The sequence below is a fragment of the Dermacoccus sp. PE3 genome, assembly GCF_001021715.1.
Classification (GTDB): Bacteria; Actinomycetota; Actinomycetes; order Actinomycetales; family Dermatophilaceae; genus Dermacoccus; species Dermacoccus abyssi.
The window spans coordinates 114211-344896 of sequence record NZ_LDCM01000003.1 but is presented as its reverse complement, the minus strand read 5'-3'; the positions used below and the strand labels follow the sequence as shown (position 1 = coordinate 344896).

At 68.5% G+C, this 230686-nt stretch carries 211 protein-coding genes, 2 tRNA genes, 1 other RNA gene and 1 pseudogene (2 of these 215 running past the window's edge); 64 read left to right on the top strand and 151 right to left on the bottom strand.

Going from position 1 to position 230686, the window contains the following annotated elements:
• A protein-coding gene (locus AA983_RS09495) for an LOG family protein (RefSeq protein ID WP_047311999.1) crosses the window boundary here: on the top strand, positions 1-483 show its final stretch. 615 nt of this gene lie to the left of the window's left edge; only the last 483 of its 1098 coding nucleotides appear in the window; its start codon lies off the left edge, out of view; the stop codon is at positions 481-483.
• Between the two features lie 12 nt (positions 484-495).
• Here AA983_RS09495 and purU read toward each other — a convergent pair whose 3' ends face one another.
• The 8 genes from purU to rpsB form a co-directional block, all read right to left on the bottom strand.
• Positions 496-1359 (bottom strand): formyltetrahydrofolate deformylase, encoded by an 864-nt coding sequence (gene purU / locus AA983_RS09490; RefSeq protein WP_047311998.1) that lies wholly within the window; start codon positions 1357-1359, stop codon positions 496-498.
• A 118-nt stretch (positions 1360-1477) separates the two neighbouring features.
• Entirely contained in the window at positions 1478-2641 is a 1164-nt protein-coding gene (gene rlmN, locus AA983_RS09485; protein ID WP_047311997.1) for a 23S rRNA (adenine(2503)-C(2))-methyltransferase RlmN, read from the bottom strand.
• 21 nt (positions 2642-2662) lie between these two features.
• A complete protein-coding gene (locus AA983_RS09480; protein WP_047311996.1) occupies positions 2663-3541 on the bottom strand; it encodes a phosphatidate cytidylyltransferase in 879 nt (292 codons plus the stop codon).
• Positions 3542-3566: 25 nt separating this feature from the next.
• Positions 3567-4127: a ribosome recycling factor gene (gene frr / locus AA983_RS09475; RefSeq protein WP_047311995.1), complete on the bottom strand. Its 561-nt coding sequence runs from the start codon at positions 4125-4127 to the stop codon at positions 3567-3569.
• 43 nt (positions 4128-4170) lie between these two features.
• Positions 4171-4926 carry a UMP kinase gene (gene pyrH / locus AA983_RS09470; protein ID WP_047311994.1) on the bottom strand — a complete coding sequence of 252 codons (756 nt, stop codon included), beginning with the start codon at positions 4924-4926 and terminating at the stop codon, positions 4171-4173.
• A gap of 186 nt (positions 4927-5112) precedes the next feature.
• Positions 5113-5898 (bottom strand): D-hexose-6-phosphate mutarotase, encoded by a 786-nt coding sequence (locus AA983_RS09465; protein WP_156170323.1) that lies wholly within the window; start codon positions 5896-5898, stop codon positions 5113-5115.
• 196 nt (positions 5899-6094) lie between these two features.
• Entirely contained in the window at positions 6095-6919 is an 825-nt protein-coding gene (gene tsf, locus AA983_RS09460; RefSeq protein ID WP_047311992.1) for a translation elongation factor Ts, read from the bottom strand.
• 117 nt (positions 6920-7036) lie between these two features.
• A complete protein-coding gene (gene rpsB / locus AA983_RS09455; protein WP_047311991.1) occupies positions 7037-7960 on the bottom strand; it encodes a 30S ribosomal protein S2 in 924 nt (307 codons plus the stop codon).
• Between the two features lie 333 nt (positions 7961-8293).
• Here rpsB and AA983_RS09450 point away from each other — a divergent pair, with 333 nt between their 5' ends.
• Together AA983_RS09450 and AA983_RS09445 are read left to right on the top strand one after the other, a co-directional pair.
• A complete protein-coding gene (locus AA983_RS09450) occupies positions 8294-9469 on the top strand; it encodes an aminotransferase class I/II-fold pyridoxal phosphate-dependent enzyme (protein ID WP_047311990.1) in 1176 nt (391 codons plus the stop codon).
• An 81-nt stretch (positions 9470-9550) separates the two neighbouring features.
• Positions 9551-10099 (top strand): M23 family metallopeptidase, encoded by a 549-nt coding sequence (locus AA983_RS09445; protein ID WP_047311989.1) that lies wholly within the window; start codon positions 9551-9553, stop codon positions 10097-10099.
• Positions 10100-10106: 7 nt separating this feature from the next.
• Here AA983_RS09445 and AA983_RS09440 read toward each other — a convergent pair whose 3' ends face one another.
• The 10 genes from AA983_RS09440 to rimM form a co-directional block, all read right to left on the bottom strand.
• A complete protein-coding gene (locus AA983_RS09440) occupies positions 10107-11084 on the bottom strand; it encodes a tyrosine recombinase XerC (protein WP_047312206.1) in 978 nt (325 codons plus the stop codon).
• A 48-nt stretch (positions 11085-11132) separates the two neighbouring features.
• Positions 11133-12284, bottom strand: coding sequence for a DNA-processing protein DprA (dprA, locus tag AA983_RS09435; RefSeq protein WP_082128828.1), 1152 nt, complete (start codon positions 12282-12284; stop codon positions 11133-11135).
• Positions 12281-13813, bottom strand: a complete 1533-nt coding sequence (locus tag AA983_RS09430) for a YifB family Mg chelatase-like AAA ATPase (protein WP_082128827.1) — start codon at positions 13811-13813, stop codon at positions 12281-12283. Before AA983_RS09430 ends, dprA begins: the two co-directional genes overlap by 4 nt.
• Positions 13810-14208, bottom strand: coding sequence for a YraN family protein (locus AA983_RS09425; RefSeq protein WP_047311986.1), 399 nt, complete (start codon positions 14206-14208; stop codon positions 13810-13812). Before AA983_RS09425 ends, AA983_RS09430 begins: the two co-directional genes overlap by 4 nt.
• Before the next feature lie 127 nt (positions 14209-14335).
• A complete protein-coding gene (locus AA983_RS09420; protein ID WP_047311985.1) occupies positions 14336-14656 on the bottom strand; it encodes a DUF2469 domain-containing protein in 321 nt (106 codons plus the stop codon).
• Positions 14653-15396: a ribonuclease HII gene (locus AA983_RS09415; protein ID WP_047311984.1), complete on the bottom strand. Its 744-nt coding sequence runs from the start codon at positions 15394-15396 to the stop codon at positions 14653-14655. The genes AA983_RS09420 and AA983_RS09415 overlap by 4 nt, the downstream gene beginning before the upstream one ends.
• Before the next feature lie 26 nt (positions 15397-15422).
• Positions 15423-16070, bottom strand: a complete 648-nt coding sequence (lepB, locus tag AA983_RS09410) for a signal peptidase I (protein WP_052947048.1) — start codon at positions 16068-16070, stop codon at positions 15423-15425.
• 29 nt (positions 16071-16099) lie between these two features.
• The gene (gene rplS, locus AA983_RS09405; RefSeq protein WP_047311983.1) at positions 16100-16465 is read right to left on the bottom strand and encodes a 50S ribosomal protein L19; all 366 of its coding nucleotides are present in this window, start codon (positions 16463-16465) and stop codon (positions 16100-16102) included.
• 278 nt (positions 16466-16743) lie between these two features.
• Positions 16744-17925 (bottom strand): tRNA (guanosine(37)-N1)-methyltransferase TrmD, encoded by a 1182-nt coding sequence (gene trmD / locus AA983_RS09400; protein WP_047311982.1) that lies wholly within the window; start codon positions 17923-17925, stop codon positions 16744-16746.
• A 3-nt stretch (positions 17926-17928) separates the two neighbouring features.
• A complete protein-coding gene (rimM, locus tag AA983_RS09395) occupies positions 17929-18474 on the bottom strand; it encodes a ribosome maturation factor RimM (RefSeq protein ID WP_047311981.1) in 546 nt (181 codons plus the stop codon).
• A gap of 98 nt (positions 18475-18572) precedes the next feature.
• Here rimM and AA983_RS09390 point away from each other — a divergent pair, with 98 nt between their 5' ends.
• The gene (locus tag AA983_RS09390; RefSeq protein ID WP_129665216.1) at positions 18573-19001 is read left to right on the top strand and encodes a DUF4190 domain-containing protein; all 429 of its coding nucleotides are present in this window, start codon (positions 18573-18575) and stop codon (positions 18999-19001) included.
• Between the two features lie 61 nt (positions 19002-19062).
• On the opposite strand, the gene AA983_RS09385 is transcribed toward AA983_RS09390, so the two are convergent.
• From AA983_RS09385 to AA983_RS09370, 4 genes are all read right to left on the bottom strand, one after another.
• Complete coding sequence (locus AA983_RS09385) at positions 19063-19500, bottom strand: DUF2752 domain-containing protein (RefSeq protein WP_082128826.1); 438 nt, start codon at positions 19498-19500, stop codon at positions 19063-19065.
• Positions 19501-19615: 115 nt separating this feature from the next.
• Entirely contained in the window at positions 19616-19858 is a 243-nt protein-coding gene (locus AA983_RS09380) for an RNA-binding protein (protein WP_047311979.1), read from the bottom strand.
• 5 nt (positions 19859-19863) lie between these two features.
• A complete protein-coding gene (gene rpsP, locus AA983_RS09375; RefSeq protein WP_047312203.1) occupies positions 19864-20349 on the bottom strand; it encodes a 30S ribosomal protein S16 in 486 nt (161 codons plus the stop codon).
• Positions 20350-20575: 226 nt separating this feature from the next.
• Positions 20576-22087 carry a helix-turn-helix transcriptional regulator gene (locus AA983_RS09370; RefSeq protein WP_047311978.1) on the bottom strand — a complete coding sequence of 504 codons (1512 nt, stop codon included), beginning with the start codon at positions 22085-22087 and terminating at the stop codon, positions 20576-20578.
• A 196-nt stretch (positions 22088-22283) separates the two neighbouring features.
• Here AA983_RS09370 and aceA point away from each other — a divergent pair, with 196 nt between their 5' ends.
• The 3 genes from aceA (at position 22284) to AA983_RS09355 (ending at position 25818) form a co-directional block, all read left to right on the top strand.
• Complete coding sequence (aceA, locus tag AA983_RS09365; protein ID WP_047311977.1) at positions 22284-23579, top strand: isocitrate lyase; 1296 nt, start codon at positions 22284-22286, stop codon at positions 23577-23579.
• 197 nt (positions 23580-23776) lie between these two features.
• On the top strand, positions 23777-25417 hold the full coding sequence (aceB, locus tag AA983_RS09360) for a malate synthase A (protein ID WP_047311976.1): 1641 nt from the start codon (positions 23777-23779) through the stop codon (positions 25415-25417).
• Between the two features lie 80 nt (positions 25418-25497).
• Positions 25498-25818: a putative quinol monooxygenase gene (locus AA983_RS09355; RefSeq protein ID WP_047311975.1), complete on the top strand. Its 321-nt coding sequence runs from the start codon at positions 25498-25500 to the stop codon at positions 25816-25818.
• Positions 25819-25835: 17 nt separating this feature from the next.
• Here AA983_RS09355 and AA983_RS09350 read toward each other — a convergent pair whose 3' ends face one another.
• A complete protein-coding gene (locus AA983_RS09350) occupies positions 25836-26744 on the bottom strand; it encodes a GNAT family N-acetyltransferase (RefSeq protein ID WP_197078997.1) in 909 nt (302 codons plus the stop codon).
• Positions 26737-27828 carry an amidohydrolase family protein gene (locus AA983_RS09345; protein ID WP_047311974.1) on the bottom strand — a complete coding sequence of 364 codons (1092 nt, stop codon included), beginning with the start codon at positions 27826-27828 and terminating at the stop codon, positions 26737-26739. Before AA983_RS09345 ends, AA983_RS09350 begins: the two co-directional genes overlap by 8 nt.
• 133 nt (positions 27829-27961) lie before the next feature.
• Here AA983_RS09345 and AA983_RS09340 point away from each other — a divergent pair, with 133 nt between their 5' ends.
• Positions 27962-28690, top strand: coding sequence for an alpha/beta fold hydrolase (locus tag AA983_RS09340; protein ID WP_047311973.1), 729 nt, complete (start codon positions 27962-27964; stop codon positions 28688-28690).
• A gap of 100 nt (positions 28691-28790) precedes the next feature.
• Here the strand turns inward: AA983_RS09340 and ffh are convergent, their stop codons facing one another.
• From ffh to AA983_RS14905, 16 genes are all read right to left on the bottom strand, one after another.
• The gene (ffh, locus tag AA983_RS09335) at positions 28791-30404 is read right to left on the bottom strand and encodes a signal recognition particle protein (protein WP_047311972.1); all 1614 of its coding nucleotides are present in this window, start codon (positions 30402-30404) and stop codon (positions 28791-28793) included.
• A 345-nt stretch (positions 30405-30749) separates the two neighbouring features.
• A complete protein-coding gene (locus tag AA983_RS09330) occupies positions 30750-33353 on the bottom strand; it encodes a [protein-PII] uridylyltransferase (RefSeq protein ID WP_047311971.1) in 2604 nt (867 codons plus the stop codon).
• A 272-nt stretch (positions 33354-33625) separates the two neighbouring features.
• Entirely contained in the window at positions 33626-33964 is a 339-nt protein-coding gene (locus AA983_RS09325; RefSeq protein WP_047311970.1) for a P-II family nitrogen regulator, read from the bottom strand.
• Positions 33961-35382, bottom strand: a complete 1422-nt coding sequence (locus tag AA983_RS09320; RefSeq protein WP_047311969.1) for an ammonium transporter — start codon at positions 35380-35382, stop codon at positions 33961-33963. The genes AA983_RS09325 and AA983_RS09320 overlap by 4 nt, the downstream gene beginning before the upstream one ends.
• A gap of 203 nt (positions 35383-35585) precedes the next feature.
• A complete protein-coding gene (gene ftsY / locus AA983_RS09315) occupies positions 35586-36965 on the bottom strand; it encodes a signal recognition particle-docking protein FtsY (RefSeq protein WP_047311968.1) in 1380 nt (459 codons plus the stop codon).
• Positions 36966-37020: 55 nt separating this feature from the next.
• A complete protein-coding gene (locus AA983_RS09310) occupies positions 37021-37299 on the bottom strand; it encodes a hypothetical protein (protein ID WP_129665195.1) in 279 nt (92 codons plus the stop codon).
• Between the two features lie 100 nt (positions 37300-37399).
• On the bottom strand, positions 37400-40942 hold the full coding sequence (smc, locus tag AA983_RS09305) for a chromosome segregation protein SMC (protein WP_047311966.1): 3543 nt from the start codon (positions 40940-40942) through the stop codon (positions 37400-37402).
• A 9-nt stretch (positions 40943-40951) separates the two neighbouring features.
• The gene (gene map / locus AA983_RS09300) at positions 40952-41719 is read right to left on the bottom strand and encodes a type I methionyl aminopeptidase (protein WP_047312201.1); all 768 of its coding nucleotides are present in this window, start codon (positions 41717-41719) and stop codon (positions 40952-40954) included.
• Positions 41720-42352: 633 nt separating this feature from the next.
• Positions 42353-43225: a bifunctional DNA-formamidopyrimidine glycosylase/DNA-(apurinic or apyrimidinic site) lyase gene (gene mutM, locus AA983_RS09295; RefSeq protein ID WP_047311965.1), complete on the bottom strand. Its 873-nt coding sequence runs from the start codon at positions 43223-43225 to the stop codon at positions 42353-42355.
• Positions 43218-44030, bottom strand: a complete 813-nt coding sequence (rnc, locus tag AA983_RS09290) for a ribonuclease III (protein ID WP_047311964.1) — start codon at positions 44028-44030, stop codon at positions 43218-43220. Before rnc ends, mutM begins: the two co-directional genes overlap by 8 nt.
• Before the next feature lie 20 nt (positions 44031-44050).
• Positions 44051-44245, bottom strand: a complete 195-nt coding sequence (gene rpmF / locus AA983_RS09285; RefSeq protein ID WP_047311963.1) for a 50S ribosomal protein L32 — start codon at positions 44243-44245, stop codon at positions 44051-44053.
• A gap of 1 nt (position 44246) precedes the next feature.
• Complete coding sequence (locus AA983_RS09280) at positions 44247-44828, bottom strand: DUF177 domain-containing protein (RefSeq protein WP_047311962.1); 582 nt, start codon at positions 44826-44828, stop codon at positions 44247-44249.
• Positions 44829-44942: 114 nt separating this feature from the next.
• Entirely contained in the window at positions 44943-45428 is a 486-nt protein-coding gene (coaD, locus tag AA983_RS09275; RefSeq protein WP_047311961.1) for a pantetheine-phosphate adenylyltransferase, read from the bottom strand.
• On the bottom strand, positions 45428-46066 hold the full coding sequence (rsmD, locus tag AA983_RS09270; protein WP_047311960.1) for a 16S rRNA (guanine(966)-N(2))-methyltransferase RsmD: 639 nt from the start codon (positions 46064-46066) through the stop codon (positions 45428-45430). The genes coaD and rsmD overlap by 1 nt, the downstream gene beginning before the upstream one ends.
• Positions 46066-48246, bottom strand: coding sequence for an ATP-dependent DNA helicase RecG (locus AA983_RS09265; RefSeq protein ID WP_047311959.1), 2181 nt, complete (start codon positions 48244-48246; stop codon positions 46066-46068). Before AA983_RS09265 ends, rsmD begins: the two co-directional genes overlap by 1 nt.
• Positions 48239-49684: a DAK2 domain-containing protein gene (locus AA983_RS14905; RefSeq protein WP_052947045.1), complete on the bottom strand. Its 1446-nt coding sequence runs from the start codon at positions 49682-49684 to the stop codon at positions 48239-48241. Before AA983_RS14905 ends, AA983_RS09265 begins: the two co-directional genes overlap by 8 nt.
• 296 nt (positions 49685-49980) lie before the next feature.
• On the opposite strand from AA983_RS14905, the gene rpmB reads away from it, so the two are divergent.
• Complete coding sequence (rpmB, locus tag AA983_RS09255) at positions 49981-50175, top strand: 50S ribosomal protein L28 (protein ID WP_047311958.1); 195 nt, start codon at positions 49981-49983, stop codon at positions 50173-50175.
• A gap of 177 nt (positions 50176-50352) precedes the next feature.
• On the opposite strand, the gene AA983_RS09250 is transcribed toward rpmB, so the two are convergent.
• The 3 genes from AA983_RS09250 to thiL form a co-directional block, all read right to left on the bottom strand.
• Complete coding sequence (locus AA983_RS09250) at positions 50353-50685, bottom strand: hypothetical protein (protein WP_197078996.1); 333 nt, start codon at positions 50683-50685, stop codon at positions 50353-50355.
• Positions 50686-50696: 11 nt separating this feature from the next.
• Positions 50697-52376 (bottom strand): sodium:solute symporter family protein, encoded by a 1680-nt coding sequence (locus AA983_RS09245; protein WP_047311957.1) that lies wholly within the window; start codon positions 52374-52376, stop codon positions 50697-50699.
• A gap of 137 nt (positions 52377-52513) precedes the next feature.
• A complete protein-coding gene (gene thiL / locus AA983_RS09240) occupies positions 52514-53509 on the bottom strand; it encodes a thiamine-phosphate kinase (RefSeq protein WP_047311956.1) in 996 nt (331 codons plus the stop codon).
• A gap of 82 nt (positions 53510-53591) precedes the next feature.
• Between thiL and AA983_RS15660 the strand changes: the two genes are divergently transcribed.
• A complete protein-coding gene (locus AA983_RS15660) occupies positions 53592-54059 on the top strand; it encodes a DUF3515 domain-containing protein (RefSeq protein WP_047311955.1) in 468 nt (155 codons plus the stop codon).
• 34 nt (positions 54060-54093) lie between these two features.
• Here AA983_RS15660 and AA983_RS09230 read toward each other — a convergent pair whose 3' ends face one another.
• Complete coding sequence (locus tag AA983_RS09230) at positions 54094-55215, bottom strand: D-alanine--D-alanine ligase family protein (RefSeq protein ID WP_047311954.1); 1122 nt, start codon at positions 55213-55215, stop codon at positions 54094-54096.
• A gap of 23 nt (positions 55216-55238) precedes the next feature.
• Between AA983_RS09230 and AA983_RS09225 the strand changes: the two genes are divergently transcribed.
• Positions 55239-56381, top strand: a complete 1143-nt coding sequence (locus tag AA983_RS09225) for a PLP-dependent aspartate aminotransferase family protein (protein WP_369798783.1) — start codon at positions 55239-55241, stop codon at positions 56379-56381.
• A 19-nt stretch (positions 56382-56400) separates the two neighbouring features.
• On the opposite strand, the gene AA983_RS09220 is transcribed toward AA983_RS09225, so the two are convergent.
• Positions 56401-57402 carry an NAD(P)H-dependent glycerol-3-phosphate dehydrogenase gene (locus AA983_RS09220; RefSeq protein ID WP_047311952.1) on the bottom strand — a complete coding sequence of 334 codons (1002 nt, stop codon included), beginning with the start codon at positions 57400-57402 and terminating at the stop codon, positions 56401-56403.
• Positions 57399-58166, bottom strand: a complete 768-nt coding sequence (locus AA983_RS09215) for a 1-acyl-sn-glycerol-3-phosphate acyltransferase (RefSeq protein ID WP_047311951.1) — start codon at positions 58164-58166, stop codon at positions 57399-57401. The genes AA983_RS09220 and AA983_RS09215 overlap by 4 nt, the downstream gene beginning before the upstream one ends.
• A gap of 144 nt (positions 58167-58310) precedes the next feature.
• On the opposite strand from AA983_RS09215, the gene AA983_RS09210 reads away from it, so the two are divergent.
• Both AA983_RS09210 and AA983_RS09205 read left to right on the top strand, forming a co-directional pair.
• A complete protein-coding gene (locus AA983_RS09210) occupies positions 58311-58913 on the top strand; it encodes a hypothetical protein (RefSeq protein ID WP_047311950.1) in 603 nt (200 codons plus the stop codon).
• Positions 58910-59137 (top strand): hypothetical protein, encoded by a 228-nt coding sequence (locus tag AA983_RS09205; RefSeq protein WP_047311949.1) that lies wholly within the window; start codon positions 58910-58912, stop codon positions 59135-59137. The genes AA983_RS09210 and AA983_RS09205 overlap by 4 nt, the downstream gene beginning before the upstream one ends.
• 79 nt (positions 59138-59216) lie before the next feature.
• Here the strand turns inward: AA983_RS09205 and AA983_RS09200 are convergent, their stop codons facing one another.
• The 3 genes from AA983_RS09200 to leuC all read right to left on the bottom strand — a co-directional run bounded on the left by AA983_RS09200 (position 59217) and on the right by leuC (position 61839).
• Positions 59217-59543, bottom strand: coding sequence for an HU family DNA-binding protein (locus AA983_RS09200; RefSeq protein WP_047311948.1), 327 nt, complete (start codon positions 59541-59543; stop codon positions 59217-59219).
• A gap of 290 nt (positions 59544-59833) precedes the next feature.
• Positions 59834-60427, bottom strand: a complete 594-nt coding sequence (leuD, locus tag AA983_RS09195) for a 3-isopropylmalate dehydratase small subunit (protein WP_047311947.1) — start codon at positions 60425-60427, stop codon at positions 59834-59836.
• Between the two features lie 20 nt (positions 60428-60447).
• Positions 60448-61839 (bottom strand): 3-isopropylmalate dehydratase large subunit, encoded by a 1392-nt coding sequence (gene leuC / locus AA983_RS09190; RefSeq protein WP_047311946.1) that lies wholly within the window; start codon positions 61837-61839, stop codon positions 60448-60450.
• Between the two features lie 120 nt (positions 61840-61959).
• Between leuC and AA983_RS09185 the strand changes: the two genes are divergently transcribed.
• Positions 61960-62718 carry an IclR family transcriptional regulator gene (locus AA983_RS09185; RefSeq protein ID WP_047311945.1) on the top strand — a complete coding sequence of 253 codons (759 nt, stop codon included), beginning with the start codon at positions 61960-61962 and terminating at the stop codon, positions 62716-62718.
• Positions 62719-62864: 146 nt separating this feature from the next.
• Here the strand turns inward: AA983_RS09185 and AA983_RS09180 are convergent.
• From AA983_RS09180 to clpS, 5 genes are all read right to left on the bottom strand, one after another.
• Positions 62865-62937, bottom strand: a tRNA-Glu gene (locus AA983_RS09180).
• A gap of 122 nt (positions 62938-63059) precedes the next feature.
• Positions 63060-63131 (bottom strand) — tRNA-Gln (locus AA983_RS09175).
• A 171-nt stretch (positions 63132-63302) separates the two neighbouring features.
• Positions 63303-64847: a glutamate--tRNA ligase gene (gene gltX / locus AA983_RS09170; RefSeq protein ID WP_047311944.1), complete on the bottom strand. Its 1545-nt coding sequence runs from the start codon at positions 64845-64847 to the stop codon at positions 63303-63305.
• Positions 64848-64877: 30 nt separating this feature from the next.
• A complete protein-coding gene (locus AA983_RS14900; RefSeq protein WP_052947043.1) occupies positions 64878-65636 on the bottom strand; it encodes a DUF2017 family protein in 759 nt (252 codons plus the stop codon).
• Positions 65636-65947, bottom strand: a complete 312-nt coding sequence (gene clpS / locus AA983_RS09160; RefSeq protein WP_047312197.1) for an ATP-dependent Clp protease adapter ClpS — start codon at positions 65945-65947, stop codon at positions 65636-65638. Before clpS ends, AA983_RS14900 begins: the two co-directional genes overlap by 1 nt.
• Positions 65948-65971: 24 nt before the next feature.
• On the opposite strand from clpS, the gene AA983_RS09155 reads away from it, so the two are divergent.
• Together AA983_RS09155 and AA983_RS09150 are read left to right on the top strand one after the other, a co-directional pair.
• On the top strand, positions 65972-67285 hold the full coding sequence (locus AA983_RS09155) for a nicotinate phosphoribosyltransferase (protein WP_047311943.1): 1314 nt from the start codon (positions 65972-65974) through the stop codon (positions 67283-67285).
• Positions 67282-67878, top strand: coding sequence for a nicotinamidase (locus AA983_RS09150; protein ID WP_047311942.1), 597 nt, complete (start codon positions 67282-67284; stop codon positions 67876-67878). Before AA983_RS09155 ends, AA983_RS09150 begins: the two co-directional genes overlap by 4 nt.
• Positions 67879-67948: 70 nt before the next feature.
• Here the strand turns inward: AA983_RS09150 and AA983_RS09145 are convergent, their stop codons facing one another.
• The 6 genes from AA983_RS09145 to AA983_RS15940 all read right to left on the bottom strand — a co-directional run bounded on the left by AA983_RS09145 (position 67949) and on the right by AA983_RS15940 (position 74866).
• A complete protein-coding gene (locus tag AA983_RS09145; protein WP_047311941.1) occupies positions 67949-68773 on the bottom strand; it encodes an RDD family protein in 825 nt (274 codons plus the stop codon).
• 44 nt (positions 68774-68817) lie between these two features.
• Positions 68818-70584, bottom strand: coding sequence for a DEAD/DEAH box helicase (locus tag AA983_RS09140; protein WP_047311940.1), 1767 nt, complete (start codon positions 70582-70584; stop codon positions 68818-68820).
• A gap of 85 nt (positions 70585-70669) precedes the next feature.
• Complete coding sequence (locus AA983_RS09135) at positions 70670-71830, bottom strand: MFS transporter (RefSeq protein WP_047311939.1); 1161 nt, start codon at positions 71828-71830, stop codon at positions 70670-70672.
• Positions 71831-71984: 154 nt separating this feature from the next.
• Positions 71985-72320 (bottom strand): DUF3039 domain-containing protein, encoded by a 336-nt coding sequence (locus AA983_RS09130; RefSeq protein WP_047311938.1) that lies wholly within the window; start codon positions 72318-72320, stop codon positions 71985-71987.
• A gap of 68 nt (positions 72321-72388) precedes the next feature.
• Positions 72389-72961, bottom strand: a complete 573-nt coding sequence (locus AA983_RS09125) for a YqgE/AlgH family protein (RefSeq protein WP_047312196.1) — start codon at positions 72959-72961, stop codon at positions 72389-72391.
• A 108-nt stretch (positions 72962-73069) separates the two neighbouring features.
• Positions 73070-74866: a DEAD/DEAH box helicase gene (locus AA983_RS15940; protein ID WP_304413400.1), complete on the bottom strand. Its 1797-nt coding sequence runs from the start codon at positions 74864-74866 to the stop codon at positions 73070-73072.
• A gap of 21 nt (positions 74867-74887) precedes the next feature.
• Between AA983_RS15940 and AA983_RS15935 the strand changes: the two genes are divergently transcribed.
• Complete coding sequence (locus AA983_RS15935; RefSeq protein ID WP_156170319.1) at positions 74888-75853, top strand: hypothetical protein; 966 nt, start codon at positions 74888-74890, stop codon at positions 75851-75853.
• Between the two features lie 289 nt (positions 75854-76142).
• Here AA983_RS15935 and AA983_RS09110 read toward each other — a convergent pair whose 3' ends face one another.
• Entirely contained in the window at positions 76143-76496 is a 354-nt protein-coding gene (locus AA983_RS09110) for a VanZ family protein (RefSeq protein WP_129664445.1), read from the bottom strand.
• 362 nt (positions 76497-76858) lie between these two features.
• Positions 76859-77225: a transfer-messenger RNA gene (ssrA, locus tag AA983_RS15195) on the bottom strand.
• Between the two features lie 372 nt (positions 77226-77597).
• Between ssrA and AA983_RS09105 the strand changes: the two genes are divergently transcribed.
• Positions 77598-80978 (top strand): pyruvate carboxylase, encoded by a 3381-nt coding sequence (locus AA983_RS09105; RefSeq protein ID WP_047311936.1) that lies wholly within the window; start codon positions 77598-77600, stop codon positions 80976-80978.
• An 85-nt stretch (positions 80979-81063) separates the two neighbouring features.
• Here the strand turns inward: AA983_RS09105 and AA983_RS09100 are convergent, their stop codons facing one another.
• From AA983_RS09100 to AA983_RS09040, 13 genes are read right to left on the bottom strand one after another with little or no spacing between them, the layout of a single operon-like run.
• A complete protein-coding gene (locus tag AA983_RS09100; RefSeq protein WP_197078995.1) occupies positions 81064-82929 on the bottom strand; it encodes a DUF2207 domain-containing protein in 1866 nt (621 codons plus the stop codon).
• A 52-nt stretch (positions 82930-82981) separates the two neighbouring features.
• Positions 82982-83458, bottom strand: coding sequence for an SsrA-binding protein SmpB (smpB, locus tag AA983_RS09095; RefSeq protein ID WP_047311934.1), 477 nt, complete (start codon positions 83456-83458; stop codon positions 82982-82984).
• A gap of 51 nt (positions 83459-83509) precedes the next feature.
• Positions 83510-84739, bottom strand: coding sequence for a M23 family metallopeptidase (locus AA983_RS09090; RefSeq protein WP_047311933.1), 1230 nt, complete (start codon positions 84737-84739; stop codon positions 83510-83512).
• A 5-nt stretch (positions 84740-84744) separates the two neighbouring features.
• On the bottom strand, positions 84745-85656 hold the full coding sequence (gene ftsX, locus AA983_RS09085) for a permease-like cell division protein FtsX (RefSeq protein ID WP_047311932.1): 912 nt from the start codon (positions 85654-85656) through the stop codon (positions 84745-84747).
• Positions 85653-86420: a cell division ATP-binding protein FtsE gene (gene ftsE / locus AA983_RS09080; RefSeq protein WP_047311931.1), complete on the bottom strand. Its 768-nt coding sequence runs from the start codon at positions 86418-86420 to the stop codon at positions 85653-85655. Before ftsE ends, ftsX begins: the two co-directional genes overlap by 4 nt.
• Before the next feature lie 35 nt (positions 86421-86455).
• Complete coding sequence (gene prfB / locus AA983_RS09075; protein ID WP_047311930.1) at positions 86456-87568, bottom strand: peptide chain release factor 2; 1113 nt, start codon at positions 87566-87568, stop codon at positions 86456-86458.
• Between the two features lie 50 nt (positions 87569-87618).
• On the bottom strand, positions 87619-88089 hold the full coding sequence (locus AA983_RS09070) for a hypothetical protein (protein WP_197078994.1): 471 nt from the start codon (positions 88087-88089) through the stop codon (positions 87619-87621).
• A 26-nt stretch (positions 88090-88115) separates the two neighbouring features.
• A complete protein-coding gene (locus AA983_RS09065) occupies positions 88116-88577 on the bottom strand; it encodes a hypothetical protein (protein ID WP_047311928.1) in 462 nt (153 codons plus the stop codon).
• Complete coding sequence (locus tag AA983_RS09060) at positions 88574-88930, bottom strand: TadE family protein (RefSeq protein WP_197078993.1); 357 nt, start codon at positions 88928-88930, stop codon at positions 88574-88576. Before AA983_RS09060 ends, AA983_RS09065 begins: the two co-directional genes overlap by 4 nt.
• 53 nt (positions 88931-88983) lie before the next feature.
• Complete coding sequence (locus AA983_RS09055; protein ID WP_047311926.1) at positions 88984-89196, bottom strand: hypothetical protein; 213 nt, start codon at positions 89194-89196, stop codon at positions 88984-88986.
• A 50-nt stretch (positions 89197-89246) separates the two neighbouring features.
• Positions 89247-90137, bottom strand: a complete 891-nt coding sequence (locus AA983_RS09050) for a type II secretion system F family protein (RefSeq protein WP_047311925.1) — start codon at positions 90135-90137, stop codon at positions 89247-89249.
• Positions 90134-91006 carry a type II secretion system F family protein gene (locus tag AA983_RS09045; RefSeq protein WP_047311924.1) on the bottom strand — a complete coding sequence of 291 codons (873 nt, stop codon included), beginning with the start codon at positions 91004-91006 and terminating at the stop codon, positions 90134-90136. The genes AA983_RS09050 and AA983_RS09045 overlap by 4 nt, the downstream gene beginning before the upstream one ends.
• On the bottom strand, positions 91003-92229 hold the full coding sequence (locus AA983_RS09040; protein ID WP_047311923.1) for a CpaF family protein: 1227 nt from the start codon (positions 92227-92229) through the stop codon (positions 91003-91005). The genes AA983_RS09045 and AA983_RS09040 overlap by 4 nt, the downstream gene beginning before the upstream one ends.
• Before the next feature lie 190 nt (positions 92230-92419).
• On the opposite strand from AA983_RS09040, the gene AA983_RS09035 reads away from it, so the two are divergent.
• Positions 92420-95803, top strand: a complete 3384-nt coding sequence (locus AA983_RS09035) for an FtsK/SpoIIIE domain-containing protein (protein WP_082128822.1) — start codon at positions 92420-92422, stop codon at positions 95801-95803.
• Complete coding sequence (locus AA983_RS09030) at positions 95800-96591, top strand: hypothetical protein (RefSeq protein ID WP_047311921.1); 792 nt, start codon at positions 95800-95802, stop codon at positions 96589-96591. Before AA983_RS09035 ends, AA983_RS09030 begins: the two co-directional genes overlap by 4 nt.
• A gap of 23 nt (positions 96592-96614) precedes the next feature.
• On the opposite strand, the gene AA983_RS09025 is transcribed toward AA983_RS09030, so the two are convergent.
• Positions 96615-97070: a hypothetical protein gene (locus AA983_RS09025; RefSeq protein ID WP_047311920.1), complete on the bottom strand. Its 456-nt coding sequence runs from the start codon at positions 97068-97070 to the stop codon at positions 96615-96617.
• Between the two features lie 248 nt (positions 97071-97318).
• Here AA983_RS09025 and AA983_RS09020 point away from each other — a divergent pair, with 248 nt between their 5' ends.
• On the top strand, positions 97319-97567 hold the full coding sequence (locus tag AA983_RS09020) for a WhiB family transcriptional regulator (protein WP_006943843.1): 249 nt from the start codon (positions 97319-97321) through the stop codon (positions 97565-97567).
• Positions 97568-97573: 6 nt separating this feature from the next.
• Here AA983_RS09020 and AA983_RS09015 read toward each other — a convergent pair whose 3' ends face one another.
• Both AA983_RS09015 and AA983_RS09010 read right to left on the bottom strand, forming a co-directional pair.
• Complete coding sequence (locus tag AA983_RS09015; protein ID WP_047311919.1) at positions 97574-99100, bottom strand: sensor histidine kinase; 1527 nt, start codon at positions 99098-99100, stop codon at positions 97574-97576.
• Positions 99101-99102: 2 nt separating this feature from the next.
• Positions 99103-104031 carry an NAD-glutamate dehydrogenase gene (locus AA983_RS09010; RefSeq protein ID WP_047311918.1) on the bottom strand — a complete coding sequence of 1643 codons (4929 nt, stop codon included), beginning with the start codon at positions 104029-104031 and terminating at the stop codon, positions 99103-99105.
• A 184-nt stretch (positions 104032-104215) separates the two neighbouring features.
• Between AA983_RS09010 and AA983_RS09005 the strand changes: the two genes are divergently transcribed.
• Positions 104216-104803, top strand: coding sequence for a hypothetical protein (locus AA983_RS09005; RefSeq protein ID WP_047311917.1), 588 nt, complete (start codon positions 104216-104218; stop codon positions 104801-104803).
• A 35-nt stretch (positions 104804-104838) separates the two neighbouring features.
• Here AA983_RS09005 and AA983_RS09000 read toward each other — a convergent pair whose 3' ends face one another.
• Genes AA983_RS09000 through AA983_RS14885 form a run of 3 tightly spaced genes read right to left on the bottom strand, consistent with a single transcriptional unit; the run spans position 104839 to position 107318 of the window.
• Positions 104839-105240: a DUF6912 family protein gene (locus AA983_RS09000; RefSeq protein WP_047311916.1), complete on the bottom strand. Its 402-nt coding sequence runs from the start codon at positions 105238-105240 to the stop codon at positions 104839-104841.
• Positions 105241-105279: 39 nt separating this feature from the next.
• Positions 105280-106590, bottom strand: a complete 1311-nt coding sequence (locus AA983_RS14890; protein ID WP_052947040.1) for a hypothetical protein — start codon at positions 106588-106590, stop codon at positions 105280-105282.
• A complete protein-coding gene (locus AA983_RS14885) occupies positions 106587-107318 on the bottom strand; it encodes a hypothetical protein (protein ID WP_052947039.1) in 732 nt (243 codons plus the stop codon). The genes AA983_RS14890 and AA983_RS14885 overlap by 4 nt, the downstream gene beginning before the upstream one ends.
• Before the next feature lie 126 nt (positions 107319-107444).
• On the opposite strand from AA983_RS14885, the gene AA983_RS08985 reads away from it, so the two are divergent.
• Positions 107445-107657 carry a helix-turn-helix domain-containing protein gene (locus tag AA983_RS08985; protein ID WP_047311915.1) on the top strand — a complete coding sequence of 71 codons (213 nt, stop codon included), beginning with the start codon at positions 107445-107447 and terminating at the stop codon, positions 107655-107657.
• Between the two features lie 7 nt (positions 107658-107664).
• Here AA983_RS08985 and AA983_RS14880 read toward each other — a convergent pair whose 3' ends face one another.
• The gene (locus AA983_RS14880) at positions 107665-108240 is read right to left on the bottom strand and encodes a hypothetical protein (protein WP_052947038.1); all 576 of its coding nucleotides are present in this window, start codon (positions 108238-108240) and stop codon (positions 107665-107667) included.
• A gap of 216 nt (positions 108241-108456) precedes the next feature.
• On the opposite strand from AA983_RS14880, the gene AA983_RS08975 reads away from it, so the two are divergent.
• A complete protein-coding gene (locus tag AA983_RS08975; RefSeq protein ID WP_156170317.1) occupies positions 108457-109266 on the top strand; it encodes a LysM peptidoglycan-binding domain-containing protein in 810 nt (269 codons plus the stop codon).
• Positions 109263-109799, top strand: coding sequence for an Rv3235 family protein (locus tag AA983_RS08970; RefSeq protein WP_052947037.1), 537 nt, complete (start codon positions 109263-109265; stop codon positions 109797-109799). Before AA983_RS08975 ends, AA983_RS08970 begins: the two co-directional genes overlap by 4 nt.
• 17 nt (positions 109800-109816) lie before the next feature.
• On the opposite strand, the gene secA is transcribed toward AA983_RS08970, so the two are convergent.
• The 11 genes from secA to AA983_RS08915 form a co-directional block, all read right to left on the bottom strand.
• The gene (gene secA / locus AA983_RS08965) at positions 109817-112567 is read right to left on the bottom strand and encodes a preprotein translocase subunit SecA (protein WP_047311913.1); all 2751 of its coding nucleotides are present in this window, start codon (positions 112565-112567) and stop codon (positions 109817-109819) included.
• A 94-nt stretch (positions 112568-112661) separates the two neighbouring features.
• Entirely contained in the window at positions 112662-113228 is a 567-nt protein-coding gene (locus AA983_RS14875; RefSeq protein ID WP_052947036.1) for a response regulator transcription factor, read from the bottom strand.
• Between the two features lie 94 nt (positions 113229-113322).
• Complete coding sequence (hpf, locus tag AA983_RS08955; RefSeq protein WP_047311912.1) at positions 113323-113967, bottom strand: ribosome hibernation-promoting factor, HPF/YfiA family; 645 nt, start codon at positions 113965-113967, stop codon at positions 113323-113325.
• A 203-nt stretch (positions 113968-114170) separates the two neighbouring features.
• A complete protein-coding gene (locus AA983_RS08950; protein ID WP_052947035.1) occupies positions 114171-114932 on the bottom strand; it encodes a ComF family protein in 762 nt (253 codons plus the stop codon).
• A 96-nt stretch (positions 114933-115028) separates the two neighbouring features.
• Complete coding sequence (locus AA983_RS08945) at positions 115029-116828, bottom strand: LpqB family beta-propeller domain-containing protein (RefSeq protein WP_047311911.1); 1800 nt, start codon at positions 116826-116828, stop codon at positions 115029-115031.
• On the bottom strand, positions 116825-118603 hold the full coding sequence (gene mtrB / locus AA983_RS08940) for an MtrAB system histidine kinase MtrB (RefSeq protein ID WP_047311910.1): 1779 nt from the start codon (positions 118601-118603) through the stop codon (positions 116825-116827). The genes AA983_RS08945 and mtrB overlap by 4 nt, the downstream gene beginning before the upstream one ends.
• A complete protein-coding gene (gene mtrA / locus AA983_RS08935; protein WP_082128821.1) occupies positions 118584-119267 on the bottom strand; it encodes an MtrAB system response regulator MtrA in 684 nt (227 codons plus the stop codon). Before mtrA ends, mtrB begins: the two co-directional genes overlap by 20 nt.
• Before the next feature lie 472 nt (positions 119268-119739).
• A complete protein-coding gene (gene ahcY / locus AA983_RS08930) occupies positions 119740-121203 on the bottom strand; it encodes an adenosylhomocysteinase (protein WP_047311909.1) in 1464 nt (487 codons plus the stop codon).
• 184 nt (positions 121204-121387) lie between these two features.
• Entirely contained in the window at positions 121388-122362 is a 975-nt protein-coding gene (locus AA983_RS08925; RefSeq protein WP_047311908.1) for a DUF808 domain-containing protein, read from the bottom strand.
• A gap of 105 nt (positions 122363-122467) precedes the next feature.
• Positions 122468-123508 carry a cation diffusion facilitator family transporter gene (locus AA983_RS08920; RefSeq protein ID WP_047311907.1) on the bottom strand — a complete coding sequence of 347 codons (1041 nt, stop codon included), beginning with the start codon at positions 123506-123508 and terminating at the stop codon, positions 122468-122470.
• 38 nt (positions 123509-123546) lie between these two features.
• On the bottom strand, positions 123547-124176 hold the full coding sequence (locus tag AA983_RS08915) for a TetR/AcrR family transcriptional regulator (RefSeq protein WP_052947034.1): 630 nt from the start codon (positions 124174-124176) through the stop codon (positions 123547-123549).
• A gap of 34 nt (positions 124177-124210) precedes the next feature.
• Between AA983_RS08915 and AA983_RS15810 the strand changes: the two are divergent.
• A pseudogene (locus tag AA983_RS15810) lies at positions 124211-124723 on the top strand (serine hydrolase domain-containing protein).
• A 267-nt stretch (positions 124724-124990) separates the two neighbouring features.
• On the opposite strand, the gene mtr reads toward AA983_RS15810, so the two are convergent.
• Together mtr and AA983_RS08900 are read right to left on the bottom strand one after the other, a co-directional pair.
• Positions 124991-126376 carry a mycothione reductase gene (gene mtr, locus AA983_RS08905; protein WP_047311905.1) on the bottom strand — a complete coding sequence of 462 codons (1386 nt, stop codon included), beginning with the start codon at positions 126374-126376 and terminating at the stop codon, positions 124991-124993.
• Between the two features lie 95 nt (positions 126377-126471).
• Positions 126472-127116: a response regulator transcription factor gene (locus AA983_RS08900; protein ID WP_047311904.1), complete on the bottom strand. Its 645-nt coding sequence runs from the start codon at positions 127114-127116 to the stop codon at positions 126472-126474.
• A 96-nt stretch (positions 127117-127212) separates the two neighbouring features.
• On the opposite strand from AA983_RS08900, the gene AA983_RS08895 reads away from it, so the two are divergent.
• The gene (locus tag AA983_RS08895; protein WP_047311903.1) at positions 127213-128805 is read left to right on the top strand and encodes a GAF domain-containing sensor histidine kinase; all 1593 of its coding nucleotides are present in this window, start codon (positions 127213-127215) and stop codon (positions 128803-128805) included.
• Positions 128806-128906: 101 nt separating this feature from the next.
• On the opposite strand, the gene deoC is transcribed toward AA983_RS08895, so the two are convergent.
• Entirely contained in the window at positions 128907-129608 is a 702-nt protein-coding gene (gene deoC / locus AA983_RS08890) for a deoxyribose-phosphate aldolase (RefSeq protein ID WP_047311902.1), read from the bottom strand.
• Between the two features lie 78 nt (positions 129609-129686).
• The gene (locus tag AA983_RS08885; RefSeq protein ID WP_047311901.1) at positions 129687-130859 is read right to left on the bottom strand and encodes an SIS domain-containing protein; all 1173 of its coding nucleotides are present in this window, start codon (positions 130857-130859) and stop codon (positions 129687-129689) included.
• Positions 130860-130963: 104 nt separating this feature from the next.
• Here AA983_RS08885 and AA983_RS14870 point away from each other — a divergent pair, with 104 nt between their 5' ends.
• Together AA983_RS14870 and AA983_RS08875 are read left to right on the top strand one after the other, a co-directional pair.
• Positions 130964-131380 (top strand): hypothetical protein, encoded by a 417-nt coding sequence (locus AA983_RS14870; RefSeq protein WP_052947033.1) that lies wholly within the window; start codon positions 130964-130966, stop codon positions 131378-131380.
• Positions 131377-132576 carry a glutathionylspermidine synthase family protein gene (locus AA983_RS08875; protein WP_047311900.1) on the top strand — a complete coding sequence of 400 codons (1200 nt, stop codon included), beginning with the start codon at positions 131377-131379 and terminating at the stop codon, positions 132574-132576. The genes AA983_RS14870 and AA983_RS08875 overlap by 4 nt, the downstream gene beginning before the upstream one ends.
• An 87-nt stretch (positions 132577-132663) precedes the next feature.
• Here the strand turns inward: AA983_RS08875 and AA983_RS08870 are convergent, their stop codons facing one another.
• From AA983_RS08870 to AA983_RS08860, 3 genes are read right to left on the bottom strand one after another with little or no spacing between them, the layout of a single operon-like run.
• The gene (locus tag AA983_RS08870) at positions 132664-132882 is read right to left on the bottom strand and encodes a Trm112 family protein (protein ID WP_047311899.1); all 219 of its coding nucleotides are present in this window, start codon (positions 132880-132882) and stop codon (positions 132664-132666) included.
• Positions 132879-134327, bottom strand: a complete 1449-nt coding sequence (locus AA983_RS08865) for a phosphomannomutase/phosphoglucomutase (RefSeq protein ID WP_047311898.1) — start codon at positions 134325-134327, stop codon at positions 132879-132881. Before AA983_RS08865 ends, AA983_RS08870 begins: the two co-directional genes overlap by 4 nt.
• A gap of 10 nt (positions 134328-134337) precedes the next feature.
• Positions 134338-134775 carry a DUF3499 domain-containing protein gene (locus AA983_RS08860; protein WP_047311897.1) on the bottom strand — a complete coding sequence of 146 codons (438 nt, stop codon included), beginning with the start codon at positions 134773-134775 and terminating at the stop codon, positions 134338-134340.
• 234 nt (positions 134776-135009) lie between these two features.
• Here AA983_RS08860 and AA983_RS08855 point away from each other — a divergent pair, with 234 nt between their 5' ends.
• Positions 135010-135336, top strand: a complete 327-nt coding sequence (locus AA983_RS08855) for a metallopeptidase family protein (RefSeq protein WP_047311896.1) — start codon at positions 135010-135012, stop codon at positions 135334-135336.
• The gene (locus AA983_RS08850) at positions 135333-136151 is read left to right on the top strand and encodes an SDR family oxidoreductase (RefSeq protein ID WP_052947031.1); all 819 of its coding nucleotides are present in this window, start codon (positions 135333-135335) and stop codon (positions 136149-136151) included. Before AA983_RS08855 ends, AA983_RS08850 begins: the two co-directional genes overlap by 4 nt.
• Before the next feature lie 52 nt (positions 136152-136203).
• Here AA983_RS08850 and AA983_RS08845 read toward each other — a convergent pair whose 3' ends face one another.
• The 3 genes from AA983_RS08845 to AA983_RS08835 are packed head-to-tail and all read right to left on the bottom strand — an operon-like array spanning position 136204 to position 141155.
• Positions 136204-137604, bottom strand: a complete 1401-nt coding sequence (locus AA983_RS08845) for a DUF5719 family protein (RefSeq protein WP_156170315.1) — start codon at positions 137602-137604, stop codon at positions 136204-136206.
• Between the two features lie 13 nt (positions 137605-137617).
• Entirely contained in the window at positions 137618-140890 is a 3273-nt protein-coding gene (locus AA983_RS08840; RefSeq protein WP_047311894.1) for a glycosyltransferase, read from the bottom strand.
• Positions 140891-140894: 4 nt separating this feature from the next.
• On the bottom strand, positions 140895-141155 hold the full coding sequence (locus tag AA983_RS08835) for a WhiB family transcriptional regulator (RefSeq protein ID WP_182434746.1): 261 nt from the start codon (positions 141153-141155) through the stop codon (positions 140895-140897).
• Between the two features lie 338 nt (positions 141156-141493).
• Between AA983_RS08835 and AA983_RS08830 the strand changes: the two genes are divergently transcribed.
• The gene (locus AA983_RS08830) at positions 141494-142336 is read left to right on the top strand and encodes a 2-phospho-L-lactate transferase CofD family protein (protein WP_052947030.1); all 843 of its coding nucleotides are present in this window, start codon (positions 141494-141496) and stop codon (positions 142334-142336) included.
• A 61-nt stretch (positions 142337-142397) separates the two neighbouring features.
• Here the strand turns inward: AA983_RS08830 and AA983_RS08825 are convergent, their stop codons facing one another.
• The 7 genes from AA983_RS08825 to AA983_RS08795 all read right to left on the bottom strand — a co-directional run bounded on the left by AA983_RS08825 (position 142398) and on the right by AA983_RS08795 (position 148462).
• Positions 142398-143378: a DNA-3-methyladenine glycosylase gene (locus tag AA983_RS08825; protein ID WP_047311892.1), complete on the bottom strand. Its 981-nt coding sequence runs from the start codon at positions 143376-143378 to the stop codon at positions 142398-142400.
• Positions 143375-144379, bottom strand: a complete 1005-nt coding sequence (locus AA983_RS08820; protein WP_047311891.1) for a hypothetical protein — start codon at positions 144377-144379, stop codon at positions 143375-143377. Before AA983_RS08820 ends, AA983_RS08825 begins: the two co-directional genes overlap by 4 nt.
• Position 144380: 1 nt before the next feature.
• Positions 144381-145283 carry a glycosyltransferase family 2 protein gene (locus tag AA983_RS08815; protein ID WP_047311890.1) on the bottom strand — a complete coding sequence of 301 codons (903 nt, stop codon included), beginning with the start codon at positions 145281-145283 and terminating at the stop codon, positions 144381-144383.
• Between the two features lie 69 nt (positions 145284-145352).
• Entirely contained in the window at positions 145353-145835 is a 483-nt protein-coding gene (locus tag AA983_RS08810) for a hypothetical protein (RefSeq protein ID WP_052947029.1), read from the bottom strand.
• Positions 145836-146173: 338 nt separating this feature from the next.
• Positions 146174-146926: an SDR family NAD(P)-dependent oxidoreductase gene (locus tag AA983_RS08805; protein ID WP_047311889.1), complete on the bottom strand. Its 753-nt coding sequence runs from the start codon at positions 146924-146926 to the stop codon at positions 146174-146176.
• Positions 146919-148205, bottom strand: a complete 1287-nt coding sequence (locus AA983_RS08800; RefSeq protein WP_047311888.1) for an AMP-binding protein — start codon at positions 148203-148205, stop codon at positions 146919-146921. The genes AA983_RS08805 and AA983_RS08800 overlap by 8 nt, the downstream gene beginning before the upstream one ends.
• Positions 148206-148207: 2 nt before the next feature.
• Positions 148208-148462, bottom strand: coding sequence for a phosphopantetheine-binding protein (locus AA983_RS08795; RefSeq protein WP_047311887.1), 255 nt, complete (start codon positions 148460-148462; stop codon positions 148208-148210).
• A 266-nt stretch (positions 148463-148728) separates the two neighbouring features.
• Here AA983_RS08795 and pseH point away from each other — a divergent pair, with 266 nt between their 5' ends.
• From pseH to AA983_RS08770, 5 genes are all read left to right on the top strand, one after another.
• On the top strand, positions 148729-149223 hold the full coding sequence (pseH, locus tag AA983_RS08790; RefSeq protein WP_047311886.1) for a UDP-4-amino-4,6-dideoxy-N-acetyl-beta-L-altrosamine N-acetyltransferase: 495 nt from the start codon (positions 148729-148731) through the stop codon (positions 149221-149223).
• A gap of 47 nt (positions 149224-149270) precedes the next feature.
• A complete protein-coding gene (gene pseI, locus AA983_RS08785; protein ID WP_047311885.1) occupies positions 149271-150335 on the top strand; it encodes a pseudaminic acid synthase in 1065 nt (354 codons plus the stop codon).
• Positions 150336-150337: 2 nt separating this feature from the next.
• Positions 150338-152131, top strand: a complete 1794-nt coding sequence (locus AA983_RS08780) for a hypothetical protein (protein WP_047311884.1) — start codon at positions 150338-150340, stop codon at positions 152129-152131.
• A gap of 104 nt (positions 152132-152235) precedes the next feature.
• Positions 152236-153951 (top strand): hypothetical protein, encoded by a 1716-nt coding sequence (locus tag AA983_RS08775; RefSeq protein WP_052947028.1) that lies wholly within the window; start codon positions 152236-152238, stop codon positions 153949-153951.
• Positions 153951-154973: a hypothetical protein gene (locus AA983_RS08770; RefSeq protein WP_156170313.1), complete on the top strand. Its 1023-nt coding sequence runs from the start codon at positions 153951-153953 to the stop codon at positions 154971-154973. Before AA983_RS08775 ends, AA983_RS08770 begins: the two co-directional genes overlap by 1 nt.
• A 103-nt stretch (positions 154974-155076) precedes the next feature.
• On the opposite strand, the gene AA983_RS08765 is transcribed toward AA983_RS08770, so the two are convergent.
• Genes AA983_RS08765 through pseB form a run of 3 tightly spaced genes read right to left on the bottom strand, consistent with a single transcriptional unit; the run spans position 155077 to position 158100 of the window.
• A complete protein-coding gene (locus tag AA983_RS08765; protein WP_047311882.1) occupies positions 155077-155967 on the bottom strand; it encodes a hypothetical protein in 891 nt (296 codons plus the stop codon).
• A gap of 1 nt (position 155968) precedes the next feature.
• A complete protein-coding gene (locus AA983_RS08760; protein ID WP_047311881.1) occupies positions 155969-157102 on the bottom strand; it encodes a DegT/DnrJ/EryC1/StrS aminotransferase family protein in 1134 nt (377 codons plus the stop codon).
• A gap of 8 nt (positions 157103-157110) precedes the next feature.
• On the bottom strand, positions 157111-158100 hold the full coding sequence (pseB, locus tag AA983_RS08755) for a UDP-N-acetylglucosamine 4,6-dehydratase (inverting) (protein ID WP_047311880.1): 990 nt from the start codon (positions 158098-158100) through the stop codon (positions 157111-157113).
• Positions 158101-158272: 172 nt separating this feature from the next.
• Here pseB and AA983_RS08750 point away from each other — a divergent pair, with 172 nt between their 5' ends.
• The 3 genes from AA983_RS08750 to AA983_RS08740 are packed head-to-tail and all read left to right on the top strand — an operon-like array spanning position 158273 to position 161648.
• Complete coding sequence (locus AA983_RS08750) at positions 158273-159355, top strand: PseG/SpsG family protein (protein WP_047311879.1); 1083 nt, start codon at positions 158273-158275, stop codon at positions 159353-159355.
• Between the two features lie 47 nt (positions 159356-159402).
• Positions 159403-160938, top strand: a complete 1536-nt coding sequence (locus AA983_RS08745) for an aldo/keto reductase (RefSeq protein ID WP_052947027.1) — start codon at positions 159403-159405, stop codon at positions 160936-160938.
• Positions 160935-161648, top strand: a complete 714-nt coding sequence (locus AA983_RS08740; RefSeq protein ID WP_082128816.1) for a TIGR03089 family protein — start codon at positions 160935-160937, stop codon at positions 161646-161648. The genes AA983_RS08745 and AA983_RS08740 overlap by 4 nt, the downstream gene beginning before the upstream one ends.
• Before the next feature lie 78 nt (positions 161649-161726).
• On the opposite strand, the gene AA983_RS08735 is transcribed toward AA983_RS08740, so the two are convergent.
• The 3 genes from AA983_RS08735 to AA983_RS08725 all read right to left on the bottom strand — a co-directional run bounded on the left by AA983_RS08735 (position 161727) and on the right by AA983_RS08725 (position 164425).
• A complete protein-coding gene (locus AA983_RS08735) occupies positions 161727-162503 on the bottom strand; it encodes an ABC transporter ATP-binding protein (protein WP_047311878.1) in 777 nt (258 codons plus the stop codon).
• Between the two features lies 1 nt (position 162504).
• The gene (locus AA983_RS08730) at positions 162505-163371 is read right to left on the bottom strand and encodes an ABC transporter permease (RefSeq protein WP_047311877.1); all 867 of its coding nucleotides are present in this window, start codon (positions 163369-163371) and stop codon (positions 162505-162507) included.
• Between the two features lie 88 nt (positions 163372-163459).
• On the bottom strand, positions 163460-164425 hold the full coding sequence (locus AA983_RS08725; RefSeq protein ID WP_197078991.1) for a glycosyltransferase family 2 protein: 966 nt from the start codon (positions 164423-164425) through the stop codon (positions 163460-163462).
• Positions 164426-164671: 246 nt separating this feature from the next.
• On the opposite strand from AA983_RS08725, the gene AA983_RS08715 reads away from it, so the two are divergent.
• Positions 164672-166231 carry an LCP family protein gene (locus AA983_RS08715; RefSeq protein ID WP_231579576.1) on the top strand — a complete coding sequence of 520 codons (1560 nt, stop codon included), beginning with the start codon at positions 164672-164674 and terminating at the stop codon, positions 166229-166231.
• Positions 166232-166354: 123 nt separating this feature from the next.
• On the opposite strand, the gene AA983_RS08710 is transcribed toward AA983_RS08715, so the two are convergent.
• The 6 genes from AA983_RS08710 to AA983_RS08685 all read right to left on the bottom strand — a co-directional run bounded on the left by AA983_RS08710 (position 166355) and on the right by AA983_RS08685 (position 172106).
• Positions 166355-167524: an acyl-CoA dehydrogenase family protein gene (locus AA983_RS08710; protein ID WP_047311874.1), complete on the bottom strand. Its 1170-nt coding sequence runs from the start codon at positions 167522-167524 to the stop codon at positions 166355-166357.
• A gap of 137 nt (positions 167525-167661) precedes the next feature.
• Positions 167662-168189 carry a 5-(carboxyamino)imidazole ribonucleotide mutase gene (gene purE / locus AA983_RS08705; RefSeq protein ID WP_047312177.1) on the bottom strand — a complete coding sequence of 176 codons (528 nt, stop codon included), beginning with the start codon at positions 168187-168189 and terminating at the stop codon, positions 167662-167664.
• 8 nt (positions 168190-168197) lie between these two features.
• The gene (locus tag AA983_RS08700; RefSeq protein WP_047311873.1) at positions 168198-169394 is read right to left on the bottom strand and encodes a 5-(carboxyamino)imidazole ribonucleotide synthase; all 1197 of its coding nucleotides are present in this window, start codon (positions 169392-169394) and stop codon (positions 168198-168200) included.
• Between the two features lie 38 nt (positions 169395-169432).
• Positions 169433-170203 carry a winged helix-turn-helix domain-containing protein gene (locus AA983_RS14865; protein ID WP_052947026.1) on the bottom strand — a complete coding sequence of 257 codons (771 nt, stop codon included), beginning with the start codon at positions 170201-170203 and terminating at the stop codon, positions 169433-169435.
• A gap of 89 nt (positions 170204-170292) precedes the next feature.
• Positions 170293-171294: an adenylate/guanylate cyclase domain-containing protein gene (locus tag AA983_RS08690; RefSeq protein WP_047311872.1), complete on the bottom strand. Its 1002-nt coding sequence runs from the start codon at positions 171292-171294 to the stop codon at positions 170293-170295.
• A complete protein-coding gene (locus AA983_RS08685; protein WP_052947025.1) occupies positions 171294-172106 on the bottom strand; it encodes a biotin--[acetyl-CoA-carboxylase] ligase in 813 nt (270 codons plus the stop codon). Before AA983_RS08685 ends, AA983_RS08690 begins: the two co-directional genes overlap by 1 nt.
• A 77-nt stretch (positions 172107-172183) precedes the next feature.
• On the opposite strand from AA983_RS08685, the gene AA983_RS08680 reads away from it, so the two are divergent.
• Together AA983_RS08680 and AA983_RS08675 are read left to right on the top strand one after the other, a co-directional pair.
• Positions 172184-173812, top strand: a complete 1629-nt coding sequence (locus tag AA983_RS08680; protein ID WP_047311871.1) for an acyl-CoA carboxylase subunit beta — start codon at positions 172184-172186, stop codon at positions 173810-173812.
• Positions 173809-174084 carry an acyl-CoA carboxylase epsilon subunit gene (locus AA983_RS08675; RefSeq protein ID WP_082128814.1) on the top strand — a complete coding sequence of 92 codons (276 nt, stop codon included), beginning with the start codon at positions 173809-173811 and terminating at the stop codon, positions 174082-174084. The genes AA983_RS08680 and AA983_RS08675 overlap by 4 nt, the downstream gene beginning before the upstream one ends.
• Positions 174085-174171: 87 nt before the next feature.
• Here the strand turns inward: AA983_RS08675 and AA983_RS08670 are convergent, their stop codons facing one another.
• Positions 174172-174858: an MOSC domain-containing protein gene (locus AA983_RS08670; RefSeq protein WP_052947024.1), complete on the bottom strand. Its 687-nt coding sequence runs from the start codon at positions 174856-174858 to the stop codon at positions 174172-174174.
• Positions 174859-174917: 59 nt separating this feature from the next.
• On the opposite strand from AA983_RS08670, the gene AA983_RS08665 reads away from it, so the two are divergent.
• The 5 genes from AA983_RS08665 (at position 174918) to AA983_RS08645 (ending at position 182161) form a co-directional block, all read left to right on the top strand.
• Positions 174918-176603, top strand: a complete 1686-nt coding sequence (locus AA983_RS08665; RefSeq protein ID WP_047311870.1) for a DUF885 domain-containing protein — start codon at positions 174918-174920, stop codon at positions 176601-176603.
• 154 nt (positions 176604-176757) lie between these two features.
• Entirely contained in the window at positions 176758-178137 is a 1380-nt protein-coding gene (locus AA983_RS08660; protein WP_052947023.1) for a hypothetical protein, read from the top strand.
• A 74-nt stretch (positions 178138-178211) separates the two neighbouring features.
• Positions 178212-180092, top strand: a complete 1881-nt coding sequence (locus tag AA983_RS08655) for a Na+/H+ antiporter (RefSeq protein ID WP_047311869.1) — start codon at positions 178212-178214, stop codon at positions 180090-180092.
• A 27-nt stretch (positions 180093-180119) separates the two neighbouring features.
• Positions 180120-180782 (top strand): nucleoside triphosphate pyrophosphatase, encoded by a 663-nt coding sequence (locus AA983_RS08650; protein ID WP_047311868.1) that lies wholly within the window; start codon positions 180120-180122, stop codon positions 180780-180782.
• A gap of 62 nt (positions 180783-180844) precedes the next feature.
• Positions 180845-182161: a hypothetical protein gene (locus tag AA983_RS08645; protein ID WP_047311867.1), complete on the top strand. Its 1317-nt coding sequence runs from the start codon at positions 180845-180847 to the stop codon at positions 182159-182161.
• A gap of 78 nt (positions 182162-182239) precedes the next feature.
• Here AA983_RS08645 and AA983_RS08640 read toward each other — a convergent pair whose 3' ends face one another.
• Positions 182240-183424 (bottom strand): serine/threonine-protein kinase, encoded by a 1185-nt coding sequence (locus tag AA983_RS08640; RefSeq protein ID WP_052947022.1) that lies wholly within the window; start codon positions 183422-183424, stop codon positions 182240-182242.
• A 272-nt stretch (positions 183425-183696) separates the two neighbouring features.
• Positions 183697-184557, bottom strand: a complete 861-nt coding sequence (locus AA983_RS08635; protein ID WP_047311866.1) for an aldo/keto reductase — start codon at positions 184555-184557, stop codon at positions 183697-183699.
• A 118-nt stretch (positions 184558-184675) separates the two neighbouring features.
• On the opposite strand from AA983_RS08635, the gene AA983_RS08630 reads away from it, so the two are divergent.
• Positions 184676-186460, top strand: a complete 1785-nt coding sequence (locus AA983_RS08630) for a biotin carboxylase N-terminal domain-containing protein (RefSeq protein WP_047311865.1) — start codon at positions 184676-184678, stop codon at positions 186458-186460.
• Between the two features lie 102 nt (positions 186461-186562).
• Here the strand turns inward: AA983_RS08630 and AA983_RS14860 are convergent, their stop codons facing one another.
• Both AA983_RS14860 and AA983_RS08620 read right to left on the bottom strand, forming a co-directional pair.
• On the bottom strand, positions 186563-187168 hold the full coding sequence (locus tag AA983_RS14860) for a TetR/AcrR family transcriptional regulator (RefSeq protein ID WP_156170311.1): 606 nt from the start codon (positions 187166-187168) through the stop codon (positions 186563-186565).
• Between the two features lie 6 nt (positions 187169-187174).
• Complete coding sequence (locus tag AA983_RS08620; RefSeq protein WP_047311864.1) at positions 187175-188581, bottom strand: NAD(P)H-quinone dehydrogenase; 1407 nt, start codon at positions 188579-188581, stop codon at positions 187175-187177.
• A 128-nt stretch (positions 188582-188709) separates the two neighbouring features.
• Between AA983_RS08620 and AA983_RS08615 the strand changes: the two genes are divergently transcribed.
• From AA983_RS08615 to AA983_RS08580, 8 genes are all read left to right on the top strand, one after another.
• Positions 188710-189567 (top strand): purine-nucleoside phosphorylase, encoded by an 858-nt coding sequence (locus AA983_RS08615; protein ID WP_047311863.1) that lies wholly within the window; start codon positions 188710-188712, stop codon positions 189565-189567.
• Between the two features lie 31 nt (positions 189568-189598).
• Positions 189599-191305: a phospho-sugar mutase gene (locus tag AA983_RS08610; protein WP_047311862.1), complete on the top strand. Its 1707-nt coding sequence runs from the start codon at positions 189599-189601 to the stop codon at positions 191303-191305.
• Positions 191302-191925: a uridine kinase gene (locus AA983_RS08605; RefSeq protein WP_047311861.1), complete on the top strand. Its 624-nt coding sequence runs from the start codon at positions 191302-191304 to the stop codon at positions 191923-191925. The genes AA983_RS08610 and AA983_RS08605 overlap by 4 nt, the downstream gene beginning before the upstream one ends.
• A 72-nt stretch (positions 191926-191997) precedes the next feature.
• Positions 191998-193344 (top strand): glycerophosphoryl diester phosphodiesterase membrane domain-containing protein, encoded by a 1347-nt coding sequence (locus tag AA983_RS08600; protein WP_047311860.1) that lies wholly within the window; start codon positions 191998-192000, stop codon positions 193342-193344.
• Between the two features lie 21 nt (positions 193345-193365).
• Positions 193366-194016 (top strand): hypothetical protein, encoded by a 651-nt coding sequence (locus AA983_RS14855; RefSeq protein WP_052947020.1) that lies wholly within the window; start codon positions 193366-193368, stop codon positions 194014-194016.
• The gene (locus tag AA983_RS08590) at positions 194013-195029 is read left to right on the top strand and encodes a DUF4350 domain-containing protein (protein WP_082128813.1); all 1017 of its coding nucleotides are present in this window, start codon (positions 194013-194015) and stop codon (positions 195027-195029) included. The genes AA983_RS14855 and AA983_RS08590 overlap by 4 nt, the downstream gene beginning before the upstream one ends.
• Positions 195026-196084, top strand: coding sequence for a MoxR family ATPase (locus AA983_RS08585; RefSeq protein WP_052947019.1), 1059 nt, complete (start codon positions 195026-195028; stop codon positions 196082-196084). The genes AA983_RS08590 and AA983_RS08585 overlap by 4 nt, the downstream gene beginning before the upstream one ends.
• Before the next feature lie 61 nt (positions 196085-196145).
• Complete coding sequence (locus tag AA983_RS08580; RefSeq protein ID WP_052947018.1) at positions 196146-197441, top strand: DUF58 domain-containing protein; 1296 nt, start codon at positions 196146-196148, stop codon at positions 197439-197441.
• Positions 197442-197447: 6 nt separating this feature from the next.
• Here AA983_RS08580 and AA983_RS08575 read toward each other — a convergent pair whose 3' ends face one another.
• On the bottom strand, positions 197448-198440 hold the full coding sequence (locus tag AA983_RS08575; protein ID WP_047311857.1) for a stage II sporulation protein M: 993 nt from the start codon (positions 198438-198440) through the stop codon (positions 197448-197450).
• Positions 198441-198482: 42 nt separating this feature from the next.
• On the opposite strand from AA983_RS08575, the gene AA983_RS08570 reads away from it, so the two are divergent.
• A complete protein-coding gene (locus AA983_RS08570; RefSeq protein ID WP_047311856.1) occupies positions 198483-199310 on the top strand; it encodes an RDD family protein in 828 nt (275 codons plus the stop codon).
• A 69-nt stretch (positions 199311-199379) separates the two neighbouring features.
• Here AA983_RS08570 and AA983_RS08565 read toward each other — a convergent pair whose 3' ends face one another.
• The 13 genes from AA983_RS08565 to AA983_RS08505 all read right to left on the bottom strand — a co-directional run bounded on the left by AA983_RS08565 (position 199380) and on the right by AA983_RS08505 (position 213208).
• Positions 199380-200552, bottom strand: coding sequence for an adenosine deaminase (locus tag AA983_RS08565; RefSeq protein ID WP_047311855.1), 1173 nt, complete (start codon positions 200550-200552; stop codon positions 199380-199382).
• A complete protein-coding gene (locus AA983_RS08560; protein WP_047311854.1) occupies positions 200549-200917 on the bottom strand; it encodes a cupin domain-containing protein in 369 nt (122 codons plus the stop codon). The genes AA983_RS08565 and AA983_RS08560 overlap by 4 nt, the downstream gene beginning before the upstream one ends.
• Positions 200918-201066: 149 nt before the next feature.
• Positions 201067-202380, bottom strand: coding sequence for a thymidine phosphorylase (locus AA983_RS08555; RefSeq protein WP_047311853.1), 1314 nt, complete (start codon positions 202378-202380; stop codon positions 201067-201069).
• Positions 202377-202862: a cytidine deaminase gene (locus tag AA983_RS08550; protein ID WP_047311852.1), complete on the bottom strand. Its 486-nt coding sequence runs from the start codon at positions 202860-202862 to the stop codon at positions 202377-202379. Before AA983_RS08550 ends, AA983_RS08555 begins: the two co-directional genes overlap by 4 nt.
• A 109-nt stretch (positions 202863-202971) precedes the next feature.
• On the bottom strand, positions 202972-204219 hold the full coding sequence (locus AA983_RS08545) for an ABC transporter permease (RefSeq protein WP_047311851.1): 1248 nt from the start codon (positions 204217-204219) through the stop codon (positions 202972-202974).
• Positions 204216-205283, bottom strand: coding sequence for an ABC transporter permease (locus tag AA983_RS08540; RefSeq protein ID WP_319803792.1), 1068 nt, complete (start codon positions 205281-205283; stop codon positions 204216-204218). Before AA983_RS08540 ends, AA983_RS08545 begins: the two co-directional genes overlap by 4 nt.
• Positions 205284-205306: 23 nt before the next feature.
• Entirely contained in the window at positions 205307-206941 is a 1635-nt protein-coding gene (locus AA983_RS08535) for an ABC transporter ATP-binding protein (RefSeq protein WP_082128812.1), read from the bottom strand.
• A gap of 67 nt (positions 206942-207008) precedes the next feature.
• Positions 207009-208064: a BMP family protein gene (locus AA983_RS08530; protein ID WP_047311849.1), complete on the bottom strand. Its 1056-nt coding sequence runs from the start codon at positions 208062-208064 to the stop codon at positions 207009-207011.
• Between the two features lie 169 nt (positions 208065-208233).
• Positions 208234-208713, bottom strand: a complete 480-nt coding sequence (locus AA983_RS14850; RefSeq protein WP_052947017.1) for a barstar family protein — start codon at positions 208711-208713, stop codon at positions 208234-208236.
• Entirely contained in the window at positions 208710-209237 is a 528-nt protein-coding gene (locus AA983_RS08520; RefSeq protein WP_231579575.1) for a ribonuclease domain-containing protein, read from the bottom strand. The genes AA983_RS14850 and AA983_RS08520 overlap by 4 nt, the downstream gene beginning before the upstream one ends.
• A 39-nt stretch (positions 209238-209276) precedes the next feature.
• Complete coding sequence (locus AA983_RS08515) at positions 209277-210875, bottom strand: methylmalonyl-CoA mutase (RefSeq protein ID WP_047311848.1); 1599 nt, start codon at positions 210873-210875, stop codon at positions 209277-209279.
• 62 nt (positions 210876-210937) lie between these two features.
• Complete coding sequence (locus tag AA983_RS08510) at positions 210938-212056, bottom strand: quinone-dependent dihydroorotate dehydrogenase (RefSeq protein ID WP_047311847.1); 1119 nt, start codon at positions 212054-212056, stop codon at positions 210938-210940.
• A gap of 45 nt (positions 212057-212101) precedes the next feature.
• Positions 212102-213208 carry a mannose-1-phosphate guanylyltransferase gene (locus AA983_RS08505; RefSeq protein ID WP_047311846.1) on the bottom strand — a complete coding sequence of 369 codons (1107 nt, stop codon included), beginning with the start codon at positions 213206-213208 and terminating at the stop codon, positions 212102-212104.
• A gap of 162 nt (positions 213209-213370) precedes the next feature.
• Between AA983_RS08505 and AA983_RS08500 the strand changes: the two genes are divergently transcribed.
• Positions 213371-214486, top strand: a complete 1116-nt coding sequence (locus tag AA983_RS08500; protein WP_231579574.1) for a glycosyltransferase family 1 protein — start codon at positions 213371-213373, stop codon at positions 214484-214486.
• Between the two features lie 417 nt (positions 214487-214903).
• Here AA983_RS08500 and AA983_RS08495 read toward each other — a convergent pair whose 3' ends face one another.
• Complete coding sequence (locus AA983_RS08495) at positions 214904-215758, bottom strand: alpha-1,2-fucosyltransferase (RefSeq protein ID WP_082128810.1); 855 nt, start codon at positions 215756-215758, stop codon at positions 214904-214906.
• A 238-nt stretch (positions 215759-215996) separates the two neighbouring features.
• Here AA983_RS08495 and AA983_RS08490 point away from each other — a divergent pair, with 238 nt between their 5' ends.
• Entirely contained in the window at positions 215997-216989 is a 993-nt protein-coding gene (locus AA983_RS08490; RefSeq protein ID WP_047311843.1) for a glycosyltransferase family 1 protein, read from the top strand.
• 14 nt (positions 216990-217003) lie between these two features.
• On the opposite strand, the gene AA983_RS08485 is transcribed toward AA983_RS08490, so the two are convergent.
• The 6 genes from AA983_RS08485 to trpS all read right to left on the bottom strand — a co-directional run bounded on the left by AA983_RS08485 (position 217004) and on the right by trpS (position 223300).
• The gene (locus AA983_RS08485) at positions 217004-217912 is read right to left on the bottom strand and encodes a glycosyltransferase family 2 protein (RefSeq protein WP_047311842.1); all 909 of its coding nucleotides are present in this window, start codon (positions 217910-217912) and stop codon (positions 217004-217006) included.
• A 162-nt stretch (positions 217913-218074) separates the two neighbouring features.
• Positions 218075-218815, bottom strand: a complete 741-nt coding sequence (locus AA983_RS08480; RefSeq protein ID WP_047311841.1) for a succinate dehydrogenase/fumarate reductase iron-sulfur subunit — start codon at positions 218813-218815, stop codon at positions 218075-218077.
• Positions 218812-220857 carry a fumarate reductase/succinate dehydrogenase flavoprotein subunit gene (locus tag AA983_RS08475; protein ID WP_047311840.1) on the bottom strand — a complete coding sequence of 682 codons (2046 nt, stop codon included), beginning with the start codon at positions 220855-220857 and terminating at the stop codon, positions 218812-218814. The genes AA983_RS08480 and AA983_RS08475 overlap by 4 nt, the downstream gene beginning before the upstream one ends.
• 33 nt (positions 220858-220890) lie before the next feature.
• On the bottom strand, positions 220891-221598 hold the full coding sequence (locus AA983_RS08470; RefSeq protein WP_047311839.1) for a succinate dehydrogenase cytochrome b subunit: 708 nt from the start codon (positions 221596-221598) through the stop codon (positions 220891-220893).
• A gap of 125 nt (positions 221599-221723) precedes the next feature.
• A complete protein-coding gene (locus AA983_RS08465; protein ID WP_047311838.1) occupies positions 221724-222245 on the bottom strand; it encodes a 2'-5' RNA ligase family protein in 522 nt (173 codons plus the stop codon).
• Positions 222246-222256: 11 nt separating this feature from the next.
• A complete protein-coding gene (gene trpS / locus AA983_RS08460; RefSeq protein WP_047311837.1) occupies positions 222257-223300 on the bottom strand; it encodes a tryptophan--tRNA ligase in 1044 nt (347 codons plus the stop codon).
• A gap of 137 nt (positions 223301-223437) precedes the next feature.
• Between trpS and AA983_RS08455 the strand changes: the two genes are divergently transcribed.
• The gene (locus AA983_RS08455; protein ID WP_047311836.1) at positions 223438-224208 is read left to right on the top strand and encodes a DeoR/GlpR family DNA-binding transcription regulator; all 771 of its coding nucleotides are present in this window, start codon (positions 223438-223440) and stop codon (positions 224206-224208) included.
• A gap of 130 nt (positions 224209-224338) precedes the next feature.
• Positions 224339-226027: a polysaccharide biosynthesis tyrosine autokinase gene (locus tag AA983_RS08450; protein ID WP_052947016.1), complete on the top strand. Its 1689-nt coding sequence runs from the start codon at positions 224339-224341 to the stop codon at positions 226025-226027.
• Positions 226028-226156: 129 nt separating this feature from the next.
• Here AA983_RS08450 and AA983_RS08445 read toward each other — a convergent pair whose 3' ends face one another.
• A complete protein-coding gene (locus tag AA983_RS08445) occupies positions 226157-227272 on the bottom strand; it encodes a glycosyltransferase (RefSeq protein WP_047311835.1) in 1116 nt (371 codons plus the stop codon).
• Positions 227269-228291: a hypothetical protein gene (locus AA983_RS08440; protein WP_047311834.1), complete on the bottom strand. Its 1023-nt coding sequence runs from the start codon at positions 228289-228291 to the stop codon at positions 227269-227271. The genes AA983_RS08445 and AA983_RS08440 overlap by 4 nt, the downstream gene beginning before the upstream one ends.
• A gap of 81 nt (positions 228292-228372) precedes the next feature.
• Between AA983_RS08440 and AA983_RS14845 the strand changes: the two genes are divergently transcribed.
• Positions 228373-229389 carry a hypothetical protein gene (locus AA983_RS14845; RefSeq protein WP_052947014.1) on the top strand — a complete coding sequence of 339 codons (1017 nt, stop codon included), beginning with the start codon at positions 228373-228375 and terminating at the stop codon, positions 229387-229389.
• On the opposite strand, the gene AA983_RS14840 is transcribed toward AA983_RS14845, so the two are convergent.
• Positions 229347-230324: a glycosyltransferase family 2 protein gene (locus AA983_RS14840; RefSeq protein WP_052947013.1), complete on the bottom strand. Its 978-nt coding sequence runs from the start codon at positions 230322-230324 to the stop codon at positions 229347-229349. The genes AA983_RS14845 and AA983_RS14840 overlap by 43 nt on opposite strands.
• A 22-nt stretch (positions 230325-230346) precedes the next feature.
• Between AA983_RS14840 and AA983_RS08425 the strand changes: the two genes are divergently transcribed.
• Positions 230347-230686, top strand: the beginning of a protein-coding gene (locus tag AA983_RS08425) for a cytidylyltransferase domain-containing protein (RefSeq protein WP_047311833.1). It continues 368 nt past the right edge of the window; the window shows 340 of its 708 coding nt (coding positions 1-340); it begins with the start codon at positions 230347-230349; its stop codon lies off the right edge, out of view.

Here is a 230686-nt window from a genome sequence, read left to right as displayed (position 1 = left end):
GACGAGGCCCTCGATGTCGTGGCGCAGGTGCCCTCGTTCCGCCCGGACATCGGCGCGTGGGCGAGCGCAGGATTCCGCGCGAAGGAGCTGCTCGGCTCGGGCGACGACCTGCGCAGCGTCGGCATCCCGACGTGGTTCTACGGCCACGAGCCTCCCAACGTGTTCGGTGATGCCATCGCCAAGTACTTCTCGAACGCGCTGCGCGAGGACGACCTCCTCGCGGGTTCGAACGACGCGGTCGTCGTCCTCGAGGGCGCAGCCGGCACGGTGCAGGAGATCTTCCAGAGCGTCACGCCGCTCTACTACGCCCCCGACGACGCGCCGCTGCCCGACCTCGTCCTGGTCGGGCAGCGGCAGTGGACCGAAATGGTTCCGGTGTGGCCGGCGCTCACAGCGCTGAGCGAAGGCAAGCGATTCGCCGAACACCTGCACCTCGTCGAGACGCCGGGTGAGGCGCTCGACATCGTGCTCGCGCGGGCCTGACGTGACGAGCGATCAGGCGAAGACGACGGTGCGGCGCCCGCGCAGCACCACGCGGTGTTCGACGTGCCACATGAGAGCACGCGCGAGCGCCATCGCCTCGAGTTCCTGACCCGCGGTCGACAGCTGGGCGGGCGTCATGCGGTGGTCGACGCGGCGGAAGTCCTGCTCGATGATCGGCCCCTCGTCGAGGTCTGCCGTCACGTAGTGCGCCGTCGCACCGATCACCTTGACGCCGCGCTCGTGCGCCTGCGTGTACGGCTTGGCGCCCTTGAAGCTCGGCAGGAGCGAGTGGTGGATGTTGATGACTCGCCCTGACAGACGCGCGCACAGGTCCTCCGAGAGCACCTGCATGTACCGCGCGAGCACGACCGTGTCGGCCTTCGTCTCCTCGATGATGCGCAGGAGCTCCGCCTCGGCCTGCGGCTTGGTCTCCTTCGTCACCGGCACGTGGTGGAACGGCAGCCCGTACCACTCGGCGACGCCCCGGAAGTCCTCGTGGTTGCTCACGATGGCGACGACGTCGATGGGCAGCTGTCCCGTGGAGACACGGAACAACAGGTCGTTGAGGCAGTGCCCCTGCCTGCTCACCATGAGCACGACCCGCTGACGTTCGCTGGCGTCGTGCAAACCGAGCGTCATGTCGAACTCCTCGACGACGCGCGCGAACGACTCCCGCACCGTCTCGACATCCGTGGGCTCCCCCTGGCGCGTGAGGTGCATACGCAGGTGGAACTCCCCCGACGTCGGGTCGGCGAACTGCTGGCTGTCGGCGATCGACAGGTCGTTCTCAAGCGCCACCCCGGAGACGGCATGCGTGATGCCGGTGCGGTCGGGGCAGCTGACGGTGAGGACGAACTCGCGTCCGGCTTCGCTCATGGGGTCTTCTTCGATCGATCTGACGAGGTTGCGGGTCCGCGTAACCTCGGCCCGGCTATGGCCGGGAAGGCGTCTCGCGAGCCTTCCTCAGCGCGGCTCGCGGGATGATCCGCGTGACTCAGGCCGTGCTCGCGGCCAGCTGACCGCACGCGCCGTCGATGTCGGAACCGCGCGTGTCACGCACCGTCGTCGGGATGCCCCCGGCGCGCAGGCGCTCGACGAAGTTCTGCTCGACGCCCTTGCGCGACGCCGTCCACTTCGACCCCGGCGTCGGGTTGAGCGGAATCGGGTTGACGTGCACCCAGCCCTTGCCGCGCGCGTTGAGCTTCTTGGCGAGCAGGTCAGCGCGCCAGCCCTGGTCGTTGATGTCCTTGATGAGGGCGTACTCGATGCTGACGCGCCGGCCGGTGGTCTTGAAGTAGCGGTAGGCCGCATCCAGCGCCTCGTCGACGCTCCAGCGCGTGTTGATCGGCACGAGTTCGTTGCGCAGTTCGTCGTCGGGCGCATGGAGCGAGAGCGCCAACGTCACCGGGATGCCTTCCGCGGCGAGCTTGTCGATGGCCGGCGCCAGCCCGACGGTCGACATCGTGATGCCGCGCGCCGACATGCCGAGGCCCTCGGGGGCCGGGGCCGTGAGGCGCTTGATGGCGTCGATGGCGCGGCGGTAGTTGGCGAGCGCCTCCCCCATGCCCATGAACACGACGTTGCTCACGCGCAGCGGGTGCTCGCGGTCCTCCTCCTCGAGGCCGGGCAGTTCGCCGGAACGAAGGAGTCGGGCACCGGCGACGACCTGCTCGACGATCTCGGCCGTCGAGAGGTTGCGGGTGAGGCCCTCCTGGCCCGTGGCGCAGAAGGGGCAGTTCATGCCGCAGCCGGCCTGGCTCGAGATGCACATGGTGACGCGGCCCGGGTAACGCATGATGACGCTCTCGACGAGCGCACCGTCGTGGAGGCGGTGAACCTGCTTGAGCGTGTTGCCGCCGTCGGCGACGAGCGTCTTGACACTCGTGAGCAGCGGCGGCATGAGACCCGAGACGATCTCCTCGCGGCCGGCCTTCGGCAGATCCGTCATCTCGGCCGGGTCGGCGACGAACCGCTCGAAGTAGTGCGTCGAGACCTGCTTGGCGCGGAAGGCCGGAAGCCCGAGCTCCTTCGCGAAAGCCTGACGACCGGCGAGGTCGAAGTCCGCGAGGTGCTGCGGCGGCTTGCCGCGCCGCGGAGCAGTGAACGTCAGCTGCCCCGGCGCCGGCCGGGTTGTGGGGGTGGGAAGGTCAGTGGTCATCGAAGGTCTCCTTCGCGGGGATCACGCGGCGAACGCGGTGAGGACGGCCCACGTCACGGGCGCGGCGAGCACGAGCGAGTCGAGGCGGTCCATGAGGCCGCCGTGGCCGGGGATGAGGTTGCTCATGTCCTTGATGCCGAGGTCGCGCTTGATCATCGACTCGCACAGGTCGCCGGCCGTCGCGGCCACGACGACAGCCGAGCCGAGCAGGATGCCCACCCAGAAGGGAGCGTGGAGCACGAGCGTCACCGAGAGCACGCCCACGACGACGCAGCTCGCCCACGACCCGGCGAAGCCCTCCCAGGACTTCTTCGGGCTGACGGTAGGTGCCATCGGGTGCTTGCCGAACATGACGCCGGCGGCGTACCCGCCGATGTCGCTGCTGATCGTCACGAGGATGAAAACGATGATGCGGCTCACGCCGTCCGGAGCATGGAGGAGCATCATCGCGAACGACACGAGTGCCGGAACGTAGAGGGCGATGAACGCGGCCGCCGCCGTGTCGGCGGCGTCCTTGTTGGCGAGCGCCCCCCACAGGATGAACACGAGCACGCTGCCGACGAGCGCGGCCAGCATGGCCGACGGACCCATGACGTAGGCCGCCACGGGAATGACGGCCGCCGCGACGAGCGTCGGCGCCCAGGAGGGGCGGAAGTGGCCCGACGGCATGACCCGTAGCAGCTCGTGCGTGCCGATCACCGACGCCGTCGTCGCGAGGACGACGAACAGCTCCTTGCGGACGAACAGCGACACGAGCACGAGCCCGCCGAGAACGAGCGCAGCCAGCACTGCGGCCCGCAGGTCACGGCCGGCCTTGTTCTTCCTCGGAGCCGATGCGGGCGCAGCAACCGACCCCGCGCCGGGTGGCGGCGGGGTCGGTGGTGTTGCTGATGCAGGCATCGGGCTTTCGAGGACGAACTCGAGGTCAGACCTCGAGAAGCTCGGATTCCTTGCCCTTGAGGAGCGCGTCGATCGTGTCGACACGCTTCTTCGTCAGAGCGTCGAGGTCCTTCTCGGCGCGTGCGCCCTCGTCCTCGCCGATCTCCTTGTCCTTGACCAGCTTGTCGATGTCCTGGTTCGCCTTGCGGCGCACGTTGCGGACGCTGACGCGGCCGTTCTCGGCCTTGTCCTTGGCCATCTTGATGTAGTCCTTGCGGCGCTCCTCGGTGAGGGCGGGCAGGATGCAGCGGATCTGGTTGCCGTCGTTGCTCGGGTTCACGCCGAGGTCGGAGTCGCGCAGCGTCTTCTCGATCTCGGAGATGGCCGACTTGTCGAACGGAATGATGAGGATCGTGCGCGCCTCGGGCGTCTGGAACGACGCGAGCTGCTGCAGCGGCGTCGGAGCGCCGTAGTAGTCGACCGTCAGTCGGTTGAACATGGCGGCGTTCGCACGGCCGGTACGGATGGACGCGAAGTCCTCCTTGGCGGCGTCGATCGCCTTGTCCATCTTCTCCTCGGCCTCGAGGAGGATCTCGTCAATGTCCATGGCTTCGCTTCCGTTCGTCGTTTCTCTCGATCGCACGCCCGAATCAGGACGCGGCGACCAACGTTCCGATCTTCTCACCCTGCAGAGCGCGGGTGATGTTGCCTTCGCCTTCCATGCCGAACACGACCATGGGCAGCTTGTTCTCCATGCACAGGCTGAACGCGGCGGCGTCGACGATCTTGAGACCGCGCGCCAGGGCGTCCGCGTGCGTGACGGTGTCGAGCTTGACCGCCTCGGGGTTCTTGCGCGGGTCGTCGGAGTAGACGCCGTCGACGCCGTTCTTCGCGACGAGCACGGCGTCACAGTGCGTCTCGAGCGCACGCTGGGCCGAGACGGTGTCGGTGGAGAAGAACGGCATGCCTGCACCCGCGCCGAAGATGACGACGCGGCCCTTCTCCATGTGACGGATCGCGCGGCGCGGGATATACGGCTCCGCGACCTGCGTCATCTCGATGGCGGACTGCACGCGCGTCTCGATGTTCTCCTTCTCCAGGAAGTCCTGAAGAGCGAGGCAGTTCATCACGGTGCCGAGCATGCCGATGTAGTCGGCGCGGCTGCGGTCCATGCCCTTCTGCTGCAGTTCGGCGCCGCGGAAGAAGTTGCCTCCACCGACGACGACCGCGACCTGGACGCCGGAGCGGACGGCCGGAGCGATCTGACGGGCGATCGCACGCACGACCTCGGGGTCGACGCCGACACTTCCGCCGCCGAAGACCTCGCCCGAGAGCTTGAGCAGCACTCGCGTGTAGGGGGTGCGCGTCTCGCCGGTGACCGGCTGACCGCTCGGAATGTCGCTCATTTCGCCTCCTGGCAGGCTCTCGGACATGCGTCGAGCAATACTTTCACACGCGTCACGGCCAGCGGAAACGAGCGTCACTCCCCCGGCGCATAGGTGGCCCGCATGGCGCGGGAGGTTCCGGGCGCCAAGGTGACGGCGTTGTCGCGCACATTCGCCGTTTCGAGGCAGACGAAGCCCGGCCATGCGTCATCGGGGGACGTCGCCCATGGCCGAGGCCTTCTCGATGTGCGGATTCCAGACGACGACGTCACCGCTGCCCTCGCGGGTCAACGTCAGCAGGCTGCGTGCGGCGTCGTCACGCGACACCAGGCGCAACGGGGCGTCCTCGAGGTGGACGATCGAGTCGACCTCACCGTCGAACACGACGGCACCGTCCTGGGTGTGCGTGCGCCCTGTGAGCTGGTCGAGCACCGAGGCACCCTCGGCGCCCTCGACGGCGACCTGCCGCACGTCGGCGACCCTGAGGTAGGTGTGCAGGGCCGCCTCGACCGTGACGTCCACGGAGCCCTCGTTGACGGCGCCCAGCTCGAGGGCCAAGGCTTCCCCGAGGGTGACCACGTAGCGTGCCACGAGCCCCTCCGGCCAGTGGTCACCGCCCGGGGCACCCGCGACATCGGCATGCGACAACTCGAAGTGCAACCGCACGGTCTCCGCATCGTCGTCCACCTCCACGAGACGCCACGGCACCACACGCGCCGGACCATGCGACGGCTTCATCTCACCCGAAGCACCCGACCCGAACCAGGGGAAACAGACCGGCACGCCACCACGGATCGCCGACGCGCCCGCCTTCGCGAGAGGGCTCATCCACAACATCTCGTCCCCACCGACCGGGACGAAACTCGTGACGTGCGCTCCGTGCAGCTGAACCACACCCGACGAGCGGAGGCCGTCGACCCGCAGAGCATCGCCGCCGTCGAGGCCGTCGATGCGGGTGACAGAAGCGGGGAGCTCAGCCGTGAGGTTGGTCATGGGGTCACGGTAGCGGGTGGGGTTGAGCACTGGGCACGACAAAGCCCGCTCCCTGCCGCGTGGGCTGGGAGCGGGCTGAGTCTGTGCGGTCACCAGTCAGACGCTATTTTTTCTGGCGTCTGACTGCGCACTCGGCTTCGGCCGCCGACGGAGCTCGCTAGCGCTCGCAACGTCGACAACCTTCGCCTCCTGCTTGTCAGACGCCGACCTTAAAGCGAAGGAAGCCCTTCACCTCTGCACCGGCCTCCTCGGCCACCTTGGCGACCGACTTCTTGGCGTCCTTGGCGAACGGCTGCTCGAGCAGCACGTTCTCCTTGAAGTAACCGTTGACACGGCCTTCGATGATCTTCGGCAGAGCAGCCTCCGGCTTCCCCTCCTCCTTGGCCGTGGCCTCCGCGACGCGACGCTCGTTCTCGACGACGTCAGCGTCGATCTCGTCACGCGTGAGAACCGAGGGGGAGAACGCGGCCGTGTGCATCGCGATGTCACGCAGCGTCGTCTCGTCGCCGGAACCGGCCACCAGAACACCGATCTGAGCCGGGAGGTCTGGGCTCGTCTTGTGCAGGTAGGAGACGACGACGTCGCCCTCGAGGCGACCGACGCGGTTGACGACGATCTTCTCGCCGATCGTGGCGTTGGCTTCGTTGAGGACGTCCTCGACGGTCTGGCCGTTCATGTCCGACTTGAGCAGTTCCTCGGCGTTCGTCGCCTTGACGGCAACGGCCTGCGCGAGGACCTGGTCGGCGAGGGTGATGAACTTGTCGCCCTTGGCGACGAAGTCCGTCTCGCAGTTGATCTCGACGAGGGTGCCGACGCCACCCTCGACCTTGGCCGTCACGAGACCGTTGGAGGCCGAGCGGCCCTCACGCTTCGTGACGCCCTTGAGGCCCTTCACGCGAAGGATCTCGGTGGCCTTGGCCTTGTCGCCCTCGGCCTCGTCGAGAGCCTTCTTGACGTCCATCATGCCGGCGCCGGTTGCTTCGCGCAGCGCCTTGATGTCAGCGGCGGTGTAGTTCGCCATGTTTTTCGCTCCTCGGTGAGTCGAAAGAATGCTGTGGTGGTGCTCGGTCACCCGCCCGCCGTCACTCTGGTCGAGAGCGACGGCGGGCGGATGACGAAGCGGTGAAGGTCTGGAAAATCAGGCCTGCGAGTCGGCGATGGCCTGAGCCTGCTTCTCCTCGGCCTTGGCCAGAGCAGCGGCCTCGGCGGGGTCCTTCGTCGCGGCGGCGGCCGTCGAGTCAGCGGCTTCCTTGACGGACGTGGGGCCCGTCTCGGTGTCGGTCTTCGCAGCGGCGTCCTCGGAGGCGAGAAGCTCACGCTCCCACTCGGCCATCGGCTCGTTGGTCGTGGCGGCGTCGCCCGACTTGCCCTGCGAGCGAGCCATGAGACCGTCGGCAACGGCGTCGGCGATGACGCGCGTCAGCAGCGTCACGGAGCGGATCGCGTCGTCGTTGCCCGGGATCTTGTAGTCGACCTCGTCGGGGTCACAGTTGGTGTCGAGGATCGCGATGACGGGGAGGCCGAGCTTGCGGGCCTCGTCAACCGCGAGGTGCTCCTTCTTCGTGTCGACGATCCACACGGCGGAGGGAACCTTGCTCATCTCACGGATACCGCCGAGGACGAGCTCGAGCTTGGCCTTCTCACGCGAAAGGAGCAGGAGCTCCTTCTTCGTGTAGCCGGAGCCGGCAACGTTGTCGAAGTCGAGGGTCTCAAGCTCCTTCAGACGCGTCAGGCGCTTGCTGATCGTCTGGAAGTTGGTGAGCATACCACCGAGCCAACGGTGGTTGATGTACGGCATGCCGACGCGGGTGGCCTGCTCGGCAATGGACTCCTGAGCCTGCTTCTTGGTGCCGACGAACAGGATCGTGCCGCCGTGGGCGACCGTCTGCTTGACGAACTCGTAGGCGTCGTTGATGTAGGTCAGCGACTGCTGCAGGTCGATGATGTAGATGCCGTTGCGCTCCGTCATGATGAAGCGCTTCATCTTCGGGTTCCAACGACGGGTCTGGTGTCCGAAGTGGACGCCGCTCTCGAGGAGCTGGCGCATGGTGACGACGGCCATGCCGAAGTCCCCTTTCATTTAGAGGTTTCAGTTCTTGCAGCCGGATTGCTGCCCTGGTGACCCGATCGACGGCCGCCGGCCCCATTCCCCTCGCAGAGGTTCACGGTGTCGGACTGCTGGACGTCGACCTCGCTTCACGCGCGGCCCGTTACCGGGTCGCGCCGTCGCAAAGAAGGTCACGCGAATTCGTCTCGTGAGCCTCGCTCCTCTTCGTCAACCCACCGGGGCGAGTGAACGCATCCGAACGTGGACACACAAGACGTGCCTCCATCCTACCGGTTGGGTTGCCCCGCCAAGAAATCGGCCCGAACGCCGGTCGGCTACGGTGAGGCGATGACCGGAAAGCGCTCTTCCATCACTGCTCCCGCGGGCGGAACGATCTTCGCCCGGATGACTCAGTTGGCCACCGAGACCGGCGCGGTCAACCTCGGCCAGGGCTTCCCCGACTCCGACGGCCCCGCCACGGTGCGCGACACCGCGATCGAGGCGATCAACGGTGGCCACAACCAGTATCCGCCGGCGCGGGGCACCGGCGAACTGCTCGCCGCCATCGCCCGGCACCAGCAGCGCTGGTACGGGATCGAGCTCGACCCGGCGTCCGAGATCCTCGTGACGACCGGCGCCACCGAGGCCATTGCGGCGTCGGTGCTTAGCCTCGTCTCCCCCGGCGACGAGGTCGTCATGTTCGAGCCGTACTACGACTCGTACGCCGCCATGGTGGAGCGCGCCGGCGGTGTGCGCCGAACGGTGCCGCTCCGTTTCCCCGACTTCGCCGTCGACGAGGCCGCCCTCGAAGCGGCCTTCAGCGAGCGCACGGCCGTCGTGCTGCTCAACACGCCGCACAACCCGACGGGCAAGGTGTTCACCCGCGAGGAGCTCGCGTTCATCGGCGAACTCGCGACGCGTCACGACGCGATCGTCATGTGCGACGAGGTGTACGAGCACCTGGCCTTCGGGCCCCACGAGCACGTGCCGATGGCGACGCTGCCGGGCATGGCCGAGCGAACCCTCACCTTCGGCTCGGGCGGCAAGACGTTCAACACGACGGGCTGGAAGATCGGCTGGGTCACCGGCCCGGCCGACCTCGTCGCCGTCGTCAACGGGGCGAAGCAGTACGTCACCTTCGGTACCGGCACTCCCCTGCAGCTCGGCATCGCGTCGGGTCTTGAGATGTCCGACCATTTCTTCACCGGCTTGCGCGAGGACATGGCGCTTCGACGTGACGTGCTCGCCGACGGCCTGCGCGCTGCCGGCTTCGACGCCGTCGTTCCGCAGGGCGGCTACTTCGTCCTCGCTGATGCCGCTCCGCACGGCGTCACGGACGCTGAGCAATACGCGCTGGAGCTGCCGGAGGCGGCGGGCGTGGTTGCTGTTCCGGCGTCCGTGTTCTGTGACGACGCCGAGGCGAGCGGCATGGCGAGTGTCATGCGTTTCGCGTTCTGCAAGAAGCGTTCCACGATCGACGAAGCCGTGAGGCGGCTTGTGGACACGTACGGCCGGCGGGCCTGAGGGGCCTCTCGAACAGACATTTCCACAGGGCACCAGTTGCTCAGCTGCCGGTGAGCAGGGCAGGCAATCGAAGCTGAGGGCATGTCACCTGCCCGCCTTCGTCCTGCGCTCGTCGGCGCCGTCGTCGTGCTCCTCGCGAGCAACGCAGCAGCGTCACCGCCCACTCGGGCGCCTGTGCCCGCGGCTCAGAGCAGCTCCCCGACGCGCGACGCCGTTGCTCCGTCCGAGCGGTTTGCCTGGCCTGTCGACCCGCACGTCGTGACGCGGCGGTTCGACCCTCCCGGGGTGAAGTGGGGTGCGGGCCACCGCGGTGTCGACCTTGCGACGACGCCAGGCACGTCGGTCAAGGCGCCCTCGGACGCCACTGTGACGTTCGTCGGCACGATCGCGGGACGTCCGGTCATTACGCTGCGCCATCCGGAGGGGTTCGACACGACGTACGAGCCGGTGGCGGCGGACGTCGAGCGTGGCGACCACGTGAGCAGAGGCCAGGTGATCGGCGAGATCACTTCCGGCGGTCACTGCGAGGAACGCTGCCTGCACTGGGGGTACAAGGTGGCCAAGGACGCCTACCGCGACCCACTGACGCTGGTCTCGGGCATTCGGCCCGTACTGCTGCCGCCGCTGTGAGCGGTGATCAGGCCCGTGGGTGCGCCTGGACGTAGCCCGCGCGCAGACGCTCAGCCGACACGTGGGTGTAGATCTGCGTCGTCGACAATGAGGCGTGCCCGAGATACTCCTGCACCGTTCGTAGGTCGGCGCCGCCCTCGACGAGGTGCGTCGCGGCACTGTGGCGCAGACCGTGGGGCGCGAGATCGGGTGCTCCCTCGGCGGCTGATGTGGCGGCGTGGACGATGCTGCGCACCTGGCGCTGGTCGATGCGCCCCCCGCGCACGCCGAGAAACAGAGCCGGGCCGGAGGCGGGTTGCGCGAGCGCCGGACGCCCCGTCGATCGCCAGAGGCGCAGCGCCGTTTCGGCCGGCACGCCGTAGGGCACCATGCGTTCCTTGCGTCCCTTGCCCATGACACGGACGAGTCGATTCGTCTCGTCGAGGCTTGCTTCGTCGAGAGCCACGAGTTCGCCGACGCGCATCCCCGTGGCGTAGAGGAGCTCGAGGACGGCGGCGTCACGGAGCGCCACGGCGCGCATCGTCGGATCGCTCTCGCCGCCCGCCCTCTCGGCTGCATCGCTGGAGCGCGTCTCCCCGGTACCTCCAGCACTCGTCCTGTCGCGCGCGGCGTCGAGGATCTGCGCGGCTTGCGACGCCTGCAGCACGTCCGGCAGCGACGCGTGCCGCTTCGGCGCCGTGAGCCGAAGCGACGGATCCGTCGCCATGACGCCCTGCTTCTTCGCCCACCGACAGAAGGTGCGCGCGCTCGAGACCCGGCGGGCCACCGTCGTGCGTGATGCGCCGCTCTCACTGACGCCCGCGAGCCATCCGCGCAGGTGGGTGAGTGTGAGATCGCCCCAGGAGCCGACGCCCACCTCGTCGAGGTGATGGCGCAGGCTTTCCAAGTCGCCCGCGTACGCACGCACTGTGTGGGGCGAACGCTCACGTTCTGCGCTGAGGTGATCGAGGAAGCGTTCGATCACGCTGGCGGCCGGTCCGGACATGGTTCGAGGGTAGTGCGCGACCTCCACGTCCTCGCTGCACCGACACTGTCACGCCTTGCGCCACGCACCGTCCACCTTCTCGGCCAGCCCCGCAGCGAGAAGCTCGCCGAGTGCCGTCAGCACCTCCCTGGGAGTCCTGCCACAACTCGTCGCGACGTGGTCGACGCTCGCAGCGCGGCGCACCGGCAAGGCATCCCAGACGGCGCGAGCCGTGGCGCCCACCGCATCCTCCGGTTTGACGAGCGCAGGGAGGGTGTCGCGCGTCGTCTGCTGTGCCCCGTACCCGGCCATCAACTCGATGACGTCGTCGGCCCCGGTGACGAGCACCGCCGCGCCGTCGCGCACGAGCTCGTGGCAGCCGGCGCTGGCGGCCGAGGTGACCGGCCCTGGCACGGCCCCGACGACGCGTTGGATCTCCTCGGCGCGCCTGGCCGTGCTGAGCGACCCCGAACGCAACCCCGCCTCGACGACCACCGTGCCCGGCGTCAGCGCGGCGATGAGTCGGTTGCGGTGCAGGAAGCGTTGCCTCATCGGAGCGAATCCGAGCGGCATCTCACTCACGATGGCTCCCCGCTCTCGGATGGCGCTGAAGAGTGCGTCATGAGCGCTCGGATAGAGGCGGTCGACCCCACCGGGCAGAACGCAGACAGTGCCGGCGTCGCCGGCGAGGGCCCCACGATGCGCCGCGGCATCGATGCCGAAGGCGCCGCCTGACACCACGGCCACGCCATGGCTGCCAACCCCGAGAGCGATCTCGGCGGCAACGCGCTGGCCGTAGTGGGTGGCCGCCCTCGCCCCGACGAGGGCGACGGAGCGCTCGCACAACGACCGCACGTCGGCCTCGCCGACGACGAAAAGGGCGTGCGGCGGCTGAGGGAGATCGTCGAGTCGCTCGGGCCAGCCGTCGTCCGAGGGCAGGAGAATGCGAGCGCCGAACGTCTCGATGCGCCGCAGTTGCTCGGGAAGGTCGAGCTGTTCCAGGCGGGCGGCGAAATTGGTGAGTTTCTCCGGGTGCGTACGCACCGCGGCGAGCGCCTCGGGGTACCCCACGCCGTCGATGAGCAGCTGGGCCTTGGCATCGCGCGGTTCTGCGATGTGCGCCCACACGAGGCGGGCGAGCTGTTCGTCCTGCTCGGCTGCGTCACGCCAGGCGTGCCCCGTTCCTGACATAAGGTCGTTGCGGGAGGTCGTCGTGGTCATGCTGCTTGCTGCCCTTCTCTCAGAGTGAGGGCGGCGTAGACGTCGTCCTTCGTGGGTTTGTCTGCGCCTCGTAGGTCGCACAGGGTCCAGGCCAGGCGCAGTGTGCGGTCGTAGCCGCGCAGGGTGAGGTTTCCGGTGTCGAGGGCGGCGTCCAGCGTTGCCGTGTCTGCCGGGGTAAGCGACCACGGCGAGGAGCGCAGGATCGAACCGGGCACCTCCGCGTTGAGCGCCAGCCCCAGTGGCGCCCAACGGCGCGCTGAGCGCTCGCGCACCTCACGCACCCGCGCGGCCACCTCCTCGCTGCTCTCCCCCGGCCCGCTCGCGAGATCGGCTCGCGTCACAGCAGGCACCTGGAGGTGGACGTCAATGCGGTCGAGTAGCGGCCCGGAGAGGCGTTTGAGGTATTCGCGTCGGGCTCGAGTTGCGCACGAACATCCCGCACCTGAGCCGGTGTAGCGCCCGCACGGGCACGGATTGCTGGCGACGACGAGCTGGAAGCGTGAGGGAAACCGCACCGATTGCTGGGCCCGGGTGATCGTGACGAAGCCACGCTCGAGGGGCTGACGCAGCGCGTCGAGCACCGGCCGCTTGAACTCCGGCGCCTCGTCGAGGAACAGCACGCCAGCGTGCGCTTCGGTAATGGCTCCGGGGCGGGGCCGCCCCGTCCCACCGCCGACCAACGCCGGCATCGTGATGCTGTGGTGGGGCGCGACGAAGGGCGCACGCTCCTTGAGCGCCTGCCCGTCGACCTTGCCGAGCACCGACTGGACGCTCGTGACGACGAGAGCTTCCTCCCGTGAAAGCGGCGGCAGGATGCTCGGCAGGCGGCTGGCGAGCAAGGTCTTTCCCGCACCGGGCGGACCGATCATCGACACGTTGTGACCACCGGCGGCAGCCACCTCGATGGCAGCCCGTGCCTCGTACTGTCCGACGACATCACGCAGGTCGCCGGTCTCCTCCGGCTCGGCCTCCTCGCCGGGTTCCGGCCACGGCAGGTCGAGCGTCTTGCCCTGGGCACGCACGCGGTGGAAGGCGACGACATCCGACAGCGAACGCACGGGGTGCACCCGAATACCGCTGACGAGCGATGCCTCGGCTGCGTTCGCGGCGGGCACGAGCAACTCACGCACGTTGCCCGCAAGCGCGGCGACACACGCCGGGAGGACGCCGCGCACCTCCCTGACGCTGCCGTCCATGCCGAGTTCGCCGATGTGCCCCACGCGGGCGACGTCAGCCGGGTCGAGGGAACGGGTTGCCGCGAGAATCGCGACAGCCATGGCGAGATCGAGGCCGGCCCCGGACTTCTGTTCCGAGGCAGGAGCGAGGTTGATCGTGAGACGGGTGTCGGGGAACGTCAGCTCCGACTGCGTCATCGCCGAACGCAGACGGTTCGGCGCTTGTGACACCGCCGTGTCCGGCAGCCCGGAGATGACGACCTTGGGCAGCCCTTGCCCGACGCTCACCTCGACATCGACGACGAGACCGTCGATGCCGGTGACGACGACGGCCTTCGTCTTGCCGAAGTTCACAGGATCACCCGCTTGCGGTGATCGATGCGGGCCCTCTCCCCCGCCCATTCGACGCCAATGACGTCAACACGTACACCGCGTGCCCGCACCTCGTGTTCGGCGGCCCAGAGCCCGGCCAACCGCCTCAGGCGCCGATGCTTCTCCTCGGTGACGGCCTCGACCGCGCGTCCGAAGCGCAGCGAACGACGCGTCTTGACCTCGACGACGACGAGTTCGCCACCGTCGATCGCGACGAGGTCAATCTCCCCCTCACGGCAGCGCCAATTGGTGTCGACGACCTCGTAGCCGCGGTTCTCCAGGTACGCGCGAACGAGCTCTTCGCCGCCCCGGCCCAGGGTTCGGCGCGCCTCGGTCGCCGCAGACCGCGACGCCGCGGCCCTCGTGTCGTGGTCCATGTCCACCACCTCCGGGACCAGCAAAGGTCTCGGAGGTTCTACTGGTCACCTTCGGAAGCAGCGGACCTGTGGAGAAGGCCGCTCGGGTGCTGACGAGCACCCCGTGAGCGTCACATCTGTGGGCGAATCAGGTGAAGTCGGGGCCGTCGGGGATCTCGAGGTCGTTCTTCGACAGTTCCTCGACGTTGACGTCCTTGAACGTCACGACGCGCACGGTCTTGACGAAGCGCGCGGGGCGGTAGATGTCCCACACCCACGCGTCCTGCATCGTGACGTCGAAGAAGACGTCGGCGCCCTCACCACGCACCTTCATGTCGACGGCGTTGCACAGGTAGAAGCGACGCTCGGTCTCCACGACGTAGCGGAAGAGCCCGACGACGTCGCGGTATTCGCGGTAGAGGGCCAGTTCTTGCTCGTTCTCGTACCGCTCGAGGTCCTCGGCGCTCATGCCTGCGTGCTCCTCACGTCATGGTGTGCTTCGGGCACCTGCTGGTCTTCTGCCTCGGCCGCGCGGAAGGTCTTCCACGAGCGACGGTGCAACTCACACGGCCCGTGCTCGGCGATCGCCGCCAGGTGTCCGGGCGCCGAATACCCCTTGTTGATCTCCCACCCGTAGACGGGGTGGCCGGGGGCAGCCTCGGCCATCATGGCATCACGCTCCACCTTCGCGAGCAAACTTGCCCCGGCCACCGACGAGCACCGCATGTCGGCCTTGATCTGGGTGACGACCTCGGGTGCACCCCCGACGACGTCCACTGCGTCGAGAAGTCCGAGCAGGCCGACGCTCTCGGGTTCGGTGAGCCAGTCGTGCTTACCGTCGAGGATGACGACGTCCGGCGTCACCTCGAGGGCCGCGAGCGCCCGGGTGCCGGCGAGACGGAGTGCCCGTGTCATGCCCATCTCGTCGATCTCGGCGGGGCTGGCGTGCCCGACGGCGCCTGCGACGGCCCATCGGCGCACCTTCGCAGCCAGCGCCGGACGCTTGGGTTCGGGCACGAGCTTGGAATCCTTGACGCCCTGCGGCACGGTGCCCGTCGTCGCGGAGACGACGCAGACGCCCACGCTCACCGGCCCCGCGAGGGCGCCGCGGCCCACCTCGTCCATGCCGGCGATCAGTGTTCGCCCGTCGCGCAGCAGTTGCCGCTCGAGGCGCAGGGTGGGCGTCTTCGACGGGGTACGAACCGCCACGTCGGGCCTCCTCTCGGCGTCCGGGCTCACGAGCCCGACCAATACTTCCACGCCACGCGACCGACCACCTTGTCCACGGGCACGTACCCCCCGCCGGGGTCACCGAGATGGTTGCGGGAGTCGTCGGAGTCGTCTCGGTTGTCGCCCATGACGAACAGCTTTCCCTCGGGCACGCGCACGGAGAACGGCTGCGCCGAGGCTCGCTTCGAGCCCCGCCCGAGGTACGGCTCGGCCACACGTCGACCGTTCACCGTGAGCACGCCCTTGTGGTCGACGACGACGTGATCGCCGCCGACACCGATGATCCGTTTGAGGTAGTCCTGCTCGTCCGGGCGGAACCCGAGCCATCCGGCTGCGGTGTCGATGACGGCGAGCACTCCCCCGCGTTCGGCGGGCTGATAAAGCGAGCCCTCGCCGGAGAAGACGACGACGTCACCTCGGGCGAACTCGGCGCGCTTGTCGACGACGATGCGGTCGCCGGCCCCATAGTTCGGTTCCATCGAGCGCGACGGCACGGTGAAGGTCTCGAACCAGAAGGCGTGGGCGAGGAGCATTCCGACGACGATGACGCTGAGGACGCCGATGGCCGTCCGCCGCCAGGGAACGCCGAAGGCGCGACCTCGTCGTGAGGTCGCGCCTTCGGGTGAGCGACCGGACGCAGCATGACGCTTCATCGCAGGGTCGCTTCGGTTCGTCGCGAGGTTCAGGCCTTCTTGGCCGGAACGGCGTCGCGCTTCTCCTTGATCTTGGCAGCCTTACCGCGCAGGTCGCGCAGGTAGTACAGCTTGGCGCGACGGACGTCACCGCGCGCCAGAACCTCGATCTTGTCGATGACCGGGGTGTGCACCGGGAAGGTACGCTCCACGCCGACACCGAAGGAAACCTTGCGGACGGTGAAGGTCTCGCCGACGCCGCCGCCGTGACGGCGGATGACGACACCCTTGAAGACCTGGACACGCGAGCGCGTGCCCTCGATGACCTTGACGTGGACGTTCAGCGTGTCACCGGCGCGGAAGTCGGGGACGTCGGAGCGCAGGCTCGCCGCGTCGATCGCGTCGAACTTCTTCATGATCTACTCAAATCTGTGGCACACGCAGGTTGCCACGGTCAGGCTCGGCCGGAGCCGAGTTGCTGTCGGTTGTGCGCCTCGTCGAGTCTCATGGTCCGGCGTGTTCGGTGCGGTGATGCCCGAGATGATCTGGATCAAAACCCCGGGGGTACCGACCGGCCGTGCCACTCCCCCTGCGGCGGGGACTCGTCGTGACAAGACGCAAGGACTCATCTTGCCAGAGCGGGCGCGCTCTCACGAAATCGCGCGACCTCCTGGACACGGGCGTGCGTGGAGCGTCAGCTCTGGCGTCGCTTCTCCAGGTCAACCGTGCCGGAACGGGTGCCCCCACCCGGCATCACCCTGTACTTGGCCTTCTTCGCGAGGCGCAGGACGCGCTCACGTCCGACGTCTACGTTCACGCGCAAGCGGGTGATGTCGGCGGGCGCTGCGGCCTCTGCGTACTCGAGCAGCGCGCGACCCAGGCCACGCCCGGAGAGGTCGGGCGCAACCATGAGCCGCCCGATCTCCCACGTGGTCTGACGCTCGGGCAGCCGGCGGGCGCGCACCGAGGCGACGAGACGCCCCTCGCTGCGCACCACCCACGTCGTCCAGTTCGCTTGCGCGTCACGCAGATCATCGACGGTTTCTGCCGGCGCTTCCCACCAGGCGTGCTCCGGCTCGGCACCGGCCACTTCTCCGGCCCAGCAGGCGCGCTGTAGGGTCATGAGTTCGCCGAGGTCGGCCGGCACGAGCGCCTGCGGCACGATGTCGATGCCCGCGAGCGCCGCCGACGCGTGAAGCAAGTCGGGGCGCCGGGCGGCCGTTCGTTCGAGGCGCTGCTCGTGCCGCCATGCCGCCACCTTGGCGTGGTCGCCGGAGAGGAGGACCGGCGGAACCTCACGCTCACGCCATGACGCCGGCTTCGTGTAGACGGGGTACTCGAGCAGGCCGTCCTCGTGCGATTCCTCGACGAGCGACTCCGCGTTCCCCATGAAGCCCGGCAGGAGCCGTGCGGCTGCCTCGATCATGGCGAGCACCGCGACCTCACCGCCGTTGAGGACGTAGTCACCCAGGGAGATGACGCGCACAGGCATCACCTCAGCGGCCGCTTCGTAGACGCGTTCGTCGATGCCCTCGTACCGGCCGCAGGCGAAGATCATCCAGGGCTCGTCGGCGAGCTCACGCGCCACCTTCTGCGTGAGCACCTCTCCCCCGGGCCCGGGAACGATGAGCGTCGGCGTGCCCTCGCCGAGGCCGCGCACGTGCTCGAACGCCTCCCACCACGGCTGAGGTTTCATCACCATGCCGGCGCCGCCCCCGTAGGGCGTGTCGTCGACGGTGCGGTGCCGGTCGTGGGCGAAGTCGCGCAGGTCGTGCACGGCGACCTCGAGCAACCCCTTGCGCTGGGCCTGGCCGGGCAGGCTGAGGTTCAGCGGTTCGAGGTACTCCGGAAAGATCGAGATGATGTCGCAGCGCACGAATCAGGCTTCTTCGACGTCGTCGGAGTGAGCATCGGTGGGGCGTCCCAGTTCCAGCAGGCCGGGCGGCGGTGTGACGACGATGCGGCGCTCGTCCTCGTCGACCTCCGGCACGATCTCCTCGACGAACGGCAGGAGAACGTCGTAGCCGTCCACCCCGTCGACGACGAGCAGGTCCTGCACCTCCCGCGATTCGAGACCCTTGACAGTTCCGACGGCCGTGCCGTCCTCGAGGACGACGCCGAAGCCGAGCAGGTCTTCCTCGTACCAGGCGTCGTCCTCGACGAGTTCGTCCGCGGCCGCAAGCAGGTTGATGCCGCGCAGCCCCTCGGCAGCGGTGCGGTCGGGAGCCTCCTCGAACGCCAGGAGGTAGATGCCGTTGTGGACGCGCGTCGACCGCAGCGTCAGCGGTCCGCGGTGAGCGGGGTCGGTGACGAAGGCTGCCCCGGCGACGAAGCGTTCCTCGGGCGAATCGGTGTGCACCTGCACCGTCACTTCACCTTTGAGCCCGTGGGCCTTTCCGATTCGTGCGACGACAACTTCATCCATGCCTCCATTCTGTCAGGACATGCCCACCGCTTCGTCGTCCCCGCGGGCAGGGGCGATTCCTACTACGGTTGGGGCAGGACTCACACGGAGGAGAGAACATGAGCAACCCCATGGACCCCCAGAACAACCCGCAGCAGAACTACGGCAACCAGCCGAACTACGACGCGAACGGCCAGTCGCAGGCTCCCTACGGCCAGGGCAGCCAGGCTCCCTACGGTCAGCCCGGTCAGGATGTCTACGGTCAGCAGGCGCAGGGCGGCTTCGGCCAGCCCGGTGGCGCGCCGTACCAGGGCATGACGATGGAGAACAAGAAGGCCCTGCCGGCCCTCATCTGCTCCTTCCTCGGCCTCCTGTGCGGCATCCTCTCGATCGTCGGAATCGTCCTCGGCGTCATCGCCCAGAAGGAAATCCGCGAGAGCAACGGCATGCAGACGGGCGCTGAGAAGGCCAAGCTGGCCATCATCGTCGGCGCCGTCGTCACCATCCTCAACCTGGGTATCGGTATCTGGGTGGCCACTCAGGGCTGACCCCGGCACGAGCGACGAAGGGCTGCATCCCCACCGGATGCAGCCCTTCGTCATGTTCACATCAGGGATAGAAGGCCGCGCCGATCGGCAGGTTCCGATACAGCGAGAAGGCGACGCACACCGCGATCAGCACCGGCGCCACGACACCCCGCTGCACCGGGAACATCCACGGACGCGTGCTGCCGGTCCATCGATCCCGAACAACGCTGATCCACCACGCGAGCACCAAGGGCACGGCACTCACGAGGAGCGGATTGCTGAAGAAGGCATCGACGATACGCAGGTTGGTGAGGTCGTTCACGGCACGCAGGCCGCCGCAGAAGGGGCAAGCAAGACCGAACAGCGCGATGGACGGGCAGCGTCCCCACGACGCATCGACGTGAGGATCACGCAGGTACAGGAGGCCGGAGGCCAGCGCCAAGGAACCGGCGACGACGAACGGCCCCAAGAGACGGCGCTCCCGAGGGCGCTGGTCTCGAGCCACCATCGTTTCGGTCACCCTTCAACGCTACCTTTCGCCTGCCGGCGGCCCGGCATCCCCTCCAGACCCGAAGAACACGAAGCAGCCCTCCCACCTCGTCGAGGTGGGAGGGCTGCTTCGTCGGTGCACCGGCTCAGCGCGAACGGTCGGTGTCGACGATGTCGACGCGAACCGAACGGCCACCGGCCAGCGCGGAGACCACGGTGCGAAGGGCGGACGCCGTTCGACCGGAACGGCCGATCACGCGACCGAGGTCGTCCGGGTGGACGCGAACCTCGAGGAGTTCACCCCGTCGTCCGTCCTTGTGACGCACGACGACGTCGCCGTCATGGTCGACGATGCCCTTGACGAGGTGCTCCAGTGCTTCTTCGAGCACGAGGATCAGGCCTCTTCGGTCTTCTCGGCCTCAGCTGCGGGAGCCTCTTCGGCCTTCTCCTCAGCCTTGGCCTCGTCAGCCTTGGGCTCCTCGGCCTTGTCGGCCTTCTTCTTGGCCGTCGTGGCGCCGCCCTTGGAGGTGTCGGCGTTCTGAGCGGCCTTGAGAGCGGCTTCGTAGAGGGCCTTCTTGTCGGCCTTCGGCTCGGCCGTCTTCAGCGTGCCCTCGGCACCCGGCTCGCCCTTGAACTTCTGCCAGTCACCCGTGATCTTGAGGAGCGCGGCGACCTGCTCGGTCGGCTGCGCGCCGACGGAGAGCCAGTACTGCGCGCGCTCGCCGTCGATCTCGATGAGGCTCGGCTCTTCCTTGGGGTGGTACTTGCCGATCTCCTCGATGGCACGGCCGTCGCGCTTCGTACGGCTGTCCATGACGACAACGCGGTACTGGGGCTGACGGATCTTGCCGAGGCGCTTGAGGCGGATCTTGACTGCCATGGTGGCGGTCTCACTTTCTGTGTAGGTGAACCACGGCGAGACCGCTCGGCGAACGGGCACGAGCGCAGCCTGACGCGAAGGAAATTTCGCGGATGACCGACGTCGACCGGCGTCCGAACGGGGAACCGTGATTCGGGGTAGGCGTGCATCCGGCCGATTGCCGGGCGCACGGGTACAGCTTCATTCTGCCAGAAGCGAGCCCACCCGCCGAATCCCCTCCCCTCCGTCAGCCGTCCTCGCGCGCGTGCCGCTCGAGGAACTGGTAGACCTCGGTGTCGTCGACGCCGGGGAACGTGCCGGGCGGCATGGCGGCGAGCAGGTGCGAGTGCACGCGAGCGCTCGGCCAGGAGCGACCGTCCCATCGGCTCGCAAGTTCCTGTGGAGGGCGCGTGCAGCACGACGGGTCGGGGCAGCGCGAGAGCGAACGCTCGGTCGTCTCCCGGCCGCGGAACCACTTGACGTGCTGGTAGGGCGTACCGACGTTGACGGAGAACAAGCCACTCGGCGTGCGGTCCACGAACGCCGAGCACCAGTACGTGCCCGAGCGCGTGTCCGTGTACTGCTGGTAGGAGCGCGACAGGTCGGGCTGATCGAAGACGGCGCGCGCCGTCCAGTGCTTGCACACGCGCTGGCCCTCGATCGCGCCCGTGGCGTCGGTCGGGAACTGGATGCCGTCGTTCTCGTACGCCTTGTAGATGACGCCGTCGGAGCTGATGCGCATGAAGTGCACGGGGATGTCGAGCACCTTCGTCGCGAGGTTCGTGAAGCGGTGCGCCGCCGTCTCGTAGGAGACGCCGTAGGCATCGCGCAGATCCTCGATGGAGATGTCCTTGGCCTCCTTCGCGTCGAGAAGGCGGCGCCCCACCTCCTTCTCCGGCATGAGCACGGCGGCGGCGAAGTAGTTGATCTCGACGCGCTGGGAAAGGAACTCCGCGTAGTCGGCCGGCACCTCGTGGTCGAGCACGAGATGACCGAGGGCCTGCAGGGCGAGAGACCGTGCGTCGTGCTGGCCGGCCTCCGGCTGCGGCAGATAGATGCGCCGGTTCGCGAGGTCGCTCACCGTCCGGGTTGAGCCGGGAAGATCCGAGGTGTGCACGAGCTGGTAGCCGAGGTGTTCGGCGATGCGGTCCACAGAGGCTCGCGAGACGGGCCCACCACGGTGCCCGACGTCGGAGAGCAACTGCGCAGCCGCGCCCTCGATGTCGGCGAAGTAGTTGTCGGCCTGCCTCATCCGGGTGCGCAGCTCGGCGTTCGCGCGCCGTGCGTGCTCGGGCGTCGCCGCCTGCTCGCTGCGCATCGCCGCCATCGCCTCGTGCATTCCGACGAGTGCCTCGAGCGCCTCGGTGGGCAGCCGCGGTCCGATGCGGACGCTCGGCAGCCCGAGCGAGGCGTACGTCGACGCCCGCTGCGCACGCTCCAGACGGATCTCGAGGGCCGCTCGCCGTGACGGCGGCGCTGTCGCGAGAAGGTCGGCGAGCGGCACGTCGAGCGCCTCGGCCAGCGACGTGAGGACCGAGAGCCTCGGCTCCCTCTTGCCGTTCTCGATGAGCGAGAGCGCCGACGGGCTCATGCCGATCGCCCCCGCCACGTCACCGAGGGTGCGCTCCGCCTGCTGACGCACGTGACGCAGGCGCCGGCCGATCGTCAGGGCGTCGGGGGCTGCCCGCTCCACGGGCGCCGCCTCCTCGGCCGCAGCACGGGCCGAGGCGAGCCGCCCTTCGCGCATCTTCTCGTTCATGACTCCACTTTCCGGCCTGCGTGACGGCCGTCACGCCAGCTTCGCGACGAAAGACGGCTCAAACTTGCTCAAAACGTAAATATTCGTCGATATTTACTCGAAAAGTATACCTACTTGTGCGTTCTTCTCGGTCAGAGTTGAGTCATCGATCCCCACCGGGCACCTACCAGGGCCCATAGAGGAAGGACTGGAGCCAATGACCTCCGAGCAGATCATCAAGACGATCGACGACCGCGCAGCCGCGATCCAGAAGGACTGGGACACGAACGAGCGCTGGAAGAACGTCGAGCGCGAGTACACCGCCCAGGACGTCGCCCGCCTCCAGGGCAACGTGCAGGAGGAGTTCACCCTCGCCAAGCGCGGCGCCGAGCAGCTGTGGGACAAGCTCCACACGGAGGACTTCGTCAACGCCCTCGGTGCGCTGACCGGTAACCAGGCCGTCCAGCAGGTCAAGGCCGGCCTCAAGGCCATCTACCTCTCCGGTTGGCAGGTCGCCGGTGACGCCAACCTCGCCGGTCAGACCTACCCGGACCAGTCGCTCTACCCGGCCAACTCCGTACCGCAGGTCGTGCGCCGCATCAACAACGCGCTCATGCGCGCCGACGAGATCGAGTTCTCCGAGGGCATCAAGTCCGTCGACGAGTGGATCGTCCCGATCGTCGCCGACGCCGAGGCCGGCTTCGGTGGCCCGCTCAACGCCTACGAGCTCATGAAGTCCATGATCAACGCCGGTGCCGCGGGTGTGCACTGGGAGGACCAGCTCGCGTCCGAAAAGAAGTGCGGTCACCTCGGTGGCAAGGTGCTCATCCCGACGAAGCAGCACGTTCGCACGCTGAACGCCGCCCGCCTCGCCGCCGACGTCTCGAACGTCCCGTCGGTCGTCATCGCCCGTACGGACGCCGAGGCCGCCACGCTCATCACCTCCGACGTCGACGAGCGCGACCAGCAGTTCCTCACCGGTGAGCGCACCAACGAGGGCTTCTACAAGGTTCGCAACGGCATCGAGCCCTGCATCGAGCGCGCCAAGGCCTACGCGCCCTACGCCGACCTCATCTGGATGGAGACGGGCACACCGGACCTCGAGCTGGCCAAGAAGTTCGCCGAGGCCGTCAAGGCCGAGTACCCGGACCAGATGCTGGCCTACAACTGCTCGCCGTCGTTCAACTGGCGCAAGCACCTCGACGACGAGACGATCGCGAAGTTCCAGAAGGAACTCGGCGCGATGGGCTTCAAGTTCCAGTTCATCACCCTCGCCGGCTTCCACGCCCTCAACTACTCGATGTTCGACCTGGCTCACGGCTACGCTCGCGAGCAGATGACGGCGTACGTCGACCTGCAGGAGCGCGAGTTCGCCTCGGAGAGCCGCGGCTACACGGCCACGAAGCACCAGCGCGAGGTCGGCACGGGTTACTTCGACCTGGTCTCCACGACGCTCAACCCCGAGTCGTCGACGACCGCCCTCAAGGACTCGACGGAGAGCGCTCAGTTCTGATCGCCACCGTCTGAGTAAGACCAACCCCCGCCTGTGCGGCCACCTGGCTCCGACCGCACGGGCGGGGGTTCACTTTCCACCCCGTCCAGCACCCGAACCCGCTCCACGAGGGCCTGCGTATCGGGGATGATGGGTTTCACCGTTCCACCCGCGACGCCCGACGGCGTTGCCCCCGCGCTTCTTCGAAGGAGGGCCCCATGAGCTCTTCACCCACCGTCCGCGGCCGGATGCATCCGGGCTTCGACGAGATCCTCACCCCCGACGCCCTCGCGTTCCTGGCACGCCTCGACGGCGAGTTCGCCGGACGTCGCGCCGACCTGCTCGCGCAGCGTCGCGCGCAGTCGCGTCGCATCAACCGGGGAGCCGACCTCGACTTCTCCCCCGAGGAGATCGCCGCGCGTGAGGACGACTCGTGGAGCGTCGCACCGATCGCTCCGGGCCTCGCGGACCGCCGCGTCGAACTCGTCGCGCCGGTGACGCGCAGCCACGTCGAGCACGCCATGGCCTCGAACGCGTCCACCTGGCTGGCCGACCTCGAAGACGCCACGGCGCCCACCTGGTTCAACCTCATCGACGGTCAGATCGTCCTGCGTGACGCGGTGCGCGCCTACGCGGCCCGCCCGCAGATCAAGCGCCCGACGCTCATCATGCGCCCGCGTGCCTGGCACCTGTGCGAGAAGCACATCACGATCGACGGTCGCCCGATCTCGGCCACGCTCGTCGACTTCGGCCTGTACTTCTTCCACAACGCGAAGGCGCTCATCGAAGCCGGCTACGGCCCGTACTTCTACCTGCCGAAGATCGAGTCCGGTGCCGAAGCGCGCCTGTGGAACGACATCTTCAACGCGGCCCAGGACGCCCTCGACATCCCGCGCGGCACGGTGCGCGCCACCGTCCTCATCGAGACGCTGCCCGCAGCGTTCGCGATGGAGGAGATCCTCTTCGAGCTGCGCGAGCACGCCTCGGGCCTCAACGCGGGCCGCTGGGACTACATCTTCAGCTACGTGCGCACCTTCGCCCACCGCGGTGACGAGTACGTGCTGCCCGACCGCGAGCGCATCACGATGACGACACCGTTCATGCGCACGTTCACCGACCTGCTCGTCGCCACCGCCCACAAGCGCGGCACGCACGCCATCGCGGCGCCGGCGGCGAACAACCCGACGGTTCAGGACGAGGAGCGCCGTCACCGCGCGCTCAACGTCGTGCACGCCGAGAAGGAGCGTGAGGCCGAGGAGGGATTCGACGGCTCCTGGGTGGCGCACCCGGCCATGGTCGACACCGTGATGTCGGCGTTCACGCACGTGCTCGGCGACAAGCTCGACCAGATCGAGGTCAAGCGCACGCCGCGTCACGACGCGCACGCGCTCGTCAGCCTCGAAGGCACGATGCAGACCACGAGCCTGCACGGTGTGCGCAGCAACGTCAGCGTCGCCCTGCAGTACCTCGCCGCGTGGATCGACGGCCAGGGCGCCGTCGCCATCGGCAACTACATGGAGGACGCCGCGACGACCGAGATCTGCCGTGCGCAGCTGTGGCAGTGGATGCACCACTCGACGCAGCTCGCCGAAGGTCCGCAGGTCTCGCGTGCCCTGCTCGAGCGCCTCATCGACGAGGAGATGATCAAGCTCAAGCGCGGCGCCGACGCCGACATTCAGTTGCGTCTCGACGAGGCCCGTGAGGTGCTCGAGCGTTCGGCCCTGACCGACGAACTTCCCGGGTTCTTCACGAACTACGCCTACGTGCGGTTCCTCCTCGACGAAGGCCTGCGCATGCCGCGCGGCATCGACGCCGAGGACCTGCGTCAGTCGGAGAAGGTTGCCGGCGACGCGGCCTGATCGACAGGTGGTAGACAAGGGGATGTGCCGAGAAGTCGGCACATCCCCTTGTCTATGCCCCGAGTGAAAGGCACCTTCCGATGATCTTCATCGTCGTCAAGTTCGACGTCCGCCCCGAGCACGCCGAGACGTGGATGGACCACGTCGCAGCGTTCACCGAGGCCACCCGCGCCGAGAGCGGCAACCTGTGGTTCGACTGGAGCCGCAGCGTCGAGAACCCGAACGAGTACGTGCTCGTGGAAGCGTTCAAGGACGACGCCGCAGAGGCACACGTGAACTCCGAGCACTTCAAGACGTTCACCGCCGAGGCGCCTGACAAGCTCGCCTCCACGCCGCGAATCATCAGCCGCCAGATCGACGGCGAGGGCTGGGACGAGATGGGCGAGATCAGCGTCGACTGACGGCCCTCGACAGCCCCTCAGACGAGGCGCGGGCGCAGTCGGAGAGCCGCCCGCGTCACGTCTGAGGGATTGCCGCTGATGCTCGCGACGATGTCGTCACCGCGGGCGACGGTGGCGCCGGCACGCAACAGCGCGTCGTGAGCGGCCTCCGCGTCGTCACCGGCCAACCACACGACGGGCGCCGCTGCGTACCGGGCCGTCGTGAGGGCGGCGTCGAACGGCACATCGGCGAGGGCCACTCCCCCGAGTTCACGTGCGACCGCGAAGGCCGCAGCGGCCGGCGTGCCCGACCCGCACACGATGACACCCGTGGGCAGATCGTTCGCGGCGTGCGGCGCCGCGGGCCATTCCTCGCGCGTCACGGCGAACGAGTCGTGATCGAACCACGCGCTCCGACCCCCGAGACCGTCGGCCAGCCACAACATCCGGCGCATCGTGCGCTCGCGGCGGAACCCCAGGGAGCGCAGGAGGCCGGCCGACGTGTCGTTGCCGATGCGCACGTTCGCCTCGAGGCGATGAAGCCCCATACCGTGGGGCGCCTGACGTAGCACGATGCCGACGACGAGGGCCATCCCCTCGCGGAACAGACCGGTACCGACGTAGGGATCGAACGCGTTGTAGCCCATGGTGGCGCTCATGAAACGGCCGTGGACGACATTCGTCACGTTGACGCAGCCCACGAGCCCCGCCTCGTCACCTGTCACCCGGGCAGCGTCCTTGGCGCGGATGAGAAACGTGCGGTGCGTGGCCGACTGCGCCGCGAGGTGGTGGACGAGGTCGTCCGGGTTGACCGGGTTCCAGCGGCCGATCCGAGACGCTGACCGTGTCATCGCCTCCCGGTACGGGGCGATGTCACCACCCGTCGCCACACTGACGTGGACACGCTCACCGTCGGCGACGAGGAGGCGCCCGTCGTCCTCACTCAACGACGCGTCCGCGCAGGATGACATGCGTGGGCGCGGCGAGCACGCGAACGTCGTCGCGCGGGTCGCTCTCGTACTGCACGAGGTCAGCCGGGGCACCCTCGACGAGCGCTTCGTGGCCCAGCCATTCGCGAGCGCCCCACGTCGCCGTCGCGATGGCCTCGGTCGCGCTCATCCCGACGTTGAGCATCTCCTCCACCTCACGGGCGACGAGGCCGTGGGGCAACTGCCCGCCGGCGTCGGTGCCCGCGAAGATGCGCAAGCCTGCGTCCCGGGCCGCGCCGATGGTCTCGTACCGGCGCGCGTGTAGGTCACGCATGTGAGCGGCGTAGCCGGGGAACTTCTTCTCCCCCGCCTGCGCGAAGCTCGGGAAGTTGTCGAGGTTGATGAGCGTGGGCACGATCGCGATGTCGCGCTCGGCGAACATCGCGATGGTCTCCTCGGTGAGGCCGCTCGCGTGTTCGATGCAGTCGATGCCGGCTTCGGCGAAGTCGACGAGCGACTGCTCACCGAAGCAGTGGGCCGTGACGCGAGCGCCCTCCTCGTGGGCTGCGTCGATCGCCGGTTTGAGGGCCTCCTTGGGCCAGCAGGGCGCGAGGTCGCCGGCGTCGCGGTCGATCCAGTCGCCGACGAGCTTCACCCAGCCGTCGCCCCGGCGGGCTTCCTGACGCACGTAGGCGACGAGATCCTCCGGCTCGATCTCGTGGGCGAAGTTCTTGATGTAGCGCTTCGTGCGCGCGATGTGACGTCCGGCGCGCACGATGCGCGGCAGGTCCTCGCGATTGTCGATCCAGTGGGTGTCGACCGGTGAACCGCAGTCGCGCAGGAGGAGCGCGCCGGCCGCTCGGTCCGCGAGAGCATGCGCCTCGGCGTTCTCCGGTGCCCCACCGTGCGCCTCGAGGCCCACGTGGCAGTGGGCGTCGACGAGACCGGGAAGGAAGGTGCCTTCCAGCCGCGCCGCGTCGGCGGTGGCTGCCTTCTCAGGGGTTTCGAACGTGATGCGTCCGTCGATCACCCACGCTTCGGCCACTTCGTCATCGGGTCCACGCAGCACGCGACCGGTCAGGTGCAGGACGGTGTCGCTCATGCTCGTGACCCTAACGGGAGCCACCGAGCCAACGGGCGAGTAGGTGCGAGGTTCCTCACGTTGTCCGCCCATTTTCGCCGAGTGGCGGCGACGTGTGGAGGGCCTTCTCAGGCGTGAGCCGTATTCTGAAGAAATGTCCGGTTCTGTGGTGCTCGTGCACGGTGTGCGCTCTTCGCGCACCATGTGGCGACCCCAGATCAAGCGCCTGACGAAGCGAGGCTTCCACGTCGTCGCGCCTGATCTTCCCGGCCACGGCGAGCGTCAGGACGAGGAGTTCTCGCTCCCTGCGGCGTTGGCCACCATCGACGAGGCCGTCGCGTCGTGCCCCGAGCCGCCGATGCTCGTCGGGTTGTCACTCGGCGGCTACCTGACGCTGCAGTACGCCGCCACCACGCAGCGTCCCCTGCGCGCTGTGACGGTGGCAGGGTGCACCGCCGTGCCGAATCGCTTCCTCGCAGTGGCGTTTGGCGCCTACCTCTCCTGGCGGGACCGGCTGCCCGGCAACGCGGACGACAGCGTTCTCGCCGCCTTCGCGAAGGCCAACTCGCCCAAGGCCGCGCGCCACTACTACGGCGGCGGTCGCGCGAAGGCTCACGTCGTGGCCCCCGTCATGCGCGCACTGGGCAGCCTCGACGTGCTCGAGGCGATCGGTTCGATCGACGTGCCCGTGACGATCATCAACGGCCGGCGTGACGAGTTCCGGATCCACGAGCGCCGCTTCCTCGCAGCCAACGACGCGGCTCGTCTCGTCGTGCTCGACGATGCCGGCCACATCTCGAACCTCAACCGGCCCAAGCGCTTCACTAAGGAGCTGCGGGCGGCGTTCGAGCGCGCCGAGCGCCCGCCCCTCGTCGTCGCGTAGCCGACAATTCCTTCACCGGCTGTCCCCGGGCTGGGACGGCGAGGGCCGACCACTTCGTGTGTGGTCGGCCCTTCACGGTCATGCAGCGCTCTTCGCGCGATCAGTCCTTGTCAGCGCCCGGGCCGAGGAACTTCTCGAAGCCCTTGGGCAGCTTCATGTTGGAGTAGTCGGGCTCTTCCTTCATCTGCCCGAACGCGTTCTCCATGGCCTGGTTACGGGCGGCATCGGCCTTCTTCGCTGCCTCCGCTTCCTGCTGCGCGCGCTTGGCCGGGTTACCGCTCTTGCCCTTCTTCTTGGGCTGGCTCTTGCCGCGCTTGCCGCCACCGGCACCCATGCCCGGCATCCCGGGCATTCCCGGCATACCGCCGCCGTTCTTCAGCTGACGCATCATCTTCTGCGCCTGGCCGAAGCGCTCGAGCAGCTGGTTGACCTCGGAGACGCTCACGCCCGAACCGCGCGCGATGCGCGCACGGCGCGAACCGTTGATCTGCTTGGGGTTGTTGCGCTCGAACGGCGTCATCGAGTGGACGATGGCCTCGACGCGGTCGAACTCGCGCTCGTCGAGGGCGTTGAGCTGGTCACGCATCTGGCCCATGCCCGGCATCATGCCGAGCAGGCCCTTGATGTTGCCCATCTTCTTGATGGCCGACATCTGCTGGAGGAAGTCGTCGAACGTGAAGTCCTCGCCGCCGGAGAACTTGCGCGCCATCTCGGCGGCTTGGCGCTTGTCGAACGCGCGCTCGGCCTGCTCGATGAGCGTGAGGACGTCACCCATGTCGAGGATGCGCGACGCCATGCGGTCGGGGTGGAAGACCTCGATGTCCTTGACGCCTTCACCCGTGGAGGCGTACATGATCGGGCGACCCGTGATCGAGGCGACCGACAGCGCGGCACCACCACGGGCGTCACCGTCGAGCTTCGACAGGACGACACCGGTGAAGTCGACGCCGTCCTGGAACGCCGTCGCCGTCTCAATGGCGGCCTGACCAATCATCGCGTCGATGACGAACAGCACCTCGTGCGGGTTGATCGCCTCACGGATGTCGGCGGCCTGCTGCATGAGGTTCTCGTCGACGGCCAGACGGCCGGCCGTGTCGACGATGACGACGTCGTACTGACGCAGCTTGGCCTGGTTGACGCCGGCCTGCGCGACCCACACCGGGTCGCCGTACGAGCGCGTGCCCTCGGCGTTCTCCGAAACGGCGTCGTGGCCGCCCTCGTTGCCGCGCTCCGGCGAGAACACCGGTACACCGGCACGCTCACCGACGACCTCGAGCTGACGCACGGCGTTCGGACGCTGGAGGTCGGCGGCAACGAGCACCGGGAAGTGGCCCTCGTCGCGCAGACGGCGGGCCAGCTTGCCGGCGAACGTCGTCTTACCCGAACCCTGCAGACCAGCGAGCATGATGACCGTCGGGCCCGACTTGGCCATGTTGAGGCGCCGCGTCTGGCCACCGAGGATCTCGACGAGTTCCTCGTTGACGATCTTGACGACCTGCTGACCCGGGTTGAGCGCCTGGCTCACCTCGGCGCCCAGCGCGCGCTCGCGCACGCCACGGGTGAACTTCTTGACGACCGGCAGGGCCACGTCCGCATCGAGCAGCGCCATCCGGATGTCGCGGATGGTCGAGTTGATGTCGGACTCGGTCAGGCGCCCCTTGCCACGAAGATTCGTGAAGGTGGCTGTCAGACGGTCTGAGAGGCTGTTGAACACCGGCCCAGATTACCCGCTCCCATGCGGCCCCGTCAGATCGACCGTGCAGTGGCGCCGATGCCTAGCCCGTCGCGTCGGCGTTCGTCGATGTCGACGCTCGGTCTCGACGGGAAGGCCCGCGAGGATCGACGCATCGTGGCGACTGTCCCCATCTGCGATGCTCGTCCACATTGGCGTAGATGCAGATGTGGACGAGCATCGCAGATGGGGACGGGATTCGCGGATGGGGACGGGATTCGCGGATGGGGACGGGATTCGCGGATGGGGACGCAGATCGCAGAGGGGGACGGGTGCCGGGGTTCTTCGAGGTAGCGCTTCGTCGGGCGGTTCGAGCGAAGAGATGCGTCAGCCGGCGGTGCCGACGGCGTCGAGCACGGTGCCGATGACGCGCGCCGCGTGCGGCGGCGCCAGCGGCGAGCCCTGCTCGTCCGTGACGTAGAAGGTGTCGGCGCTGCGTCCCGCATATGTCGCGATGTGCGCGGAGCGCACGGAGACCCGCTCGGCGGCGAACGCCGACCCCACGTCGAACAACAATCCGAGACGGTCGGCGGCGCGCACCTCGATGACGGTCGCGTGCTGCGATGCACCCGGGACGACGAACGCGGACGCCCGCGGCATCGACGCGCGTGACGGCCCCGCGGCGGCGCGACGGCGCGCGTCCGCCTCGAGGGCACGCAGCGGCAAGCGGTCGCCCTCGCGCAACGTTCGCAGCGACCGCGCCAGGTCGCTCGTGCGCGGCACGTCGCCGTGCGGCACCTCGACGACCCATGTGTCGACGGCGAGGCCGTCGATCGTCCGCAGGTTTGCCGACCGCACGGACGTGCGTCGCAGCCCGAGCACGCCCGCCATGTCGGCGAAGAGGCCGAGCCGGTCGACGTCGACGATGCGGACGGTCACGACGCCGCTCACGCCCTCCAGTGGCTCGATCTCGACGACCACCTCCCCCGCCGCGACGCGTCCCCGCTCGTCCGCGCTCACGATGCCCGACGGGCTGCCAGCGTCGACCTGCGCCTGCACCCCGTCGCCTTCCGCGACCGAATCGGTCTGGCCCAGGGCCTGGGCTGACGCCGCGGGGGCGCGACCTGAGGGTCGAGAGACCGCAGGAGGAGAACCGGCGCGTCCGGTCGCCAGGTCCTCGGACGGCCGCTGCTCGGCCGTCGCCCCGGGCGATGACGCGTCGGGGGACGACGCACCCTCGAAGGTCGCGGCAGGTGCGGGAACGCCTGCGACCGTCTCCCCCGACGCGAACCGCCTGCGTGCTCGCGCGGCGAGGTCGCGCACGAGGCCGGCGCGCCACGTCGTCCACGCCTGTGGTCCGGCTGCTCGCGCGTCGGCCTCCGTCAGCGCGTCGAGCAGGTCGAGGCCTTCGGCGCTGCCGGCCGCCTCGCAGAGCATCCTGACGGTCGCAGGGTCGTCGGGGTCGCGTTTCGTCGCCAGATCGACGAGCGTGAGGTGTTCGCGCACGAGACGTTCGACGAGGTCGCAGTCGGCGCGATCGAAGCCCATGCGCTGGCAGATCGCCCGCGCGACGGGTGCGCCCTCCGCGCTGTGGTCACGCGCGCCTGCGACCTTGCCGATGTCGTGCAACAGCGCCGCGACGAGCAGCAGGTCGGGCCGTGCCACGTGCTCGCGCAGGCCCGCCGCGATGACGACGGCCTCGATGCCGTGTCGGTCGACGGTGAACTGGTGGATCGCGTTTCGCTGCGGGCGCGAACGCACCGTCGACCACTCGGGCAGCCAGACGTCGACGATGCCGCTCAGATCGAGGCCCTCCCACACGTCGACGATGCCGGGCCCGCTCGCGAGGAACCCCACGAAACCCTCCCGGATCTCTCGCGGCCACGGGGCGGGCAGCGGCCCGCAGCTCGCGACGAGGTTCGCGAGGGTCGTCGGCCCGATGAGCGCCCCCCGCGAGGCCGCCGCAGCGGCGGCGCGCAGCAACGTCAGGTGCCCGCCGTCGCGGCGCCCCGCGCCCAGGACGACCTCGCCGTCGTGCAGGTACAACCCGTGCCCGAGCGGCGTCAGCGACGGTCGGCGCGGCCCGACGCGCAACGTCCGGGCTCGCTGCGACTGGCCGGCCGCGCGCACGGTCGCGTCCGTCACGTACGTGATCGTGCGCGCCGCGTCGACGACGCGCGTCAGCAACTCGTCGCTGTCGGAGCACCCGAGCAGCGCCGCGACGGCGTCCTGATCCTGCAGGCTGAGCCGCTCCCGCCCCCGCCCGGTGACGACGTGCAACGCGTCGCGCACGTCGAGCAATTGCGCTCGGGCGCGTTCTGCGCTGGCGCGGTGAGGGTCGGCGAGCCACGCCGTCGTCAGCGCGCCGACGAGGCTGAGGTCGCGCAGGCCTCCCCCGGATTCCTTGAGGTCCGGATCAAGCGTCGTCGCGATGTCACCGAAACGCGAGTGCCGCGCCCGCAACGACTCGACGACCTCCGGCAGCCGCTTGCGCGCGGCACCGCGCCAGTCGGCGGCGATCGCCTGGCGTACCCCGGCGACGAGAACGTCGTCACCGGCCACGGACGCGATGTCGAGCATGCCGACCGCAGCGGCGAGGTCTGACGACGCGGCCTGGCGGCACTGCGCCAGCGTGCGCACGGAGTGGTCGAAGCGCACCCCTGCATCCCACAACGGGTACCACAGGGCGTCCGCGAGCTCGGTGATGCGCTTCGAGCCGACGTTGAGCCCGTCGTACAGGAGGACGAGGTCGTAATCGCTCAACGGCCCCGCATCGCCCCGGGCCTGCGAGCCGACGACGGCGAGCGCCACACCGCTCTGACGCTCGGGCAGCCGCGTCGCCGCACACGCATCGCGCCAGGCCTGCGCCATGAAGGCACGGGCCGACGCCGCGAGCCGCTCCCGACGTGCGGGGCCAGCGTCGGGTTGCTCGAACTCGCGCGTGCGCGCGAGGTCGAGACGTGCGGCGTAGTGGGCGGACACGGCGCTCATGGCTGCGTCGTCCTCTCTCGGAGGGCTGGGCGGGGGTTCTGCGCCGTCGATGGCTGTTGTTGTGCGTCTACGGCGACTACGACGGCGTGGCGCGCGGCGCGGTGCGCCTCATGAAGCGGGACGAACGCCGACGAACGCCGGGCCGGCGATGCTCACGCGGCGACGGCGTTCGTCAGGGTCTCGACCGAACCGGGGCGGCCGACCGCCACCGTCGGCACTCGGGCCACGAGGACTCGTGCGCCACGTCGGCGAGGCTCACGTCCCAGGGGCGCTCAGACCGCGGCAGCGCCGGTCTCGCCGGTGCGCACGCGCACGATGTCGTCGACGGGAACGGTCCACACCTTGCCGTCGCCGATGCGTCCCGTCTGCGCGGCACGCACGACGGCGTCGACGACGGCGGGCGCGTCGGCGCCGTCGATGACGACCTCGATGCGCAGCTTCGGCACGAAGTCGACGCTGTACTCGGCGCCGCGGTAAACCTCGCTGTGGCCGCGCTGGCGGCCGTAGCCGCTGACCTCGCTCACCGTCATCCCGGCGATGCCATAGGCCTCGAGGGCTTCCTTGACGTCGTCGAGCTTGAACGGCTTGATGATGGCGGTGACGAGTTTCATGCCTGCACTCCTCGCGGGTCGTTGTGTTCTGCGCCGGTGGTGCTGCCACCGAGGGGGCCGTGGCCGGACGGCAGCAGGCCGTGGCCGACGCGGGTGCCGGAGGCGAACCCACCGAAATCGTAGGCGGATTCGGCGTGCTCGGCGGAGTCGATGCCCGCGAGCTCGTCGTCGTGGTCGATGCGCCAGCCCATCGTCGCCTTGAGGGCGAGACCGATGACGGCGGTGAGCACGCCCGTGAACGCGAGGCAACCGAGCGCGATGACGATCTGCACGACCGTCTGCTCGTAGCCCTTGCCGTAGAGCAGGCCGTTCGTCGTCGACAGCAGGCCGGCGCCGATCGTGCCCCACAGGCCGGAGACGAGGTGGACGCCGACGACGTCGAGCGAGTCGTCCAGGTTGAACTTGAACTTCAGGCTGACGGCCAGGGCGCTGAGGATGCCGGCGACCGCGCCGAGGATGAGCGAGCCGACGGGGCTGAGCGCACCACAGGCGGGGGTGATCGCGACGAGACCGGCGACGACGCCGGAGGCGGCACCGATGGACGTCGCCTCACCGTCCTTGATCTTCTCGACGGCGAGCCAACCGATCATCGCCGCACACGTCGCGGCGGTCGTGTTGACCCACACGAGGGCGGCCGAACCGTCTGCGGCGAGCTCGGAACCCGCGTTGAACCCGAACCAGCCGAACCAGAGCAGACCGGCGCCGAGCATGGTCAGCGGCACGTTGTGGGGGCGCATGGGCACGCGGCCGAAACCGGCGCGGCGCCCGACGATGAGGGCGAGGACGAGGCCCGCCATGCCTGCGTTGATGTGGACGACGGTGCCGCCCGCGAAGTCGATCGGTGCGAACGTGGCCTTGCCGTCGGTCGAACCGAACATCGTCGCGGCGACGCCCTGGTCGGTGCCGCCGAGTAACCCGCCGCCCCACACCATGTGCGCGATCGGGAAGTACACGATCGTCGCCCAGATCGCGGAGAAGACGAGCCACGTCGAGAACTTCACACGGTCGGCGATGGCGCCGGAGATGAGCGCGACCGTCAGGCCCGCGAAGGTGAGCTGGAAGCCCACGAACGCGAGCTCGGGGATGTTTCCGTAGCCCTCGTACCCGAACGAGTTGAACACGTCGGCGACGTTGTGCAGACCGAACTTGTCACCCGGGTTCGCGATCAGCCCGGCGATGTCGTGGGTGCCGAACGACATCGAGTAGCCGTAGAGCACATAGATGATGCCGACGACGCCGAGGGCGCCGAACGACATCATCATCATGTTGAGCACCGACTTGGAGCGCGTCATCCCGCCGTAGAACAACGCCAGCGCGGGCGTCATCATGAGCACGAGCGATGCGCACAAGAGGACGAACGCGGTGGCCGCATAGTCGAGTTTGGGGGCGGCCTCTGCCGCCAGAAGGTGTGCGTTCATGCTCAGTGATCCTGCCCTCGCCACGTTTCAGCATGCGGCTCGCGATGTTTCGCCCATGTTTCGGATGCGGCGCTGACGTGAAATCGCGGTCACATCCTCAGGGTATGCACGCCATGCGAGACGTTTCGTGTCGAAGCGTGGACGCACGAGCGCCCACCGGCCGTGACTGCGGGTGGGCGCTGCGGGGCTCGAGACCGGCCTGCTCAGTCGAGCACCGCGTTGACGTACGCCTCCGGGTCGAAGGGCGCCAGGTCGTCAGGGCCCTCACCGAGACCGACGAGCTTGACCGGCACGCCCAGCGCACGCTGGACGTTGACGACGATGCCGCCCTTGGCCGTGCCGTCGAGCTTCGTCAGCACGACGCCGGTGACGTCGACGGCCTGACCGAAGACCTCGGCCTGACGCATGCCGTTCTGACCCGTCGTCGCGTCGAGGACGAGGAGCACCTCGTCGATGGGGCTGCGCTTCTCGACGACGCGCTTGACCTTCGTCAGCTCGTCCATGAGGCCGACCTTGTTGTGCAGGCGGCCGGCGGTGTCGATGAGCACGACGTCGCACTCCCCCTCCTGGCCGGCCTTCACGGCGTCGAACGCGACGGCGGCCGGGTCGGCGCCTTCCTTGTCCGAACGGACCGTGGGAACGCCCACGCGCCCACCCCAGGTCTCGAGCTGGTCGGCAGCGGCGGCGCGGAAGGTGTCAGCGGCACCGAGAATGACGTCCTTGTCCTCGGCGACGAGAACACGCGCGAGCTTGCCGACCGTGGTCGTCTTGCCTGTGCCGTTGACGCCGACGACGAGCACGACCGCGGGGCGGTCTCCGACGCGGCTGGCCGCGATACGACGGTCCATGTCGGGGCCCACCTGCGCGAGCAGTTCCTCGTGGAGCCACTGCGAGACGGTCTCCTCGTCGGTGGCACCGTGCACGGAGATGCGCTTCTTGAGGTTGTCGACGATCTCCGTCGTCGCCTCGACACCCAGGTCGGCACGAAGCAGCGTGTCCTCGACGTCCTCCCAGGCCTCGTCGTCCAGCGTCCCGCCGGAGAGCAGGCCGAGGAGGCCCTTGCCGAGGGCCGTGTTCGAACGGGAGAGGCGCTCACGCAGGCGCACCATGCGACCACGGGCGGATTCGGGCTTCTCGAGTTCACGGGTCTCGGCCGCCGTCGAGCTCGCGGCTTCCTCGTCGGCCTCGACGTCGAACGGGTTGGTCTGCGTGGCTTCCGCCTCGGTGAGCGGGCGGTCCTCATCGACCGTCTCACCCGTGGCGGGTGCGGCTTCCGCCGGCTTCGTCGGCTCTGCGACGTCGGCCGTATCGGTTGCGGTAGGAGCATGCGTTGCGTTTTCGGGCTTCGGCGCCTGGTTCTTCGCCGGTGCGGGTTCGGCCGTCTTCGACGTGTCGATCCGCATGCCGCTGCTCGGCTTGTACTGCGTTTTCTTGGCGACCGGCCGCTCGATCGGCGTCTGCTCGGTCTTCGGCGGCACCTTCGGCGCCTTGCGCGAACGACCGCGGACGAGACCGACGACGCCCGCCACCCCGGCGAGCAGGGCAACGACTACGACAGCAAGAATTTCCCAGAGCTGATCCACGGCCCCATCATTGCAAACCTCACCGAGAACCGGCCATCGGGAGGCAGCGGCTCACTCAGCGTTCGGGTCGGCGTGCACGCTCGGAACGTGCCACCCCGGCCGAAGCACTCTCGCCGGACTTCGCGGGCTTCTTGGTCGCGCCGGCCTCGCCGGCCGCACGCTTCACGGGGCCTCGACTCCGGCCGACCGGCGCGTCGTCGGAGAGCCGGAAGAGACGTTCACCGCGCGGCGTGAACATGCTCCGCCCCGCACGGCGGGCCGGCAGCGCCACGATGCCCACGACGAAGAGGGCGAGCGCGACGGCAAGCGTCATACCAAGAACGAGCCAGAACACCGTGTCTCCTCATGTGTGCGGGGTGCCTCACGATTGTGACCGGCGCACTCACCGATTGCCAGTTGCCACGCGGACGGCTCAGGCGCTGTCACGCGTTCTCCTACGGAACACGGACGTCGCCCAGCCGCTGGGAGACCACGGTCGTCACGCCGTCGCCACGCATCGTCACACCGTAGAGCGCGTCCGCGACCTCCATCGTCCGCTTCTGGTGCGTGATGACGATGAGTTGGCTCGAGTCGCGCAGCTCTTCGAACAGGGTGATGAGTCGCCCGAGGTTCGCGTCATCGAGCGCGGCCTCTACCTCGTCCATGATGTAGAAGGGGCTCGGTCGCGCCTTGAAGATCGACACGAGCAACGCCACCGCCACGAGCGAACGCTCTCCACCGGACAGCAGCGACAAGCGCTTGATCTTCTTGCCCGGCGGGCGGGCCTCGACGTCGAGGCCGGTGGTCAGCATGTCGTCCGGGTCGGTGAGGACAAGTCTCCCCTCGCCGCCCGGGAACAGCCGCGAGAAGACGCCTTCGAACTCGCGTGCCACGTCGTGGAAGGCTTCGGTGAAGACCTGCTCGACGCGTGCATCGACCTCGTCCACGATGGACATCAGGTCCTTCTTCGAACCGCGCAGGTCGGCGAGCTGCTCGGTGAGAAAGGTGTGGCGCTCCTCGAGCGCGACGTACTCCTCGAGCGCGAGCGGGTTGACCTTCCCCAACTGCTTGAGGTCGCGCTCGGCCCGCTGGAGTCGCTTCTCCTGCACGTTTCGCTCGAAGGGCACCGGCTCCGGCGTCTCCTCCCCCTCGGCGACTGGTTCGAGGTGCGGGACAAGCTGATGCGGCCCGTACTCCTCGACGAGCACGTCCGGGTCGATGCCGAGTTCGTCGCCAGCTCTCGTTTCGAGCGCCTCGATGCGCAGTCCCTGCTGCGCACGGGCCACCTCGTCGCGGTGCACCGAGTCGGTGACCTCCCGCAGGGCGTCCGCCTGCTCCTGAGCCCGCTGGCGGGCGGCCTTGAGTTGCGCCTCGCGTTCTCCCTTGGCCTGCGCCTCGGCGTCACGCAAGTGCACGAGCCGTTCGAGGGCGCGACGGACGTCGGCCGAGGCCGACTCGGCGTGCGAGCTCACCGTCCGTGCCACGCGCGCAGATTCCTCGCGCCTGCGTCGCCTCACCTCGGCCCGCTCGCGCGCCGCGAGCTCAGATCGTGCGGCCGCTTCGAGCGACTCCGCCCGACCCGAGAGCGCCCGTGCCCGTTCCTGGCGGGTGCGCAGCGTCAACCGGTGTTCGGTCTCCGCCGTTCGGGCGGATGCTGCGAGCGCCGCCAGGCGGTCTCGTTCGGCCACCGACGGTTCCTCGTCGCTCGGCTCTTCCTGGGCGTGAGCAAGCCGTAGCTCGAGTTCTTCGAGTTCGCCGCGGTTCGCTTCGAGCGCCACGCGAGCCTGCTCGATGGAACTACGGATACGCTCTCGCTCGTGATCGGCTGCGGCGATCGTCTGGTGATGACGCGCCAGCTGCTCTGCGGTCGAGTCGATCTCGGCGTCGCTCTCGGAGAGCCGGTCCGCCGTCGCGTCGGCGGCCGCTTGTGCCTCACGAAGCGGCCCGGCGATCTCGTCCAGTTCCGTGGCGAGGTCACGTTCGCGCTCTGCTTGTGCCTGGCTGTCACGCCGCGCGTCGTCCAATGCAGCGCGCAGTTCGAGCGCTGAACGCCCCGGACGCCCCCCTCCGCGCACGAAGGTCGGTGCATAGACGTCGCCGTCCGCAGTGACCGCACGCGCGCCGCTCGCCACGACGGCAAGTGCCGCCTCAGTGTCGGGGACGAGCGCGAGCCTGTCGACGAGGACGGCGACGGCGGCCGCGAGGTGGTCCGGCACGGTCATCACGTCACGTACCCAGACCGCGCCGTCGGGCAGTTCCGGCCAGGCGCCGGAGTCGGGGGCGCTCGCTCCGGCGACGACGAGGCCGACCCGACCCCCCTCGTGATCACGCAGATGCCCGAGGAGACGCGCGGCGTCCTCGTGCGACGCGATGACGAACGATTCAGCCGCCCACCCGAGCGCGACGGAGACGGCCGCCTCGTGGCCCGGTTCGACCCGTAAGGCTTCGACGAGTTCACCGCCGAGGCCGGCGACGTCGTCGGGGAGGTTCTCACGGGACGCCCCGGCCGAACCCAGGGACATCTCGAGCGCCTCGGCACGGGCTGAGGCGGCGCCACTTCGTTGCGACGCGGTGTTGCGCGCGTCACGCAGTTCGCGGCGTCGCTCGTCGAGCTCCGCCAGTCGCGACGTGGCTTCCTCGGCCGCCGCGTTGAGGGCCTCCTCGCCCGACTCGAGCTCCGCGAGGCGTGCCTGCAGAGTTTCGACCTCACGTCGTGCTTCGTCGACGCGCTCCGACGATCCGCCCAGAGTGCCGCGCAATCGACCGATCTCGGCCTCACCCGCCTCGACGCGAGAACGTCGAGCCTCTACTTGACCGTGAAGCTTGGCCAGGCCCTCTCGACGGTCGGCGGCTGCGCGCGCGAGGCGCACAATCCGCTGCTGCTCCCCCTGGTGGGCCCGCTCGGCTTCCTCGCGGGAGCGGACTGCCTCGTCGACGGCCTTCTGCGCTTCGTCGGCCTGAACCTGGAGTTCGAGCTCCTCCCCTCGCACACGCTCGGCCTGCCGTCGCAGCTGCTCGGGGTCGCGACCCGAGTGCGACGGTTCGTCGTCGGCCGCCATGAGGCGTACGCGCTCGCTCGCCAAACGGGCGGTCGCATCGAGCTTCTCCGCAAGGGAGGTGAGGGAGTACCACTGCTGCTGGAGCGCGTCGAGTGCGGGAGCCTTGCGGGCAGCGTCGTCCTCGAGTTCGGAGACAGCGCGTTTCGCCTCGGCCACGGAAGCCTCGAGACGCGTGCGACGTTCGACGAGTGCCTTCTCGTCGGCGAGGTCGGCCTCGAGACCCGCACGCTGCTGGACGAGATCGTCCGCCAAGAGGCGAAGGCGAGCGTCGCGCACCGTCATCTGGATAGACCGTGCCCGACGCGCCGTCTCCGCTTGTCGTCCGAGCGGCCCGAGTTGACGACGCACCTCGGCCGTCAGATCGGCGACGCGGGTGAGGTTTCCCTCCATCCCCTCGAGCTTGCGCAGCGCCTTCTCCTTGCGGCGGCGGTGCTTGAGGACGCCGGCAGCCTCCTCGATGAAGCCGCGGCGCTCCTCCGGTGTGGCTCGCAGGACGGCGTCGAGCTGGCCCTGGCCGACGATGACGTGCATCTCGCGGCCGATACCCGAATCCGAGAGGAGCTCCTGGATGTCGAGGAGCCGGCAAGGCGTGCGGTTGATCGCGTACTCCGAGCCGCCGCCACGGAACATCGTGCGGCTGATCGTCACCTCGGTGTAGTCGATGGGCAACGCGCCGTCGGAGTTGTCGATCGTCATCGTCACCTGGGCACGCCCGAGCGGCTGACGCCCGGAGGTTCCCGCGAAGATGACGTCGTCCATCTTGCCGCCGCGCAAGCTGCGCGCACTTCCCTCGCCCATGACCCAGGCGAGAGCGTCGACGACGTTGCTCTTGCCCGATCCGTTCGGGCCGACGATGCAGGTGATGCCCGGCTCGAGGACGAGGTCGGTTGCCGAGGCGAACGACTTGAACCCGCGCAGGGTCAACGACTTGACGTACAAGCGGCTACCTCACGAACGAGCCGTGAGCACGAGCGGGCCATCGCCCGTCACGGCGACGGTGTGCTCGCTGTGAGCGCCGCGGGAGCCGTCGACGCTGCGCAACGTCCAGCCGTCGGCATCCTGAACGAGTTGATCGGTGCCGGCCATGAGCCACGGCTCAATGGCGATGACGAGACCCTCTCGCAGCTTGAGCCCACGCCCCGCCCGCCCGTCGTTGGGCACGTGCGGCTCGCCGTGCATGGTGCGGCCGACGCCGTGGCCACCGAACTGCGTGTTGACGCGGTATCCCGCACCGTGACACACGTCCGCAATGGCAGCCGAGATGTCACCGAGCTTGCCGCCGGGGCGGGCCTGTTCGATGCCGGCGGCAAGGGCGCGCTCAGTCGTCTCGATGAGACGCAGATCTTCGTCGCGCGGCGTGCCCACAACGACCGAGAGCGCGGAATCACTCACCCAGCCGTCCAACGAGGCTGCGAAGTCGACCGAAAGGAGGTCGCCGTCGGCGAGGGTGTAGTCGTGCGGCAGTCCGTGAAGAACCGCGTCGTTGACGCTCGTGCACAACACCTTGCCGAAGGGGCTCGCGCCGAAACTCGGGTGATAGTCGATATAGCACGACTCGGCTCCGGCATCCTTGATCATGCGGTGAGCGAGCGCGTCGAGCTCGAGCAGATTGACGCCCACGTCCGCGGCCTCACGCAGAGCGGTGAGGACGGAGGCGACGAGCCGACCGGCAGGCTTCATCTCGTCGAGTTCACGGGGCGTTCGCAGTTCGATCACGATCCAACGGTAGTGGAGAGCGACGACAGCCTCCGCCACCCGCAGACGTTGTCAGGACGAGAACGCGACCAAGTCGACGGAAAACGACTCCTCCTCCGGTCAAATCCAAGGTGCTGGCCATAATGAGGTGGCTTGCGCCACAATCCAATCCGTGATTGGACGCATGCCCAATAATGACTCGTTGCGGCCCCGCCTGCTGCTCAGCGGCGCGCTGCGGCAAGTTTCGTGTGGGCTCCACTGCATCGGATCGACGATGCCCGCGCTCACACTTGTTCTCGCCGGCCCCATCCTCGTGATTGTCGGCATTCACCGTGCCCTCGAGGCCGCATTCGGGCGCTCGGTCATCCCCGGCTGGCACCCCGAGCACGCAGAATCGCTCCTCGTCACATTCCTCGCTCTCGCAGCATCGACGTCGGTGGCCGCCGTGTTGCTCGCCACGAGTTGGGGCCTTCACGCGGCGAGGCGCCGCCTGTGTCCTTCCCCGAGCGGCCCGAACTCTCCACGTCCCCCGCAACGACGCTCGGGCGGGACGTTTCCGGCGCAAGCACGCGTGCTGCTGGTTCCGTTCACGAACGGCTCACTGACCCCTGCCCCTCCGTCGAGGCAGACCGCTACACCCCGCGTCCGCGGGGATCAGCGGGGCGGCTTCTGACAGGTCGGGCAGAAGTGTGACGAGCGGTTCATGAACTGCTCGCGCGCGATGAGCGTTCCGCACCGCCGGCACGGCTTGCCCTGCTGGCCGTAGGCGTCGAGGGAGCGGTCGAAGTAGCCGCTCGCGCCGTTCACATTGACGTACAGCGCATCGAAGCTCGTGCCCCCTTGGGCGAGCGCTTCGCGCATGACGCCCTGCGCTGCCGTCAACAGGTCGACCATCTGACGTTTCGTCACCTTCGAGCCCAGCCGCCTGCCGTGAACGCCCGAGCGCCACAGCGCTTCGTCGGCATAGATGTTGCCGATACCGCTCACCACACCCTGGTCGAGAAGCATGCGCTTGACGGCGACGTCCTTGCGTCGCATGAGACGCGCGACCGCTTCGGCGTCGAAGGCGTCCTCGAGCGGATCTGGTGCGATGTGCGCGATTGTGCTCGGCACCTCACGTCCGTGCGCCATCGTCATCTCGTCGAGATAGAGCCCACCGAAGGTTCGCTGGTCGACGAAGCGCATCTGCATCGGCGCAGCGTCAGATGCGTCGCCGTCGAGGTCGAACACGGCGTGCGCGTGCTTCTCCATCGGCGCATCCGCCGCCTCGACGAGAACCTGACCACTCATGCCGAGGTGGACGACGAGGGCGTCGCCCTCCCCCGCGAACGTCAGCCACAGGTACTTGCCGCGCCGCTCGGCCGACTCCACACGGCGTCCGCGCAGGACGTCGGCCAGGTGATCCGGGCCCGGCACGTGCCGGCGCGCGACCCGTGCTCCGGTGACCCGAGACGTGACGAAGGCCTGGCCGACCACGTGGTCGGCCAGGCCTCGACGTACGACTTCGACTTCGGGGAGCTCAGGCATCGGAACGCGGCGAGACGTCCGATTCGGCGTCGGCTACCGCCTCTGCCGTCGTGACGCCGGAGTTCTTCGCCGCCTCCTCGCGCAGGCTCACCCATGCGTTCTCGGCGGCGAGCATCTCTGCGCTCTTCTTGTTCCGCCCGGTGCCGATGCCGAGCACCCGCTCGTCGACGACGACCTTCGCGGTGAACACCTTGTCGTGATCGGGGCCTTCGCCCTCGACGACGTACGCGGGCGCGCCGAGGCCGGCGGCCGCAGTGGCCTCCTGCAACGACGTCTTCCAGTCGAGCGCCGCGCCGAGGCTGGCCGTCCGTGACATCAACGGGTCGATGAGGTGATGCACGATCCGCCGTCCGGCCTCGATGCCGCCACACAGGAACACAGTGCCGATGACGGCCTCTGTCGTGTCGGCGAGGATCGAGTCCTTCGTCCGGCCGCCCGTGGCGAGTTCACCGCGTCCGAGCAGCAGATAATCGCCGAGGTCGAGCTCACGCGCCACCTCGGCGAGGGCCCGCGAATTGACGACGGCGGCCCGCTGCTTGGCCAACTGCCCCTCGGGAGCGTCGGGGTGGTCGCCGAAGAGCGTCTCGGTGACGACGAGACCCAGCACGGCGTCGCCGAGGAACTCCTGGCGTTCGTTGTGCGGGATTCCGCCGTTCTCGTACGCGAACGAGCGATGGGTCAGGGCACGACGAAGCAGCGGCTCATCGACGTCCGTACCCGAGATCTCACTGAGTTCTCGGGCCAGATCGCCGACGGGCCGCTGCGTAGCGTCAGCCGCCGACCGCTTCGAGCTTTTCTTGCCCACGGTCTGGCGAGTGAGGCCGGTCAGGCCTGGTGCTCGGTGCGCTCCGCGGCGCCGTAGTGACGGCCGTTGTACGTGCCGCACGACGGGCACGCCATGTGCGCCTGCTTGTTCGCGCCACACGACGGGCACGCCTGCAGAGCGACCGGCGTCGCCTTCCAGTTGGCTCGGCGCGAGCGGGTGTTGGCGCGCGACATCTTCCGCTTGGGGACAGCCACGTCAGTTCCTCTTCTCGTCGTGTGCCGGATCGGCGTCGGCCAGGTTGGCCAGTGCCGACCAGCGGGGGTCGATAGCTTCGTGGTGGTGGTCAGGATCGTCCGCGAGCCGGGCGCCGCATTCGGCACACAACCCGGGGCAGTCCTCGCGACACACCGGTTGGAACGGCAGTGAAGGCACTACCGCATCCCTCAGCACGGGCTCGATATCGGCGTCGTCGCCGTCGAGCTCGGGCAGTTCGTCCTCGTCATCGCCGCCGGCCACCTCACGGTGGTGCGCGGCACGCTCGGCGTAAGCGAACAGTTCCTGAAAGTGAACGTCAACAGGAATGCTGACGTCGTCCAGGCACCGCACGCAGGCGCCGGTCGCCGTCGCTTCGACCTCACCGGTGATGAGGACGCCCTCCATCACGGCTTCGAGACGCAGGTCGAGCCCCATGGGCTGACCTTCCTCGATGCCGATGACGTCGGTGCCGAAGTCGGCCGGAGTCGCGACATCACGATGCAGACGCAGAGAATTACCGGGTCGGCGACCGAGTTCCCTGGTGTCAATCACCAGAGGTCGGCGCGAATCAACCTGGTTCATTACCCTGCCGTCTTCGTGAGTCGTGTCTTCGATCGCTTCGGCCACAGCGATGGCGTGGGCCGACGTGCAAGTCTACGCCAGCGCGTGACGCCCACCCAAATCGTCCGGCCGACCTCAGCCGGCGACGCCGAGTCGCTCGAGAAGCGGGCCGTGAACGGCCTCGGGAACCATGCCGGAGATGTCTCCCCCGAGTGTGGCCACCTGCTTGATAAGCGAGCTCGACAGGTGATCCATGCCGGGGTTTCCCGGCAGGAACAGCGTCTCGAGCCCCGAGAGCGAACGGTTCATCGTGGCCATCGGCAACTCGTAGCTGAAGTCGGTCTCACCCCGCAGGCCCTTGACGACGATCGGCGCCTCGAGGCGCGCACAGACCTCGACGAGCAGTTCATCCGCGAAAGCCTCGGCGCGCACGTTGGCTAGGTGCGCGACCGACTTCTCGATGAGGCCGACGCGTTCGTCGGCCGTGAACGTGCCCTGCTTGTCCGGGTTGTAGAGGACGGCAACCACGACCTCGTCGAACAGGCGCGCGCTGCGCTCGACAACGTCGAGGTGGCCGAGGGTCAAGGGATCGAACGATCCGGGGCAGACACAGCGTGTCATCACTTCTCCTCGGTCGCGGCCGCGGGAACGACTTCGTCCAGCGTGGCGACGACGGCGTCGACGTCGTCAGGGTCAGGGCCTTCGCTGAACTCGGCGAACCACATCGTCGTCTCGCCGTAGACGCGCGGCTCCCACGGTGCGAGCCGCTCGTGCCACGTGGGTTCGGGCGAGCGCGACGAACGCTCGATGACGACCAGGGCGCGCGGTGCGAGCCAGCCGCCCTCGACGAGCGAGTTGATGGCCTGACGCAGCTGCTCCTCACTGACCGAGTACGGCGGGTCCATGAGGACCAGGGCGGCCTGCACAGTGGCGGGCTGGTCGAGGAATCGCTCGACGGCCTGCGTCACGACGCGTACCGGCGAGAAACCGAGGTTGCGCACGTTGGTGCGGATGACGGTGGCGACGCTGCGGTTGGCCTCGACGAGGGTGACGGACGCGGCACCACGACTGAAGGCCTCGAGTCCGAGGGCGCCCGATCCTGCGTAGAGGTCGAGGACGTCGGCTCCGAGCATGGCGCCGAGGTGCTCAAGTCGTGAGAAGAGTGCTTCACGCACACGATCCGCGGTGGGCCTCGTGCCCACGCCCGCTGGCGTGTCGAGCCGCCTGCCGCCTGCTTTTCCGGCGATGATGCGCGTCATTAGCCTCTCTCCAGGAACTCGGCCTGTTGGTCGTCGACACGCTCGCGCGCAGCCTGGGCCAGCAGGGGGTGATCGGCCATCGTCGGGTCTTGTTCGACGAGCGCTACGGCTTCGTCGCGGGCCTTGGCGATGACCTCGAGATCTGACGCCTTTGTCAGTTCCAACCAGTCGAGGGACGTACGGCGACCACTCTGCGCGGCGCCGAGCACGTCACCCTCTCGTCGTAATTCTAGATCCAGGTCGGCGATGGCGAATCCGTCGGTCGTCCCCGCGACGCGGCCGAGGCGTTCGAGGGCCTCCGGGGACTCGGAGCGTGTGACGAGCAGGCACAGACCGCCGTGCTCCCCTCGGCCCACGCGGCCGCGGAGCTGGTGCAGCTGGGACAGGCCGAAGCGATCGGCGTCGACGATGACGATCATCGAGGCGTTGGGCACGTCGACCCCCACCTCGATGACGGTGGTGGCCACGAGAACGTCGACCTCTCCCCCGGCGAATCGCCGCATGACGGTGTCCTTCTCGTCGGCCGGCAACCGGCCGTGCATGAGATCGATCGAGACGCCTCCGAGTGCCGGCAGGTGACGCATCTGCTCGATGAGCTCCACGACACCGACCGGACGTAGCGCCTCACCGTCATCGGCAGGCGTGCCCGGGTCGACGAGCATTGCCCCGGAGCCGTCCTGCGCGTCACCGATCCGACCGGCGACGACGTAGACCTGTCGGCCTGCGCGGCACTCCTCGGCGATGCGCTCCCACACGCGGTTCATCCACGCCGGGTTCTGCGCCTGCACGACGTGGCTGACGATGGGTGCCCTCCCCCGCGGCAGTTGCCGCAGGGTAGAGACGTCGAGGTCGCCGAACGCCGTCATCGCCACGGTGCGGGGTATCGGCGTCGCCGTCATGACGAGCACGTGCGGCGGCGTGGCTGCCTTCGAGTTCAGCGCGGAACGCTGCTCGACTCCGAAACGATGCTGCTCGTCCACCACCACGAGCCCGAGATCGGCAAAATCTACGTGCTTCTGCAGCAGGGCATGGGTTCCGATGACGATGCCGGCCTCGCCGGATACGATGTCGAGCAGTGCCTGCGAGCGCGCCGAGGTCGACATCGATCCCGTGAGGAGCGTGACGCGCGTGCCGTCGGCGTCCCCGCCGAGTTGCCCGCGTTGCGCGAGGTCGCCCAGCATGGCGCGCATCGACGTGGCGTGTTGCGCCGCGAGCACCTCCGTGGGCGCGAGGAGGGCTGCCTGTGCGCCGGAGTCGACGACGGCGAGCATCGCCCGCAGCGCCACGATCGTCTTACCCGAGCCGACCTCACCCTGGAGCAGTCGGTGCATGGGCACCTCACGCGCGAGGTCGTCGGCGATGGCGGCACCGACCTCGACCTGCCCCGACGTCAGCTCGAACGGGAGAGCGCGGTCGAAGCGCGCGAGCAGACCGTCCGGGCGCGGGACGCGAGGCGTCGCGGGTACCGAGCGAGCCTTGGCCCGGCGCTGCGCGAGCACGAGTTGAGTGATGAACGCCTCGTCGAAGCGGAAACGCTTCTTCGCCGCGCCCACGTCCGCCATGGTGCGCGGCAGGTGCGCGGCGCGCATGGCACGCGTGAGATCGGGCACGCCCATGCGCTCACGCAGGTCGTCGTCGAGCGGGTCGGGCAAGGTGCCGACCGCGTCGAGCACCTGCTTGATCGACAGCGTCAGACTGAGGTTCGTGATCTTCTCGACCTGTTTGTAGACCGGCACGAGGCCGTTCTCGTAGATGCTCATGTCAGCGTCGTCCATGAGCGAGTACTGCGGGTGGGTGAGCTGCAATTGCTTTCCGTATAGCCCCAGCTGACCGCTGAAGAGGGCTCTCTTACCCGGCCGAAGAATGCCGTAGTGCGGGTGCGCACTGAAGAACGTGACGAGCGCGCGCTGGCCCGCGTCGTCGACGATGACGGCGTTGGCCATGGAACCGCGCCGGTTCTTCATGCGCCGCTGCGTCATCTCCGCCACCTCGGCGGTGAGAACGACGTGCTCGCCGAGTTCGAACTCCGAGAAGCTGCTGCCGGCGTGGGCGTCGATGTAGCGGCGCGGGAAGTAGTGAAGGAGGTCGCCGACCGTCTCGAGGTTGCGCGCCTTCGCGAGTTTCTTCGCGCTCGTGCCGAGCACCTTGACGAGCGGTGTCTCGAGCGTTACCTCACTCATGGATCACTCCGAGTTGGACGAGGAAGCCCGATCGCAGACGCAGGAGGTCGAGCTCCGCTCCGACGCGTTCGGCCTCGGCTTCCAGGAAGGTGACGAACTGCTCTGCCGCGGCCGGTTCGGCGTCCGGCGCGATGCAGGCGGTGACGACCTCGGCTCCCTCGAAATGGCTGCGCACAAGATCTCGCGCGGCACGCCACGTGCCCGCCTGCAGTACCTCGATCTCCTCATCGGCATCGAAGCCCGTGGCAACGGCGTCAAGGCCCGCGAGCAGTGTGACGAGACTGTGACTGCGGGCTCCGTCACCGGGAGTTCCCCGGTCGGCGAGGACGAGAGTCGACCGGTTGTCCGGTTCGGCGATGCGCTCGCTGACGGCGGCCCCGAGGCTGCGCGCATAGCGCTGCACGGCCTCGTCCTGGGCAACGACGACGACGTCGCTGACTGTGTCGAGGCCGCCGGCGAAGCGCGTGACCGCGATGTTGTTCACGGACCCCGCGTCACGGGCATGGGAGACCGCGACGAGCGGAAGGTCGGTGTGCACGTGGAGGCGGTGGATACCGTCTCCACCGGCGACGACGACGCTGTCACCGACCTCGGTGAGGCGCGAGCGCAACGAGGCGGCCACCTCGTCCGTGAGCCCCTCGATCACGCCCATGACTTCGAAGGCCGGACCGTCGCTCGTCACCTGACAGCCGCCCTCCGAACGGACGCTTCGCGCCTCGGCGCGGGGCAGCCAGGAGCGTTCGCTGGCACGAGGAAGCCCGTGGCGTCCGCTCGCAACACGGCTGAGGCACTCGAGCACGATGGCGAGGCCGGCTCCGCCGGCGTCGACGACCCCCGCCTCGGCGAGGACGGCGAGTTGTTGCGGAGATCGGGACAGGGCGAGCTTCGCGCCGTCGAACGCCGCCTGCGCCACGTCGTCGACCTGGGGCGTCTCGCCGGAGTGCACGGCCTCGGAACGAGCGTGGCTCGCCGCGACGGCCGCCGCTTCGGCGACGCTGAGCATGGTTCCCTCGACGGGGTTGTCGACGGCTCCTCTCGCCGAGGATGCGCCGGAGTGCAGGGCCCGCGCGAGAGCGTCGCCGTCCAGCCCGAGGGCAACGGCCTCGTCCACGCCGTCGGGGTCGACGGGCAACGCTCCGAGCGCTCCGACGAACCCCCGCACGTACCCCGAGAGGATGACCCCCGAGTTGCCCTGAGCCTCACGCGTGATGGCACCGAGCACCTGGCGCAGGTCGGAGCGAGCGGTGCGCGCACCCGGATCGAGTTCTTCGACTGCGCGAAGGCCGGCCTCGAGGGTGGCGCGCATGTTCGTGCCCGTGTCGCCGTCGGGCACCGGGTAGACGTTGAGGGAGTTGAGGATCGTCTCCGACGCGGCAAGCTCTGCTCGGGCCGCGACGAGGACGCGGGCGAGGGAGGCCAACGTGAGCGTCGTCGTCATGGCGCTCCTCCGTCCTCGCTCATCCGTGACTCACGGGCGACGCGTGGGCTGAGGCACCCACGAACCGCTCGTTCGCCCCTACTCTGGCACAAGGCACCGACAATGGAATCGTGGGTGAATCGCTGCCCACCTGACGGCTGACGCCCCGCGCGTGCGCCCGAAGGGACCCACTCGCCTCGTTTTGCTCCGCCCGGTGGGCCTCGGCTATGCTTCCCAGGTTGCCTCCGTGTCGCCCGTCGTCCTGACGTGCCTGCCGGGGCGAAACCCAAGAACGTTCATCGACTTCAGGAGAAACCGTGGCTGCCACCTGCGACGTCTGCGGCAAGGGACCGGGCTTCGGTCACAACATCTCGCACTCCAACCGCCGCACCAAGCGTCGTTGGAACCCGAACATCCAGCGCGTTCGCGCGATGGTCGGCGAGGCTGGCGTGACCCCGAAGCGTCTCAACGTCTGCACCTCCTGCCTCAAGGCAGGTAAGGTCAAGCGCTGATCTCAGCACTTGCGTCAAGAAACCCGGCTCCGGCCGGGTTTTTTGTTGCCCGCCTTCACGATGTTGCCGTGAAAACGCGGCATCCCTCCCGCGGTAACCGCTCACCATCGGTGGGTACGCGTGAGCCGGGCGCCCCCTTCAGGGGGACGCCCGGCTCAGTCGTTCGCAGTCAGTACCTCAGTGGGCGCTGGGCTGCTCGTGCTCCGCGGCGGCCTTGTCCTCGGCGAGCTGACGCTCATCGACGACGATCGGGCGAGTGACTGCCCAGCCGATGAGCGCTGCCGCCAGGACGAGCAGACCGACGCCGGTCCACAGGTTGAGGTTCGCGCCGTCGGCCTTGGCCCGGTCGGCCTCGCTCGTCGTGAAGCTCATCCCGACGAGGATGACGCCGTAGATGCCCATGAGGGCACCGATGATGTTGCGGATGTCGAACAGGCCCGCGCGGTGACGCGCGGAGTTGGCCGCCTTCGCGGTGCCTGCTCCGGCCTTGTCGTTCGTGGGAGTACTCATGGTTCAACCCCTCAGTGGAAGACGATGTTGAGCAGGATGACGAGGGCCAGCGAGATTCCGGCGAGCTTCGTCGGCGACTGCCACCAGCTCGTGGTGGTGTCCTCCTCGAAGTCCTCCTTCGGCGTCTCGCTGTAGACGAGGCCGCGCAGCGACTCCGCCGGCTTCGGCTGCGTCGCGAGGCTCACGACGTAGCTGACGAGGACGTCGACGACGAACGCCGTACCGGCAGCCACGAACGAGGCGCCCTGGCCACCGATCGGGATGACGCCGACGGACAGCCCGCCGAGAGCGTCCTCGGAGAGCACCGCGACGATGACCGCGCCGACGGTACCGGAGACGAGACCGGCCCAACCGGCCGTGGCCGTCATGCGCTTCCAGAACATACCGAGGATGAACGTGGCGAACAGCGGCGCGTTGAAGAAGCCGAAGAGCGTCTGCAGGTAGCTCATCGCGTTCTCGTAGCTGGCGGCGAGGAACGAGGTGAAGATCGCGACCACCGTGGCGACGACCGTCATGATGCGGCCGATGCGGATGTAGTACGCGTCGTCACGCTCCTTGACGACGTACTCCTGCCAGATGTCGTAGCTGAAGACCGTGTTGAACGCCGAGATGTTGGCGGCCATACCTGCCATGAAGGCGGCGAGCATACCGGCGATGGCCACGCCGAGCAGACCGTTCGGCAGCAGATCACTCATGAGGTACAGCAGCGCGTTGTTGTAGTCGGCGCTGCCACCCGAGGCCTTGGCCTTGGCGATCTCCGGCACGAGCACACCGGCGATGATGCCGGGGATGATGATGATGAACGGGATGAACATCTTCGGGAACGTGCCGATGATCGGAGCACGGCGAGCCGAGTTCATGTCCTTGGAGGCCATGACGCGCTGAACCTCGACGAAGTTCGTCGTCCAGTAACCGAAGGAGAGCACGAAGCCGAGACCGAACACGATGCCGATGACGGACCAGACCGAGCTCGTGAAGCCGGTCAGGGAGTTACCCGGCCACGAGGCGAGTTCGCCGTCGGTACCTGCGGCCTGCATCTTGTCCTGCAGGCCGCCCCAGCCGCCGACCTTGTGCAGGGCGGCGAGCGTCAGCGGCAGCAGTGCGGCGACGATGACGAAGAACTGCAGCACCTCGTTGTAGATGGCAGCGGAGAGGCCACCGAGGGTGATGTAGCTGAGGACGATGACGGCGGCGACGATCGTCGAGACGGTCATGTCCCAGCCGAGCAGCATGTTGACGATCTTCGCCAGCAGGTAGAGGTTCACACCGGCGATGAGCACCTGCGCGAGCGCGAACGAGATCGCGTTGACGAGGTGGGCGCCGGTACCGAAGCGGCGCTTCATGAACTCCGGCACCGAGCGCACGCCCGAGCCGTAGTAGAACGGCATCATCACGATGGCCAGGAACAGCATGGCCGGGATCGCGCCGATCCAGTAGTAGTGGAACGTCGGCATACCCATCTGGGCACCGGACGCGGACATACCCATGATCTCGACGGCACCGAGGTTGGCCGAGATGAAGGCGAGGCCGGTGACCCAGGCGGGCAACGATCGGCCGGACATGAAGAAGTCGATGCTCGAACTCACCTGACGGCGGGCCAACAGGCCGATGCCGAGAACGAAGACGAAGTACAACGCGATGAGCACGTAGTCGACCGGCCCTGCGTCGAGACGCAGTGCGGAGGTATCCATAGGCAGCAAGGCTGGCTCCCGGTCTGAAGATTCTGTTTGACCGCCTGACGGTAGCCCACGGCCCCCTTCAGAGCCATGCAGACGGGCTCATCACAGAGGATTGCAATACGTTCGCAACAATCGGAGCAGTTCGCTCGTCAGCGAGCGCCGAAGTGCGTCCAGCCCTCCGTCTGCGCCGGCTCGCCGTCGAGCGTCACGCCCTGGCCGTCCTCGACACGGCCGACGACGTGCCATCCTGCCGGAACGCGCCCCTCCGGGCTTGTCGCGAGCAGGGCGTGTTCCTCACCGCCGGAGAGCGCACACTCGAGTGCCCGATCCCCCACCACCGGTTCGAGGGGGCGCGCCATCGCACGGAGCGCGTCACCGTCGAAGGCGAGGCGCACGCTCGACGCCCGCGCGATCCGTGCGGCGTCGAGCATCAGACCGTCGGAAACGTCCATCGCGCAGCGCACCCCCGCAGCAGCAGCTTCGTCACCCGCGTATCGCGGGCGCGGGGCACGATGCCACCCCACGCATTCCTGAGTCGCTGTCCCGGCTCTTTCCGAGGGCGCGACTTCACCGAGCAATACGAGCAGACCGGCGTGACTTCGCCCGAGGACGTCGGAGACGATGATCGACTCCCCCACTCGCGCGTTGGCACGCAGCAGCGGCTCGCGCCCCGCGGGCAGATCACCGAGGGCCGTGACCGCGATGGCGACCGTGCCGTCGGGCGCTCCCGAGAGGTCGCCGCCGAACGAACCGACCCCGGCACGCCGCAGTTCGTCGGCCATACCGCGCGTGAGGTCGACGAGCCAGTCGACTCGAGTGGCCCCCTCGGCAGCGAGGGCGACAACGACGCCGGTCGGACGCGCGCCCATCGCAACGACGTCGGCGAGGTTCTGCGCGATGACCTTGACCCCGACGTCCTGGGGCGACGACCAGTCGTCACGCCAGTCGAGGCCGAGCACCATGGAATCGGTCGTCACGACGGTGCGGCCAGTGCTCGTTGTGAGGACGGCGGCGTCGTCACCGGGCCCGACATCGGCCGCCGCGGGTTCGACCACGGCGAGGACGGACCTCAGCACGCCCAATTCACCGACGTCGTCGACGGTCGGGGCGTCGCCGCCCACTCTCGGCGTCCACACGTTCGTCACGGCCCCATTCAAGCAGGCCGGAACAGACCGCATCCGCGCCGCATCAGGCAGCGCGCAGCCACCGCCGGTAGCGTTGTCCACCATGACGACGCTCCGTTCCTTCAGCCTCTTCGTCGCCGGTTCGTCAGCCGTGTGGGCGCTCGCCGCGTGCTCGCTACCTCCGGTGGAGGCCAAGCCCGCGGATCGCGCGGACACCCCGCAGTGCAAGGCGGCCTCGAGCGCCTGGCCGGCGAAGGTGGCCGGTTTCGAGCCGTACCCCGTCACCACGCCGTCCGACGCGGTGCGCGCCTGGGGCGAACGGCCCGAGTCGTCCGTCATCGCGCGCTGTGGCCTCACCCCTCCCGGACCCACCACGGAGACGTGCTTCGAGGCGAACGGCGTCGACTGGGTGCAGTCCGACCTGTCGGACGGGCGTCGCTACACCACCTACGGCCGAGAACCGGCCATCGAGGTGCTCGTGCCGAAGGAGTCGAAGGCCGATGCCTCCACGCTCGCGGCTTTCGCGCCCGCAGCGAAGAAGATCGCCCAGGGCGAGCGGCGCTGCTCCTAGGCGATCTTCTGCGGGTTTCGAGGCTCAGCCGACGTCAGCGCAGCCCTGTGCGGCGCTCGCGCGCCAACTCGATGAGGTCGGTGATGAGCTCGGTGTAGCCGAGACCACTGGCGTTCCACACCTGCGGGAACATCGAGACCGGCGTGAAGCCCGGCAGCGTGTTGATCTCGTTGAGGTACAGCGTGCCCTCGGGCGTGTAGAACCAGTCGACGCGCGCGAGACCCTCGCAACCGGCGGCGTCGAACGCTGTGATCGACAGTTCCTTGATGCGGGCGGCGTCGTCGGCCGGGACGTCGGCCGGGCACGACAGGCGCAGCCCGTCGTCGTTGAGGTACTTGGCCTCGAAGTCGTAGAAGTCGTGCGCGCCGATCTCCTCGATCTCACCGAGTTCAGACGCTCGCGGCAGGTCGCTGCCGTGGCCTTCGAGCACGCCGCACTCGACCTCGCGGCCGACGATGCCCGCCTCGACGACGACCTTCGGGTCGCTCCGGCGTGCCATCTCGATGGCCGCCTCGAGCTCGTCCGGGCCGTTCACCTTCGAGATTCCGACCGACGAGCCCGCACGCGCGGGCTTGACGAAGACCGGCCAACCCAGCGACGCGACGGCGTCCATGGCTGCGGCCTTGTCGCGGCGCCACTCCTTGTCGGTGATGACGGTGTACGGCCCGACCGGCAGACCGGCGGCCGCGAAGACGACCTTCATCATGTGCTTGTCCATCATGACGGCCGACGCCGTCACGCCGGAGCCGACGTAGTGCAGGTCGGCCAGTTCGAGCAGCCCCTGCAGGGTGCCGTCCTCACCGAACGGGCCGTGCAGCAACGGCAGGACGACGTCGACCGAGGTGAGCGCCTCGGGGGTCTCGCCCGGCTCGAGCACAAGGATGTCGTGCTGCTCCGGCGACGGCGCGACGAGCACCTCCTTGCCGGAGCCGCTCTTCACCTCCGGAAGCTGCTTGTCCTTGATGGCGAGCGCCTCGACGTCGTCGGGCATGAGGACCCACTGACCGGTCTTCGTGATGCCGATCGGCACGACCTCGTAGCGGTCGCGATCGATCGCCGCGAGGACACCTGCGGCCGTGGCACACGAGATGGCGTGTTCGGAGGAGCGTCCACCGAAGACGACGGCGACGCGGGTGCGGGTCTGGGAAGTGCTCATCGTCTGTCACTCTAGCCGTCCACATGCCGCAACCTGCGAACCTCTCACCGACGAGCCGTGCCAGGCTCGACGTCATGACAGGCGATTTTTCTCGACCCCTCGCACCTGCGACCCGCCTCGTCGGTTCGGGCCGCCCCCCACGCTCCCCCGGCGCCTCGGTGAGTCCCGAACTGGCGATGACGTCGACGTACGTCGCGGGCGGCGACGTCAACTACGCGCGCGTCGGCAACCCGACCTGGAGCGCCTTCGAGACGACGCTCGCAGCGCTCGAGGGTGACGACTCCACTCGCGCGCTCGCGTTCGCCAGCGGGATGGGCGCCATCAGCGCCACACTGTCCCTCCTGCCGCACGGCGGAACGGTGCTCGCGCCGCGCCACTTCTACAACGGCACCTCAGGGCTGCTCGAGACGTGGGTTGCAAGCGGTCGCGCTCGCCTCGTCCGCATCGATCTGTCCGACACCTCGGCCGTGGAACGAGCCCTGACGGACGGCGTCGACGTCGTGTGGATCGAGTCCCCCGCGAACCCGACGCTCGAGACCTGCGACGTCGCCGCCGTGACGAGGTGCGCGCACGCCGCGGGCGCTCTCGTCGTCGAGGACAACACGTTCAACACCCCGCTCGGCCGCCGTCCGCTCGACGACGGGGTCGACGTCGTCGTCCACTCGGTGACGAAGTACCTCGCCGGACACAGCGATGTCCTCCTCGGCGCGGCGGTGACGAACGATTCCTCACTCGCCGAACGACTGCTCACGGCGCGCACCCTCGGTGGCGCGATCCCCGGGCCGTCCGAGACGTGGCTCGCGCTGCGGGGCATGCGCACGCTCCATCTGCGCTGGGAGCGGGCCTGCGCGAACGCGGCCGAACTGGCCGCGCGCCTGGAGCAGCACCCGAACGTCGTCCGTGTCCGCTACCCCGGCACCGGAGCCATGATCGCCGTCGAGGTGGACGGCGGCCAGTCGGCAGCGAGCGCCGTCGAGGACGCCGTCGACGTGTGGCTGCCCGCAACGAGCCTGGGCGGCGTCGAGTCGATGCTGGAGCGCCGCCGTCGCCACGCCCTCGAGCCCGAGAGCGTGCCGGAAAACCTCCTGCGGCTCTCCGTCGGTGTCGAGGACGTCGACGACCTGTGGCGTGACCTCGACGCCGCCCTCACAAGATCCAGCGCCTGAGTCCGACCAACCTCGAGCCTCAGACGCGCTCGCTCTTGCGCGAACGCGACATGAGGGCGCGGACCATCTCGTCGGGCGTCCAACCCTCGTGGAGGATGGCGTGGACGCCTTCGACGATCGGCATGTCGACGTGGACGCTACGCGCCAGCTCGAGGATCGAGCGGCACGACTTGACGCCTTCGGCGGTCTGGTTGGTCGCGGCAGTGATCTCCTCGACCGTCTTGCCCTCCGACAGCGCGAGGCCGAACTGGTGGTTTCGCGACAGACGTGAGCTGCAGGTGGCCATCATGTCGCCCACGCCGGCGAGACCGAGGAACGTCTGCGGGTCGGCTCCCAGCGCGACACCGAGACGCGCCGTCTCGGCAAGTCCGCGGGTCAGCAGAGTGGCCGTCGAGTTCTCCCCCATACCCAGGCCGTGCGCCATGCCCACGCTCAGGGCGATGACGTTCTTCACCGCGCCGGCGATCTCGGTACCCACGACGTCGGCGTTGGTGTACGGCCGGAAGTACGGCGCCGCGCAGGCTTCCGCCACCTTCGAACGCACTCCGTGACGTGACGCGGCGACGACGGCCGCCGCGGGCTGCTTGTCGGCGACCTCCTTGGCCAGGTTCGGCCCCGAGACGACGACCACCTGGTCGGCGGGAACCTCCGCGACCTCTTCCATGACCTCGGTCATCCGCTTGAGGGTTCCGAGCTCGATGCCCTTCATCAGCGACACGAGCGGCGCGCCGTCCGGGATGTGTTCGCGCCAACCCTCGAGGTTCTCGCGCAACGTCTGCGACGGCACCGCGAGAACGAGGATGTCGGAGCCGTCCATCGCCTCTGCGACATCACTCGTGACATGCACACGGTCGGGCAGGCGCAGGCTCGGCAGGTAGTCGTCGTTGACGCGGGTCGTCTCGATGGCTTCGGCGAGTTCGGGGCGTCTGCTCCACATCGTGACGTCAGTGCCCGCGTCCGCCATCACCGCGGCGAACGCCGTTCCCCAACTTCCCGATCCCATGACCGTGGCCTTGGTCATCGTGCGCCTTCCGTTCGACTCGAGCGCGATCGCACGCGCGGGTTGTCCAGTGGTGTCGTCGTCGGGGACTCGCCCCGGATCTCGACGAGAAGCTCCGTGATGGCCGCCATGACCCGAGCTGTTGCCTCGGTGAGCACCTCGGCGTCGAGTGGCCGCGCTCGCAGGTCGTCGAGGTCGACGGGCGGCCCGGCACTCACCGTGACGTCGTGGCGGCGAACCACTGCGCTCGGCAGCGACTTCAGGGCGTTGCGCGTTGGGGGCAGGATCCGCTCGGGACCCCACATGGCGACGGGCACCAGCGGACACCCGGTCGTCAGCGCAATGCGAGCGGCCCCTGACTTTCCGGCCATGGGCCACAGGTCGGGGTCGCGCGTGAGCGTTCCCTCGGGCAGGAGGCAGACGATCTTGCCCGACTCCACGGCGTCGACGGCAGCGGAGAAGCTGTCAGCGGCCCGCGCTGTGCCTCGGTGGACGGGGATCTGGCCGGCACGCTTGAGAAGCGGCCCCAGGACGGGCGTCGCGAAGACCTCGGCCTTGCCGAGAAAGTGCGGCAGACGCCCTGCGTGCAGGAGGAAACGACCCAGGACGAAGGGGTCGGAGTAGCTCAGGTGATTGCCCGCGATGACAGCCGCGCCGTGGTCGGGCACGTGCTCGGCACCGCGCCAGGTCTCCCGCAACCACGGCGAGATCCCGGGCGCGACGACACCCGTGATGAATCGCACGACACCGTTGCGTTCACTCTCGTCGAGCGAAACGTCGGACATGGGCACCTCCTGGCTCGTGCGCAACTCTAGCCGCGGGCCGGTCCGAGGGCGGGCCGGAGCTCCGAGTCGTCGGCCACCGACCGCAGAAACACACCGGACGGTCCTCCTGGGCATTCGTCCGCGAAATCTGCGAGCATTCAAACCGTGCAGAACCGATCGTCCACCTGGAGCATCGTCCTCGCGTTCAGCGACGGTCGAAGCCTCGTCGCGCCCCGCACCGTCGACCCCGTCGCGTGGGCTCGAGCGAGCGCCCTCGACACGATCGACGCCGTGAGCGCTGCCGTCGAACCTGCCAACCTTCTCGTCCTCAGCGATGACGAGGCCGTGCGAACCGGCGCGACGGAAGCAGGGGCTCACGCACGCGAACAGGGCCGCGATCTCAACGCCGCACTGACTGCGGCGCTCGCCGATTGGGTCAGGTCCCATCCCGAGCGCTCCGGCGCCGTGTTGCTCGGCCCGCTCCCCTACGCCGACGGCGACACGATCAGCGCTCTGCTGCGTGCTTGTGCCGCTACCGAGTCCGCAGTCGTGGTCTCCGACGACGGCGGCTCCGTCGCCATCAGCCACCACGACCCCGCACGGCTGGCTCCCCGTTTCGGTGGCTCGAGCGCCGGACGTCACCAACGCGTCGCCGTGAGTGTCGGATCGCACTTGACGGACGATCTCGCGCGCCACGTCGTCGAGGGTCGTGAACCCGTCGGCTCACGCACCGCAGCCCTCGAACGCTCGACGACGAAGGGAGCATGAGCATCGTGCAGGAACAGGCGAGCGTCCACCGCTTCGATTTCGAAACACTCACCGGCGAGGTCATCACCGACAACGGCCGGGTGCTGGCCTTCTCCACCGAGGCGTTCATGCGCAGCAGCCTGCGCTCGCTCCGTGTCGGTCAACGCCTCAACGTCGACATGGGCCCCGACGGTATTCGCCGACTGTGGATCGATGGAATCGGCGCCGGACAAACCATCCGCTGACCTCGACCGGAGTACTGGGAGAACGAAAGAAGGACCCCGAGACCAAGCCGGTCTCGGGGTCCTTCTTCGCTGTCAACGCTCAGCGCGAGGCGCTGGCACGTCCACCCGCATTACCGGTACGCGGAAGCTTGTCCGGGTCCGCAGTGACGACCTTGAAATTGGTGCCGGGGGTGAACTTCGGCACGGCGGTGGCGTCGATGTGGACAGCCTCGCCCGTACGCGGATTGCGGCCGGTGCGCGCGGCGCGATCGACGCGCTCGAACGTTCCGAACCCCGTGATGCCGACCTTGTTCCCCGCTGCGACCTCACGGATGATGACGTCGACGACCGCCTCGACAGCCTCCAGTGCCGCCCTCTTGCTCCCGAGTCGCTCCTCGAGACGGTCGACAAGGTCTGCCTTGTTCATTCCTCCACCCTTCACTGGCGTGCATTGCCCCGCGAAACCTCGCAATGCGCAGATATATCGATCAAATTACCCACAAGGGTGGAGCATCGTCCATCCGACGCGTGCTAATCGAACGCCGCTTCACGCGAGCGCGAAGACCCGGACTGCCGCACCATTCCGCGGTAGAAGGTGAAGAATCGCCGACATCGTTGAGTGTGAACGTGATTCGCGAACTGTGCAAGACCTCACACTCGATTTGCCGCGCAACTTCCTTGTCGCAGACCGCTACTACCGGGATTCTTCGATCTCACCTATCGGACGCTCGTCGTCGGCTTCCAGGCCGGACGCTGAGCTTCGAACCGCTCGATGTCGCCCTCGTGACGCAGGGTCAGCGAGATGTCGTCGAGGCCCTCCATGAGGCGCCAGCGGATGTAGTCGTCCACCTCGAACGGCACGACGAGTTCGCCTGCTGTGATGGTTCGCGACTCCAGATCGACCGAGATCTGAGCGCCCGGCTCGTTCTCGAGGTACTTCCAGAGCAGTTCGACATCCCCTTGCTCGACCTGGGCCGTGAGCAAGCCCGCCTTGCCCGAGTTGCCTCGGAAAATGTCGGCAAAGCGCGAACTGATGACGACCCGGAAGCCGTAGTCCATGAGTGCCCACACGGCGTGCTCACGCGAAGAGCCCGTACCGAAGTCGGGGCCCGCCACGAGAACGGACGCGTCGCGGAAAGCGTCCTGGTTGAGGACGAACGACTCGTCCTTGCGCCAGGCCGAGAACAGGCCGTCCTCGAAGCCCGTGCGCGTCACGCGCTTCAGGTACACGGCGGGGATGATCTGGTCGGTGTCGACGTTGCTCCGGCGCAGCGGGGCGCCGACGCCCGTGTGGTTGATGAATCGCTCCATGGCAGTTTCCTCCTCGGTGCTCACAGATCGCCGGGCTCGGCGAGGGTGCCCGCGACGGCGGTGGCGGCGGCGACCTGGGGGCTGACCAGGTGCGTACGACCGCCCTTGCCCTGACGCCCTTCGAAGTTGCGGTTCGAGGTCGACGCGCTGCGCTCCCCCGGCTGCAGTTGGTCGGGGTTCATCCCCAGACACATCGAGCAACCGGCCAGACGCCACTCGGCACCGGCCTCGGTGAAGACCTTGTCGAGCCCCTCGGCCTCGGCGTCGAGGCGCACTCGCGCGGAGCCGGGCACCACGAGCATCGTCACGGAGTCCGCCACCTTGCGGCCCTTGATGACCTCCGCGGCGGCGCGCAGATCCTCGATGCGGCCGTTCGTACACGAACCGAGGAACACCGTGTCGACGCTGATCTCCTTGAGCGGCTGCCCCGGCGTCAGGCCCATGTACTCGAGGGCGCTGGAGGCGGCGGCCTTCGCCGAGTCGTCACCGAACGACTCCGGGTCGGGAACGTTCGCCGAGAGCGGGAGACCCTGACCGGGGTTGGTGCCCCACGTGACGTACGGCGACAGCGAGGCCGCGTCGATCGTCACCTCGGCGTCGAACTGCGCGTCGTCATCGGTGCGAAGCTTCTTCCACTCCTCGACGGCGGCGTCCCACTCCTCACCGGCCGGCGCGTACTCGCGGCCCTCGAGGTAGGCGAACGTCGTCTCGTCGGGAGCGATCATGCCTGCGCGGGCGCCGGCCTCGATCGACATGTTGCAGATCGTCATCCGCGCTTCCATCGACAGGCCCTCGATGGCCTCGCCGCGGTACTCGAGCACATAACCCTGGCCTCCCCCCGTGCCGATCTCGGCGATGACGGCGAGGATGATGTCCTTCGCGCTCACACCCTCGGGCAGCGCACCGTCGACGTTGATCGCCATCGTGCGGAACGGCTTGAGCGGAAGCGTCTGCGTGGCGAGCACGTGCTCGACCTCGCTCGTGCCGATGCCGAAGGCCAGGGCGCCGAACGCGCCGTGAGTGGAGGTGTGGCTGTCGCCGCACACGATCGTCGCGCCGGGCTGCGTCAGGCCGAGCTGCGGGCCGATGATGTGCACGATGCCCTGCTGGGCGTCACCCATCGGGAACAGGCGGACGCCGAACTCCTCACAGTTCTTGCGCAGCGTTTCGACCTGCGTGCGACTCACCGGGTCGGAGATGGGGCCCGGCGTCGTGGGGACGTTGTGGTCCTCCGTCGCGAGCGTCAGATCGGTGCGCCGCACGGCGCGTCCCGCGAGACGAAGGCCGTCGAACGCCTGCGGACTCGTCACCTCGTGAAGCAGGTGAAGATCGATGAAAAGCAGATCGGGTTCGCCTTCGGCGCTGCGCACGACGTGCTGCTGCCACACCTTCTCGGCCAGCGTTTTCCCCACGCGTCCTCCTTCGAATCACCGGGCCGTCCGACCCGCGAGACAAATGCCGTTGCTCAAGCGTTACGCTTTCTGCAGGCCTTTGAACTTGCGTCTCGCGTCATGAGACTGCAATATCAGAACATGGACAACTCTAGTGGAGTCGGCGTTCTCGACAAGGCTGCGATCGTGCTTTCGGCGCTCGAAGCCGGTCCGTCCACCCTGGCTCAGCTCGTGGCGGCCACCGGCCTGGCCCGCCCCACCGCTCACCGCCTGGCCGTGGCTCTCGAACACCACCGCCTCGTCGCACGCGACATGCAGGGTCGCTTCGTGCTCGGCCCGCGCCTCGTCGAACTCGCTTCCGCGGCGGGTGAGGATCGCCTCCTCGCCGCCGCCGGCCCGGTTCTCGGGGCTCTGCGTGACCACACGAACGAGAGTGCGCAGCTCTTCCGCCGTCAGGGCGACCAGCGCATCTGCGTCGCCGCCGCGGACCGCCCCATGGGTTTGCGCGACTCGATTCCCGTCGGCGCGACCCTGTCCATGCAGGCCGGTTCGGCAGCCCAGGTGCTTCTCGCGTGGGAGGAGCCCGACCGCCTGCACCGCGGCCTCCAGGGCTCGAAGTTCACCGCCACGATGCTCTCCGGCGTCCGCCGTCGCGGCTGGGCCCAGTCGGTGAGCGAGCGGGAGCAGGGCGTCGCGTCGGTCTCCGCGCCCGTTCGCTCCCCCAGCGGCCACGTCATCGCGGCCGTGTCGATCTCGGGCCCCGTGGAGCGCGTCTCCCGCCAGCCCGGCCGCCTGCACGCCGCCACGGTCGTCGCCGGCGCCAACAAGCTCACGGAGGTCTTGGCTCGCGCCGCCGCTCAGCAGACGAGCCAAGTCACGCCACCTGCTCCGCGCTCCTGAACCCAAGCCTGCAATAGGGCACGACAAAGGGCACCTTTCTCACGACAAATCATGAGAAAGGCGCCCTTTGTTCGCGCGAAGAAAGAATTGCACCTACAGACAAAGAATCCCCGTCACTTGCGTGACGAGGATTCTTTGTCTCAATGTAGCCCCGACGGGATTCGAACCCGCGCTACCGCCTTGAGAGGGCGGCGTGCTAGGCCACTACACAACGGGGCCCTGGCCTGCCTGATGCCTTGCGGCTTTCAGCAGCGAGGAAAACTCTAACCGAAGTTGTCGATTTCCCGAAATCACTCGACGAGCGCGCGATCGAGATCGCCATTCTGCGCCAGTGATTTGCGCTGGGGTACCAGGACTCGAACCTAGAACAAATGAACCAGAATCATCCGTGTTGCCAATTACACCATACCCCAAGGGGGTTTCAGCGAACGCGCGCCCCGGCCTTGTGGGCCTCGGCCTTCGTTCCCCGAACCGAGTGAAAACTTTACCGAACGTTGGCCCAGGCGCCAAATCGGCGCCCGGTGCCGCTCCCCCGCTCCGGCCCGACCCATCGAGGGGCGGGGCCGGAGCGGGCTACGGCAACGTCAGAGCGTGGCGCGCAGAGCCTTGAGGCGCTCCATCGTCGAGTGCTTGCCCAGGATCTCCATGGACTCGAACAGCGGCGGCGAGATGCGCTGACCGGAGACCGCCGTGCGCAGCGGACCGAACGCGAACTTCGGCTTGATACCGAGCCCCTCGACGATCGCTTCACGCAGCGCCGCCTCGATGCGCTCGTGCGTCCACTCGACGTCGCTTCCGTCGGGCTTGCCGAGCGAGCCGGAGATCGGCTCGAGCGCCTCGATGGCGGCGTCGATGACCTGCGGAGCCGTCTCCTTGAGCTGCGCGCGGGCGTCGTCCGCGATGGGAAGCTCGTCGTCCTTGCAGAAGAACGGCGCCACGAGGGCCGTGGCCTCCGACAGCAGGTTGATGCGTGTCTGGATCTGCTCGGCGACGAGGTTGAGACGCCCGAGCTCCGGCAGCGACGGCTGCTCCGACAGCACGCCGTCCTTGACGAGGAACGGCAACAGACGCGTGGCGAACTCGCGCGTCGGCAACTCGCGGATGTAGTGGCCGTTGAGCCAGTTGAGCTTGTCGAGGTTGAAGATCGGCCCGACGGTGTTGACCTTGCTCCACTCGAAGTTCTTGCTGAACTCCTCGAACGTGAAGACCTCGCGCTCCGAACCGTCCGTCTCTATGACGGGTGGGTAGCCCAGCAGGGCGAGGAAGTTGAGCAGAGCTTCGGGGAGGTAGCCCTGCTCCTTGAACCACGTCAGGCGTGCCCAGGGGCTCTTGCGCTTGGAGATCTTCGCCTTCTTCTCGTCGCGCAGCAGCGGCATGTGCGCGAACTTCGGCGGCTCCAGGCCGAGGCCCTGGTAGAGCAGGATGTGCTTCGGCGTGGAACTGATCCACTCCTCGCCGCGCACGACGTGGGTGATGGCCATCTCGTGGTCGTCGACGACGACGGCGAGGTGGTAGGTCGGGAAGCCGTCTGCCTTGAGGATGACCTGGTCGTCCGGGCGGGGAGCCTTGACCTCCCCGCGGATGAGGTCGGTGAAGGTGAGCGGGGCGTCGTCCGGCACGAACATGCGCACGACGGGGTTGTCGCTGAATCCCGGCTCCTTGGAACGCTCTTCGCGCGTCTTGCCGTAGCAAATGCGGTCGTATCCGGTGGGCAGCTTCTGCTTCTGCTGGAACTCGCGCATCTCCGCCAGGCGCTCGCTCGTGCAGTAGCAGTAGTACGCCTTACCCTCGTCGAGAAGCTTCTGGACGTACGGCTTGTACGTGTCGAGGCGCTCACTCTGACGGTAGGGCGCATACGGGCCGCCCTTGTCCGGGCCCTCGTCCCACGTCAGGCCGAGCCATTCGAGTGTGTCGAAGATCTGCTGCTCGGAGTCGGCCTGGAAACGGGCGCGGTCGGTATCCTCGATGCGCAGGACGAACTTGCCGCCCTGCTGGCGCGCGAACGCCAGGTCGAACATCGCCATGTAGGCGGTGCCGACGTGCGGATCTCCGGTCGGGGACGGGGCGACGCGGAGGCGGACCTCGTCGGGCGTCGCGGGCTCGATGGTTGCAGCAGTCTTCTCGCTCATGATGCTCCCATCGTAGTGGTCGCCCCGGAGTCAGGCCCTGCGCATGACCGCCAGGGTCAGCGATTCCGACATCCACGTGAGGAAGTCGTAGTACGCGGCGAGGAGATCCTCGGGCGAGTTCGGTGCGTCCTCACGCTCCACCTGGCGCGACAGCGCCTCGGCGTCCTCATCGGTACGCAGGCCGAGGCGTTCGGCGAGTACCAGCCGGACGTCGGTCAGAGCCATCATCATGGCGCGCGCCGACGCTTCGTCGAGGACGACCTCACGGGAACCGTCACTCAACCCGTCCTGCAGGTTGTCGTCGCTCCCCTCTCGTTTCCCGGCATCGTCCCGCTCATCCCGGGCGGCCGGGTCGTTCGCGCGCTCGTAGACGTCGTCGGCGATAGCTGCGGCCTGCTCCTCGTCGACGAAACCCTCCTCGAGGGCGCGCATCGCGATGTCGAGGTTGCGCAGCTTCCCGTCGCGCAGTGTCGATTCGGTGAGACGGCGAAACTCCGATGCCGCAGCGTCGTCGTCCTTGACGCCGTCGGGCAGCAGTCGACGTAGGGCCGGGTCCCGCGGCGCCTCCCGCTCGGCCATCGAACGGCTGAGGGCTGCGAAGAGGTCGTCGTGGGTGTCGCCGTCACTCGGCGCGCCCTTCTCGTCCGTCTCCCCCGCGTCCTCGCTGCCATCCGACAGGAGCACACTCGTCTGGTACATGAGCTCGATGACGAGCGATCGCTCCACGTCCTCGAGGAAACCGATGATGCGAGCGCCGTCGTCCGGGTCGCGGGTGAACGCCTGAGCCATCAGCCCTCCTGCTGGTAGGTCGCCCACAGGCTGTAGCCGTGCATGGCGATCGTGTCGGCCTCCATCCGCTCGCGCGAGCCCTTGCTCACGACGGCGCGGCCCTCGGTGTGAACCTGCATCATGAGCCGCTCGGCCTCGGCCTCGGAGTAGCCGAAGTAATCCTGGAAGACGAAGCTGACGTAACTCATGAGGTTGACGGGGTCGTTCCACACGAGCGTGACCCACGCGCGTTCACCGCTCTCGTGCGGTTCGCTGCGGGTCAACTGCTCGGTCAGCTCGTCGAAATCGATGTCAGGGGGCGCGATCGACACGCCCTCCACTCTAGAGTTCTTCACGTGACTTCCAACATCTCGCCCTCGACGGCCCTGTTGACCGACCACTACGAGCTCACGATGCTCCAGGCGGCGCTGCGTTCCGGCGCGGCCGAGCGCCGCAGCGTCTTCGAGGTCTTCGCTCGCAGGCTGCCCGACGGCCGCCGGTACGGCGTCGTGGCAGGAACCGGACGCTTCCTCGAGGCCCTCAAGAACTTCCGCTTCACCGACGCGGAGATCGACGACCTGCGCGAGCGGGACGTCGTCGACGAAAGCACGCTCGAATGGCTCGCCGACTACCGCTTCTCCGGTGACATCTACGGCTACCTCGAAGGCGAGTGCTACTTCCCCGGGTCGCCCCTTCTCGTCGTGGAGTCGACGTTCGCCGAGGGCGTCCTGCTCGAGACCCTCGCCCTGTCGATCCTCAACCACGACTCAGCCGTTGCCGCAGCGGCCTCCCGCATGACGTCGGCCGCAGCGGGCCGCCCCTGCATCGAGATGGGCTCGCGGCGCACCCACGAGGAGGCCGCCGTGGCCGCCGCGCGTGCGGCCTACGTCGCGGGCTTCGCCACCTCGTCCAACCTTGAGGCCGGGCGGCGCTTCGACGTACCGACCGCCGGCACGTCGGCCCACGCCTTCACGTTGCTGCACGACGACGAGCGCGAGGCCTTCACCGCGCAGGTCGAATCGCTCGGCAAGAACACGACGCTGCTCGTCGACACCTACGACGTGACGAACGCCGTGAACATCGCCGTCGAGGTTGCCGGGACGGAGCTCGGTGGCGTCCGCCTCGACTCGGGCGACCTGCTCGTCCAGGCCCGCGAGGTACGCGCCCAGCTGGACTCGCTCGGCGCGAAGAACACGAAGATCGTCGTGACGAGCGACCTCGACGAGTACGCGATCGCCGCCCTGGCGGCCGGCCCGGTCGACGCTTACGGCGTGGGCACCTCGCTGGTCACCGGCTCCGGCGCCCCGACGGCCGGCATGGTCTACAAACTGGTCCAGCACTCCGACGACAACGGCGAGATGATCGACGTCGCGAAGAAGAGCAAGGACAAGATCTCCGTCGGCGGGCGCAAGTGGGCACTTCGTCGCCGCAACACCGAAGGGGTGGCCGAGGCCGAGATCATCGGCATCGGCACGAAGCCTCAGGACGACGGCGACGACCGCGAGATGCTCGTGCAGCTCGTCCAGGGCGGCGAGGTCATCGTTGCCACCGACGCGAAGACGGCCCGCGAGACCCACGAGCGCTCCCGCGCGGAACTGCCCGCCACGGTGCACCAGATGTCGCGTGGCGAAGCCGTCATCCCGACGCGTTACGAGGGGCGAGGCGTATGAGCGACACCGGCCGCGCCCTCGTCGTCGTCGACGTGCAGAACGACTTCTGCGAAGGCGGCTCTCTGGCCGTGGCCGGCGGCGCCGGTGTGGCGGAGGCGATCGCGGATTACGTGGCGCTCTCGTCCTACGACACGCTCGTCGCCACGCAGGACTGGCACGTCGACCCGGGCTCTCACTGGAGCGAGACACCCGACTACCGCGACACCTGGCCCGTGCACTGCGAGGTCGGCACGCCCGGCGCCGAACTGCACCCCGCGCTCGAACCGGTCGAGGATCGCTTCGACGCTCGCTTCCGCAAGGGCCAGTTCGAGGCTGCCTACTCCGGTTTCGAGGGCCACGACGACCTCGACGGCAAGGGCCAGGGCCTGGCCACGTGGTTGCGGGGCGCAGGCGTGGGTGAGGTCGACATCGTCGGCATCGCCACGGATCACTGCGTGCGCGCAACCGCGCTCGACGCCGCGCGGGAAGGTTTTCGCATCCGCGTCCTGCTCGGAATGACGGCGGGCGTCGCGCAGGAGACCACCGACGCCGCGCTTGAGGAGTTGCGCACGGCCGGCGTCGAACTGGTCGGCACACCCGTGGTCAACGGCTGACCGTCGGAACATTGACGAAGGGCGGCTTCCCGGTGAGGAGCCGCCCTTCGTCAATGAGGTGTGTACGTCGTCAGCGAGTGCGACGAACCTCGCTCTTGACCGCGAGGTCGTGAAGCCCCTGACGCTTGGCGTTGCTCAGAGCCCAGAGGATGATGAGCGCCTGGAGGAATCCAGCGACGCCGGAGAAGATCGCGACGAGAGCGAGCGCGTCCGGGCCCCACTTCATGAGCGCGCGCAAAGCCGCCCGTCCGAGCGGCAGACGCTCCTTGTCCCCCTGGGCCGTCCCCGCGGGGACCACGGTGATGCCGAGCGCGCGCTTTCCGACGGTGGCGCCGCCGGCGAAGTGCGTCATGAGCACCTCGTACACGAACAGTGCCGCGACGAGCGCACCCGCGAGCGCGAGCGGCGGCGTCATGAGGTCGGCCGGGATGGTCGGCATCTGCTCGCCCGCGGACGCCGCGGACATGAACCTGTCGACGTACTCCTGCATCTGCGTCATCCAGTCGCCGAGAAACGGCAGGACGACGAGCGACACCGGCAGCGAGACGATCAGCCTGTCGAGGAAGGTCGCGAGGATGCGGCGGATGAGCCCCGAGGGCTGTCCGACGGTGTTACCGAACGGCGCCGTGCCCGGCTGGGAGCCCTGGAACTGCGGGCCGTGGAACTCGTCGCGGCGCCCCGACTGCTCGGGGCCCCAGTGCGCGGGGTAGGTGCGCGGTTCACCGTCACGGCGTGGCGGCTCCACGACGTGCTGAACGGGCCGGGCCTCACCGACGTGGTCGAGACCGGGGCGCAGCTTCGGCATGGTGCGGTCGCTCCACAGAATGCCGTCCCAGTAGCGAAGCTGGGTGTCGTCGTCGGGGTCGTCGTACCAGCCGGAGGGGCGCTCGTTCATGCCCCTAGCCTAGGTGTCGCAGGAGCCTGCGCCGGACGCACCGTCTAGCGACGTCCGACGAACCACCGTCGGATGAGCTCGATCCGAGCGCTCACCTGCTCCGACGAGGCGCGGTCAAGCGTCGGCCCGCCGCACTGCTGACGCAGGTCGTTGTGGATGACGGCGTGGGGCTGACCGCTCTTGCGCGCGTACTGCGCGACGAGCCCGTTGAGCTCCTTGCGCTGGTTGGCGAGGGCTCGGTGGGCGGCCACCGGCTCGTCGTCCCGGCGCTTGCGGCCGGACTTCACGAGCTTGTCCTGACGCTGTCGCAGCAGTTTGGAGACCTGATCGGGCTCGAGAAGCCCCGGCAGACCGAGGTACTCCTGTTCGTCCTCGGTGCTGACCTCGAAGCCCATGCCGAACTGCTCTGCGTCGAAGAGGACGTGATCGAACTCCGCTTCGGATTCGAGGGCTTCGAACGAGCCGTCGTCGAGCAGGTCGCCGGAGGCCTTCTCCTCGCGGTTGGCCGCGGTGAGCAGGCCCTCCTCCTCGGACCACATGGCGTCCTCGGGGCTCTCCCCCGGCCTGCTCGGCCGGTCGAGAGCGTGATCGCGCTGTTCCTCGAGACGTGCTGCGTGTTCGAGGATGATCGGCACGGTAGGCAGGAAGACCGACGCCGTCTCGCCCCGCTTACGAGCGCGCACGAAGCGGCCGACGGCCTGCGCAAAGAACAGCGGCGTCGAGGTGGAGGTGGCGTAGACCCCTACGCACAGACGCGGAACGTCGACACCCTCGGAGACCATGCGCACCGCGACCATCCACCGCTCGTCGCTCTTCGCAAAGTCCTCGATGCGGGAGCTGGCCCCGAGATCGTCGGACAGGACGACGGTGGGCTTGGAGCCCGTGATCGCCTCGAGGGTTCGCGCGTACGCCCGTGCCGCGGTCTGATTGGAGGCGATGACCAGCCCACCGGCATCGGGCACGTGGCGGCGCACCTCTGACAGGCGTTTGTCGGCAGCCTGGAGAACTGACGGGATCCAGGCGCCGTTGGGGTCAAGGGCCGTGCGCCACGCACCGGCGACGGCGTCCTTCGTCATGGGGGTGCCGAGACGCGCGGCGATCTCGTCGCCCGCTCGGGTGCGCCACCGCATGTTGCCGCCGTAGGCGAGGAAGAGCACCGGCCGCACCACGCCGTCCGCGAGTGCCTCCGCGTAGCCGTAAGCGTAGTCGCTCGCGCTGCGCCGAATGCCTGCAGCGTCGTGTTCGTAGCGCACGAACGGGATGGGGCTGGTGTCGCTGCGGAACGGTGTTCCGGTGAGGCAGACGCGTCGAGTGGCGCCCTCGAACGCGACGCGCAGAGCATCACCCCAGCTCTTGTTGTCACCGCCGTGGTGCACCTCGTCGAGGATGACGAGCGTGCGCGTGCGCAGCGTGCGGATGCGGTGCACCTCGGGGTTGCTCGCCACGCCCTGGTAGGTGAGCGCGACACCGTGGTAGTCGGAGGCCTCGTCGACCTGGCGGTTGGTGAACTTGGGGTCGATCTGAATGCCGACGCGGGCAGCGGCGTCCGCCCACTGCGTCTTGAGGTGCTCGGTGGGCGCGACGATGGTGACGCTGTCGACGATGCCACGCCCGAGCAGCTCCGTGGCGAGGCGCAGCGCGAAGGTGGTCTTACCGGCACCCGGCGTTGCGACGGCGAGGAAATCGCGCGGGTTGGTCTCGAGGTAGCGCTGGAGCGCGCCGGCCTGCCAGGCACGCAGTTTCCCGGCCGTACCCCAGGCTGCCCGCTCCGGAAAGGCGGGTGACAGATGCTCTGCAGCCGAAGTACTCATAGGCCGCCAAGTCTACCGGCGACCACCGACAGCCCGGACGCCTCCGAGGGTGGCTCCGACCACGCCGCCGAGCCCGAACGAGCCCTCAGCGAAAGGACCGCGCCAGCGGTGCCAGGAAGAGGACGAGCACCATGGGGATGGCGAATCCGTAGCGCAGCGAGTCGTTGCCGACGGCACCGGTCATCACGGCGCCGAGGATGCCACCGAGGTAGTTGAACTGGTTGAACCGGGCGATGATCGCGTCCACCTTGGCGCGCACGGCCTCGGGCTCGGACAAGGTCTGCTCACGCGCGATCTTGGCCGCTGCGGAGAAGGCGAGAGGTGCCACCGCCGAGAGGCCCAGGCCGGCCACGGTGAAGCCGAGCACAGCGATGAGCGGGTGGGGCGCGAAGACCACCACGCCCAACCCGGCGGCACCGACGAAGGCCGCGGAGCGCACGAGATTGGCGGCGCCGAAGTGTTCTGCGAGGCGGTCACCGGAGGCGCGCCCCACGAGAGACGCGACGAGGTACGGCAACGTCGCCACGGCCACGAGCGCCGCGCCCGAACCGAAGACGTGGTGGAGGTAGCTCGGGCCCCAGGTCGTGGCGGCGGTGTCGACCATGTAGAAGAGCACCATCGCGATCCCGACGGGCAGGATGCGACGCCACGGCACCTTGGAGCCGTCGTCACCGATCGGGGTCACGGGGCCGGCACCGCGCACGTACGGCGCAGCGACCAGAGCGAGCGGCACGAGAACTCCGGCAACCGCGACGGCCTCGAAACTCCAGTTCTTCGTGAGGAGCGCGAGCACCGTGGCTGCCACGCCACCGCACGTCCACGCGGCGTGGAACGTGGGCATGATCGTGCGCCCGTAGGAGTGCTCGAGACCGACACCCTGCATGTTGGTGCCCGCGTCGGCGAGGCCGAGGGCGATGCCGTAGGTGCTCATCCCGACAGCCAGGAGCGCCACGGACGGCGCCGCCGCCATCGCGGGGACACTGAACACGACGAGCGCGAAGCCCAGACGCAGCGCCAGAGCACTTCCCCGTCGCGGTGCAATGCGCTCACCGAGGAGGGAACCCACGCCTGCACAGAGGACGAGCGCCAACATGAGGAGCGAGAAGTCCCCCGGGCTGAGGTCGAACCGCTCCTGAAGCCGCGGCAGCTTCGTCGTGAGCAGGATGAAGACGAACCCCTGACCGGCGAAGGCAGCCGCGACCGCGGCGCGACGTCGACCGAGATCGGCTCGGGTGACGGAACTCATACGCGGATGGTGCCACGCCGCCACCGCACTCGCGCGCAGTTGGTCGCATGTTCGAGACTCTGCCCACGCCTCGGACGGCGCTCACTCGTCAGGTCAGTGTCGACGAGAAAACACCAGCGGCCACAGCGTGGGTGTCCGCTGGTGGAAGCGTTGTCTACTCGCCGCCGTCCTGCGGTGCTCGAAGGCCCTGGTAGATCTCCTTACAGGTCGGGCAGACCGGGAACTTCTCGGGGTCGCGCCCCGGCACCCAGACCTTGCCGCACAGGGCGACAACCGGCTCACCCGAAAGCGCCGACTCCATGATCTTCTCCTTGCGCACGTAGTGCGCGAAGCGTTCGTGGTCGCCGGGCTCGGAGAGCTGGTGCTGCGTCTCTTCGCGTTCGAGCACGGCCGTCGACGTGCCCGGTCCGCCGAGTCCGCCCGGGTTTCCGGGGTCGCTCTGCGGCGCGTTCGGGTCGTCGATCGAGGAGTTCGTGACTGGGGCGCTCATGGCCGCCAGTCTAGACCTGGCATGCAGGCACCACGGCGAAGTGCGTCCCGGCTCCCGGGGGCTCCAACTCAGTTGAGCGAGGGATCGTCCGGGAAGGTGGCCATGAGATTGAGCGGGAACGGCTGGCGCCTCACGACTCGCTGCCACAGCGTGTCCGGATCGTCGTCGAACAGGTCGCCGATCTCGTAGTCGGCCACGAACCACCAGTCATCGGCGAGTTCGGTGTCGAGCTGCCCGGCCTCCCAGCCGGCCGAACCGGCGAAGACGCGCATGCCAGCTAGCTGAGCTGCCACGAGGGCCGGTGGAGCGTCGAGGTCGACGAGCGAGAGGGATCCGAACAGACGGGTCGTGCCGAGCACCTCGTCGCGGCCCGGAACGTTGGCCAGGGCGATGGCCCGGTCGAGACCGACAGGACCACCTTGGAAGAGACGGTCCGGTGAAGACACGACGTCCTGCCATCCGGGAAGCACCGAATCCACGCCGGCTTCCAACGGATAGTCGAGGACGAGTCCCTGCGCGCCCTCATCATCGTGGTGCAGGACGAAGACGACGCTGCGCGTGAACAGGTCGCCCTCGTCGCCGTCGTGCGGACGCGGCACGGCGACGAGCAGACGTCCCGTCAATGAACTCACGACGCCCATTGTGGGCCACGCACGCGGGTGGAGCGAGCCCTGCCCAGAGTCGCAGAACGGGCTCGACCCCGCCCGCACGAAGCGGACGGGGTCGAGCAACAGCACTGACGACTGCGATCAGTCGCGGCCTCCGCGGAAGCCACCACGGTCGCCGCCGAAGTTCTGACGACGGTTCTGGCGCTCGAAGCCGCCGTCGATGTCGTCACGGTAGCTGCCACGGCGATCGTCGCGCTCGCCCCGGTAGCCACCGCGGCCACCACGATCGTCACGGTCACCGAAGCGTCCACGACCACCACGGTCATATCCGCCGCGACCGCCACGGTCGTAACCGCCCCGGCCACCGCGGTCGTATCCGCCGCGTCCACCACGGTCGTAGCCACCACGGCCACCGCGTCCCCCGCGGTCGTTGCGCGGCGAGAGCACGCGGCGCAGGTCGTCCTCGGAGATCGAGCGGCCCTCGGGCGTCGAACCACCGGCGGCGACGATGACGTCGTCACCCGGGCGGGCCTTGACGAGGCTGGTGTCGACACCGGCCTCGTCGAGCAGACGCTGCATCGAGCGACGCTGGTGCGGCAAGGCGAGGGTCACGACGGTGCCCTTCTCGCCCGCACGCGCCGTGCGACCGGCACGGTGCAGGTAGTCCTTGTGGTCGGCCGGCGGGTCGACCTGGAGGACGACGCCCACCTCGTCGACGTGGATGCCGCGAGCTGCGACGTCCGTGGCGACGAGCACCGGCACGCGGCCGTCCTTGAAGGCGGACAGTACGCGGTTGCGCTGGCCCTGGTTGAGGCCACCGTGCAGCGCAGCCGCCATGACGCCCTGCTCACGCAGTTCGTCGGCGACGCGGTCGGCGCCCATCTTGGTGCGGACGAAGACGACGGTGCGTCCCTCGCGGTTGGCCACCTCGGCCGTGACGACCTTCTTGTCGCGCGGCTCGATGATGAGCGCATGGTGCGCCATCGTCGTGACGGTGGCGGTGCCGTCGTCGGTCGAGTGCGTCACCGGGTCGACGAGGTACTTGTCGACGATCTTGTCGATGCCGCGGTCGAGCGTCGCGGAGAACAGCAGACGCTGACCGCCCTCGGGCACGAGGTCGAGGATCTCGGTGATGGCCTCAAGGAAGCCCATTTCGGCCATGTGGTCGGCCTCGTCGAGCACTGCGATCTCGACGCGGGAGAGGTCGGCCGCACCGCGCTCGATGAGGTCGGAGAGACGACCCGGGGTGGCGATGAGAACGTCGACACCGCGCTCGAGGGCCGACAGCTGCGGCTCGTACGGCATACCGCCGGCAACGAGCTTGTGCTTGAGGCCCACGACGTGAACGAGCGGCTGCAGCGCGTCGCTCACCTGCATGGCGAGTTCACGCGTCGGCACGAGAACAACGGCGCGCGGCATGTGGGCGCGGGCCGGGCCGCCCTCGGCGAGGCGCGTCAGCATCGGCAGACCGAAGCCGAGCGTCTTGCCCGAACCGGTACGGCCGCGGCCGAGCACGTCCTTGCCGGCGAGGGCGTCCGGAATCGTGGCGGCCTGGATCGGGAACGGCTTCGTGATGCCGTCGCGCGCCATGCGCTCCACCAGAGCGTTGGGCAGACCGAGGTCGGCGAAGGTGCGTTCGTCGACGGGCTCCGCGTCGGCTGCAGCGGCGTCGATGTCTGCCTCAGCGGTCGGCTCGGCGTCCTCGCCCGGCACGACGATCGGCGCCTCGTCGGTGGGCTCGCCGCCGACGGGGTTCATCTCATCCGTGGCGTCGATGTTGTCGACGGCCTCGGCGTGGTTCTGCTCGCCTTCGGTGCCGGGCACCTCGGAGTCGACGACACCGGCATCGCGCACCGGGGTCTCGAACTGCGCCGACGCAGCCTGCTCGTCGATGTTGGCCGTCGCGAGCTCGTCGCCGGTCGTCACGTTCTCGCTCACGGCGTCGTCGCGAAGGGTCTCGTGGCGGAAGGGACGGTCGGGGCGCCCGTGGCGCTCTCCCTGGCGGTTGAAACCGCGGTCGCCGCGGTCATCGCGGCGGGCGAAGCCACCGTCACGGCGGCCACCGAAGTCACGGCCACCACGGTCATCACGGTTGAAGCCACGGTCGTCACGGCGAGCGAAACCGCCATCGCGACCGCCCCGCTCGTCACGGTTGAAACCACCACGACGCTCGTCACGGCCCTCGAAACCGCCGTCACGACGGCCACCGAAGTCACGACCACCACGGTCGTCACGGTTGAAACCACCGGAACGACCACCACGGTCGTCACGACGCGCGAAACCGCCATCGCGACCGCCACGGTCGTCACGGTTGAAACCACCACGACGCTCGTCGCGACCCTGGAAACCGCCCTCTCGGCGACCACCGAAGTCACGACCACCACGGTCGTCACGGTTGAAACCACCGCGTCGCTCGTCACGCTCGTCGCGGCGCTGGAAACCACCGTCACGACGGCCACCGAAGTCACGACCACCACGGTCATCACGGTTGAAACCACCACGACGCTCGTCGCGACCCTGGAAACCACCGTCACGGCGACCACCGAAGTCACGACCACCACGGTCATCACGGTTGAAACCACCGGAACGACCACCACGGTCATCACGACGCGCGAAGCCACCATCGCGACCGCCCCGCTCGTCACGGTTGAAACCACCGCGTCGCTCGTCACGCTCGTCGCGGCGCTGGAAACCACCGTCACGACGGCCACCGAAGTCACGACCACCACGGTCATCACGGTTGAAACCACCACGACGCTCGTCGCGACCCTGGAAACCACCGTCACGGCGGCCACCGAAGTCACGGCCGCCGCGCTCGTCGCGGTTGAAGCCGCCCTCACGGCGGCCGTTGGACTCGTTGCGCGCGCTCGTGCGGCGCGCTCCCTGCTTGTCGGCGTGCGACCAGCGGGGCTTCTTGTTACCTGAATTGTTGGGCTTGGGAGCCATGAGTTCACTCACTCTCGGTTGCAAAGCACCGAAGATGAACACGCGGGCGCACCCCGTCTAAGAATGGGGGTGTCGCGATCTGTTGCGTGCCAGGTGGGTCGGCGCTGTTTCGTGGGATCTCGGCGCTCACACACACGTCGTCACCCGAAGTGCGACGCTCGTAAAACGGGCCTACTCTCACCACCACGCGCCGTCACAGGGAGTAGCTGTGCAACGCGCTCAAACCGAAAGCAAACCATCTGAACGCAAGATCAATGGTGGAGTAAGTCTACCGGACGCCGCGGCCGCGCCAGACCGCGAAGAGGCCCACAGCGGCCACGATTCCCGTGATGTCCGCCACGATGTCGCGCCAATCCGGGTCGCGATCGACCACGGGAAGCCCCTGGAGCAGTTCGCTGATCGGGGCGTAGGCGGCGAGGAGCACCGGGAGCCACGGCAGGCCTGCGACAAGGGCGAGGATCGCCACTCCCCCGAACATCCCCGCATGTGCCACCTTGTCCACGCCGACGGGCAACGATCCCTCACCCGAAGCCGGCAGATAGAGCAACAGACTCTGAAGAGCGACGGCTGCGGGCAACAGCACCCTTGCCGTTGCGCGGACGACTCTCGTGGGCGCTCGCATCGGACCAGTATGGGTGACGCGGGATCCGACCCGTGCGTCCGGTATCGCCCAGGAGCGGCACCGGACGCACGGGTCACGACGTACACCGCCGCGCCATCCGGGGTCACTGCCCCCTGGCGCTGCCGAAGCCGAACGTGCGAAGGCTGCCGTGCCTTGATCCGCGAAATCAATACCGGACGGACGACGCCGAGATCCTCCAACTCTCATCCTTGCGGTGCGGAGACTTCCTCCGGTCAGGAAGGTTGCACGCAGGGACGGACGTGAACCGCCATCGAGCAGAAGAGAAGCCGACGCGCACATGAAAGCGCCGCAGTCCGGACGAACCGGACTGCGGCGTGGCCACAGCGGAACAGCTGATGGGGTGGTGGAGATGGGGGGAATTGAACCCCCGTCCATCGACGGCGATCCAGGGCTTCTCCGGGCGCAGTGCGTATGAGGATTTTCTCGGCCCCACGGCTGGTACGCACACATTCCGTGACAGGCCCAGTCGAGTAAGAGTCCCGCAGCGCCCCTCGACATGACGCTGCAGCAAGTTCTCTAGCTGATGCCAGACACTGAGTCGAGAACTAGCTCAGGCTGACAGACTTCGGGCTCGCTCAGGCGGCGAGGGCGAAGTCGGTGCGCTTGGAATCGGCACCTATTGGTTTGCAGAGGGCGTTAACGAGATAACTCTGCATCCTCGGCCCGCTTCCCCTGGGACGGCGACCGATGTCGAAACCGATCATCCCCATGAGTAGCTGTTCGCGCTGTGGAGTTGTGTGCGGCGTCTCGCACCGCGAAGCACCACTGTAGCCATCAACGAGCGACGTCGCGACTTCATTCCGCAGCGCTGGCTCCGGCTCGCAAATGACGCACACGCCTGGGTTCACAGCTCGAGGGTGAACAGCAGCGCAGCGTCGTTGTCCGCGATTGGGGACCCGCGCTCCGCCCGCGGCGGGAGTGCACCTCTGCGGCAGACCGCGAGCACCCTTCGCATGGGCGTGAGGCGCTGTGCGCATGTGTTCAGTATTGGTCGGTATTGCGCGCAGATTCGGGGCAGACGCGATGTTCCCGGCCGGTTAGGGTTGATCCGTCCGACATCCCCGTGAACGGAGACTATTGATGTTCCGCAAGGTCCTGGTGGCCAACCGAGGCGAGATCGCCGTCCGTGCGTTCCGCGCCGCCACCGAACTCGGTGCGAGCACCGTCGCTGTGTTCCCGCACGAGGACCGTGGCAGCGAGCACCGCCTCAAGGCCGACGAGGCCTACCAGATCGGCGAGGTCGGCCACCCCGTGCGCGCTTACCTCGACGTCGACGAGATCGTCCGCGTCGCGCGCGAATCGGGCGCCGATGCTGTCTACCCGGGGTACGGATTCCTCTCCGAAAACCCACTGCTCGCCGAGGCGTGCGCCGACGCCGGCATCACGTTCATCGGCCCGCACCCGGACGTGCTGCACATGACCGGCAACAAGGCCACCGCCATCGCGGCCGCCAAGCGCGCCGGCCTGCCGACGCTGCGCAGCGTGCCACCGTCGTCCGACATCGACGAACTCGTGCGCGGAGCCGACGAACTCGGGTACCCGGTCTTCGTCAAGGCCGTCGCCGGTGGCGGCGGACGAGGTATGCGCCGCGTCGAGAAGCCCGAGGCACTGCGCGAGAACCTCGAGGCCGCGATGCGCGAGGCCGAGTCCGCCTTCGGCGACGCAACGTGTTTCATCGAGGAAGCCGTTGTCGACCCACGTCACATCGAAGTGCAGGTGCTCGCCGATCAGTCCGGCGAGGTCGTCCACCTCTTCGAGCGCGACTGCTCGGTGCAGCGACGCCACCAGAAGGTCGTCGAGATGGCACCGGCGCCCAACCTCTCCCCCGAACTGCGCGAACGCATGTGCGCCGACGCCGTCGCGTTCGCGAAGGAAATCGACTACTCGTGCGCGGGCACGGTGGAGTTCCTCCTCGACCCGAGCGGGCGTTACGTCTTCATCGAGATGAACCCGCGCATCCAGGTCGAGCACACGGTCACCGAGGAGGTCACGGACGTCGACCTCGTTGCCGCCCAGATGCGGATTGCCTCCGGCGACACCCTCGACGACCTGGGCCTGCGCCAGGAGGACATTCACCTGCGTGGAGCCGCCCTCCAGTGCCGCATCACGACCGAGGACCCGGCCAACGGCTTCCGCCCCGACACCGGCACCATCACCGCCTACCGTTCGGCGGGTGGCTCCGGCGTCCGACTCGACGGCGGCACGATCCACATGGGCGCCGAGGTGAGCGCCCACTTCGACTCGATGCTCGTCAAACTCACCTGCCGCGGCCGCGACTTCGCAACCGCGGTGCGTCGAGCCCGTCGCGCCCTCGCCGAATTCCGCGTCCGCGGCGTGAGTACGAACATTCCGTTCCTCCAGGCCCTTCTCGACGACCCCGCCTTCATCACGGGGCACGTCACGACGTCGTTCATCGAGCAGCGTCCCGACCTGCTCAACGCGCGCACGCCGGGTGACCGCGGCACGAAGCTGCTCACCTACCTCGCCGAGACCACGGTGAACAAGCCGTACGGCGAGCGTTCGGCCCTCACCGTCACGGCCCGCGAGAAGCTGCCGAGTTTCGACGTCAGCACCCCGGTGCCACCGGGCACGCGCGACCGCCTTCTCACAGCCGGCCCCGAGGAGTTCGCCCGCCAACTGCGTGAGCAGACGGCGGTCGCCGTCACCGAGACGACGATGCGTGACGCGCACCAGTCACTCCTGGCCACACGCATCCGCACCCGCGACCTCGTCCACGTCGCCCCCTACGTCGCTCGTATGACGCCGGAACTGCTCTCCATGGAGGCCTGGGGCGGCGCCACGTACGACGTTGCCCTGCGCTTCCTGTCGGAGGACCCGTGGGAGCGCCTCGCCAAGCTGCGCGAGACGATGCCGAACGTTCCGCTGCAGATGCTGCTTCGCGGACGCAACACCGTCGGCTACACGCCCTACCCGACGAAGGTGACGGACGCCTTCGTCCAGGAGGCTGCGCGCACCGGCGTCGACATTTTCCGCATCTTCGACGCACTCAACGACGTCGAGCAGATGCGTCCCGCCATTGAGGCCGTGCGCGCCACCGGAACGTCGGTCGCGGAGGTCGCCCTGTGCTACACGGGTGACCTCACCTCACCGAGCGAGAAGCTCTACACGCTCGACTACTTCCTCGAGCTCGCCGAGCGCATCGTCGACGCGGGCGCGCACGTTCTCGCGATCAAGGACATGGCCGGGCTGCTGCGCGCGCCTGCCGCTCGCACGCTCGTCACGGCGCTGCGTGAGCGCTTCGACCTGCCGGTGCACCTGCACACGCACGACACGGCAGGAGGTCAGCTCGCCACACTGCTCGCGGCCGTTGACGCCGGCGTCGACGCCGTCGATGTCGCAAGTGCCTCGATGTCAGGCACGACGAGCCAGCCCTCGATGTCCGCATTCGTCGCGGCCACGGACGGCACCGAGCGTGCCACCGGCCTCGATCTGCAGAACGTGTGCGATCTGGAGCCGTACTGGGAGGCCGTGCGCACGCTCTACAAGCCGTTCGAGTCCGGCCTGCCCGCTCCGACAGGCCGCGTCTACAAGCACGAGATCCCCGGCGGTCAGCTGTCCAACCTGCGTCAGCAGGCCATCGCGCTCGGTCTGGGCGACCGGTTCGAGGCCATCGAGGACATGTACGCCGCGGCGAACGACATCCTCGGCAACGTCGTCAAGGTCACCCCGAGTTCGAAGGTCGTCGGTGACCTCGCGCTCGCGCTCGTGAGCGCCGACGCGGACCCCAAGGACTTCGAGGAGAACCCGCGCAACTACGACATCCCTGACTCGGTCATCGGCTTCCTCGGCGGCGAGTTGGGCGACCCGCCCGGCGGCTGGCCGGAGCCGTTCCGCACCAAGGCGCTCGAGGGCCGCACGGTGCGCCCGAGCATCGAAGAGCTGTCCGAGGAGGACGAGCAGGAGCTTGCTCGCGATCCGCGCTCGACGCTCAACCGTCTTCTCTTCCCCGGCCCGACGAGCGACTTCGAGCGCGCCCGCGAGCTCTACAGCGACCTGTCGGTGCTTTCGACGAAGGAGTTCCTCCACGGCCTCGCGCCGGGCCAGGAGCACGAGGTCGACCTCGAGCCCGGCAAGCGCATCCTGCTGTCCGTGGTGTCCGTCTCCGAACCTGACGAACGGGGCATGCGCACGGTGCTGGCCACCGTCAACGGCCAGCTCCGTCCCGTTCAGGTGCGCGACGAGTCGGTCAAGGTCGACGTCGACGCGGTGGAGAAGGCCGACCCGAAGAACTCGGGCCACGTGCCGGCGCCGTTCGCGGGCATGGTGTCGGTCACGGTCTCCGAGGGCGACGAGGTGGAGGCGGGCGACACCCTCGCGACGATCGAGGCCATGAAGATGGAGGCGTCCATCACGGCGCCCGTCGCCGGAACGGTGAAGCGCGTGGCGCTCAAGCACGAGACGCAGGTCGAAGGCGGTGACCTCGTCCTCGTCCTGGAGTGACGACCGAACAGTGCATGACGAAGGGGTGACCATCGGATTCGATGGTCACCCCTTCGTCATGCCTGGGGCGGGTCGGTCGGCTACGTCACCAGCCGCCGCCACCGCCGCCGCTCACGCCACCACCGGAGAAGCCTCCGCCGCCGGAGAAGCCGCTGCCCCCGCTGGAGCCGGGCGTCGAACTGAGAGCCGCCGAGGCGGCCTCGCCGAAGGAGTCGAGGCCCGAACCGAGATCGTCGAAGCCGCTGAAACCTCCGTAGCCGCCGTACGGGATGTACCAGTACGGCATCGCCAACGGATAGCCCTGAGCTGCAGCGGCCTCGGCCACTTCACCGAAGACCTTGGCCCAGCGCTCCGCGAGCCCGAGCACGACGGCGTACGGCATGTAGCGGCTGAAGATCTGCTCGGCTTCCTCGAACTTGAACTGCTTCGCCTCGGCGGTCTTGAGGTACAGCTCGAACCCGCGTGACTGGTCGTAGACGGCAGAACCCACGGGAGTTCGCGCACCCGCACTGCGCGAGAGGAACAGCGCGAAAACGCCCGCAGCGGCGAAGCCCGCACCAAAGAGGAAACCGTTGAGGTTGAGCGCACTGGCCACGAAGAACGAGACGAGTGCTAGTGCGAAGAAACCGACGACGAGTCCCATCGCCTTCGCGCGGGAGGTGGCCGGCGACTCGTCGAACCACCCGCGTTCGAGCGTCTCGCGGTACATCCCCTCCTTGGCCTCGGCGAGGTGGCCCGAGAACTCGTTGCGCAGATCCGAGAGCTTCACCTCCGTGCCGCCGGCGAAGACGGCGTTGAGCAACGTGGCCTCGTACGGCAGGAGCGAATCACCGCCGGGCGGGTTCTGGGCGGTGAGAAGCCAGTCCTTGTCGCCGAGATCGGTCATCGTGAGGTAGCCACGCACGGACAGATCCACGATCGTGCCGGCGACGTCACGGTTGTCCGCGCTGCGGTCGATGATGGTGCCCATGAGCCCGGGCGTCGTGTCCCGCGGCGGGTCGAAACGGACGGCGACCTCCGGCTCCGGGCCACGCACGACGTCGTAGCGCTGTCCGTCGGCGGGCAGTTCACCGGGCGTCACCCCACCGAAGCGCCGATCGCCGGTCTTGCGCCGCCGCGCGAGCATCCAGGCGCCGGCAAGGCCCGCCACGCCCACGGTGCCTGCGCCGCCGACGAGGTTGAGGTTCTTGCGCGTGCTCTGGGAGAACGGACCACCCGAACCGTAGGCCTCCACCGCAGAGCCGTCCTCGAGAATCGGCGCGGTGTTCGTGAAGGCGCTCGTCGGCATGGCGGACACGATGGACATGCCCTCGCCGTTGCCCACGGAGCGCGCCGAGAAGGTGGCCTGCTCGCCGCTCGTGGCCTGGCACGTCTGCTTGGAGCCCTTCGCGCCGTAGAAGCACTTCGCGTCGTTGACGGCGGCGGGGCCCTTGAGGGTGACGTTCGCCTTGTCGATCGGAATGCCCCATTGCTGGCCGATGGCGTTGATGTAGAACTCGGTGGAGCCGTTCGGCTGCTTGTTGACGACGCCGCCGAGGCGGTAGGTGATCGTGTACTTCTGCACCCCGCTGACAGTGCGGTCGGCGTCGCCGATGCGCAGTCGCGTCGCCCCCCCGTCGGCCGACTTCTCGACGTCTGAGGGCGCACCCGTGCTGGAGGTGACCTTGACGTTCGTCAGCGGGTACACACGGTGCTTCTCGTCGTTGTAGCCCTGCGCCGTGATGATGAACCGGTCGAGCCCGTGGTGGGAGTTGTCGTCGAAGCGGACCGTGATGTTCTCCGTGACGTCGACGGCGCCGTCACGCTTGAGGTCGTAGTCGATGTCGTACGCGCTGATGCGCATGTTCTCGTTGCCGGCGGCTACTGCCGCCTGCGCCCCCGGCAGGACGCTCACCCCGGCGAGCGTCGAGGCGGCGGCCAACGTCGTCAACATCCCCGAGAAACGGCTCATGCCCCTACCTTGCCATGAGCGAGGAAGGGGCATGAGCGAAGGGGCGAACGGGTCACCCGCCGCGCTTGAGGCGGATCTGCATCTCGCGCTGGGCCTCGAGGTTGTCCTGACGCTCACGCAGCGTCTGACGCTTGTCGTGCAGCTGCTTGCCCTTGGCCAGTGCGATCTCGACCTTGGCGCGCCCGTCCTTGAAGTACAGCGACAAGGGCACGATCGTGTAGCCCTTCGACTGCGCCTTGTCGGCCAACTTGATGATCTCGGCCTTGTGCAGGAGCAGCTTGCGCCGCCGACGCGCCGAGTGGTTGGTCCACGTGCCCTGCATGTACTCGGGGATGTGGACGTTCTCGAGCCACATCTCACCGTCACGTTCGAGGACGTAGCCGTCGACGAGCGAGGCCCGACCCATGCGCAGGCTCTTCACCTCGGTGCCCATGAGGGAGAGGCCGGCCTCGACCGTGTCCTCGATGTGGAAGTCGTGGCGCGCCTTCTTGTTGTTCGCGATGACCTTCGTGCCCTTCTCCTTGGGCATGCGGCTCACCTCCTCGTCTCGTGTTCGTCCCGTACTGCGCCCGTCAGCGTGTCACCCTACCCACTTGCGCGGGCTGACTGCGACACCATTTTCTCGGGTCTCGAAGTGGAGGTGGCATCCGGTGACGCGCCCGGTCATGCCGGAGACACCGATCTGCTGGCCCTTCTTGACCTTCTGCCCGGCACTGACGCGAAGGCTCGTGAAGTGCATGTACGCCGTGGTGAGCTGTACGCCGTTGACGGTTCCGTGGCTGATGTAGACGTGGTTGCCCGAGATCCCGTTGTAGTTCGCTTCGATGACGGTGCCGTCACCCGACGCGTACACGGGGGTGCCACAGGCGAAGGGGTAGTCGTCGCCCTCGTGCAGCTTCTGGATCCGCAGCACCGGGTGGAACCGATAGCCGTACGGCGACACGATCGAGGACGCCGGTCCGGGTGCGGCGAGGAAGCCGCCTTCGTTCGTCAGCTTCGTGACGCTCGGGTCGAGGTTGTCGCTCGTCGAGGTGATGTTCTTGAGTCGGTTGCTCTCCGCCTCGAGGGCCGCGAGCTTCGCCTCTTCCTTCTTCTTCTCCTTGGCCAGTGACGCTCGGTCGCTCTGTTGCGTCGCCTGGACCGTCTTGAGGTCAGATTCGGCGGTGTCGGCCTGCTTCTTGGCCGCGGACGCGGCAGCCACGGCGGCGTCCTGCTTCGTCTTCGCCAGGCTCGCCTTGCGGCGGACCTCGGCAAGACGCGCGGCTTCGCTCTGCCCGGCGGCCGCGGAACTCTTGAGGTTCGTGATGACGCCCTGCTGGCGTCGCATGACGATGTCGGCGAGCGCCATGGAGCCCGTGACGTCGGTCTTCGAGGTGAGCACCTGGACGGTGAAGGTGAGGTCACCCAAGCCACCGGACTCGAAGGCGTTGCGCGCGAGACCACCGACCTGCGTCCGAGCGGCCGCCTGATCGGTGCGGTTGCGGGCGAGCGCCTTGAGTGACGCGTCCTCGTCGGCCTTCGCAAGGTCGTAATCGGATTTGGCGTCGGTCTGCTTCTGCTGCGCGCTCGTCAGTTTGGACCGTGCCGTCGTGACCTTCTTGTGAGCGGCGGCGACCGCGGCGTCGGTCTTCTTGAGCTTCGCATCCGCGGCCGTCAGTTCCTTCGACAGGTCGTCGATCTCAGACTTGCTCGCCTTGATCTTGTCGTCGACATCGTCGCCGAATGCCGCCGAGCCGGCGCCCAGCGTCAGGGCCGCGACGACGGCCATCGAGGCAGCCGCGCGAGAGCGTCGCGAGGAGAGTGCACCCACGTTCGTCAGACCTTGAGATAACGACGCAGCGTCACCCACGACGTCGAGACAGCGAGGACGAAGGCTCCCAGGAAGAGCCAGGGGACGACGACGAGGACGTCGCTGTCACCGATGAGATTGACGAAGCCGCCGCCCGAACTCGCGAGCCCACTCACGCCGAAGTGCACCATCGCCCACAACAGGCCGGACGCGAGCACCGCACCGGCGAGGGAGGCGATGAGGACCTCCGCGACGAACGGCAGATAGATGGTGGCGCTCGAGGCACCGACGAGTCGCATGATGCCGACCTGGCGGCGGCGGGTGAACGCGACCTGCCGGATGGTCGTGACCATGAGCAGGATGGAACAGACCACCATGAGACCGGCGATGATGGCCGAACCCACACCGAGCATGTTGAGGAAGGAGAAGAACGGCGCGAGCACCTGATGCAGGTTGCTCACGTGCGCGACGCCGGGCATGCCCTGGAATCCACTCGCGATCTCGTCGAAGCGCTGCGGATCCGACAGGCGAACCTCGTAGAACGCCGGCATCGACTTCGCGTCGACGCTGCTGACGTACGGCGAGTCCTTGTACTGCTCGCGGAACATCGCGACGGCTTGTTCGCTCGTCTTGTAGTCGACCTTCGTCACGAGTGGGCGCAGGTTGTCGAGGTTGCTCTTGACCGCCTCGGTCTGGGCTGTACTCGCCTCTCCCCCGGCACACGACGCGACGTTCGTGTCCGAGTCGGTACACAGGAAGACGAAGGCGTGGACCTTCTCGTACCAGTCGCCCTTGGCCTGGTCCACCTGACGCTGGGCGAGCAGGCCGGAACCGACGAAGAACAGCGAGACCATCGAGACGAGCACGACGGACGCGATCATCGAGGTGTTGCGTCGAACGCCCTGCCACACCTCGGAGGTGAGGAAACGAAGTCTCACGGCGTCTCCTCCAGACGATGGGATCCGTGCGCCGCGCGGTAGGCGCTGCGCGTACCGAGTTCACCCAGGTCCGGTTCGAGGACTTCGGCTCGGTAACCACCGGTGGAGTCGCGCACGAGGCGGCCGTCCTTCATCTCGAGCACGCGACGCTGCAGGCGGTCGACGAGGCTGTTGTCGTGCGTGGCCATGACGAGCGTGGTCGACGTGCGGTTGATGCGATCGAGCACCCCGACGACGTCGTCCGAGTTCGCGGGGTCGAGGTTTCCGGTGGGCTCGTCGGCGAGCAGGATGGCGGGCTGCTTGACGACGGCGCGGGCGATCGCCACGCGCTGCTGCTCACCGCCGGAGAGCTCGTGCGGGAAGCGCTTGGCCTTCTTCGCCAGCCCGACGAGTTCGAGCGACTCGGGCACGGCCCGGCGGATGGCGCCGCGTCGACGTCCGAGGATCTCGAGGACGAAGGCCACGTTCTCCTCGACCGTCTTGTTCTCGAGGAGACGGAAATCCTGGAAGACGACACCGATGTCGCGTCGCAGGCTCGGGACCTTGCGTCGCGGCATGTTGCGCAGTTCGCGCCCGGCGACGTGGATCTCGCCGTCGGTGGGCGCGACCTCGTGCGTCATGAGGCGCATGAGCGAACTCTTGCCGGAACCGGAGGCGCCGACGAGGAAGACGAACTCACCGCGCGCGATGTTGAAGCTGACGTGCTCCAGCGCCGGGGCGTGGTTCTTGTCGTACGTCAGGGAGACGTCGTCGAATCGGATCATCGTGGTGTGGAGTGCTCTCGCTCCCGTCGGTGAGGTCAGTCGTCGTCGCGGTCCGCAGCACGCTTCCAGCGGATGCCTGCTTCGACGAAGCCGTCGATGTCGCCGTCGAAGACGGCGCTCGTGTTGCCGACCTCGTGCTCGGTGCGCAGGTCCTTGACCATCTGGTACGGGTGCAGGACGTACGAGCGCATCTGGTCACCCCAGCTGGCCTTGACGTCGCCGGCGAGTTCCTTCTTCTGCGCGGCCTCCTCCTGCTTCTTGATGAGCAGCAGGCGCGACTGCATGACGCGCAGCGCGGCGGCACGGTTCTGGATCTGGCTCTTCTCGTTCTGCATCGAGACGACCGTGCCGGTGGGAATGTGCGTCATGCGCACGGCCGAGTCGGTCGTGTTGACGCTCTGACCACCGGGGCCCGAGGAACGGAAGACGTCGACCTTGAGCTCGTTCTCGGGGATCTCGATCGTGTCGGTGGTCTCGATGAGCGGCACGACCTCGACGGCCGCGAACGACGTCTGGCGGCGGCCCTGGTTGTCGAACGGCGAGATGCGCACGAGGCGGTGAGTGCCGGCCTCGACCGAGAGATTCCCGAAGGCGTAGGGCACGTTGACTTCGAACGTGGCCGACTTGAGACCGGCCTCTTCGGCGTAGGAGGTGTCCATGACCTTCGTCGGGTAGCCGTGACGCTCGGCCCAGCGCAGGTACATGCGCATGAGCATCTCGGCGAAGTCGGCGGCGTCGACGCCACCGGCGCCGGCGCGGATGGTGACGACGGCCTCGCGCTCGTCGAACTCGCCGTTGAGCAGGGTGCGAACCTCGAGTTCGCCGACGGCCTTCGTCAGCTTCGTGAGCTCGCGCTCGGCTTCGGCCATCGTGTCAGCGTCGTTCTCCTCGGTACCCATCTCGACGAGGGTCTCGAGGTCGTCGATCGCGGCGTCCATGTTCTCGACGCGGTCCTTCTCGGCGTTCGCGCGAGACAGGGCGGAGGTGATCTTCTGGGCCGATTCGACGTCGTCCCACAGGTCGGGGGCGGCAGACTGCTCCTCGAGGTCGGCGATCTGCTTCTTCAGCTTCTCGAGGTCGAGCACCTCGCGCACGGACGCCATCGTCGAGCGCAGGTTCTTGATTTCGGTAGGAAAGTCGACAGCCACGCTTTCCAGGGTATCCGTTATGACGCCCGACTCCCCAACCAACCGATTGTTCACCGCTCCAGATGGGCGTCAGCACGTGAGACGACGTCCACGGTCATGGGTTCACCGAGAGCCGCCATGGCCGATCCGACGACCGGCGGACGCACGACGGCGCGTACTCGAACAGTGACCTGCTCGCCGACGACCTCGACGCCGCTGACGCGCCACGACGTGACGTGCTTGGGCAAGGGCGTGGACGCGACGATGCGTGCTGCCTCCGCCGACGCCGAGCCAGCGTCGAGCGTGGTGTTGTCGACTCCCTCGGTGTAGGCGCCGGCCAGGGAGATGCGGTCTGCGGCCGCTGCGCTTGCGTGGTCGGCTGCATCGAGCACGTCGAGGCGAGCCATCTGTGCGGATGCGACGCTCACTCCCCCGACGAGCAGCATGCACACGCACACGCTGAGGCCGAGACCGAGCAAGCCGATGCCTCCGGTCTCGTCGGCCACAGCAGCCTTGGTGCGGCGACTCAGCGACGCTCGCAAGCATATCCATGGCGCGCGGAAACGGGTCACCGCTGGCCTCCGTACTGTTCGACCTTCTGTTCGTGGGACGACGACACCGTGACCTGAAGGTTCGCGGCCCCGGCGAGCCATTTCGGCACGAACGGCAACGTCACCGTCGCTCGCGAGGAAGCCCGCACCGAGGCGCCCGGCGTCAGGCACGGGCTGGCGGTGCATGTCACGGCCGTCGATCCAACCGGCACGTCTTGGTCGGCGTACGCGATTCGAGCTGCTGTGTTCGCGCGGGCAGCGCCTGCCGCGCTGGAGGATGACGTGACGTAGGTGCGCGCCGCTTCGCGAGCGGCCTGCCGTGCCGCGTACGAGGCTGCTTCCACACGCAGGAGCGCGGTGGCGACCCACACGAGCGGCAGGAGCAAGACTGCGATGACCACGATGGTTTCGATGAGAGCGGAACCTTCTTCACTGTGGCGGTCGACGACGTCGTGACCGACGGCCCTTTCGGCACTCACGAGGAACGCTCCTCGACGATCGCGCGCCCGCTGGTGTGCAGCGTGAGCCCGACACCGAACGGCCCGAGCACGGGAACGGGCGCGTCGATGTCCACCTGAATGACGTCGAGCCCCTCCGCACTGCTGCGATGCGCTGAGATCGATCCTGCGTAACGCGGACTGAGGGAGTCGGACACGAGGTCGCTGGCGCGCTCCTGCGCCACGCCGGGACCGGCATCGACGCGAGCGCCGTACCGGGCACTCTCCGCGGCTGCCATGGTGAGGGTCGAACGGACGTGGGTGGCGTAGGCGAACTGGCAGACGACGAGGAACACGCCCACGATGAGCGCCATCGTCATCGTGTACTCAGCCACGGCCGAGCCTTCGTCCCCGGAGAGCGCGGCAACGCGACGCTCCGGGCGTCGACTCATCCTCCGGAGACCTTGTTCATCGCGGCGGTGAACATGTTCTTGAGCAGGGGCCCCGCCGTCTGCCACAGGAGTGTGACGAGGCCCGCGGTCATGAGGGTGACCAGCACCCAACCGGGCACGTCGCCGCGATCCGGTTGGCCTGTCAGCCGTGTCATGACGTTGCCGGCGGCTCGGCGGACTCGGCGCTGGACTGAGACGAGATGAGACATGGTGTGTTCCTTCCGGTGGGGTGTCGGTGAGGAGTTCCGACAGGGTGGGGTCAGAGGTTGAGGTCCAGGGCGGCGATGCCCGGATAGACGGCGAAGAGGATGGTGATCGGCAGCACTAGGAAGACGACGGGCGCCATCATGAGGACCTCCTTGCGCCCAGCTGATTCGATGAGTTCCCCGCGGGCGGCTTCACGGGCGTCCTGAGCCTGGGCCCGAAGAACGTCGGCAAGCGGGGTCCCCCTCTCGAGAGCGACGATGACGCCCTCGATGAAGCGGTTGACCGCCATGACGTTGGTTCGCCGAGCGACCCCCGTGAGCGACCGCGCCAGTGGCGTTCCTGCCCGCGTCTCGTCGAGAGCGCGACGCAGTTCGTCCGACAGCGGGCCGCTGCACAGGCGGGTCACGTGCTCGAGGGCGCCCAGGGGCCCCTGCCCTGCCGCTACCGCGAGCGCCAGCATGTCGGCCACGGACGGGAACTCGGTGAGCATGCGCGCCTCGCGACGGGTCGCCTGCTGCGTCAACACCTGGTCGCGAAGCACGACACCGAGCCCCGTCGCAAGCAGAATGAGAGCCGTAGCGCCCACCGGCCCGGACTGCGAAGACGACCCACCCACCAGCAACACGAAGCATGCGGCGGCGAAGCCGGTCATGCCCCATACCGCTTGGCTCGTGCGGAACATCTGAACGTCCGGGGCGAGCCCGGCTCGCTCGAGTCGGGAGCGCACGTGGTCAGCGCCTCCGAGGACCCTCCCGAGCCCCGAAGCGACGGAGTCGAGCAGAGCTCGTGCGTTACGGCGTGATCCTGGACCTCGGTCACCGGTGAGAATGCCGGTGAGGCGCTGCTCGAGAAGTGACGTTCGCGGGCGCACGAGCCATGTACCGATGAGCAGTAGCCCGGCACCGATGCACAGTGCCGGCCACCACGCTGCGTAGGTGCTCATCGCATGACTCGTTCCTCTGTCGGCAGCCGACCGATGGCGCGCATGGCGAGGTAGGCAATCCACGAGACGATGCCGCCCACCACGAGAACGGCCACTCCCGTGCTGGAGCGGTAGGCGTCGAGTCCGCCACTGCGGAAACCGACCACGACGAGAGCGAGCCAAGGCGCCGCGAGCGCCAGGCGAGCGGCACTCACCGTCCAGCTCTGTTTGGCAGCCAACTCAGTGCGTGTCGCGGCGTCCTCGCGCAGGAACGAGCTGAGTGTGCGAAGCAGACGTCCGACGTCGGATCCTCCGACGTTGCGGGCGAGTCGCAAGGACTCGATGAGCCGGTCGGCGGCCGGATCCGCGAGGGAGCTCTTGAGTACGTCGAGCGACACGTCGAAGCGGCCGTGCGCGGCATCGTGCCGGGCGAAGGCGGCAAAGTCCTCCCGCAACACCTCGGGACCGTGGTGGGCGAGTTGCCGCAGAGCTTCCGGAATGGAGAGGCCAGCGCGTACCGCGGAGGCGACGTGATCGACAGCGTCGGGCCACGCTTCACGCCGAGCCCGAAGATGGACGACGGCGCGGTGACGCACGAACATCCACGGCGCGTAGAGACCTACGGCACCACCGAGCAACGTCAGAGCCGGAACTGCGGTGGCGACGAGAACGACGCCACCTACGACGAGGGCACTGAGCATTGAGGCCGCGACGACGGCTCCGACCCCCTGCTCTCGAAATCCCGCGAGCGTCAATTGCTCACGCACGCGCTCGTACTGACGTGAGCGGCGTAGAGACGCCACCGGGGCCACGGGCTGAGGCGCGCTCCAGGCACTCCACATGAGGAGTAGACCCGTGCCGACCGCCGCGGCGCACAATAACGCCGTCATGACGACAGCTCCCGCGCCAGTGCAGCCAGGTCAATACCCGCGCGTGCGAAGCGGGGTTCGCCGTCAAAGGCCGCGAGCAGCCGTGGGTAGGTGTCCTGCCCCTCTTCGTAAAGGCTGATCGTCTCCACGGTGTCTCCTTCGACGCGGCCGGTCACGCGCAGCACCTCGCGGGTGGAGCGGCGCCCGTGCCGATCGAGGCCGAGGTGGACGACGAGGTCCACCGCGTTGGCGACCGTCGGGACAACGAACGACGAAGAAATATTGGGGCCCGCCAACAGCGGAAGTGTGCACAGCTTCGTCAGGGCTTCACGGGCAGAGTTGGCGTGCAGAGTGGCGAGGCCCGGCAGACCGCTGTTGAGCGCCAACAACAGATCGAGCGACTCGGCCTGCCTCACCTCCCCCACGACGACACGCGAGGGGCGCATGCGCAGTGCTTCCTTGACGAGCATGCGCAGCGTGACCTCGCCGTTGCCCTCGAGGTTGGGTTGGCGACACTGCATCGCCACCCAGTCACGCGCCGCGAGTTGGACCTCGAAGACCTCCTCGCAGGTGATGACCCGCTCGGTCGGCGGAATGGCACTCGCCAGGCAGTTGAGCATGGTGGTCTTGCCGGCCTGGGTCTGCCCCGAAACGAGCACGTTGAGACCCGCGCGGACACATGCGCTCAGGATCTTCGCGAGCCCCGACGGTAACGAGCCGCGACGCACGAGATCGTCGAGCGAATGACTCGTGGCGACGAACTTGCGAATGTTCACCGCCCAGAACTCGCGGGTGACATCGGGGATGACGACGTGCAGGCGTGATCCGTCCGGAAGAGCTGCGTCGACGAACGGAGCGCTGAGGTCCAAGCGACGACCGGACGAGCGCAGCATTCGTTCGACCAGCGTGCGCACCTGTTCGGGCGTGAGAATCGTGTTCGTCAGCTCGGGGATTCCCGAGCGTGCCACGAACACGCGGGCCGGTTCGTTGAGCCAGATCTCCTCGATGGACGGGTCGTCGAGATAGGGCTGCAAAGGCCCGAAACCCGCCACCGCGTCGAACACGGCCTTGGCCTCGTCCTTCGCACTCGGAAGCGCCGGGAGCCCGGCTCGTGCGCGAGCGAGCTCGGTGGCTGACACGATCTCCGCAATGATCGAGCGGACCTTCTCCGGTTCGGTGCTCGGATCGACGGCACGCGAGCGCAATTGCTCACGGACCTCGTCCTCGATGAGACCGACAGCCATGGATGGTCACCTCCCGCCGACTCGCTCGTCGAGTCGATTCGTTCCTGGCGGCCATCAAAGGCTCCGGCGGAACCGAGCGGGGGTTTAGCCGAAATTCTTACCAAATTCTTACCATTCGCTTTCTCGGAGTTATCCACAGGAAGAAATTGGCTCTGTTGCCGGCTCGCGGGTTCGGCACACGCTGGTCACCATGAAGGTGAAACTGCGTCTGGCGCTCGCGAACCCCGACCAAGCCCACACCCGCGTCTTCGACATCGAGGCCCCCGCGGGCACACAGTTCACGACGCTGCGCGAACACCTCGGACCGGCTCTCGTCGGCAAGAGACTTCGAGTGGACGACATCGACATCGACGACGGATTCCGCCTCGGCGAGCCTCCGCTCGTCGACGGCGCGTCCCTCGAGCCGCAGCGCACGACCATCACGAACTCGGTTCCCACTCCGCTTCGACTGGTGGTGTCCGCCGGGCCGGGTCAGGGACGCTCGTGCCCGCTTCCTCCGGGTGAGCACATCTTGGGCCGCGCCCACCCGCTTCTCACCGACGACCCGCTCGTGTCCCGAACACACGCTCGCGTCATCGTGCGGCGCGGCTCGGTCGAGGTGTGCGACGAAGGCAGCTCCAACGGAACCTCACTCGATGCCCGGGCATTGGATCCGGGTGAGCCCTGCGTGTGGCGGATCGGTCAACATCTACGCCTCGGGGGAACGCGCATCCGGCTCGACACCACGCTCGAGCCCGTAGCGGTGGAAGCCCGAGGGGACGGCACACTGCGCATCCCCGCTCCGGTGGCGAACCGCCTCGAACTGGCGCCCACCCGGCTGGAGTGGCCCTCACGTCCCACGGCCCCGCCCCGCAGCCCGCTCCGGTGGGTGGCAGCACTCGCTTCTGTGCCGGTGGCCCTCGTCATGGCCGTCGTTCTGCACTCCACCCTCATGCTGGCGTTCATGCTCATCGGGCCCCTGACCATCGGCCTCACGTATCTCGACGACCGCCGGCGAGGTCGGCTCGGAGGGCGAGCGGCCGCTCGTGAGTACGCGCGATCCAAGGCGGATACCGGGCGACGAATCGACGACCTCCTGAACCGCGAGCGCCTCGAGCGCACCGCACGGCTCCCGCCACCGGACGTTCTCACCGACGTCGCGGCGGGGCGTCGGCCGGGCATCGCGTCGGGTGAACGCAGCTGGCCCCTGGTTCTGCGTCTCGGACACGGAACGTCTCCGTCGATCCATTCCGTGACTCATGACGGCGTCACACGTCACCTCACCCTTGACGACGCGCCCGTTGCGGTGGCCCTCACTTCTGGCGACCTGCTCCATCTCGACTGTGACGCCGCCTCGGTGGGTGCCTGCATGGAACACGTCGTCGCCCGGCTTCTCGTCGAAGGCGTACCCGGCGCCTGCGGCCTCCACGTCGTCACGGACATGGCTGAGGGTGCGCGGTGGACGTGGTGCCGCGACACAGCTCGCCTCGAGGTGGGAGCAGCCCTACCCGAGGACACGGAACAGGACCTGGCAGAGCGGGCCGCCCGACCCGGTCACACCGGCGACGAGCTTCCGGTTTTCGTCCTCGACGCGCGCAGCGAGGGCGCACGCGAGGCGTTGAGACGCTGGCTCCCCGTGGCCTCGGGGGTTCTCGTCTGGGTCGGACCGTCGGCGCCCGGAATGCAACGCGAGAGGCGCGGCTCAAGCGGGCCGACCGATCTCGTCGTCACGGTCCGCCACGGCCACAACGCCTCCTTGCTGCCGACCGGTCACCGATTCACCTTCGACGAGCCGATCAGTTCGTGGTTCGTCACGACGACCAGGCTCGCGCGGCGGTGGGCGACCACCTCACGCCGAGGCACGAGTTCGTCCATTCCGACGACGGTGCCCGCCGACAGTCTCCTGCCTGCAGACGTCGCCCGGGCATGGGCGGCCGGACCGTCCACCGCCGTCCCGGTCGGGTTCGGGGCAACCGGCCCCGTCCACCTCGACCTCGTCCGTTCGGGGCCACACGCCCTCGTAGCCGGCACCACGGGAGCAGGCAAGTCCGAGTTCCTCCTCGCCTACCTTCGTGGCCTGTTCACACTCAACGGACCTGGCGACGTCACCGCACTGCTCATCGACTACAAGGGCGGAGCCACCTTCGGCCCGCTCGTCGACGCTCCCCAGGTCGTCGGTCTCGTGACGGACCTCGACAACGCCCTCGCGGAACGGGCTCTGTCCGCGCTCCAGGCGGAGATCAAACGACGCGAGCACACGTTGGCTGCCGCCGGGTACAACTCCTACACGGCATATCGAGCCACCCCACCGAACAGTGCCACGGCGCTGCCGCGTCTCTTCGTCATCGTCGACGAGTTCCGCGTCCTCGCAGAGGAACTGCCCGAATTCGTTGCAGGCCTTGTGCGGCTGGCGGCTGTCGGTCGGTCCCTGGGCATGCACCTCGTCCTCGCCACCCAGCGCCCCGGTGGCGCCGTCACCGCAGACATGCGTGCCAACCTGGACGTACGGGTCGCACTGCGTGTCCGCGAACGCTCCGACAGCATCGACGTCATCGACTCCCCCGCCGCCGCAGCGATTTCGCCTCGGCATCCCGGGCGAGCGTTCCTCGCCCATGGCGGGTCGACCCCTGTCGAGCTGCAGACGGCCTTCACCGGCGCGCCACGCATGCTCCACACCGACGAACCCCCACTCCACGTTCACGAGGTCGATCTCCGCGCACCGGGCCCCCTTGCTGCCGAGCCCGAGTGCCCCGGATGCCGGCCGGCGGGCCATTCCACGACGAACGACCTGGAAACGTTCGTCGCCGAAGCCAAGGCTGCCGCCACGCACCTACCTGCTCCGCGCCGCCCGGTGCTCCCGCCCCTGTGCGAAAACACCAGGCCGGTTGCCCACCTCGCCATGGGCGAAGTGCGCTGGCCCGACCTCCTGCTCGCGCGCCCCCAAGCAGGCGAGCGCCCGCGAAACAGCGTGCCGATCGCCGTCGTCGACCTCCCGCACGATCAATCGCAACCGGTCCTCTCAGGAGCCGGCACCGAACACATCGGCATCGCTGGGGCTCCTCGCAGCGGGCGCACACACGCTGCCATGACGATTGCGAGCGCCAGACGGTCGACGGGCGAACGCACCTGGTGGGTCGGCGACGTCCCGAGCTTCCCCGTCGACGACCACTTCGCCGCTGACGATCCGGACGACGTCGTGCGCCTGCTCACCGCCCTCAACGAGCCGAGCCCGGTCGCAGAGCGCGTCGCGATCGTCGTCGACGGCTGGGAAGCCCTCAACGACAGCCTCATGCGCATCAACCACGGGCTCGCGGCGGACGAGATGTTGCGGCACGTGCAGCGCGCGCACCAGTTCCGCAGGGTGTTCGTCATCACGGGAGCGCGATTGGTTCTCGCGTCCAAGCTCGCGGCGCTCCTCGAGGTGAAGATCGTCCTGCGTCAGAACGACCAAACGGAGTACTCCCTCGCGGGTCTCCGTCCGGCACAGGTGCCCGCAGCCATGCCGCCCGGACGCGGACTCGTTCTGCCGCACGCGCACGTCCTGCACTTCGTGTCCCCGGGCGAGCCGGGTGAATGTGACACCCTGTCACCATGACGAGTACGCGCAAGATCACCGCCGCCGTCGCGCTCACGGGCGCCCTCATCGCCGCGCCGGCCATCGCCGCCGAGACGAGCACGCCCGGCACGTCGACGCCGAGCAGTACCTCGAGCACGTCCTCCGGCTCGACCTCGAGCAGCTCGTCGTCGTCGAGCAGTACCTCGTCCTCCCCGAAGTCCCCCAAGGGGAGCGCCATCACGTTGCGCCTTGACGGCAAGGGCAAGATCGACAAGTCCGCGCTCCCCAAGGAGTCGACCCTTCTGGCTACCGAGGAACTGCGCTCGATCGTGCCGGGTCTTCGGTCGGCCGACTTCTCGGACGGCACGCTCACTCTCACCGTCAAGGGAGAGGAGAGCGACAACCGCAGCCGCATCGTCATCGAGTTCGATCGCTTCGGCACGAAGGCCGACGTCACGAAGGGTTGGGACGCGGACAAGAAGGCTCACCAGGCTCGTGCCGCCAAGAACCCCGGTATCTACACCTTCGCCGGCCCTGGCAAGAACGGTGTGGCCGACTCCTTCAGCGATGGCACGACCACACACGTCCTGCTCACCAACGGTGATGCCGCGGGCCAGATCTCGTTCTCCGGCATCGGGTTCTCCTCACTCGGAGACGACCACGCGAGCGCCCGCAAGGCTTACCGCGACACGGTTGTGCCCAAGATCGTTCAACTGCTCGCCAACAAGGTGAAGGCCGGCGGGCCGGCCAAGACGCCGACCAAGTCGTCGAGCGCGAGCCCCTCCGCGATCAGTTCGTCGTCATCACCGAGCAGCGCCTCTGCCTGACACGCTGCACGGCCGACCGGGCGTCAGAGAACGGCGTCCGCCTCGTCGTCCTCGTCCGGGTCGAAGCGCGGGAGCGTGAGCGCCGCAACGAACGAGACGACAGCAACAACGAGCGTCGCCACGCCGAACAGCTTGGCTCCCCCGCTGATGAGGCTGAACGAGACCGGCACGAGCATGCCGTTCCACAGCAACGTCGGGGTCTTCGCCAGGCTCTTGTGACGCAGCAGGTTGATCGCGAGCAACGCCACGCCCGCCGCCAGGACGACCAGAACAGCGGCCTCCGTGAGGGCGCGGGTCGTGGTACTGGCCTCCCCGTTGATCACGCCGTACGCCGACATCGCCGCCATGACGAGCATCGCGAGCGCGGCAAGGCCGGTGCCGGCGGCACTGACGAGCCAGGCTGCGTCACTCGATCGCGCAGGTGTGCGGGATGGCGTCTCGTCGGGCAGTTCTGAGGCATTACGGGGTTTTCGCGTCACGCCGTAAACTGTACGTGGCACCCTCCGCGAGCCGACATGTGATCAGAAACTCACACAATCGAACAAAAAAGTTCGTCGAAACCCCTTGTGCGTACGCCGGGCCAGGTGTGAACCTATAAGGGAACGCCCACCCGCGCCCCGAACGATCATCGTTTCGATGCATCGCACAGCGCATCGGACCGTCGGCACCCCGACATCGTTCGCACCGACCCCGCCGGTTTCAGCGGAGACTCAAGGAGCAATGCCACATGGATTGGCGCAATCGCGCTGCGTGCCTGGACGAGGACCCGGAGCTTTTCTTCCCGATCGGCAACACCGGCCCGGCCCTGCAGCAGATCGAAGACGCCAAGGCCGTCTGCCGTCGTTGTGAAGTCATCGACACGTGCCTGAAGTGGGCACTGGAGTCCGGTCAGGACGCCGGTGTCTGGGGCGGCCTTTCGGAGGACGAGCGACGCGCTCTCAAACGTCGCAACGCTCGCGCGCGCCGCGCCAGCTGATCGTTCTCATCGCGTCTCAGCGGGCGGCCCATCATCACGATGGCCGCCCGTTTTCGCGTCCCCTCCCCCCGATGACGCATCGAGCGGACGCAGCCGTGCGCTGAACCGTGTCCTCGTGCCGCCTCCCGGTTCGGCAGCCCATTCGATCGTTCCGTGCAGGTCCTGGACGAAGGTGCGCACGATCTGAGTACCGAGACCCGACGCTCCCCCGGCCACGCCTTCCCCGGCGACGAGGCCGGACCCGTCGTCCACCACGCTGACCTCGAGGCCGTCGCCGTCACGACGCGCCTCCACCGTCACCCGTCCGCCGCGCTCCGCGAGGCCGTGCTCCACCGCGTTCTGTACGAGCTCGCCGAGCACCATGGCCAACGAGGTAGCGTCCTCGCTCGAGAGCACCCCGAAGGAACCGACGAGCCGCGCCTCGACGGGAGCGTCCGGCAGCCGTGCCACGTCGACACCGGTCGTGAGTCCTCGCTCGGCCACCTCGTCGAAGTCGACCGCTCCGCCGAATCCCGCGCTCAACGTCTCGTGGACCGCCGCAATGACCGCGACGCGACGGCCGGCATCCGCGAGCGCCCGCTGTGCCTCGATGTCCGGCAGGCGCCGCGCCTGCAGCCGCAGGACGGCCGCTACCGTCTGAAGGTTGTTCTTCACCCGATGGTGAATCTCACGGATCGTCGCGTCCTTCGTGATGAGCTCGCGATCGCGGCGGCGCAGCTCGGTGATGTCGCGCAGCAGCAGCGCCGCCCCGAAACGGCGCCCCTCGGCGATGAGTGGCACGGCGCGCACCATGAGCGCGGCCGACCCCTTGCGAAACTCGGCGTGCCACGGCGCCCGACCGGCAAGCACGACGCCGCCCTCCACAGGGGCTTCCGCCGACGTCACGCCGCGCTCCTCGAACGCCGTGCCGAGCCGAAGGCCGAGGGCGTTCGTCTCGATGCCGAGGCGCCGCAGCGCCGAGACGGCGTTCGGGCTCGCGTAGGTGATGTGACCGCCCTCGTCGAGCGCGATGACACCGTCACCGACTCGGGGTGCACCGCCACGGCCGCTGGAGGCGCCCCCTCCGTCGGGGAAGGTTCCGTCGGCGACCATCGTCAGCAGCGCGTCCGACAGCCCGAGGTAGCGGCTCTCCAAGCGCCCGCGGCGTCCGACGTTGCCACGGATCATGTGTCGACTGAGGACGGCCACCGTGGTGATCGTCCGTCGCACCGGGATGGTCTCGACCGTGACAGGCTCCCCGTCGTCGTCCTCATCGGCCGACGTCCGTTGCCCGGAGACAGAACTGCGGGTCAGCCGCGCGGCGAGTTCCTGAGAGGGCGCCACGCCGACGAGGTCCTCGGCGAAGATGCTGACACCTGTCGTGGGCCGCACGTGAGCGGCGGCACGCCACCCCTCGTCCGTGCTGACCCACAACACGAGGTCGGAGAACGACAGATCCGCGAGCAGCTGCCAGTCGCCGACGAGCTGGTGCAGCCACTCGTGGTCGGCCTCGTCACTCCACGAGGCCGACCCGAGAATGTCGGTCGTCGTCACGCTCACGCGGTCGGCTCGGCCTGCCCTGCGTCGCCGGAGGTGCCACGCGTCAGCGTGCGCAGCGTGCGCAGCGCGACCGACATCGGTGCGAGACGCGATTCGGCCCGCTCGACGCCGGCGATCGCCGCACGGCCGCGCTCGACCGCGAGCGCGTGCCGCTCGGCCCAGGCGTTCCAGCGCTCCTCGGTGGACCCGGCCTCCGGCGCCTCGAGCATGACGTCGCGTGTGAGGTCGGTGAGCACCGCGTAGGCGTCGTCACGCACCGCACCGCGGGCCAGTGCGTCCCACCGGTCGTCACGCGGCAGCTCGGCGATGGCGTCGAGCATGCGTCCCAGACCGATCTGCGCCGCACCGTGGAAGTACGTGCTCGCCACGGCTTCGACGTCGGCGTCCATCTCGTGCGCCAGATCCGTGATGTCGAGCAGGACGAACAGATCGAGCAGGGCGGCGGCCCGTCGGGCCAACTGCTCGGGAACGCCCTGTTCCACGAGACCCGCCGCCGTGTCCTCGTACTGCTCCCGGCCCACGCCGATGACGAGCTCCGGAACCTTCGGCGCGAGACGGCTGACGGACGGCTCGTAACGCTCGATGAGCGCCGACACCGACGTGTGCTCCACCTCGTGATGGACGAACCAGCGGGTGGCTCGGTCGAGCAGACGACGCAGACGCAGGAGCAGAGAGGACTGGACGTCGGTGCTCACAACGTTGTCGAGTGCCTCGACCTCGTCGATGAAGCTCTGCGCGTCGAAGACCTCACGGGCCACGACGAACGCCTTCACGATCTCCTCCGGGCGGGCCCCCGTCTCCTCGCTCGCGCGGTGGACGAACGTGATGCCGCCGCGGTTGACGAGGCCGTTGACGACCGAGTTCGTGATGATCTCGCGACGCAGTGCGTGCGCCTCGATCGCCTCGGGGTACCTGGTGCGCAAAGCGTCCGGGAAGTAGGCGGCCAGTTCACGGACGAACCACTCGTCGTCGACGACGTCGCTCGCGAGGACCTGATCCTTCAGGCGCAGCTTCGCGTAGGCGAGCAGCACGCTGAACTCCGGCGAGGTCAGGCCCTCACCGGCCTCGATCCGCTCGTCGATCTCGACGTCGTTCGGCAGGAACTCGAGCTCGCGGTCGAGGAAGCCGTCCGCTTCGAGGGCGTCGATGAGACGACGGTGCACGTGCAGCATCGCCGGCGCCTGGACGCGCGCATTGCCGAGCAGCGTGTTCTGGTCGGTGTTGTGACGCAGCACCTTGTGGGCAACCTCGTCGGTCATCGACGCGAGAAGCTCGTTGCGTTCGTCCATCGTCAGCCCGCCGTCGCGTACGACATCGGCGAGGAGGATCTTGATGTTGACCTCGTGGTCGCTCGAGTCGACGCCCGCCGAGTTGTCGATGGCGTCGGTGTTGACACTGACGCCGTTCTGCGCTGCCTCGATACGCCCCAGCTGGCTGACGCCGAGGTTGCCGCCCTCACCGATGACGCGGACGCGCAGGTCACGCCCGTCGACACGGATGGCGTCGTTGGCGCGGTCGCCGATCTGCTCGCTGGTCTCGCTCGAAGCCTTGATGTACGTGCCGATGCCACCGTTCCAGAAGAGGTCGGCCGGAGCGAGCAGCACGGCGTGCATGAGCTCGTTCGGCGTCATCGTCTCCACGTCGCCCTCGATACCCAGGGCCTCGCGGATCTGCGGGGTGAGGCGCACCTGCTTGGCCGAGCGCGAGAACACTCCGCCGCCCTCGGAGATAAGGTCACGTGAGTAGTCCGACCACGACGAACGCGGCAGCTCGAACAGGCGCTTGCGCTCCGCGTAGGAGGTGGCCGCGTCCGGGTTCGGGTCGATGAAGATGTCGCGGTGGTCGAACGCCGCGACGAGGCGGATGTGCCCCGACAGGAGCATTCCGTTGCCGAACACGTCGCCGCTCATGTCGCCGACGCCGACCACCGTGAAGTCCTCGCTCTGGGTGTCGTGCCCGAGCTCGCGGAAGTGACGCTTGACCGACTCCCACGCACCGCGGGCGGTGATGCCCATGGCCTTGTGGTCGTACCCGTTCGAGCCTCCGGACGCGAACGCGTCGTCCAGCCAGAAGCCTGCGCGACGAGCCACGGCGTTGGCCTTGTCGGAGAAGGCCGCGGTGCCCTTGTCGGCCGCGACGACGAGGTAGGGGTCGTCGCTGTCGTAACGCACCACGTCCTTCGGGGGGATGACCTCGTCACCGTCACGGTTGTCGGTAACCGACAGCATGCCGCTGATGAAGGCCTCGTACGCCTCGACGCCCGCGGCGAGCCACGCTTCGCGGTCGCTCGGGTCCGGGAGCTGCTTCGCGACGAAACCGCCCTTCGATCCGGTCGGCACGATGACGGCGTTCTTGACCATCTGCGCCTTGACGAGGCCGAGCACCTCGGTGCGGAAGTCCTCGAACCGGTCGCTCCACCGCAGGCCGCCGCGCGCCACCTGACCGAAGCGCAGGTGGACACCCTCGACCTTCGGGCCGTAGACCCACAGTTCGAACATCGGAGCCGGTGCGGGGATGCCGGGCACGTCGGCGCACCGGATCTTGAAGACGAGTTCGGCGACCTCGCCGGAAAGGACCCGCGGGGTGTACGCGTTGGTGCGCACGATCGCCATGATGACACCCTCGAGAGTGCGCAGGATGCGGTCGTGGTCGAGACTCGCCACGTCGGCCAGTCCGTCGGAGAAGCGCTGACGCACCGCCTTCGTCTGGGCCTCACGCTCGGCGTCGTCGAGGGTCGGGTCGAAGCGCGCCTCGAACAGACGCACGAGCAGCGACGTGAGGTCGGTGTTGGCCAGCAGCGCCGCGACGACGTACTCGTAGCTCAACGAGAAGCCGATCTGGCGCATGTAGCGAGCGAGGGCCCGCAGGTGACTGATCTGGCGCCACGTGAGCCCGGCAGCGAGAACGAGCTGGTTGAGGGCGTCGTTCTCGGCCTGCCCACGCCACGCCGCGAGAACGGTGTCCTGCACGTTCGTGCGGCGGCGCGAACTCTCCTGCGGGGTGTTGCCCCACATTGCCGTGCGGTCCGCGATCAGACCGAAGTCGTACACGTACGAGGTGCGACCGTCCGAGCGTCGAACCGTGTATGGGCGCTCGTCGGAAACCTGCACGCCGAGGTGGGTGAAGATCGGGAAAACCTCGGTGAGCATGAGGGGTTCGTTGCGGAAGATCTTGAGCCGACGTTCGCGGGTGTCGAGGTTCTTGGTGCCGTAGAGCGTGAGCGCGGAGTCGTCGTCACCCAGCCTCTCCAGGCGTTGCATGTCCGCCACCGCCTGGCGTGGCGAGAACGCCTCGGAGTAGGCCGTCGAGAAGCCCGTGCCGTACTGCGTGACGAGAGCGCGGGCCGTCGAACCGTCGAGCTCACCCTCCGTCTGCGCGGCATGCGTGACACGCTCGGTCCACGTCCGGGTCGTCTCCAGGACGTGAGCGCGAATCTGCTCGGGCGTGACGTCGGGAATGGCGGCGCCGCGCGGCATGCGAACCGTGTAGAAGATACGGGCGAGCGCCTCGGAGCTCACCCGAGCCGTGTAGTCGACGTTCTGCGCGCCGTAGGTTTCGCGAAGGAACTCGGCAATGGCTTCGCGCACCCGGGTGTTGTACCGGTCACGCGGCAGGTACACCATGACGGCGACGAAGCGCCCGTAGTCGTCATTGCGTGTGAAGACGCCGACGTGGCGGCGCTCCTGGAGGCGCACGACCTCGGTGGCGATGTCGTAGAGGCGCGCGGACGACGTCTGGAACAGTTCGTCGCGCGGGTAGTTCTCGAGGACGTTGAGCAAGTCACGTCCGGAGTGGGAGTCGGGCGAGTGCCCGGCTCGACGCACGACCTTCGCAACCCGCTCGGCAACGACCGGAACGGTCGACGTCGGTGCCGCGTAGGTGCGGGCCGTGTGCAGACCGAGGAAGCGGCGTTCCCCGGTGACGTTGCCTTCCGCGTCGAAGGTCTTCACGCCGACGTAATCGAGGTAGGCATCACGGTGAACACGTGAGCGCGAGTTGGCCTTGGTCAGCATGAGCAGCTGCGGGGAGCGTGCCATGGCGCGGCTCTCCGGCGTCATGCGCTCGAACCCGGTGGCCGAACCCGATGCGCTGCGCAGGATGCCGAGGGCGGTGCCCTCCACGGGCCGCAGGACGTCCTCCTCGTCCATGGTGGCCAACTCGTACTCCCGGTAGCCGAGGAAGGTGAAGTTGTCGTCGGCCAGCCAGTGCAGGAAGCGGCGCACGTCAGCCGTGGCGAACTCGGGAACACTCACGGGCGGGTCGTTCTCGAGGTCATCGGCCGTCTGGAGGGCCATGTCACGCATGCTCTGCCAGTCCTCGGAAGCCAGGCGCACGTCGCGAAGGACCTTGTGCACGGTCTCCACCATGTCTTGGCTGCCGTCGAACTCGCCCGCCGGCGAGAGGTGGAGATAGACCCACGACTCCGCGACCTCGTGCGCGCCCGCGGGAAGTTCCTCGCTGTGACCGGGCAGACGGACCGCACCCTGACGCTTGCGATTTCGCGTTACCGTGATGAGGCGACCGGCATCGTCACGCACGGCACGCATCTGCGGGTGGACGAGATCCCCGATGCCCGCACCTCGAGCCGTGAACGCTGCCACGAGTGAGTCCACGACGAAAGCGGTGTCGTCCGTGACAACGCGAACCACGACACCCGAGGTCAGGCTGGAGACACCCGCGTGCTCCACCGCGTCCGCGACGAGCGAGCGCGGCAGTTCCTCCTCGACGACGACGACCGGCTCCCCCTGGCGTCGCTCGGCCGCGGCCCTCCACTGCCCTCGCACGATCCACGCGAGGTGATCGAGGGATTTGCCCTCCAGCTCCGCGGCCGGAATGTCGCCCAACACCCCCTGAGCGACTTCGAGCGTGACACCGACACGTTCGGCGACTTCGGACAGGACGGGCGTGGAAGCCTCGACAGACATGACCTCTCCTGGCAGGACGAAGAAGCGGCACGACGCTGTGCCACCTAGGCGACTCTAACGCGCGCGGACACCCGAGTCCGAGTCGAGGGCGAGCGGTGTTGCCGGGCCCTCGTCCCACCTGGGTTATCCCCAGGCACGGAGGGTGCGCCGACGCCGAGATTCGCCCTGCTCATACGCTGGGGGTATGCCTGCTGCCAGCCTCGCGAGTCGTGACGTCGCCACCCACCTGACGCGTTGTGCGCTGCGCCTGCTCGACATCCCGTTCGACCCTGCGACGGCACTGAACGGTGAGGCGTTCGACCGCGTCGTCGAGTCCCTGAGCGAACAACTGAGTGACGCCGCGGGCGCCGAACTCGCCGGGCAGCCCGCACCGTCGTTCACCGCTCCTCGCACGGGGCCTTTCCCGCCCCTCGTGACGCGACGGGCCCAAGCCGGGCTGAGGCGTCAGATCGAATCCGGCCGCCTGCCGGGGAACGCGGTTTCGGTGCGTCGGGCCGGTGAAGCGATCGACGACATCCATGACGAACTGCGGGCTCTGCTCATCGGTGAAACCGGGCCCCAACATTGCGGCGCGCTCGTCACGTCGGTGGCCGACGCCCTCGACCGTCTCAGCCGCGTTCTCGCCGCGTACCGTCACGGTTACCTTCGTCTCGGCCCGCTCGTGGCCGGCCAGGAGGGGTCGTTCGACGCCCTGGGCGACTCGGCAACACGTCTCGAGCGCTTCCTCACCCGATGTCTCGACCGTGTCGGTGACGACCGGATGCTGCGTTGACCCGACCACGTGGGTGGGCGCGTCGCCCCGAGCGGTCAGCTGCTCAGGAGTGCACGCACGCTGTCACGCTCCCCTGCGTCGTACCAGCTCAGTTCGAGCTCGGCGTCCTCCTGCACGCGCTCGCCCGGGTCCGCGACGAGGAAGCACGCGACATCCCGCAGACCGACGTCGCCCAGGAGCGAGATCGCACCCACGTGGCCCTCCGCGTCCTCCACGCGCTCGGGCCGCACGTCGAACGCGAGAACCGCCACGGGGTCACTGGTGGCTGCGGCTGCGGCGAGCTGGCAGGCGAGGTGCTCGTGCAGTTCCTCGTCACCGTCCGGTGCGAGTGCTCGCACTCCGGGCGTCACGCTCACGACATGGGTGGCCGGAACCGATCCCTCACGGGATAAGATGTCGAGTGCGTCGGCGTCGACAGGCATGTAGGCACGGATCATGGGCTGGCGCTCCTCGCTGGATTGCGTACGTGCCACACCCTAGCGAGGGGCCCGCAACCGGCGCAGACCGCGGCGGGTCGCAGGTGGCCCGGCGGTCGCCCCGAGGCTCGCCGCGACCCGCGCAACCGCCGCCACGTACGCGCTGTCAGGTCGTGTGGTCGACAACAGCTTGCCAAGGAGAAGGGCGCCGTCCAATTCGTCGCGCGCATCGGGCAGCACCGCCACCGGATCGACGTCGGCGAACCGAGCAAGCGCCTTAGCCACCACCTTCTCGGGTGCGCCGCCGACAGCCTGCTCGCGGGCCTTCGAGACGACGACGCGCGTGGCCGGATGCGAGCTACCCACCTGTTCCCACTCGACGACGAAACGCTGCAACCCGATCGGGTCGCAGGGCGCGAGGGCCAGCAGCACGTCACTGCGCTCCACCGCTTCGATACCGGCCGCAGCGCGCACCGGAGCCACGGTGTCGTACAGCAGCGACTCGTCGATGCTGAGGTCACTCGCGATGTCGAGAACGATCCACCGGTACCCCGTGACGGCCTGGTCGAGTACCGCGCCGAGGTGAAACCGACTGAGCTCGTGCCAGCGTGACGCGCGGCCGATGCCCGTCAGGACGTCGAAGCCCTCGTCGAGGGTGACCGTGAGCGTACGTAGCTGCGACAGGTTCAGCGTCCCTGCATCCACGAGCCTCGCTGCGGCGAGCAGACCGGGCGCTTCGTCGAGGAGACCGAGGACCGGAGCACAGGCCGGCGCCACGGTGTCCGCGTCGATGAGCAGGGTGGGGCCGTCCTGCGAGAGCGCGTGTGCGAGGTGTGTTGCGCACGTCGTGCGACCGGGCGACCCGGCCGGTCCCCACACGGTCACGACGGTCGCGCGTTGCCCGGCATTGGGCGAGGTCGAGGCGGGTCCGACAGTGGCTCGCTGCGAGAAGGTGGACGGGGTGTCCGCCTCCTCACCCACCTCTTCGGTGGTGACCGAGAGCCCCGCGCCGCCCACCGTCACGGGCGAACGCTCCAGTGACCGGACGAGCTGCTCCAGCTCGCCCGAACCGACCAGATGAACGTGACTCAGAGCCCAGGCCTCACACTGGCGGGCGTCGGTCGGGGACGTGGGAGCGACGACGCCGAGGACGGAGGTTCCGCGCAGTGCGAGTTCGGCGACGATGCTGCCGTTCATTCCCGGGAAATCAGGGCTGATCGCGGCGACGGTGACGCTCCCGGCCTCAGCCACGGTGAGGAGTTCCTCCACGTCGGCACAACGACGCACGAGTTCCGCGTCCTCGACATCCTCGAGTTCAGCGGCGAACCGCGCTTCGAGCCGGGCGGAGATGGCTGTGGCGACGCTCGTCATGAGCGTCGACTCCCGGCCAGAGGCACGAGGGTGATCCGCGAGCCCGAGTTCACCGCGTCGATGATCTCGGCGAGCGATGCTCGCGGCACGACGAGCTCGACAGGCTGACCGTCGGCAACGGCGACCACCCCGCCCGAGCCGGAGCCGATGCGCGAGACGAGAGCTCGGTCGATGACCTGTCTCGGCCGTTCGAAGCTGTTCGATGTCGTCTCGCTCGACTTGTCGGCAACCCAGACCTCGACGTCCGTGCCCGCGCGCACGACGTCGGCCTGCCCGCGGTCCAACGTCACGGAGACGGCGCGCACGTCGACACTGCTCGCGTCGGCCACCGCCGATCGCGGAACGAGCTCGCCCCGCGCGACGGGCCTCTGAACGACGCCCGAGGGCGCCGGGCCGCTGAGGTACACCGACTGGACCTCGTCGAGACGCACGGCAGTGCGCACGACATCGCTCGCCTGAAGGCGCTGCCCCGGCACGAGATTGGTACGCGCCGTCCAGACCTGGACCGAGTCGTCGAGCCCGGAGATGACACGGAGGGTGCCGATGACACCGACAGCGAGCAGGAGGATCCCGACGATCCAGCGAGCGTCCTTGATGCTCGCAGGAACGAACCGCGCACCGGATCCGCCGGCCCGTCGTGACGAATCGTTGCTCGTGCCCGACGCGTCCTCACCGTTCGAACCACGCGCCGTCGTTCTCACGACCTTCTTGCCCCACGGTGTCTGCACCGTCGCTCTCCCTTCACCGGTTGTCCACAGCCACTGACATCGTCAGCGATGAGGGTCTCGGCGCAGGCCTAGAATGATGGTCAGATTTTGGTAAGAATTCCGCAGGCTCGACTCCGAGGAGGCCCCGTGGCTCAGCGCTTCGTTCAGATCGCCGATGTCGCCGAGACGCTCAACGTCTCGGCCCGCCAGGTGTACGGCCTCGTGAAGTCCGGCGAGCTGCCCGCCATCAAGATCAACAACCAATGGCGCGTCGAAGCCGACGAGGTCGAGCGCTACATCGAGCGGCAGTACGAGGCAACACGCAACGCGGTGGCCTCGGGCCACATCGACGACCTGTGACGCTCGTTCAGCGGTAGTCCTCGCCCCGACGGGCTCCCACCTCGATGCACGCCACAGCCTGTGTCGTCAGGACGACCGGTGTTCCTGCGGAGCGTCTCACCACGGCGTGATCGACGCCGACCGCATCGACGAGACCTGTGAACTCGTTGCCACTCGTCGTCCGCCACACGACGGTGACTCGTGAGCGGGCGAGCGCCCGGAGCAGCGAGCCCCAGGTTCGTCCCACACTCGGCGCATCGTCCTTGTGGTGCGAGGCACGCAGACCGGTAGCGCTCTCGAGCGCGGCGGTGGCCACCACGACGGAGCCCGGGCGCGCGAGGTCGTCGACTCCGAGCACCACGTCCTTCCTGGTACTGCGATCCAGCGCGATCCACCCCCTGGCCACCTCGACGAGTCGCCCCCGCACCGGATGCGCCGCAGCAACGACCTCGACGTCGGAACCGAGCGAGCCGCGCAGCCGGTCCTCCAGTGTGACGGCGGCCCGTTCGGCGCGGACGCCCTCGGCGATCTCGACACGTCTCTGTGCTGCGCGTCGGGCAGCCTCCGCTGCCTCGAGATCGGCGAGCAACCTGTCCATGCGCATGGCTGAACGCTAGCCCGGACTCGCGGGCGAGCGGGGATTCTCCGGTGCCGCATCGAGGGCTGACCGCGCACGTCGCTCAGGCATCGCTAAACATTGATCATCATTAATCGACATCATTTGTAACTTTTCGACATAGAGTGACCTTCATCAACAGCGAAGGAGATCGGTCGGAACACCTCGAACGACTCCGGCGCGATTCACGAGAGAGGCGACATGATGACCACTCACACCACTGCCGGCGAGCGACGGCTCGCGGCGACGTTCGCATGCGGCGCCTCCGCAGTGTGCTTCGGCGGCGCCGTGTGGGCGGCCGTACACCTGCTCGGAACTCGGGCACAACAGACGACGGACGAGGCCGTGGCTTCGGTGTTCGTCGCGCTGGCCGGCGCCTGTCTCGTCCGACTGGCCTGGGTGTGTGGCGCAGCCGCCCTGGACATCCTCGCGACTCCGGGTTCACGCCCCGAACCGGGTGCACACGGCTCGACGGAGCGAGCTCACCGCAACCCGGCGAGGGCACGAGCCGCTTCGCTCTTCCTCGCCCTGGCTGCATTCGTCGGGTCCGGTGCAGCGGCGGCGAGCGCCACACCCGTCGCGGGCGTCTCGGTCACAGCGACGACGCAGGCTCCCTCCCCCGACTTCGCGCCACAGGTGCCCGACGGGTCGCCCTCGACCACACCTGACTTTGCGATACCACCCACGTCGGATTCCCACACGGTGCCGCAGGAGTGTCGGTCTGCGCCCGAGCCTGGCTGGGTGCCCTCGTCACGAGCCGCGGACGCTCACAGCTGTCGCCTCGTCGTACCTTCAGGACGCGCCGCCGAGACCGGTACGCACGTGGTCCTTCGAGGACAGAACCTGTGGTCCATCGCGGCGGCGCACCTCCCGGAAGGAGCCCCGGCCGAACTCGTGGCCGACGCCGTGGGCACCTGGATCCAGGCCAATCCGGACCTCCGGGCGAACCCGGACGTCATCCAGGTCGGCGACGTGCTTCGCGTGCCCGGCGCGACCGTGGGAGCGCTCCGATGACCACCACGTTGCAACGGGTCGGCGAGCGACGGCCCAACCAGATGCCACCGGTGCTCAGCTCGGAGGAGGTGAGCGCAGTGCTGCGCGGTGAACTCGCCGCACCCACAGCCGGCGAGCTCCGGGCACGCCTGGCCACGGACTACGCGCGACGTTGCGGCGTGGACGAGGACGTCGACCCCATGTTCGGACCACAGCACACGCCGTCGGCCGCGCTCCCCGATGCACGCGTGTGGGTCCAACGATTCGCCCTGGCACTCGTCGAATGCCTCGACGGACGAAGGCCGCCCACGCAACTGTCGCGGCACGTCGACGCCGACGTGCTCGGCCGTCTGACGCGCCGCTACCGCACCGCCCTACGGCGCGGCCCGCGTGCCGGCCTGACGCGGGTGCGCCGAGTACGGGTCTGCGAACCGTGCGACGGGGTGGCCGAGGCAGCGGTCGTCGCACGCATCGGCGGTCGTCCGACGCCCATCGCTCTACGCCTCAACGGCACCGACGGCCGATGGGTCGTCACGGTGCTCGAAATGCTCTGAGGTGGCCGCGATCGCGATCAGCGCTTGCGCTTCTTCGAGCCCTTGGTGTTCTTGCCGCCCTTGGAGCCCTTCTGCTTACGGGAGCGATCGGCGGCGCGACGCTGCTCACGCGACTTCTCCTCGTCCTCGTCCATGACGTGGCCGTCGGCCGCAACGCGGTGCTCCTCGGCGAGCCCCTCCTCGTTCGGGGCGGTGAAGTGCATCTCCTGCTGCTTCGGCGCCGGCGTGGAAGCCTCGATCTCGTCGGGATCCACCTGCACGTTGAAGAACAGCTGAACCGACTCCTCCTTGACCGCCTCGGTCATGACGTCGAACATCTGGTAGCCCTCACGCTGGTACTCGACGAGAGGGTCGCGCTGCGCCATCTGACGCAGGTGGATACCTTCCTTGAGGTAGTCCATCTCGTAGAGGTGCTCCCGCCACTGTCGGTCGAGAACCGTGAGGACGACGCGACGTTCCACCTCACGCGCCACCGTCGTGCCGAGGTAGCCGGTGCGGTCGTCGAAGGCGTGCTGCGCGTCGGAGCGAAGTTCCTCACCGAGGATCTCCGGGGTGATACCCGCGCGGCCACCGAACTCCGACTCGAGCTCGTCGAGGGAGATCGAGACCGGGTACAACTCCTGGAGCGCTCCCCAGAGCTTCTCGAGATCCCAGTCCTCGGAGAAACCGGAGGCCGTGGCGACGTCGATGTAGGCGTCGATCGTGTCGTTGATGAAGTGACGCATCTGGCCTTCGATGTCGCCCTCGACGACGCGCTTGCGCTCGGCATAGATCGTCTCGCGCTGGCGGTTGAGGACGTCGTCGTACTTGAGGACGTTCTTGCGGATCTCGAAGTTCTGGCTCTCGACCTGGCCCTGAGCGGACTGGATCGAACGCGAGACGATCTTGTTCTCGATCGGCTGGTCGTCGTCCATGCCCGACGTCGACATGAAGCGGTCGACGAGGCCGGCGTTGAACAGACGCATGAGGTCGTCCTGCAACGACAGGTAGAAGCGCGACTCCCCCGGGTCACCCTGACGACCGGATCGTCCCCGCAGCTGGTTGTCGATACGTCGCGACTCGTGACGCTCGGTGCCCAGCACGTAGAGGCCGCCGAGTTCCGTCACGGCGTCGTGCTCGGCCTTGACGGCCTTCTCGGCCTTCTCGAGTGCCTCGTCCCAGCTCGCCTCGTACTCCTCCGGAGTCTCCTCCGGGTCGAGTCCGCGCTGCTTGAGCGCCGCCACGGCCATGAACTCGGGGTTACCACCGAGCATGATGTCGGTGCCTCGACCGGCCATGTTCGTGGCGACGGTGACGCCGCCCTTGCGGCCCGCCTGCGCGACGATGGCGGCCTCACGCTCGTGGTGCTTGGCGTTGAGAACCTCGTGCGCCACGCCCTTGCGACGCAGGAGCTCCGACAGCTTCTCGGACTTCTCGACACTCGTCGTACCGACGAGAACGGGCTGGCCCTTGCGGTGACGCTCGCTGATGTCGTCGACGACGGCGCGGAACTTCGCGTCCTCGGTGCGGTAGATGCGGTCGGCCTGGTCGACACGCTGGGGCGGGTTGTTCGTCGGGATCGTGATGACGCCCAACTTGTAGATCTGGTACAGCTCCGCGGCCTCGGTCTGCGCTGTACCCGTCATGCCCGAGAGCTTGTCGTACATGCGGAAGTAGTTCTGCAGGGTCACCGTCGCGAGAGTCTGGTTCTCGTTCTGGATCTCCACGCCCTCCTTGGCCTCGATGGCCTGGTGGACGCCCTCGTTGTAGCGACGGCCCGCGAGCATACGCCCGGTGTGCTCGTCGACGATCATGATCTCGCCGTTCATCGCGACGTAGTCCTTGTCGCGCTTGAACAGCTCCTTCGCCTTGATGGCGTTGTTGAGGTAGCCGATGAGCGGCGTGTTCTCCGCCTCGTAGAGGTTCTCGATGCCGAGCAGGTCCTCGACCTTCTCGATGCCGGACTCGAGCAGACCGACCGTCTTCTTCTTCTCGTCGACCTCGTAGTCGCCGGCCTTGACGATCTTGCCTTCCTTCGACTTCTCGGCGCGCGTCAGGTGCTCGACGATGCCGGCGAACTCGACGTACCACTTCGTGGCCGCGTCGGCCGGGCCGGAGATGATGAGCGGCGTGCGAGCCTCGTCGATGAGGATCGAGTCGACCTCGTCGACGATGGCGAAGTCGTGTCCGCGCTGCACGAGCTCCTCGGGCGACCACGCCATATTGTCACGCAGGTAGTCGAAGCCGAACTCGTTGTTCGTGCCGTAGGTGATGTCCTTGGCGTACTGCTCGCGTCGCTGTGCCGGCGTCATCGAGGAAAGGATGCAGCCGGTCTCGAGGCCGAGGGCGCGGTGCACGCGGCCCATGAGCTCCGACTGGTACTCGGCGAGGTAGTCGTTGACCGTGACGACGTGGACGCCCTTGCCCTCGAGCGCGTTGAGGTAGCTCGGCAGCGTCGCGACGAGGGTCTTGCCCTCACCGGTGCGCATCTCGGCCACGTTGCCCATGTGGAGGGCTGCGCCACCCATGAGCTGGACGTCGAAGTGACGCTTGCCGATGGTGCGACGGCTCGCCTCACGGACGGCTGCGAAGGCCTCCGGCATGATGTCGTCGAGCGTGGCACCGTCCTTGAGACGGGCGCGGAAGCGTTCGGTCTCTTCGCGCAGTTCGGCGTCGGTGAGCTTCTCGAAGTCCTCCTCGACGACGTTCACCTGAGCGGCGATCGCTTCGAGCTTCTTCAGCGTTCGGCCTTCGCCGGCACGCAGAACACGTTCGACAACCTTGGGCACTCGACAACTCCGTAGATCGATGGTCGGTGAGGGCAACGGCCCGCGGCCTCACACTGACGTAGTACGCCCGAGACGGACGCACAGTTCCCTAAGCCTAGTCGCTCGGGCGGCGCCCCTCGCGCCCCTCCCGCGGCGAGGCGTCCGACAACGCCTCGCGGGTCAGGTCGACCGCTTCCCGACGCGTCGTGACGTCGAGCTTGCGGTAGATGCGCGCGAGGTGATTGCGCACGGTGTGCTCCGAGATGAACAGGCGCGCCGCGATGGCGCGGTTGGCCTGTCCACCGGCGAGCAGGCGGAGGACTTCGACTTCACGCGCGGTCAGGACGTCGAGCACGCTGTCCGGCCGCAGAGCCCGTCGCGCCAGACGCAGCAACGACTGGGTGAGGTCAGGGTGGGCATAACTGCCCGCGACCGCGAGCGCCTCGGCGGCCTCGGTCAGTTCGTCGTGCGAGGGCACGTAGGGGAAGAAGGCTGCAACACCGGCGCCGACCAGTCGTTCCAGGACTGCTTCGTCGGCCGGCTCGACGACCGCCGCGACGTCCTCCGTACGGGCGAGTGCGACAAGGCGTCGAAGGGAAGCGATGGACGAGGGCTCGTGCACCGCGATCTGCCGGTCTTCGACCACGATGGTCGCGACGACATCACCTGACATGCGCTCCATTGTCACCGATCCTCACGGGAGCGACCCTGGGGGCGAACGGCCGCGGGACCGCCCGCACGGTGTGCGAACGGCCCCGCGGTCGAGTCCGCCGGTCTCAGGCGGTGGCCTCGTCGTCGTGCGCGACCTCCTCGGCCACGTCGAGGTGGATGACGCCGTAGGACCAACCGCGACGGCGGTAGACGAGGCTGGGACGCCCCGTCTCCTTGTCCTGGTAGAGGTAGAAGTCGTGGCCGACGAGCTCCATTTCGCGCAGAGCTTCGTCGACGTTCATGGGCGCACTCTGGTGAACCTTCTCACGCAGCTGGACCGGGCAGTCCGGGTCCTGTCCGAGCGCAGCGGGTGCTTCGTCCGCGTTGTCGCTGAGGTCGGGCATGACCTCGAGCAGTCCGAGGTCGGCCGTTGCCTCGGCGACGGAGGTGGGGCGCGCGTGGCCGCGGTGCACACGCCTGCGGTCGTGCTGGCGACGCAGACGCTCACCCAGCTTGGCCATGACGAGATCGAGTGCCGCGTACTCCTCGTCCGCCGCTGCCTCGGCTCGGATGACCGAGCGCTTGGCGCGGCAGGTCACCTCGATGCGGTACGCCTCTTTCGCACGTCGCGGGTTCGGTTCGTGCGTGACGACGACGTCACAGCGCACGACGCGCGGGTCGAGCTGCGGAACCTTTGCCAGCTTTTCCTCCGCGTGGCGGTGGAAGCGGGCGGGAACCTCGACGTGGCGACCGGTAACGGTGATCTCCATGGGAATGACCTCCTCAGGCCAAGAACTGATGCTGCGTGAGTCGGCGGGGCCGGGCACATTCACGGCGCCGCCCAGGGAACTGAGTGCATCACCTCCTGCCAGGAGTGGATCGTGACTCCACGCTAGACCTGTGAGGGGACCCACACCAGGGTTTCGTGACGATCCGATGAACAGCGCGTGACGTGCCCAGGACCACGGACGTCTCATGCGTCGCCCCGGACACCCGCGTCGGGCGTCGCGGCGACCGCCGCGAGAAGGACAGGGTCGTACCCACCGCGCACGAGGACACCGTGAGCCGAGGCCAGAGTGGCGCCGCTGGTGACGACGTCATCGACGAGGACGACGCCGCACTCCTCCGGCGCATGGGCCTCGCGGGCGCCGGCCAAAGCGAAGGCTCCGGCGACGTTGGCGCTGCGCTGGGCTCGGGTGAGGTGGGACTGGTCGACCGTGCGTCGCGAGGCGCGCAGCAGAGAAGCTTCGACGAGCGTCCGCTGCTCGGCACCTGCTCGATCGCTGTGCAGCGATGCACGCACCACCTCCCCGAGAGGGAAGCGGCCGCGTGCGCGCGTCGCGGCGGGCGACGACGGGACGGGGGTGAGCAACCACCTCCTCGGGATCGGCCGCTCCCCGTCGACGTACTCCGCGAGCGCCGCCGCGACAGCGGCGCGCAGCAGGACGCCGAGAACGGGCGCGAGGTCACTGCGGCCCTCGTCCTTGAACACGGTCACCCCACGACGCACGGCACCTTCGAACGGCGTGGCCGCATGGACGACGAGGTGTGGCGCGAGGCTGGGACGGACTCGCAGGAGTTCGAGCCGCGTTGCCCGAGCGCATGCCTCACACCACGGCGTGGACCAGCGTTCGCACCCGGCACAGGTGACCGGCCACGCGAGATCGAGGAGCTCCGCGAGCGCTCGACGAAGCGGCGATCGGGAATCCTCGTGCACGAACGGGCTGGGGCGCATGCCTCACGGTCGCGCCTTGGGGACCCCAGGCGCAGCCGAGAACACCGACGTGTTGTGGAAAGGCCGGTCCGACGACGTGGTGGGACGTATCTCCCGTCACGGGTTGGGGACGATGACGTCCCCACGCGAGAGAAAGCTGCTCCACGACGAGCCCAGCCGTGTGAAAACTGTCTGGTTCGACGTCCGGACGAACAGCCCGTCGGAGCCACGCAGCGTGCTCGCGAGCCCGTCGCCGTGACGCACGACGGCGAGCGGCTCGACGACGTCGTCGATCGTCTGCAGCGCCGGTCGCTTCGTCCCGTCGATCGTGCCGAGGACCGCGAGGCTCGTCGCGTCTGCCCACACGATGCTCGTCGGGTTCTTCACGCCCCGGGCCGCGACGTGGGCCGGACCGAGGCGGACGGGGCGGCCCTTCGCGTCACGTTCCACCGCTGCCAGAACGGCGCGGCGCCCCTTCGGGTCCTTGACGATCATGGCGAGACGTTGGCCCTCGGGGGACATGCTCAGCGACTCAACCTCGCCTTCGCCGAGCCACGGCACCTGCAGCCGCACCGGGGCCGCGCCGGCCTCACTCGCGGACGTGTCGACGGCCCACACCGACGCGTCGCGCACCTTCGAGTCGGACCTTCCCGACTCCGCGTTGGAGAACGCGTGTCCGGCGGTCCACAGCCAGCCGCTGGCATCGAACGCGGGGCGTACCAGATCGGTACCGAGCGAGTCGAGCGTGACGGCGCTGCCGTTGACCCATCGTCTGATCGAGGTGCGGTCCTTCGAGACCGCCGCGATCTGACGTCCTCCTTGGCCCGCTGCCAGGAACGTCCAGTTCGCCTCGACGGCGGGAAGCGACGGTCGTCCGCGCGCCGCTGCTTTCGTCGTGCCGGAGACGGCGTCGTTCGCGGACGCCTGCGTCCAGGCGAGGTAGGTGCCGCTGCGGGAGATGACGGTGTCGACGCCGCCGGTCGGGAGGCGATATCCCACGTCCGAGACCTCGTCGACCGAGCTGGGAAGGTTCTCGGCCTCCAAGCGGGTGGCGCCCACCGTGAGGTTCAGCGTGCCCACCTCGGGTGCCTGAAGAAGAGTGGCGGTCATGGCGGCCCACAACGCCGTGCGCTGGGCGTTGTCAGCCCCGCTGGCCTGCTTGGACAGGTCGACCTGGGCGGTGCCCTCGCGAACGGGCACGGCGTCCACGGCGAGACGTGTGCCGTCGGGAGCGCTCTGTTCGACGGCCGGTTCGAGCCATGCGGGCGGCGCGGACAAGGACGCTCGGGCGAGCGCCGTAGCAAGGCCCTGACGTGGCAGGACGCGGGGGTCGGCGATGAGGACCCGTCCGTGGCGGGCCGGATAGTAGACGTTCGCCCTCGTGAAGAGACGGGTGACATCCGAGTCGCTCATCCACACGCCGAGGTTCGGCGGCAGGTCGGTGAGGCGCCATCCTGCGGAGGTCTCGCGGACGGAGAACTCGAGGGTTCGCTCGTACTGATCGGAGCGCTCGAGGTGACCGTCCGGAGAGATCGTCGCGACGACGGGAATCCGCAGCCGAACCTTGCCCGTCTCCGGTCGGGTGGCGACGATGTCGCTCTCTCCACTGAAAACGGTCACGGCGGAACCCGGCTTCCACGCGGTGGAGGCCTCGGCCGTCAGGAAGGTGCGAGCCGCTGCGTGGTTGTCCTGCGACGACATCTGTGCCCGCACGAACCCCGTGGCGATGGAGCGCGGATCGTCGAAGGAGGACGCCGTGAGCGGCTCCACGGCGAGCGGCTCGTCGACGGCTCCGGCGTCGACGGCCTGACCGGCGCGCACCCCCGTCGTCGAGGGCAGGCCGATGCACCCGCTGAGAGTGATGACTGCGGCGAGGGTGAGCGCGGACAGACGCGCTGGACGGCTGAGGCGGCTCATTCGTCACTCCTCGGCCGGGCGACGGCTTCGCCCTCGAGGGTCGGGGGCAACGCGTTCGTGGCCTTCTTGGTGCCGATCGTGCTCGGGTAACCCGAGACGAGGCGCGCACCGCCGTCGGAGGTGCGCATCGTGCCGCTGGCGATCTGCTTGGGCGCGGTGACGCTGGAAGGCTGCAACGGCCCGGGGCTCGAGGCGATGGGGATGCCGGGGTGGCGCGGCAGGGTGAGGCGGAAACAGGAGCCCTCCCCCGGCGCACCCCAGGCTTCGAGGAAACCGTCGTGCAGGCGTGCGTCCTCGAGGGAGATGGAAAGGCCCAGGCCGGTGCCCCCGGTCGTGCGCGCACGAGCCGGGTCGGCCCGCCAGAATCGGTCGAAGACCTTGTCCGCCTCGCCCTCCTTGAGACCGATGCCGTAGTCGCGGACGCTGACGGAGACCGCCGTCACGTTCGAGCGGACGATGACGACGACCGGCGCGTTCTGCCCGTGCTCGATGGCGTTCGACACGAGATTGCGCAGGATGCGCTCGACACGGCGGCGATCGATGGGCACCTCGACGTCGGTGGGCGCGTCGAGCACCAGTTTGACGCCCAGCTTCTGCGCCAGTTGCTCGTGCATGTCGATGACATCGGCGGCGAGGGCGGTGAACGACACGGGAGTGCGGCTGAGGACGGCGCCACCGGCGTCGAAGCGGCTGATCTCGAGCAGGTCGGCCAGCAGCGCTTCGAACCGGTCCAGTTCCTTCGACAGGAGCTCCGAGGAGCGGGCCACGTGCGCGGCGAAGTCACCGCGGGAGTCGTGGATCATGTCGGCGGCCATGCGGATCGTCGTCAGCGGTGTACGCAGTTCGTGCGACACGTCGGAGGTGAAGCGCTGTTGCAGGTGCGACAGGTCTTCGAGCTGGCCGATCTGACGCTGCAGGCTGGAGGCCATGGCGTTGAAGCTCGTCGCGAGACGGGCGATGTCGTCCTCGCCGCGCACGCGCATGCGCTCGTCGAGATTGCCGGCGGCGAGGCGTTCGGAGACGTGGGCCGCAGACCGAACGGGCGTGACGACGAGCCTCGTCGCGAGATAGGCACAGGCACCGATGAGGAGCACGAGGCCCAAGCCGCCGGCGGCGAACGAGTTGCGCACGATGCCGAGCGACTGGGCTTCCTTGTCCATCGGAAAGACGAGGTAGAGGTCGTACGCGCCCGCGTTCGGGATGTTGACGCGGGAGCCGACCATGACTGCGGGCACGTCACCGCCGTCGGCGTGGTGGAGGGTGATGATCTTCGTCTGCTGGTGCGCAGGGTCGCGGGCGAGCGCGCCTCGCACGTCGGCGGGGGGCGTGATCTCGCCGGCACCGGCGGTGCTGACGCGCGGGATACCGGGGCGTGCGTTGTCACCGGCCCGCATGAGGACGACGAGTCGCGAGGTGTCGTCGAGGGGGCTGGAGATGCGTCGCACGGAGTCGCGCGACAGGTTGTACAAGGTGGTGAGGTCGGTCTTGTCCGTGGCGTCGAAGGCGTTCTGGACGTCGGCCGTCTCGCGCAGCGCGACCTGCTGGGCGGAGCTGGTCTTGCTCCGCACGAGACCGTCGGCAATGCCTTGGTACATGAGGGCACCGACGGCGAGCACCACCGTCAGCCCCATGAGCATCGTGAGGCTGATGACGCGGAAGTGCAGCGACCGCCGCCACGTGCGACCGAGGAACGCGGCGAAGCGTCGGGCGCCGGCGACGACGGCGGAGAGCGCGCGTCGGGCGGGTCCGCGGCGCTCAGGACTGCTGGGCGGCACCGGCCTTGTATCCGACTCCGCGGACGGTCAGGACGATCTCGGGGTTCTCGGGGTCCTTCTCGACCTTGGAGCGCAGGCGCTGGACGTGAACGTTGACGAGGCGCGTGTCGGCCGCGTGGCGGTAGCCCCAGACCTGCTCGAGGAGCACCTCGCGGCTGAAGACCTGCCAGGGCTTGCGGGCGAGGGCGAGAAGGAGGTCGAACTCGAGCGGCGTGAGGGAGATGGCTTCGCCGTCGCGGGTGACGGAGTGGGCGGCGAGGTCGATGACGAGGTCACCGATGGCGACGATCTCGGGCTCGTTGTCTCCACGGCGCAGGCGGGCGCGGACTCGGGCGACGAGTTCGGCGGGCTTGAAGGGCTTGCTGACGTAGTCGTCGGCGCCCGCTTCGAGGCCGCCCACGACGTCGAGTGTGTCGGTACGCGCGGTCAGCATGATGATGGGCACGACGGATTCGGCGCGGATCTTGCGGCAGACCTCGACTCCGTTCATGCCGGGCAGCATGACGTCGAGCAGGACGAGGTCGGGCTTGAAGTCGCGGAAGGACCCGAGCGCTGCGGAGCCGTCGGCGACGTGGGAGACGTCGTAGCCTTCGCCGCGCAGGACGATGCCGAGCATCTCGGCGAGTGCCGGGTCGTCGTCAACAATCAGCACACGGTTGGTCACTGTCTGCCCCTTTCAAGATGCTCGGGCGGTGTGCCCGGGCGTCGCCCGGCTCATTGTCACACACAGGTAACGGTGGGCGGCTGCACGCGAGCACGGCGCGCCCCCCTCCCCCGCGTCGGGGTGCGGCCGCTTGGCCGATCGGGACACAATCCGCATCGACGCCCCTTGAGCATCTGAACTGCCATCCGTCAGGACCGAACCTGCCACAAGGAACCGTGCTCACCTCGGCGACCACGAACTGGTGACAGCCACACGAGAGCTGCCCACCTCGAGAAGTGGACGGCCGCGTGTCGCACCGAGCGGGACGAGTGAGCTTGCGAACTCGTCCCGCCGAAAGACGCGCCATGATGCGTGTCGCACCGAGACAGGCCCGATAGGGCCTGGCCGGAAGACGCGCCAAACAACACCTGACCCGAAGATCGTGCGGGCGCCGAGCGAGCTTGCTCGCCGGGCGCCCGCACGATCGAAGTGGTCAGTACCTGTAGTGCTCGGGCTTGTACGGGCCGGCGACGTCCACGCCGATGTATTCGGCCTGGTCCTTGCGCAGTTCGGTGAGTTCGACGCCGAGGGCGTCGAGGTGGGCGCGGGCGACCTTTTCGTCGAGGTGCTTGGGGAGCGTCTTGACGAGGGGCTTGCCGTTGGCGCGGTAGGCGTCACCGTTGGTGAACAGTTCGATCTGGGCGATCGTCTGGTTGGCGAACGAGTTGGACATGACGAAGCTCGGGTGGCCGGTGGCGTTGCCGAGGTTCATGAGGCGGCCTTCGGACAGGACGATGATGGAGCGGGCTTCCTCGTCACCGTCGGCGGGGAACGTCCACTCGTGCACCTGGGGCTTGATCTCGACCTTGGCGATGCCGGGGATCTTGGCGAGGCCGGCCATGTCGATCTCGTTGTCGAAGTGGCCGATGTTGGAGACGATCGCCTTGTTCTTCATGCGCGACATGTGGTCGGCGGTGATGATGTCGAAGTTGCCGGTCGTCGTGACGAAGATGTCGCCGTATTCGCAGGCCTTGTCCATGGTGGTGACCTGGAAGCCTTCCATCGCGGCCTGGAGCGCGCAGATGGGGTCGATCTCGGTGACGACGACGCGGGCGCCCTGGCCTGCGAGCGCCGCGGCGACGCCCTTGCCCACGTCTCCGTAGCCGGCGACGACGGCGACCTTGCCGCCGACGAGGACGTCGGTGGCACGGTTGAGGCCGTCGAGCACGGAGTGGCGGGTGCCGTACTTGTTGTCGAACTTGCTCTTCGTCACGGAGTCGTTGACGTTGATGGCCGGGAAGAGCAGTTCGTCGGCGCGCGAGAGTTCGTAGAGGCGGTGGACGCCTGTGGTGGTCTCCTCGGTGACGCCCTGGATCTGCTCACCGATCTTCGTCCACTTCGTGGGGTCTTCGGCGAGGGTCTTGCGCACGAGGGCCTTGAAGACGCTGAACTCCTCGGAGTCGTCCGCGGTGGTGGGCGGCACCTGGCCGGCCTTCTCCCACTCCGTGCCCTTGTGCACGAGCATCGTGGCGTCGCCGCCGTCGTCGAGAATCATGTTCGGGCCCTCGTTGCCGGGCCAGGTGAGGATCTCGTTCGTGCAGTCCCAGTACTCCTCGAGCGTCTCGCCCTTCCAGGCGAACACGGGCACACCCTGCGGGTCGTCGACGGTGCCGTTCGGGCCGACGACGACGGCCGCGGCAGCCTCGTCCTGGGTGGAGTAGATGTTGCACGACGCCCAGCGCACCTCGGCGCCGAGGGCGGTGAGGGTTTCGATGAGGACGGCCGTCTGCACCGTCATGTGCAGCGACCCGGCGATCTTCGCACCGGCGAGCGGCTTGCTCTCGCCGTACTCAGCACGCAATGACATGAGACCGGGCATCTCGTGCTCGGCCAGGCGCAGCTGGTGACGGCCGGATTCGGCGAGTGAGATGTCGCGGATCTTGTAGTCGAACGGCATGGTGGTCTGTTTCCTTCGCATTCGGTGACTCGAGATTCCGGCGTGCCCCTCTGGGCTGCTCTCGTGCATGGGTTATCGCCCGCGCCGACTGGCCGTGAGTCTACCGGCCACCTCCGACACGGCCACGTCGAACGGCCGCCGCACGGGACGCGCGACGGCCGTTCGAGAGGTGAGGTGCGGCAGCTCAGTGCGCGGGCGCCTCGCCCTTCGACTTGGCACGAGCGGCGAGGATCGGCGTCACGATCAGCGCGACGATCGTGCCGACGATGAGCCCGAAGATGCCGCTCGCGACGGTGTTCGTGAGCCATCCGAGCACGCCGCCGAGTGCGCCAGTGGCCTCGTGCACCGCTTCTTCGACGTGATGGACGGCCGAGTACAGCGGGTGGAAGCCGAGTTCGTCGGTGCCGACGAGAAGGATGTGGCCACCGACCCAGAGCATCGCGACGACGCCGACGGTGGACAGGAACGCCATGACCTTGGGCATGAGGTTGACGAGGAAACGGCCGAACTTCTCGCTCTTGCCGCTGTCGATGAGGCTGAGGCCGACGTCGTCCATCTTCACGATGAGCGCGACGAAGCCGTAGACGAGCACCGTGATGAGGACGGCAACCACGGCCAGAATGATCGCGCGCGAGACGAGCGGCTGATCGGTGACCGACTTCAGGGCGATGACCATGATCTCGCCGGAGAGGATGAAGTCGGTGCGCACGGCCCCGCTCACGACCTCGTCCTCGTCGACCTTCTCCGTCGCGACGTCCTCGCCCTCGCGCTCGGCAGCGCTCTCGTGTCCGTGCTCGCGGCGGTGCTTGAGGGCGTGGATGATCTTCTCCGCGCCCTCGAAACACAGGTACGTACCGCCGAGCATGAGCAGGATCGTCACTGCGATCGGGAGGAACTCCGAGAGCACCAGCGCGATCGGGAGGATGAAGAGCAGCTTGTTGCGTAGCGAGCCGATCGCGATGCGCTTGATGATCGGCAGCTCTCGCTCGGCCGCGAGGCCCTGCACATAGCGCGGCGTGACGGCGGTGTCATCGATGACGACGCCCGCTGCCTTGGCACTGGCGCGACCGGCGGCAGCGGCCACGTCGTCGGTGGAGGCCGCCGCGAGGCGGGCGAGCGCTGCGACGTCGTCGAGCAGCGCGAAGAGTCCGCCGGCCATCAGTGACCGCCTCGGGTCTCGACGCGGACCGGGCGAACGTGCTCTCGATTCATGGAGCCAACCTTAGAGAACGTCGATGCGTCCCTGCGAATGCGCTGAGCAGACCTATCGGTCGTCGGGTCGCGAAGGGCCGACGTGCCACTCCCCCGGAGCGTTCTCGCGCTGGGCTGACGTGACGTGCCCGATGCCGCCGCTCGCGTCCCCGCCGGTATCGACGTCGGGCTCGAGGTAGACGAGCATCTGCAGGTCGGGATCGACGCGCCGGGCGGCCTGCTGCGCCGCGTCGATGGAGCGCACGATCTCCGCACCGCGCGCCTGCGGGTCGATGGCGATCTTGGCCGCCACCATGAGCTCGTTCGGGCCGAGGTGGGAGGTCTTGAGGTGAATGACACGCTCGATTCCGTCGGCGGATTCGATGGCACTACGGATCTCGCGCACCGTCTCCGGGCGGGCTGCCTCACCGAGGAGCAGGGAACGCGTCTCGCGAAAGAGGAACGCCGCGACGGCGATGAGGAGCAGACCGATGAGCCCGGCGCCCACGGCGTCCCAGATGCCGTTCTCGGTGAACACCGCCAGGCTGACGCCGAAGAGCGCGAACGTCAAACCGGCCACGGCAGCCGAGTCCTCGCACAAGAGCACCGGGAGTTCGGGGCTCTTGGCGTTGCGCAGGAACGAGCCCCAGGACTGATCGCCCTTCTCCTTCTTGGCCTCGCTCACCGCTGTCATGAGCGAGCGACCCTCCATGAGGATCGAGGCGACGAGCACGACGATGGGAACCCACCACCACTTCTCGTGGGTGCCCGGGTGCGGCGCGTCCGGCAGAGACATCTCGTGGTACTTCTCGTACGCCTCGTAGAGCGAGAACATGCCGCCGACGCTGAAGATGACGATGCTGACGACGAAGCCCGCGACGTAGCGCTCCCGCGCGTAACCGAAGGGGTGGAACTCGTCGGCATCCTTGCGGGCCCGCTTGCCGCCGACGAGCAGCAGGATCTGGTTGCCCGAGTCGGCCACCGAGTGGATGGCCTCGGCCAGCATCGAACTCATGCCGGTGAGCATCCAGGCGATGAACTTCGTCACGGCGATGCCGAGGTTGGCCGCCAGGGCCGCGAAGATCGCCTTGTTGCCGCCCGAAGAGTCACTCATACGAGCAGCCTACGGTCCACAAGCCACCCCCACGAACGTCAGCTCCCGTATTGCCGACAAGGGTTCGAGAACGTCGAAGCGCATTCCTGGGCCAGAACTCGACGCACCCGGGCGACCTCGTGGGCGTCGTCACGCAGAAGGAGCGTTCGAGCGAGACCTCGGGTCACCGCGAGCAGGCGCCGCGCTTCGTCGTCCGGGTCGACGCCCTCTCGCGCCTCCCCGCACTCCTCGGCGTTGACAACGGCCTCACGCAGCCGTGCGAGCAGGACGTCGTCCGTGCGTTGCCACGCCTCGCGCAGGCTCGGCTGTCGAAGCGCCACGGAACTGAAGTGGTCGAAGAGGATCGTCTCGTCTCGGCGATCGTGGTCGAGCGGAAGGAACTGTGTCAGGGCGCCGAGCACCATGTGTTCGATCCGCCCCCGCGCCTGTTCCTCGCTCGCCACGAGCGTCTCGATCCGCCCTTGCTGTACCTGCAGGGTTCGGTCGTAGGCGTCGGCGAGCAGGACGTCCTTGGAGGCGTAGTAGTGCTGCACCAAGCCCACCGAGACACCCGCACTCGCCGCGATGCGGCTCATCGTCGCGGCCTCGGGCCCGTCACTGGCGACGAGGTCACGCACCGCATCGATGATCTGCGTGCGACGAGCGTCGTGGTCGGCGGTTCTCGGCATGGACTCAGCGTAGCGACCCGTGCACAATAAAAATATGCGCATATTTAAATGGCGATTGTTGGCACTCCCCTTCCTCCTCCTCGCACTCACCGTGGGCTTGCTCCGGCCCGGTGCCGCGTCTGCTCTGCCGGCTGCCCCCGCAGACACTGACCCGCAGAAGTTGGCCCGCGAAACCCGCGAACGCCTCGGATGGCCCGGCCTTGCCATGCGTGTCCTTTCTCGGGACACGATCGAGACCGAGTACCTCGCGGGGACCGACGGCACCGGCAGGCCTCTCACCGCTGATTCGGCGCTGCCTGTGGGGTCCGTCTCTAAGTCCTTCACAGCTCTGGCGGTGCTGCAGTTCGCCCACGCCAGCGACGTGTAGCTCGACGCACCGGTAGCGCGTTACTTCACCTGGATACCGAACGACGAGACCACCGTCCGCGATCTCCTGACGCATCGCAGTGGCCTGAGCGCCCGCGAGGGGCTCGACGCAGCGGAACGCTACGACAACAGTTCCCGGGCGGTGACGACCCGTTGCTCAGGTGGTCGCCGTGGGCACTGAGCGCGCTGGCGGTCCTTCTCGTGTTCGGTGCAGCCACGTGGGCTCGACTGACGCGGCTCGGCGGGCGCATACGTCGACATACCCGCGCCTGGGCTTGGGGGTTCTCCGTCGCCTCCGCGCTGCTGGCGAGCGCCGCCTGGTACGCACCCCGCGCGCTCGGACACGATCGTCGGCAACGCATGATCTGGTTGCCGGATCTGTGGTGGGCCACAACCGCTCTGTGCTGCGCGGGCGTCCTCGCAGCGCTCGTCGTGACGGTGAGCGGGATCAGGCGTCGTGGGGCGGGAACTCCAAGCCCAGGAGGGCGTTCTCCAGCACCTCGGTGAGGGCCGGGTGAATCCAGTACTGGCCGCGCGCCATCTCGTCGGCAGCCAGACCGAACGACATCGCCTGGATCGCCGGCTGGATGAGCGTCGAGGCGTCGGGGCCGACGAAGTGGACACCGAGCAGCTTGCGCGTCTCCTTGTCGGCGATGACCTTGCAGATGCTGGAGGTGTCCTCGAGCGCCCAGCCGTAGGCCGTCGCGCCGTAGGCCTGCACCTTGACGGTGACGTCGTGGCCTGCGGCGCGCGCCTGCGCCTCACTCATGCCGACCGTGGCGACCTGCGGGTGGGTGAAGACCGCGCTCGGCACCACGTCGTGCGGGAACGGACGGAGGTCGTTCGGGTGGACGAGGTTGTGCGCGACGCAGCGTTCCTCGGCGTTGGCGACGTGCTTGAGCTGGAACGGCGAGCTCGCGTCACCGAGCGACCACACGCCGTCCACGCCGGTGCGGCCGTACTCGTCGACGACGACGCGACCGTCGGGGCGCACCTCGACGCCGGTGTTCTCCAGGCCGAGGTCGTCGGTGTTCGGTCGGCGGCCGGTGGCGACGAGAAGCAGATCGCCGTTCACGGTGCGGCCGTCCGAGAGCGCGAGTTCGACGCCGTCGGCGCCGTGGCCGGCCGACGTCAGCTCGGCGTTGCGCACGAGCGTCCACTGGTTCTCGACGGCGTTCGTCAGGGTCTGGCTCACGTCGTCGTCCGCGTGACGCAGAACGCGCTCGCCGCGCAGCACCATCGTCACGTCGACGCCGAGTGAGCTGAAGACGTGGGCGAACTCGAGCGCGATGAAACCGCCACCGACGATGACCAACGACGAGGGCAGGTCGGCGATCCGCATGACGGTGTCGCTCGTCTCGTACGGCACGCCCGAATCGGTGATGACCGCGGGGATGACCGGGCGGGCACCTGTGGCGATGACGATCTGGTCGCCGGTGACCTCCTCGTCGTAGCCGTCGACGCGCAGGCTGTGGTCGCCCGTGAAGCGTGCGTGGCCTGAATAAACGGTGGTGTTGCCGTCCTCGGAGCCGCGCTCGCGGTACTCGCGTCCGCCGAGCGCGATCGGGTCGATGCGCCCGAACACGCGCTCACGGATGTCGCTCCAGCGCACGTGCTGCACGGACGCGTCGACACCGAGGCGCGAGGACTCGCGTGCGCTGCGGGCCACCTCGGCGGCCTGGACGAACATCTTCGTCGGGATGCACCCGACGTTGAGGCACGTACCCCCGAACACGCCCTTCTCGATGACGGCAACCTTCTTGTCCGCGAAGTCCGGCGTGACGAGGGGGTTACCGGAACCGGTACCGATGATGACGAGGTCGTAGTGGGCCATGAGGTCAACCTTAGACCCCGACGCCAATCGGCCGCAGCACGCGAAAATCCGCGTCGTTACTGGCGAGACCGGCGTCACACCGGCTCGCGCGCAGGTCAGTCGTGCGGGTGGCGCAGGCGCTCCATGAGCACCGCGGCCTGGGTGCGCGATTCGAGCCCCAACTTGGACAGGAGGCTCGTGATGTAGTTCTTCACCGTCTTCTCCGCCAGGTGCAGGCGCCCGGCGATCTGACGGTTCGTGAAGCCCTGCGTGATGAGGTCGAGCACACGCTTCTCCTGGTCGGTGAGCGCGGCCAGCTCGGGGCGCAGCATGACGTCCTCGCCGGTCAGGCGCGCGCGGATGCGGTCGGCGTCCTCCCCCTTGAGCAGCGACTCACCTGCGGCGACGCGTTCGATCGTCTCGACGAGGTCGGCGCCGCGCACCTGCTTGAGAACATAGCCGCTCGCACCCGCGAGGATCGCCGCGAGGAGGGCCTCGTCGTCGTCGTAGGACGTGAGGATGAGGCAGCGGATGTTCTCGTCCACGCTGCGCACCGCGCGGCACACCTCCATGCCCGTGCCGTCGGGCAGACGGCCGTCGAGGATCGCGACGTCCGGGCGCGCAGCGGGGATACGACGGATCGCCTCGGCGGCGCTCCCACTCTCACCGACGACCTCACAACGCCCGGAGGTGGAAAGGAGCTCGGCGAGCCCTCGGCGCACGATCTCGTGATCGTCGAGCAGATAGACACGAACAGCCATGCCCCCATTGTGGACGCCCGTCCCCCCGGAGGGGACGTGTGCGGCGAAGTCTGCGGGGAGCCGCTCGTCACACCTGGCGCCCCTAGACTCGCGTGCATGGTCACTGCATCGCAGCCCGCCTCGCCCCGCAGCCCGCGCGACGACGATCGCAGCCCCTCCCCCGACGACGCGCTGCTCACCGCCGTCATCGACCTGAGCAAGGACCTCGCGCTGCGACCGTTGCTCCACCGTTTCGTCGAAACGGCGGTCGACCTCACCGACGCCGAGTACGGCGCGCTCGGCATCCTCGACGCCGACGGCGGTTTCGAGGACCTCGTCCTCCACGGCATCGACGCCGAAACGGCCGCGCTGATCGGCGACGGGCCGCACGGCAAGGGCGTCCTCGGCGCGATCATCCACGAGCCGCACACCCTTCGGGTGGCCGACATCAGCCGTCACCCCGAGAGCGTCGGGTTTCCGCCCAACCACCCGCCGATGAGTTCCTTTCTCGGCTGCCCCGTCGTCATCCGTGGGCAGGTCTACGGCAACATCTACCTGACGAACAAGCGCTCGGCGAGCCAGTTCAGCAACCGCGACGAGCGAGTGCTCGAGGCCCTCGCCGCGGCGGCCGCCTCCGCGATCGCGCACGCTCGCACGCTCGCCGAGGCAGAGGCCCGTGAACGCTGGCAGAGGGCCGCGGCCGAGGCCGTCGCCCTGCTTGCGAAGCTGCCGCCCAAGCAGGCGTGGCCGGTTGTCGTCGAGCGCTTCGATTCCATCCTCACCGCCGACCACGTCGAGTACGTTCCCGTGCATCGCATGACGGAGCGCCTCGGCCAAGACCTGGCCGACGACTTGGCGCTGCGCCCGGATGCCCGTTTCCTCTCCGGCGCCAAGGCAGCCGCGCTCGTCGACGACGCCAAGCGCTCGGCGCTGCTCGTGCCGGTGACTGCTGAGGAGGCCTCCCCCAGTCTGCTGCTCATCGCGTGGGACCGGGCGCTTCTCTCGATCGCGCCGGAACCGCTCGAGGCGGTCGGCCAGATGCTCTCCGACCGCCTGTCCGTCGCGACGCTCCTCGCCCACCAGCACGCGGAGTCCGAGCGCGTGGCCATCCTCGAGGACCGCGACAGGATCGCCCAGGATCTGCACGACCACGTCATCCAACGCCTCTTCGCCGCCGGCATGCGGGTGCAGAGCGTCATGCCGCTCGTCGGCGACACCGTGGCCTCCGAGAAGCTCGACGCCGTGGTCACCGACCTCGACGAGACGGTGACGGACGTGCGTCGCGCGATCTTCGACCTCAAGCAGGGAGGCGTCGCGCTCGCGCTGGCCCGTAGCATCGACCAGCTGGCTCAGCAGGGCAGCGACGCGCTCGGGTTCATGCCCTCAGTAGCCGTGGGCGGCGACTACTGGACGCTCGACGACGCCCTCGTCATGGACATTCTCGCCGTGGTGCGCGAGGCACTGAGCAACGCCGCCCGGCACGCCGGAGCGTCGGCGGTACGGGTGGCGCTCGACGTCGGCGAGGACGTCCGCCTCAAGGTGACGGACGACGGCGTCGGGCTGCCCGAGCACGTCGAGCGCCGCTCGGGGCTCGACCACCTGGTCGCGCGCGCCGAGCGGTGGGGCGGCTCGTGCACGGTGCGGGTGAGGCCGCGCGGCGGCACGGCCGTCGAGTGGCGGGTGCCGCGTCGCCGGCCGACCGAGGCCTGAACACGGCCCGCGTCCGCCCCACGTCCACCCCGGGACAACGACGTACCGACGACGAAGGGCACCGACTCAGCCGGTGCCCTTCGTTGCGTTCAGATACGAAATCAGTAGCCCACCGCGCCCTCGGCGGAAGCCGCCGACGCGTCGCCGGAGCCGCCCTCGAGACCGTCGAGCACGGCGCGCGTGCCGGACAGCCCGAGTCGCGACGCGCCGGCCTCGATCATCTCGCGGGCCGCAGCGGCGTCACGGATGCCGCCGCTGGCCTTGACGCCCAGGTTCGGGCCGACGCACTCACGCATGAGGCGCACGGCGTGGGCGCTGGCGCCACCGCTCGGGTGGAAGCCCGTGGAGGTCTTGACGAAGTCGGCGCCCGCGTCGACGGCCGCCTCGCACACGCCGCGGATCTCGTCGTCGGTGAGGGCAGCGGACTCGATGACGACCTTGAGAACGGCGTTCGGGATGGCGTCGCGCACCGTGCGGATGTCGAGCTTGACCGCCTCGAAGTCGCCCATCTTGGCCGCGCCCACGTCGATGACCATGTCGACCTCGTCAGCGCCGCGCTCGACCGACTCGGCGGCCTCGGCGGCCTTGACCGTGCTCGTGTGCTTGCCGCTCGGGAAGCCGCAGACGGTGGCAACCTTGACGCTCGTCTCGACGGGCAGCATGTTCGGCGACACACAGATCGAGTAGGCGCCCAGCTCCTCGGCCTCGCGGGCTACCGCCGCGACGTCGTCAGCCGTCGCTTCTGGCTTGAGCAGGGTGTGGTCGACCATGGCCGCGACCTCGGCCCGGGAGAAGTTCGTCATGCGCCCAAGCCTAACCAGCGAAGACGTTCCCGTCCTCACGCAGACGACACGCCCGCCGCCCCGTGCCGACCGCGGGCGTCATGCCCGACGGTCGCCGAGATGGTCGCGCAGCTGCGTCACGTGCCGCGACACATTCGGGTCGAGACCTTGGCCGAGCGCGAGGTAGGTGGCGGTGAAGTCGACCCTCTGGACGAGTTCGGCCAGTCGCGCGATGGGCGGGCCATCGCCGGGGTGCACCTCGACGACGGTGGCGCCGGCCGCGAACGCGCTGTCCTGAACGCCCGCAGCAACGCCGGCCAAGTCCGAAACGGCACCTTCGGGGTCGCTGTGGAGGCTGAGCAGCCCGAGCCCGGGCTGTCGGGGCGCGTCGAGGAAGGGGTCGGCGAAAATGTCGTCAGGGGCCGAGGCCGCGCCACTACCGCCACCGGCCGTGAAGGGGCCGTCGAGCGTCGCAACGACAGACGCGGCCGCATCCGGCAGTTCACCCCAGGTCATCGGCACCCGAGCGGTGCGGGCGAACATCGACGCGGCGCGGCGGGCCGCAACAGCGGCGACGGGTCCGTCCGCGAGCGCCATGGGCACGGTACCGGCGAGCTGCAGCGCCGCGAGCTTCGCGGGGTTGACGAAGTGCTCGGAGCTGGGGCGGCACACCTCAGCCTCACGGTCGAGGTGGGTGATCGCCTGCTCGAGGTGGCTGTCCGTGACGTCGATGAGGCCGAGGTGCCCCGCCGCCATGAGCACCGGGGTGAGCAGCGACCACATCGCCGTCCGGCTCGACGTGCGCCCGCGCCCGACCGGGATGTGCGTACCGCGGGCCCGCGCACACACATCCGCCAGGGGTGAGTCCGCTGCCCCGACGGTGAGCAGGGACGCTCCACGGCGTGCGGCTTCCGAGGCGAGCGCGAGCGGCCCGGCGGCCCGCCCGGAAAGGCTCACCGCGACGACGAGGTCGAGGGGGCCGACCCATCCCGGCAGCGGCACGTCGCGTCGGGTGATGACGGGAACGGGCGCCCCGGGCTGGGCGAACGTCTCGAGGACGTCGGCGACGACGGCGCTGCCACCGAGCGCGCCCACGAGGACGGCGCGGGGCCGCTCACCGTCGGCCGTGCGCTCCACGCCCGCCTCACGGGCCAGCGTCATCGCTTCGCGCACCTGGGCACCGGCTGTGGCCAGCGCCCGAAGGGAGTCGCGCGAGTCGCAGCGTTCGAGGTGACGGGCGTCGTCCAGCCAGCTCTCGTCAAGGTAGGGCATGTCACACCTTCTGTCGCTCGGGGGACGGAACGCCCGAGGGGATCCGCGCGTCACAGCCTAGATCGCGCGATACATTGACGTCCTACTCGAAGGAGAGGATTCGGATGCCGACGACCAGGCGCAAGGGTGGGCTCGCCCTCGGCACGACCACCGTTCTCGCCGCCGGTTTCCTCACCGGATGTTCGTCGTCCAAGGGCGCCGACTACGCCGGGGTGTGCCGCGACAAGGCCACGGGTGAACGGCTGCCGGACAGCGAGTGCCGCTCCGGACATCACGCCGGCGCCGCATGGGTCTTCTACCGCTCGGGCCAGCGCGTCGCCCCGGTGGGCGGAAAGCTCGACAGCTACGCCACGTCGATTCCGAAGAACGCCACCTACGCCGCCGGTGGGTTCGACGCCCAGGGCGGCAAGGTGACGAAGTCCTCCGTCCGCGAGGGCACTCAGATCAAGGGCGCCGACGGCTCGTCGAAGGGCAGCGTCGTGCGTGGCGGCTTCGGCAAGGGCGGCGGCGGAGGCGGATGAGGCGCCTGGCCTGCGAGCCGCGCCCGAACTTCCGCGACATCCTCGATTCCGAGGGCATGCTCTGGGCGTCCGAGACCGTCGACGGCCACGACGTGCCGTACTGGACGGACAGCGCCTACTACTCCTTCTCCCCCGCCGAGATCGACCGGCTCGAGGCGGCCACGGACGAACTGTGGGGCATGTGCCTGAGCGCCGCGACGTGGATGCTCACGACGTACGACGACCGGCGTCTGTGCCTGCCCGAGGGCTCGACCCGGCGGCTCCTGGCGAGTCTCGAGGAGGGTGATCCGGGCTCACACGCCCGTTTCGACCTGTGCCTCGCCCGCGACGGCACCCCCAAGATGCTCGAGATCAACGGCGACACCCCGACGATGCTCGTCGAGTCGGCCGTGTCCCAGTGGTCCTGGCACGAGGCGAACTTCCCCGAACTAGACCAGTGGAACTCGATCCACGAAAGGCTCGTCGGTGCGTGGAAGAAGCGCGTCGCCGCTGGGCAGGACGACCTTCACTTCGCGGGGCTGCTCCACCTCGTCGAAGAGGCTTCCACGCTCGCCTACCTCGCAGACACCGCAGATCAGGCCGGCGCGACGACGAGCCTGTTCGACCTGTCCGACGTCGGCCTCGACGTCGACTCGCGCCGCTTCGTCGACGGTCAGTCGCGCCCGATCGACGTCTGCTACGCGCTGTACCCGTGGGAGGACCTGCTCGTCGAGCCTTTCGGCGCCCACATCGAGACTTCCGGCGTGCGCTGGATCGAGCCGCTGTGGCGTTCGGCCCTCTCGACGAAGGCGCTGCTCGCGGCGCTGTGGCACCTCTACCCGGGTCACCCCAACCTGCTTCCGGCCTACCTCGACTCCCCGCGCGACCTGCGCGAGTACGTCGCGAAGCCGTTCTTCGGCCGTGAGGGTGCCTCGATCCGCGTCCACGCGGAGGGTCGCGACTGGACGCACGGCGGCCAGGAACACGACGAGTCGTTCTGCTACCAGCAGTGGTGGCCGCTGCCCGACTTCGACGGCAACCGGCCCGTCATCGGAGCCTGGGTGGTCGACGGTCACGCGGCCGGCATGGGCATCCGCGAGACCGACGGCCCGATCACGGACGGCGGTGCGCGCTTCGTCCCGCACGTCATCGAGGCTCCGGCACCCGAGGAGTCGACCGTGCAGCGCTGGCTCGCCGAGGACGACGTCCGCCTCTGAGCCACGCGTCCGGCACCACGCACAACACGCGCCGAGGCCGCTTCCCGATTCGGGAAGCGGCCTCGGCGTAGGTACCAGGTGGGCCGATCAGGCCTCGGTGGGCAGAACTGTGGCCTCGTCGACGAGGAACACGGGGATGCCGTCGCGGATCGGGTACTGCAACCGGCCACCGCGCTCGGCATCGGCTTCGGTGGCGACGAGCACGGGCTCGCCGCCGTCGTCGACGCCGTCGACGAGCTCACTGTGCGTGACCGGGCAGCGCAGGATCTCACGCAGCCACGGTTCGATCGTGACGCCTCGGTTCACTGGGCTTCTCCTTCTCGGACGGCGGCGAGCGCGGCATCGCGCACGCGCTCCATCGTTGCACGGTCGGCTGCCTCGACGTTGAGGCGCAGCAGAGGTTCTGTGTTCGAGGCGCGCAGGTTGAGCCACCACATCGGATCGCTGTCACCGCCTTCGTGGACGAAGGTGACGCCGTCCATGCCGTCCTCGGTGTACTCGCCGTGGGAGGCCACCCACTCGCGAACGCGGCCAGTGGCGGCGGTGGCGTCACTCACGGTCGAGTTGATCTCGCCGGAGGCCTCGTAGCGGGCGTACTCGGCGACGAGCTGCGAGAGCGTCCTCTCCTGCTCACCGAGCGCGGCGAGCACGTGCATCGCCGCGAGCATGCCCGTGTCGGCGAACCAGAAGTCGCGGAAGTAGTAGTGCGCGCTGTGCTCCCCGCCGAAGACGGCGTCGTGCTCGGCCATCTGCGCCTTGATGAAGGAGTGGCCGACGCGCGTGCGCACCGGCTTCGCCCCGTTCTCGGTGATGACCTCGGTGACGGCGCGCGAGCTGATGAGGTTCGCGACGACCGAGACGTCCGAAGCGCGGGTGCCCTTGGCGACCTCCTTCGCGATCTCACGCTGGGCAACAAGCGCCGTGACGGCCGACGGCGTCACCGCGTCACCGTTCTCGTCGATGACGAAGCATCGGTCGGCGTCACCGTCGAAAGCCAGACCGATGTCGGCGCCGTGCTCGACGACGCCCTTCTGCAGGTCGACGAGGTTGGCGGGCTCGAGCGGGTTGGCCTCGTGATTGGGGAACGTGCCGTCGAGTTCGAAGTAGAGCGGGACGATCTCGAGCGGAAGCTCCTCGAGCCCCGCATCCGTGCCGAGGACCGCGGGCACGGTGTGGCCGCCCATGCCGTTTCCGGCGTCGACGACGACCTTGAGCGGGCGTCCGCCGGACAGGTCGACGAGGGAACGCAGGAAGGCGGCGTAGTCGCCGAGCATGTCGCGCTCGTCGATCGTGCCGGGTTCGCCGTCGAAGGGAACCGCCGTGCCACGATCGAGTGCCCACTGGGCGAGGTCACGCATTTCGGCGAGGCCGGTCTCGAGCGAGACGGGGCGCGCGCCGGCGCGGCACAGCTTGATGCCGTTGTACTGCGCGGGGTTGTGGCTCGCGGTGAACATCGCGCCGGGGATGCCGAGAGCACCGGAGGCGTAGTACAGGCCGTCGGTCGAGCACAGGCCGATGAGAGTGACGTCGATGCCGTACGAGGCGGCGCCCTCGGCGAAGGCTCGAGACAGTTCCGGCGAGCTCGGGCGCATGTCGTGGCCGACGACGACGCCCTCGGCTCCTTCGGGGCGGGCCACGATCTGCGCGAAGGCGGCGCCGAGTTCGCGCGCGACGGCCGGCGAGAGCTGCTCGGGCACGAGGCCGCGAACGTCGTAGGCCTTGATGAAGTCGTTGAGTACGGGGGCGTTCACGCCGACGATCCTACCGGCCGTCGTCGCCCGCTTCCGTGGACGCGTCGTCGTCCGTGGCATCGGGCAACGCGCGCAGGTGACGACGGCGTGAGGCCGTCGAGAGGAAGGCAGGGTCCTCGGCCCGGGCGGCACGGGCGGGCTTGCGTACCGGCTCCGGTTCGGGCTCGGCCGGTGGGCGAGCCGCGGCGCGGCGCACGGCCTCGGCGAGCGCCACGAGGTCGTCCGGTGTGGGCTCCGGCGGTGTCATGTCGACGGCCAGGCGCACGATGTCCCAACCTCGCGGCGCGGTGAGACGCTGAGCGTGATCGGCGCACAGGTCGTACGTGTGCGGCTCGGCGTAGGTGGCCAGGGGGCCGAGGACGACCGTCGAATCCGCGTAGACATAGGTGAGCGTCGCCACGGCGGGCTTCGAGCAGGCGGATCGCGAGCACTGTCTGGTCAACGTCACGTTGCACAAGGTTACGCCAGTGGGTGGCTGCCCCCGTCTGCCGCGACCGGGACACGCCCGGTCGGGCCCCGCCCGCGATCAGGTGCCCTTCGATACGCTGACGCGGTGAGGAACAAAGCAGCGCGCCCAGGCCGACAGCCCGGCCTCGACGCTTCCTCCGCCCCGGGCGCGCCCCGTCGCGACCGGCACGAGCGCCGCTACCGGGGGCCTCTGGCCTGGCCCGCGACTCCGTCCATGAGATCGCGTTCGGCCGCGTTCGACGACGCCGTCCTGCGTGCTGTCGAGGTGTGCGAATCGCGCTGGTCGGTCAGCGTCGCCGACATCGAGATCGGCGTCGAAGAGGTTCCGCCGTCCGACCCGAGCTCGTGGGAGGACTCAGTGCCGCTCGGGCGCGCCTTCCCCGCCGACGGTCGCCATCGGGCGCGGATGGTCCTCTACCGCCTTCCCATTCAGACACGCGCACGCGACCGGGTCGAGCGTGAGGCCCTCATCGAACACGTCGTGCGCACCCAACTCGCGGGCCTGCTGGGCCGCTCCCTGGACGACGAGGACGACCTGTGACGACGACCCCCACCGCTGCCCCGATCCTGCCCCCCGACGTGCTCGGCGTCGGACGCGCACCGGTTCTCGTGACGGGTGCTTCGGGCGTTCTCGGCCGCGCCGTGGTGGAGGAACTACGCGCCTCGTCCATCCCGGTGCGAGCGCTCGTCCACCGCACCCCGATCACCGACGTGACCTGCGCGGTCGGTGACATCCTGACAGGGGCGGGCCTCGACGAGGCACTTCCGGGCGTGGGGGCGGTCATCCACTGCGCCACGGATCCGTCGAATGCCCGAGTCGACCGCGACGGAACACGTAACCTCCTGCGTTCTCTCGACGCCTGGGCACCCGGCGCCCACCTCGTCCTGCCCTCGATCGTGGGGTGCTGGAACAACCCGCTGGCCTACTACCGCACGAAGGCAGACACCGAGAACCTCGCCGAGTCCTGGTCGGGGCGCGCGTCGATCGTGCGAGCCACCCAGTTCCACACCCTCGCCCACGAGGTGGTGAGCGGCGCCGCGGCACGGCTCACGGGAGCCGAATCCCGCGTCCGGGTCAGCCCGGTGGACCCCGAATGGGTGGCGCGCAAGCTCGTGGACGTCGCCCTCATTCGCACGAGTCTTGCGACGCCGCTCGAGTTGGCCGGACCGGAGACCTTCTCGCTCGGTGAACTCTCCACACTGACAGCTCACCTCGAGAGCCGCCGACCCGCTCGGTCCGTGCGTGTGCCAACGCTCGGAGGTGTTCTGCGCTCCTTCGCCCGTGGCACGAATCTGCCGGGCGAACAGGCCCAGCGCGGTGGACGTACCTACGCTCAGTGGCTCGCAGCTCGCTGACGCACGACGGCCCACAGGTCCGACCGGCGATCAGCCGGGCAGGATGAGCGGATCAGCGGGCGACGAGTGCGGTTTGCTCGCGCATCCACGGCGCAGCCGTGAGGGTGAGCGTCGTGATGCGATCCGAGGACTTGGAGCCGGTGCGGAGCACGATTCCCGCATGAAGGTGGGATTCGCCCTGCTTCGTCGGCGCGGTCACCCACACGCTCGCGTCCTTCGGAACGGAGATACGTCGAGCCGCGTTGTCGCGCACATCAACGTGCTGGGCTGTGCTCTTGCCGTCCTTCGTCGTCACGACGACGGTCGCCCGCACCTGCGGAGCGCTGGCTGCGAGCACGAGATCTCCCCCGGTCCCCGCGCCACGTAGAGACGTGCCGGCCGCCGGTCCGATGTCCGGCGCGGCTTGGGCCCACGCGAAGTCCGCCGAGGAGCCCGAGGCCGCAGGAGCGGAGGCTGCGGCGACGATCTCAGCCTCAGACGTGGCTCGCACCGCGACGGTCGACCCCTTCAAACCGTCCAGCGACACGTCGAGGGTCCGGCCGCGCGGCACGGAGACGACACGGTCCTTCGACGCTTCGCCCTGGGTCGACAGAGCCGACAGCTTGACGACGGCGCCGCGCCCGGCCGGGGCCGCCAGACGAACGCTGGTCTTGCCGTCCGTCACGGGCGCCGCAGGGACGATCTGAGTCGTACCGGGCACGGCGTACTGGGCCGTCAGTTCCTCACCCTTGGCCGAACCCGAGCTCGCGCTGTCCCGCACGCTGGCCTGTACGGCACCGCTCTCGCTACGCACGTGCACGACGACACCGTCGTGGTTCTTGGCCTCGGTCGGCAGGTTGACCTCGACGCGCGAGTGCGCGGGGACAGCCTTGTCGGCGATGGCGGCACCGGCCACGTCGCCGTCGCGTGAACTGACGTCGATGTCGACCGTGGCACCGTGCGAACCGCTGTTGACGAGCACGAGGGTCGACAGGCGTGAGGAACCCTTCTGCCCCACCGGGATCCACGCCTCGTTGAGGGAAGCTGCACAGGTGCGTGCGACGAGTGGCGACTTCCCGTCGCCGCCGCTGATCTGAGCTGCGGCAAAACCAGGAGCCATGCCGCCGGTTGCCTCGACGACGAGGGGCCCACCCTTCATCTCGGTGACGGTCGCGCCGCCTCGCTCGAGCGACATCGCCTTCGGGTCGGAAGACGACTCGAGGCGTGCACTCGCTCCGCCGCCCTGCCGCGCGAACGGCGTGAGGGACTCAGGCGACGACGTCGCGTTGACCTCGGTGGAGCCGTTCGATCCGGCGCCCCCGGGGCAGACGAGCGAGGCCGCTTCGACGGCACTCGTCGTCGTCGCGAGGCGCTCGCCCGTGCTCGTGCGAACCGGAGCCGCGTGAGCCGTCCACACCATGCCCGCTGCTGCGGCGGCGAGCACGACCCCGCGCGCGATTCCTTGTGCGCTCATGTCCTCCCCTGCCTCACTGACGCCCGCGTCCGCGCGCGGACCCGAACGGAACGGCCAGGAACACGACGAGCCCGAGCAGCACGAGCTGGGCCACGCGCCAGGCCGGCCACGCCGTGCCGGGTTCGATGACGAGTTTGCCGCCGTCCGCGCCGACGCTGTAAGTGGGCATCTGGGTGCCGGCCACCGCCTCGAGCGCGCGTCCGTCGAGGGTCACCTCGGCCTCACGGGCGAAGTCGTTGCCGGCGCTCACGACGAGCCTGCGCTGCGCGTCACCGCTCGGCAACGTCGTCGAGACCCGCGCGTGCGGGCCGCGCACGGGGACGATGTGACGCTCGTCGCCGTCACGCACGACGACCCGTGCGGCACGCCCGCCCCCGGCACCGTCGATGCGGTACAGGGACGCCGTCGAGTCCGTCGCCATCGGCACGAGTCCGTCAGCGGAGTCGAGGGCAGCGAGCAGCGTGTCGGACTCCTGCGCGCGACGGTCGGCCGCGACGAAGGCGATTCCGGCGTCCCGTAGGGTCTGGCCGGCCTGGGCCCGCTCACCGGCGCCCGAGTCGACGAGCGCGGCAATGGCCTTGGTCACGGACGTCGGCGTCTGCATCGCCGGCTGGGTCGGGTCGACCGAGGGCAGGCCGGCCTCGCGGCTGCGAACGGTGAACGTCACGGCCCCCGAACGTGGCTGGAGGTCGAGCAGCATGCCGGCTCGCGCCGACTCAGCCTCGTGCACCGTGATGGCAGGAGCCGGGTTGCGCACGGCTTGGACGCCGTTCTTGCCGGCCGAGGCGTTCCACGCCGTCAGACCGATGACCCCACCCATGACGAGCGCGATCGTGACGACGCTGAGGCGCCCGAGGCGCGAGGTGGCCGAACGGGTTCCGGGTTCGGAAGAACCGTGGACACGATCTGCGCCGATGAGCGCGAGCGCGAGCATCGACAGCGCCGCGACCTGCTCCGGGACACCCGTCCACACGTGCAGTCCGGTGGGTGCGCCAAGGGAGTGACGCGGCGCGAGCAGCGCGGCAGCGAGAGCGACGAGCGCGAGGACCACGAGTGCCCAGCGCGCGAGTTCGTGACCCCGGCCGCGCAGCGCGCCCCACAGGCCGAAGAAGAGGACAGGCACCGCCAGGAGCAACGGCGTCGAGCCCGGGCCGCCCGGGTGGAACAGGAGCGCGGACAGCGGCGCGCCGCCGTCACCGTCCGTCAGGACCCCGGGGCCGCCGACGAGCTTGCTCGGGTCGGAGAAGGCCTCGACGCTCCAGTGCCCGAGCAACAGCGGTACGAGCACGACCACGGCGAGCGCGCGGATCTTCGCGGCGCTCGACCCCAGCACCGCGACGACGAGCAGGGCAACCGCCAGGACGGGAAGGAGGATCGGTGTGTAGGCCCCGAGCACCGTGACGGCGAGCGCAGTGGCTGCCGTGCCGGCGACGGTGGCGCCGGAGCGGCCGAGCCGCAGAATGCCCGCCAGGGCCAGCGGGAGCACGATGTGCGCGATGACGGGGCCGAGGCGCCCGCCGAGCAGCGCCGTCGTGAGCGGGGCGAGAGAGCCCCACGCGAGGGCTGCCAGAGCTCGTGGCCACGCGAGCTTCGTCGCCGCGCGCCCCGCGAGGTAGGCCGACCACCCTGCGAGTGCCGGAGCGGCCAGGAAGAGCCATGTGATGGCTGTCGCGGTCGCGGTGGTATCGGCCACACCCGGCAGGAGCGAGACGAACCAGGAACCGATGGCGATGAACGGCAGATAGGGCACCGACGAGGCGGCGTGCCCGAAACCGGGGCCCTGCCAGGCGTCGCGCCAGGCGTGCCAGACACCGCCGGGCGAGGTGAAGTACGGCAGGAGTTCGCCACCCGCGAGGCCGTGACCGCCGCGAAGAGCGCCGTCACTCAAGGCGTCACGGAAGATGAACAGGCTCATGCCGAACAGCACGAGTACGGCCCAGAGACCGGGGTGGCGCACGATGCGCTTGAGCACGCCGCCGCGGGTCCGCATTTCCTCGGCCTCTTCGGACTGCGGGCCCGTCTCGGTGGAGATCGGCTGGTGCACCGGCTTCGAGCCACCAGGTGTCAGCGCGGCGACCACGGCGTCCCAGGCCGCGGCACGCCCCGCTTCGGCCGGGACGAAGAGGGACGAGAGTTGGGCGTTGCTCACGCCGGCACGTCCACGGAAGCGGCGTCGCGCGCCCATGATGCGGCCGAGTCCGAGACCTGCACTGGCCTGACCGAACTCCGACGCGGCCGAGCGCGGGCGCTTGAGCAGGAGCAGCACGACACCCAGCAGCGCAGACGAGATCGTTGCCCACGCGAGCGCGAAGGGGAAACGGAGCGTGGAGGTCCGCGCGAGGGCGACCTGACGGTGGCGGCGCAGTGTGCTGCCCGAGTGCGCGGCCGGACGATCGGGGTCACCCGAGCGGCGCGTCATGCTGTGGCGCTGGCGACGCGTCATACGCGTCCCGCGGCCCTCCATGACGCGCAGCAGGTGCGCGGAGTCGATGTCCTGGTGTGCGGTGGCCTCGGGCACGACGACGACCGCGTGGTCGGCGAGGTGGGCTCGCCAGCACAGATCGAGACCGTCACCGTCGCCGTCGAACGCGGGATCGAAGCCGCCCAGGTCGAGGTAGACGTCCTGGCGCACGAGCATGCCTGCACTCGACACGGCGAGCACGTCACGGCGCCCGTCGTGCTGGCCCTGGTCGAGTTCGCCCTCGACGGTGCGGGCGACGTGACGCCCGCTGCGCGTGACGTCGATACCGATGTTGATCAGACGGGATGGACGGTCGAGCTCGTTGATCTTGCAGCCCGCGATACCGATGCGCTCGCTTCGACCCACCGAGCGCATGAGCGCCTTCAGGGAGTCGGGCGTCGGAGCGGAGTCCTCGTGGAGCAGCCACAACCAGTGGTAGCGGTCGCTCGGGTGGGTGGGGCGTCGGCGGGCGCGGCGGCGATCGCGCAGCGCGACGACGTGGTCGCTGCCACGCGCGGGAATGGCCTGCACGGCCCGGTCGACGAGACCGGCGAAGGCTTCCTCGTGGTTCGCCTTGACGACAGTGAGGTCGACCTCACGCAGTTCCGGGAACTCACGCGCGAGAACCTCGCGCATGTCCTGATCGGGAGTGCCGTCGACGACGACGAGGCGGTCCGCCTGTCGCGACTGGTCGAGAAATGCATCGACCGTGGCGCGAAGCCACGGTAGGTGTCCGTCCCGCGCCACGAGGACGGCGGTGACGAAAGGATGCTCGGGTGTTCCCTCGCGGGGCTCGTGGACGCCGAGTCGAGCGCTCGCCGTCACCTGATCAGACCGCGCGCTTCTTCAGCTTGCGGCGCTCACGCTCGGAAAGGCCACCCCAGATGCCGAAGCGCTCGTCGTTCTCCAGCGCGTACTCGAGGCACTCGGAGCGAACCTCACACCCGACGCAGACACGCTTGGCCTCGCGGGTGGAGCCGCCCTTCTCGGGGAAGAACGCTTCGGGGTCGGTCTGCGCGCACAGTGCGCGCTCCTGCCACGACATTTCCTCCGTGTCGTCCAGGGCGTCGTGCAGGCTGATCAACTGCATGAATTCCTGCATGTCCGTCCTTTCGTCGTCGGTGCCATGGTCAGGCGTCGGTGTACTTCGGCGAACTTCGGCCCAATACCACCCGGCGGTGACAACCCCACCGGAGCGGGACGACAACAAGGGGGACGGCGAAGCGCGACATGGCAATTACATCGATGTCATTCGAGTGAGTCAAGCCGAACGGGAATGCTCGCAACCCCCTCCCCGGGGGTGAATGGCGCCTCCACCACCTCGCCTGTCACACTGACAATATGCAACTCACGCTCCTATCTAGTGGTCCCCAGTCAGCTGCAGCACTACATGGGCTGTTCGCGCCGGGGTCGACCATCGACACGCCGATGGGTGATGTGATCTGCATCACAAATACCTCGGGGGACCTCAGTGTTGCGGGTCTGCGCTTCACCCCGGACACGGACGCCGCACTGCGCGCTTTCACGCCCTCACCCGCGCGCCCCTCCACGTCGACCGTCTCCTCGACGCTCGCAGAACTGGGCCTGGCACCCGGCGAGTGGCCGATTCTCGACGACGAGAGTGTCGCCTTCGCCGTCGCCCGCAACTACTGGCGCGCTCGAGGTGAGACCGCGGCCACGTGTGCCCAGCTCCAGAGCCCCGCAGCGGAGGCTCGCGTCATTCCCGCGACGAACGAGCCCGTCGAACTTCACGTCATCGAGGAGAACGAGGCCGGAGAGCGCAGCAGCCGCCCCGTCGCCCGGTGGCTCGGGGATGCCGACCGGGGCGAACCGCAGGGCTTCGGAGTCGCCGGGCTCGAACAGTCGACGCCCTCCCCCGGCGTGCTCGACGCGCTGCGCAGCAGCGACGTCGTCGTGCTCACCCCGATGTCACCCGTGCTCGACGGGCCGGGGCTGCTCGGGGTGCCCGGCGTGCGCGACGCCCTGCGCGGCACAGCGGCCCGCGTCGTCGTCATGAGTCCGGTCGGCCTGCCGACGAGCCGCGACGGTGACGCCGAGCGCAGCGCCTGGTCGCAGGCGGGCCTCGAGATGACGTCGGCGCAGGTGGCCAAGCTCTACGCGGACTTCGCCGACGTGCTTCTCATCGACGAGGACGAGGCTCAGGGCAGCTACCCCGGGCGTCTCAATGTGACGCGTGCGCCGCTCGCGCGAGCGCTGGTCGGCGACGTCGAAGCTGCGCGCGAGGTACGCACCACGGTTCTCGGAGCCTGATCGATCGGCGACCTGCTCCCACCCGACGCCGGGGACACCCGTGCAGGTCTCTCGCTGCGCCTCAGCGCCACGCGCGCTGGGGCAGGTGTGAGGGCAACGTCATACGGGCACCATGACGTTCGCGCCGCGGAGCGGCCGCGAGGATGAGGCGCTCGGCTCGATAGCGGTGTCCGCGGTAGGGCTCGAGAAGGCCGGCCATACCCACGTCGTCGATGTCACGCCCGAGCAGCGCGTGCCCGATCTCCTTGGCCACGTGGTAGTCGGCGAAGGTGGGGGCGTCGGGGTCGCCCCACGCGCTCTGTGCCACTTTTGCCGCCGTCCAGACACCGATTCCGGGCACGAGGCGCAGCCTCGCGTGGGCCTCCGCAATCGGCAGCTCGCTCGTCTGCTCGAGACGGTCCGCGTGCTCGAGGGCACGCATGACGGTGCGTGACTGCGGCGGCTCGACACCGGCTTGCAGCCATTCCCAGGACGGAATACGTCGCCACTGTGCAGCAGAGGGTGCGGCCATGAGGCGAGCGACGGCCGGTGCCTGAGGGCCCGCCGCCCGCAGCGCCTCCGGGTCTAACGTGACAGGGGTGCCGTACGTGCGCACGAGGTGGCGGAAGCCTGCGAAGGCCTGACGACCGGTGACCTTCTGCTCGAGGATGCTCGGGACGAGCGAGGTGATGACGAGGCCCGTGCGCGGGATGCGCCAATCGGCGAGCTGACGCACGCGAAGGGCGACCTTCACGGGCTCGTGATGGGCAGCGAAGCCGTCGAGGCTGTCCGCCTCACCGAGGATGGTGGGCAAACGGCCCGCGAACCACGCCGCGCCCGCTCCGTATGCCCGCAGGATGACGCGCTCGCCCCCCTCCGCGGGCTCGACCTGCCACCAGGTGGCCGCCGGTCCTGCGGGCGTGTGCACGCCCCACCACACGGCGTTGGGACGCACGACCATCGTCGGATCGCCCGATCCCCGGCGAAGAGCGCCGAGGATCGAAGCCACCGGAACGCTGCGTCCGGGCTCCCACTGTTCGACGAGGTCGGGCCGGGTACTCACGCGAGTCGCGCTACCACGTCGACCGGACGGACGGGTCGGCCGAGGAACGCCGCGAAGATCTGCCGTTGAGCCTCGGAGACATCGGTGTCGAGGAAGGTGAGAGAGGGTTCGCTCACCCAGACGACGTTGGCGCCGAACATCGCACTGAGGTTGATGAGGGCCGTGCTGGGGCCTCCGAGGACGGCGTCGGCGCCGACGACGAGCGGATCGAGCTCGGCGGTGCCGCGCGAGCGCATGACCTCGAACTCGTCGTAGCGGCGCACGTCCTCAGCAGGGTGCGCGCGCACCAGTGGTTCGAGTCCCGCGTCCGCGCAACTCGCGACCAGGCCGCGGACGTAGTCGACGTACCGCTTCTCGTCGATGAGCCCCAGGTCGACGAAGGGCTGAGTGAGGATGACGGCGCTGCGACGCACCGATCGGGAGGCACCTTCGGTGTGGGCGCGGAACTCCGCACGCACGGCCTCGGTCACCTCCCAGCCGTGGGAGGTGCGCCGATACGCGGGCCACCGCTCGGACGTCAACGCCTTGCCCGTCGCGGCGATGAGACCTGCCTTGAGCGTGGCCGTGACAGGCGCGGCGCCCTGCCGGCGGATGGCGTCACGGCGAGTCGTCCACGAACCGTAGGTGCCGATGCCTTCGTCGGTGACGACGACGTGGATGGGGCGCACGCCGTTCGCGCGACGAAGCGCGACGAGAGCCTTCAGGCCGGGCGTTCCCACGCTGACGTAGAGGGCCCGCGCGCCCTCGGCGAAACGCCATCCCGCCATGCCTTCCTCGAGCGAGAGGCGTGGGTCGTCCGGCAGCAGGGCTCGCGCGTCCTCGACACCGACCGCGGGCGCGGTGAGGAACGCGGCTGCCGGGACGAACGAGACGCGCAGGCGGCCGGCGTCCGAAAGATCCTGCAGGACGCGGTGAAGGTAGGAGGCGATGTAGAGCACGTGCGAGCGACTCTTGGCCCCGGTGACGACGGCGTGGACGTGGTCGTTGTGGGTTTCGCTCATGTCAGATCACCGGGGGCCGGCCGAGGCGGGTGAGCTTCGCGACCGTGCGCCACGACATGACGTGCCGCTCCCCCGCGTCGGTGCGCAGGCCCTCGGCAAGGCCGGCGAACCAGACCTTGAGTGCGGCCTTGTCCTTGACGCGAAGCAGGGTGATGGCCGCCCAGTTACCGATGTACAGCGGCACGAGGGGCGCCGGTAGGTTGCGCTTGGCCACCCAAACGCGGTTTCGCGCGTTCATCCGGTAATAGACGGCGTGCCGTGCCGGAGACGTGGCCGGGTGGTTCACAGTGATGCTGGGTACGTACTGGATGACCCAGCCCGCATCGATGAGTCGCCAGGCGAGGTCGATACCTTCGTGACCGTAGAAGAAGTGCCCGGGCCAGCCGCCGACCTGATCGAATGCGGTGCGGCGCGAGAGGTGGATACCTTCGAGGAACCAGGTGGCCGGGCCGGGCTTTCCGTTGTTCTTGACGTTGAGGCGCGGAATCCAGCGGCGTGGCGTCGGCTTTCCCGTGGGGTCCTGCCCGAGCGGGCCGATGACGGCGTTGTCGGCCCGCTTCTCCATCTCGGCCACCATGTCGGCGAGGACGTGGTCAGTGGGGAGGGTGGCGTCGTCGTCGTAGAAGAACAGGTAGTCGCCGCGGGCTTCCCGCGCACCGACGTTTCGGCCTTCGGGGATGCCGAGGTTCTCCGGCGAGTGGATGGTGCGCACGTTCGCCGGGAACGGCCACGGATTCTCGGCCGGGTTCCAGCCGTTGCCGAGCAGCACGATGTCGAGTTCGACTCCGCGCTGCTGGTTCAGGGACGAGATGGCCCGTTCGAGATCGTCGGGGCGGTTACCCATCGTCATGAGGACGACGCCGACGCGAGGCGGGGTGGCACCCGTCTGCGGCTCCTGCGCCATGCCTTCTCCTTCGTCGTCCGTTGCCGCGCCTTCGACTGCACTGCTCGATTTTTTTGAATGCGTCCCAGGCTAGACGGTGCCACCGACAGCCGGAGAACGCTCCTCGCTCGTGTCAGCCCGCTGAGCGTGTGCGGTGACGGCAAAGGTCACGATGACGTCGCCGAACCGCTCAGTGCTCCAATCGGTCTCGCCGACATCGCGCAGTGCGCCGACGTGTTCGGGCACGGTGAGTCCGTGGCGGCTGAGCCAGGTGATGATGGGCAGGTCGGCGAGTTTGGCGAGAGCCTCTGCGCGGGTCCAGCGTTCGGCGAAGGTGTCGGGGTCGTCGACGCCGTAGCGCCGCACGAGAGTTGAACGCACGGGCCGTGGGATTTCGGCGTCGAGGACGAAGGTGCCGTGGCTGCGCAGCGCGGAGGGAACGTGCCACGCGAGCCCGGTGCCGTCGGACAGGTAGCTGCGCGCCGCGAGGGGGTGCTCGTGAGGCGAGACCCCGGACGACCGTTCGAGCCGCCCGTCCCGCAAGGCAGCAGCCAGCAGTTCAGCAGCGTTCACCGTGCCGTTCCTTCCCAACAGCGAGCCTCAACACAGCGTCTCAGATGAGTACCCTCGATCGTCGAGACAGGCCGGTACCCACGACGCAGACCAACCGTGCCCGCGGCGGCTCCCCCGCCACGCGAACGAGCCGCGCCCTCTTGTCCCAACGCAACAACGCGGGAAGTGGACGCCGCGAGACCGAAACGCGGCATGTCCCCGGCTGAGCTTGCGAAGCCGTGGGACATGCCGCGTGAAGGTCGAGCGCCCGCAGCTGTGTCGCACCGAGCGAAGGGCTCCGAGTCGCGAGCGAGCTCGCGACTCGGAGCCCTTCGCCGGAAGACGCAGCAAGGGAGAACTCAGATGCTCCCGCCACCGTCGATCGTCAGCACCATGCCGTTGATGTTGGTGTCTTCGAAGAGCAGCATGCGCAGGGTGGGCGTGATGTTCTCCGGTTCGACGAGCTGGCCGGTGGGCGTGCGTCGGGTGATGGTGGAGAGCTGTTCGGTGCCGAGCACGGAGCTCATTTCGGAGGCGAAGAAGCCGGGCGCGATCGAGTTGACGAGGAAGCGTCCGTGCATTTCGCGGGCGAGGGAGCGGGTGGCGGCGTCGAGGCCGCCCTTGGTGGCGGAGTAGGCGACGAGGCCGGCGTAGCCGCGCTGGGCACAGACGCTGGTGACGTTGACGATGCGCCCCTTGCCGACCTTGGCCATGGCGTGGCGCATGAAGGCGCGCGTCACGAGCAGCGTGGAGGTGAGGTTCGTCGAGATGATGTCTTCGATGCGCTCGGGCGTCGTGTGGAGGTGGAGCGAGTCCTGCCCGATGGCGGCGTTGTTGACGAGCGCGTCGATGGGGCCGAGCACCTTGGAGGCGTCCTTGATGAACGTGGTGACGGCCTTGGGGTCGGTGATGTCGACGGAGCCGACGTAGACGCGCTCGGGCTGCTCGTCCATGAGCTTCTGCAGCTCAGGCGTGACGGTGCGCGCGAACGCGGCCACCTTGGCGCCCTGGGCGAGCACGTCTTCGACGAAGGCAAGGCCGAGGCCGCGCGAGCCGCCGGAGATGAGGACGCACGTGGCGGCCGGGATCGGCGTCTTGGTGGTTTCAGACATCGCTCTTCAAGCTCTCCTTGATCGGGATTTCACTGAGGTATCGGATGCGGCGGGGTACCGCGTATTCGGGGAGTCGTTCGCCGCACCATGCCTGCAGATCGGCTTGGGTGGGCGCGTCGTCGGAGGCCTTGTCGAGGCCGTCACGCAGGACGACGTCGGCTGCGACGACGTTGCCGACGAGGGGCGCCTTGCGGCCGCGGACGGCGGCCCAGGCGACGTCGGGGTGGGCCAGGAGCGCGGCGCGCACCTTGCCGGCGGAGGCCTTGGACCCGCCGACGTTGATCTCGTCGCTCGCGGCCCGGCCGGTGATGACGACGCGGCCGCCCGAGATATCGACGTTGTCGCCGGTGCGGATGACGGCGTCCATGCCCTCGGCGGCCTTGGGCGAGGCGATGAGCAACTCACCGTCCTCCACGGACAGGCGCGGACGACCGGGCACGTCACGTTCGAGCCAGGCTTCGGGGAAGCCGGCCAGGCCGTCGTGGACGGCGATGGCGGCGCCCACTTCGGAGCTCGCGTAGATCCACGAGATGCGGGCGTTCGGGAACACCTCACGCAGGCGGTCGAGGATGGCCTGGTCGACGGGTTCGCCGCCGAGGGTGACCTGCTCGAGTTTCAGCTGCGCGAGCACGTCGCCGCTGCGCCACAGGGCCTGACGCCAGAACGTCGGCGTACCCGAGGCGGCAGTGACGCCGGCGGCGAGCGCCTGCTCGGGCCATTCGGCGAGCTGCGCGGGGTCGACGAAGACGATGTCCTGACCCGGCAGCGCGATCGAGAGGGTGACGACCTGCCACCACGCGTAGGCGCCCGGCGTGTAGGGGCACAGCCAGGTGCGCGCGGGCTGGTCGCCGGCGACGGTCGTGAGGGAGGCAAGGGTGTGCGCCACCTGCTTGGGGCGCCCGGTCGACCCGGACGTCAGCAGCCAGACGCGACCACCCTCGGCGTCGCGCTCGTTGGTGGCGGGAGCGACGTCCACGCCGCCCGCGCCGTCGCGCACGAGGGACAGACCGAACTCGCGGAAGCCCTCGGCCTGCTCGTCGTCGATGCGTGCCGCGGTGGCGATGAGGGTCTCGCGGTTCGCCTCCGTGGCGGCGAGCCACGCGGCCTGCGCTGCGCCGCGGTGGCCGCTCACGAGGAACGCTGCGGCGAGAGGTGGCGAGAGCGTGTCGTTGCTCGCACCGAAGCTCGACTCGGCGAGCTCGGCCCACGTGCCGTCGAAGTCTCCGACGACGACACGGTTGTTCGCGCCCGCTGGAGCGCCGTTGGCCTGTGACGCCAAGATCAGGAGGCCTTCTGCAGTTCGTCGATGAAGTCGAGCACGTCGCCGACGGTCTCGATGGAACGCAGGCCGGGCGCGTCGAAGTTGAGCTCGGTGTCGAGCTCGTCCTCGACCTGAAGGGCGAGTTCGGAGAAGTCGAGCGAGCGGAAGCCGATGGCGTCGAGACGAGCCGAGTCGTCGGACGGCAGCTCCTTGCCCTGCGCGGTGAGAACCTCACCCATCATCGTGCGGACCTGCTCGCGGCTGAGCGTGCTCATGGACTCTCCTTCATCGTGCGAAATGACCCGCGCCTTCGGTGGGGCGACCGCCGTCGACGCAGACACGTGTGCTGACGACAGTCTAGGGCTTCGCCTCACCTGTGAGATCGCGCGACGCACGAAGGGTGCGCTGCGGTGCGCCCACACGCTCTTCGTCGCCGTGACGCGCGGGAACGCGTCAGCGTCGCGTGGGCACACCTGCGGCCGGTATCGTGGTGAGTCGGGCCCTGACGGTCCGAGTCACCGAGTTGAGAACGGGAGTTCGCATGCTTCGCCCCGCCACGGACGCCGACCAGGAAAACGTGCGCACCTGGCGCAATCACGACGAGGTACGCGCCGTCTCTCTCACCCAGCACGTCATCTCGCCTGACGAGCACGCGGCGTGGTGGGCGAACACGAAGGACAACCCGAGCCGACGCGTGCTCATGTACGAGCGCGGCGGAGTGCCCGCCGGTGTCGTCACGTTCTTCGACTACGACGCCGAGGCGAAGACCTCCTGGTGGGGTTACTACCTCGACAACGACGGCCTCACGGAACGAGGCGAGCTGCTGCCTGCGTGGATCCAGATCCAGCGTGAGGCGGTCAAGTACGCTGACGCGCAGCTCGATATCGACACCTTGGACGCCGAGGTGCTCGAGGTGAACGAGGGCGTTCGTCGCTTCAACAAGCGCAACGGTTTCGTCGAGATGGAGACCGAGACGCGCGAGATCGGCGGCAAGCCGACGCAGGTCATCCACGTGCGCCGCGAGCGCACGTCCTGACGCAGAGCGTCACCCAGCCAATCGCAGACGAGCGAGGAGCCCCAAGCATGAGTCAGAACCCGCACGAGAACATCCGCATCGGTGACGTCGAGGTCGGCCCGAACGCCGAGCCGTACATCATCGCCGAGATGTCGGGCAACCACGACGGCAGCCTCGAGAAGGCCCTCGACATCGTGCGCATGGCCGCTGAGCAGGGCGCCCACGCCATCAAGCTGCAGACGTACACGGCCGACACGATCACGATCGACGTCAAGACCGACGACTTCAAGATCTCCTCCGGTCACGAACTGTGGGCCGACCGCTACCTGTACGACCTGTACGAGGAGGCGCACACGCCGTGGGAGTGGCACGAGCCGATCTTCGCGCTCGCCAAGGAGCTCGGCATCCATGCCTTCTCCTCCCCCTTCGACCCGACCGCGGTCGACTTCCTCGAGCAGTTCGACGTGCCCGCGTACAAGATCGCGAGCAGTGAGATCGTCGACCTCCCCCTCATCCGGCACGCGGCGAGCAAGGGCAAGCCGATCATCATCTCCACGGGTATGGCCTCGCTCGGCGAGATCAACGCCGCGGTCGAGGCGGCCCGCAGCGTCGGCAACGACAAGATCGTCGTGCTGGCGTGCACCGCGAACTACCCGGCCGACCCTAGCGAGTCCAACCTGCGTGGCATTCCCGTCATGCGGGACGCGCTCGGCACCCTCATCGGTTACTCCGACCACACGATGGGCATCGGCGCCGCCGTCGCCTCCGTCGCCCTGGGCGCGGTCCTCGTCGAGAAGCACGTGACGCTCTCGCGTGAGGGCGGCGGCGTCGACTCCGCGTTCTCCTCCGAGCCGGAGGAGCTGAACCAGCTCGTGTCCCAGTCCAAGGTCGCTTGGCAGTGCCTCGGCGAACCGCGCATCGGCGCACGCGCCCAGGAGAAGGAGGGGTTGCGCTTCCGCCGCAGCCTCTACGTCGTCGAGGACGTCAGGGCCGGCGATGTCGTCACGGCCGAGAACGTCCGCTCCATCCGTCCCGCCAACGGCCTGGCGCCCGACACGTTCTCCACCCTCGAGGGCCGCACCTTCACCCGTGACGCGGCGAAGGGCACGCCCATGTCGTGGGAGCTGGTCTGAGCATGACGGACCCGCAGACCGTGCGTCAGGTCGAGCCCGTCAGCGGCTTCACGCTGACCGGCGGCGAGATGCTCGACCACAGCGATCGGGCGGCTGCCCGCGCGGACCATGCGGGGCTGGAACTCGCCCGCCGCGCGGTGGAGGCCGCCGAGGGGCCGGTGCTGCTCATCGGCCCGACCGCGAGTCTCCTCCTCGAGGACCTGTCCCCGGAGCGCGAGGTCTCGGTCCTCGTGCGCGGCACGGTCGATGCTCGCTCCCTCCAGCACTCGCGCGACCTGCACGAGGGCCTCTCGGTTCACTGCGGAAGCCTCGACAGGTTCGACACGAGCGACCATGCGGTCGTCGTCGCACTCGATCCTCTGCGCGTGCTCGTCACGCCTGACTCGCGTCCGTTGAGCTGCCGGGAGAGCTTGGCGCTCATGGCCGGCTTCACCGCGGAATCCGGGGTGCTCGTCGCGGAGGTCTCCAATTCCCTCGGCATCAACGACCTGCAGACTGCTCCGTCCGTCCTCGCGCGGGACAACTTCGACCATCTGGCCGGCGAAGCCGCCGGCGGACTGTTCCGCCACGAACTCGCGGGAGCACTCGACCACGCGGACCTGAACCTGGCGCGCTGCTTCGCCGCCGTGCCCAGTGCCACCCACCCCGTCGTCCTCGTGCGCGACGACTCACTCGCAGACGAGGAACTCGTCCAGTTCGCGAAGACGTTCACCTCCGCCGTGGCGGTCGACCCGGGCCCCGGACCGCGCACACTGAGCGACCCGACGATGCTCACCGAGCGCATGTTCGATGCGCGTCTGGCGGCCGAACTGGCACCGGTGTGGATCGTCATGTGGACCCACGGCGACGCCGATGACCTGCAGGTTCCTCGTGCCGTTGCCGTGGAGCCCGAAGCCGCAGCGGGTTGGCGCGCCCGGGTGGTCGTCGACGACGACCGGCACGCGCTGGGCGGTCTCGTCGCCTCGGGCGTCGTCGAACGCGACCTCTCGCGCGCCTACGCCGGTGAGCGCGGCGCCCTGGTCGAGACGATGTTGACGGACGCCTGCCGTGTCCGGGATCTCACCGGTGTGCGCCACGTCGTCGCCGCATACGGCGCCTGGCTCATGAGCCTGCCCGCCCCGGAGGCGATCGTCGCAACCGTCGACAACACGGTCTGTCGCACGGACGGTGACTCGGTCACGTTCGGCCTGTTCGACCCGAGTTGGACGGTGAGCGTCGAGACCACGAGCGAGGCAGCCCTCGCCCGCAACCTCTGGCGCTTCGCGCAGCGTCTGCTCCGTCGTTCGTTCGCTCACCCCTGGGTGGCCGACGCAGGCGCGGACCAGATCACCGACTCGCTGTGCGCCATGGTGGGCGTCGACTGGACGAGCACCCGAGAATCGTCGGTCGCGCTCGAGGAACGCCTTCAGGCCTCGTTGGGATCGGCCGCCGACAACGGCTTCGCTCGCCTCACCACCCCCGGCGCGCAGGAGATGGACGCTCAGGATCCGCGCTCGGCGAGTTGGCGCGAAACCGTCCGTGCCAACGCGGAACTTCGCGAGGAACTCGCCGTCAACCGCGAGCGCATCGACTGGCTGGAGCGGCATCTCGAGTGGCGCGATCGACAGTTCGCCGGCCTCGAGAAGCGGATGAACACGGTGACTGCCACGACGGCCTACAAGGTCACCGACGCGTTGGGTGCTCCGAAGCGCAAGGCCGTCAAGAGCGCCCGCGCGCTCGTCATGGATCAGCTGCCTCCCGGATTCAAGGACAAGGCGGAGAAGGCAGTTCGACGCATGCTGAACGACGCAACCTGAGTTGTTAACCTACGTGTGCTGTGGGCCCGGTCGGGACCCTCGGCTCCGAAGCACGACCCGGCCACGCCCGAAGCACGCCCACTGATCGACGAAGGAAACTGCCCATGGCTCGCGCCAAGCCGGTGGAGAAGGTCCACCAATCGTACGGTTCGCACTTCGACGCCATGTGCGTCACGGCCGGGCGGTTCTGGCCACGGTGCGTGCTGCCCTCGGGCGAGGAAGTCATCTTCGTCGACCTGCTCATGCAGGACGTCCGTGTGGCGCTTCGTAACCTCACGCTGGCCAACGGGATCCGTCGCATGCACCCTGCGCGCATCGTCGCTCTCGTCGGGCCGGACCCGGACTGGCGCGACACGATCTGGCAGTACTACGACACCGACCAGCTGTCGAAGATGGCGACGGCCTGGGGCGCGGTCGACGTCATCGACGTCGGGCAGATGATCGCCGACACCCTGCAGGGTGTGAACACCTTCGAGGTGGCCGGGCACACGATCACCCTGCCGGAGACCACCGACATCCCGCAGCAGGAGTACGACGACATCGTCGCCGCCACGGCGGTTCGCATCATGCGTGTGCCCGAGGTCGACGAGCAAGTCGCGAGCGAACCGACGTACAAGCGACTCGTCGAGCGCTCCAAGCACTACGCGCGCATCTACGACGCCCTGTTCTCCCAGATCCCGACGGCTGCCTTCGTCACGAGCCACATCGACTACGCGCAGTGGGGGCTCGCGGTCGAGGCCGGTATGCGCCTCGACGTTCCCGTCATCCACGTCCAGAGCACCGGCTCCCTCAAGGCCTACGCCCTCTTCCCCGACCAGATCGAGGGCGAGGGCACCTACCGCATGCAGATGACCCGCCTCATCGCCGAGTACTTCGAGGAGTGCGTCTGGAAGCACCGTGACGCGCTACGACGCTCGGCAGAGCTGTCGACGTGGCGTTCCAAGGTCAACCTGGGTCGCCCCTCCTGGTGGCGTGGCGGCGGATCGGTCTCGCAGCTGGAGTTCCGTACCCGCGCAGAGCGTGACAGCGTGCGCACCTTCGCGGCTCGCCGCTTCGGTTGGGACCCGGCCAAGCCGATCATCACCGTCTTCGACCACGCCGTCAGCGACGCCGTGCGCTCGAACAAGGAGATCTTCGACAACCTCGGGCACTGGTTCCGCGAGACGGTGGAGTTCGCAGCCGAGAACCCCGACGTGAACTGGCTCTTCGTCGACCACCCGGCTCAGGCGTTCTACGACAGCACGCAGATGTTCGAGAAGCTGGCCGAGAAGTACGGCCACCTCGACCACATGGTCTTCACGCCCAGCATGGACCTGTCGAAGAACGTCATCTGGAGCCTCGTCGACTACGCCGTCACCGTGCGCGGCTCGGTCTCCAACGAGTACCCCGCCTACGGCATCCCGGCCCTCCAGGCCGGTTGGTCGGAGTGGAGCCACTGCGGTATCAGCCGTCGTGCCGACACGCAGGAGGAGTACTGGCAGTACCTTCGCGAGGCGATGGACGGTCTCAACCGCGGTGACCGCATGATCACCGAGGAGCAGATCGAGCGAGCCCGGCTGTGGCTCGTCTACTACCGCGCCCTCTCGGACGTCGCCAGCCCGCTCGTGCCCCACTGGGAGTCCAGCCAGGCGGCCCGCCTGTACATGGGCGTCAACCTCGCGATGTCGCACATCGAGGCGGACGGCGACAACGTCCTCATCGCAACCCGCCGCATGTGGGATCGCCACGAGCCGTTCCTCACGCGCGCCGAGTTGCACGCCCCGACCGAAGAGCTTCCGGCCATCCTCGGCCTGGTGTCCGATCTTGAGGAGAGCCACTGATGGCAGAGCGCAATCCCGGAATGACGACGACGTTCGACGACGTCGTCACCCCGCTGACCCTGCCGGTGGACCTCACCGGTGGCGCCGTACCCGAGGCCATGGTGATGGACGGCATCGTGCGCGGCCAGGCCATCGTCGGGCGCACGCGTTCGAACGACACGATGCTGGGCCTCAAGTTCGACAACGGCGGCCGCCCGGTGCGCGTCGACCTCGAGTTGTCCGCCGACGAGGCCACCGAGAAGTGGTGGCGCGTGCGCGTGCCCGAGGAGCACCGTGAGGCCGACCTCACGCTGCCGCGTCTCGTCAGCATCCGCGCAGGTCAGAAGGCTCGACTCGTGGGTGCCGCCCTCGTGACGCAGCTCGCCGAGGACTCCCCCGGCCTCACCCGTGTCGCCGTCTCGTTCGACCTGGACGCGGACGAGATCGACCCCGAGGGACTGCTCATGATCGAGGTGCTCGGCGTCTCGCTCGGGCGCGACGACCTGCTCGACGTGCGCCCGGCCCTCGGCCTTCGTTACGACGCCATCCGCGTCACCGAGCGCGGCGCCGACGAGCCCCGACTTCCGGCTCAGGTCTCGGGTGGCCACACGATCAAGGCGCGCACCCGTCACGGCTGGATGAGCGTCGTGCCTGGCGAAGGCGTGACGAGCGTCGAACTCGAAGCCGTCGATGCCCCGCTCCAGTTGGCAGCACTGACCAAGAAGAACCGGTATACCCGTGTCGGCGCCAAGGCGATGCGCAAGGGCACGCGCATCGCGCGTTCGCAAGCCCGTCAGGCCGTTTCGAGCGTCGTCAACACGTCGTTCTCGGTGCCGGACGGCGCCGTGGAAGTGCTCGACCTCCAGGGCCGCCCAGTGACCGAGGGCGTCTCCGTCACGCGCGGCCCCGCAGGCCGTCTCGTCGTGACGCTCGCGGAGTCCGTCACCGAACCGGTGCTCGTGCACATCGACACCAAGCCGCAGGGTCGCCGCTCGGCCGGTTTCCTCGGCGCCACCGAGTGGGCCATCGTCGGCGTCCACTGACGCACCTGACGGCAACGCCGAAACGGGCCGGGCACCGCACACCTCGAGGGGTGACGGTGCCCGGCGCGTTTCGTCGGCCGGATCTCGCCCGGCCTATCCGAATTCAGGAGTCGACGGTGACCGCCGACTCGGGCAGCGGTGTGACGAGGCCGCCGTCGTCGCGCAACGGCTGACGCTGCCAACCGAAGGCCTCACGGACCTCGGCGGGGTTGAGCAACGCGTCCTGACCGAGTTCCTCGGCGGCGAGCTGGCGCCCCAACTCGAGAGGCACGAAGGGCTGGTAGAGCTCGGGCAGAAGACGGTGCGGTTTCTGCGACCCGCCGAGGATGGCGTGGTCGTTCATGATCTCCATCGGGTCACCGTAGATGCCGATCTGGGCACCGGCGGAGGCGCCGTAGAACAACGCGCTCGAGGCCCGATTGCTCACGACCCGGCGATGACGGCGGATCTCCGCGAGCTGCTTGCGCAGGAAGTTCACGTCGGTGTTCTTCCACATGTATCCGCGCTCACCGTGCGTGATCACGCGGGCGCCGAGGCTCTCGTAGATACGGCGCACCCGCGCGTCGCGGTACTCGTTGATGTAGAGACTCACGGTGATGGGAACGTCGCCCTCCACCTCGCGGATCTCACGCATGTACTCCTCGTGCGAGCCGACGATCTGCTGCCCCTCCCAGCCGTGGAAGGGGTAGACGATCGTTCCCTCGCGCTCGGGGTCGGTGGCCTCCCACCCGCGCTGGTCGTGCTGTTCGAGCAGGTACGCCCAAGGTGCCCCCACGACGACGTACGGGTGCAGCCCGAGAGCCCAACCACGACGCGCCACGGTGTTCGACCACACGAGCTTCGGGTAGCCGGCGACGAACGTCGTACCCACCGCGAAACCGTCGTGGATGTTCCAGCCGTGCTGCAGGAAGCCCCAGATGCGAGGCACGCCCTGCACCCCGGCGTACTCGGCCATGATGTGGGCATGGCCGTAGAAGTGGTTGGCGTGGTGCATCTCAGGCCCCGACGAAGCCCCGGATGAGCTCGATGACGCGATCGACGTCGTCGTCCGTGAGGTCGGGGAACATCGGCAGGCTGATCTCCTGCTCGTAGTAGACCTCCGCCTTGGGGCACATGCCACGCCGGTAGCCCAGATCGGCGAAGTAGGGCTGCCAGTAGACGGGGATGTAGTTCACCTGCACACCGATACCCTGCTCGCGCAGGTGCTCGAACAGCTCACGGCGGCGTCCGTCGGTGATGCGCAGCGGGTACAGGTGCCACACCGGGTCAGCGCCCGCCCGGTGACCGGGCAGCGTGAGCTGCTCGATGCCCGCAAGGCCCTCGTTGTACCGATCGGTGATCTCCTGGCGGCGCGTCTTGAACTGTCCCAGACGCGTGAGCTGGCTCGAACCGAGCGCGGCCTGCAGGTCGTTGAGGCGGTAGTTCAGCCCCAGCTCGGGCATCTCGTACCACCAGGCGCCCTCGTCCTTGCTTCGCAGCTGCTCGGGCTCGCGGACCATGCCGATGCCCTTGAAGCGGCGAGCGCGCTCCACGACGTCGGCGTCCTTGGCCACGACGGCACCGCCCTCACCCGTGGTGAGGTTCTTCGTCGGGAAGAAGCTGAACGTCGTGATGTCCGCGAGCGAACCCACCGGCGTGCCGTCGAGCGAACCGCCGACGGAGTGCGCCGCGTCCTCGAGGAGGTAGGCACCGGCCTTCTTCGCCACGGCGGAAAGGCCCTCGGCGTCGATGGGGTGGCCGCCGTAGTCGACTCCCGCGACGACCTTGGTCGCGCCCGTGATCTCCGCAGCCACAGCGTCGGGGTCGAGGTTTCCCGTGTCCTCGCAGATGTCGGCGAAGACGATCTTGGCGCCGAGAATCGAGGCCGTCGTCGCGGTGGCGAGGAAGGTCAGCGGCGTCGTGATGACCTCGTCGCCGGGGCCCACCTGCGCGGCCGCGTAGGCGACGTGCAACGCCGCCGTGCCCGAGGTGACCGAAACGGCCTGATTCGGGCTGCCCGCGAGCTGCGCGATCTCCTCCTCGAAGCGCGTGACGTAGGGACCCGTGGTCAGCCAGTCACCGGTGAGGACCTCCTCGACGACCTTGACGTCGTCGGCGCTGATGGACTGTCGGCCGTACGGTAGAACCATCGAGCGCCTCAGATACCCGACGAGAGGATCTGCTGGAGCTCCTCGATCGTGTACCACTGGTCGTTGTCACCCGAGGAGTAGTGGAAGCCGTCCTCGACCGGAACGCCGTCGGCAGGGGCCTCGTAGCCCCACGTCGCGAAGTCGGGCTGCAGGACGAAGTACTTGCCGTCGTGAACGATGACCGCTCGGCGGCCTTCCTCCGGCGAGATCATCTCCTCGTGGAGCTTCTCACCGGGGCGCAGACCCACGTCGTGCATCTTGGCACCGGGGGCGATGGCCTGGGCCAGGTCGGTGACCTTCATCGACGGAATACGCGGCACGAGCAGTTCGCCGCCCTGCATCAGCTCGAAGGTGTCGAGCACCATCTGGCAGGCGTCGTCCAGCGTGATGAAGAAGCGGGTGCAGCGCAGGTCCGTGATCGGCAGCGATTCGCCGGCCTCGTGCATCGCCTTGAACTTCGGGATGATCGAACCGCGCGAGCCCATGACGTTGCCGTAGCGCACGACGGCGAAGCGCGTCGGGTAGGCGGCGGCGTAGTGGTTGCCGAGGATGAACAGCTTGTCGGCCGTCAGCTTCGTCGCACCGTAGAGGTTGATCGGGCTGGAGGCCTTGTCCGTCGACAGGGCGACGACCTTCTGGACGCCGGCGTCGATCGAGGCCTCGATGACGTTCTGGGAGCCGATGACGTTCGTCTTGACGAATTCGTACGGGTTGTACTCGGCCGTGTCGACCTGCTTGAGAGCGGCCGCGTGAACGACGTAGTCGATGCCGTGCATGGCACGACGCAGACGGTCGAGGTCACGGATGTCACCGATGAACCAGCGAAGACGCGGGTCGTCCTTGAAGAGAGCACGGCACTCCCACTGCTTCAGCTCGTCACGCGAGTAGATGACGACGCGCTTCGGGTTGTGCTCGGCGAGGAGCTTCGAGATGAAGGCCTTACCGAAAGAACCGGTACCACCGGTAACGAGGATGGACGATCCTTCAAGAATGCTCACTCGGGGCTCCCATTGCGTTGTTCGTGCATCGGGCGGCTGACGTTCGGCACGTCGGCTAAACTCTGCCCGATTCTTGACATTCCCTGCAAGGCTAGCACCAGCGCGCGAGGCCCCAGGGACTCGACACGTCGCGGCGGGTCACCTCCCGTGGCGCTCGTGCCACCATGGCGCCATGACGACGCAGCCCTCCCCCACCGGCGCCGATCGGGCAACCTCGGCCATCGTCCTTCGCACCGATGCCACGGCGTCCATCGGAGTGGGTCACGCCATGCGGTTGCTCGCGCTGGCGCAGGAGTTCATCGCTCGCGGCCGATCCGTCCACCTCGCGGGCGAACTGGCCCTGGACTGGGTCGAACGTTCCTACCGTGACGCCGGGGTGACGTTGCACACGCGGCCCGACGACCCGGCGGCCCTGGGGGATCTCGCCGACCGGCTCGCCGCGTCCTTCGTCGTCATCGACGGGTACGACTTCGGCCCTTCGTGGGGCGCTCATCTCAGGCGGCACGGGCTGCCCGTCACGGCCATGGTCGACGGTCGCTTCGGCGCCGATCAGGACGCCGACCTGTACGTCGACCAGAATCCCGGGGCCACTCCGAGGAAGGTCGAGGCGGGGCGGCATGCCCTGGCCGGCGCGCCCTACACGCTCTTTCGCGACGACGTCCTCGCCCTGCGCAAGGAGGTCGCCGGGCGGGCACGGCCCGGAGCACGGGAGCGACTCAGCGTCCTCGCCGTGTTCGGCGGAAGCGACCCCATGGGCGCCGCTCCGCTCGTCGCTCCGATCATCCTGCGGGCCGCTGCGGCCGCCGGAGTCGGGATGGATCTCACCGTCGTCACGCCCGACGACGCCTGGGCCGCGCCGTTGCGGGACGACCTGCCCGTCGACGTCACGTTGACGACAACGGGCCCCGTCACCGATCTGGCGGCCCGTGCTGCGCGCAGCGATCTCGTCGTCACCGCCAGCGGCTCGTCCGTGTGGGAACTCCTGTGTCTGGGGGTGCCCACGGCAGTCGTGTGTGTCATCGACAACCAGCGGCTCGGTTACGACATGGTGATCGAAGCCGACCTCGCGCTCGGCGTCGGCCACCTCGACGAACTGCACGCGGTGGGCACGAGCCGTGAGGACGCGACACGCCGACTGGCGAGTGCTCTCGGCGACCCCCGTGCCCGCGAGGCCCGCGCGCAGCGGGGGCGGGAGTTGCTCGACGGTGACGGCCGCCGCCGCGTCGCTGACGCCATCGAGGCGCTTCGTCGCTAGGGTGAGAGCGCACGTGCTCTCGTCCCTGCTTTCTCCCGGAGGTCCCCGTGACCCGCACCCGTGTCGTCGTCCAGTCCCGGCTCAACTCGAGTCGTCTGCCGGGCAAGGCCCTCATGACGATCGGTGGCATGCCGCTCATCGAGCTCGTGGCCCGGCGCGCGTCACGTGACGGGCACGAGGTCATCGTCGCGACGAGCGAGGAGCAGTACGACACGCGCATCTTCGATCACCTGCACCGCGTCGGCATCCCCGCCATGAGGGGCTCCCTCGACGACGTGCTCGGACGCTTCGTCGCCGCGACGCGCGACCTCGACGACGACGACCGCGTCGTTCGTCTCACCGGTGACAACCCGGTCGGCGACTCGAGCCTCATCGACGAACTCATCGAGGCGATGGACGCCGGCGGCTTCGCATACGGCCGCAACGACGTCTCCCGCATGCCGGAGGGCCTCGGCTGTGAGGTCTTCCGGGTTCGCGACCTGCGCCGCGCGGCGGCCGAGACCGACACGCCCTACGACCGCGAACACGTCACGCCCTGGCTTCGGCGGAACGTCAGCACGCTCGACTACGTCCCCGAGGACAACCCCGGAGATCCCGAGCGCTTCCGCTGCACCGTCGACGTCCTGTCGGACTACGACCGCGTCTGCCGCCTCTTCGCGGACAAGACCGATCCGGTGAGCGTGCCCTGGATCGACCTCATCAACGAGATCGGCGGCAGCGCGTTCACCGCGGGCCCCAGCGTGCCGCGGCGTGACCGGAGCGAACTCGACCAGTCCGTCATGATCCTCGGCGGCCAGGCGTTCGCCGGGCCCCTCGCACCCTCGTCGACGGAGATCCGCGCGATGCTGGCCACCGCCGTCAACCGCGGCGTCAACCACGTGGAGGTGGGACGCGGCGACCACAACGCGGAGGAGATTCTGCACAAGTGCGGTGAACCGCAGCTGACGCAGCGTCTGCACTTCATCTCGCGGTTGCGCGAGATCCGTACGAACGACCCGCGTCTGGCCGCGACAACGGTCGAGGCCCAGCTCGAGCGTTCGTTCGCCGAGCTCGGCCGCCGTAAGGCGTCTGCGGTGCTCATGGCGAACGTCGACGAGGCGCACAGCGCGGACGGCACGGGCTGGCACCGCCTTCGCGACTACCGCGAGTCCGGCGAGGTGGGCCGTATCGGCGTCAACGTCGAATCCCTCGACGAGTTGCGCCGTGCTCTGGAGTTGACCGACCTCGGTTACGTTCAGTTCCCCCTCGGCGTCGCCGACCGCGCCCTGAGCGGCGCGCGCGAGCTCCTCACGGACCGCGACGTCGTCGTCACCACCCACGCGACCTTCGCGGGCGGCACGGTCTTCGAGCCCACCGAACTCAACCGACAGCTCGTCCTCCTGGCCCACGAGCTGGGGCGCGCGAACGTCGCAGATCTGTGCGTCGCCTACAGCCTGGGCCACCCCTTCGTCGACTCGATCGCCGTCGGCACCCGCAGCAACCAGCAGATGATCGACGACCTCGCCTACTGCCTCAACTCCCCGTTGACGCCCGACGAGGTCGACCTCGTCGACGAGCGTCTCGCCTCGGTGCTCACGTCGTGACGACGACACCGTGGCAGGTCGTCGAGGCCATGACGCGCAGCGACGCGACGGCGCCGCGTCTCACGTTCTACGACCGAAGCGACGAGCCGACCCGCGGCGAGCGAATCGAGCTCTCCGCGAAAGTGCTGACGAACTGGGTGAGCAAGGCGGCGAACCTCCTCACCGAGGAGTTCGACGTGGAAGCCGACACGAGAGTCGGCATCAACCTCCCCGCCGCCCACTGGCGCACGGCGTACTGGTGTCTCGCGGCCTGGTCATTGGGTGCCTGTGTCGAGTTCTCCGACAGCGACGCCGGAACCTTCGCCGACGAGGACGGGCTCGATGTCCTTGTGACGAGCGTTCCCTCGCCGGACTTCGGTGGCGACCAGGTGGTCGTCACCCTGGCGATGCTGGCACGGGGCGCTGCCGTGGAGGTACCGGCCGGGGCACTCGACGAGGCCCGCGAGCTGAGCACCTACGCCGACCTGTTCGTCCCGTTCGACGAGCCTGCCGGAAGCGCCGTCGCGTGGGTCGCCGGAGACGAGCAGGTCACCTTCCGTGACCTCGTGACACCCGACGGAACCGGCGAACGGCGTTTCCTCGCCGGCGCCGATCCCACACAGATGCTGCGCTGCTGGGTGGGTGGTGGCAGCGTCGTCATCGTCCGCGGCGACGCTGACCCGGTCGAACTCGACACCCTGCTCGCCCAGGAGGGCGTCCAGCGCCACTGAGGACGAACAAACGCCGCCGCCCCTTCCTGGTCTTCATGAGGGGGGCGGCGGCGTTCGGCCTTCTGGGGCTCGCAAGCCTCAGGAGATGCCTGCGTCGAGATCCTTGTTGTAGTGCGCCAGCACGTCCTTCATCGGACCGTCGTCGACCAGCGTGCCGCCGGACAGATAGAGCCCTCGGGTGCAGAAACGCTTGAGGTCGCCCTCGGAGTGACTCACGAGGAACATGCTCCGCCCCTCGGCGAGCAGCTCCTCCATCCGCGTGTAGCACTGCTCTCGGAAGGCTCGGTCACCGACGGCGAGCACCTCGTCGACGAGGATGATCGGCTCGTCGAGCTGAGTGATGACGGAGAAGCCCAGCCTCACCTGCATGCCGGAGCTGAAGTGTCGGAAGGGCAGGTCGAGCCCCCGCGTGACCTGCGGACCGGCGAACTTCACGATCTCGTCGAAGCGTTCGTCGACCGTTTCCTTCTTCATGCCGTGCAGGCCGGCCATGAGGTAGATGTTCTCGCGTGCCGACAGTTCTCCGATGAACCCGCCGGTGAGCTCGATCATCGGGGCGACGCCCTCGGTGACCTTCGCGTAGCCCTCGTCCGGCAGGAGCGTTCCCGCGATCATCTTGAGCAGGGTGGACTTGCCGCCACCGTTCGCTCCCACGAGACCGACCGCCTCGGCCCTGCCCACGTCGAACGAGACGTTGCGCAGGGCCCAGAAGGTCTCCTTCGCGTACGTGGTCTGTCGGCGGTAGACGAGTTCGCGCAACGACAGGTTGCGCTTGCGACCCTTGAGGAACTCGATGCCGAGGTCGTGGACCTGGATGACAGGCTCGCCCTCGGGGGTGTTCCACTCCAGTGCCATGTCAGATCTCCTTGAGGATCGCCGGTTCGAGCTTGCGGAACACCCAGGAGCCGAATGCGAGCCACGCCAGCGAGACGATGAGGGCATAGATCCAGGCGTGCCAGTCCGGGCCGTACTGACTGATGAACCCGGCGCGGTACATGTCGGTGATGCCCGTGAGCGGGTTGAGCTGAATGAGGAACTTGGCCCAGGTCCACTCCGCCGGCAGCTTCGCCTCGAGGAAGTGCAGCGAGTAGACGATCGGGGTGACGTAGAAGAGCACGCGCAGGCCGATGCGCGTGATGCGGGCGAAGTCGTCGACGAGCGCGGTCACGGGCGCCATGACGAGGCCGATACCCGTGAGCAGGATGAACTGGACGATAAGGGCAGGGATCCAGAACACGAGTTCCCAACTCAGGCTCACCTCCCCCCGGAGCATGTAGAAGACGAGGAAGCCCAACAGGATCGGCAGGGAGAGCAGATGCTCGATGCCCTTCGAGATGACGACGCGCATGACCCACAGCTCGCGGGGCAGGTTGGTCGAGCGCACGAGGAGGCGTTCGGCGTAGAGCGCGCGCGAACTCTCGTTGATCACGTTGCTGAACCAGTTGTAGGCGAGCAGACCCGCGACGAGGAACAGCACGATCGGAACACCGTCGGTGCTCGCCCACTTCTGGTCGGACGACGAGGACAGACCGGGCTTGCCGTGGCCGCCGTAGATGAAGCCGAAGACGAACGCGTAGACGAGCGCCATGGCCAGCGGATCGATGAGCGTCCACAGATAGCCGAGCACGGAACGCGCGTACCGCACGCGAAGATCACGTCGGACGAGCGTGTCGAGCGTGGCTCGATGCGCCCAGATCCGCGCAAGACGGTTGTGTGAGTTCATGGTTTCCTTCGTGCTCCTGCGTTCGCCCGCGAACCTTGCCGCGCGCTACGCGGCACCTCAGCCTAGCGAGCACATCCTGGGAGTTCCGTCAGGCTCGCGGCGCTTCGCCTGGTTCGGCCGCTTCGAGCTCGACGTTCGAGGTGATGAACCCAGTGCCCCAGGCCATGTGCATCGTGGCGAGGACGAAAGGCATCCGGACGATGACCTGCGGCGAACGTCCCGAGGCCGCACGGACACCGCCTGCTGTGACCAGGGCCGCGTAACCGAGCGGCGCAGCGAGCGCGGGCCGCCACTTCAGACCGATCAGGCTGCCCGCCACGACACCCGCGACGGCGACCGGCGGGGCGAGATAGCGCAGGTTGATCGAACCCTTGTGTTGACGAGCCACGACCCGCCGCCAGGTGCCGTATTCGAAGTACTGCTTGGCGAGCGCCTTGAGCGTGGCGCGCGGGCGGTAGGTGACGCGCAGGTCGGGGGTGAACCACACCGTTCCGCCGCCCTTGCGGATCCGAAAGTTGAGTTCCCAGTCCTGGGCGCGGGTGTAGCGCGGGTCGTACATGCCGACCTTCTCGATCCACTCCCGCGCAAAGTTGCCGAGGTAGACGCTCTCGACCGGGCCGGCCTCCCCGCCCTGCTTGAACTTCACTCCACCGACGCCGATCTTGGACTTCATGGCGCACTCGACGGCCTCCTCGAAGGGCGTCGTGCCCTCGGCGTCCATGATGCCGCCGACGTTGGCCGCACCGGTCTCGCGCAGAAGACGCTCGACGGTGGCGAAGTACCCGGGTGAGAGGATGCCGTGCCCGTCCACGCGGACCAGGACGTCGTGGTGGGTTGCGGCCAGGGCGGCGTTGAGTCCGTCGGGGGTTCGTCCGGTCGGGTTCTCGACGAGAGTGATGCGTTCGTCACGTTCGGCGAGCGCACGGGCCACGTCCCAGGTGCGGTCGGTGCAGGGGCCGATGGCGAGCACGACCTCGACGGGGCCGTCGTAGCGTTGGGCCAGGATCGCGGTGACGGCTTCCTCGAGGTGCTTCTCCTCGTTGAGGATCGGCATGAACACCGAGATTCCGCGGCGCATGCTCGGGTCGACCGGCGACGTCGGGGCGCTCGTCACGGGCTCGCTCGTCACAGTGATGATCGCTCCTGAAGTCGTGGGCTCGTGAACGTCGCCCCAGCCTACCCGCGCGCAGAAGACACCTCACGCGCCTCACGCCGACGCCCCTTCCATGACGCTCGTGCTAACACGCCGCGCGAATGCGATGTCAGCCCAATCCCGGAAGCGACCCCCTACCCTCGGAGGGTGCCTCACCCGAATGACCCCCGCCGCCCGTCCGGCACGCCGCGTCCCGAGGACCGTGGCGCCGGGCCGTCCGGAGTGCCCGCGGACGATGACGCGTTCGTCATCGACACCCGCCGCTCCAAGGGAAACCGCCGGGCCCTGCCCCAGCGTCCTCGCCGCCCCGACGAGGGCAGCGCGCAGGCCATTCCGGTTCGAGGCGAGGGGGACGCTCCCCGCCAGGGCAAGCGTCGTCAGCAGGGCGAGGTCCCTCCGGACGCCCCGCGCGACGGACGGACGTCTCGTCCGCTCCAGGGCGCGCCGCAAGGCGGGCGTCCTCAGCGACCGCAGGACGGGGCGCGACCTACGGCTGCCGCGCCGCGTGACGACAGCACACGCGTCATGCCCACCTCGGGACGCCCCGAGCGGCCCGTCCGGGGCCGCTCCACGGACGCGGCCTACGCGTCCGCCGGCGCCGCGGGTGGGTACGGCGCTGACGCCGGGCGTGACGGTTTCGACGCCCACGACGGCAACGGCGGGCGTCCGCCCCGCGGCCCGCGCCCGGGTGACCGGTTGGACGGTGACGGCTCAGGGCAGCCCCCGCGCCGCCCGCGGCGTCGGGGGAAGAAGATCCTCGCCGGTGTCCTGGCCCTGCTCATCCTCTGGGTCGGCACTCTCGTCTGGGCCGGCAACTCGGCCTGGAGCAAGGTGAAGAAGCTCGACGCCGTCCCCGCGCAGCATCTCGCGGAAGAGGGCAAGGGCAAGAACATCCTGCTCGTCGGTTCCGACGCCCGCACAGGTCTGACGCCGGAGCAGCGCAAGAAGCTCGGCACCGGCACCGCCGAGGGCAAGCGCACGGACTCGATCATGGTGTTGCACATGGGCGGCGACAAGCCGACCCTCATGTCGATCCCCCGTGACAGCTACGTCGACATTCCCGGCTACGGCAAGAACAAGATCAACGCGGCGTTCTCCTTCGGTGACGCGCCGCTGCTCGTCAAGACGATCGAGCAGAACACGGGCATCCACATCGACAACTACATGGAGATCGGCTTCGGCGGCTTCGCGTCGGTCGTCGACACCGTCGGTGGCGTCAACATCTGCGTCAAGAACGACATGGACGACCCGAAGGCACACATCAACCTCAAGAAGGGCTGCCAGGACATGGACGGCGCGACGGCGCTCGGTTACGTCCGAGCCCGTTACTCCGACCCCGAGGGCGACATCGGGCGCGCGAAGCGTCAGCGTCAGTTCCTCGGGGCCCTCATGGGCAAGGTTTCCTCGCCCGCGAACATCCTCGTGCCGTGGCGCCTCAAGGGTCTCGGAGAGTCCGGTGCGCAGGGGCTCGCCGTCGACAAGGACATGGGGATGATCACGGCTGCCCGCGTCATGCTGACGCTCAAGAAGCTCTCCGGTGACGGCGGTAACTCGGTGGTCGTGCCCAGCAGCAACAACGCGCTGCCGACCGCCGTCGGCGAGGCTGTCGAGTGGGATCAGCAAAAGTCCCAGGAGCTGTTCAAGGCGATCCGCGAGAACGGCGACACATCGAAGTTCGTCGTCAAGACGCCCGCGGCGGCCAACTGATCCACAACAGGTCGGCGACGAGGTGCCCGAGCGCACTCACCGCAGCTGACGTCCCGGCCCTGCCCGTGGACACGGCGAAGGGCCCCGGCATGACGCCGGGGCCCTTTCTCGTGTGCTCGAACCTCAGTAGCCCTTGAGCACCTGACGACCCATGACGAGGCGCTGGATCTGGTTGGTGCCCTCGTAGATCTGCGTGATCTTGGCGTCGCGCATCATGCGCTCGACCGGGAAGTCGCGCACGTAGCCGGCGCCGCCGAGCAGCTGGACGGCGTCGGTCGTGACCTCCATCGCGATGTCGGAGGCGTAGCACTTGGCTGCCGCGCCGAAGAACGTGAGGTCCTTGTCCTCGCGCTCGGACTTGGCGGCGGCGACGTAGACCATCTGACGGGCCGTCTCCACCTTCATCGCCATGTCGGCGAGCATGAACTGGATGGCCTGGTTGTCGGCAATGGCCTTGCCGAACTGCTTGCGCTCCTTGACGTAGCCGACGGCGAAGTCGAGTGCGCCCTGGGCGATACCGACAGCCTGGGCGCCGATCGTGACGCGCGTGTGGTCGAGCGTGCGCAGAGCGATCTTGAGGCCCTCGCCCTCGGCGCCGATGAGCCGGTCGGCGGGGATGCGGCAGTTGTCGAAGTGGAGCTCTCGCGTGGGCGAACCCTTGATACCGAGCTTGCGCTCCTTCTCGCCGAAGTTGAAGCCCTCGTCACCCTTCTCGACGACGAACGCCGAGATGTTGCGGCCGCGCTCGCCGTCGGGGTCGGTGACGGCGAGAACCGTGTAGAACTCCGACTCGCCGGCGTTCGTGATCCACGACTTCTGACCCGTGAGGACGTAGCTGTCGCCGTCCTTCTTGGCCTTGGTACGCATGGACGCGGTGTCCGAGCCGGCCTCGCGCTCGGACAGGCCGTAGGAGAACATCGCCTCGCCGGCGCCGAGCTTCGGCAGGTACTTCTTCTTGATCTCCTCGCCGCCGCCGAGGATGACGGGCAGTGAGCCGAGCTTGTTCACGGCGGGGATGAGCGAGGAGCTCGCGCACACGCGCGCCACTTCCTCGATGACGATGCACGTACCGAGCGCGTCGATGCCGGCGCCGCCGTACTCCTCGGGGACGTGCGGGGCGGCCAGACCGGCCTCGACGAGGGCGTCGAGGGCCTCGCTCGGGAAACGGGATTCCTCGTCGACGTCGGCCGCGTGCGGAGCGATCTTGTTCTCGCACACCGGGCGGATCGCCTCACGAAGAGCCTCGTGCTCCTCGGAGATCGTGTACAGGTCGAAGTCAGGGTTACCAGCCATAGCCGCATGCTACGCGTCGGTACGCCGTCGAGGTGGGCCCGGCCGGAAGTTACCCTGACGAAGGGAGCGGACTCGGGTTCTCGAGGCGAATTCTCGAGGCGGGCGCCGCTTGCCCTGCTGCCAGCGTCCTTTGAGCGTCAGCCCTGGCGGCGGGCGACGTCCTCGCGCAGCGCCTCGCCCTTGGCGTGGGCCTCGTCGCGAAGGCTGACCTGGAAACGCTCCATCGCCTCCGCGAGGCGCGTTGCTTCCTCCCCGTCACCCGAGGCGAGGATGCGTACGGCGAGCAGGCCGGCGTTGCGGGCGCCGCCGATCGACACGGTCGCCACGGGCACGCCGCCAGGCATCTGGACGATGGACAGCAGTGAATCCATGCCGTCGAGATACTTCAGCGGCACCGGAACACCGATGACGGGCAGCGTCGTGACCGACGCCAGCATGCCCGGAAGGTGCGCCGCTCCCCCGGCTCCGGCGATGACGACCTTGAGCCCGCGCTTCGCAGCGCTCGCGCCGTACTCCACCATCTCGTGGGCCATCCGGTGCGCCGAGACGACGTCGGCCTCGTAGGCGATGCCGAATTCGTCGAGCACGTCGGCGGCGGCCGACATCGTCGGCCAGTCCGAGTTGCTGCCCATGACCAGCCCGACGACGGGCTGCTTCGTGTCCATGTCGTTGCTCATTCCGTCACCACTCCCTCGAGGTAGTCGCATGCGTGACGGGCGCGCCCGCGCAGACCGACGAGATCGGTGCCGCTGACGTTGACGTGCCCGATCTTGCGGCCGGGGCGCACGCCCTTGCCGTACAGGTGGATCTTGAGTGCGGGGTCGCGCGCCATGAGGTGCTTGTACGTGGGGTACAGCTCCTCGTAGGAACCGCCGAGAACGTTGCCCATGACGGTCCACGGAGCCCGCGCGGTGACGTCGCCGAGCGGCAGGTCGAGCACGGCGCGCAGGTGCTGTTCGAACTGACCGGTGACGGCACCGTCCATCGACCAGTGGCCCGAGTTGTGCGGACGCATCGCCAGCTCGTTGACGACGAAATCGCTCTGACCCGAACCGTTCTCGGCGACACGTTCGAAGAGTTCGACGGCCATGACACCGGTGACGTCGAGCTCCCGGGCGATCGTCACCGCGGCTTCGGCGATGCGGCCGGCGAGTGCGTCGTCGAGGTTCGGTGCGGGGGCCAGCACCTCGGTGCAGATGCCGTCGGTCTGCACGGTCTCGACGACGGGCCAAACCGCCACCTGGCCGCTGGGGCTGCGACCGATCATGACCGACAGTTCGCGGGTGAAGTCGACCGCCTCCTCGACGAGCAGCGGAGCGCCTTCGGCCTTGGCGAACCAATCCGCGGCGTCCTCGGCCGCTTTCACGACGCGAACGCCCTTGCCGTCGTAGCCGCCCGTCGGCGTCTTGAGCACGACCGGCCAGCCGTGCTCGTCACCGAAGGCTGCCAGCTCGTCGACGTCGACGACCGCGCGCCAAGCCGGGCACGGCACGCCGAGACCTTCGAGCCGCTCACGCATCGCGAGCTTGTCCTGGGCGAAGCGCAGGGCGCTGGGCTTGGGGTGCATCGGCACACCGTCCGCCTCGAGGGCCGAGAGGACGTCGGCCGGCACGTGTTCGTGATCGAACGTGACGACGTCGCAGCCCCGGGCCCACTCGCGCACGGCCTCGGGGTCGGTGTAGTCGCCGACCGGCGAGTGCGGCACGACGAGGGCTGCGGCCGCGTCCTCGGACTCGGCGAAAATCGAGAGCGTCAGGGCCAGCTCGACCGCCGGAGCGGTGCACATGCGGGCCAACTGGCCCGCTCCGATGATGCCGACGACGGGGAATCCGCCGGGCGCGGTGGGGGCTTGGGTCTTGGAGCGCGTCACGGCCCCAAGGGTACGTGGCGGCTCGCAGGAATCAGCCTTCAGCCCGTCACGGACCACACCGTCGCGCCACCGCCGTGGTCGGCGTCGGCATCGCCGGGCGCCAGGACGAAGCCCGCACCCCTGACGGTCTCGATGCGCCAGGCCTCACCACATACCTGCGGCAACTTGCGGCGCAGGTTTGCCACGTGCATGTCGATGGCCTTCGGCGTACCGCTCCAGTGTCCGGTCCACAGCGCCGCCCCGATGTCGTCGCGCAGGACCACGCCGTCGGACGCTGTCAGCATCTCGAGGACCATGGCCTCCTTGGCCGTGAGCTCGACGCGGCCGCGACCTCCGACGACCTCCCGACGCCGCACGTCGACCCACGGACGCGAGGAGGCGGTGAGCGCTTCGCCCCGTTCACGCGTGACACGGCGTACCCGCGCGGCAACGCGTGCCCCGAGTTCGGCTGGGTCACCGTCGAGCAGGACGACGTCGTCGGCTCCCGCGAGCAGGAGTTGTGCCACGACACCGGAGCGTTGCGCCGTAGCGTCACCGAACGCGACGGCGGCAACGAAGGCCGTCTTCGGGTGCCGCTCGGTGAGACGGCAGAGAGCCTCGAGGACGTCGGCATCGAGGGGCTCACCGGCGCGGCCTGCGGCGAAGAGCACACACGCGGGAGCACTGCGGTGCGTGGGCGCCACGTGGTCGGAGCAGATGTCGACGAGCGAACCGGCGACCGTCCGAACCGACAGGTCGGCGGCCTGGTGGAGCCGTAACAGCGTCGTGTCGTCGCCAAATCCGCCGCGCGCGAGGAGAACATCGGTCATGTCGACCGAGAATATGGACCTTTTCGGCGTAGCGGGGTGAAAGAAACCGGTTGATTTCTCAACAACCAAGCGCCCGGTTCAGTTGTGCGCTACTGGAGTACCCACGACGGCGACGTTCCGATCCCTGCGAGGTCGAGCGCCTCGTGCGCCCGAAGCGTCGACTGGGGGTCGTGACGCAACGCGTCCGCCGTGGTTTCGTCGATGAGAATCTGCCCCGCCTCCGCGGCGTTGGTCAGGCGAGCGGCGCGGTTGACCGTCGTGCCGTAGATGTCGCCGAGGCGCGCGAGCACGCGCCCGGTCGACAGGCCGACGCGCATGCGCGGGATGACGTCGTCGGTTTCCGAGGCTTCCTTGAGCGCCCGGGCGATGCGGGACGCACCTGCCGGATCCTGGTGCGAGAAGAGCACCTCGTCGCCGACCATTTTGACGACGGCGCCGGAGTGCTCGCTCACGATATCGGAGGCCATGGCCTCGAACCGCGTCACGAGGGCCGCGAGGTCGCTCTCGCTCAGGCTGCGAGCCAAGCGGGTGAAGGACACGAGGTCCGCGAACCCGACGGTGCGCACGACGCCGAGGTGACTCTCGGGCTGCGCGTCGGCCAGCAGTCGCGACAGCGCCACCGAGAGGTTGCGCCGCCACACGTAGTTCATGATCGGTTCGAGGTCGTCGGCGATGTCGGCCATCGTGCGCGCGGTCGCCTTGGCCAGCTCCTTGCCCTCCGGTGGGGCGTCCTGACGCTGGGAGATCATGTCGGCGACGAGCTGCGTCTGCCACATCGCGAGGCGATCGGTCGTGCGGCCGAGGGCCCGCGCCAAGCCGAGCAGCGTGTCGACATCGAGGTCGTGCGTCGCCGTCACGGACATCGCGGCGCGCAAGGCGCGAAGGTCGGTATCGCTGAATGCCACGTCACCCTCGCGGGAGTTGACGAAGCCGAGCGCGCGCCAGACGCGGCGTGTCTCCTCGGGGTCGACGCCCGCGTGTTCGGAGAGTTCACGACGTCGGTAACGACGCGAGCTCCCCATGAGGATGCGCTCGATACCGTCGATGAACGTCGAGTCATTGGCGGTGAACTGGTGGGGGATCTCGCTCATCACTGGCCCGTTCTCAGATCGTCGCTGCGGTGCAGCCGCGCATGGACGATGTCGGCCACCGAGTACGCCATCCTATTCGGCGAGTCGGTCTGCTCGCCGAGCGGCACGGCCTCGAGCCGGCCCTCGTCGTCGATGCCGGTGGCGCACCGGCGATGCACCGCCCCGTCGGGGGTGTGGATGTCGACGTCGGCACCGATGGTGAGGCAGTGATCCCGCATCCGCTTCCGCAGCGCGGCGACTTCGTGGCCAGAAGCCCTCCCCCACGTCACAGCCGACGCCATGACGTGGGCGGCCACGGCCTCGATGACGGCTTCGCGCCCGATGTCGTACCCGGCACAGCGCAGCGACGTAGCCGTCTCGACGGGCAGTTCCTCACGCTCCTGGCTGACGTTGAGTCCGACGCCCGCGACGACGAGCGGCGTACCGTCCGCCGAACGCGTCATCTGACACAGAATGCCGCCGACTTTGCGCCAGGTGCCGTCGGGGTCGCGCACGAGCAGGTCATTGGGCCACTTCGTTCCGACGCGCCCGACGCCCTTGTCCTCCAGGACGTCGACGAGGGCCCCGCGCACGGCGTCACCGACGAACAAAGGAGCCCACCCCCAGGTGGCGCCGTCGGCCGGGAGCGGCAGCGTCATCGACATCGTGACGGCGGAACCCGCCGGCGCCTGCCACGAACGGGTCAGACGGCCCCGGCCGGAGGTCTGCAGATGGGCCGCGACGAGGGCCCAGGGCTGGGGCTTCCCCATGGCTCGGGCGTTCGTCGAGTCGACCTCGTCGAGCAGCTCGACGACCCACCCCGCACGACTCAAATTCCGCGCCAGGCGGGGTGAAAAGCCTACTGACAAGTTCACTTCCGAGGTCACGACCCCAGGTTAGGGTGTGGCCCATGACCTTGGAAGACGTGCCCCCGGACACCTCGATCGACCTGCACACCACGGCCGGCCGTCTGCAGGACCTGGCCAACCGAACGGAAGAGGCGGTTCACGCCGGTTCTGCTCGCGCCGTGGAGAAGCAGCACGCCAAGGGAAAGCTCACCGCGCGTGAGCGCGTGGAGCGGCTGCTCGACGAGGGATCGTTCGTCGAACTCGACGCCCTCGCCCGTCACCGCTCGACACAGTTCGGTCAGGACAAGTCGCGCCCCTACGGTGACGGCGTCGTCACCGGGTACGGCACCGTCGACGGCCGTACGGTCTGCGTCTTCAGCCAGGACTTCACCGTCTTCGGCGGCTCCCTCGGCGAAGTCTTCGGCGAGAAGATCTGCAAGGTGATGGACCTCGCGATGAAGCTGGGTGCGCCCGTCATCGGCATCAACGACTCCGGCGGCGCGCGCATCCAGGAGGGTGTCGTCGCCCTCGGCATGTACGCCGAGATCTTCCGGCGCAACGTCCACGCCAGCGGTGTCATCCCGCAGATCTCGCTCGTCATGGGCCCGTGCGCCGGCGGCGCGGTCTACTCCCCCGCCATCACCGACTTCACCGTCATGGTCGACCAGACCTCACACATGTTCATCACCGGCCCGGACGTCATCAAGACGGTCACCGGTGAGGACGTCGGCTTCGAGGAGCTCGGCGGCGCGCACACCCACAACTCGCGCTCGGGTGTCTCGCACTACATGGCCACCGACGAGGATGACGCCATCGAGTACGTGAAGTCGATGCTGTCCTACCTGCCGAGCAACAACATGGACGCGGCGCCCACGTTCGACGCCGAGGCCGACCTCGAGATCAACGACGACGACCGCGCGATGGACACGCTCGTGCCCGACTCGGCCAACCTCGCGTACGACATGAACGACGTCATCGCGCACATCGTCGACGACGCCGGAGACGGCCCCGACTTCCTCGAGGTGCAGCCGCTGTTCGCGCCGAACATCATCTGCGGCCTCGCCCGCGTCGAGGGCCACAGCGTCGGCATCGTCGCCAACCAGCCGGCCCAGCTCGCCGGCACGCTCGACATCAACGCGAGCGAGAAGGCCGCGCGCTTCATCCGCTTCTGCGACTCGTTCAACATCCCGATCGTCACGCTCGTCGACGTGCCCGGCTTCCTGCCCGGCACGGACCAGGAGTGGGGCGGCATCATCCGTCGCGGCGCGAAGCTGCTCTACGCCTACGCGGAGGCGACGGTGCCGCTCGTCACCGTCATCACGCGCAAGGCGTACGGCGGTGCGTACGACGTCATGGGGTCCAAGCACCTCGGTGCCGACATCAACCTCGCGTGGCCCACGGCTCAGATCGCCGTCATGGGCGCCCAGGGCGCGGCGAACATCCTGTACCGCAAGGAGCTGGCGAAGGTCGCGGAGAAGGGGTCGAGCGAGGACGTCGAGGCACGCCGCGCCGAGCTCATCACCGAGTACGAGGACACCCTGGCCAACCCCTACATCTCGGCCGACCGCGGGTACGTCGATGCCGTCATCCCGCCGCACGAGACGCGCGTCCAGGTGACGAAGGCGCTCCGCGCCCTGCGCCACAAGCGCGAGGAGCTGCCGCCCAAGAAGCACGGGAACATCCCGCTGTGAGCGCCGAGAACACCGAACCCACGCCGGGCACCGACGAGGCTCCTGCCTCCGAAACCCCGGACGCAACCCTTGCTGCCGCGCCGACGATCCGCGTCGTCTCGGGTGCACCGACGGATGAGGAGTTGGCCGCCGTCGTCGCGGTGCTCACCGCTCGCGCCGCGGCTGCGGCAGACTCCGTCGAACCACCCCGCGAGGTCGCCTACTGGGGTCGCCCGGCGCACGTGCGTCACGGCCGTCCGCGCAGTTGGGCCGAATCGACGCTGCCGCGCTGAGCGCACGTCAACAGTGCCAAGGGTGCTGTCACCGAGGCCGGTGACAGCCCCCCTTGGCGTCGGCCCGGACGAGCGTCGAGCGGACCGTCACTTACGCAGGCGGGCCTCGTAGTCACGCTGATGGACGCTCGGAAGAACACCGGCTTCGACGACCCGCGCAAGGACGTCTCGCCCACCGGTGGTGCGGGCGCTGAACACGTCGGCCACCGTGATGCCGTGGGCAGGCCGGTACACCTCGACGATGTCGTCGCCGGCGCTGATGCGCCCGGGTTCGACGACGCGCGCGTACGTCCCCGCCCGCCCGCGCTGGGTGAAGCGCTTGAGCCACCCCGGAACGTCCATGGCCCAGGCGAACGTGCGGCACGGAATACGCGGCAGGCTCGCCTCGAGCACTGCGGTGCCGACGCGCCAGCGCGTGCCCACGAGGGCCCCGTCGAGGTCGATGCCCGAGGTGGTGACGTTCTCACCGAAGGAGGCGTTCGGTAGGGAGCGGCCGAGTTCGCGCTCCCAGTGGTCGAGTTCCTCACGTGCGACGAGATAGACGGCCTTGTCGCTGCCTCCGTGATGCTTCTCGTCGCCGACGAAATCGCCCGCGACACCACTGCGCCCGCCGCCCTCGCGCGGGCCGGGGTCGCTCACCTCGAGGTACCCGACGGGCTGTTTGTGGATGCCCGTCCGGTGCTGCTTCGGATCCCACTCCTCCGGGCGCCCCACGTTCACCGAGAGCACGTTCGGCCCCGCCGCTGAGGTTTCACGCACCCCGTCATCAGCCATGGCGCGAGACTACCGAAGGCGATCGGGCCCAAGTCGAACCTCTCGCCTACAGTCGTGGCATGAACACCTCCGCGTCCCCTCGCGCCACGACCCGTGTCGACGAACTGGCCGACTCGTACTTCGATTCCGCGGTGGAGCTCTCTCCCATCGAAGCCACCAGCTTGGGCGTTCCGGGCCAGGACGAAATGCTCGACGACTTCTCCCCCGAGGGCTATGAGCGCATCAGCGAACTGCGTCGCACGACGCTGTCCGCGCTGCGCACGGTCACGGCCGAGGACGACGTCGACGAGGTCACGATTGCCGCCATGACGGAGCGGCTCGAGCTCGCCGAGGAGATCCACGAGGCCGGGTACGACCTGGCCGACCTCAACGTCATCGCCTCGCCCCTGCAGAACGTTCGCGACGTGTTCGACCTCATGCCCACCGACACTGACGAGGACTGGGCCGTCATCGCCACGCGCATGCGCGCGGTGCCGGAGGCCCTCACCGGGTGGCTGCAGTCGCTGCGCGTCGCAGCGGACGCCGGCAACCGCCCCGCGCGCCGTCAGGTGGAGCGCTGCATCGAGCAGTGCGCTGACCACATCAGCTCCGAGGGCTACTTCCACGCGCTGACACAGCAGGCCGTCGACGGAACCGAGGACGAGGCACTCGCCGACGAGCTGCGTCACGCCATCGACGAGGCCGCCCGGGCTTATGAGGAGACGGCCGAGAAGCTGCGCGAGGAGGTGCTCGTTGACGCTCGGGAGGCCGACGCCGTCGGCGCCGAGCGATACGCGCTGCACAGCCGGCAGTTCCTCGGTGCGCGTATCGACCTCGAAGAGACCTACCGCTGGGGCCAGGAGGAACTGGCGCGCATCACGGCGGAGATGAAGGAGGTCGCAGAGCGCGTCGCCCCGGGGGCCGGCGTCAAGGGCGCCATCGCGGCGCTCGACGAGAGTGCCGCCTACACGCTGCACGGTACCGACGCGCTGGAGGAGTGGATGCAGCAGAAGGCCGACGAGGCCGTCACCGCCCTCGCCGACACCCACTTCGACGTGCCGGATCCGGTGCGCCGCATCGAATGCATGATCGCGCCGACGAACTCGGGCGGCATCTACTACACGGGTCCGAGTGCGGACTTCTCGCGCCCCGGCCGCATGTGGTGGGCCGTACCGCGAGACGTCGAGAAGTTCGGCACGTGGCGCGAACTGACGACGGTCTACCACGAGGGCGTACCCGGCCATCACCTGCAGATCGGGCAGACGATGTACCGCTCGGGGCTGCTCAACCGCTGGCGGCGCCTCGGCGCCTGGACGTCCGGGCACGGCGAGGGCTGGGCGCTGTACGCCGAACGCCTCATGGCCGAGCTCGGCTACCTCGACGACGACGGCAACCGTCTCGGCATGCTCGACGGGCAGTCGTTGCGCGCGGCCCGCGTCGTGCTCGACATCGGTGTGCACTGCGGTTTCGAGGCGCCGGCCGAGGTCGGCGGCGGCGAGTGGACCTACGACAAGGCATGGAGTTTCCTCAGTGCCCACGCGGACATGGCCGAGGGCTTCCTGCGCTTCGAACTGGACCGTTACCTCGGTTGGCCGGGGCAGGCGCCGTCGTACAAGGTCGGCGAGCGCCTGTGGTTCGACCTGCGCGAGAAGACCCGCGAACACGAGGGAGCCGACTTCGACCTCAGGGCCTTCCACCGTCGCGCGCTCGACGTCGGAAGTGTCGGCCTCGATGTCCTGCGCGATGCGCTCCTGCCCCCTGCCTGAGGCTCGTTCGCACGGCTGCGTCAACCGTCGCCCGGAGCTCAGCACGCCCGCGCGCCCTCGATACCAAGCGGAGCGCCGCGGGTAAACTGAACCGGATCTCGAGAAGCGCCGGTCAATCGGCTTCCCTCACCATTCGGCCAAGGAGGACGACTGCATGTCGCCTGCACCCACGTCCGGTTCGACCTCGTCGACGTCGCCCGCCTCCCTCGTGAAGGGTGGTCTGCGTTCGGCGATGTCGATGGCAGAGCGTGTGAGTTCGACGGCTGCGGCGAAGGTCGCCCCGGCGCGCGGACGCACCCCGGGTGAAGGTGGCACACCGCCCGTCCTGCCGGTGGTGCTCGACTTCACGCTCTCGGGGTACGCGCTGGCGCGGGCCTTCCACGAGCGTTACGACCTGACGAGTGTCGCCATCGTGCCGCTCCACACCCCGGCTGTCGGTGACTCGAGCCTCTTCCACGAGGTGCGGGTGCTCGGTCACGAGGCTCTGACGAACCATCAGCTCGTCATGGACGAGCTCGTTCGTGTGGCCGCAGCGCACCCGAACCTCACCGTCATCCCGTTGACGAACAACGACAGCTACGTGCAGATGCTCTCCGCCCAGCGCGACTCGCTCGGCGCGAACGTCGTCGTCCCGCACGAGTCCCCGGAGATGCTCGTGCGTATCTCGGACAAGAACCACTTCAACGCCGTCTGCGCCGAGGCCGGCGTCCTCACCCCCGGCACGGCTGTGCTCGACTTCGGTGCTGGGCGTCCCAGCGCAGCTGAGGTGACGTTCCCGTTCCCGATCATCGTCAAGCCTGCTGACTCCGCGCTGCACAACAAGCTGACGATGCAGGGCAAGCGCAAGCTCTACGAGATCGACGACTCCGCGGCCCTCGAGGACCTCATCGACCGGCTTCACGCCGCCGGCTTCACCGGCGAGATGCTGGCGCAGGATCGCATCCCCGGTGACGACATCCTGTCGGTCACGATCTATCGGGCACGCAACGGTGAGGTGACGCTCGCGCGCACCTCCAAGGTGCTCCTGCAGGATCCGCGTCCGGCGTACCTCGGAATCCCGGACGTCCAGGTCGTGCAGGACATGCCCGACGTCGTCGACGCCTCCGTTCGCATCCTCGAGACGGCCGACTACTACGGCTTCGCGAACCTCGACGCCATCCGTGATCCACGTGACGGCTCGGTCAAGTTCTTCGAGGTCAACCCGCGCTACGGACGCAACTGTTACTACGCCACGGGATCGGGCGCGAACATCGCCGAGCAGCTCGTGACCGATCTCGTCGAGGGCCGACCGATGGCGGCACCTGCACTCGAGAACGAACTCGTCTACACCGTGCTTCCGCCGCGTGCTCTGCAGCGCCTGCTGCCCGAGGGCAGCGACCGCAGCCTCGTCGAGCGTCTCGTCAAGGCCGGCCACTGGGCCGACCCGCTCAAGTACGGCGGCGAGCGCAACCCGAAGCACAAGGCGTATGCACACGCCGCGGCCTGGCACCACGCCCGTGCTTACCGTGGTGCGCCACGCGTCATCGGCGGCTGACCGCCCGCACCGGCGCGTGACTCCCCCGCCGGACACCGGCGGGAGGGGTCGCGTCCAGCCGTCATAATGGCCGGGTGCATGTCGCCCTCCCCATCGTCCTCCTCGTCGCCACGACGATTCTCGGAAGCCTCGTGGCTCGGCGGGTCGGGCTCTCCGGTCCTCTGCTGCTGACGGCGGTCGGGGTCGCGCTCTCCTACGCCCCCGGCGTGGGCGAGGTCCACCTCGACTCCGAGGTCGTTCTCCTCGGTTTCCTGCCGCCGCTGCTGTACGCGACGGCGCTGCGCATCTCGCTCGTCGATCTGCGGCGCGACGTGTACCAGATCATCCAGTTGTCGGTGCTGCTCGTGCTCTTCACCGCGATCGTCGTCGGACTCGTCTCCTGGTGGCTCATGCCCATCGGTTTCGCGGCGGCACTGGCCCTGGGCGGTGTCGTCGCTCCCCCGGACGCCGTCGCGGCCACCGCCGTCGCGCGTCGCATCGGGTTGCCACGCAGGCTCGTCGCCGTCCTCGAGGGTGAGTCCCTCTTCAACGACGCGACGGCCCTCGTCACCGTGTCCACGGCCACGCTCGCGCTGCAGCAGTCCGTCACGCCGCTGAGCGTCGGGGTCGACTTCCTCGTCGCGACGGTGGGCGGCATCGCGATCGGCGTCGTCGCGTTCCTCGTCATGGCGTTCATCCAAAAGCACGTCAAGGACACCCCGACGAGCGTCGCGCTGAGCTTCATCTCGCCGTGGGTGGCCTTCCTGCCCGCCGAGGAGATCCACAGCTCAGGCGTCATCGCCGTCGTCGTCATGGCCGTCCTGCTGGGCTACAAGGCGCCCTACATCCAGACGGCGCAGGCTCGCGTCTCCGAGCGGATGAACTGGGATTCGGTGCAATTCATCCTCGAGAACATGGTCTTCCTGCTCATCGGTCTGCAGGCGGCGACGATCATCACCGACGTCATCGAGTCCGACATCGGCCTGGCCCGTACGAGCGCCTACGCGCTCACCGTTCTCGCGACGGTCATGTTCATCCGGCCGGTCTTCATCATCTTCGCGGCGTGGCTGGGCCGCGTGGCGAGATGGGATTCGCGTCCCCTCTCCCTGCGTGAGGGTGCGGTCGCCGGTTGGGCCGGCATGCGCGGCGTCGTGACGCTCGCCGCCGCGTTCCTGCTCCCCGAGGGCGCCACCCCGCATCGCGAGACGCTCATCTTCATCGCGCTCACCGTGACGATCGGCACCCTCGTCCTCCAGGGCTTCACGCTCGGCACGGTGGCGAAGGCCATGAAGCTGCACGCCCCCGATCCTCGCGAGGACGCCCTCGCCGCGGCCCAGGTCGTCCAGGCCTCCATCGACGCCGGTGAGGTGGCGATGCACAAGGCACTCGAGGATCCGCGACTCGCCGACACCCCTGAGCCGATCGTGAAGTCGCTCGAGAAGCAGGGCATGCGCCGCGCCAACCTCATGTGGGAGCGCCTGGGCAGCAGCGATGTTCTCGGCCCGACGCAGCAGTACCGCGAGATCCGTCAGCAGATGCTCGCCGCGGAGCGCAACAAGGTGCTCGAGATGCGTGATCACGGCCTCGTCGATCACGAGGTCATCGACAACATCCTCTTCCAGCTCGACATCGAGGAGTCGATGATCCTCACGGCCGAGGATCGCGACGCTGTTCTCGGGGAGACCAGACCCCTCCTCACGCCGGAGGGCCGCCGAGGCGACTGCGAGCACCTCGTCGAAGCCGCTGACTCCAGCGCCGCGCCGCAGTCCCACGAGGGATGTCAGACATGCCTCGAGCAGGGCATGAAGTGGCTGCACCTGCGCATGTGCACCGCGTGCGGGTTCGTCGGGTGCTGCGACTCATCCCCGGGTGCACACGCGAGCGCTCACTTCCGCGACACTGCCCACCCCGTCATGCGCTCGTTCGAGCCCGGCGAGGCATGGCGTTGGTGCTTCGTCGACGGCCTCCCGGGCTGAGACGGCCCGCCCGATAGCCTGGGTCGCATGACCGAACTCGTCCTCGCCTCGCAGTCGCCCGCCCGCCTCGCCACGTTGAGGTCGGCCGGCATCGAGCCATTCGTCCTCGTCTCCCACGTCGACGAGCAGGCCGCACTCGACTCCGCGGGCGCGGATCACGGGCCGCTGGCCGCCGAGGACGTCGCCCTGCTGCTCGCGCACGCGAAGTGCCAGGCGGTCGCCTCCCGCTTCGCCGAGGGCGACGTCCCCGACGACGCGCCCGAGAGCGCGCTCATGCTCGGCTGCGACTCGGTGCTCGAGTTCGAGGGCCGGACGCTCGGCAAGCCGGTCGACGCGGGCGACGCTGCGGCCCGCTGGCGGGAGATGCGCGGTCGAAGCGCGACGCTGTTCACGGGGCACTGGGTCATCGACGACCGCGAGGACGGCACGAGCGCCACGTTCGGGGCCGTCTCGGGCACCGAGGTCCACTTCGCCGACATCAGCGACGCCGAGATCGAGGCGTACGTCGCCACGGGCGAACCGCTCGCCGTCGCCGGCGCCTTCACGATCGACGGACTGGCCGGCCCGTACGTCGAGCGCATCGAAGGCGACCCGCACACCGTCGTCGGGATCGGTCTGCCGCTGCTGCGCGAGATGCTCGCCGAGATCGGTGTCGAGTGGCACACCCTGTGGAACCGTCCGCGCGGCTGAAACGTCCCAGGCGGGCCCGCCGGTTTGGCACACTGTCACCAGCACATTCGGGGAGGACGAGGATGACGACATCACGCGCGAGGAAGGCGCTCGCAGCGACCGCCGTCACCGTCGGGCTCGCCACGACAAGCGCCGCACCGGCGTGGAGCGCGCCGAAGTTGGCGGACGGTAACGGTTTCACCACGGGCGGCAAGAACATCGACCTCCGTGTGGCCTCCGGCGACGGCACTCCCCTCGACCCGGGGATGTATCAGACGACGTTGCCCGTCGACGAGACCTCCCGCTACGCGTCCATTTCCCGGGGTGAGGGCGAGCGCCTCCAGATCGGCGTGCTCGGCTCGGCCACCTGGAAGAACAACGCGTGGAGCGTTTCCGACGGTTCGCAGGGCCTCGAGATCAAGCTGACCACGCCGGACGGCGAGACGACCTGCGCCACGTCCACCGACTCCCTTTCCACCACGGGCGCGCCGGGGCTGCTCAAGACGAACGTCGCCGTCGACCCCAAGGCCACGAAGCGCATCACGGACTCGGGCGATTCCGCCGACGCGTGCCGCGAAGCCACGTCCTACCGGCTCGAGGTGAAGCGCACCAACAGCGGTGACAACTCCACGCCGATGCCCGTGCAGATCGCGATCGTGCGCACTCCGAAGGTGAACGGCGAGGTCAAGACCCCGAGCGGTGACGTCGAGGCCCTCTCCACCCAGCCGCTCGACGCGTCCCAGACGATGGAGCCGGGTGCCGGTTTCGCGAACGCCACGACGCTTCCCAGCTCCGAAGGCGGGTACACCGTCGAGGCGCAACCGGGACGCCGCATGTTCTTCCGCGTCCACCTCAGCTGGGGCCAGCGCATGTCCGTCGGCTGGGAAGTGCCGAAGAACGGCAGCGGCTACAACCCGACGCAGGACATGAACCTCGATCTGCAGGTCTACAACCCCGCGCTCACCGAGGTGACGGTCTCGGGCTCCGGTTCGAACACCGGGTACCTGTTCAAGTCGACCTCCTCGGGCACCGACCCGAAGCAGCTCGGCGCCTACACGGCTCCCATCGACTACGGCAACGCCGACCGCGAGACGGACGGCGACGACAGCGTGCAGTGGCAGGCGATGCCGGGCTGGTACTACGTGGCACTCGACGTCACGCCGTCGTCGTCCTCGGACAAGCTGGACGAGTCGAAGACGATTCCGTCGGTCATTTCGGTGCGCGTGCAGGGCAACGCCAACGAGGGTCCCGCCATGGACGTCGCACAGCCGGCCCCTGCCACCCTGAGCACCGAGGGCACCTCGGGTTCGAACCCGCTGCTCTGGGGTGGAGCGCTCGTGCTCGGCCTGGGCGCGGTGGCCGGGTTGGCTTTCGTTCTGTGGCGCCGCGATAACTCCTGACCGCCACGCTTTCCACATGAAAGCAGCGCCCGAGCCGGTTTCGGCTCGGGCGCTGCGTCGTACGTCAGGGGCGGGCGATCAGTCCGCCTTCTGCCATATGTAGGTGCCGTCGTCCTGATAGGTGCAGGTGAGTTGCTTGCCGCTGGACGTCGTGGCCACGGAGCCTGCGTCGCTGAAGTAGCAGGTGCCCCCGGTGCTGGCGTGGTTGGCGTCGTACGCGCCGTCGCCGGCACCCCAGGGCTGCCAGAGCGCGAAGCCGGCGACGAGGGCGGCGAGCAGGCCGGCGGGAGCCGCCATCCACGTCTTGATCTTGCGGCGCTGCGGCACGGGGGCGCCGTCGATGAGCGTCTGCGGCGCGGCGGAGGAGTCAGTGAAGCCATCGAGGGCGCGGGCTGCGGCTCCGGCGTGGAGCTGGACGAAGTCGCCCGAGGACTCCATCGGGGGCAGACGGTCGGGGATGTTGCGGGCGGCCGCGTCGTGCCAGGCGTTCTCGGGGAGCAGGAGCCAGGACATGGCGTCGCGAGCGTTGGCGGGACGCCTGCTGGCGACGGGGTCGGCCAGTGCGACGAGGACGTTCCACAGCGAGTCCGGCACGTCGGCGGGGCGCGGGGGAAGGTCGTCGCGTCGGGTGCGGGTGGTGTTGCCCGGGCGGACGCCGGTGAGCATGTGGATGCCCATCATGCCGGCGGAGTACAGATCCTGACGGGGGTCGGGATCGTCGCCCTTGGCCTGCTCAGGCGACATGTAGCCCGGTGTGCCGAGAACCATCTCGTTGCTCGTGAGGCGGGGTGCGTCGACGCTGACGGCGATGCCGAAGTCGGTGATCCAGGCCGAGGGCACGCCCATTCCGGTGGCTTCGAGCAGGATGTTGGCGGGCTTGATGTCGCGGTGGACGATGCCGGCGCTGTGGCAGGCGTCGAGACCGTCGAGCATCTGGCGCATGAGTTCGGCGACGAGTGGGTACGGCAGCGCGCCGTGATCCTTGATGAGGTCGGAGATGGAGCCGCCGTCGATGAGCGGCATCGTGAAGATGACGCGCCCGTCCTCACCGGCCCAGCCGAGCGGCGTGACGACGTGGCTGTGCTCGATGCGCATGCCCTGCTCGCGCATGAAACGCAGGAGCGAGCCGGCGTCGGACTGGCGCAGCAGTTTGGCGGCGACGAGACGGCGCGACTTGTGGTCGTGGACGCGCCAGACGGACCCCATGCCGCCTTCGCCGATCTGGTCGACCAGCTCGTACCGGCCCGCGAACATCTCACCCATGCCTGCTCCTCCCCTGCGTCGAGTCAAGGATACGGATCACGGGAGGCGCGCGTGCAGCGCAGCCGTGACTCTCCTTGCAGTTCTCGACCTACGACGTGCGTTCTCGCCCGCTCGTTCCCTGTATGGCAAAGGCCCTGCCGACGCTCGGTGCGTCGGCAGGGCCGATCGGGCTGTGTGTCGCAGCGAGACAGACTCCAGGAGCCCGGCCGCAGAACGCAACCATCACTACCCGATGTGTCGGGCTGGGCGAGCTCGCCCGCCCTGCCAAGACATCAGTTGAAGTCGTTCGGGCGGGGGCCGATGCGACCGTCGGAGCTGTCGAGGTCACTGATGGCGAACAGGTCGTCCTCGGTGAGCTCGAAGTCGAACACGTCGAAGTTCTCGGCGATACGGCTCGGCGTCACCGACTTGGGAATGACGACGTTGCCGATCTGCAGGTGCCACCGAATGATGACCTGCGCGACCGTCTTGCCGAGTCGCTCCGCGATGCCGTCGAGCACCGGGTTGGTGAGGATGTCGCCGCCCTGACCGAGCGGGCTCCACGCCTCGACCGCGATGCCGTTGGCAGAGCAGAAATCGCGCACGGCCTTCTGCTGGAACTTCGGGTGCAGCTCCACCTGGTTGATCGCCGGGAACTCGCCCGTCTCGTCCTTGAGGCGTTGCAGGTGCTCGGGCTCGAAGTTGCACACTCCGACGGCGCGCACGCGCCCGGCGTCACGCAGCTCGAGCATCGCCTTGAACGTCTCGACGTAGGTGTCCTTCTCCGGAGTGGGCCAGTGGATGAGATACAGATCGAGCGGTTCGACGGCGTCCTTGCCGCCCAGGCGCTCGATCGAGGCGTCGAACGCCTTCTTCGTCGCCTCGTAGCCCTGATCCTCGTTCCACACCTTCGTCGTGAGGAAGATGTCGCGGCGCGGCACGTCCGCACTCGCGATAGCGGCGCCGGTACCGGCCTCGTTCTCGTACACCTTCGCGGTGTCGATGCTGCGGTAACCGACCTTGATCGCCTCGCGCACGGCGTCGGCGGCCTGGTCGTCCTCGACCTGCCAGACGCCGAAACCGAGCTGCGGCATCTCGACCGTTTCGGAGCCTGCCGAGAGGGAGACGGTGGGCACATTCGTGTTTTCAGCCATGTTCGCGCCAACCCCACGGACCGCCTTGCTATTCCGCATCGCAGGCATCGATTCGCAACGAAAATTTCTACCGTTGGGTAGCCACGTCGGGCCTTGGGCCGCCCGATATGGTCTCCCCATGGGTTCTGTCACCAAGGTTCTGATCGCCAACCGCGGCGAGATCGCCGTCCGCATCGCACGCGCCGCCAAGGACGACGGAATCACCTCCGTCGCCGTCTACGCCGAGCCCGACCGTGACGCTCTGCACGTCAAGGTCGCCGACGAGGCGTACTCCCTCGGCGGCTCCACCCCCGGTGACTCCTACCTCGTCGTCGACAAGATCCTCGAGGTCGCCAAGACCTCCGGCGCCGACGCCGTCCACCCCGGCTACGGCTTCCTCGCCGAGAACGCGAGTTTCGCCCAGGCGGTCATCGACGCGGGCCTGACGTGGATCGGTCCGTCCCCCGAAGCCATCGACGGCCTCGGCGACAAGGTCAAGGCCCGCCACATCGCCACCAAGGCCGGCGCCCCGCTCGTGCCCGGCACCAAGGACCCGGTGGCCGACGCCGACGAGGTCGTGGCCTTCGCGAAGGAGCACGGCCTGCCCGTCGCCATCAAGGCCGCCTACGGCGGTGGCGGCCGCGGCCTCAAAGTGGCCCGCAGCATCGAGGAGATCCCGCACCTCTACGACTCGGCCGTCCGAGAGGCTGTGAGCGCGTTCGGTCGCGGCGAGTGCTTCGTCGAGCGGTTCCTCGACAACCCCCGCCACGTCGAGACCCAGTGCCTCGCCGACAGCCACGGCAACGTCGTCGTCGTGTCCACGCGTGACTGCTCGCTGCAGCGCCGCAACCAGAAGCTCGTCGAGGAGGCTCCCGCCCCCTTCGTCACGGACGAACAGCACGCGGAACTGCTGCGCGCCTCGAAGGCGATCCTCACGGAGGCCGGGTACACCGGCGCGGGAACGTGCGAGTACCTCATCGGCACCGACGGCGTCATCAGCTTCCTCGAGGTGAACACGCGCCTGCAGGTGGAGCACCCCGTCTCGGAGGAGGTCACCGGCATCGACCTCGTGCGCGAGCAGTTCCGCATCGCCCGCGGCGAGGAACTCGGCTACGACGACCCCACGCCGCACGCGCACTCGATCGAGTTCCGTCTCAACGGTGAGGACGCCGGCCGCGGCTTCCTCCCCGCACCGGGCACCGTCGAGACCTTCAAGGCTCCCAGCGGCCCCGGCGTTCGCGTCGACTCCGGCGTCGTCTCCGGTGACGTCATCGGTGGAGCCTTCGACTCGATGCTCGCCAAGATCATCGTCACCGGCCGCACCCGCAAGGAAGCTCTCGAACGTTCCCGCCGCGCGCTGGCCGAGACGGTCATCGAGGGCATGCCGACGGTGCTCCCCTTCCACCAGGTCGTCGTCGAGGATCCTGCGTTCGCACCGGAGTTCACCGACTCCCCGGACGACGCGTTCAGCGTTCACACGCGCTGGATCGAAACAGAGTTCGACAACCAGATCGCCCCGTTCGACGGCTCCCCGGAGGCTGCGGCCGAGCAGGCGGCGCGCCAGAACGTCGTCGTCGAGGTCGGCGGCAAGCGCCTCGAGGTCTCGCTGCCGGGTGACCTCGCCGTCGCGCCCGCCGTAGGCAAGGGCAAGTCGGCCGGCCGTCGCACGTCCCGCAAGAGCGGCGGTGGCTCCGCCGCCAGCGGCGACTCGCTCACCGCTCCGATGCAGGGCACCGTGGTCAAGGTCAGCGTCGAGGACGGCGCCACCGTCTCCGCCGGTGACACGATCGTCGTCGTCGAGGCGATGAAGATGGAACAGCCCATCACCGCTCACAAGGACGGGGTGGTCACTGGCCTCAAGACCGCTGTCGGCGAGACCGTCACCGCGGGCAGCGTCATCGCGGAGATCAAGGACGCCGAGTAAGCATCTTGAACGTGTGTTGGCCCGAGCCGTTGCGGCTCGGGCCTTCACACATTCAAGGGAGAAAACGTTCACTACAGACGCGCACGCGCCTGCGTGTGCGGATCAGTCCTGCGGGGCGGTTCCCTGGAGCACCGTACGCAGCGTGGCGTCGATGTAGGCGCCACGTTCCTCGGTGGGCACGGCGAGCGCCGACAGCACGATGCCCTCGATGCTGGCCACGGCGGTTTCGGCGCGCAGGCGGGCGTTCTCCGTCGTCGTACGGCTGACGATGCCTTCGACGATCGTGACGAGCTCACCGCGCCACTCCCCTACGGCCGGAACGAGTTCCGGTGACCGCAGGGATTCGAGCGACAGCTCGAGGATGGCGATCATGAGCGCACCACCGTCGTCGGTCACCCAGCGTTCGAGCAGCGCGGTGGCAAACGGAGCTGTGATCATCGGGTCGCCGGAAACGTCCGGGAGCGAGTCGCCGAGCGCACGCACCTCGCCGGCGAGGCGCGCCCCGACGTGCCCCGTCAGCCCCGCGAGCAGCGCGGCGCGGGTGCGAAAACTCACCGAACAGGTGCCCTCGGGAAAACCGGCCTGACGATCGACGGCGCGGTGCGTGAGTCCACGCAGACCCGACGTGGCGAGCACCGCCGTCGCAGCGTCGAGCAACGCCTCGCGCCGTGGCTGGGGCTCGCTCGTGGCGGAGTTAGTCGAGGTCATGTGGGATCAGATGATGTCGCTGCTGTGCAGGCGACGTGCGGCCTCCGCGATCGAGCCCGTCATCGACGGGTACACCGAGAACGTGTTGGCGACCTGGTCGACCGTCAGGCGGTTCTGCACCGCCATACCGATCGGGTAGATGAGCTCCGAGGCCTGCGGTGCGACGACGACGCCGCCAACGATCGTGTTCGACCCCGGCACCGCGAACAGCTTGACGAAGCCGTCGGTGATGTTGCGCATCTTCGCGCGCGGGTTGGTCGACAGCGGCAACGTGACCGTGCGCGCCTCGATCTTGCCCTCCTCGATGTCCGTCTGGCTGTAGCCGACGGTGGCGATCTCGGGGTCGGTGAAGATGTTGGCCGTGACACCCCGCAGGTTGAGCGGCTGCACCGCGTCGCCGAGCGCGTGGTGCATGGCGACGCGGCCCTGCATGGCGGCGACGGACGCGAGCGGGTACACGCCCGTGCAGTCACCTGCGGCGTAGATGGCCTGGGCCGTCGTGCGCGAGACGCGGTCAGTGACGATGTGACCCGACTCGGTGAGGTCGACGCCCGCGGCCTCGAGGCCGATGCCCTTCGTCTGCGGGATCGAACCGACGGCGAGGATGGCGTGGCTGCCCTCGACCTTGCGCCCGTCCTCGAGCGTGACGATGACCTTGTCGCCCTCGCGCGTTGCGGCCATGGCACGGCTGCGGTTGAGAACCGTCATGCCACGGCGGCGGAAGACGTTCTCGATGACGGTGGCGGCGTCGGCGTCCTGACCGGGCAGCACGCGGTCTCGCGACGACACGAGCGTGACGTCCGAACCGAGGCCCAGGTAGGCGTGCGCCAACTCGGCACCCGTGACACCGGAACCGACGACGATGAGCTTCTCGGGCACCTCGGTGAGGTTGTAGATCTGCTGCCACGTGAGGATGCGCTCACCGTCCGGCTTGGCCGAATCCATGATGCGCGGGCTCGTACCCGTGGCGAGCAGGATGACGTCGGCGCGGATGTCCTCGGTCTCGCCGTTGTCGAGCTCGGCCTCCACCCAGCCGTGGCCCTTGATGCGGCCGATGCCGCGGCGAATGCGCACACCCACGCTCTCGAGCTGGGCCTGGATGTCACGCGACTGGGCCTTCGCGAGCTTCATGATGCGCTCGTTGACCTGCCCCAGGTTGGCGTGCGCGTGCTGGTCCTCCTGCGACGCGTCGAACCCGACACCCAGACGGCCGGCCGCCTCGAAGCGCGACAGGAAGTCGGACGTGGCGATGAGGGTCTTGGAGGGGACGCAGTCGGTGAGCACCGCGGCACCACCGAGACCGTCACGATCGATGACGGTGACCTGCGCACCGAGCTGAGAGGCGACGAGCGCGGACTCATAACCGCCCGGGCCACCACCGATGACGACGACAGACTTCTTCCGAGAGCTCACAGACCTATCAAATCACTTGACGTCAAGATAAATCGAATCCCCGATGAGGACTCTCACGAGCCATTCTCGCAGACTCCGGCCACCGCGTTCGGTTCCCGGCCGTGGTGGGGAGCACTACCCTGAACGACGTGAACGCGCAGAACAAGCAGAACGAGCAGACGAGCCTCTCCCCCCTTGCCGACCCTTCCGTCGACCCCTTCGAGGTCGCGCGTGACGCCGCCCGCGTCATCCGCGAACGCACGGGCGTCGAGAAGCACGACGTCGCCCTCGTGCTGGGCTCCGGATGGGGCCAGACGGCCGATCTCATCGGTGAGGTCAAGGCCACGGTCGACAACACGGACGTTCCCGGTTTCGGAGCCGCCGCCGTGGCCGGCCACTCCGGTCAGATGCGCTCCATCGAGATCGAGGGCAGTGGCAAGCGTGCTCTCGTCTTCGGTACGCGCACCCACTACTACGAGGGCAAGGGCGTGCGCGCCGTCGTCCACGGCATGCGCACGGCTGCGGCGGCCGGCTGCGACACGGTCGTCCTGACGAACGGTTGCGGCGGACTGCGCCCCGAGTGGGCGCCGGGCACGCCGGTGCTCATCAGCGACCACATCAACCTCACGGCCACGTCGCCGCTCGAGGGCGCCACCTTCGTCGACCTCACCGACCTCTACTCCTCGCGCCTGCGTGACGTCGCCCGCGGCGTCGACGCCGACCTCGACGAGGGTGTGTATGCCCAGTTCCCCGGGCCGCACTACGAGACGCCCGCCGAGGTGCGCATGGCCAAGACGCTCGGCGCCGACCTCGTCGGCATGTCGACGACGCTCGAAGCCATCGCCGCGCGTCACGCGGGCCTCGAGGTGCTCGGCATCTCCCTCGTGACGAACGCCGCCGCCGGCATCAGCGAGAACCCCCTGAGCCACGAGGAAGTCATCGAAGCCGGTCAGGCCGCCGCGGCGCGTTGCGGCCAGCTGCTCTCCGGCATCGTCCGCGCACTCTGATCCCCTCGACCCGCCCGAAAGGCACCACGCGATGAGTCTCGAGAACCTGCTCGCCTCGGCCCGATCCTGGATCGCCGACGACCCCGACGCCGCCACCCGCGCGGAGCTCGAGGCCGTCGTCGCGCGCGCCGAAGGTGGCGACGACGTGGCGGCCGCCGACCTGGCCGACCGCTTCGCCGCGTTCCTCGAGTTCGGCACGGCGGGCCTGCGTGGCGCCCTCGGTGCGGGGCCGAACCGCATGAACCGCGTCGTCGTGCTGCGCGCCGCGGCCGGGCTCACGCGGTACCTGCAGGATTCGCTGGCACGCCGTGACGTCACCGTCGTCATCGGCTTCGACGCCCGCCACAACAGCGACGTCTTCGCCGCGGACACGGCCGCTGTCGTCACGGCCGCGGGTGGGCGAGCGCTCATTCTGCCCCGTCCGTTGCCGACGCCCGTTCTGGCCTTCGCGATCCGACACCTCGGCGCCGACGCCGGCGTCATGGTGACGGCCAGCCACAACCCGCCGCAGGACAACGGGTACAAGGTCTATCTCGGCGACGGCAGCCAGATCGTGCCGCCGTCCGACGTCGAGATCGCCGCGGCGATCGACACCTTCCCCACGGCCGCGTCGGTCGCTCGCGCCGAGGACGGCTGGGAGACGCTCACCGATGAACTGGCCGCCGACTACGTCGCGGCGTGCGCGGCGTCGGTCAGCGCGCCCGCCGCCGACCTCTCGATCGTGCACACCGCCCTGCACGGCGTCGGTTCGGCCACGCTTCTCGAGGCCTTCGAGGCGGCCGCCTACGCCCGCCCGCGCCCGGTCGCCTCGCAAGAGCAGCCCGACCCGGAGTTCCCGACCGTCGCCTTCCCCAACCCGGAGGAGCCGGGCGCCATCGACGCGGCGCTCGACCTCGCTCGCGAGACCTCCCCGGACCTCGTCATCGCCAGCGACCCGGACGCCGACCGGTGCGCCGTCGCCGTGCCCGACCCCGAGGCGGCCACCGACGCCGACCCGCAGGGTTGGCGCATGCTGCGCGGCGACGAGGTCGGCGCGCTGCTCGGCCACCGTGCTCTCGGCCTCATCACGACCGGAGCCGCCACTGGTGCCGATGGCGGCCCGGGCGTCGTCGCGAACAGCATCGTCAGCTCGCGGCTGCTCGGCGCGATGGCCCGGGCCGCCGGCGTTCCGCACGAGGAGACCCTCACGGGCTTCAAGTGGATCGCACGCGTTCGCGACATCGCCTACGGCTATGAGGAGGCGCTCGGCTACTGCACCGCTCCGGCGGTGGCCCGCGACAAGGACGGCATCAGCGCGGCCCTCGCGGTCGCGGAGCTCGCCGCCGGGCTCAAGGCTGACGGCCGCACCCTCGTCGACCTGCTCGACGACCTGGCTCGCGAGCACGGCGTGCACGCGAGCGACTCGTTCAGCATCCGTGTGAGCGACCTCGCCCTCATGCCCGCGCTCATGGGGCGCCTGCGCGAGCAGCCCGCAACGCAGGTCGGCAACGTCGTCGTCGCAGCCTTCCACGACCTCGCGAAGGGCGACGGAGGCCTGCCGCCCACGGACGGTCTGCGCTACCTCCTGGCCGACGGCACCCGCGTCATCGTGCGCCCCAGCGGCACCGAACCCAAGGTCAAGGTCTACCTGGAGGCCATCGTTCACGTCGACGGCGACGACCTCGCCGGCGCCCGCACTCAGGCTGCCGAACGCCTGGCGGCCACGCGTGCGGCGATGGAAGCTCTCACGGCGCTGTGACGCAGGCTCGATCGTCCTCTCCCCCCGCCCGCGTCGTCGTCGTGTCGGGGCCTTCGGGCAGCGGCAAGTCGCGCTTGGCCCGGCACCTGGCGGCCACTCACGGGTGGGCCTTCGTCAACCTCGACGACTTCTACAAGGACCACGACGCTCCCGACCTACCCCGCTTCGCGAACGGCGAGATCGACTGGGACCACCCGGGCACGTGGAACGAAGAGGCTGCTGCCGTAGCGCTCGACACGTTGTGCCGCGAGGGCACCGTGAACGCACCGACGTACTCGATCTCGCACAGCCGCGCCGAGGGCACCCACCCCGTGCACCTCGACGGTGCGCGTTTCGTCGTCGCCGAGGGCATCTTCGCCCCGCACGTCATCGCCGGCCTGCGTGAGCGCGGGCTCCTCGAACAGGCCTGGTGCCTGCGTCGTAACCGCTACGTGACGGCGGCTCGACGTTTCGCTCGTGACCTTTCCGAACGACGCAAGCCGCCGGGCGTCCTCGTGCGCCGTGGATGGCGGCTGTGCCGTGACGAGCCCTCCATCGTCGCCGCTCACATGAACCTGGGTGCCGAACCCGTCTCGTTCCGTCAGGCGTTGCGACGGGCGTCCGCGCTCCAAAACGGCTGAACTCCGTTGCCCGCCGGTGTCCGTCCAGGCCGATAGGGTGATCGCGCACGATCAACTGGGAGGAACATCACCGTGAGCAACTGGGGTCAGCAGCCGCCACCCGGCCCGTACGACGGGCAGGTGCCGGGCGAAGGCGCGGGCCAGTACGGCAGCCAGGACAACCACACACCGTGGGGCGGGCAGAACGGCCCGGCGAACCCTGGTTGGCAGGGGGCGCCCCAGCAGCAGCCTTACGGGCAGGGCGCCTACGGCCAAGGCGGTTATAGCCAGAGTGGTTACGGCGCGCCTCAGAATCCCTACGGTCAGCCCGGGTACGGGCCCGGCCAGGGCGGCTTCGTTCCCCCCGGCCCCGCCTTCGTCCCGCAGGCGGCCAAGCCTGGCGTCATGTCGCTGCGTCCTCAGAACGTCGGCGACATCTTCGACGCCGCCTTCCAGACCATTCGCGGCAACCCCGGCGGTTCCGTCGGCACAGTGATCGTCGGTGCGCTCCTCGCGGCCATCCTCTCGGCTGCTTTCATCATCACGGGAGCAATGAACAGCTCGAGCACCGACGGCACTCCGGACACGGCCGCGCTGGTCGTCATCGGTCTCGCTGCGCCGATCGCCGGGCTCGCCGCCATGGCGTCAGCCGCCGGTCTCGTCCACGTGTTCGCCCAGGCCGTCATGGGCCGCCGCGCCACCGTCAGCGCATCGCTGCGTGTGGGAGTGCGGCGAATGTGGTCGATGCTCGGCGTGGGCTTGCTCATGGTTCTCATCATGGTGGCCGTCATGGTGCCCCTGATCCTGGCGATCGTCCTCGCTGCGTCGCAGGACAACGGCGGCCCCATCTTCCTGGCCGTCCTCGTCGGCATCGCAACCATCTGCGCCGTGGTGTGGGTGGGCATTCGCCTCTGCTTCGCCGGGCACATCGTGGTCATGGAGAAGGCCGGCCCCACCACGGCACTGCGGCGGTCGTGGCAGCTGACGAAGGGCCGCTTCTGGCGCACTCTCGGCATCACCATCCTCGCGCAGCTCATCGTCTCGGCGATCAGTTGGGTGGTGCAGTTCATTGTGTCCCTGATCATGCTCATCTTCCTCGGCGTGAGCCTCGCGGGTGCCTCCAACGGAGGGGAGGTGTCCGATGCGAGCGTCGGCGCCGCGATCGCGGCTGGTGTGCTCGCCGTCGTCTTCACCCTTCTGTCCTATGCCCTCATCTACCCGTTCACGACGAACGTCACGGGAGCCCTGTACGTCGACGCGCGCATGCGTGACGAAGGCCTGGCGAACCAGCTGATGCAGCTGCCGTCGAACGCCATGGCCGCCAAGGTGAAGCTCACCGACGGGGCGCTCGACTTCCCCTTGCCGGGAGCCGGCGCCCCGGGTGGATTCGGCCAGGCGCCGTACGGCGCTCCCGGTACGGGTCCGATCGACTACCGCTGACCTTTCGCGCGGACGTGCACGATGGCCGACTCGCCTCCCCTCACCCCTGACAGCCCGACGGCGCGCCGCTGGCTGTCCGAGGAGTTGGCGAAGCCGGAGTATCAGGACAACCCGTCGCTCATCGAACGCCTCATGAAATGGCTGTCCGAGCACTTCGGAGGCGGCGTCGGTGTCGGTGGTGTCTCGATCCCCGCGTGGCTGATCGCCGTCGTCCTCCTCGCCGTCCTCGTCACGCTCTTCGTCGTGTCGTGGCGTCGGCATCGCCCCAGTGCGCGCGTCGAGAAGGACGCGAGGCGCAAGCGTTCGGCCACCGTCTTCGACGCGGCCCGCCTCGAGGCAGGCGACTACCTCGCCCGGGCCCGCGAACTGCGCGGGCGTGACGACGCTGCGGCGCTGCTCGCTGCCTACCGTGCGCTCGTCGTGCGGGCCGAGGACGGCGGCATGCTCCTTCTCGACGACGCGACGACGGTCGGGGACGTCACGCACGTCCTGCGCGACGCGCTGCGCCGTCGGGACGTGCAGGAGCCGTCGTTCGGGGTGCCCGAGGCAAGCCACGCATTCGAGTCGGTGCGCTACGGCCACCACACGCCGACGACCGCGCAGGTCGACGACGTCCTCGCTCTCGAGGCTCTCGTACGCGAAGCCCCCAGTCCGAGCGGAGCCGCGCGATGAAGCGCCGGCCCAACGGGTTGATCGTTGGTGTGCTCACGCTGAGCGTCCTTCTCCTCGTCCTGCTCGTCATGACGGCGCGCCCGCACACGAACACCCCGCTCGACCCGGACAACCCCTCGCCTCACGGAGCTCAGGCCGTTGCGCGCGTCCTGGAGCAGCACGGGGTTGCCGTCGACCGAGCCGGGAACCTCGACGAGCTGCGTCGTGGCAACACCGGCGACGAGACGACGGTCTTGCTGACCGACGAGTTCCTCATTCCGCACGACGAGCGGCAGGACTTCCTCGCGTCCGCCCGCACGGCCGGCACCCTCGTCGTCGTCGACCCCAGCGACAGCCTGCGGGAGTCGCTGTTCGACCAGGAGGCCGACGAGTCGGAGAACGGGCCCGTCTACGCCGCCTCGGCCGGGGACGGCAAGAAGATCGTCGCCCTCAACGACCCCACGCTGCTGACGAACGCGTCCGTCGACGACGGCGGCAACGCCCGCCAGGCTCTGACCAGCCTCGGTGAGCGCCGGCGCATGGTGTGGATCTCGACGTGGAACGGTGCAACCGGCGAGCAGACCGGCCTCGACTGGCCCGCCTGGAAGACGCCGCTCACGTGGGCGATCGGGCTGTCGGTGCTCTTCCTCGTCGTCCTGCGCGGGCGACGCTTCGGCCTACTCGCGCTCGAGCCCATGCCGGTGACGGTCAAGGCCGTCGAATCGACACGGGCCCTTGCCTCCCTCTACCGCCGCTCGTCAGCACGGGATTCGGCCGCGAGCGCCCTACGCGACGGCACCGCCTCCCGCGTCGGAGCCAGCCTCGGTCTGTCGCAGGGACGTCGCTCCCCCGACCCCGTCGCGGACGCCCTGCGAGCTCGCGGAGCAGCTGCAGCGGACGCCGACGGCGTTACGGCGTCAAGCGTTCCTCATGACCTGGCGGAGTGGCTCACCGGCCCGACGCCCGAGAACGACAAGGCCCTCGTCGAGCTCGCCCGAGAACTCGACCGCCTCGAGAAGGAGATCCTGCGATGAGCGAAGCACCCCGTCCCAGCCACGACGAGGCCCGTCACGTGCTGCCGCGTTCGCACGACGATGAGAGTCAGCGCTCGACGAGCCCGTCGCCCGACCTCCCGTCGGCGCAGGAGGCCCGGGCCGCGCTCGACGAGGTGCGCCGTGAGGTGGCCAAGGCCGTCGTCGGGCAGGACGCCGCGGTGTCGGCGCTGCTCGTGGCGCTCCTCGCGCGGGGGCACGTGCTGCTCGAGGGCGTGCCCGGTGTCGCGAAAACACTCCTCGTACGTTCGCTCGCCGAGGCGTTGTCGGTCGACTCCAAGCGCGTGCAGTTCACGCCCGACCTCATGCCGAGCGACATCACCGGCTCGATGCTCTACGACGCGGGAACGTCGGCCTTCGAGTTCCGCGAGGGGCCGGTCTTCACCAACCTCCTGCTCGCCGACGAGATCAACCGCACGCCTCCCAAGACGCAGGCCGCGCTGCTCGAGGCGATGGCGGAGCGTCAGGTCTCGGTCGACGGGCGGACGTACGCTCTGCCGACGCCGTTCCTCGTCGCGGCAACCCAGAACCCCGTCGAGTTCGAGGGCACCTACACGCTGCCCGAAGCGCAGCTCGACCGCTTCCTCATGCGCATCACGCTGCCCGTACCGGAGCGCGACGCCGAGATCGAGATCGTCCGCCGTCATGCACAGGGCTTCGACCCGCGGCGCATGCAGTCGGCCGACCTGCGTGCCGTGGCGACGCCCGCTCACCTCGAAGCCGCGTCGCGCGCCGTCGAGTCGGTGCGCGTGGACGCCGACGTGGCTGCGTACATCGTCGACCTTGCCCGGGCCACGCGCGGCTCTGCCGCAGTCCAGCTCGGCGTGAGTCCACGCGGCTCCACCGCCCTCATGGCCGTCTCGCGGGCGTGGGCGTGGCTGAGCGGCCGCGACTTCGTCACCCCGGACGACGTGCGCAGCCTCGCGCAGGTGACACTCGCCCACCGCATCGTGCTGCGCTCCGAGGCCGAGATGGACGGCCTCAACGCCGCGCAGGTGCTCGACCAGGCCGTGAGGTCGGTGGCCGTCCCGCGCTGAGGCCCTGCCCCCAACACCCCGACGTCCCACTGACCACAACGATCCCGTGAGGAGGTAAGCCGTGTATCTGAGATGGCCCGCAGTCGCCGCAATGGCCGCGGTCTGCCTCGTCGTGTTCGTCGTGCCCTCGACGCAACTCGTCCTCGTGTGGTTCGTCGTCGTGGCGCTCCTCGCCAGCCTCGACGTCCTCCTGGCGCCGCGGCCGTCGTCGTTGCAGTTCGAGCGTCGCCAGCCCGATGGCGTTCGTCTCGGCGAGGAAACCGTCTCGCACCTCGTCGTGACGAACCCGACGTCGCGTACGTTCCGGGGCGCCGTTCGCGACGTCTGGTCGCCCGGAGCCGGCGCCCAGGACGACCGTAGCGTGTTGAACCTCGCCCCCGGCGCGAGCGTCGACCACGTCGTTCACCTGCTCCCCACGCGGCGCGGAATGCGCCCGAACGACGCCATCACGGTGCGCTCGGCCGGTCCGCTCCGGTTGGCCGGTCGCCAGACGCGCCTCGACGAACCGGGCCTGGTGCGCGTGCTGCCCGCCTTCAGTTCACGCGCCCACCTGCCGAGTCGTCTCGTGCAGCTTCGCGAGATCGAGGGACGCTCGCTGGTGCGTGCTCCCGGCAGCGGCAGCGAGTTCGACTCGCTGCGCGACTACGTTCGCGGCGACGACGTGCGCAGCATCGACTGGAGGGCCACGGCACGACGCCGCGCTCCCGTCGTCCGGACGTGGCGGCCCGAACGCGATCGCCGCGTCTCGATCCTGCTCGACACCGGGCGGCTCAGCGCAGGGCGCCTCGCCGACACCACACGCCTCGACGCCGGCATGGAGGCCAGCCTCCTCCTGGCCGCTCTGGCCGGTCACGCCGGCGACAACGTCGAATGGACGGCAGGCGACCGTACTGTTCTCGCGCACGTCCCGCCGACGAGCGGTCGCAATGAGGCGGTGCGGCGCATGATGCTCGCCATGGCTCCGCTCGAGTCACGCCTCGTCGAACCCGACTGGTCACGCCTCGTACAGGAAGCCACCGCCGACATGCGCCGCGGCTCGATGCTCGTTATCGTCACGCCGTTCGAACCCGCCGCCATCGAGGAATCCCTCGTTCCGCTGCTTCCGGCTCTGGCCCGCGAGACCCGGGTCGTCATCGCCTCCGTGGCCGATCCGGAGGTGGGCGCCATCGCGGCGAAGCGCGACAACGTGCGCGACGTCTACGGAGCCGCGGCCGCCGAACGACTCCGGCACCGCACGACGACGATGCGCGCGGCGTTGGAACGTCACGGCATCTCGGTGCTGCACGAACCACCCGAGCGCCTCGCGCCGGCCCTCGCCGACCACTACCTCGTCCTCAAGCGCGAGGGCCGCCTGTAGCGCCGGTCAGCCGGCGACGAGTTCGTCCTCACGCAGGCGGGCGTCGACGTCACCCGTCACACCGGCCGCCACCGCGCGGCGACCGAGGATGACGACGTACGCGATGAAAGAACACCACGCCGTGAAGCCGATGAGCAGGCGCACCGGCGTGGGCAGCCCGGACGGCGTGACGAAGGCCTCGATGAAGCCGCACAGCGCCAGAACGGCGACGAGGCCCATCGCCGCAGTGAACGCCGTGCGCATCTCCGCCGCGAACGCGTCGGCGCGCGAGCGGGGGCCCGGTTCGATCCACGACCAGAAGCCGCGCAGACCGATGCCGGCGGCGACGAAGATCGACGTCAGTTCGAGCATGCCGTGGGGCAGGATGAGGCCGAAGAACAGCGAGAGCCGGTCGTCGGAGGCCATGAGGCCAGCGGAGACGCCCGTGTTGACGATGTTCGACCACAGCAGGAGCGGAATGGGAAAACCGAGGGCGCCGAGGGTGATGCACAGGGCCGCGACCCACGCGTTGTTCGTCCAGACCCGGAACGCGAAGTCTTGGGCCGCGTAGGAGGAGTAGTAGTCCTCGAAGTCGTGCCGGGTCAGCTGCGAGATCTCCTCCGGGCTGAGGACGCTCGAGACGAACGCGGGGTGCGTCGCCGTCCACCAGGCCACGAGGGCCGTCAGCACGACGAAGGCGACGCCGACGCCGGCCCACCAGCGCCAGGCGCGGTAGCAGATGGCCGGAAACGTCTCGAGGAAGAAGCGGGCGAACGCCCCCGGATCGGCCCGGAAGTCGCGCGAGGACTTCACCCGGGCACGGGCGATGATCGTCGAGAGGTACTGCGTGAGAACGGGATCGGCCGACGTGGACTGCACGAGCGAGAGGTGTGACGCCGCGCGCTGGTAGAGGTCGAGCATCTCCTCGGCCTCGGTGCCAGTCAGGCGCCGTTTGCGCCCGAGTTCGTCGAGACGGGCCCACTCCTCGCGGTGCGCTGCGACAACGGCTTCCACATCCACGCTCGTACTCTACGCACCGGCTGCGGCCAGTAACCTGTTCGCGTGGCACACGTCGACGATCGGGAACTGCGCCCGCTGCGGGATCTCACCGGCCCGGCGCAGATCACCGGTGAGGCGGTCGCTCTCGACCTGCCCCCGGCCGGCGTCGGCATGCGCATTCTCGGCGTGATCATCGACCTCATCGTGTGGGCGGTGACCTTCTTCTGCCTCAACTGGGCCGCGCTGAAGCTGGTCGGCACCGCCTCGGATGCGGTCCGAGCAGGGTGGAGCATCGTCGTCCTCGTGACCTCCTTCGTGCTCCTGCCGACGGTGGTCGAGACCCTCACGCTCGGGCGTAGCCTCGGAAAACTCATTCTCGGCATGCGGGTCGTGCGCACCGACGGCGGCGCCATCTCGTTCCGTCACGCTCTCGTCCGCAGCTTCGTGGGCTTCGTCGAGATCATCGGCACCGCAGGCATGGTCGCTCTCATCACGGCCACGCTGACGAGCCGCGCGAGGCGACTCGGCGACCTCGCGGCCGGTACCTACGTCGTGCGTGAAACCCGAGGACTCACGCTACCGCCGCCCGCCCAAATGCCGAGGCAACTCGCGGCGTGGGCCGACTCCCCCGCCGTCGTCAGCCCGCTACCGCAGGACCTCGCGGCACGGATGGCCTTCCTCGTGCGCCAACAGCACGTCATGCGTACCCCGGCGTTCAACGCCGTTGTGACGCAGACGCTGCGCGAGGTCCTCCCGCATGTGACGCCGCCTCCCCCGCCGGGCCACGACCCCTTCGCCGTTCTCGTCGCCATCAGCGTCCTGCGTCGCGACGCCGACGCCCGCCGCATCGAACGCGACGCGCGCATCAGGCGCTCCGTCCTCGGACGCTGACCCGTCCGAAACGCGAACGACGGCCCGTTTCCCCTTGAGGGGAAACGGGCCGTCGTGTTCGTGCGTTCGTCAGCCCTGGCCGCGTGCCACGGCGTAGGCCGGCTTGATCACGGTCATGATGATGTCGAGTCGCTCGTCGAAGCCCACAAACGCGGACTTCATCGCGTTGACGGTGACCTTCTCGAGGTCGGCCAGCGTCCAGCCCGCCTCGCGGACGAGGCCCGTCATCTCCTTCGTCATCGACGTGTCGCTCATGAGGCGGTTGTCGGTGCTCAGTGCGACGCGGAAGCCCAGCGCGAGCAGCAGTGAGATCGGGTGCGAACGCAGCGAGAGAGCAGCGCCGGTCTGGAGGTTCGAGCGGGGGCAGACCTCCAGCGCGATGCGGCGGTCACGCACGAACGCGGCGAGGCGGCCGAGGCGGACGTCGGCCTCACCGGTGCGCACGCGGGCCGGGAGCGCGGCACGTGCCGGTTCGTCGAGTTCGCCGTACTCCACGCCGTCCACGCTGATGTCGTCGGTGATGCGCACGCCGTGGCCGAGCCGCTCGGCGCCGCAGTACTGAATGGCCTCCCAGATGCTCGGCAGACCGAACGCCTCACCGGCGTGAATCGTGAAGTGGGCGTTCTCGCGGCGCAGGTACTCGAACGCGTCGAGGTGACGGGTGGGAGGGAAGCCGGCCTCGGCGCCGGCGATGTCGAAGCCGACGACACCCTGGTCGCGGTAGGCGACGGCCAGCTCGGCAATCTCGACGCTCTTGGCCGCGTGACGCATCGCGGTGAGCAGGGCGCGCATCACGATCGGGCGTCCCTGGCTCTCGGACTCGCGGGCGCCGGCCTCGAAGCCTGCCAGCACTGCGTCGACGACCTCGTCGAGACCGAGTCCCTGTTCGATGTGCAGTTCGGGCGCGAAGCGCACCTCGGCGTAGACGACGCCGTCGTTCGAGTGGTCGAGGGCGCACTCTCGGGCCACGCGCTCGATGGCCTCGCGCGTCTGCATGACGCCGACGGTGTGCGCGAACGTCTCGAGGTAGCGCTCGAGCGAACCGGAGTCTGCGCTGTCACGGAACCACGCGGCGAGCGACGCCTCGTCGTCGGCGGGCAGTGCGTCGTAATCGGTCTCACGGGCGAGTTCGAGCACCGTGGCCGGGCGCACGCCGCCGTCGAGGTGGTCGTGGAGAACGACCTTCGGCAGCCGCGCGATGACGTCCTCGCTCAGGGTGCTCTTCGTGGTCTCGTCGCTCATGCGTTCGTTCCTTCGTCCTCGCGGCCAACCGTTTCGGGCGTGAACGCCGGCAGGCAGACGGCAACGTACTCGGCGCCGTCGGGGCCGACGGTGTAGCGCACGCGCTCCCCCGCGCGGGTGACGACGCTCTGGCCGGCCTCGACCTCGAGCGTGCCGCCGTCGTGCTCGACGCGCACCTGACCGGCGAGCACGAGCGTCACCTCGTCGAACTGGGGCGTCTGCGCCGGCTCGTCCCACCCGGCAGGCGCCTTCATGTGAGCCACGGAGACCGCGCGCTCGCCGGTTGACGCGACGCCCACGTGTTCGTTGATGATCTTGCCGCCGGGTACGGGAATGCGCACCGGCGTGGTGAGGAGTTCAGGCATGCGGTCAGCCTAGTGCTCCGCGGCGGGCCTCTTGCCACGCGACGTCACGGTGGAAGACGCGCGAAGCGGTGTCCCAGAGTGGCTACGTTCGTTGCGGTTGGTGACGGTGCACCGTCACCAACCGCAACGAACGTAGCCAAAGAGCAGCGTCAGCTGATGCGCTCCAGCACGATGTCGCGCGGCGTGAAGTCACCGCTGTTCGCCGAGATCTCGTAGCCGCCCTCGAGCGCAGCGACGGCGCGGTCGAAGCGCTCCGGAGTGTCGGTGTGGAGCGTGAGCAGCGGCTGGCCCGCCGTGACGTGGTCGCCCGGTTTCGCGTGCATCTCGATACCGGCGCCCGCCTGCACCGGGTCCTCCTTGCGCGCACGCCCGGCGCCGAGGCGCCACGCGCTGACGCCGACGGCGAGGGCGTCGAGCTTCGTCAGCACACCGGACGACGGTGCCGTGATGACGTGCGTTTCCTTCGCGGTGGGCAGCGTCGCCTCGGGGTCACCGCCCTGAGCGCCGAGCATCGCGCGCCACTTCGTCATGGCCCGGCCGTCGGTGAGCGCCTTGCGCACCGCGTCCTCGTCCTGTGGGCGACCGGCCGCCGCGAGCATCTCGACAGCGAGCGCTACGGTGAGGTCGACGACATCCTTGGGGCCGCCACCGGCGAGCACCTCGACCGACTCGCGCACCTCCAGGGCGTTGCCTGCGGTGAGGCCGAGCGGCGTCGACATGTCGGTGAGCAGCGCGACGGTGTTGACGCCCGCGTCCGTGCCGAGGTCGACCATGGTGCGCGCGAGCTCGCGCGCGTTCTCCTCGTTCTTCATGAAGGCACCGGAGCCGACCTTGACGTCGAGCACGAGCGCACCTGTGCCCTCGGCGATCTTCTTGCTCATGATCGAGCTGGCGATGAGCGGGATCGCCTCCACCGTGCCGGTGACGTCGCGCAGCGCGTAGAGCTTCTTGTCGGCCGGCGCGAGGCCGTCACCGGCTGCGCAGACGACGGCGCCGACGCGCTCGAGCTGACGCATCATCTCGGCGTTCGTCAGGGAGGCCCGCCACCCGGCGATGGACTCCATCTTGTCGAGCGTGCCGCCGGTGTGGCCGAGGCCGCGGCCCGAGAGCTGCGGGACGGCGACGTCGAAGACCGCGACGAGCGGCGCCAGCGGCAACGTGATCTTGTCACCGACGCCGCCGGTGGAGTGCTTGTCGGCCGTCGGCACGGACAGCGACGAGAAGTCCATGCGCTCACCGGAGGCGATCATCGCCTTCGTCCAGCGGGCGATCTCCTCGCGCGACATGCCGTTGAGCAGGATCGCCATCGCCATGGCGGCCATCTGCTCGTCGGCGACCGCACCACGCGTGTAGGCGTCGATCATCCAGTCGATCTCGTCGTTCGAGAGGGTTCCGGAGTCACGCTTGGTGCGGATGAGGTCGACGGCGTCGAACGCTTCGTGCGTGGAGTTCGCGGGGGTCATGAATCACCTTTCAGGGTCGCTGCTGCGGTGGCGACGGCACCCAGGTTGGGGGCGCCGAACGCGTGGGGAAGGAGGTCGGTGAGCGGCAGCGGCGGCCCACCGTCCATCTCGATGAGCATGTCGGGGCTCGCGTGCTCGAAGAGCAGCTGACGGCATCGGCCGCACGGCGTGATGGGCGTGCCGTTGCCGTCGACGCACGAGAGGGCGACGAGCAGTTCGCGCTCCTCCTCGTGGTCGAGCACCGGGCCGTCACCGCGGGACTCGCCCGTGCCGTAGAGCGACGAGACGAGGCCGCACTCGGCGCACAGGACGACGCCGTAGGCGGCATTCTCGACGTTGCAGCCGGTGAGGATGCGACCGCGCGTCGTGAGCGCGGCCACGCCGACCGGGAACCGGGAGTACGGCACGTACGCCCTGGCGCAGACGGCGACGGCCTCGCCGCGCAGCAGCTCCCAGTCCACAGAGTCGGGTACCTGTGTCATGTCGAGGCCGCCTTTCACCTTGAGGCCGTCTGGAGACGTGCGACGCGTGTCGCACCGAGGGGGGAGGCTGAGCTTGCGAAGCCTCCCCGCCGGAAGACGCGCAGAAAAACTAGCCTGCTTCGCCCTTGCGGTAGATGGCGCCGTCAGCAGCCGGCATCCGCAGGTGTTGGCTGGCGAACGCCATCACGAGGAGTGTGACGACGTACGGCGCTGTGGCCGTGAGGTTCGGGTCGATCGTGTCCGATCCGAAGTACCACATGAGCACGAGCACACCGGCGACGGCGAGGATGACGGCGTGGAGCACGCGCTTCTTGACCGCCATCCACACGGCGCCGACGAGAACGCCCGCGCCCACGAGGAGCAGCAGCGCGTGCACCTGGTCGCCACCACGCAGCTGGAGAGCCTGGGTGTAACCGAAGAGCAGCGCGCCAAGGGCGGTGCCGATCGGCATCCAGTTACCGAAGATCATCGCGGCGAGACCGATGTAGCCGCGGCCACCCGTCTGGCCCTGCTGGAATCCGTCGGACGCGACCATCGCGAGGAAGCCACCGCCGAGACCGGCGAGACCACCGGAGACGACGACGGCGATCGTCTTGTAGAGGTACACGTTGACGCCGAGGGTCTCGGCCGCCTGCGGCGCCTCACCACAGCTGCGCAGGCGCAGACCGAACGAGGTCTTCCACAGGACGAAGATCGTGCCGATGACGAGGCCGATGGCGAGCAGCGTGAGCAGCGAGACGTCCTTCGTCAGACCGGCGAGGATGCCGGCGACATCGGAGACGAGGAACCAGTGGTTCTTCTCGATGTCGACGAGAGCGCTCGACCCGGGAAGGGTGACGCTCGCGACGTCCGGCAGGCTCGGGCTCTGGGTGGGGCCACCGCCGGGCAGTTCGGAGAAGAAGCGCTCGGCGAGGAACTTCGTCAGGCCCGCACCGAGCAGGTTGATGGCCACACCGGAGACGATGTGGTCGACGCCGAAGAACACGGTGGCGATGGCGTGGAGCAGGCCGAAGAGCATGCCGCCGAGGATGCCGCCGAGCACGCCGGCCCACGGGCCGTAGTGGTAGGCCGCGAAGGCAGCGCTCCACGAGCCCATGATCATCATGCCCTCGAGACCGATGTTGACAACACCGGCCCGCTCGGACCACAGACCACCGAGACCGGCGAGGGCCAGCGGCACAGCGGCCACGAGGGCCGCAGAGATGGCGTTCGAGGAGTCGATGTCGTTGACGCCGGTGGCGACGCGAAGGATCGACAGGCCGAGAACGACGGCGACGAGCGCGAGCGGAAGGAGCGCCTTGCGCGGCAGCCCGAGCGTCCGCTTCGGCTGGGTTGCGGTAGCAGCGACGGTGCTCATGCGGTGGCTCCTGCGGTCTTGCCTGCGGCGAGTTCGGCGGCGACACGTCGGGCCTCGATGCGCTTGTCCCAACGACGCACGAGTTCGTACGCGATGACGACGGCGAGCACCATGACGCCCTGGATGATGTTGACGAGGGAGGCGTTGACGCCCGCGTTGATCTGTAGCGCGTTCGACTGACCGTTGAGGTAGGCCCACAGCAGCGCGCCGAAGCCGATGCCGATCGGGTGGTTACGGCCGATGAGCGCGACGGCGATGCCGGCGAAGCCGAGGCCCGTCTGGCTGTTGGAGCCGTAGTTGAAGTCCTGACCGAAGAGCTGCGGCATGCCGACGAGGCCCGCAACGGCACCCGAGAGCAGCATCGCGGTGATCGTCATCTTCTTGACGCTCACACCGGAGGCGACGGCGGCCGACTCGGACGAGCCCGTCGCGCGCAGGTCGAAGCCGAAGCGTGTGTGGTTGATGACGTACCAGTAGGCGATGCCGACGAGCACGGCGAGGATCGTCAGACCGAAGATCTGGCCCGTGGCGGTCTGCGCGAGCGCCGGAACGTGCGAGCTCTCCGGGATGTTCTTCGTGTTCGTCGCGTTCGAGCCCTCCTGCTTGTCGGCGACCTTGAACAGCAGCCAGGAGACGACGCCGGTGGCGATCGAGTTGAGCATGATCGAGCTGATGACCTCGGAGACGCCGCGCGTCACCTTGAGCACCGCGATGATGCCGGCCCAGGCGGCACCGACGAGCATCGCGAGCACGAGGGCACCGATGACGTTGAGGAAGCCGGGCAGCCAGCCCTGGCCGGCGAAGAGCGCGGCCGCGAAGGCAGCGACGCGGTACTGGCCGTCGACGCCGATGTTGAACAGGTTCATCCGGAAGCCGATGGCCACGGCGATACCGGAGAGGTAGAGGACGGCGGCGTCGTTGACGATGGCCTCGGCGACGCCCTGCATCGGCGTCGACAGGAAGACCTGCCAGACCGGCCCGACGGCGTTGCCGAGGGCGAGCAGGACGATCGAGGTCAGAACGACCGCGATCGCGATGGCGAGCAACGGCGCAGCGACAGCCACGCCGATCCTTCGGAGCGTGGAGTTCATCGTGCAGCTTCCTCCTGCGCATCGACGGTGGTGGCGTTCTCGGGGCTGTTGGCGCCCGTCATGGCGGCACCGAGCTGCTCGGCGGTGACGGTCTTCGGGTCGAACTCACCCGAGAGCTTGCCGCGCAGGATGACGCGGATCGTGTCGGACAGACCGATGAGCTCGTCGAGGTCCGCGGAGATGAGGAGCACGGCGAGACCCTCGCGGCGGGCGTCCTTGATGTGGTCCCAGATCGCCGACTGGGCGCCGACGTCGACACCACGGGTGGGGTGGGCGGCGACGAGCACGCGCGGGGCGTGCGACATCTCGCGGCCGAAGATGAGCTTCTGCTGGTTACCACCCGAGAGCGAACCGGCGGTGACGTCGATGCTCGGCGTACGCACGTCGTAGGCCTCGACGATGCGCTGCGTGTCGCCCTTCGCGGCCTTGGGCGTGAGGCGCCAGCCCTTGCTCGCCGGCTCCTGACGCTGATGGCCGAGCATGCGGTTCTCCCACAGCGGCGCGCCGAGAAGCAGGGCGTGGCGGTGACGGTCCTCGGGGATGTAACCGATGCCGTTCTCACGGATGCGACGCGTGGGCCACGCCGTGATGTCGTCGTTCTCGACGACGACGGTGCCGGCGTCCGCGCGACGCATGCCGAGGATCGTCTCGACGAGCTCGGCCTGGCCGTTGCCCTCGACACCTGCAATACCGAGCACCTCACCGGCGTGGATCGTGAGGTCGAGGTCGGACAGCAGCGCGGGGCCACCGGCCGGATCGGCGAGCGTGACGTCGGTGATCTGCATGACGACGCGGTCGGTGACCGTCGACTCCTGCGTCTCGGGCGTCGGCAGCTGCGAACCGACCATGAGCTCGGCGAGCTGTTTGCTCGTCACCGACGAGCTCTTGACGCGGTCGATCGTCGTACCGCGGCGGATGACGGTGATGTCGTCGGCGACGCCGCGCACCTCGTCGAGCTTGTGCGAGATGAACAGGACGGTGAGGCCCTCGGACTTCATCTCCTTGAGGTTGCCGAAGAGTTCGTCGACCTCCTGCGGCACGAGCACGGCCGTGGGCTCGTCGAGGATGAGGATCTTGGCGCCGCGGTAGAGAACCTTGAGGATCTCCACGCGCTGGCGGGCGCCGACGCCGAGGTCGGCGACCATCATCTCGGGGCGCACGCCGAGGCCGTAGGCGTCGGAGATGCGCTTGATCTCGTCACGGGCCTTGGAGCCGATGCCGTGCAGCTTCTCGGCGCCGAGGACGACGTTCTCGAGCACCGTGAGGTTGTCGGCCAGCATGAAGTGCTGGAACACCATGCCGACGCCGGCCTTGATGGCGTCCTTCGGCGAGGAGAAGGAGACCTCGTCGCCGTTGATGCGGATCGTGCCTTCGTCCGGCTTCTGCACGCCGTAAAGGATCTTCATGAGCGTCGACTTACCGGCACCGTTCTCGCCGACGATGGCGTGGATCGTGCCGCGCTCGACCTGCAGGTGCAGGTCCTTGTTGGCGACGACGCCGGGGAATCGCTTCGTGATGCCGTCGAGGTCGACGGCGAGGGCCCCGCTCGGGGGCGCCGTCACATCGGCGACGGCGATGCCGCTCACGCCGGTGGGCGCTTCGGGGGTGTCGGTGGTGTCGATGACGCACACTCCTGGTCAAACCGTCAAGGTCCGGCACGCAGGATACCCGCATGCCGGACCTTGAGCCGGTGTGGAACTACTTGGACGGGGTCGGGGAAACCTTGACCTTGCCGTCGACGATCTCCTTCTTGGCGTCGTCGACAGCCTTCTTCGCCTCGGCCGACAGGTGGTTGCCCGTCGTGGCCAGCGAGACGCCGTCCTCCTTGAGGCCGAACTCCTTGTTGCCGCCGGAGAACTTGTCGTCCTTGACGGAGCCCACGAAGTCCTCGACCGTGCCGGAGCAGTTCTTCATGGCGGAGGTGAGCACCGAGCCGGCGACGGACTTGTCGGCCGTCAGGGCCTGGTCGGAGTCGACACCGATGGCCCACTTGCCCGCGGAGTGCGCGGCCTGGATGACGCCGTCACCCGACTTGCCGGCAGCGGCGTAGACGATGTCGGCGCCCTTCTGGAACATCGAGTTGGCCGAGGCCTTGCCCTTGTCCGGAGCAGCGAAGCCGCTGAAGTCACCGGCCGGCGTGAGGTACGTCTTGTCGATCTTGATCTTCGGGTTGGCGTGCTTGGCGCCCGCGAAGTAACCGGCCTCGAACTTCTGGATCAGCGGAACGTTGACGCCACCGACGAAGCCGATGTGGCCCGTCTTGCTCATCTTCGCGGCGGCGACGCCGGCGAGGTAGGACGCCTCGTGCTCCTTGAAGGTGATCTGCTCGACGTTCGTGCCCTTGGAGTCGGGCGACGCGTCGTCGATGATGGCGAACTTCACGTTCGGGTACTTCTTGGCGACGGTGCCGATGGACTTGGCGTAGACGAAGCCGACCGCGACGATCGCCTTGTTGCCCGACGCTGCGAGCTGGCTGAGACGGTTCTCGCGAGCCTGGTCGTTCTCACCCTCGCCGGCCTCGGCGGTCGTGATCTTGAGGTTCGGGATCTTCTTCTTCGCCGCTTCCATACCCGCGTACGAGGCGTCGTTGAAGGAGTGGTCACCACGACCGCCCACGTCGAAGGCGATGGCGGCCTTGAACTCGGAACCCGAGGAACCGTTGCCGGAACCGCCGGCGGACTTGTCGTTCGAACCACAGGCGGCGAGGCCGGCCGTCATAGCGACGGCGGCAGCGATGGAAACAACCCGCTTCACGGGGCACTCCTTGGGTTAAGCGGCGCGAGGGCCGTCGAGCAGATCGGGCGTCGCAGTCACGACTGCCAACCCACCAAGCGTACCCGCGAGTCACAGGGACAATAAGGGCGGATGACGAGTGGTGACCTAACCGTTATCCACCGCCCGGATTCCTTCGTGTGATAAGTGCTCAGCGACGCACCGGAAGAGGTGGGTCGGCCACGATGAGCAGCGGCGCGGAAGCGTGCGGAACTCCGTCGTCCGACCCCTCCCCCGCAATCGGCCGCCCGGCCTCGAGGTCGTCGCGATGGATGGCAGCGCCCACGCGCTCGTCGAGAACCTCGACGAGCGGCTCGACGAGCGGCTCGGGAATGCGCCACAACCCGCGCAGGCGCAGGACGACGCCGGGCGCTTCGGGGGCCAGATCCGCGAGGCAGTCCGCGAGCGCGTCCCAGTTGTGCCCGAAGTGATCGGGAAGGCCGAGCTGTTGGGCGAGGGTGCGCATCAGCCCCTTCTTGTCGACGACGCCGTTCAACGTCACCTCGGCGAACGCCCACCCGGAGTCGGCGCAGATCGTTCGAAGTTCGTCGGCCGTCGGGCCCACGAGACCGCGCGGCACCCAGCCGCCACGCCCCGCCGTCACGAGGTCTCGCACCGCTGCGGTCGTCATCGCACGACCCTCCTGAACGTCTCGTAATGATCGTCCGTGTAATACATCGTGCCGTCCTTGCCCGTGACGATCCTGCGCGCCCCGCGGTCGGACGAGCCCGGGGTGCTCACCGTGTACTCGTGATACCAGCCGGACGCCTGGCGCGGAAGGATCCGTTCGCGATTGCCGAAGACGACGCCGTCACGGCGGTAGGGGTAGGGCCCACCGTCGTCGATGAGCGCCACCGTCTCTCGAGCCTGACGCGGCAGTTGCGACAGACGCACGGTGGCGAGGCCGTCCTCCCCACCCCTCGCCTGCGACGACGAGGGTGAAGAACTCGAGCCGTCCGACCCGCCCGAGGCGAAAGTGTCGCTGCCGTAGCTCTGCGCTGTGAACGGCGAGGGCACGGGCCCGGACGATCGGCCGTCATCCGAGCCACGCGAGAGCAACGCGATGGCGGCAATGAGGGCAAGCAGCAACAACGCGATGGTGGCGATGCGCTGACCGAGCCCTGCCTGTGGCAGTTTCGGGCGACTCAGCGCCACCATCTCCTCGTGTCGTCGAACGAGCGGATCAGCACCGGCTCAGAACACATCCTGCGGGACGTACTTGCCCCAGACCTCGCGCAGAGCATCGCTGACCTCGCCACCCGTGGCGCCGGCGACGTGGGCGTCACGCATGGGCCACAGGACGTTGTCGTTGCCCTGCGCGGCCTTCTGCATCTTCTCGAGGGCTGCGTCGACGACGCTCTGGTCACGGTTCTTGCGCAGCTGCGCAAGCCGCTCGCACTGCTCGGCTTCGATGGACGGGTCGACGCGAAGGGGCTCGTAGGGCTCCTCCTCGTCGAGCTGGTAGCGGTTGACGCCGACGACGACGCGCTCGCCGTGGTCGATCTGCAGCGCCACGTCGTAGGCGCTCTTCTCGATCTCGGTCTTCTGGAAGCCCTCTTCGATGGCCTTGACGGCGCCGCCCTTGTCCTCGACGGCCTGGATGAGCGCGAGCGCCTCCTCCTCGAGGTCGTTCGTCATCGACTCGACGACGTAACTGCCTGCGAACGGGTCGACGGTCTTCGTCACGTCGGTCTCGAACGCAAGGATCTGCTGGGTGCGCAGGGCGAGGCGGGCCGCCTTGGCCGTGGGCAGAGCGATGGCCTCGTCGTAGGAGTTGGTGTGCAGGCTCTGCGTACCGCCGAGCACGGCGCCGAGGCCCTGCAGCGCGACGCGCACGAGGTTGACCTCGGGCTGCTGCGCGGTGAGCTGCACGCCTGCCGTTTGGGTGTGGAAGCGCAGCATCTGCGACTTCGGGTTCTTCGAACCGAACTCCTCGCGCATGATGCGCGCCCACAGGCGCCTGGCCGCGCGGAACTTGGCGACCTCCTCGAGCAGCGTCGTGCGGGCGACGAAGAAGAACGACAGGCGCGGGGCGAAGTCGTCGACGTCGAGGCCGGCCGCGAGCGCGGCGCGCACGTACTCCTTGGCGTTGGCCAGGGTGAAGGCGATCTCCTGCGCGGGCGTCGCTCCCGCCTCGGCCATGTGGTATCCCGAGATGGAGATCGTGTTCCAGCGCGGAATCTCCTTGTGGCAGTACTCGAAGATGTTCGAGATGAGGCGCAGGGATTCGGCCGGCGGGTAGATGTACGTGCCGCGCGCGATGTACTCCTTGAGCACGTCGTTCTGGATCGTTCCGGTGAGCTTGGCTCCCGGGATGCCCTGACGTTCTGCGGCGAGCTGGTACATGAGCAGCAGGCTCGAGGCGGGCGCGTTGATCGTCATCGAGGTGGAGACCTCGTCGAGCGGCAGGCCGTCGAAGAGAACGAGCATGTCGTCGAGCGAGTCGATGGCGACGCCGACCTTGCCGACCTCACCGTGCGCGAGGGCGGCGTCCGAGTCGTAGCCCATCTGGGTCGGCAGGTCGAAGGCGACGGAGAGGCCGCCGGTGCCGTTGGCGACGAGCTCGTGGTAGCGCTGGTTGCTCTCCCGGGCGGTGCCGAAGCCGGCGTACTGGCGCATCGTCCAGGGGCGACCGGTGTACATCGAGGGGTACACGCCGCGGGTGAACGGGTACTCCCCCGGATTGCCGAGTCGTTCGTCGGCGTTGAACCCCGAAAGATCGTTCGCCGTGTACACGGGCTTGAGCCCGAGCCCCGACTCCGTCATCCGACTGCGATCCGTTGCGCCACTCATAGCCGCACCTTATCCGGCGGACCGGGCGCGAGGGTGCCGAAGCGATTGGCCCTGTGGAAGGTTCAGCCGCGGCGGGCTCGCGTGCGCAGGGCTTCGTTGAGATCACGCACGAGGCCCGGCCCCTTGTAGATGAAGCCGCTGTAGACCTGGAGCAGGTCGGCGCCGGAGTCCATGAGCGCGAGACCGTCGTCGGCGGACATGATGCCGCCGACCCCGATGATGGGCAGCTGAGTGCGGCTCGCGAGGAACCCGACGACCTCGCGGGCGCGACGCGTCAGCGGGGCGCCCGAGAGACCGCCGGCCTCGGACGCAAGGGTGAGGTCGGCGCGGGCGAGGCCGTCACGCGCGAGCGTCGTGTTCGTCGCAATGAGGCCGGAGACACCCGAGCCGTGGGCCACCTCGAGCACGTCCTCGAGGGCTTCCTCGGTGAGGTCGGGGGCGATCTTGACGAAGACGGGCGTGGGACGCGCGCCGCGTTCGGCCGCGAGGTTGCGCTCGCGCGCCGTGATCGACTGGAGCAGTTCGAGAAGCGGCGCCTTGTCCTGCAGGGTCCGCAGGCCGGGCGTGTTGGGGCTGGAGACATTGACGGCGAAGTAGTCGGCCAGGCCGCTGAGACGCCCGAGCGACGTGAGGTAGTCGCGTGTGGCTTCCTCGACGGGCGTCGTCTTCGTCTTGCCGAGGCTGACGCCGACGGGAATGGAGAGGTTGCCGCTCGAACGTGCGCGACGCAGTGTGGCCGCGAGCGCCTGGGAGCCGTCGTTGTTGAACCCCATGCGGTTGATGAGGCCGTGACTGGCCTTGAGGCGGAACAGGCGCGGCTGCGGGTTGCCCGGTTGCGCCTCGGCGGTGACGGTGCCGACCTCGACGTGGCCGAAGCCCAGCGCGCCCCAGGAGGTGACGGCGACGCCGTCCTTGTCGACGCCGGCGGCGAGGCCGACGCGGCCCGGAAAGCGGATCCCCGCGATCGTCACGGCGTCGTCGGGTGCGCCGAGGGCTGCTCCGACGACGTCGGCGATGAGCCCGGCGGCGGGCAGCGAACCGAACTGCGCCATCGCCTGGAGGGTCGCGTGGTGTGCGGCCTCGGCATCTCCCCCGCCGATGCGGAACAGGGCCGGGCGCATGGCGCGCTCGTACCCGTGGGTGAGGGTCGCTCGGCGGACGGCGTCGAGATCAAAGTTCATACGTTCATTGTCCCCGAACGGCCGCGTGTGGCTCCACTCGGTGGATCAGGTGAGGTCTTCGCGGCCCGTCAGCTTGAGCTGTTCGACGACCTGCTTGACGTCCTGCGCCCGCTCGCGGGTGGTGACGAGCACGGCGTCGACGGTGTCGACGACGACGATGTCCTCGAGGCCCATGGCGACGACGGTTCGACCGGAGCGTGGAGCCACGACGCCCGTCGCGTCCTGCATGACGACGAGTTCGCTCTCACCGAGCACCTTGACGCCGGGCGCCTCCGCCGATTCGACGAGCAGCGACGCGAGGGACGCGAAGTCGCCGACATCGTCCCAGGAGAAATCTCCCGGAACGGTGGCAACGCGACCGTCGACGGCGGCGGGCTCGGCGATGGCGTTGTCGATGGCGATCTTCGTCAGGCGCGGCCACAGTTCGGCGAGGCGGAAGGGGTTGGCGGCGATGATCCGCAGGTACTCGGCCAGGCGGGGCTGGTAATCCTCGATCATCTGCATGAGCGTCGCTGCCTTGACCACGAACATGCCGGCGTTCCAGGAGTACTCTCCGACGGCGACGTACGCCTGCGCGGTGGGGCCGTCTGGCTTCTCGACGAAGGCCTTGACGATCGTCGCGTCGGGGGCGCCTTCGATGCGCAGGTTGGCGCCCGCCCGGATGTAGCCGAATCCGGTGGACGGGTAGGTGGGCTTGATGGCGACCGTGACGAGGTAGTCGTGGCGCGCCACCTCCACGGCTTGGCGCACGGTGGCCTCGAAGATGTCGGTGCCGCCGACGACCTGGTCGGCGGCGAACGAGCCGAGAACCGCGTCGGGGTCGCGCTGGGCGAGGATGGCCGCGGCGAGCCCGATGGCGGGCATCGATTCGCGCGGGCTGGGCTCGACGAGCAGGTCGTCGTCACCGAGTTCGCTGAGTTGCTCGCGCACGGCCTCGGCGTGCGCCGCACCGGTCACGATGAGCAGGTTGTTGCCGCACAGCGGCTTGAGGCGGTCGACCGTGCCCTGAAGGAGCGAGCGACCCGAGCCCGTGAGGTCGTGCAGGAACTTGGGCGAGTTGGCCCGCGAGAGGGGCCACAGGCGCGTGCCGGAGCCCCCGGCAGGAATGACGCCCCAGAAACCTGGAATCGGACCGTGCTGCGCTTCGTGCATGGGCCTAACGGTAATGGACTCGGCATAGAACCCCGCTTCAGGCCTACCGATGAGCTCAGGCGGGTTCACGTGCCGATCACCTTCCGGTGCGCTCATCGTTCATCCCTTCGCCAAGCACGCGCCACGTCACAGGGCTGTCATGAGCATGTGCGCATCGCCATCGTGACCGAGTCGTTCCTTCCCACCCTCAACGGCGTCACCACGAGTGTCTGCCGGGTGCTCGACTGCCTCGCTGCTCAGGGTGGCCACGAGGTGCTCGTCGTGTGCCCCGGCCCTGCGCCGTCGAACTATCTCGGGTTCGCCGTGAAGACGGTGCCGAGCGTCACCGTCCGCGCGTTCCGCGTGGGCTTGCCGACGAAGCAACTCGAGCAGATCCTGCTGCAGTTCGCACCTGATGTCGTTCACGCCGCCTCGCCGTTCGGGCTCGGCGCCCGCGCGCTCGCCGCTGCACGCAACCTCGCGATCCCGAGTGTGGCGATCTACCAGACGGACATGCCGAGCTACGTCGCCCAGCACGGTGGCGTGCTGGGCGACTTCGCGCACCGCACGTCGTGGCGCTGGGTGCGTCACCTCCACTCGTTGGCGGATCTGACGCTCGCGCCGAGCAGCGCAGCCACTGCCGAGTTGGCAGAACACGGCGTACCGCGCGTTGCCCTGTGGGGTCGCGGGGTCGACACGGCGCAGTTCGACGCCACGCTCAAGACCGACCCCCAGGTGCTCGCCCTGCGTGAACGACTCGCGCCCAACGGCGAGGTGATCGTGGGTTACGTGGGTCGACTCGCACCGGAGAAGGAACTGCACCGTCTCGAGGAGATCGCCGGCCTGCCGGGCATCAGCATCGCCATCGTCGGTGAGGGCCCTGATCGCGACGACCTCGAACGGCTCCTGCCGAACGCACACTTCCTCGGCCGCCAGGAGGGTGCGACGTTGGCGCGCAGCTACGCGAGCTTCGACGTCTTCGTCCACACCGGCACGAAGGAAACCTTCGGTCAGACGCTGCAGGAGGCGATGGCGAGCGGGCTGCCCGTCGTGGCGCCGGCGGCCGGCGGGCCGCTCGACATCGTCAAGCCCGGCGTGACCGGCCTGCTCTTCGACCCGAGCACGCCCGGCGCGCTGCGCCGCAGCGTCGGCTCGCTCGTCGCCGACGAGGCGATGCGCGAGCGCATGGGCGCCTCCGCAGTCCGCAAGGTCGCCGACCGCTCGTGGGCCGGCATGACGAACAAGCTGCTCGACTACTACGACCACGTCACCCGCCCCGCATGGGCCCGCGCGGCCTGACCTCGCGCCGAGTTTCCGCGGCCCCACCACCGACGCCGAAGGGCGCGACGAGACGTGTCGCCTCGCGCCCCCTTCGGCAGTCATGGAGTCGGGCGTCAGGCGTCCGGCTCGCCGACCTCGAACAGGATGCCTGCGAAGATGACGGCCGAGTTCTGAGGCGTCAACAGGTCGTCGGCGTGCGGGTCACGAATCTGCTTGTCGATGGCCATGGGTTCCTCCTTGGCTGTCGGCTTTCGCGGTCGCGAAGGCGCTGAATCGGGCGGATCGAGCCGGCCCACGGGGCGGGCCCAACGCCGAAAGCAACGTATCGAGGTCCGCGGCGATAATGCATCGACACACTAACTGTCACCACCCCGAACGACCTACCGGGCGGAGAGCGCCAACCCGCTCGCCGATCACCGGCCGCTCGGGCGCGAATCACACGCCGGTAGGCGCGGCAGCTGTTGCGGGCACACCCCACCCGCCGGGGATGTCCTCCACGAGGTGCCAGTGGGGCCGGTGATGGTAGGAACGGCCGCCGTTCGTGGCACGGCTGAACAGCCAGGGCGTCACGACTTCTCGACCAGGATGCAGAGCGTCACCGATGTAGCCGCCCCAGTAAGCGAACGTCGAGTTCGTGATGAGCAGACGGGGAGCGTGAACGATCGCGCGCAGGTCCTGCTGGACGTCACCACCGCCGGCCGTGGTGGGGGCGATGTCCGCCAAGGCACTCAGGTGCGTGGAGCACCAGTCGACATCGTCCGACACGAAGACGAAGCGATCAGGGGCACCGAAGCGCTCGATGGATTCCGTCACCGCCTTCAGGACGTAGCTCCTCGTGTCCATACCGAACTCTCGGCGATGAGCTTCGACCGAGAAGTAGTCACCGCGCCGCACGTTGACGACGAAGTCCCCCGCAGACAGACCCCGCGGCCGGGCGTCGAGACCCGATCCGGGCATCAGGTGGTCGCGGATGTAGGGGGCCAGTGCATCGTCGTCGAAGTGCGGAGGTTGGGTCTTCGGTGCGGGCCACCAGGGCGTCACGCGCTGGTCCGTGAACCGCACGTCCTTCTCACCGATGAAGTACGCGTCGCGCAATGCAGGGAAGAGATCGAGCGCGGGACGACGCGATTCGTGCAGGAGTACGTGCCGGTCCTCCCCCGCAGCCGGCCCCTTGGACGCCCACAGCCCGACGAACAGCAGGTTTCCCAGATTCATCCAGTCCGGCACCCAGGCCACGGGGCGCCCCCTCCGAACGGTCTTGAGCGCTTTGGCCCGGATGCGGTCTCGCATGTGGCAACCCCCACAATCAGGTCGGCGACGTCCTGACCGCGCTGCTATCTTGGACGTAATACCCAAATACGTTGCGGCGCAAGAAGATACGTTAGACGAAACACTCGATCACCTAAAATTGACCGGCGCGCACTAGCCCGCTTCGTCCTTCACGCCGCCGCTCGCCAGACGAACTAGACTGGTCGGCCTGCACCCCAGCCGCTCACACCCAGTGGAGCACCGACCGTTTGGAGCCCCGATGCACTTCGACTCCCGATGGAAAGGGGCCTTCGGAATCGGCCGGTACGCCCATGAAACGAGATCTCGGTTCGCCCAGCCGGTCGAGGACATGAGCGCACCGGGGGACCCCGTCAGCGCTACCGGAATCGCGGCCTGGGAAGCGCGGACCGCGTGCTCCGGCCTGCGACGCAGAAACGAGTTCCTGCTGTCACCGAGCTTCACCCCGTCCGTTTCCTGGCGGGGGCCTCAGGCTGTGACCGTTCACGACCTCATTCACCTGGACATCGCCGAAGAATCCAGCAGCGCCAAGAGGGCGTACTACGAGTCCATCGTGAAGCCGACTGTGCGCCGCAACGCTGTCACCTTCACCGTTTCGCACTTCTCCAAGGAGCGGCTCGTGGAGTGGAGCGGTGTTGACCCTGAACGCGTAGTGGTGACCGGGAACGCCGTCGCGGACGCCTTCAGCAGGAAGGGTCCGACACACTCAGCCGGGCACCCCTACGTCCTCTACGTGCGCAACTCGAAGCCCCACAAGAATTCGCCCCGGCTTGTCGAGGCCCTCGCACGCATGCAAGAGCGGGACGTTCACCTGTACCTCAGCGGGGAGGCCGACGAAGCCACGGTGCGCGCAGCCGTCGCGTTCGACGTCACTGATCGTGTGCTGTTCACCGGACGTATCCAGGACAAGGAACTGGCGTCCTACTACCGTGGCGCTCTAGTGGCGGTCTTGCCGTCCCTCTACGAGGGGTTCGGGATTCCTGCCATCGAAGCGATGGCCTGTGGCACCGCGGTGGTGGCGTCGGAGACTACCTCGCTCCCCGAGGTAGTGGGCGACGCGGGGCTCCTCGTTGACCCGTTGGACCCCGAAGCAATTGCTGCCGCCCTCGACAAGGTGGTCCGCGACAAGAGCCTTCACCACCGCTTGGTGAGCGCTGGCCTCGAACGGTCGAAGAAGTTCTCCTGGGACGACATCACCCGGCGAATCGAGACTGCGCTCGCGCAGGCTCGGTAGTTACCCGACGCCCACTAGGACGGCCGATCGTCTGATGGGTCGAGCAAACGTGGTTGCGGCACCTCGCCGTCGCGCACCCATGCCACATGGGCCGCAACGCGCCCCACGCGATTGACCAGTTCCCGAACCAGTGCGCGTGGCGCCGGAAGCTCGCCTCGTCGTGCCAGAGCGATGTGCTCAGGGACGAACAGTGCGAGCTCACGCATCAGATTCCGCAACGGCAGACGCTCCGCGAAGTCTTCTGGGAATCGGTACCAGACGAGGAGTTCAGCCATGGCCGACCGATACATCTTCCGCAGCTGATCCCGCGCGTTTTCCGTCTCGCGGAAGTACAGGAGCATCCCCGGCGCCGAACCTACGCACGCGCCGCTTCTCGCGGCACGGTAGCTGAATTCGATGTCGTCCATTCCGTACGCGGGTAGCGCTTCGTCGAAACCTCCGCATCCGAAGTACGTACGGCGTGTGACACCGAAGTTGCACCCTCGGATGGCCAGGCCCAGCTGACTCGGATAGGTGCCCGTAGCACTGACGAATGCTGAATCTTCCCTGAAGGGGTCATCCAAGCGACGGGTCGGACCTCCCACCAGATCGAACGACTGAAGACCATCGAAGGCGCCTTGGAGCCAGTTCGGGCCGACAACATCGTCGCAGTCGCAGAAGGCGATCAGCCGACCGCGGCTGGCGATGACTCCGAGGTTACGCGCGCCGGGAAGCCCGCGCCGCGCTCCGGAGTCAACCACCCTTAGCGGAGCGGGGAAACCCTCGGTGCGCGCTTCGACCAGCGAACGAGTGCGGTCCGTGGAGCCGTTGTCCGACACCACGACTTCCCACGCGAAATCGACTACCTGCTGCGCCAGAGCGTCCAACTGCGCCTCGATCGTTGCGGCACCGTTGTAGACGCACATGACGACAGTGAGTTCCACGGGAACCTCGTGCGAACTGTGGGACACAGTTTCCTCCAAGATCAGTCCTCAGCCCTACATCGAGGCACGTGAGCGCTATTTGCCTTCGTCGGCGCCACAGGGAAAGAAGTCGGCCCTGCGCCCACCGATGCGGGCGCAGGGCCGAGGATTCCTACGACTAGGTCAGTGGCGAACCTTGGCCGAACGGAAGTCCTTGTTCAGCTGGCTGATGACGTCGAGCGGAATCTCCTTCGGGCACGCCGCGGCGCACTCTCCGATGTTCGTGCAACCGCCGAAGCCCTCGTGGTCGTGCTGGTTGACCATCGACACGACGCGGGCGTCGCGCTCGGGCTGGCCCTGCGGCAGCTCGCCCAGGTGCGTGATCTTGGCACCCATGAAGAGCATTCCCGATGCGTTCGGGCAGGCCGCGACGCACGCGCCACAGCCGATGCACTTCGCGGTGTCGAACGCGCGGTCCGCCTGCGGCTTCGGCACGGGCACCGAGTGCGCCTCGGGGGCAGCACCGGTGTTGACCGAGATGTAGCCACCGGCCTGGATGATGCGGTCGAACGCGCTGCGGTCGACGACGAGGTCACGCACGACCGGGAACGCGTCGGCGCGCCACGGCTCGATGGTGATTTCCTCGCCGTCGCTGAACGAGCGCATGTGCAACTGGCACGTCGTGGTGACCTCGGGGCCGTGGGCCATACCCGAGATCATCATTCCGCACATGCCACAGATGCCTTCGCGGCAGTCGGAGTCGAACGCGATCGGCTCCGTGCCCTCGGCCTGCAGCTGCTCGTTGAGCACGTCGAGCATCTCGAGGAACGACATGTCCTCGCTGATGTCCGAAACCTTGTAGGTCTCGAAACGCCCGGCGGTAGCTGCGTTGTCCTGACGCCAGATCTTGAGAGTGAGGTTCACTTGTAGCTCCGCTGCTTCAGTTCGATGAACTTGTAGACGAGGTCTTCCTTGTGCAGCACGGGGTGCTGGGGGGCTCCGTCGGAGTCGTCCCCGTCCATACCCGCGTACTCCCAGGCCGCGACGTAGGCGAACTCGTCGTCGTGACGCAGTGCCTCTCCGTCCTCGGTCTGGCTCTCGGCGCGGAAGTGACCACCACAGGATTCGCGGCGGTGCAGCGCGTCGATGCACATGAGTTCGCCCAGCTCGAGGAAGTCGGCCACGCGGCCGGCCTTCTCGAGCGACTGGTTGAGGGTGTCGGCCGTGCCGAGCACCTTGACGTTGCTCCAGAACTCCTTCTTGAGGTCGCGGATGAGGCCGATGGCCTTCGTCAGGCCCTCCTCCGTGCGCTCCATGCCGCAGTACTCCCACATGATGCGACCGAGCTCCTTGTGGAAGCTGTCGACCGTGCGCTCACCGTTGATGGAGAGGAACTTCTGGATGCGGTCCTCGACGGCGCGACGGGCCTCGAGCACGGCCGGGTCGTCGTCCGTGATCGGCTCGAACGGGCCGTCGGCGAGGTAGTTGCGGATCGTGTTCGGCAGGACGAAGTAGCCGTCCGCGAGGCACTGCATGAGCGAGCTCGCACCGAGACGGTTGGCACCGTGGTCGGAGAAGTTCGCCTCACCCGTGCAGTACAGGCCGGTGATCGACGTCTGCAGGTCGTAGTCGACCCACAGGCCACCCATCGTGTAGTGCACGGCCGGGTAGATACGCATCGGCGTCTTGTACGGGTCCTCACCCGTGATACGCGCGTACATGTCGAACAGGTTGCCGTACTTCTCCTTGACGGCGGCCTCACCCATGCGCTCCATGGCGGCCGTGAAGTCGAGGTAGACACCGCGTCGCATCTGACGCTTGTTGCCGTGCTCGTCGACCTCGTCGACGAGCGGGCCGACGCCGCGGCCCTCGTCGCACATGTTCTTCGCCTGACGGGAGGCGATGTCACGCGGCACGAGGTTTCCGAAGGCCGGGTAGATGCGCTCGAGGTAGTAGTCGCGCGCGTCCTCGGGGATGTCGCGCGGGTCCTTGTCGCAGTCGGCTTCGTTCTTCGGCACCCAGATGCGACCGTCGTTACGCAGCGACTCCGACATCAGCGTCAGCTTCGACTGGTGGTCGCCGGAGACGGGGATGCAGGTGGGGTGGATCTGCGTGTAGCAGGGGTTGCCGAAGTAGGCGCCCTTGCGGTGCGCGCGCCACGGAGCCGTGATGTTGCAGCCCATCGCGTTGGTCGACAGGAAGAAGACGTTGCCGTAGCCGCCCGTGGCGAGCACGACGACGTCGGCCAGGTGCGTCTCGATCTCACCGGTGACCATGTCGCGCGCCACGATGCCGCGCGCACGGCCGTCCTTGATGATGACCTCGAGCATCTCGTGGCGCTTGTACTCCTTGACCGTGCCCTTGGCCACCTGGCGCTCCATGGCCTGGTAGGCGCCGATGAGGAGCTGCTGGCCGGTCTGGCCCGCGGCGTAGAACGTACGCGCCACCTGCACACCACCGAACGAACGGTTGTCGAGCAGACCGCCGTACTCGCGGGCGAACGGAACACCCTGGGCGACGCACTGGTCGATGATGTTCGTGCTCACCTCGGCGAGGCGGTAGACGTTGGTCTCGCGGCTACGGTAGTCGCCACCCTTGACCGTGTCGTAGAAGAGGCGGTACGTGGAGTCACCGTCGTCGTTGTAGTTCTTCGCGGCGTTGATGCCCCCCTGCGCAGCGATGGAGTGCGCGCGACGGGCCGAGTCCTGGTAGAAGAACGTCTTGATGTTGTAGCCGGCCTCACCCATCGTGGCGGCCGCCGACGCACCGGCGAGGCCGGTGCCGACGATGATGACGTTCAGCTTGCGGCGGTTGGCCGGGTTGACGAGCTTGTTCGAGAACTTGTGCTGAGTCCACATCTGCGCGATGTCGACGTCCGGCGCCTTGGTGTCGCGGATCGGCGCGCCCTCGGTGAAGAAGGCGGCAGCGTCGTTGCGCTTGGCCGAAGTGGTGGTCTGCTCATCCATGGGAGTACTCATGTTTCTCGTGTCTCTCCTAGCTCAGATGATGCCGAAGAGGATGGCAAGCGGCGGAATCAGGAAGCCGATGACGACGATCGCCGCAACGGCGTGCGACACGAGCTTCGCGTTCTTGCGAGCCGACGGGGTGCCCGTGAGGCCCAACGTCTGCGAGGCGCTCCAGATGCCGTGCATGAGGTGCATGCCGAGGGCCACCATCGCGAGGACGTAGATGAGGGCGACCCACCACAGCTGGAAGCTGTCGTGCACGAGTCGGTAGGGGTTCTCGGTCGTACCACCGTCGAAGTTCACCTTGGGGAGGGTGAACTGGATGAGGTGGAAGACCACGAACAGCAGGAGGAAGAGCCCGCCCCAGCGCATCGTCGGCGCGGAGATGCCCTCGATGCCGCCCACGCCGGACTTCTTCACGGCGTACCGCTGCGAACGGGCCTTGCCCGAGCGCTGCCAGAGCTTGACAGCCGAGTACACGTGCGCGACGAGCGCGAGCACGAGGAGCACCTCGGCGAGGATGAGTGCGCCACGGTGCGGGAGCATCGGCTCACCGATCGTGCGCAGGTGATGGGCGTATTCGTTGAACGCGCTCTCGCCCACGAGGAGCTTGAGGTTGCCGTACATATGCCCGAGGACGAAGAGCACAAAGAAGATTCCCGAACCCGCCATGAGGGTCTTCAGGAAGATGGTGCTCCCAGCCTTGCCGGTCCGCTTCGCGGGGAGAGTATTCGTTGCCACGCAGGGCACTTTACGCCCCTGAAACACGCCGGGGACGGCCGGGGTTCCCACCGCAAGCAAATTGTGACCCATTCCACTGATCGGTGAGTGAGCCACGAAGAGGCTGAAAGAGCCCTGGGAGTGGATCAGCCCTCGAGGGCGAATCGCTCCACCGGGGCCCACACGCCGTCATCGTCCTGCAGGTAGAGGTGGAAAGCGTCGACGACGAAGCTCGCTTCGAAGTGCTTGTTCTCCTCGAACGCCCGGTCCAGGGCGTCCTCGTCGAGGTGGTGGGCGATCGTGACGTGCGGGTGATAGCGGAACTCGAGTGGACGCTCGACAGGGCCGCCGCGCACTGCGGCTTCGAGCAGCTCGCAACTGCTGACGCCCTGCGCGAGTTGGACGAAGACCACCGGGGAGACGGGCCGGAACGTGCCCGTGCCACGAAGGATCATCTCGAACGGCTCGGTGCGCGCAGCCACTTCACGCAGGTGGGCCGAGAGCGCCTCGAGGGTCGTTTCGCCCTGCTCCCCCAGGTCCGTCGGGGGCATGAGCGTGACGTGCGGCGGGACTGCGTCGGCCTGCGGGTCGCCAACGTTCCGGCGCATCTGCTGCAGCGCCGAGAAGTAGGGCTCCGGGACGGCGATCGAGACGCCGACGGTCTTCACGACCTCGCTCCTCAGCGGGCTGCCGGGGCGAGCCCGACTGCGTCGTACGCCCTGGCGAGCGTGGCCGAGGCAACCTCACGTGCGCGCTCGGCGCCCTGCGCGAGCACACGGTCGAGCTCCGCGCGGTCATCCATGTACGTGAGGTAACGCTCGCGGAACGGGCCCTGCACCGACGTGACCACGTCGGCGACCTCACCCTTGAGTGCGCCGTACTTGTTCTCACCGGCGAAGCGCTCGACGAGGACGTCGATGCTCTCGCCCGAGAGCGCCGAGTGGATGCGCAGGAGGTTGGCGATGCCCGGCTTGTTCTCCGGGTCGAACGCGACGTTGTTGTCGAGGTCCGTGACGGCGGACTTGATCTTCTTGAGGTTGACCTTCGGCTCGTCGAGCATGCTGATCGAGGCCTTGGGGTCCTCGTCCGACTTGCTCATCTTCTTCGTCGGATCCTGCAGCGACATCACCTTGGCCGTGCCCTCGGGGATGTACGGCTCCGGCACGACGAAGGTCTCACCGAAGCGCGAGTTGAAGCGCTGCGCCAGGTTGCGCGTGAGCTCGAGGTGCTGACGCTGGTCCTCCCCCACCGGCACGGCCTGCGCGTCGTAGAGCAGGATGTCGGCGGCCATGAGCACGGGGTAGGTGAACAGGCCGACGCTCGTGTTCTCCTGGCCGCGCTTGCCGGCCTTGTCCTTGAACTGCGTCATGCGCCCGGCTTCGCCGAAGCCGGTGATGCAGTTGAGCACCCAGGCGAGCTCTGCGTGCTCACGGACGTGGCTCTGGACGAAGACGGCGGAACGTTCGGGGTCGATTCCACCGGCGAGGTACTGCGCCGCCGTCGCGTAGGTGCGCTCACGCAGCTGCGCCGGATCGGGGTTGACCGTGAGGGCGTGCAGATCGACGACACAGAAGTACGGCGTGTAGTTCTGCTGCAACGTCACCCAGTTGACCTGCGCCCCGAGGTAGTTGCCGAGGTGCAGAGAGTCGGACGTCGGCTGCATTCCGGACAGGATGTGCGGGCGCTCCTGGCCCGCCACGAGGGGCGAGGTGTTCTCGGACATGGCGCCATTCTGACACTCGCCGTGAGCGCTGTCGCATCCGAGCAGTGTCGGCAACGGTGTGCGGGCGGATCGCCGGGCGTTCGACTATGTTGGGATCTGTTGGGTCACCCCCGGTTCCAGGGGCACGAGGAGGTCGCATGCTGGCACGCCAACGCCAAGAAGCCATCCTGCGCGGCATTGAGGACGACGGTGGCGTCCGCGTCAGTGAACTCGTCGAGAAGCTCGGCGTCTCCGACATGACGGTGCGCCGCGACATCGAGTTCCTCGCCGGCAAGGGCCTCGTCCTCAAGGTGCACGGCGGCGCCACCGCGATCGGTGACCACACGATCGACGAACCGGGCTTCTCCGTGAAGTCGGCGATGAATCCCGTCCAGAAGTCCGAGATCGCCCGCACTGCGGCGAGCCTCATCGGCCACGGGCAGACCGTCGCGGTGAGCGCCGGAACGACCGCCTATGCCGTCGCCGTCGAGCTGCGCCCGGTCAAACGACTCACCGTCGTGACGAACTCGCCTCGGGTCGCCGAGCTCCTCTACGACCCCTCGCGTGAGGACCAGACCGTCGTTCTCACCGGCGGTGTGCGTACTCCCTCGGATGCTCTCGCCGGCCCCGTGGCCAACCGAGTGCTGGCGGACATGCACGTCGACACCCTCATCCTCGGCATCCACGGCATCGATCTCGACGCCGGCCTCACCACCCCGAACCTCCTCGAAGCCGAGACGAACCGCCTGCTCATCGCGGCGGCCAAGCGCATCATCGTCGTGGCCGACCACTCGAAGTGGGGCGTGATCGGCCTGTGCACCGTCGGTTCGCTCGACCAGGTGGACGTCCTCGTCACGGACGCCGAGTTGGACGTCGAGGCTCGTCGTCTCGTGAGCGACAAGGTCGGGCAACTCATCGTCGCCCAGTGATCCGCTACGTGGCGCCGCACTTCGTGCGGCTGGACGGCGGCCTCAGCGGCGGTCCAACCCGTTTATCCTGAGCGGGTATGTATGACTCTTCACCTCGCCGGCGGCAGCGCCCGCGGCACCAGGAGCTCGTGTGACTGCCCTTGATCTCGTGCGCATCATGCGCGCCAACCTCAAACTGCTCGTTCTCGCTGCCTTGATCGGCACGCTGCTCGCTGCGGGTTACACCCTGACGCGCCCGACGCTCTATTCCGCCAGCTCAACGGCACAGGTCATCGCGGGAAACTCGATCGACGCCAATTCCGCCGTGCTGTCGCAGCAGCTGTCGACGGGCCGCGCCGGCTACTACGCACAGCTCGCGAGCAGTTCGGGTGTGGCGAACCGTATCGCCGAGGAGTCGAAGGGCAGCCTGCGCGCCGGCGAGTTCTCGGTGGTCGGAGCCTCCAGCGAGGGGTCTGCGACCCTCACCTTGACCGCGTCCGCGGCGACGCCCGCCAAGGCTCAACGCGCCGCTGACCTGGCCCGCACAGCGCTCGCCGACGAGGCCAAGTACCTCGAGACGGTCGGCACGGAGGCCAAGACTTCGGTCTACCGCGTCTTCCCCCTGACGGCGGCTGCTCGCCCGTCTGCACCGTCGTCACCGAACTGGATGCGCAACCTCATGGCAGGCGCTGCCATCGGTCTGCTTGCCGGGATCGTCCTCGTCGTTCTGCGTAAGCAACTCGACTCGCGCATCCGCCACACGAGCGAGGTCGAAAAGCTCACGGGCTCCGGTGTGCTCGGCGTCATCCCGAAGGCGCCGACGCTCCAGTCGAGGCGTCGTGGTGGGCTCGGTGAACTCGGTACGACGGCCGAGGCATTCCGCATGCTGCGCACGAACCTGCGGTACATCTCCACCGAACGGCCACCGCGCTCACTCGTCATCACATCGGCGATGCAGAGCGAAGGTAAATCGACGGTCGCGGCCAACCTGGCACGTGTGCTCTCCGCAGCCGGCCAGAGCGTGGTGCTCGTCGACACCGACCTTCGTCGTCCCACCGTCCACGAGACGTTCGACCTCGAGAACCTGGTCGGTCTCACCGAAGTGCTCACCGGCCAGGCGCCGCTCGCATCGGCGATCCAGCAGGGCGACCACAAGAACCTCGCCGTGATCACCTCCGGCCGCGTGCCCCCGAACCCCTCGGAACTGCTCGGTTCGCGCCGTATGAGCGCGGTCATCGAAGCCCTGGGCGAGGAGTACTTCGTCGTGCTCGATGCTCCCCCGCTACTACCCGTCACCGACGCCGGCCTCCTCGCCGTCGCCGCCGACGGTGCCGCCGTCGTGTACCAGCACGGCCGCACGCACCGCGAGCAGGTCGGACTGTGCGCCAAGATTCTCGAGCAGGTCGGCGCGCACTACTACGGCTCCATCCTCAACATGACCCCGCCCAAGCAGATGGGCAGCACGATCTACGGCTACGGCGCCGGCAACTATGGCGGCGCCACTTATGGTTACGGCTACGGCAGCAGCGAGGATCCTTCGGCGGCCACGGCGCCCACCCCGTCCCCCGAGGTTCGCGACCTGACTCTGACGGAGGGACGATCGTCCGCGGATCTGCCGGGCAAGGAGGACGCTGCACGTCTGAGGCAGCCCGCCCCTCAGGCCCCGACGCCACCTGAACCCGCGACTGCGGTTCGCGCTCCGAGCGCCCCTTCCCGAGCGGGAGCCTCCGAGGCGTCCGGGCCGAATGTCGCTCCGCATGGTCGGCAGTCCGGGGAGGCACCCAGCCCCCAGGGGCCCCGCACCCGCCGCGCCCGACGTCGAGCGGATCTCGGCGAGTGACCAGTTCTGCGCCGAGCGTCATCATGAATTGAGGGAGCGGACACCGAACCGGTGTCCGCTCCTTCAGTTTCAGGGCCCCTGTTGTCGGCCCCACCGTGCCGGCTCGGGATGTTGGTCTCAGCTCGTGCCTTACCCGCGTTCGTTCATCATCTCGTCGATGACGGCGTCGAGCTTCGCGTGGAAGTGCGCCTCACCGAAGCTGGCCGCATGGTCGATGATCTCGTCGGCGTCCCAATCGTGGGCCTCGATCTCGTCGAGCGCTCTGGCGATGTCGGCCGCACGCGCTTCGTCGAAGAACACCCCGGATCGTCCTTCGACGACGCTGTCGAGGTAGCCGCCGGCGCGGAGCGCCGCGACGGGCTTACCGAAGACCCCGGCTTCGAGGGGCGTGAGCCCGAAGTCCTCGAAGGACGGCGCGATAACCGCGCGCGCGTGCCGGTAGGCCCAGCGCAGCTGACGGTCTCCCACGTTGGAGACGATGCGGACGTTGTCGGGGGCCTGCGCCTGCAACTGCGCGTCGAGCGGCCCGGCGCCGACGATGAGGAGTTTGTGGTCACGTTCGCGTACGGCCTCGATGGCCTGGTCGACGTTCTTGTAGTGCATGAGGCGCGAGACAACCAGGTAATACCCATCGGCCACCCACTCCTCGATGTCAGGAAGCGGCTCCAGCAGCCCGTCCGGGCTCACGCCGAAGGGCGGGAAGACCACCTCGGCGTCGAAGCCGTAGGCATTCTTGATTCGCTCCGCGATGACCGTCGAGTTCGCCAGGTACCGATCAGCGCCGGCAGCGGCGCGCTTGTCCCAACGCGACAGCGCCGGGGTGAGAGCCGCGAGGATCCACCCGATGAGGGAGCGATGGGCGTCGGCACCGAGGTAGTCGTCGCGGCGGTAGAGCCAACGGGCCGGCGAGTGGCAGTAAACGAGCTTCTGCCCCGTGGTCCGGAAGCCGTGCGCCCAACCGCTCGAGGAGGCCACGAGGACGTCCGCGTCGACGCGGACGCGACTCGATGCCCACGCGAGCAAAGGAAGCGCAGCGCGGTGGTGAGTGCGCAGGAACCGGATGCGGTTCAGGGGCGACGTGACGATCGTGACGTCACGAAACTCCGGATACGTCGTCTCGGCGTTGTAGAGCGTCGTGTAAAGAACCGCATCGGGGAACATCCGCGTGAGAGCGAGCACGACACGCTCCGCTCCCCCGCGCTGGGTGATGTAGTCGTGCGCGATCGCTATACGAGGGTTGGTCATACGGCCTCCAAGGCTGCAGCCACGGCAGCCGCCGGCTGCACCTTCGGCTGCTGCCAGCCTGTCGTCGGTGGTTCCCCCCACTCTGCAAGGTCATATCGTGCCCAGCAGTCACGCACCCACGTCGGTGGGTTCGGGTGCGTCACCCAGGCGGGGAGGCCGCGCGTGGCGGCCTCGAGAGTGCCCGTCGAGAAGATCGAGACGACCGGGCGGCGCATCTCGACGAGCGGGAGCCCACTCGTCTCGAACGTCACGCCGCGCTGGCGCATGACGCGATGGAGCGCTCGCGAGACGAGGTCCTTCTCGTTCGGGTGCGGGCGGTAGTCGCTCTCGACCTCGCGGGCGAAGCGAAGGTAGGTGGCGAGGGCCTCACGCCGCCCCAACTCGGTGCCGTGCAGCTGGCCCAGGACGACGGGACGTTCGTCCACGACATCAAGGGTCGGTGCGGCCGCTGCCTGCCAGAGCAGTTCGGAGCCGACGACGTCGACGGTCACGTCGGGGCGCCGATGGGTCCACACCTCGGCGTCGGCGTCGCACCACGCCAGAACCCGAGCGCCCGTAGAGGCTGGTGGCGACCAGGGCGTGAGCAGGCCGTGCTGAACGAGGAAGAACGGGACATCTCGCTCGAGCGCCCAGGTCTGGATCTGCTCGCTGAGGGGCAGGTACGCACCGAGGGAGGCCACGGCTCGAATCGTCTTTGGCAGCATGTCCGCAGTCGTGAAGTCGAGGTCCTCACCCGCGTAGGCCGCAGGGATCTCGATGCCCGCGGGGGCCAGACATGCCGTCGTGCTGGGATCGAGGAAACGCAACGGCTCTCGAATTGCGGGGTCATAACTCGGGGTCGACCTGTCGAGGACGACGAGAACGCGCGGATCATCGGGGAGATACAGGCGCGCCGCGAGACCACCCGAAGAGTTGGATGGCCGTGCCGTATTTTTCAGACGTCGCATTCCGCGTTCGGCGCGGCGCTGAGAATCGGACCACCTGCGCCACTCGTGCAAGTCCTCGTGTTGCAGGGTCACCCGGGCATTTTACGCCCCAACGGACGTCGGCACTACCGCCCAGTTCGGACGTGACGCGGACCGCACCCGCATACTGAACGCGTGATTCTGCCGCCGTCGCGCCCAGGCGTCCTCCTCGAGGCCCCGACGCTCGTTCTTTCGCCGCACCTCGACGATGCCCTTCTCAGCGCGAGCACCTTCGTGCTCGGCCCCCCGTGCGACGTGTGGACGGTGTTCGCCGGTCGCCCCAATCCGCCGCGCACGACGGATTGGGACGTAGCGTGCGGCTTCCCCGACTCGGACGCCACGATGGCCGCCAGGCTTGCGGAGGACATCGCAGCGTTTGCGGGAACGCCCGCGCGCGTTCGCCGGCTCGACGCCTGGGACGGCGCGTATGTCGAGCGCGACGTGCGAGCCAGGCAGCTGGGCGAGGTTCGAGCCCAGATCGAGGAATGGCTGGACACGCAGGCGCGGGACGCGGTCCTCCTGGCGCCTGCCGGCGCCGGCGTCGAGGTGCCCGATGCTCCGTGGGCTGGTCTGCAGCGACGCGTCGGCCGCAGACGCTTGAGTGTCGCCGCCCCGGTCGGCAGCAACGGCAACGGCGAGGAGAACCCACGCCTCGAGCCGACGACGGCGGGGACGGCACAGGCACGCGGCGCCGGCGCGACGCGCCTCGTGAGGTCAGCCGCGCGGACGGTTGGCCGACTGCCTCTCGCCCTGGCGCGACGGGCTCTGCACACCGAGTACACGCTCCGTCGTCGCCGCGCGACCGCGAGGGGCCGCCTGGCGCCGAACCCCGACCATCTCGCGCTGCGCGACCTCGCCCTGGCCATCGCGGCGGAGCGCCCCGACACGCAGGTCGTGCTCTACGAGGAGTTGCCGTACCTGTGGCACGGCTCCGCGGACGACGCCGTCGCAGGACTCTGCGACACTCGCGACCTCGTCGCCACCCCCTGGGGCGAGCAGGTCGACACCGACGCCAAGTTCGCCCGCCTGCGCGCATACACGTCCCAGATGCCGGTGATGGACACCGCCGGCCGTCTGCTCGCCGCGAGGCATCTCCCGACACGAGAGCGTTACTGGCTGCTCACGCCGTCGTCGAGGCCGACGCCGAGCTGAGGCGTGACCGGTCGGCGGAGCACGCGAAAGGTCAGCATGCCGACGGCCTGGCCGAGACGCAGCCCGGTGCGGGAGGCCACCGCGCGTCGGACCTCACCGTCGGTTCCCGGCAGTGCAGCCCTGGCGGCGAGGGCCGGCATCTTCGAGAGGTCGATGAACCAGTTGGGGTCGCGCAGATGTGGCGACGCCGACCACAGCGCGTGGCGCGCGCACAGCGCGATGTGCATGCGCCCGGCGTCGTAGGCACGCTTGAACGCGGCGCCGTCGGAGGCCCGTCGCCGCTCGGCCAGAGCCATGCCGGAGTGGCGCGCGATCGCGCGACCACTGCGGACGATGCGAAGTGCGAGGTCGTTGTCCTCAGCGCCGGGGAAGAACGTCTGGTCGAACCCCTCCAGCTCGAGGAAGACCTGGCGGGTCATCGCACACGCACCGCCCATGAGAATCGGGTAGTCGTGATCGGCGGCATCGATCGTCAGGGCCGGGTCGGAGCCAGCGTCCAAGAGATGCCACAGGTGTTCTCGTCCCCGGTCGAACTCGGCAGCGGGAACAGGACGCACGACACCGTCGACGACCGGGACGGTGTGCAGTGCGTCGACGGCCGAACGAAGGAAGTGCGGCCCGACGCAGTCGTCGCCGTCGACGAAGACGATCACGTCACCCACAGTGGCCGAGACCCCGACGTTGCGCGCATAGGAGGTGCCCTGCGCACGATGCGCCTCGACGACGCGCACATCGAGACCATTGCGACGCCATTCGGCCACGATCGACTCGGGCGAACGGCTCGAGCGGTTGTCGACGACGACGACGTCGAAGGCCGGAGCCTCCACCTGAGCGCACAGGGCCTCCAGCTGGAGAGGCAAGGTCGCGTGAGCCTCGTGGAAGGCGATGACGACCGAGAGGCGGGGTGGTTTCGCGCGTTCGGTCGGGCGTGACATGCGCCTAACTTATCCTTGCCGAATGCCTGAGTTCACCCCCGCAGTAATCCCCGCACGCGGCGGATCCAAGGGCGTCCTGCGCAAGAACGTCAAGCCGCTGCAGGGCAAGCCGCTCATCGTCTGGACGATCGAACAGGCCCTCGCCACACCGGGGCTCGTGCCGTACGTCTCCACCGAGGATGACGAGATCGCTGCGGTCTCCCGGGCGGCGGGGGCGCGCATCATCGAGCGTCCCGAGGAGCTGGCACAGGACGACACCGCGTCAGAGCCGGTGATCGAGCACGCCGTCGACGTCATCGCGCGCGAGCAGGGGCGCAAACCCGAGCAGGTGATGTTCCTCCAGGCCACCTCTCCCCTGCGCC

What these genes read in the sequence shown, in the direction of transcription:
- purU (WP_047311998.1), bottom strand. Translation starts at nt 1,359, where the DNA reads ATGAGCGAAGCCGGACGCGAGTTCGTCCTCACCGTCAGCTGCCCCGAC.
- rlmN (WP_047311997.1), bottom strand. Translation starts at nt 2,641, where the DNA reads ATGACCACTGACCTTCCCACCCCCACAACCCGGCCGGCGCCGGGGCAG.
- AA983_RS09480 (WP_047311996.1), bottom strand. Translation starts at nt 3,541, where the DNA reads ATGCCTGCATCAGCAACACCACCGACCCCGCCGCCACCCGGCGCGGGG.
- frr (WP_047311995.1), bottom strand. Translation starts at nt 4,127, where the DNA reads ATGGACATTGACGAGATCCTCCTCGAGGCCGAGGAGAAGATGGACAAG.
- pyrH (WP_047311994.1), bottom strand. Translation starts at nt 4,926, where the DNA reads ATGAGCGACATTCCGAGCGGTCAGCCGGTCACCGGCGAGACGCGCACC.
- AA983_RS09465 (WP_156170323.1), bottom strand. Translation starts at nt 5,898, where the DNA reads ATGACCAACCTCACGGCTGAGCTCCCCGCTTCTGTCACCCGCATCGAC.
- tsf (WP_047311992.1), bottom strand. Translation starts at nt 6,919, where the DNA reads ATGGCGAACTACACCGCCGCTGACATCAAGGCGCTGCGCGAAGCAACC.
- rpsB (WP_047311991.1), bottom strand. Translation starts at nt 7,960, where the DNA reads ATGGCCGTCGTCACCATGCGCCAGCTCCTCGAGAGCGGCGTCCACTTC.
- AA983_RS09450 (WP_047311990.1), top strand. Translation starts at nt 8,294, where the DNA reads ATGACCGGAAAGCGCTCTTCCATCACTGCTCCCGCGGGCGGAACGATC.
- AA983_RS09445 (WP_047311989.1), top strand. Translation starts at nt 9,551, where the DNA reads ATGTCACCTGCCCGCCTTCGTCCTGCGCTCGTCGGCGCCGTCGTCGTG.
- AA983_RS09440 (WP_047312206.1), bottom strand. Translation starts at nt 11,084, where the DNA reads ATGTCCGGACCGGCCGCCAGCGTGATCGAACGCTTCCTCGATCACCTC.
- dprA (WP_082128828.1), bottom strand. Translation starts at nt 12,284, where the DNA reads ATGACCACGACGACCTCCCGCAACGACCTTATGTCAGGAACGGGGCAC.
- AA983_RS09425 (WP_047311986.1), bottom strand. Translation starts at nt 14,208, where the DNA reads ATGGACCACGACACGAGGGCCGCGGCGTCGCGGTCTGCGGCGACCGAG.
- AA983_RS09420 (WP_047311985.1), bottom strand. Translation starts at nt 14,656, where the DNA reads ATGAGCGCCGAGGACCTCGAGCGGTACGAGAACGAGCAAGAACTGGCC.
- lepB (WP_052947048.1), bottom strand. Translation starts at nt 16,070, where the DNA reads ATGAAGCGTCATGCTGCGTCCGGTCGCTCACCCGAAGGCGCGACCTCA.
- rplS (WP_047311983.1), bottom strand. Translation starts at nt 16,465, where the DNA reads ATGAAGAAGTTCGACGCGATCGACGCGGCGAGCCTGCGCTCCGACGTC.
- rimM (WP_047311981.1), bottom strand. Translation starts at nt 18,474, where the DNA reads ATGGATGAAGTTGTCGTCGCACGAATCGGAAAGGCCCACGGGCTCAAA.
- AA983_RS09390 (WP_129665216.1), top strand. Translation starts at nt 18,573, where the DNA reads ATGAGCAACCCCATGGACCCCCAGAACAACCCGCAGCAGAACTACGGC.
- rpsP (WP_047312203.1), bottom strand. Translation starts at nt 20,349, where the DNA reads ATGGCAGTCAAGATCCGCCTCAAGCGCCTCGGCAAGATCCGTCAGCCC.
- AA983_RS09370 (WP_047311978.1), bottom strand. Translation starts at nt 22,087, where the DNA reads ATGAACGAGAAGATGCGCGAAGGGCGGCTCGCCTCGGCCCGTGCTGCG.
- aceA (WP_047311977.1), top strand. Translation starts at nt 22,284, where the DNA reads ATGACCTCCGAGCAGATCATCAAGACGATCGACGACCGCGCAGCCGCG.
- aceB (WP_047311976.1), top strand. Translation starts at nt 23,777, where the DNA reads ATGAGCTCTTCACCCACCGTCCGCGGCCGGATGCATCCGGGCTTCGAC.
- AA983_RS09355 (WP_047311975.1), top strand. Translation starts at nt 25,498, where the DNA reads ATGATCTTCATCGTCGTCAAGTTCGACGTCCGCCCCGAGCACGCCGAG.
- AA983_RS09345 (WP_047311974.1), bottom strand. Translation starts at nt 27,828, where the DNA reads ATGAGCGACACCGTCCTGCACCTGACCGGTCGCGTGCTGCGTGGACCC.
- AA983_RS09340 (WP_047311973.1), top strand. Translation starts at nt 27,962, where the DNA reads ATGTCCGGTTCTGTGGTGCTCGTGCACGGTGTGCGCTCTTCGCGCACC.
- AA983_RS09330 (WP_047311971.1), bottom strand. Translation starts at nt 33,353, where the DNA reads ATGAGCGCCGTGTCCGCCCACTACGCCGCACGTCTCGACCTCGCGCGC.
- AA983_RS09325 (WP_047311970.1), bottom strand. Translation starts at nt 33,964, where the DNA reads ATGAAACTCGTCACCGCCATCATCAAGCCGTTCAAGCTCGACGACGTC.
- AA983_RS09320 (WP_047311969.1), bottom strand. Translation starts at nt 35,382, where the DNA reads ATGAACGCACACCTTCTGGCGGCAGAGGCCGCCCCCAAACTCGACTAT.
- mutM (WP_047311965.1), bottom strand. Translation starts at nt 43,225, where the DNA reads ATGCCTGAGCTCCCCGAAGTCGAAGTCGTACGTCGAGGCCTGGCCGAC.
- AA983_RS09280 (WP_047311962.1), bottom strand. Translation starts at nt 44,828, where the DNA reads ATGAACCAGGTTGATTCGCGCCGACCTCTGGTGATTGACACCAGGGAA.
- coaD (WP_047311961.1), bottom strand. Translation starts at nt 45,428, where the DNA reads ATGACACGCTGTGTCTGCCCCGGATCGTTCGATCCCTTGACCCTCGGC.
- rsmD (WP_047311960.1), bottom strand. Translation starts at nt 46,066, where the DNA reads ATGACGCGCATCATCGCCGGAAAAGCAGGCGGCAGGCGGCTCGACACG.
- AA983_RS09265 (WP_047311959.1), bottom strand. Translation starts at nt 48,246, where the DNA reads ATGAGTGAGGTAACGCTCGAGACACCGCTCGTCAAGGTGCTCGGCACG.
- AA983_RS14905 (WP_052947045.1), bottom strand. Translation starts at nt 49,684, where the DNA reads ATGACGACGACGCTCACGTTGGCCTCCCTCGCCCGCGTCCTCGTCGCG.
- AA983_RS09250 (WP_197078996.1), bottom strand. Translation starts at nt 50,685, where the DNA reads ATGAGTACTCCCACGAACGACAAGGCCGGAGCAGGCACCGCGAAGGCG.
- AA983_RS09245 (WP_047311957.1), bottom strand. Translation starts at nt 52,376, where the DNA reads ATGGATACCTCCGCACTGCGTCTCGACGCAGGGCCGGTCGACTACGTG.
- AA983_RS15660 (WP_047311955.1), top strand. Translation starts at nt 53,592, where the DNA reads ATGACGACGCTCCGTTCCTTCAGCCTCTTCGTCGCCGGTTCGTCAGCC.
- AA983_RS09230 (WP_047311954.1), bottom strand. Translation starts at nt 55,215, where the DNA reads ATGAGCACTTCCCAGACCCGCACCCGCGTCGCCGTCGTCTTCGGTGGA.
- AA983_RS09225 (WP_369798783.1), top strand. Translation starts at nt 55,239, where the DNA reads ATGCCGCAACCTGCGAACCTCTCACCGACGAGCCGTGCCAGGCTCGAC.
- AA983_RS09220 (WP_047311952.1), bottom strand. Translation starts at nt 57,402, where the DNA reads ATGACCAAGGCCACGGTCATGGGATCGGGAAGTTGGGGAACGGCGTTC.
- AA983_RS09215 (WP_047311951.1), bottom strand. Translation starts at nt 58,166, where the DNA reads ATGTCCGACGTTTCGCTCGACGAGAGTGAACGCAACGGTGTCGTGCGA.
- AA983_RS09205 (WP_047311949.1), top strand. Translation starts at nt 58,910, where the DNA reads ATGAGCATCGTGCAGGAACAGGCGAGCGTCCACCGCTTCGATTTCGAA.
- AA983_RS09200 (WP_047311948.1), bottom strand. Translation starts at nt 59,543, where the DNA reads ATGAACAAGGCAGACCTTGTCGACCGTCTCGAGGAGCGACTCGGGAGC.
- leuD (WP_047311947.1), bottom strand. Translation starts at nt 60,427, where the DNA reads ATGGAGCGATTCATCAACCACACGGGCGTCGGCGCCCCGCTGCGCCGG.
- AA983_RS09185 (WP_047311945.1), top strand. Translation starts at nt 61,960, where the DNA reads ATGGACAACTCTAGTGGAGTCGGCGTTCTCGACAAGGCTGCGATCGTG.
- gltX (WP_047311944.1), bottom strand. Translation starts at nt 64,847, where the DNA reads ATGAGCGAGAAGACTGCTGCAACCATCGAGCCCGCGACGCCCGACGAG.
- AA983_RS14900 (WP_052947043.1), bottom strand. Translation starts at nt 65,636, where the DNA reads ATGGCTCAGGCGTTCACCCGCGACCCGGACGACGGCGCTCGCATCATC.
- AA983_RS09150 (WP_047311942.1), top strand. Translation starts at nt 67,282, where the DNA reads ATGAGCGACACCGGCCGCGCCCTCGTCGTCGTCGACGTGCAGAACGAC.
- AA983_RS09145 (WP_047311941.1), bottom strand. Translation starts at nt 68,773, where the DNA reads ATGAACGAGCGCCCCTCCGGCTGGTACGACGACCCCGACGACGACACC.
- AA983_RS09140 (WP_047311940.1), bottom strand. Translation starts at nt 70,584, where the DNA reads ATGAGTACTTCGGCTGCAGAGCATCTGTCACCCGCCTTTCCGGAGCGG.
- AA983_RS09135 (WP_047311939.1), bottom strand. Translation starts at nt 71,830, where the DNA reads ATGAGTTCCGTCACCCGAGCCGATCTCGGTCGACGTCGCGCCGCGGTC.
- AA983_RS09130 (WP_047311938.1), bottom strand. Translation starts at nt 72,320, where the DNA reads ATGAGCGCCCCAGTCACGAACTCCTCGATCGACGACCCGAACGCGCCG.
- AA983_RS09125 (WP_047312196.1), bottom strand. Translation starts at nt 72,961, where the DNA reads ATGGGCGTCGTGAGTTCATTGACGGGACGTCTGCTCGTCGCCGTGCCG.
- AA983_RS09110 (WP_129664445.1), bottom strand. Translation starts at nt 76,496, where the DNA reads ATGCGAGCGCCCACGAGAGTCGTCCGCGCAACGGCAAGGGTGCTGTTG.
- AA983_RS09105 (WP_047311936.1), top strand. Translation starts at nt 77,598, where the DNA reads ATGTTCCGCAAGGTCCTGGTGGCCAACCGAGGCGAGATCGCCGTCCGT.
- AA983_RS09100 (WP_197078995.1), bottom strand. Translation starts at nt 82,929, where the DNA reads ATGAGCCGTTTCTCGGGGATGTTGACGACGTTGGCCGCCGCCTCGACG.
- smpB (WP_047311934.1), bottom strand. Translation starts at nt 83,458, where the DNA reads ATGCCCAAGGAGAAGGGCACGAAGGTCATCGCGAACAACAAGAAGGCG.
- ftsE (WP_047311931.1), bottom strand. Translation starts at nt 86,420, where the DNA reads ATGATCCGATTCGACGACGTCTCCCTGACGTACGACAAGAACCACGCC.
- AA983_RS09055 (WP_047311926.1), bottom strand. Translation starts at nt 89,196, where the DNA reads ATGTCTCATCTCGTCTCAGTCCAGCGCCGAGTCCGCCGAGCCGCCGGC.
- AA983_RS09050 (WP_047311925.1), bottom strand. Translation starts at nt 90,137, where the DNA reads ATGAGCACCTACGCAGCGTGGTGGCCGGCACTGTGCATCGGTGCCGGG.
- AA983_RS09045 (WP_047311924.1), bottom strand. Translation starts at nt 91,006, where the DNA reads ATGACGGCGTTATTGTGCGCCGCGGCGGTCGGCACGGGTCTACTCCTC.
- AA983_RS09040 (WP_047311923.1), bottom strand. Translation starts at nt 92,229, where the DNA reads ATGGCTGTCGGTCTCATCGAGGACGAGGTCCGTGAGCAATTGCGCTCG.
- AA983_RS09035 (WP_082128822.1), top strand. Translation starts at nt 92,420, where the DNA reads ATGAAGGTGAAACTGCGTCTGGCGCTCGCGAACCCCGACCAAGCCCAC.
- AA983_RS09030 (WP_047311921.1), top strand. Translation starts at nt 95,800, where the DNA reads ATGACGAGTACGCGCAAGATCACCGCCGCCGTCGCGCTCACGGGCGCC.
- AA983_RS09020 (WP_006943843.1), top strand. Translation starts at nt 97,319, where the DNA reads ATGGATTGGCGCAATCGCGCTGCGTGCCTGGACGAGGACCCGGAGCTT.
- AA983_RS09010 (WP_047311918.1), bottom strand. Translation starts at nt 104,031, where the DNA reads ATGTCTGTCGAGGCTTCCACGCCCGTCCTGTCCGAAGTCGCCGAACGT.
- AA983_RS09005 (WP_047311917.1), top strand. Translation starts at nt 104,216, where the DNA reads ATGCCTGCTGCCAGCCTCGCGAGTCGTGACGTCGCCACCCACCTGACG.
- AA983_RS09000 (WP_047311916.1), bottom strand. Translation starts at nt 105,240, where the DNA reads ATGATCCGTGCCTACATGCCTGTCGACGCCGACGCACTCGACATCTTA.
- AA983_RS14890 (WP_052947040.1), bottom strand. Translation starts at nt 106,590, where the DNA reads ATGACGAGCGTCGCCACAGCCATCTCCGCCCGGCTCGAAGCGCGGTTC.
- AA983_RS14880 (WP_052947038.1), bottom strand. Translation starts at nt 108,240, where the DNA reads ATGCGCATGGACAGGTTGCTCGCCGATCTCGAGGCAGCGGAGGCTGCC.
- AA983_RS08975 (WP_156170317.1), top strand. Translation starts at nt 108,457, where the DNA reads ATGACCACTCACACCACTGCCGGCGAGCGACGGCTCGCGGCGACGTTC.
- AA983_RS08970 (WP_052947037.1), top strand. Translation starts at nt 109,263, where the DNA reads ATGACCACCACGTTGCAACGGGTCGGCGAGCGACGGCCCAACCAGATG.
- AA983_RS14875 (WP_052947036.1), bottom strand. Translation starts at nt 113,228, where the DNA reads ATGGAGCGCATGTCAGGTGATGTCGTCGCGACCATCGTGGTCGAAGAC.
- hpf (WP_047311912.1), bottom strand. Translation starts at nt 113,967, where the DNA reads ATGGAGATCACCGTTACCGGTCGCCACGTCGAGGTTCCCGCCCGCTTC.
- AA983_RS08950 (WP_052947035.1), bottom strand. Translation starts at nt 114,932, where the DNA reads ATGCGCCCCAGCCCGTTCGTGCACGAGGATTCCCGATCGCCGCTTCGT.
- AA983_RS08945 (WP_047311911.1), bottom strand. Translation starts at nt 116,828, where the DNA reads ATGAGCCGCCTCAGCCGTCCAGCGCGTCTGTCCGCGCTCACCCTCGCC.
- ahcY (WP_047311909.1), bottom strand. Translation starts at nt 121,203, where the DNA reads ATGCCGTTCGACTACAAGATCCGCGACATCTCACTCGCCGAATCCGGC.
- AA983_RS08925 (WP_047311908.1), bottom strand. Translation starts at nt 122,362, where the DNA reads ATGGCCGGCGGACTCTTCGCGCTGCTCGACGACGTCGCAGCGCTCGCC.
- AA983_RS08920 (WP_047311907.1), bottom strand. Translation starts at nt 123,508, where the DNA reads ATGAGTGACTCTTCGGGCGGCAACAAGGCGATCTTCGCGGCCCTGGCG.
- AA983_RS08915 (WP_052947034.1), bottom strand. Translation starts at nt 124,176, where the DNA reads ATGCCGAGAACCGCCGACCACGACGCTCGTCGCACGCAGATCATCGAT.
- mtr (WP_047311905.1), bottom strand. Translation starts at nt 126,376, where the DNA reads ATGGCCCACTACGACCTCGTCATCATCGGTACCGGTTCCGGTAACCCC.
- AA983_RS08900 (WP_047311904.1), bottom strand. Translation starts at nt 127,116, where the DNA reads ATGGCTGTTCGTGTCTATCTGCTCGACGATCACGAGATCGTGCGCCGA.
- AA983_RS08895 (WP_047311903.1), top strand. Translation starts at nt 127,213, where the DNA reads ATGGTCACTGCATCGCAGCCCGCCTCGCCCCGCAGCCCGCGCGACGAC.
- deoC (WP_047311902.1), bottom strand. Translation starts at nt 129,608, where the DNA reads ATGACGAACTTCTCCCGGGCCGAGGTCGCGGCCATGGTCGACCACACC.
- AA983_RS08885 (WP_047311901.1), bottom strand. Translation starts at nt 130,859, where the DNA reads ATGCCCTACCTTGACGAGAGCTGGCTGGACGACGCCCGTCACCTCGAA.
- AA983_RS14870 (WP_052947033.1), top strand. Translation starts at nt 130,964, where the DNA reads ATGCCGACGACCAGGCGCAAGGGTGGGCTCGCCCTCGGCACGACCACC.
- AA983_RS08875 (WP_047311900.1), top strand. Translation starts at nt 131,377, where the DNA reads ATGAGGCGCCTGGCCTGCGAGCCGCGCCCGAACTTCCGCGACATCCTC.
- AA983_RS08855 (WP_047311896.1), top strand. Translation starts at nt 135,010, where the DNA reads ATGAGATCGCGTTCGGCCGCGTTCGACGACGCCGTCCTGCGTGCTGTC.
- AA983_RS08845 (WP_156170315.1), bottom strand. Translation starts at nt 137,604, where the DNA reads ATGAGCGCACAAGGAATCGCGCGCGGGGTCGTGCTCGCCGCCGCAGCA.
- AA983_RS08835 (WP_182434746.1), bottom strand. Translation starts at nt 141,155, where the DNA reads ATGCAGTTGATCAGCCTGCACGACGCCCTGGACGACACGGAGGAAATG.
- AA983_RS08830 (WP_052947030.1), top strand. Translation starts at nt 141,494, where the DNA reads ATGGGTGATGTGATCTGCATCACAAATACCTCGGGGGACCTCAGTGTT.
- AA983_RS08820 (WP_047311891.1), bottom strand. Translation starts at nt 144,379, where the DNA reads ATGAGCGAAACCCACAACGACCACGTCCACGCCGTCGTCACCGGGGCC.
- AA983_RS08815 (WP_047311890.1), bottom strand. Translation starts at nt 145,283, where the DNA reads ATGGCGCAGGAGCCGCAGACGGGTGCCACCCCGCCTCGCGTCGGCGTC.
- AA983_RS08805 (WP_047311889.1), bottom strand. Translation starts at nt 146,926, where the DNA reads ATGTCTGAAACCACCAAGACGCCGATCCCGGCCGCCACGTGCGTCCTC.
- AA983_RS08795 (WP_047311887.1), bottom strand. Translation starts at nt 148,462, where the DNA reads ATGAGCACGCTCAGCCGCGAGCAGGTCCGCACGATGATGGGTGAGGTT.
- pseH (WP_047311886.1), top strand. Translation starts at nt 148,729, where the DNA reads ATGCTTCGCCCCGCCACGGACGCCGACCAGGAAAACGTGCGCACCTGG.
- pseI (WP_047311885.1), top strand. Translation starts at nt 149,271, where the DNA reads ATGAGTCAGAACCCGCACGAGAACATCCGCATCGGTGACGTCGAGGTC.
- AA983_RS08780 (WP_047311884.1), top strand. Translation starts at nt 150,338, where the DNA reads ATGACGGACCCGCAGACCGTGCGTCAGGTCGAGCCCGTCAGCGGCTTC.
- AA983_RS08775 (WP_052947028.1), top strand. Translation starts at nt 152,236, where the DNA reads ATGGCTCGCGCCAAGCCGGTGGAGAAGGTCCACCAATCGTACGGTTCG.
- AA983_RS08770 (WP_156170313.1), top strand. Translation starts at nt 153,951, where the DNA reads ATGGCAGAGCGCAATCCCGGAATGACGACGACGTTCGACGACGTCGTC.
- AA983_RS08765 (WP_047311882.1), bottom strand. Translation starts at nt 155,967, where the DNA reads ATGCACCACGCCAACCACTTCTACGGCCATGCCCACATCATGGCCGAG.
- AA983_RS08760 (WP_047311881.1), bottom strand. Translation starts at nt 157,102, where the DNA reads ATGGTTCTACCGTACGGCCGACAGTCCATCAGCGCCGACGACGTCAAG.
- AA983_RS08750 (WP_047311879.1), top strand. Translation starts at nt 158,273, where the DNA reads ATGACGACGCAGCCCTCCCCCACCGGCGCCGATCGGGCAACCTCGGCC.
- AA983_RS08735 (WP_047311878.1), bottom strand. Translation starts at nt 162,503, where the DNA reads ATGGCACTGGAGTGGAACACCCCCGAGGGCGAGCCTGTCATCCAGGTC.
- AA983_RS08730 (WP_047311877.1), bottom strand. Translation starts at nt 163,371, where the DNA reads ATGAACTCACACAACCGTCTTGCGCGGATCTGGGCGCATCGAGCCACG.
- AA983_RS08725 (WP_197078991.1), bottom strand. Translation starts at nt 164,425, where the DNA reads ATGCCGATCCTCAACGAGGAGAAGCACCTCGAGGAAGCCGTCACCGCG.
- AA983_RS08710 (WP_047311874.1), bottom strand. Translation starts at nt 167,524, where the DNA reads ATGGCTGGTAACCCTGACTTCGACCTGTACACGATCTCCGAGGAGCAC.
- purE (WP_047312177.1), bottom strand. Translation starts at nt 168,189, where the DNA reads ATGGACACGAAGCAGCCCGTCGTCGGGCTGGTCATGGGCAGCAACTCG.
- AA983_RS14865 (WP_052947026.1), bottom strand. Translation starts at nt 170,203, where the DNA reads ATGACCGATGTTCTCCTCGCGCGCGGCGGATTTGGCGACGACACGACG.
- AA983_RS08690 (WP_047311872.1), bottom strand. Translation starts at nt 171,294, where the DNA reads ATGAGCGAGATCCCCCACCAGTTCACCGCCAATGACTCGACGTTCATC.
- AA983_RS08680 (WP_047311871.1), top strand. Translation starts at nt 172,184, where the DNA reads ATGACCTTGGAAGACGTGCCCCCGGACACCTCGATCGACCTGCACACC.
- AA983_RS08670 (WP_052947024.1), bottom strand. Translation starts at nt 174,858, where the DNA reads ATGGCTGATGACGGGGTGCGTGAAACCTCAGCGGCGGGGCCGAACGTG.
- AA983_RS08665 (WP_047311870.1), top strand. Translation starts at nt 174,918, where the DNA reads ATGAACACCTCCGCGTCCCCTCGCGCCACGACCCGTGTCGACGAACTG.
- AA983_RS08660 (WP_052947023.1), top strand. Translation starts at nt 176,758, where the DNA reads ATGTCGCCTGCACCCACGTCCGGTTCGACCTCGTCGACGTCGCCCGCC.
- AA983_RS08650 (WP_047311868.1), top strand. Translation starts at nt 180,120, where the DNA reads ATGACCGAACTCGTCCTCGCCTCGCAGTCGCCCGCCCGCCTCGCCACG.
- AA983_RS08645 (WP_047311867.1), top strand. Translation starts at nt 180,845, where the DNA reads ATGACGACATCACGCGCGAGGAAGGCGCTCGCAGCGACCGCCGTCACC.
- AA983_RS08640 (WP_052947022.1), bottom strand. Translation starts at nt 183,424, where the DNA reads ATGGGTGAGATGTTCGCGGGCCGGTACGAGCTGGTCGACCAGATCGGC.
- AA983_RS08635 (WP_047311866.1), bottom strand. Translation starts at nt 184,557, where the DNA reads ATGGCTGAAAACACGAATGTGCCCACCGTCTCCCTCTCGGCAGGCTCC.
- AA983_RS08630 (WP_047311865.1), top strand. Translation starts at nt 184,676, where the DNA reads ATGGGTTCTGTCACCAAGGTTCTGATCGCCAACCGCGGCGAGATCGCC.
- AA983_RS14860 (WP_156170311.1), bottom strand. Translation starts at nt 187,168, where the DNA reads ATGACCTCGACTAACTCCGCCACGAGCGAGCCCCAGCCACGGCGCGAG.
- AA983_RS08610 (WP_047311862.1), top strand. Translation starts at nt 189,599, where the DNA reads ATGAGTCTCGAGAACCTGCTCGCCTCGGCCCGATCCTGGATCGCCGAC.
- AA983_RS14855 (WP_052947020.1), top strand. Translation starts at nt 193,366, where the DNA reads ATGGCCGACTCGCCTCCCCTCACCCCTGACAGCCCGACGGCGCGCCGC.
- AA983_RS08590 (WP_082128813.1), top strand. Translation starts at nt 194,013, where the DNA reads ATGAAGCGCCGGCCCAACGGGTTGATCGTTGGTGTGCTCACGCTGAGC.
- AA983_RS08585 (WP_052947019.1), top strand. Translation starts at nt 195,026, where the DNA reads ATGAGCGAAGCACCCCGTCCCAGCCACGACGAGGCCCGTCACGTGCTG.
- AA983_RS08565 (WP_047311855.1), bottom strand. Translation starts at nt 200,552, where the DNA reads ATGAGCGACGAGACCACGAAGAGCACCCTGAGCGAGGACGTCATCGCG.
- AA983_RS08560 (WP_047311854.1), bottom strand. Translation starts at nt 200,917, where the DNA reads ATGCCTGAACTCCTCACCACGCCGGTGCGCATTCCCGTACCCGGCGGC.
- AA983_RS08555 (WP_047311853.1), bottom strand. Translation starts at nt 202,380, where the DNA reads ATGACCCCCGCGAACTCCACGCACGAAGCGTTCGACGCCGTCGACCTC.
- AA983_RS08550 (WP_047311852.1), bottom strand. Translation starts at nt 202,862, where the DNA reads ATGACACAGGTACCCGACTCTGTGGACTGGGAGCTGCTGCGCGGCGAG.
- AA983_RS08545 (WP_047311851.1), bottom strand. Translation starts at nt 204,219, where the DNA reads ATGAGCACCGTCGCTGCTACCGCAACCCAGCCGAAGCGGACGCTCGGG.
- AA983_RS14850 (WP_052947017.1), bottom strand. Translation starts at nt 208,713, where the DNA reads ATGACGACCGCAGCGGTGCGAGACCTCGTGACGGCGGGGCGTGGCGGC.
- AA983_RS08515 (WP_047311848.1), bottom strand. Translation starts at nt 210,875, where the DNA reads ATGAGTGGCGCAACGGATCGCAGTCGGATGACGGAGTCGGGGCTCGGG.
- AA983_RS08510 (WP_047311847.1), bottom strand. Translation starts at nt 212,056, where the DNA reads ATGAACTTTGATCTCGACGCCGTCCGCCGAGCGACCCTCACCCACGGG.
- AA983_RS08505 (WP_047311846.1), bottom strand. Translation starts at nt 213,208, where the DNA reads ATGCACGAAGCGCAGCACGGTCCGATTCCAGGTTTCTGGGGCGTCATT.
- AA983_RS08495 (WP_082128810.1), bottom strand. Translation starts at nt 215,758, where the DNA reads ATGCGAGACCGCATCCGGGCCAAAGCGCTCAAGACCGTTCGGAGGGGG.
- AA983_RS08490 (WP_047311843.1), top strand. Translation starts at nt 215,997, where the DNA reads ATGCACTTCGACTCCCGATGGAAAGGGGCCTTCGGAATCGGCCGGTAC.
- AA983_RS08475 (WP_047311840.1), bottom strand. Translation starts at nt 220,857, where the DNA reads ATGGATGAGCAGACCACCACTTCGGCCAAGCGCAACGACGCTGCCGCC.
- trpS (WP_047311837.1), bottom strand. Translation starts at nt 223,300, where the DNA reads ATGTCCGAGAACACCTCGCCCCTCGTGGCGGGCCAGGAGCGCCCGCAC.
- AA983_RS08455 (WP_047311836.1), top strand. Translation starts at nt 223,438, where the DNA reads ATGCTGGCACGCCAACGCCAAGAAGCCATCCTGCGCGGCATTGAGGAC.
- AA983_RS08445 (WP_047311835.1), bottom strand. Translation starts at nt 227,272, where the DNA reads ATGACCAACCCTCGTATAGCGATCGCGCACGACTACATCACCCAGCGC.
- AA983_RS14840 (WP_052947013.1), bottom strand. Translation starts at nt 230,324, where the DNA reads ATGTCACGCCCGACCGAACGCGCGAAACCACCCCGCCTCTCGGTCGTC.